This is a genomic window from Bifidobacterium sp. ESL1118, assembly GCF_058505595.1.
On the sequence record NZ_CP196371.1, the window covers coordinates 978,903 to 1,209,588 of the forward strand.

Genomic DNA, 230,686 nt, shown 5'->3' on the forward strand with positions numbered 1-230,686 from the left:
ATCAAGCGGTTGCACGGTATCGAATCCAAGCTGGACGATGCGCAGACACTGTTTGAACTCGGCCAGGAGGAAAGCGACAAAGGTTCGATGGATGAGGCCCAACACAGCGTTGATGCTCTGCAAAAGGACCTTGACGAGCTCGAAATCCAGACATTGCTCGACGGCGAATACGATGAGCGTAGCGCCGTGGTGACCATTCGAAGTGGTGCCGGTGGCGTCGATGCCGCTGATTTTGCCCAGATGCTGCTCAGGATGTATTTGCGTTGGGCGGAACGCAACGGGTACAAGACAAAGGTGATGGACACGTCCTATGCAGAGGAGGCGGGAATCAAATCGGCCACATTCCAGGTCGATGCACCATATGCATACGGTAGGCTTTCGGTTGAGGGCGGCACTCACCGATTGGTTCGCATCTCTCCGTTTGACAACCAAGGTAGGCGCCAGACCAGCTTTGCTGCGGTTGAAGTCGTGCCTCTTGTGGAGCCCACTGATCATATCGACATTCCGGATTCCGATATTCGGGTCGATACCTACTGCTCTTCGGGCCCCGGTGGGCAAGGGGTCAACACCACTTACTCGGCGGTGCGCATCACCCATCTGCCCACGAACATCGTGGTGACGATGCAGGACGAGCGCAGTCAAATCCAGAATCGCGCCGCCGCCATGGCCGTGTTGCAGTCACGCCTTTTGGTGCTTCGCCATGAGGAGGAGGCCAAAAAGAAAAAAGAGTTGGCAGGCGATATCAAGGCCAGTTGGGGCGATCAGATGCGCTCTTACGTTCTTCACCCGTACCAGATGGTCAAGGATCTGCGCACCGGTTATGAAACCAGTCAGACCCAGGGTGTGTTCGATGGCGACATAGACGGATTCATCGATGCAGGCATCCGCTGGCGTCATGAACAGCGTCGCAAGGCAGCTCAGGAGGAAAACTGATGGCTCTGATTACACTCAATCACGTCTCGAAGATGTACCCAAAAGGTGCCAAACCGGCACTTGACGACGTCACCCTGCACATCGACAGGGGGGATTTTGTCTTCCTGGTTGGTGCATCGGGCTCAGGGAAAACCACATTGCTGAGTCTGCTTCTTCGCGAGGAGGAGGCCACGGATGGTGAAATTCGCGTGGCCGGCAACGATCTGAGGCGTATGAGCGCCGGACAGGTTCCGCAGTACCGAAGGAATATCGGTTTTATTTTTCAAGACTACAAATTGCTGAACAACAAAACCGTATGGCAAAATGTGGCGTTCGCACTCGAAGTCATTGGTACAAGCCGATCCACGATTCGCGCTTTGGTGCCCAAGGTTCTTACGACGGTGGGTCTTTCCGGGAAGGAAAAGAATTATCCGCATGAACTCTCCGGCGGTGAGGCGCAGCGAGTGGCGATAGCCCGGGCGTATGTCAATCATCCGCAAATTCTTCTTGCCGATGAGCCTACCGGTAACCTTGACCCCACAACGTCGCTGGGCATCATGGAGGTACTCGATGCCATCAATCGTACGGGAACCACGATTGTGATGGCCACTCATAACGAGGAAATCGTCAATTCCATGCGCAAACGGGTGGTTGAGCTCCATACTGGCAAGATTGTGCGCGATCAGTCTCATGGCTCGTATGATTCTGCATTGTTCTTCCCCGATGCGGAAGTGGAGTCGAAGGCGAAGCAGGTCATTGACCCGGGTCGTGGCAACCCTCAGGCAGGTGCAGTGCGGTCCAATCAGCAACAGGAATCGACATCTGGGGTTGAGAGGCTGGATTCCAAGAGTGGAACCGTCTCTAATCCAGCTGAGATGGACGATAGCTCTGTTATTGCACGCCAGGCAGTAGACGCGGTTTTGGATGCAGTCAACTCGGGTAATACCGAAAATCTTGGTATCGCCAGACTGGCCAGTTCGGTTCATTCAGGTCGCAAAGGACGCTATGGAGAGGCCTTTCAAGAAGTCGAGACTACCATGACCTGGGGCAAGGGCATCGATGGTCTTGACGTCGCCCAGGAGCCGGTTCAGCAACGAGGCGAACAGCAGCGTGGTTCACAGGTCGGGGGTAACCCTCCGTTACCTCCGGCTCCGCCGCAGTCTCAGCCAGAACGGCAGGAAAAAAAGCAACGGAACCGTGCGGACGGCAGCGAATCGGTGGGCAAGAAGGGAGGTGCACAATGAGAATACGGTTTATTCTTTCCGAGACGTGGACAAGTTTGCGTCAAAATGTTTCCATGATTCTTTCGGTTATGTTGGTAACGTTCATCTCCTTCGTTTTTATCGGTGCTTCGGTTCTGATGCAGGCACAGGTGACCAAAGCCAAGGGTGACTGGTACAAGGAGGTTGAAGTGGTGGTGTGGTTGTGTCCTGACGGGACGAGCCAGGTGGCCAATTGCTCCTCGGGGAAGGCTCCGACCCAAACGGAGATCGTCAGGCTCGAACAGGACATCCACACCGACCTCAAGGATGTGGTGTCCAAGATCTCGTATACCAGTCGTGAGGATTTTTACAAGAATACTTTCCTCAAGCAATACCCTGGAGGTGTCTATCAGGGGCGCACATTGACGGCCGCGGATATGCAGGATTCGCTCAGGCTCAAGCTTAAGGATCCTACAAAATATCAGGAGGTCAGCGAGACGCTGACCAACAAGCAGGGTGTTGAGGAAGTCCAAGACCAGCGTCAGATTTTCGACCCTGTCTTCAATGTGCTCAACAAAGCCACGATTGTGACTGTGGTGCTGGCGGCGGTGATGGTGGTGGTGGCGGTGTTGCTCACCGGCACCACCATACGAATGAGTGCTGCGAGCAGAAAGAACGAGACGGAGATCATGCGTTTGGTGGGAGCTTCAAACTGGACAATACGGCTACCGTTCATTTTGGAGGGTGTGGTGGCCTCGTTTTTGGGTTCTGTACTGGCTTCGTGCACGTTGAGCCTGATTGTCAAGGTCTTCATAACCGATGGTTTGGCGAAGACTGTTCAGTGGATGCCATACATCAATCAGACCACTGTGTGGTTGACCGCTCCCGCCCTCATAGTTGGCGCCATGGTGCTCTCAGCCATCTCGTCGGCCGTGGCATTGAGAAGGTATCTTAAGGCGTAGCAGGATTGCCTGTTGCAAAACAGGTCGTGATGTGGTTCTATATATTGGTGTAGTTGTAAATCTAGGAAAGGTTGTTACCTATGGCAGGCGCAAGACATGTCAGCAAGGGTATGGGGTTGCTGCTGGCTGCCGTCACTACGCTCAGTGCCGGTGTTTTCGTTACTGGTTCTCAAGTCCAATTGGCACAGGCGGACGTGTACAGCGATTACAGTCAACGAGTCAACGATCAGTCGGAACTCAAGCGGCAGCTTTCAGGTGTCAGCACCGATCTTGCCAATCAGATCCTTCAACTTGATGATTTGAATTCAAACAAGATTCCGGCTGCCGAACAGGCAGCAGGTAATGCGAAGCAGGCGGCGGACCAGGCAAAAAGTCTGGCCCAGGCTACGGCCGATCGTCTTCAGGCGGCGCAGAAGGATAAGAGCAACCTGGAAGACCAGATCAAGAAGACCGGTGCAGATTATGATGATGCCAAGGCGGGCGTGGCTGAGCAAGCCAGGAACGGGTTCCATGGCTCAGATGCCTCCCAAGTGATGGACGTGGTTACCAAGTCGAGTACGACCCAGGACTTCGTTGACAAGATGCAGTCTTCGGCTGCGGTGGCTCGCAGTGAATCGAACGCTGCTTCTGCGGATGCCGTTGCATTGGGTAAGTCGTCGAATCGTAAGGATCGGCTTTCTGCCATCGAGGACCAGATAGGGAAGCTCAAGGAGCAGGCTGACACACAGGCTGAATCAGCTCAGAAGGCATCGGAGGATGCTCAGACGCAGCAGTCAAATCTACAGACGCTGAGGGATAAGGGTACGCAGGCCCGGCAGGCATTGGAGGCGCGCCAAGGCGAGCTAACTTCTGCATCGGCTCGTGAGGCTGCGCAGATAGCTGTGTTGGGCTCTCGAATCGATGCCCTTAATGAGAATGCAGCTGTGGCCAATGCCACGCCGAGTGCTAGCAGTGGCGGTTCTCAAGGTACGATGCGTCCGCCGTCCGGTTCAGGCAATGGTGGTGGCTCCATATCAAGCCCTGGATATAATGGCCATCCGACGGGGGATTCTGGAAATGCGTATCCAGCAGGTCAATGCACGTGGTGGGCGTATATTCGCCGTCATGAATTAGGTCTTCCGGTCGGGTCGTATTTCGGCAATGGCGCACAGTGGGCAGGTTCGGCGCGTAGCTATGGCTACAATGTCGATAGCACGCCTCGCAGTGTTGGTGACATCGTCGTTTTCCAGCCTGGTCAGGCAGGGGCGATTCCCTACTATGGGCATGTTGCGATTGTTGAGGGCATCTTCGGCAACAGTATCTATATTTCGGAGTGCAACGGCACCACTACTGTTGAGCATCGCATGGTGAGCAACGCCGGAGCCTATCAGTACATTCACAGCTGAAGTCCGGGGCTGGTTTGCTGCCGTCGAATCTTTGAGATTATGTTTGGCATCGGCAGAGAATGGAGATTGTATGGCTAAGGAGCGGGGTACTACGCTCATTGCTCAGAACCGAAGAGCACGGCATGACTATGCCCTTGAGGATAGATATGAGGCAGGACTCGTGCTTACAGGCACGGAAGTCAAATCGCTGCGTGAGGGACGGGCCTCGCTTGCCGAGTCGTTTGTCTCCATCGACAGAAACGGTGAAGTATGGCTTGAGAATGCGAACATTCCCGAGTACCTCAACGGCACATGGACCAATCACGCACCTAAGCGCAAGCGAAAGCTGCTCCTGCATTCAAGTCAGATTGCAAAGCTCAGCCGTCAGACCGAGGCAAAGGGATACACTGTGGTGCCGCTCAGCCTGTACTTCAAAGATGGCCGCGTCAAGGCTGAAATCGCCTTGGCCAAAGGCAAGAAGGAGTTTGACAAGCGTCAGTCGCTGCGTGAGGCCCAGGATAAACGAGAGGCTTTGCGCGCCATGCGCTATAAAAACCGTCAGGTAATCTAGTCGTTTTTGCCATTAATGCCCCGCACCGTCAAGGTCGCGGGGTTTTGCATTTGGGGGCAAGCCTGGGATAGTCGACACGCCACTGCATAAATATACTGCATGACGGATATTATGAATTGTAATACAGCTTAGAGTTAGGGGAGTGTATGGCGTTCAGATATATCAGAAGCCTTGTTGGGTCTGGGGCTGTGTTGGCGTTGATTGTTTCGCTGGGTGCTTGCGGGACATCGGATATGGCCGCGGATGCCACGATACCGGGCTACAATGTCGCTGCAGTCAGCAAGGACCCTGAAGTCGCCGCAATGGTGCCACGGGATGTTGCAGAGGATGGCGTGCTCACCGTAGGCAGTGAGACTACATATGCGCCTGTGGAATTCGTGGCACAGGACGGCAAGACCGCAGTGGGCTTTGAGATCGATCTTGCCAAAGCCATCGCCCAGACGATGGGTCTCAAGGAGCAGACCATATACACCCCATTTGATTCGGCCATACCGAGCACCGGCTATAAATTTGATGTCAGCATCTCGGGATTCACGTTGGATGAAGACCGTTTGGGAGTGGCCGAATGGGTCTCCGACTTCTCCAGTGGTTTGCAGTTCGCGGTTAAGAAGGGCAATCCCAAGAACATCGACACCACGAACCTTTGCGGGCACACCGTGGCGGTACAGACCGGAACATTGCAGGAGGGCGATTTGCTTGATATGAGCAAAGCCTGCAAGGCGAAGGGTGCCAAGCCCATCACTGTGCAGTCCATGAGCCTGCAGACGGATGTCACGACAGCTGTGACAACTGGGAAGGCAGATGCTTTCTTTGCCGATGGCACGGTCGGCGGTTACGCCGTCAAACAGACAAACAATATGCTGCAGACGCTGGGGAACCCTGTTGATGAAGTGCCACAAGCCATTGCCGTCAAAAAGGGTGACATGGCCACGGCAAAGGCCGTTGCGGCCGCGATGAACAGACTGATCGACGATGGCACATACATGAAGATCCTCAAGTATTGGGGCGTGCAGTCGGGAGCCATACGGCGATCGGTCATCAACCCGAAGCTGCCGAACAACTAAGCAGATAAAACGGAATTCAGAACATCGAGATCAGGGAGAGAAAGAAAAGACAATGATGAAGAGCAAGAAAAACGATTCGGATACTTTGGAAACAATCGACGCGCTGCCTGTCAAGCGCCCAGGCTCGCTCGTCGCGGGCGTTATTGTCGCGTTTCTGGTGGTGTGGTTTGCGCGCGGACTGGTGACCAACGAAAAGCTCGACTGGCCGACGGTCTGGCACTATCTGTTTGATGGGAACGTGTTGGATGGCATTGGCTGGACGTTGATTCTGACAGTCGGCTCGATGCTGATCGCCGTGTTGCTTGCCGTCGTTTTGGCCATGATGCGCAAGTCCGTCAATCCTGTGCTTCGTGGAGTCAGTTGGTTCTACATCTGGTTCTTCCGTGGCACCCCTGTGTACACACAGCTGATCTTCTGGGGCCTGTTCGTAGTGCTTGTCCCCAAGATCTCGCTCGGTGTTCCGTTCACGTCAATTGCCTTCTGGTCCATTGATTCGCAGGATATCAACAATTTCATCGAACCGGGCTTCATTGCGGCATTACTTGGGCTGGCCTTGAATGAAGCTGCCTATCTGGCGGAAATCGTGCGTACAGGCTTGGATGCGGTGGATGAGGGGCAGACCGAAGCCGCTCAGGCGCTTGGAATGAGCCGCGGGCAGATCATGAGGCGTATCATTCTTCCGCAGGCCATGCGCATCATCATTCCGCCTACCGGCAATGAGACCATCAGCATGCTCAAGACCACCTCGCTGGTGATGGCCGTCCCATTCACGTTGGAGCTGCAGTTTGCCACCACCACCATCGCCAATAGAATCTACAAGCCGATTCCGCTGTTGTTGGTCGCTGGTATCTGGTATCTGCTGATCACCTCAATTCTCATGGTGGCCCAGGCACAGCTTGAAAAGCACTTTGGCAAGGGCTTTACCAAGGAAATAGCCGGGCAGGACGGAGTTGAGGAATCTACAGCAAAGGTATCTGTGGACGCTGCGCAGACCGATACCAATATCAAATTTATAGGGCTCAACGCCTGATTGAGCAATACAGTAGAAACTTCGTAGGCAAAGGAAAAAAGATGACGGACACAGTTGATATGAACAATGAAGAAATATTTGAAGCATCGGCCGGGGAAACCGCACAGCCGCAGGATGGGGGGATCGTTCCTGCCGTCAAGGCCACCAATGTTCATAAGACGTTCGGTAGCCTCCATGTGCTCAAAGGCATCAATCTTACCGTTGCGCCTGGCACAGTGACCGTGATCCTAGGGCCGTCCGGCTCCGGCAAGTCCACGATGCTCAGGCTCATCAACCAGCTTGAGACGCCCAGTGCCGGCAGTATCGAAGTCAACGGCGAACTCATGGGTGTCAAGCATGTCATGCACAACGGTGAAGACAGGCTTCAGATGTTGAACGAAAAGGAAGTCGCCAAGCAACGCGAGCAGTTGGGTATGGTGTTCCAGCGCTTCAACCTGTTCCCCCACATGACGGCGCTGGAGAACGTGATGGAGGCGCCGGTGCATGTGGCCCGGGTGCCCAAGGCCGAGGCTCGCAAGCAGGCCATGGATCAGCTGAACCGTGTGGGGCTTGCCGATAGGGCTGATTACTACCCGATGCAACTTTCGGGTGGGCAGCAGCAGCGTGTGGCCATAGCCCGTGCATTGGCGATGAACCCCAAGATCATGCTCTTCGATGAGCCGACCAGCGCCCTTGATCCGGAGCTCGTGGGTGAGGTGCTCAAGGTGATGCAGCAGCTTGCCGAGGACGGGATGACCATGATTGTGGTGACCCATGAGATAGGTTTCGCACGTGAGGTCGCCGACCAGATCGTGTTCATGGATGGTGGCATGGTGGTGGAGCACGGCACCGCCGACATCATCGACCACCCGTCCAGTCCGAGATTCTCGGAGTTCCTGAGCCATGTGCTGTAGACCCTGTCCTCGTCCGACAGGGGATGCCAAAGGGAGATTGATTTAAGCTCTAGCAAAGCCATATGCTATCGCAGTGGCAATGCCTTATCTGCTCTGAGCTTGTAATGTGTCCAGATACGTTTACAGTGGTAGGTTATGTGTGGAATCGTAGGATACGTAGGAAATAAAACGGCATGCGGCAAACCGCTTGAGGTCTGTCTGGAAGGCCTGGGGCGTCTGGAATACCGCGGGTATGATTCGGCAGGAGTGGCGGTGGTCGCCCCTGGAATGCAGTCCGCTGCCGTGCGCAAGAAAGCCGGACGGCTTGCCAATCTCAAAGCAGAGCTTCAACGCAGCCCATTGCCTGACGCCACGGCTGCCATAGGCCATACTCGTTGGGCCACCAATGGTGAGCCAAGTGATGTCAATGCCCACCCTCACATCAGTGCAGATGGGCATATCGCCATCATTCACAACGGCATCATCGAGAATGCCGGTCGCTTGCGTGACGAGCTCAAGGGTGAAGGGTACAATTTCGCCTCGGCCACGGATACCGAGGTGGCTGCGAAGCTACTCGGCAAAATAGCGGAAACGGTGATAGCACAGACCGGTGCCCCCGATCTGTTTGAAGCCGTGCGCCGCATGGCCCGAATGCTTACCGGAGCCTTCACCATCCTTGCCGTGGACTCACGTCAGCCGGGTATCGTGGTTGGCGCCCGTCACGATTCGCCGCTTGTGGTTGGTCTTGGCGAAGGTGAGAACTTCCTCGGCTCCGATGTGGCAGCCTTTGTGGCCTATACGAAGAATGCCATGGAACTGGGGCAGGACGAGGCTGTGTGCATCAGCTCGGATGCGGTCACGGTCACCGACTTCGAAGGCAATCCGGCTCCGGACGTCAAGCGGTTCAGTGTGGACTGGGATGCCAGCGCGGCCGAAAAGGGCGGTTGGGGCTCGTTCATGGACAAGGAGATCCACGAGGACCCTGCCGCGGTGCGTGACACGTTGCTTGGCCGGTTCAACAATGAAGGCGACATCGTGCTTGACGAGGTACGCATAGAACCGGAGGTCTTCCGCACGGTGGACAAGATCATCGTCGTGGCATGTGGCACTGCCAGCTACGCCGGCATGGTTGCAAAATACGCCATCGAGCACTGGGTGCGCATTCCCGTTGAAGTTGAACTGGCTCATGAGTTTCGTTACCGTGACCCCATCCTTACCCCGCGTACGCTCGTGGTGGCCATTTCACAGTCGGGTGAGACCATGGACACGCTTATGGCTTTGCGGCATGCACGCGAGCAAGGCTCTCGTGTGCTGGCCATCTGCAACACGCAGGGGTCATCCATTCCCCGCGAGTCCGATGCTGTGCTCTACACTCATGCGGGCCCAGAGGTGGCTGTGGCCTCCACAAAGGCATTTGTCTCCCAGATCGTGGCCGCTTACCTGCTTGGTCTCTTCTTGGCGCAGATCAAAGGCACGCTCTATGCCGACGAAATTCATGAGATAGTCAATCAGCTTAAGGCCATGCCGGGCAAGATCCAGTGGGTGCTTGACACTCAAGCAGACGCGGTTGAAGCTGCTGCTGAAAAACTCTTGAATGCCCGTTCGTTTCTCTTCCTCGGGCGCCACGTGGGCTACCCGGTGGCTATGGAGGGCGCCCTCAAACTCAAGGAGGTGGCATACACATTTACCGAAGGGTTCGCCGCCGGTGAGCTTAAGCATGGTCCTATCGCTTTGGTGGAGGCGGGAGAGCCGGTGGTGGTCATCGTGCCTTCCTCGCGTGGGCGTAATGTTTTGCACGCCAAAGTGGTCTCTGGCATCGAGGAAGTCAAGGCAAGAGGGGCGTTTACGCTGGCCGTGGCCGAAGTCGGCGATCCTGATGCCGAGCTCTATGCCGATATGGTGTTCTGGAGGCCCGAATGCCCCACGCTCTTGAGCCCCTTGGTCGACGTGGTCTCGCTCCAGCTTTTCGCGCTCGATATGGCGACGCTCAAGGGCTACGATGTGGACAAACCACGCAATCTTGCCAAATCGGTGACGGTTGAGTGACCATGGCGAACCAGCGGCATCGTTGGGTGAAGAATGAACCCGAGATCCCTTTTGAGCTTTCGGTGCTCTATGCCGATGAGTCGATTATCGTAGTCGACAAACCGCATTTTCTTGCCACCACACCCAGGGGCATGTGGTATAGTCAGACGGCGTTGATTCGACTGCGAACGATGTTCGGTGACGAACGCATCGTTCCGGCCCATCGTCTTGACCGCATGACTGCGGGTGTGCTGCTGTTCGTAAGGGATCCTGCAAAACGTGGCGCCTATCAGATGATGTTTCAGAATCACGGTGTCCTTAAGACCTACGAATGTCTTGCACCCATGCGTCCACTTGTCAGACCGCCTACCGGTACCATTGAATTTTTGGTCCGTCCAGCGGTTTTCCCGCTTATACGTCGCTCGCGCATCGTCAAGGAGCGCCATAGACTTCAGGCATATGAAGTCAGGGGAATTCCCAATGCGGTGACACGAATAGATTTGGCGGAGTCTTCCGCTTTTGAACAAGGGATGAGGAAATACGTGCTCAATCCCCAGACGGGCAAAACACACCAATTGCGTGTGCATATGAACTCTCTGGGGCTGCCGATTCAAGGTGACGATTTCTATCCACACATTGAGCAACGGGCATATGATGATTTCTCCAATCCGCTTGAACTTGTCGCCCGCAGTATGGAATTCTGCGATCCAATCAGCGGTGAGACGCGCAGATTCGTTTCACAGGTGCCTCTGCATATGGTCTAGATGGCACGGGCCGTACGCTCTTGGCGATTGAATAGGCGCAACTCCGGGCTGCTGGCCGGGCTATTGGGTGCAACAAATGGTTCGCTTTGTGCTGTGCCTTACCTTGCAGCGTTACTATGTACGCGGTATGATGGCTGGCGTTGTCAACGGTTGAGAGAATGTCTAATTAGCAATGCAGAATCGCCTGAGCCGATTGTAAGGATTAAAAGAAGAATGAGGACAATTTATGATTACAATGCCGTCCTTTTTGATTTGGACGGAGTTCTGACCCCCACCAGTGTGCTGCATCGCAAGGCTTGGAAGCTACTTTGTGACGACATTCTTCCCAGCGGTGTACCTCCTTACAGCGCACAGGACTACTTGAAATACGTAGATGGCAAACCGCGGTATGAAGGCGTCGATTCGCTTTTGAAAAGCCGTGGCATCGAGGTTCCTTGGGGACAATCGACCGATGGGGATGACATCCGCAGTGTCTGTGGATACGGCAACAGAAAAAACACTGTATTCGAGGGGCTTCTGCACAGATAAGGGATATCTCCATACCCTGATTGTGTCGATGTGCTACGTCACCTTCGCGCGGCGCATATCAAACTAGCCGTTGTCTCGAGTTCTCGCAACGCGTGGGAAGTATTGAAATCCGCAAAGATCTTCGGGTTCTTCGACCAGATCGTAGACGGCCGTGTTGCCCAGAAAGCGCACCTCAAAGGCAAGCCTCAGCCTGACACCTATCTTTACGCTGCAACCATGGTCGGCGAGGAACCTAAGGATTGCGTTGTCGTGGAAGACGCTCTTTCGGGTGTGGCGGCCTGCCGCGCCGGAAAGTTCAGATTGGTTCTTGGTGTAGATCGTGGGGCAGGCAAAACAGGTCTTCTTGATTCCGGTGCCGATGAGGTCATCGAACAGTTGGGCGACATGATCGATTCTTCGGCATTTGATCTACGCAGGCGGCAGGAGACGGGGGAGGGTGCTGACCCACTTGATGTCCGGCATTATCCGATTGAGCCATGGGCGTTTATACAAGAGGAACGCCTGACTCGAAAAGCGCCACACTGTTTTCCGTATCCAACGGAAGTGTGGGAGTTCGAGGGACGGGGGTGCTACCCGCTCCCTTGGATCGGGTACATTCCTGAGCGGCTTCCATGAAACATTCCAAATCAAGCACGCGGAAGATGCCTACGGCTACGCACGTATCGGCCAGGTAATTCAAGGGGTTCCGGATTGCTGTGATTTCCATTTCATCGTGGAGGGAGAGGAGCTGACCCAAAGAATCTCCTGTAGGCAGGGCCTTGGGCATATCTTGGATTGAAGAGCGCTTCACTGTGCGCCACGGTTGCACATTGGATGTGCGCATCGAACGCATCGCATGCCTGTTTAGAAAGGATCTCGTGCTCAGTCGTGTCATGTTGAGGGGGCATGGCGGCAATTTTCTTGTTCGGGTTGAGACTGTGGCCAATGGCGACAAGGACCAGGTCGAAGGCATCGACATCCTTGTGGAAACGGCACGAATGTGGCATTCGATCGGTTGCTATGACACTGATGGACGTTTACACATCAATTGCGTCACCGGGCCGGACGAATACAGTGCGTTGGTCAGCGAAGATTATTACACCAACAGTATGGCGAGGTTTAACCTCAGAGCCGCCGCGGCTTTTCTCAAGATGTTGCAGGAGCGCTATCCCGAAGGCTATGCCGCTGCATGCGATCGGCTTGAGATGGACGATGACGAAGTGCGAGCATGGCTCGCGGATGCCCAGGCCGTGGTTCTTCTTTACGACGATGGTGCCGGCATCGATCTGCAGTATGCTGGCTTTGAAAATCATAAGGATTGGGATTTCGAGCATCATGCCAAGCGCTCGTTGCTGTTGCACTACCATCCGTTGGATATCTATCGCCACAACGTGTTGAAACAGTCCGATTTGGTACTGGCATTGTATTTGCTTTCCGACGAGTTCGACGATAGCAGCAAGAAGGTTGATTTTGACTATTATGATCCACTGACCACAGGAGATTCCACCTTGTCTTCCTCGGTACAGTCGATTATGGCATCCGAGGAGGGGCATCCTGGTCTTGCGATGCGCTATTTCCGTGAAGCTTTGTTCACGGATGTGGCGAATCTGCATGGCAATACATCCGATGGTTTGCACCTGGCTGCGCGGGGGTGTCTGGCAGGTTCTTGTGGCGGGCTTTGGTGGCTTGCGTGACTCAGGTGGAACACACCTTTCCATCAATCCACGATTGTCAGAGGGTTGGAAATCCCTTACATACCGGCTGCGAGTGAAAGATACATGGATCAAAGTCCATGTGACTCACGGACATATCGATGTCACACGTGTTGAAGGTGAGGAATTGAAGCTTGAGATCCAGGGCAAGACGCTGCTCATCTGAACGATTGGCTTGCTTTCGATTGCTTAATTGCGCAGGTTGACGTGTTTGTGTGGTTTGATGAAACGCCTCGAACGTCATCCATGATGTTCTCAAGGTGCATTGGTGGTGTAGCCTTGGAACGATGGGATATGGTGTGATGATACGACATAGGCTGCAGCATTTTGTGGCTATTGCAAGCGTGTTTGTGGTGGTGCTTGCGGTGGGCTCGTGCGGGACGGGCACCGACACCCGTACTGTGGTCAACGTATGGTCGTGGGAACCGAGCATGGCCGCCGAAGCGAGTGCCTTCGAACGGGCAAACCCCGACATCCGTGTCGATGTGACTGAGCAAAGCGGTTACGATAACCTGAACAGTGCGATTCAGGACGGCTATGGGCAACCTGACGTGGTGCAGCTTGAGTACTATGCCTTGCCCCAGTACGCAGTCAGCGGCCAGGTGAGGGACATCACGGCTGATGCCTCTTCCTATGGCTCATCGTATTCGCCTGGCACCTGGTCCTCAGTGCAGCTGAACAACCGCATTTACGGATTGCCGCTCGATTCAGGCCCAATGGCGTTCTTCTACAACAAAGATGTGTTCGATCAGGCGGGGATCGATGCCACAAAGATCCATACTTGGGACGACTACTATATGGCGGCGAAGAAGCTCAAGGCCATTGGCGCCTACATCACTGCGGACTCGGGCGATGCCAGTTTCTACAACGCCATGATATGGCTTGCTGGAGGTCGTCCTTTCAGGTCTTCGGCTGATGGCAAGTCGGTGACCATCGATTTGGCGGATGACCCTGGAACCAAACGCTTCAGCACGTTCTGGCAGAAGATGATCGATGAGGGCCTGGTCAACACCCGGCTCACCACATGGTCTGACGATTGGAAGGACAAGGTCAGCAGCGGCAATGTGGCCTCGCTGTTTGCCGGTGCCTGGCTTCCCTCGTTGCTCTTGGCGGACATGCCCGGCACCTCGGGACTGTGGAGGGTGGCTCCTATGCCTACTCCCGACGGGAATCCCGAAAATGCCGAAAATGGCGGTTCCGCTCTGGCGATTCTTCAATCGAGCCGTAAGCCGAAAGCGGCCTTCCGTTTCATACGATTCGTCAGCCAAACTCGGTCCGGAATCGATCTGCGCGTTGCGGGAGGAGCGTTTCCTGCCGACCAGACATCGCTCAATGATTCGAAGTTCCTTGCTAAAACGACGGTGAAGGACAGTCGAGGTGTGGAAATTCCATATTTCGGAGGTCAGGAGTTCAATCGTACGCTTTCCAGGGCTGCCAAAGATGTGTCGGTGGGTTATTCATACCTTCCGTTTGAGGTCTATGCCCGCAGCGATTTTCGTAATACGGTCGGTAACGCCTATCAATGGTCGAACAAGAAACTGGTGTTCGAACAGACCGAACAGCGCATCGAGGAAGGGCAGACCAATCCTGACGGGTCTGCCATCCAACTTCCGGACAACCCTGGAGCCAAGGTGAGTCTTGCCGATGGTTTGGCTGCTTGGCAGAAGGATCTCAAGGAGTACGGCGTCAATCAGGGCTTCAGAATTCATTGATGGCGACATGCATCATGGAATTCGCAGTATTCCCATTTTGATGCTGTCTATCAGTGCATGTTGGTCGAATCAATGGTTTTTTCATAGATAAATAGCATTCCTTCGAAGATGAGGTCCTGATCATAGATGTCGATCATGTCGGTTTCGCCTTTGAAGATCGAAGAGAGTCCACCCGTGGCCACCACGGTGAACTCCTCTTGCAGCTCTTTGTGGAACTGATTGATGATGCGTTCGGTGCCGCCCAGAAAATTATAGAAAAGCCCCGCCTGCATGGCGGTTTTCGTTTCCGTCGCCAGTACGGTGGACGGCCGTGTGATTTCGACTTCCGGCAACTGCGCCGTGCCGTTCCATAGTGAGCTGGCTGCCGTACGTAACCCAGGAGTAATGAGGCCCGCCGTGATGGCATGGTTTGCGTCAAGATAATTGAAGGTGGTTGCTGTTCCGAAGTCAATGACCAATGCAGGCACTCCGTACAGATAGTAGGCGCCCACACAGTCTGCCAGACAGTCGGCTCCTAGGGATTTAGGATCATCCATGCGTATCGAGAGTCCTGATCTGGTGCCTTGTCCGACGATTATCGGCTCCAGACCGAGGAATTTGACGATGCTGGCCTTAAAGGAATGCATTACCTGCGGAACGACGGATGCGATGATGACATCGTTGATTTCTGTGGGTTTTATGCCATCCAAGGCAAGGAGCTCAATGAGCGCCAAGCCATATTCGTCGGAGGTTCTTCCGTTTTCCGTGGCTATTCTGTATGTTCCGATGATTTTTCTGTTGTCAATGAAACCGATGACGATGTTGGTGTTTCCGATGTCGGCTGCTATAAGCATGGTACTTCTCCTTACCGTGGCGTTTGTATGACTTTCAGTCTGGTAGGTTCGTGAAATTACGCTGCATCCAAGCTGCGAACAGTTGAGGCCAGACCTGGATGCAAGGTTCGATGCCGTCGCTTCTGCTTCCAGCCGTCTCCGCTGTGCCTAGGCTCAATCCATGACCACCGGTTGGAAAGATGTGCATTTCCACCGGTACCTGATGTGCAATGAGCGCCTGTGCAAAGAGCAATGAATTCTGTACCGGCACAGTGTTGTCCGTGGTGGTGTGCCAGATGAAGCAGGGAGGTGTGTGCGCAGTCACATGCCTTTGCAGACTAAGCTTCTCCAGCATCTCCGGATCGTTCTTGCGATTTGCGAGCAGGGCATCGAAGCTTCCACGATGTGCGTATTGACCGCCGTCGATGACGGAGTATGCGAGCATGCAACCATTCGGCCTGATTTGGTCGGGGATGAAACCACGTGATGCAAGTTCGCCGCCGTCGAAATCCGTGGCAAGATTGGCTGCCAGATGGCCACCCGCTGAGAATCCGGCCACAACGATAGCGTCTGGGTCGACGTGCCATTCCTTGGCGTTTGCCCGTATGGTACGCATGGCTTCGGCCAGCTCAACGAGTGCCGTGGGGTAGCGGGAAGGCGCCACGGAGTACCGTAATATGAAGGCATGATATCCGTAACCGAGCATCGTGCGGGCAATTGGCTCGGCCTCGCGGTCGGAGGTCATCTCGTAACCTCCTCCAGGAATGACGAGCACCGCCGGACGTATGCGTTCCATATCGATTTCGACGGAGTTCTCGATGATGTATCCAGTGAAACTGGCGGTGGTTCCGTCTATCCCTGTGATGGTTTTTTCAATGTACATAGTGTAACGGATCTCTCAAATCTGCAGCGACTCCTGGTGAGGGGCCTCGCACCTCCTGCCACGCCGCTGCCTGGAAAAGACAACAATACCAATGATATTCTAGAACATCCGTATCTAAAATCCAACCGCTGCGAACATTGCGTATTGGGATCGAAGGCCGACCGGAATGATTCATAAGCTGTCGTGGCAAAACGACATGGTGAGTTCGGTCAGCGATGACCATATGGCATCTGTAACGGCAGATCTGCTAATTGGCGGATCCATATAATTTAATGAATTGATAAAATGAAGTCATGCAGTCTATGATGATACCGAACACAATAAATACCTACTGCCAATGTGGGTGAGCATGCAAAGGAGCGACCTTATTATGCGCCTTTGGGATATTGACAAGATCGAATATGTTGGTAGGGAGGCTGGGCCGAAAGAAGGACTCGGATTCCGTTATTACGATAAGAACCGTATTGTGGCGGGCAAGCCGATGAAGGATTGGCTGCGGTTCGCCGTGGCTTGGTGGCACACGTTTAATCAAGGGCTCGTTGACCCGTTTGGCGACCCCACAGCCCAGCGTCCCTATTACAAATACACCGATCCGATGGATCAGTCATTGGCCAAGGTAGATTATGCCTTCGAGCTCTTCGACAAGCTCGGAGTCGAGTTTTTCTGCTTCCACGACCGCGACCTCGCCCCTGAAGGAGACACATTGCGTCAGACCAACGCCAATCTCGACAAGGTTGTGGACCGTATCGAGGATCACATGAAGACCAGCAACGTGAAACTGTTGTGGAACACCTCATCGCTGTTCACCAACCCGCGTTTCGCTGACGGCGGCGGCACTACTCCGTTTGCCGACATCTATGCCTACGCTGCAGGCCAACTCAAACACAGTCTTGAGATTGGAAAACGTCTCGGTAGCGAGAACTATGTCTTCTGGGGTGGACGCGAGGGATACGAAAGCCTGTAGAACACGCAGATGAAGCGTGAGCAGGACCATATGGCTCGGTTCTTCCACATGTGCGTGGACTATGCACATGAGATTGGCATGAACGCCCAGTTCCTCATCGAGCCCAAGCCCAAGGAGCCCACGCTGCACCAGTATGACTACGATGCCACCACCATCAACTTCCTGCGCACCTATGGCCTGGAGAACGACTTCAGGCTGAACCTTGAGGGCAATCATGCCAATTTGGCGATGCACACCTACCAGCACGAGATCCGGGTTGCCCGCGAGGCAGGATTCTTGGGTTCGCTCGATGCCAATCAGGGTGACAAGCTCATCGGCTGAGACATGGACGAATTCCCCCTCCGACCTCTACGAGACCACCGCAGTGATGTGGGAGGTGCTTGCAGCAGGCGGGATCGGTCCTCACGGAGGGCTCAACTTCGATGCCAAACCGCGCCGTAGTTCCTTTGAAGCCAATGGTCTCTTCCGTACTCATGTTGTAGGTATGGATGCCTTTGCCGCCGGCCTTCTGGTTGCGGCCAAAATGCACGAGGACAAATACATCGAGAATCTGCAGGCCGAACGGTACAGCTCCTTCGATTCCGGCATCGGCAAGACCGTCGAGGACGGCGCCGCCACGCTTGCCTCCCTTGAGGACTATGCCATCGACAGGCCGCAATCGGAGCTCATTGGTTCCATGCACTCAGACCATCTTGAAGAGGTGAAGGCCACCATCGGCAACTATATGGTCGATGCACTTTCCGAAGCCTGATTTCCCTTCGAGGCACCGCAGCGATTGAGCTCTTGTTTAAGAGCATGAATTCAGCCTCCTGCGGATCTGAGACATTTTTAGGATCTGTTCCGAGTCGTTGTATGAGTCGTTCAGCATTGGTTGCCGAACGAGTGTCATTCCAGAGCAATGCGTCGCGAATCACCGCCCCATACTCGTCGAGCAGCACCATGCCGTGTTGTTGGCCGCCTGCCGATATTGCGCTGACATCATCCAAGACACCTGCTTGAGAAGAAGCCTCAAGGAATGCATTCCACCATGCCATCGGATCGACGCTTGTTCCCTCTGGGTGTGGTGCCTTTCCGAAACGCACTAGTTTGCCGCTGCGTGCATCCGTCACCCTGACTTTGCAGGATTGTGTCGAAGTGTCGACGCCTGCGACCAATGTATTCATATTCATCTCCATCGTATGAGGTTGGCGGTATCGTGTCACCATTGCTTAAGTACAACGAATTTATTATATCATGCCTGTTGTAAAGTAATATCAAACCTTGGCCTCAGCATGGTAACAATGCCAAGGTACGTGGCAAGGTTTCGTCATATGCCTATCGGATTGTGGGGCTAAGCCTTGAGAATGGAAAACATAGCATGGAAGCACGTCACAGCATTAATCAGGATGATTTGCGAAATCATAATCTGTCAGTCATTCTCGATACCATCCTGCGGTCTGATACCCCATTGAGTCGAGCCGAATTGGCGAAACGTACAGGGTTGACCAAGGCCACTCTTTCGTTGCTTGCGGCATTGTTGATTGACAATTGCGTGGTCAAGGAATTGGACCGTGAGAAGTCGGCCACTAAATATGGAAGGCCAAGCACGCCCTTGACGATCAGAGGAGGCTTGCGCGCGGGGATTGGCATGCAGATCAATACAGATGGCTATGGCTGCTTGGCTCTTGATCTGGACGGTTCCCTTATAGATTCAGATTGGGTCAGTGAAGATATGAGCGATGCCGACCCTGATAGGGTATTCGGTGCGTTGGAATCCATGGTTTCCAGGATGACGAGGAAACTTGAATCAAGCCGTTATACGATTGTCGGTTCAGGTCTTGCGCTTCCAGGGCTGGTCGACGATAATCTGCATTTGCTCATGGCAAGGAACCTCGGATGGGACCGCTTGGACCTCAACCAATTCCGAGTGGTGAGCCAGTTACACACTCAAGTCGGCAACGAAGCGAAGATGGCCGCTCTTTGCCAAATACCTGGGTATGCTACCAAACGCGCGGAGCATCAGACGGTGAGTGCAATTTCGCCGTCTGATTCATTTATCTACATATCGACAGACATCGGTATCGGTGGAGCCGTGGTAAAGAACGGAACGATATGGTATGGGGATCACGGTTTCGCGGGAGAACTTGGGCATGTATGTGTGGACATCAATGGTCCAATTTGCCGATGCGGAAGAAGGGGATGCCTGGAAGTGTACGCAGGCCGTCGTGCGTTGGTGGAAGCGGCGGGCATCGCGTCAGGTCACGAAGCCACGAGTGTGCAGGCCGACAAAAAACTGTATGAGTTATGGAGACAGGGAGATGCAAAAGCAGTGGCTGCCATAGACCGTGCGCTGACCGCATTGATCTCGGTGATCACTTCGACCATGAACATATTGGATATCGGCACTGTGGTGTTGGGAGGGTTCTGGAACAATTTTGCCGACGGTCTCAGCGAGCGCTTGCAAACGAACATCAGCTCGTCGGTTCTTGCCGGGAGTGCCATACCCGTAAGGGTGTTCAATTCAAATTTGACCCCCTATCCGGCATTGTATGGCGCAGCGGAGGTCGGTCTGCGCCAGTTTGTCGACAACCCACTTCATTTTCTGTCTGTTTCGTAAAATGTTGTTCAGACCCTTCTGGCGAAAACAGGCGTTCTTGTTCCATAGGTGGCATATCATAAGTGAGGCAGACGACCCTCAGGGCGGCTAGCTGAACATTGATACATCGGCGCTGCACCACGGCTTCAGCATTGAACCATGCTGAACTTTGATGCGAGTTTGCCATGTATGCATCGACGAGCACAATAAGAAGGATCATGACATCAGGAACCGGTGCACACGAGAACGACGGCGCAACCTCAGGGCAGAACAACACAGACAACAGCGCAGCCAACAACACAGTCAAGAATACGGATACTTCACACTCCGATGGCGATGCGGGCCTGACGCAGCACTCCAGTGTGGCCAGTACAGACCCCTCGTTGCGGGCACGGGCAAAGGAGTCCGGCTCTGGGCAAGGCAGGCACCGCTGGCACAAGTGGCTGTACATTGGTGTGGTAGTGCTCATCGTTGCCGTATTGGCTCTGGCCTTCGCCATCAATGGCAAGCCAAAATCACCCGAGCAGTCGGCGCAACAGCGTGAATCGAGCATAAGCATAGGCCTCAAACTGGCCCCGGCGAATCTCGATATCCGCAATCAATCAGGTTCGGCTCTGGACCAAGCCCTTGTCGGCAATGTCTATGAGGGTCTTGTGGCTCGAAACGAAGAGAACCAGGTCGTGCCCGGCCTGGCCAAACGTTGGCAGGAAAGTGACGACGGCCTGACGTATACGTTTACCTTGAACCATGGAATCACCTTTTCCAACGGCGACAGGCTCACCGCGCAAGATGTGGCATGGTCCATCAACGAGTTGAAGCAGAAGGACTATCATGATGCCGAGTCGCTTCAGCATTTCAAAGCCGCTGAGGCGCCGGACGCGCAGACGGTGAAAATCACCTTGAGTGCGCCATATTCGGAAACATTATGGGCGTTGACCGGCAGACCGGGCTTGGTTTTCGACCGCAGGGCGAACGTGGATATGAAGACGCAGGCCTTGGGTTCCGGCCCCTATACGGTGGCTCAGTTCGTGCCCAATAGCTCACTGACGCTCAAGGCGAACCCCAAGTATTGGGGCAGTCACAAGGCCAAAACGCCAACAGTGGTGCTGCGATACTACACCGACGATAACGCGGCTGTGAATGCCCTGAAATCCGGGGATGTGCAAGCGTTGGCTCCGATTACGCAGAACCTGGCCAGTCCCTTTGCCAATGATACGGAACATTACAGTGTCAAGGTCGGCGAAGGCACCGACAAATATGTACTTGCCATGAATTCAAAAGGTTCGAAGACATCCGACATTCGTGTTCGCAAGGCCATCCGACTCGCCATCGACCACAAGGCGCTTGTGGCATCGCGGGGAGGTGCAGACAGGCTGATGGGAGGGCCGATTCCGTCGTTGGACCCGGGGTATGAGGATTTGAGTGGAAGAGTTTCGAAGCCCGATCCCAATCAGGCCAGGAAGCTGCTCGCCGAAGCTGGTTACAGTAAGGACCATCCACTCGAACTTCGCTTGGAGTATGCCAACACATACGGCACGGAACTCGGCGATCAGCTCCGCAGCCAGCTCAAAGCCGTGGGAATCAATGTGACGCTGAACGTCGTCGAATTCTCCACTTGGATGCAGGACGTCTATATGAACAAGAATTATGACCTTTCCTTGGTCGATCACAGCGAAAGCCATGACTTCGCGCAATGGGTGAACCTCAAGTACTACTACAACTACGACAACGCGGAGGTCCGCTCACGTTATGATGAGGCCATGGCCGCTCACGACGATGGCCGGCGTGACAGGTTGCTTGCCCAGGCCGCAAGACTGGTCAGCGACGACGCTCCTGCCGATTGGCTATTCAACTATCGGATCACCACGGCCATGGTTAAAGGTCTTTCGGGATTCCCTCTCAATTTGAATCAGACACTGTTGCCGATGTGGAACGTCACCTACACCAAGGCGTCATAAGGTAGTATGTCGATTAGTCTGTGTCGCGGTTGTTCGTCTGGCCGCAGAACGTTGATTTCGGCTAAAGGAGGGTTCATGCGTTTCGTCCTGCAGCGTTTGCTACTGTTCGTCATCACGTTGCTTGGGCTTTCGGTCATTATCTTTGCCACGCTGAGAGTGCTTCCCGGCGATGTCGCGCAGATCATGGCCGGACTGAACTCGCCTCCTGAACGGGTGGAACACATCAGGCAAAGCATGGGTCTGAACAAGCCGATCGTCCAGCAATATGTTGATTGGATGGCAGGCCTTGCCCATGGAGATTTCGGCTTTTCCATGCTCACTGGCAGAGGGGTGGCGTCTACAGTGGCATCTCGTGCCAGTGTGACGTTCCCACTCATCATCATGGGGCTCTTGGTTGCCATCGTTGTGGGAATACCGTGTGGCTATGCGGCGGTCATGGCGAGGAATGCGGCGGTGCGTTCGCTGTTCCACGTCTTTGGCATTGTCGGTGGCGCCGTTCCTGCATTGTGGGGCGGCTCGTTGCTCATACTGCTGTTTTCCAAAGGGCTAGGTGTGTTCGGCATATTCCCCTCGCAGGGTTTTCCCAATGCCGGTTGGGGTCAGCCGTTCTCAGCACTCACATCTCTCATATTGCCGGCGTTGACCGTCGGTGTCATCGACGGCGCAACGCTCATGCGCTACACCCGTTCCTCGCTCACCGATCTGCTGAGTTCGGGAACGATCGATATGGCCATGGCGTGTGGGTATACGCGTCGTCAGGCGATGCGGAACGTGGGGCTGAGACTGGCGCTGCCACAACTTGTCTCTGTGACCGGTCTGATGTTCGCCAGCATGATTACCGGGGTGATGGTCATCGAGAACCTGTTTGCATTGCCTGGAATAGGATCAGGCTTGGTCACCGACCTGGGCAACCGCGACCTCATCGCAGTGCAAAGCGAGTTGTTCATGTTGGCTGCGTTCTTCCTGGCCATGGGATTTTTGGTCGACATTGCCCATAGATTGCTTGATCCGCGTCTGAACCGTTCGATGGAGGGACGCTGATGCAGAAGTTTCACGTTGTTCTACGCTCATTGTGGCGTCAGGGAGAAGGAAAATTCTCCATCATCGTGCTGGTGATTTGGGTGCTCGTTTCGCTATTGTCGATGGTGTGGACCCCGCAGTCGTTGTGGCAGACGGACGGATACACTGTCTGGCAGAGGCCTTCGGCACAGCATTGGCTGGGTACGGATGGCACCGGGGCCGATGTGCTCAGCTGGCTGATGGCCGGTTCGGGCACGAATCTCCTGATCGCCCTGCTTTCCGTGCTATTCTCTGCGGCGTTGGGTTTGCTGCTCATCGCCATGATGGTTTCGCGTTCATCGGCTCTCTCCAGCGTTTCGGTGGTGGTGGTCGATGCGCTGATATCCATTCCCACCATGCTGATCGCGTTGGTGCTTGCCGTGCCTATGGGTCCTTCGATAGCGGTGATTGTGACGGCATGCGGCATCGGTCACGGACTCAATCTGGCTCGTGTGTGCCGTCCACAGGCCCTGCTGGCGGCGCAATCGGATTTTGTGGAGTCGGCGCTGGGCGCAGGTGCCAGTGAGCTATCGGTGTTCATCCACCACATTGTTCCGAACACGTTGCCCGCGTTTACGGTTCAGCTCTCACTTTCCGCCGGCACGGCGGTGCTAGCCGAGAGCGGATTGACGTATCTGGGCGTGGGAGTCCCCTCCGGTGTGCCCAGTTGGGGGCATTCATTGGCCACATCGGTCAAGTTCATCAACGTATATCCAGCCACGGTGCTCTGGCCGGGGCTACTGGTCACCGTAGTGGTCGTGGCGCTCAATGTATTCGGTGATTGCATTCGTAATGCCATGGACCCACTTGCCAACGCGGCGCTGCGCAAGATGGGAACGGATCCGCAACCTCAAACCAGGCAGGCTCGTCATGAGCATTGATATCAGGCATCTCAATATTGATATCGATGGAAAGCCGATCGTTACCGACATCAGCCTCAATGTGGCCGACGGGGAGCGCGTGGGGCTGATTGGTTCATCGGGTTCCGGCAAATCGATGATTTCCAAGGCCATACTGGGACTACTGCCGCTTAATGCCGGAGTTTGCGCAACAGGCTCCATTCGGTTGGCGGGTACAGAACTTCTCGGTGCCGACGATACTCAGCTCGCCGGCATCCGAGGAAGCGCAATCGGGACGATTTTCCAGAATCCCGATGCGAGCCTCAATCCGGTCTTGCGCGTACGCGATCAAATCGAACTTCCGCTCAAGCTGCACTACGATTTGAGCAAACAGGAGCGCCGGGAACGTATGGAAGCCATGCTACGTAAGGTCGGGCTCGACGAACAGTTGGCGAGCGCCTTCCCCTCTGAACTTTCCGGTGGCCAGCAGCAACGTGTCTGTATAGCGACCGCACTGATCACCTCACCGCGGTTCATCATCGCCGACGAGCCAACCACCGCCCTCGATTCCGTCATTCAGCGCCAGATCATCGATCTCTTGGTTTCGTTGGTCAACGACGCCCATGCGTCCATGCTGTTCATCACCCATGATTTTGCCGTGTTGCGTCGTGCCACCACGCGGTGCTATGTCATAGAAAGCGGAACGCTCGTCGAATCGGGGAGCACCAAAGATCTACTGGAACACCCAACTTCTTTGCCAGCCAAGCAGCTGGTCAAGGCTGCCAATGAGCTTACGCTGTCAGTTGCCGATTGCGGCGGTGAGGAGGAACGATGAGATCCGATGGAATCAATGCTCAGGAGTTCGTGATACGCCGGAACGCCGGAGAGGCCGCTCATTCCCCAGAACCCCTCATGCGAGCCATCGACATCTCACGGATTTTCAGCAGAGGTAAACGCAATGTGGATGCGTTGAACCATGTGAATCTGGACCTTTATGCAGGTGAATGCGTCGCGCTCATCGGCGGGTCGGGTTCAGGCAAGACCACGCTGAGCCGTATTCTACTTGGGCTTGATGTGCCAAGTGCAGGCACAGTGACGTACCGCGGCCTTCATGTTTACGGACGGCGCAGCGAGGGGTATAAAGCTTTGCGGCGGGAATCCGGACTGGTGTTTCAGAATCCATTTGACTCTCTTGATCCACGTTGGACTGTCGGTCGCAGCGTTGCCGAACCCCTTTGGCTGACGCAACGGCATTTGCCGCGGCAAAGTGTCCATGAACGTGTAGTTTCAGCCTTAACGACTGTGAGCCTTGAACCGAATGAATTCCTGAATCGATATCCCATGGATCTTTCGGGAGGGCAGGCGCAAAGGGTGGCCATCGCGCGGGCGATCGTAACCAAGCCTTCCCTCATTGTGGCAGATGAACCCATGAGCGCCATTGACGTGGTGGCCCGGTTGAGAATTCTCGAAGCGTTCTCGGCGGTTCGCAGGAATAATCCGAACAGCGTGCTTCTCATCGTTTCCCACGATCTCGGTGTGGTGCAGCGCATCGCGGACCGTATTGTTGTATTGCATAACGGAATAATCGAAGAGGCCGGAAGCCTGCATGAGATTCTTAGCCATCCGAAATCGTCTTACACCAAATTGCTGATCAGCGCGGCCTCGTAACATGCATAGTGATGACGTATGGTTATGGCATTGGCGTTTCCGGCATAGAATGCCAGCTTATCTTCTTTTGCCGAAGCTCCGTACTATAAATAACTGATCACTTGACATGGTTCAGGTATGATTGAGCTATGGCTGATTTTGATGAAATTTTATCCACGCAATCCGATTTCGATGCAGGTGATCGTGAATGGCTGCATCTCTTGGTTGCGGATTGGCAAGTCGTGTCGGATCTGTGTTTTGCCGATCTCCTGCTGGTGCTCAGGCGTGACGACGGCAGCTACATCGTCGCCGAACAGTGCAGACCCTCCACAGTGATGACGTTGAGGACCGATGATGCCATCGGTCAGAGGATTCTGCACGATGGAGCCGCAAAAGCCGAGAAGGCGTTCCAATCAGAGGGAGTGACGATCGCCAAGGAGAAGGAGATCATCGGCGACAGTGCCGTGTGCAATGTCTTTGCACCAGTACGTTGCGGATCGAAAACCTTGGGTCTTGTGGTTAGGGAGACCAACATGGCCACGCGTGAATCCAACGGCAGGTATGAATCGGAGAGCATCAATGCCGGCAAAAAACTGTTTGCCATGATCGCCCGCGGTCAGTTCCCCTATCATGATGTGGTCATGACTCAGCGTCACAACGCCAGGGTTTCCGACGGCTTCATCATCCTCACCGCCGATGGTATTGTCAGCTATGCCTCTCCCAATGCCATCAGCTGTTTCCGCAGGCTCGGCGCAATGACTGACATGGAAGGACACTATCTGAGCGAGGTGGGCACAAAACTGATTCATCGCGGAGACCCGGTTCCCGACGATTTGCCTGATGTGCTCAGTGGCAAAATGGCTGCCGATTGTGAGCTGGATGCCAACAATTCCATGGTGTCTATGCGATCTTTGCCACTGTACGATGAGAAAAAGCATATAGGGGCCATTGTGCTCTGCCGTGATGTCACCGAACTGACACGGCGCGAACAGGAACTGGAAACGAAGGATGCCACTATTTCGGAAATTCATCATCGCGTCAAAAACAACCTGCAGACTGTTTCCGCTTTGCTCCGTCTGCAGGCTAGGAAAACGAAACTGCCTGAGGTCAAGGCAGAGCTCAAAGAGGCTGAGCGACGTGTGCAGACCATAGCCCGCGTTCACGAGGGCCTGAGCAAGACCGTGGATGAAGTCGTTGATTTCGATGAGGTGATTTCCGGATTGCTGAAGATGAGTGTTGACCTGGCGACGATGCAGGATCAGCATATCGGTATTCACTATATAGGAAAATTCGGGATGATGCCGGCCCAGGATGCCACACCGCTCTCTTTGGTGTTGACTGAACTGATTACCAACGCGGTGGAACATGGGTTCGAAGACCGCAAGGAAGGCAACATCACCATCTACGTCGGTCGTAGCGGTAAACACCTCAACGTCGTTGTGGAAGATGACGGATCTGGCATGGATAAGGAAGAGAGCGAGGGCCTGGCCCGCTCTTCTGGCTCGGGTTTGGGCACCCAGATCATCAATACCTTCGTGACCAATGATTTTGGAGGCACCGTACGTTGGGAGCCACGCCCTGAAGGGGGCACCCGAGTCATTCTCGACATGCAGTTGAGGGCAGCCGAAGAATAACCAAACAATTCGGCATGTGAACGGTGCTTGTGGTTCACGGGCTCTGTACGCTGTAATCGATTCAAACCAAGGCATCATGGGAGGCAGGTCTTGCAGATAACATACGACTGGTGGGTTTCCGTAATGTTATACTTCCCAAGCTTGGTATTTGCAATGCTGTTCATTGTCTCCGTACACAAAGAGCCTCGTCGGTTTCGTAATGCCATATGGCTTGCGTGCTTTCTACTCTTCTTGGCCAGCGCACTGTTGCTGCGATTCGGAACCGATAAGGTTTTGCTGCCGATGGCATTGGTGATTGCGTTCACCCCATTGGCAGTCCTAGCGTTTTTGCTTATCAACTCTTTTGTTGTTTGGCGTCACGAAGGGGTTAATGCTACAACGTTGCTTCCGCTCATGGTCGCCGTATTGATGGTTGCGGCGGCGCTGATGTTTCCCATGGCATTATATTATCGGGCATCGTTCTGGTTCAAGGTTTTTGCGCTGCTCCTGTTGTTGGAGAATCTTTGGTTCTTTTTCACGTTTGCAGCGTTGCTGGTATATGTCACTGTGTATAGGTTCATGCCACGACGTAGGAAATATGATTATATCGTCATTCATGGTGCCGGCCTGCAGGGTACCAGACCCACGCCTCTGCTCAAAGGACGTATCGACAAGGCCTATGATCTTTGGAATCGACAGGGGAGGAAGGCATTGTTCGTCGTCTCCGGCGGCAAGGGGAACGACGAGGAAATCAGTGAAGCCGAGGCAATGCGTCGATATCTGCAACACGACCTGGCAGTGGATCCTCGCTATATTCTTATGGAGGACCATTCAACAACGACAATGGAGAATTTGAAGTTTTCCAAGGCATTGATGGACAGGCGAAGTGGGGCAAGGCCATACCGAGCGGCTTTGGTAACCAGCGACTACCATGTGTTTCGTGCATCCGAGTATGCCCGTTCCATTGGCCTGGTGGCTGATGGGATAGGTTGCCACACCAAAGGCTATTACTGGCCAAGCGCCTTTATCAGAGAATTCGTAGCCATTACGGCACACCATTTCTGGCCTTACCTGGCCATTGCCGTTGCGTGGTTATGTTGGACATTGTGGTTGCTGTTGAGGTAGAAGCACCCTGACATAATGATATTGCTTGTGAACGGCTTTCGTTGGGTCCGTGTAAGTGTTAAGGAGAGTAAATGATTGACGAAGTGGTGCTGCTGAGGCATGGAAGAACGCAATATAATCTGGTGCACAGACTGCAAGGGCAGGTGGATGTGCCACTCGACATCGTGGGCCAATGGCAGGCGGACCAGGCAGGTCTGGAGCTTGCGAAGCGTTTTTACTGGGCCAAGCCCTCTTACATAGCACATCATCCACAGGCACTGTTCCAGCCCGGTCCCAAGGCCGCCGAACGCAGCGACATCAGCGAATACCAAAAGGCGCCGGCGGCAAGGCGAGCTATGAAAGTAGTTTCCAGCGATTTGTGCCGTGCAGCCCAGACGGCTCACGCCTTTGCCGATTTGCTTGGATTGCCGGTCACTCTCGATGCACGTTTGCGGGAGCGAGATTTCGGCCAGTGGGAAGGCAAGACCCGCCCGGAGATCAAAGCCATGGATCCCGAGGCGTACGAATCCTGGCGTGCCGGCAAGGGCGGTGAGCGGGCCTATGGCGTGGAGACCCGCACCTCTGTCGGCAAGCGTGGTGTCAAGGCCATAGGCGAGCTTATCAGCGAGGATGCAGGAAACCATACACCGACCACACTGCTGGTGGCCAGCCATGGTTCGTTCATCGCCGCCACCACGCAGATGCTGCTCGGCCTTGATCCTGAGGACGATGTTCTTGGTGCCGTCGGCAATGCCTATTGGACCACCTTCGGTGTCAGGACAAGCGAAGATGGAGTGCTCAAATGGAAGCTTGAGGAATTTAACCAACGGCCGGATATCGCCAAGACTTCGAATTGGATCGATGGTCCGGATAATCTTCGAAACCCCGACATGCCCAAGATGGTGCCATACGCCCAGCTTTCGGCATCGGCCTGACGCGTTGAAGGGCAAATGTGCGCTGTATTTGCCACCATATGCGAAATCGCGGCACACATGTTGCGACTCTGGTTTATGGTGATACGTTGGGTTTGGTCGAAAACCTTCTAAACAAAGCCGAAGGCAGGTGAGCAGGCATGCTGAGAATTTACAACACTGTAGATGGACAGGTGGAACAGCTGAAGAATCCGGAGAACGGTTCTTGGTTATGTCTGAGCGATCCGACCGATGTGGAACTGACCACCGTAAGCCAGGAAACCGGAATCGATCTTTCTGATTTGCGCGCGCCTCTTGATGATGAAGAGCGGTCCAGGGTCGATGTAGAGGACGACTATACCATGGTCATTGTCGACATTCCCACAGTCGAGGAGCGTGACGGGCATGATCACTATGAAACGATTCCTCTTTCGATCATCGTCTGCTCTGGACTCATCGTTACCGTCTGTATGCAGGACACGCCGGTATTGCATCCGTTCATGGAAGGGACGATTCGTGGGTTCAACACATATATGCGTTATCGGTTCATTCTTCAGATCCTCTACCGCAATGCCACCATGTATCTCAGATATCTGCGCATCATCAACAGGAAATCCGACAATTTGGAATTGAAGCTCCGCCACTCCATGCAGAACAAGGAGATCCTTCAATTGCTTGAGTTGAGCAAGACGTTGGTGTATTTCACGACGAGCCTGAAGTCCAATGAAATCGTCATGGAAAAACTCAATTCCCTCAACCGTGCCAATGCCTTGCACCACATCAAGCGCTACGACGAGGATGACGACCTGCTTCAGGATGTTATCATCGAAAACAAGCAGGCCATCGAAATGTCAAATATCTATAGCGGTGTTTTGGCCAACATGACCGATGCATCCGCATCGATTGTCTCCAACAACCTCAACAACGTGATGAGAATCTTCACCATCATATCCATCATCATCTCCGTGCCAACGCTGATTTTCTCGATGTATGGCATGAATTTCCAGAACGGCATGATAGGTATGCCGTTCTCAAATTCCCCACATGGCTTCATCATCGTTGTGGTTATCTCGGCTTTGTTGTGTGGTCTGGTCACTTGGTGGCTGTTGCGTTCCAAATTGTTTAAGTAGGCTCGACCACAAGAGGTGGTTCAAGCCAAGTCAGGGGTTTTAACGATGGTATCGCGTGGATTCAATAAGGCGGCAGGTGTGCTTTTGACTCTTGCCATGGTTCTTTCGGTGGGGGCCTGTTCCTTTGATTCCACGCAGATCGACATATCTGGGGGCCCCACAATCGCCATCGGAGTCGCCTCGGATATCCCTGGTGTAGGATTCGAGCATGACGGTGCATATTCCGGTTTTGATGTTGAGATCGCAAGGTACGTGGCGCATAAGCTTGGCTATTCGGACAAGCAGATTACCATCAAGCATGTTGTTCCGGCGGCTCGTGTAGATGCATTGGAACGCAATGTCGTGGATATCCTCGTTTCACCGCTGCATGAAAACGATGTCAACACGCAACGTGCAGGGTCGACGAATCAAAATGAGAATTTTGAATTTGCAGGCCCCGCATTAATAACATGGCAGGACTTCCTGGCACCAGCCACGCAACGAAGGGAACTCGCAGGTAGCCACGGTCTTGACGGCAAGCGAATCTGCACAGTCAAAGGGTTGGGTGATGAGGACGGCGTTACCCAGGCCGCCTCTGGAGCTCAGTTGCGCCAATATGCCGATTATGGACAGTGTCTGACTGCGCTCATGGCTCACGAGGTGGACGCAATCAGCGCCGATGACGCTTCGCTTAGGGGTTTCTCCTCTAAGGCTTCTTCGGTGAAGTTGTCGCTGCTTGGCAAGAAGGTATCAAAAATAGAGCATGGTGTCTGGACCAAACGGGGCACCACAAGACTCAAGGAAAAAATATCGGATATCCTCACTTCTATGATCAATGATGGCGCTTGGACCCGCGCTGTACATATGATGAGGGACACCACAGGTTATGTGCCAGATATGAAACTGAACCCGCCCCGTGTCAACAAGTGAAAAAATACCGCTTGTGCCGCATTCGTGTCCAGTTGAATGGTGATAATTCTTGTTTATGGACAACAACGAGAAGAAAATCAACACAGGCGAAGGAATGGCGCAGACTCCATCATATCGGTATGATGCCCGAATGGCGCAGGACATCGAGCTGAAATGGCAGAAAGCCTGGGACGAGAGAGGCACGTTTTGGGCAGCCAACGTCAAAGGTGATTTGAAAGACGGCAAAGGGCGAAACGCCGATGGGCGAACACCGTATTTTGCCATGAGTATGTTTCCCTACCCTTCCGGGAAGGGACTGCATGTAGGGCACCCGCTGGGTTACCTGGCCACGGATGTGGTCAGTCGCTATCACCGCATGAAGGGCGAGAACGTGCTGGAGGCCATGGGATATGATGCCTTTGGCTTGCCTGCAGAGCAGTTTGCGGTGCAAACCGGTCAGCATCCGCGCATCACCACCGAGGCCAACATCAAAAACATGCGTCGCCAGTTGCATCGCATGGGCCTCGGCCTTGACAACAGACGTACGTTCGCCACCATCGACCCTGATTATATGCGTTGGACCCAATGGATCTTTTCTCGCATCTATGACTCTTGGTACGACGAGGATTTTGTACGTAGGGACGGCGGCAAGGGTTCGGCTCGGCCCATCGGCACACTGATTGACCAGTTTGAGTCGGGCAGCCGTGAGATTCCAGGTTTTGCCGGTCGTCAGTGGGGCAGCCTGAGCCGGGCAGAACAGGCTGACGTGCTCAACGATTTCCGTCTGGCCTATATTTCAAAGTCTCCTGTCAATTGGTGCCCGGGCCTTGGCACAGTGCTTGCCAACGAGGAGGTCACCGCCGAAGGGAAATCGGAACGTGGTAATTTCCCTGTTTTCCAGCGTGAACTGCGTCAATGGTCCATGCGTATCACAGATTACGGCCATCGCCTCATCGAAGACCTCGACCTCATCGATTGGCCGGAAAAGGTCAAGCTTATGCAGCGCAACTGGATCGGGGAATCCCACGGGGCTTCGATCCATTTCAAAGTGGATACGCCTGCCGGCCAGCGCGACATGGAGGTCTATACCACCCGGCCGGACACGTTGTTTGGGACCACGTTCGCGGTTGTTTCGCCGGAACATGAACTCCTCAAGGATGCTCCCGACTCCTGGCCCGAGAATGTGCCTGAGAATTGGAAGGGTGGGTATGCTTCACCTTGTGAGGCCATCAAGGCATATCGTTTGCTCGCTGAATCGAAGACCGCCCAGGACCGTGTGGATGAGGCCGGTGAAAAAACCGGTCTCTTCACCGGCCTGTACGCCGACAATCCGATTACAGGGGCAAAACTACCCATCTTCACCGCAGACTATGTGCTGATGGATTACGGCACGGGTGCCATCATGGCCGTTCCCGGTGGCGATCAGCGAGACTATGACTTCGCCGCGAAGTTCGGATTGCCCGTCATTTACACGGTCGCTCCTGTTGAGGGTAGCAATGACAGCCTGAAGAACTATGAGGGCAAGTGCGCATACGTTTCGAAGGATGGTGTGGTGGTCAACTCCGACACCGGAGCCACTGCCACCTTTGGCGATAGGCTTTCTCTCAATGGCCTCAGTGTTCAAGACGCCATCAAGAAGGTGACGGCTTGGCTCGAATCCGCCGGAGTGGGCAAGGGAACCGTCAGCTACAGGCTACGTGATTGGCTCTTTTCCCGTCAGCGCTATTGGGGTGAGCCATTCCCCATCGTCTACGACGAGGATGGGGTGCCCTACCTCCTTCCGGATTCGGCGCTGCCGATCAATCTTCCTGATGTGCCCGACTACAGCCCCAAGACCTTTGCACCCGACGATGCCGAGTCGAACCCTGAGGCACCGTTGAGCCGCAACGAAGATTGGGTCAAGGTCACCCTCGATTTGGGCGATGGACCCAAAATCTATTACAGGGACACCAACACCATGCCCAACTGGGCCGGTTCATGTTGGTATTATATGCGTTATCTTGACCCCTATGACACCGAGCACATGGTTGATGGCGACGAATATGCCTATTGGCTGGGTCCGGACCATAACCCAACTGCAGGCAAGTCCGGTGGGGTGGATCTCTATGTGGGTGGTGTCGAGCACGCCGTGCTGCACCTGCTTTACTCGCGCTTCTGGCACAAGGTGCTTTATGACCTTGGCTACGTCTCCGGACCTGAGCCTTTCCACAAGCTTTTCAACCAAGGCATGATCCAAGCGTATGCCTACACCGACGATCGAGGCCAGTATGTGCCTGCCGCTGATGTGAAGGAGGGGCCGGTGGATGCTTCAGGTGAGCCAACCTTCACCTACAACGGCGAGCACGCCAACCGCGAGTTCGGCAAAATGGGCAAGAGCCTGAAGAACATCATCACCCCCGACGACATGTACGAGCAGTACGGTGCCGATACGTTCCGTCTCTACGAGATGAGCATGGGTCCGTTGGACGAGTCGCGGCCCTGGAATGACAGCAATGTGGTGGGTAGCCTACGCTTCCTGCAGAGGCTTTGGCGCAACGTCATCGATGAGAACACCGGGGATGTCACCGTCGACGATTCGGAGCCTGATGTCAAGACCCTCAAACTGCTTAACAACACCATTGCCGACGTCACCGTGGAGATGGAGGAGATGCGCCCCAACACAGCCATCGCCAGGCTCATTGTTCTGAACAACCATCTAACTGGACTCAAATCGGTGCCGAGGAAGGCCGTGGAGCCTTTGATACTGATGCTCTCGCCGATAGCCCCACATATATGTGAGGAGCTCTGGAACAGGCTTGGGCATGATGATTCACTGGCCGGCGTGGATTGGCCCAAGCCGGATAGTCGTTACGTGGGCGCCGACAGCGTCACGGCTGTGGTGCAGGTTAAGGGCAAGGTCCGGGCAAAGTTGGAGGTGAGCCCCGACATCGATCCAGACCAGCTTCGTTCCATGGCGCTTGATGCCGTGGCATCCCGTCTTAATGGCAAAGAGCCGAGAAAGGTCATTGTCAAGGCGCCAAGAATTGTTTCCATTGTTCCGTCGGAATGATGGTGCGATTGGGTTTGCACTCAATAATGCGGTCTTCCTAGGCGGTGTCGTCCATGTTTGAGTATGAAAAGGTCTTTTTTGTGGTATTCAGCCGCATAAAAGACCTTTCCGTTATGTGGATGACATATATCGGTGCTCCGTTTTTGCGACACTCCGAATGCACATAGGACGGATGCGTTCGGCCACATTGTTGCCGTCGATTGTCAATCCGCTTGGACTCGACGCACCATGGAACCATGAAGAACCTTGGACGTGATTTAACAGCCGCAGAAAACAGGCTGGCCGCATATCGGTGTTCCGGTCTGCGCAGGGTGAAGCGTCAGCAGACTTCGCGCGACCGGTCATTCAACGGTTCCCGGGTTTTCATCGAATCACATGTTGAATTGCTGCATCCTCCTTTGCCTCCGATTCATGGTGCAGGCATGTCGCCCATATCGGATGTAAACGGTGTCTCTGCGTCTCACCAGCCTTCAAAGGGGGAGACGAGGATGCAACGTCGTGCCAACATCGATGTTGGTTCGCTCTCCGGTGTTCGTCCTACAGATGGCAAAGGTGATGAAGCAAGGAATCGCAATGGTGCAATCAAACGGGATGCACCTAGGATCTCCCTGAAACCTATGCATGCCTTCACCATCATTCTTCTGTTGCTTACGGTGCTGTTTGCCAGTCTCACCATGCTAATTCAACAAGCGGTGAACTATGCACAACTTACTTCGCAATCATCGAGTGCAACGGATGCTCGACGGTCCACAACTAGTCTTGAGACTTCGGGGAAGTCAGTCAAGGAAGAAAGTCCCGATACGCCTCGGAGCAAACGCCAACAGTCCACTCAGAAGGATGACAATGCTAAGTCTCGCTCACAGACGGATGGCCGTGGCTTTGATGCTGAATATGATGTAGGTGGATCCGAAACGTCATCCAGTAAACTTGTTAATCTCAACACGGCAGATGCGCAGCAGTTGCAAGACATCAAAGGTGTCGGTCCTGTGATGGCCGAACGAATCATCGCATATCGCAAGTCCATCGGGGAATTCTCTAGTGTCGATCAATTGCTTTCGGTCAGCGGCATTGGTCCCAAAACACTGGAGACAATAAGGCCGCAGGTGGAGATATGACCGGCTTGGGTATGCAGTCCTTCCCTTCGTTTACTCAGCGCGAGAGGGGAAGTCAAGACGTTCGGATGTTGACCATAGCCATCGTCACATGGATCTGCGCACTGGTTTCACATTGGTTGTTCGGATTGGTCTTTTCCGATTCCAGTTGTGATAACCATGGTTTGCCGGATGGGATGGCGAACCTCGGCCGTAACGTTTTGGCGCCCGGTACAGTGGCAATCATCGTCTTCGGCGGTATGGCAGTCGCCATGTTGGCAGCATTGAGACATTCGATGCGTAAACATGGTCATCCTCATAAGAAGCGAGTCTCGGCTAGGCTCTCGCCGCGTAGAGGGATGAGTTGGTGGCTGGCCATGCTGGCATGTTCGGGCGTTTTGGCAGCAGTCTCATCGTGCTCGTCTGATCTGGCACTGCAACGTGACCCAGCCATGCAATATGCCCGCTCAGGTTCGTCCCGAGTTTCCGCACGATTGAGACTATTGGTTCCAATGGTCCAAGCAAAGTCTTGGAGTGCGGACTGTCAGGCCTCCGCAAAGTTGATATCCATCAGTCGCGATGGCATCACGGTCAAAAGCGGTGCCAATGTCGCCTTGATGCTCAACGGCACCAGTTGTGAAACTGTTTCCAGGGGGCAGACGGTGGCGGTTTCCGGAACCTTGGAGCCGGCAAAATTCGGTTCCGAACCGTTGTGGCTTACGGTTCCCAAGCATGCTCACACCGTTATCTGCAGCAAGGAATCCATGCCGAATCGTGCTATAACGGCCATGCAACGATCATTTGTTCGAGTCACTGGTCAGCTTTCGGAGCAAGGCAGAGTGCTGGTGCCTGGGTTGACTATTGGCGTCCTTGGTCAGGATTTCGTCACCGATACAAAGGATGCGGGTGTGCAGAGTGTGGATTCGACCTTTGCTGCAAGCCTTAAGGAAAACTTCAAACGGTCTGGAATCATGCATCTTATGGCTGTTTCCGGAGGGCATTTCGCCTTGATTGCAGGTTTGACCCAAATGTTGTGTGCGGCGTGGTTGCTGCCGCGTTCTGTTGTTGTCGCTATCGAGGTAATGGTGTACGTGTCATTGGCAAGCGTGATGTATCCTTCCCAATCAGTGCTGCGAGCATTGGTCATGGGCTTGTTTTCATTGCTTGCGTTTCTGTTTGGAAGACGTCCACAGGCGCTCAATACGTTGGGGTGGACGGTTGTGGTTGTGCTATTGGTTGATCCCTCGTTTTCAAGAAGTTTCGGATTTGCTCTCTCCTGTGCCGCGGTGATGGGAATAGTCTTGTGTTCGCAAGGTATGGCAGCCGTCCTGGTGAAGGTTCTTCCGAAATCGGTTGCCGATGCCGCCTCACTGACGTGCTCGGCTCAGCTCTTCACTCTTCCCATTCAAGTGTTGATGGCACCGCAATTGCCTGTACTGTCCATACCAGCCAATCTCATTGTGGCACCGTTCGTTGATTTCTCCACCTTGACGGGTTTGGCTTCATTGTGCCTTGCATGGTGCTGCCCACCTGTGGCGTTTGTGTTCGCATGGCTGTCCAGTTGTGGAACGGCTATCATGCAGTGGTGCGCGGATCTGATTGGATCGCAGCAGTGTGCTTTGTTTCCTTGGCTAGGAGGCTTTGCGGGAGCTGTGGGTGTTGCAGTGCTGGAAATCGGCATCGCCGTTGTTTATATGGCAATCAGTCGAATTGTCTTGCGGGTGAAAATGGTACGGAATCGAGACCTTGGTGGCAGTCAAGTTGAATCGGGTAGCGAGTTCAGACTCACCATACGAGAGAGAGTTGCTATGTGGCTTCATGAAACGTTGGTGTTGCTTTCAACCAGTCAGTGGGGTGATTGATGCTGTGCAAAAGGGACATGTCCAGCGTTGCCACGACATTAATGAATATGAAGCAACATGAACTTACGAATGTTGTCGTGGTCTATGGCGGCGACGACTATCTTGCCGAGCAGGCCGTCCATGATTTGAAGGGCGATGCGCAGAAGGCCAATCCCGGTTCGGAAATCATCGAACTCGATGCGGCTTCGGCGAATTGGTACGATTTTGAGGAAGCCGTGAGCCCTTCCTTGCTCAGCGCCACGAATATCGTTGTGCTATCGAATCTGCAGGATGCCGACGAACGTTGTATCGATTCGATGGTGTCTTTTTGCAGTCAGGCAGTGGGCGGCGATGACCACAGTGTTGTTATAGCCAGGCACGACGGGGGCACCAAAGGGCGAAAATTCGTGACACGGCTCATCAATGCCGGTGCCCGTGAAAAGAAAATCAGCAATCTGAAATATCCCGATGACAAACTTGGTTTCGTCATGGATCAGTTCAAACTTGGGCATCGGCGTGTGGAACCGGAGGCTGCCCAACAACTTGTATCGGTTCTGGGTGAGCGCACTAGTGAATTGGCCGCGATGTGCAGGCAATTATGCTTCGATTTCGATGACGATCCCATAGGGGTCGACCGTGTAAATCAATATCTTGATTCCAACCCGCAAGTGACTGGCTTCGCCGTTGTCGACAAGGCTCTGGCCGGTCGAAGAGCCGAATCAATTATTGCTTTGCGTTCCGCCGTGCAACAGGGGGTGGCGCCTATCGCCGTCATCGGCGCCTTGGCGATGAAACTCAGATCGTTGGCCAAAGTCTCTGCCGTGCAGATGGGTGTGATGTCGCAGGCTGAGGCCAAGATGTCGCCTTGGATGTTCAACAATGTTAAGCGGCAACTGAGCGGATGGACATCAGACGGGCTTTCCATCTGTATTCAGGCCCTTGCCGATGCCGATGAGACGAATAAGACCAGCGGCGCAGATCCGATATTCGCCGTGGAACGTTGTCTTGATCTTGTAGCACGGAAGGGGAGGTTGGCCTGATGCGAGGTGAAGCCAAGGATCCATCATCAGAGCGTCGATTGACGGTGAATGTACCTACCGCAGATCAGATGAGACAATTGGGCTCCACCGCGGCGAGGCTGGTCAGAGGTGGTGATGTTTTGCTGCTTTCAGGGCCTCTGGGAGCTGGGAAAACCACGTTTGCGCAAGGCTTTGGTGCCGGTCTTGGCATCGAAGGTGCCGTGGTGTCACCCACATTCACCATCGCACGGGAGCTGGAAGGCCATTTTGCCGATGGATCTGCTGCCCACCTTGTGCATGTCGATGCATATAGGCTTGGCGGAACCGCGTTTGCTCCAGGGCAGGATGTCGTCAACAGGCTGCTTGATGAGCTGGAATCCTTGGGACTTGACGAAGAGCTTGAGAATCCCGGTGAGAACACGGTGGTGCTCATGGAGTGGGGGGAGCAGATGGTCTCGGCTTTGGCTGAAGAGCGTCTGGAGATTCATATTGATAGAGGTATTTCCACTTATGATGTGCAAGATGTTGGTGGTAATGCCCATGCTGGCAACGCGGAGAATGCCCTAAAAGATGTGGAATTGACCAGTGGGGGATTGCGTACGGTTTCGTTCGTGCCGGTGGGTTTCCGCTGGTTTTCGTTCCCAGATGAGCTGTCGGTTCTCCTTCAAGGGTGATTGAATGTGCTCGAATGCCGTTCCCACCGATTTTCGAAGACGGTTGCAGCGATGTTGTACAGTTTAGTGAGAACAACGGCGGAAGGGGATTATGGCAAATACTCTTATCATTGACACTTCATACGGCTCCACCGTTGGCGTTTTAGGTCATGAACCTGTTGTCGAGACGGATTCCCGCACCCACGTAGAGCGCCTGCAGGGCAACATCGACACGGTCGTAGGGCAAGCAGGGCTGACCGCAAAAGACATCGACCGCATCATTGTGGGTGTTGGCCCTGCCCCATACACGGGATTGCGCGTTGGAGTGGTGACGGCTAAAGCATTGGCCTATGCTACTGGCGCTCGGCTTATAGGTCAGGATATTCTGGCGCCGCAGGCGTGGATGGCACAGCGTGCAAGATCAAACGGCTTTTCCCAACGCTACGAAGGGTTGTTGGGCGAACTTTGCCAAGAAGGTGTGGATGACGGGTATCAGCGTGAGAATGATGATGGGCCATGCCATTCGGGAAGGCGTCACCTGACGTTGTGCGTCAATGACGCACGAAGGCGTCAGCTGTATTTCGAATTGGTTGAAGGAACGACCGAGGTATGCATTGATATGGATATCGATTATCCAGCGAGCATTGTCGATCGTGTCAATGAAGAGGTGTCGAAGCTTGAGGCACGCGATCCGGGTGTTTCCGTGCAAATCGATATTGTGGGGCATGGTGCCGCTAAATATGCCGACGAGTGGAGTTTGCTTAAGGCATTGGGGGCTGTTGTGGATGCGTCGGTGTTGGACTTGGGCGCGGAAGGCTTGAGTGTTTTCGCGCAATGCGTTCTTGCAGAAGGTACGAATACGGATCGATCCGGGTGCCACGCTGATCACGCTGATCACGCTGTGGAACCTCTGTATCTGCGACGCCCGGATGTGAGCCTGCCTAACCCGCTTAAGCATGTTCTCAATACTGATGCCGCAACGGGAGCAACGCAATGATTGTGGACGCATACACGTGTAATCGAAGCTGGGTTGTCGTAGGGCTCACTCGCCTGGAGCGTGAAATCTTTGGCGTTGGGGCGTGGAGTCACAGAGCTGTGGAGCAGGAGCTCAATGCGCCGGCGCGCACATACTTCCTTGACGTTCCGCACACAGATCGTGCAACGTGTGCAGATGGCTTCAATGGGGGGTCAATCCGTGGGTATGCCGGTTTTTGGTATGACGGGGACGATGCGGAGCTCATGACCATAGGCGTGGATAAACAATTTCGAGGGCGGGGCATAGCCACGAGTCTATTGAGACGGCTTATCGAATCGGCCCAAGCTCAGGGGGCCCGCCGAATGTTGCTTGAAGTGCGAGTCGACAACGCTTCCGCTCTCTCGTTGTATCATCGATTCGGATTCCAGCAAATTGGTCTACGCAAACATTATTATCAGCCGGAAAACGTCGATGCGTATACCATGAGTCTAAGGTTGGCCAATCATGGTGCTTATGTTCCCATAGGCTTCAGAGCGGACACAGACGGGAACGTCTCAACAGCCTTGGCACGCGACAACGAGAACAATGAAGGACAGGGGAGACTATGAATGAACCGGTGGTGCTCGGCATCGAATCGACATGCGATGAAACGGCTGCTGCTGTGGTGCGCGGAACCTCGTTGCTCTCGAATGTAGTGGCTTCCTCTATGGACGAACATGCACGATATGGGGGTGTGATTCCTGAAATAGCCTCGCGCGCCCATGCCGAAGCCTTCGTACCTGTCGTCTCGAAGGCTCTGAGCGATGCCAATATGGAGCTTCGCGATCTCGACGCCATAGCGGTGAGCGCGGGCCCCGGTCTTGCAGGTTGCCTGGCCGTAGGCGTCTCTGGTGCCAAGGCACTGGCTTGGGCATCGGGAAAGCCCATTTACGGCATCAACCATGTCATCGGGCATATTGCGGTCACACAGGTGCAGTTCGGGCCGTTCCCTCCCGACACATTGGCGTTGATTGTCTCAGGCGGCCATACCTCGCTGCTTCATGTGCAGGATGTGGCAAAGCACGTGGACGTGGTCGGGACCACGCTTGATGATGCAGCCGGAGAGTGTTTCGACAAGGTGGCCCGTCTACTAGGCTTCCCTTATCCAGGAGGGCCTCATATCGACAGGCATGCCAAGTTGGGTGATCCGACGGCTTTGAAGGTGCCGATGGGTCTCACTCAAGGGAGAGCCGGCAAGCGGCACCCCTATGATTTCAGTTTCTCCGGTGTCAAGACGGCAGTGGCACGTTGGGTGGAGAATCGAACTGCACAAGGCCTGGATGTGCCCATTGACGACGTCTGTGCCTCACTGGCTGATTCTGTGGCCACCGTTTTGGCGAAGAAAGCAATGATGGGCTGTGAGCAGTACCATTCCAAGACCCTGATCGTGGGGGGTGGTTTTTCAGCAAATTCACAGTTGCGGGCCAAACTCCTAGAGGAGGGCCGCAAATGCGGTATCGAGGTACGGATACCCAAGATTGCTCTTTGCACTGATAACGGAGCGATGGTCGCCGTTCTGGGGGCAAACCTGGTTGAGGCGGGAGTGGCGCCTTCGCCGATTGATTTTTCCATCGATTCGGCGATGCCGATGGATGTCATCAGCGTTTGACGAATATACAAACGACACGCCAAACTTGCATCATCTCGAAAACCTAATAGAATTTATTTCTTGTGCGGTGCATTAAGCATTACACTGAAGGAGATATTCCCGCATAGCTCAGTTGGCAGAGCGTCTGACTGTTAATCAGAATGTCGCTGGTTCAAGCCCAGCTGCGGGAGCCATGAATGGCGGAACTTCGAACGTTTGCGGAACGTTCGAAGTTCCGTTTTTTCGTTATGGGCGACGAATCGGGGGTATTGCTTCCTGTGCCTGGAGATTGCGTTCGATCCAATTCAAGGTCGAAGCGACGATTGCGCATCGGACGGCCCACATTCGCGAACAGCCGTTCGATGCGTTGTACCATGGCGCCAATAAGTTCACGTAGCTAGGGTTTCGACCGATACCTTCAGGGCAACATACCTCATGAATTTCTCTCCAACCTACTTGTTATTCTTTCCTTGGATTCCGTTTGGAGTCATCTTCTGTTCTTCATGTAAGTGGGGTTGAGTTGTTGTCTATTCGTGCGGTTTGTGGGAAAGTACGTACGAAATTGACGTTAAAAAAGGAATCTCCTCGACCGGGCCGTATCGCCTCGTTGGATGGGCTAAGGGCATTGGCTATCATAGGTGTGTTGGCCTATCATACCCGACCATCCCTTATGCGTGGTGGGTTCCTTGGTGTCACCATCTTCTTTGTCGTTTCAGGTTTTCTGATCACAAGCAGCGTGGAACGGCGTTTTCAGTCGGATGCCGGTTTCCATTATTGGAAATATTTGTGGGCGAAAGTGAAGAGACTCCTGTTTCCCGTATTATCGCTCATCGCGGTATTGGCGCCTTTGCTGTTCATATTCGCCCCTGCGCTGCTTCGCAAATATGAAGCCGACGCATTGCCAAGCGCCCTGTTTGTGAGCAACATAACCTATACGGTGCGGAAGGTCTCGTATTTTGAGGCTTCTGGGTTGCCTTCCGTGCTGACACACCTTTGGTTTGCTTCTCTCCTCATGCAGTTCTACATTGTTTGGCCTTTCCTGCTTTATGCCATGCATCGCTTGCGATGGAGCAGCAATTGGAAAATTACCGCCACGTTGATGCTCACAGTGGCTTCAGCGGCTCTTATGCGGTGGGTTTCTCTTTTACCTGGTGGTACAGCTCGCTCATACTACGGGTTGGACACGAGACTTGCAGAACTGCTCATAGGAGCTTTGGTGGCGTTGTTTGAGGGCGGCCAACGACGGCGCTATGAAGGTTATGAAATCGGTGGGGCACCTGCAAGCAAGAGCTTCAACGTATTGTGGAGCATGGCCGGTATATGTCTCATCGCTTCTGTTCTGCTGTTGTATTTTTCTGCAGAAGGAACCGATACACTGTTGTATCGTGGAGGTTATCAGGCGATGGCCGTCATCGGGGCTCTGTTGTTGCTGGTTTTGCTGGAACCGACCAACATGTGCTCACGGGTTCTTGGGTCTCCATTGTTCGCCCACTTGGGCAGAATTTCATTTTCCTTGTATCTTCTGCACTATCCACTGTTCGCCATCATGAATCCAGCCACAAGGACTTCACCATTGAATTGGTGGGGTTGGATAGTGCAATTTTCCATCATCTTGGTTTTCTCCGAGCTATGGTACCGGTTTGTCGAACAACCTAAGACGGTTTTGTCGCCAGAGGCTGGCTATCGCCGCCATACTCAGTCATTGACAAGGGTGTTGGCCATTCTTGGTGTCGTTATCGTTTTGGCATGCACCGTGGCTCCGCGGCAAATCGAGCAACGCTCTTCCGAGCGAGTGAGTCGATTCCATAGCGAACATATCCAAGGCCTCGCCATGGTGCTCGGTGATTCCTCAAGCACAGGAAAGACCGCCACTGCAACGATTAGTAGGAGGAAAGTTCCAGCCCCCGCGTTGAATATTCCCCAGCCCTTAATCCCTCATGCGTTCAAAGTGCCGAAAAACATCAATACCAATGCGTGGCAGTATGACGATCTAACGGGTGCGTGTTCGGCAAATCCGTTGATTATCAGCGATTCGGTCGAGATGGGGGCACAAAGCTATGTACAGGACCATATTCCTGCGGCCATTCAAGATAACAAGGTGGGTCGGCCGCTAAGTGCTGGTCCAAGTCTGTACCAACAACATGCTGCAACCGGTCAAGGAGGGGATGTCGTGATTTTTGCACTTGGCACGAATGGGCCGATCGGGGGAGAGAGTGAAATCGAGCAGCTGATCAATGCTGTCCATGGCGAACCAATGTATTTGACGACTGTCCGCGTACCCCAGGAATGGCAGGACAGCAATAATACGTTGCTCAAAGACGTAGCTTCGAAGCATAGGAACGTCGGCCTTTTGGATTGGTATGGGGTCAGCGAAGGGCACCCTGAATATTTCTATGACGATGGGACGCATCTGACGCCCGGCCAAGGTGGGGGCCGTGAGGCATATGGGCAGATGATACAAGAAGGATTGTGCGGGCGCTGAGGACCCGTCCGAGAGGCAAGTGCACTATTTGATTAGGGGAGCCTTGGCTCCTGTATGTTGCTCGAAGAGGGCACCAAGTCACTTTTATACCTCAATTCTTGGGCGGTTTCTTGCGTAGGACGTTTTTCCACAGGCATCGTATTTGTTTGAGCTTCTAGAGTTGCTCCTTCATAATGAGTGAGAACACGTCAAGTAAACAACGCTGCCGCGAGACTCCAGAAGTTTCGTTTGGCGCTGTGGGATCGGAGGTAGATGATGTGTCCTTACGATGCAAAACAGAGATGTCCATACAGGAAGGTGTTTTATTCCCGCAATAGGGTGTACATACGAGTTTTAGAATTATATGCCGCCGTATTGCTCATCACGTTGTTGCTTGCAATAACCTCCGCTGCGGGGTATCATCATGTGTTCGAACATCATGTTTCGGCGATCCACCCCAAATCTATGGTGCAGGACGATTCTCAAGGACATGTTGTTTTTGGTGATTGCATTGACAGCAGCAACGATGGAAAAATACAACATATCGTGGTGGACGATCATTCGAGTGTTGGGGTTTCAGCCCACCAGTCGATGCAACGAAGTGGATGTACAGCGCCGTTGGGCTGGCCTGTGACACCACATGTGATCGTCCGTGAATTCAAGGCACCCTCGGGTCGCTTTGCCTCAGGCCACCGTGGAGTGGATATTGCCACGACACCTGGAGTCGTATTGCTTTCACCAGCTGTTGGTGTCATCAGTTTTTCCGGTTTGGTGGCTGGCAAAAGTGTGGTGAGCATTCACATGAAAGAATTCACATTGACATTTGAACCTGCTATCAGTGAGCTTCCCGTCGGCACGCCAGTGGTCAGGGGTGCTCCATTCGCTGCTGTGTCAGGAGTCTCAGACCACTGTCTGGCATCTTGTGTTCATTGGGGTGTCAGGCGTGGGGTGTCAAATTACACCAACCCACGTGTTTTAGCGACATCTCAGAAAATAGTGTTGAAACCCACTGAACAGCAATGATGTCATACGTGTTCTTGCCATTATAATCCACGTTGTTTGAACAAAGTGAAACCTGCCGAACGGTAGGTGATTCTTTGATTGGACGGGTGTAATCCGTAAGGGAAGGCTGCACCGTTTTGTCAGTCAAGTAAGATGTCTTTTGCCGGCAGGTCTACAGTCCGGCATCCGCCATGGTGACATAACCAGGATCGATCATGTCTTTCTTGAGATTGCTGGCGCTGACCGATATGAGGTTCGCCGTTATTACAGGCACGTTCGCACCATTGACTTTGCGATTTTTTGAATATGGTGGAGTCGCCTTTCCGGGGTTGAGAACCAGTGAGGAATTTGCCTTGGCAATATGATTGGCGACAGTGTTGAGATCCTCCATACCTGTCATCCACTGTTTTCCGTTCACGATATTGGGAAGCATATCGATATAGGCTCCGAAGCCTGTCACGATGGGCCAAGACATGTCCTCGTCGCTTGAACCTGCATCAGAGTTTGACTGTTGTGACCCGAGAGTTGTCTTCCGGTCCGGGGATACGGATGAGGAATTCTTCTCACCGCCATCCGAAGCGTTGTTGCCTGATGGGAGCCCCACATCGCTCTTTGGTTTTGGAACCGACTGTCGTTTCAGACTCTTGCGGCCTGTGATGGTGCCGATGATTCCGGAAACTGAAATATCGGGATTGATATCTGCGCTTGTTCCCTCGTATTTCAGACTCGAGAGTCCACTGATGACACCGTTGCTGGCGAAATCATTCATGGCGATGATGCCGTCGATATGGGCTGTCTTGGCTGTTTTCCCATCAGAGCTTTGCTTCTGGAGCCGTTTTGATAGCTCGTCCGAAATTCCCTGCGATTTATCTGCAGCACATGTCACCTGTTGCCAATCGGCCTCGGTCGTTTGAGCGTTGAGGCGATTGGAAGGACTGATGATTTTTCCTTCTTTAAAATAGGGCCCCAGCACCGACCAGACACCTTTGAAGGCTTCTTTTGCAAATATGTCTTCAGATGAGCCTGTAGTTGTGGAGCCATTAGACGAAGACGAGTTTGTTGAATCATCTGTGTTGTTTTTACCAGTAATCGTATCAAGCAGTGATTCGGAAGCTGTATGACTGGGAAGCATGATCTCCACTGATTTTGGATGATTAGTTGTTGCCTTGTCGACTGCGAGTTTATCAACAAGCTGCTGTGCCTCTAGTGATCCGATCCGTTGGGGAGTAGACATTTCAACGAACAGATCCGGTGTGAAGCCTTTGACCGACTGTGAAATTATGATGATATGGGCTCCGGATTTATGTGCCAGCTCCAAAGACGAGGCCAGACGACTGGAGGTTTTTTTGCTGACGCGTGGAGTTGTGTTGTCTTCACTGCCTTCGTTGCCTTGAGTGGATTGCGATTGAGGATGTGTCACATAGTCGCCGTATTGATTGTCGTCGCTGTTGAGGGACGGAGCGAGGATGATGGTCGTGTTCCTTGTTTGAGCAGTCGAGTCCGTCGAAAGTGTGTTGACGACATAATCCTGTACGTCGCTGCTCTGTTTGTCTGCATCGCTTGAAGTCTTGACGGAAATTGACTTGGCCGGGATCCCTGTTTTTTGGAGCTCATTTGTTAGGATCGGAGTGAATTTTGCCCATTTGTTGAGTGGAGTGTGCTGTGAAATCGTAATGCCGTCTGAAGGGACGAACAGGGCGATTTGGGCGGAATGCAGTTTTTTCTCAATGGCGGAGCTGTCTGAACCTTGGGCGGGCTGTTCTGTGTTCTTGGACATGTCTGCGCCACAGCCACCTAAAGCAAACAGGAGCGAGGCACAAGACAAATACGCTGCTGACCGTCTCAGCACTTTTCTTACCACTACTGCACTACGCAAACTCAATTCCTTGGTCCAAATAAACTACGTTCGAATCGATTCTAGCCCATAGCCATCCTGAAGACAGATGTCCGGTCCAATCAGTCAGCACCGATCTCCGATCGCAGACCTTCCTCCAATGCATCCATGAAACTTTCCGTATCAAGCCACGGTTGTTCGGGCCCTATGAGCAAGGCCAAATCCTTGGTCATCAATCCGGATTCCACTGTTCTGCGGATGACGCGTTCCAACGTCCTGGCGAAATTCGCCACATCAGGAGTGCCGTCGATTCTTGCACGCTGCTTCAGTGCTCCGGTCCACGCGAATATCGAGGCTATCGGGTTTGTCGACGTCTTTTCTCCTTTCTGCCAGCGCCGGTAATGCCTTGTCACTGTTCCATGCGCCGCTTCCGCCTCGACTGTCTGCCCGTCAGGTGTCATCAATATGGAGGTCATCAAGCCCAAGGAGCCAAACCCTTGAGCCACGCAATCGGATTGCACGTCACCGTCATAGTTTTTGCAGGCCCAGACATAGCCGCCATGCCATTTCATGGAGCTTGCCACCATGTCATCGATGAGGCGATGCTCGTACGTCAGGCCCGCTGCCTCAAAGCGTGTCTTGTATTCGGTTTCGTAAATCTGCGCGAAAACGTCTTTGAATCTTCCATCATACGACTTGAGAATCGTGTTCTTGGTCGAGAGATACACCGGATAGCCTCGTTGCAAGCCATAATTAAAACATGCCCGTGCAAAATCGGCAATCGAACTGTCCAAGTTATATTGTACTTGGGCCACGCCGGCTCCGGGATAGTCATAGACGACATGCTCTGCCGGTGCACTGCCGTCAGCTGGGGTGAACGTCACGGACAAACGGCCTGGACGGTCCACTGTAAAATCAGTGGCTTTGTATTGATCGCCGAACGCATGCCTGGCTATGATGATAGGCTCATCCCAGCTGCGTACCAAACGAGGAATGTTCTTCATCACGATGGGCTCGCGGAAAATGGTACCCCCTAGGATGTTGCGAATGGTGCCGTTGGGGGATTTCCACATTTTCTTGAGGCCGAATTCTTTGACCCTGGCCTCATCGGGAGTGATTGTTGCACATTTCACGCCCACATGTTCGCGTTTGATTGCCTGTGCCGCGTCAATGGTGACTTGGTCATCGGTGGCATCTCGGTTTTGGATGCTCAGATCGTAATAGTCCAGATTGACATCAAGGAATGGAAGAATGAGACGTTTTTTGATATCGGCCCAAATGACGCGTGTCATCTCATCGCCATCAAGTTCTGCAATAGTGCCTTTTACTGTTATCTTATCCATTATTCCTCCAACAATTGGCGCCCAATCGAGGTGTCGGCATAACACATCTGCCCCTGCGATATTGCTCAGGCCATCGTACAGGACAAAACACGAATCATGTCAATTCTCATTCCGGCTCAAGGATATGACACAAGCGTTTCTTCAACACGCACGTTTATGTAATGTGGACATCTCAACACCTGTCTTTCTACGGCGTGACTTGCAGCTGCAGGCGAGATGTCGAGGGGGCCAAAGCGCTGCCTCTGATGTTGGAAACCCAAGCAATGGTCAAACCTGAGCACTAGGTTTAGAGGTATGACTCAGGAAATAGAAATTGGTCTCGGCAAAAACGGTCGCAGGACATACTCTCTCGACGATATTGCAATAGTTCCTTCGCGCCGTACAAGAGATCCACAAGATGTTTCCACGGCATGGCAGATTGATGCTTATGAATTCGATGTGCCTGTCATTGCAGCTCCAATGGATTCCGTGACGAGTCCGGCCACTGCCATAGCGATGGGAAAGCTGGGTGCGCTAGGTGTGCTAAACCTCGAAGGTTTGTGGACCCGTTATGAGAATCCTGAACCACTGCTTCAGGAGATTTCGAATCTCGAAGACACCGATGTGACTGCAAGAATGCAGCAGATCTACGCGGAACCGATAAAACCCGAGTTGATAACCGCCAGGCTCCAGGAAATTCGGGAGGCCCATGTGCCGGTGGCGGCCTCGCTTTCGCCCCAGCACACGCAGGAGTTCGCCGATACCGTAGTCAACGCTGGGGTGGACTTGTTCGTTATCCGTGGAACAGCGGTTTCAGCCGAACATGTTTCCAAAGATCATGAGCCGTTGAATTTACAGAAATTCATTTATGAGCTTGATGTCCCAGTCATTGTGGGTGGGGCGGCCAGCTATGCTGCAGCCTTGCATCTTATGCGCACCGGTGCCGCAGGAGTGCTGGTCGGATTCGGAGGAGGAGCTGTTTCGGCCACCCGCTCGACTCTGGGTGTCGAAGCACCTTTGGCTACGGCGATTGCCGATGTTTCCGAGGCGCGTAGAGATTATATGGATGAGTCGGGTGGCCGCTATGTGCAACTCATCGCCGACGGGGGAATGGGGAATTCAGGGAGCTTCGTCAAGGCTCTTGCCATGGGGGCTGATTCCGTCATGCTCGGAGCTCCGCTTGCCCGTGCAACTGAGGCGCCGGGTCTGGGTATGCATTGGGGTGCGGAAGCCTACCATCCTTCTTTGCCGCGTGGCTTTCGGACCCATGTCGGTACTGTTGCTCCTCTGCAGCAGGTTCTTTATGGGCCCAGTCACACAGCCGAGGCAACAGTGAACTTCGTGGGAGCATTAAAGCGTACCATGGCTTCGTGTGGCTATGTTGACCTTAAAAGCTTCCAGCGTTGTGAGGTTGCAGTCATCGGTGACTGATGGCATTGATGTGTCAGATGCAGTCTATGTTCTCAATGATGAAAAAATAGACTGTATCGTTTATTGTGTATAGCGATTTGAATAAGTTCTCTTTTGAAATAGATAAATTTAACTCATTTGAGATATAATAATTAGAAGTTACTCACTTATCCACAAATATATCGATGTGATTTGCATAATATTTAATGTTCTGCTGTTCTTATTAAGACGATTGCAATGGGCGTAGAGGGCCGATTGCAGCTTTCCCTGACAGTTCGCGGCACAAGGATTAAACATGGTAGACGATTCAGATGCAATCAAGAACAGAGTTGATTTTTCTGGCAGACATGCCAATGATGCTTATGAGGGGCAATCGATTCTTCCTCGATATGACGGCAAGATTCACATGGAGCTGTCAAATGATCCTGTCACGTTCCACTTTACGGGTTGTTTTCCCTGTGAAATCAACGAATCGGAATGTACTAAAATGGCGCTGCACCTATGCCGTCTGGCATGTATGAGCTTAGACGTGGTTCGCGGTAAGATGCCTGCAAAGAATCTTGAACGTCGTATGACGAAGCCGTGCATCAACAAGCTTGTGACCATGGCAAAACTCGTTGACATCCAAATGCGCACCGATCCAGAACTCAGACGTGCGATATATCCGTTCCCCGCCATTCCCAAGATGATGGACGGCATGTTGAAGAGTGAATGTGACTTTGAAGCTTCGGTCTGCGTGCAAACCGGTCAACTGGTATATTGGATTTCAATCGTGCTGCGGCATGCCAGCAGTCGTTGGATCTGTGATTTTGCCGACATAGGATAGGTTTTGATGCCTAATGCATATGTACTATCCGTTTGGTTACGTAGCCGAAAGTTACGGTTGCGTAATTTTGGGGTCACTGACCGATATAGTACTGTATATGCTTAGAGAATTTCAATTGGACCCGGTGACTTCAACAACCGACAAAGACACCATCTACTCCCTGTTGCAGCATCGTGAGGAACGAGATCCTGATGATTTGGTTGCACAATGGAAGGACGAGCAGAGCCACACCTGGCATGATGTCACGGCTACTCAGATGCTTTCCGAAGTCCGCGATGTTGCCAAAGGTTTGATGGGTCTGGGAATCAAAAGCGGGAACATGGTTCTTATATACGCGGCTACATCATATGAGTGGGGTGTCACAGATTTCGCTTGCGCCGCCATAGGCGCGATTAGTGTGCCCGTATACGAGACCGATTCACCTGAACAGACGCGCAATATTGTCAAATCGATAAAACCCAGTGTCGCATTTGCAGGAGATAATGCTCACGCACAGATTCTTGAACAGGTGAGTCATGAAAGCGACGATCTCGAATACGTGTTCAATTTCAAAGACAACGGTCTAGATGCCGTGCGTCAATACGGGGCATCGATAGACGACTCAGAGCTGGATCGAGCCATTTGCCGGGTCAGCGCCGACGACGTGGCCACGATAGTCTACACTTCCGGTTCCACCGGTGCTCCCAAGGGGGCCATGCTTTCGCATCGAAATTTCGTGTCTACATGCTTTATAGGTTGGGCGGTTCTTGAGGATATGCTCCAAAAGCCCAGTCGTCTGCTGCTTTTCCTTCCTTTGGCGCACTGCTTTGCACGGTATATTCAATATGTGGCCATTGGCGCCCAGGGTGTGGTTGGGTACACGTCGACGACCAAACATCTTCTTTCCGATTTACGCAGTTTTAAGCCGACGTATCTTCTGGGAGTTCCCCGAGTATTCGAAAAGGTCTATAACGCGGCATCGCAGAAGGCCGGATCGGGTTTGCAAGGGTATGTCTTCTCCAAAGCGGTGCAACATTTCATCAAATGGTCAAAAGACGGACAGGAAGGTACCGGTCATACGCCTGGTGAGCGAGCCATGCATTGGTTCTACATGAAGACCGTCGGGTCTTCGGTAAAGTCCGCTATGGGTCCGAATCTCAAGTTTGTGGCATGTGGTGGGGCGCCCCTCAATCCTGATCTGGCTCATTTCTTTAACGGCATTGACGGTATTACCCTTATCCAAGGCTATGGCATGACGGAAACGGCTGCTCCTTGCGTTGTCAACTTTCAGGACTTCAACAAAGTGGGAGCCGTCGGCAGGCCGGGTCCTGGCATCGGTGTCAAATTGGCTGAGGATGATGAACTGCTCATCAACGGCGAAGACGTGTTCCTGGGATACTATGGGCAGCCCGAATTGACTGCTCAAGTCCTTGATTCCGATGGATGGCTCAAAACCGGAGATATCGCAACGATCGACGACGACGGCTTTGTATACATCACTGGACGCAAGAAGGACATCATCATCACGGCGGGTGGCAAGAACATCAGTCCTGCACCCATGGAGGAGGTCATCGAAACTTGCCCTGTGATCTCTCATGCCGTGGTTCTTGGCGACGGCAAGCCGTTCATTTCCGCACTCATTGAACTCGACGAGTCGATGACCCGTAGTTGGCTTTCCCAACATGGTATGGACACGCAGATGCCCATGAATGAGATTGCCACCAATGACGCCATTCGCTCCTTTGTCCAGCAATATATCGACAAGGCCAACAGTAAGGTCTCTCGCGCTGAATCGGTGCGAAAATTCGTCATTGTTCCCGATGAATTCACACAAGAGGCGGGCACGCTGACACCGAGCATGAAAGTCGTCAGGCCCGAAGTGCTGAAAAAGTATACCGATGTCATTGATAAGCAGATTTACACTCCAAAATCTTCCGCAAAGTCCGCTCCTTCGGCTGCAGTCGAATTCATTGACAAGACCACTGAGGGTGTGCGCCAGGCGGGCAATACAGTCACTCCGCTCATGCGCAAGGCGGTTGACCAGGCGAAGCATAGCGTCAATGTGTACCGCAAAGACAAGGAAGAAACAGAAGAAGGGGGGCAGCGACAGCCCTGACGATCATGAACTTCGTCTCTGATGCTTGTAATCTGTGATTTCGCAAGGCTCATGCCGTTTCATGTCTGTGTAGGATAGACGTGATTCAAATTTTACTTCGGAAATGTACAGGTGACAGATAGCTTGTGGCAAAGCTAAATTGGCTTGAGTGCTAATTCCACAGTGTTCATTAGAATAGTTGCCAACTGTGCTTACGGATGTGAGCGATTGCGTTTGAGAAATCAGGAATGAGGAATAGAGAGTTGGCATTACGTGAAATCCGTGTCGTACCAGACCCCGTGCTGCGGACACCATGCGATTCAATCAGCGAAATCACACCGGCGGTTCATCGTTTAATCACCGATTTGCTTGATACTGTGGACGATCCCGGCCGCGCTGGTCTTTCTGCGAATCAGATTGGCGTAAGCTTACGGGCATTTTCGTACAATATCGAAGGCACCCTTGGTTATGTCATTAATCCGGAACTCATAGAGACCAGTGGCGAGCAATACGGCGACGAGGGATGTCTTTCAGTACCGGATTTGTGGTATAAAACACGTCGGGCCGACTATGCCAAGGTACGTGGAATCGATTTGTCGGGTAAGACCATAATCGTTGAGGGCAAAGGGATTATGGGCCGTATGCTTCAGCATGAAACCGACCATCTTGACGGTCACGTGTACCTCGATCACCTCGAAAAAGAGCAACGCCGTGAGGCAATGAGATATTTGAGGAACCATCAATAACCTTTGATCATGCATTACGTTCCAGGCGAAGAATAATACCGAGTTCGTGCTAGCATATATTTTGTATGTGTCAAATGGCTGGGACGTATTTCACGAGTTCGCACTGGCCACAATTTTTTATTACCGATAAGGCACATAAAATCGCGTCATGCTCGTGAAGGACTGTGTCGGTCGGCGCTTGTTGAGGCGTTGCACGCAGATTCGCATGACCAGGCAAGAACCGACAGAAAGGTTATATTATGGCACAAATCACCATGAGCGAGATGCTCAAGGCAGGTCTTCATTTCGGGCATCAGACTCGTCGTTGGAATCCGAAGATGAAGCAGTACATTCTCACTGAGCGTAACGGCATCCACATCATCAACCTCTTCAAGACACTTGATCTGATCAACGTGGCCTATGACTTTGTGAAGACCACTGTGGCCCACAATGGAACCGTGCTTTTCGTGGGAACGAAGAAGCAGGCTCAGGAGGCAATCGCTACACAGGCCACCCGTGTCAGCATGCCGTACGTATCAGAGCGCTGGCTTGGTGGCATGCTCACCAACTTCCAGACCGTCACCAAGCGTGTCTCGCGCTTGAAGGAACTCGAAGAGATGGACTTCACCGATGTTCACGGTTCGGGGTTGACGAAGAAGGAGCTCCTGTTGCTTGAGCGTGAAAAGGATAAGCTTGAGAAGCAGCTCGGCGGTATTCGCAACATGAACCGTACCCCCTCGGCATTGTTTGTTGTCGACATCAGCAAGGAGACCCTGGCTGTCGATGAGGCGCACAAGCTTGGCATTCCTGTCGTAGCCATCGTCGATACCAACACGGATCCTGATCTCGTCGATTATCCTATTCCCGCAAATGATGATGCCATCCGTGGTATCGAACTGCTCGTAGGCCTGATGGCCGACGCCGTGGCCGAAGGTCTGGTTGAGCGCAGCGGCAAGGCTGAAAAGACCGAAGACAAGTCCGAGCAGCCAATGGCGGCATGGGAGAAGGATCTTCTCACCGATTCGTCCGTCTCGGCAAGTGCAGAGACCGTGGCGAAGCAAGAGGAGACTCCTGCGAAGCCGGCTGAGACCGAGAACAAGCCTGCAGAGGTCTGATTCACGCATTGTTGTTTTGTGCTTGCAATTGCGTAATCAGTCGTTGCAAGCACAAAATGATATCTAGGTAACGTATTCATAAGTTGTATTGAGGAGAAAAACAATATGGCAGCAGTAACTGCAGCATTGATTAAGCAGGTGCGTGACGACACCGGTGCCGGTATGATGGACGTCAAAAAAGCGCTCACCGAAGCCGAAGGCGATGTGGCTCGCGCGAAGGAAATCATTCGTGCAAAAGGCATTCAGGCCGCTGGCAAGCGCGAGGGACGTAGCGCTCAGGAAGGCACCATTGCCTCCCGCGTGGTAGATAGCGCCAATGGCCAGATTGGTTATGCCGTTGAGCTCAACTCCGAAACCGATTTCGTGGCAAAGACCCCGAAGTTCGTCGCGTTCACCGACCAGGTTCTTGACGATGCCATTGCAGCCGGCGCTTCCAACGCAGATGAAGTGCTTGCGGCCAAGTCGGCTGATGGAACCGTCAAGGAGAGCGTGGAGGAGGCCGCCGCACTCTTCGGCGAGCATGTCAAGGTCGGCCAGGTCGCCAAGGTCGAAGGCGAACGGGTCGAGATCTACGCCCACAAGAAATCCGCGGAGATGCCACCGAGCATCGTGGCCATCATCGCCACGGATGAGGCTGGTTCGAAGGTGGCCCATGAGGCCGCCCTTCAGGTTTCAGCCATGGGAGCCAAGTGGCTTTCCCGCGAAGACGTGCCGGCTGATGTCGTCGAGTCCGAACGTCGTGTGGCAACTGAGAAGTCTCAGGCTGAAGGCAAGCCGGAAAAGATTATCCCGAAGATCGTCGAAGGCCGTATGAACGCCTTCTATAAGGAGAACGTGTTGCTTGAGCAGGAATACGTCAAGGACACGTCCAAGACCGTCGGCGACCTGTTCAAGGAAGTCGGTGGCAAACTCACAGCCTTCGCTCGCATCGAGGTTGGCAAGGGCGAAGAGAAATAGTATTTTCTAGTCCGGCTTGGTCATTGTAGAGATAGGCACAAACCATATATGCACTGCCAGAGGTGCATATATGGTTTTCTTTTTGCAACATCCATATTGCTTCATATCGACGTGTCGCCGTGAAACGGTATCCTTAACATGATTATGCCGGATTCTGATGAAAGGCGCCTGATGGCTGAGGACAAATCGGACAGTAAACATAGACGTATCCTGCTCAAACTTTCCGGGGAGGCATTCGGTGGAGGTAGAGTCGGCATTGACACTTCCGTTGTTCGTAGAATAGCCAAGGAAATACATGCTGCCGTACTTGCCGGAGTGCAGGTCGCCATTGTTGTGGGTGGAGGAAACTTCTTCCGTGGGGCTGAGTTGCAGCAAGCTGGCATCGAACGCTCCCGAGGCGATTATATGGGCATGCTCGGTACGGTGATGAATTGCCTTGCACTGCAGGATTTCCTGGAGCAGGAGGGCCAGGCAACGCGCGTCCAGACAGCCATTGCCATGGGTCAGGTTGCTGAGCCCTACATCCCCCTGAAGGCCATACGTCACTTGGAAAAGGGTCGTGTGGTCATTTTCGGAGCAGGAGCGGGCATGCCATACTTTTCCACAGATACCGTCTCCATTCAGCGATCATTGGAGATTCACTGCGACGCGGTGCTCATGGGCAAAAACGGTGTGGATGGCATCTATACCGCCGATCCTCGCAAAGATCCCATGGCCAAGATGTTCAAGGCATTGAGCTATAAACGTGCTCTGGTCGACAACCTGGCGGTCATGGACGCCGCTGCCCTGTCAATGGCGCGCGACAACGACGAACGCATACGCGTATTCGGTTTGGAAACCGAAGGCAACGTCACGAAGGCGTTGGTTGGTGAGTCAATCGGAACTTTGGTCTCCAATGCAGAAAGCGCTTTGGTGCAGGAGTGAGTGACTCGAGGGACAACTCAATCGGGTAGAATCAAGATAACGAATTAATCATCAATGACAACACGTTCATGGCGCGTTGGGGACTGGAGTATTCATGGCAAGCATCATCGACCAGGTAAAGGGACAAATGGAGAAATCCGTGGAGGCCACCAAGGAGAATTTCTCTGGGATTCGCACCGGGCGGGCCAACCCCGCACTCCTTAATGGATTGACAGTAGACTATTATGGCGTGCCGACTCCCATCAAATCTTTGGCCACCATCGGTGTGCCCGAACCACGTACTTTGGCCATCACACCCTTCGATGCCTCTCAGGCAGGGGCGGTGGAGAAGGCCATAAGGGACTCAGACCTCGGTGTCAGTCCTCGACGTGATGGCAATGTCATTCACGTCACCATGCCGGAACTCACCGAAGACCGACGCAAAGAGTATGTCAAACTGGCAAAGACCAAGGCAGAAGACGGTAAGGTGGCTGTACGTAACATTCGTCGCAAGACCAAGGAAACCATCGACAAGTCCGTCAAGGATGGTGATTACGGCGAAGACGAGGGCGAGAGACTCCAAAAGGAGCTTGACTCGGTTACCAAGTCTGTCAGCGAGGACATCGAAAAGCTGCTTGAAACCAAACAGAAGGAGATTATGGAGGTCTGAGTCGTTCTCAGATATCTGTACGGCGAAGGTGAGTAAACAACACATGCAAACAGGCACTGCTGACCCGGAATCGAAGAATTCGCAAACGAAGCTCAGCCAGATCAATCAGAAGACCGGTCGAAACATGCCTCAGGCTGTGGGAACCGCAGTTGTGCTGATTGCCTTACTGGTCGCGGCGATGCTCATCCGCATTGATCTGCTGATGTGGGTGATTGTGGTCTTCATGTTGCTGGCTCTTTGGGAATTACGGGTGGATTTCGCCGTCATCGACCTTCATATTTCTGTAGTGGCCTTGTGGATTTGCTGCACACTGACACTGGCTGCGACGTTCTATGTGCCACAACACGGTCTGGCTGCCACGATGGGCATTGCCCTTTCAACTGTGATTGTTGCCATTGCTGCCTCTTTCAAGCACGGTGGCACCAACAAAACGTTGTCGAAAGCGGTTGCGGGGAAGGCCAGGAGCGAGAGCGGAACGTCTGATTCACATCATGATGAAACACAACTGGTTTCGGCAGATGATTCCAATCAGGCGTCATCAATAGTTGGCTCTTCTGTGGCGCGCAATATGTCGGTTTCCGTGTTTCTTGTACTCTACATTGCCGCACTCGCCTCATGCATCATTCTTCCCCTTACATTCGGCGGTCACCCCGTGGCCCATGCCATCATGGTGATCTTTCTTCCGGCGTTAAGCGATACTGGTGGCTTGCTCATCGGTGCATGGCTTGGTAAGCACAAGCTTTCGCCACGTATCTCTCCCAAGAAATCCTACGAGGGACTTGCCGGATCAATCGTATTCGCCATGATGGGGGCATTCACGGTTTTTGCCATAACATACCCAGACCGTTGGAGCGCGCTCTGGTGGGTTTCAGTCGTGATCGGCATCGTCGTTGGAGTGCTCGGAACATTCGGTGATCTGTGTGCTTCGATGCTGAAACGTGACATGGGCATCAAGGACATGGGTCATTTGCTCAAAGGGCACGGCGGAGTGATGGACCGTGTTGACTCCATTCTGCTTTGCGCCCCGTTCTTCACACTGATTCTTTTGGTCATGGGCCTATAAAAAGCTTCGTTTCTTCATATTGCTTCATCAACGCAACCTTGGGATGATTCCTAGGTTGACCTTCATTCATGATTGGATTGAAATGTCTGATTCCGTTACAACGATCACAGGCCAAAGTGGTTCCGATATACAGGTGCAACAGCCAGACAACGAGTTGGAAAGCGGCATCACCCAAGGCGGTGTCAGCGGTGCTTTCCGTGATGTGCTTTCCAAGGACCATGCCCGTCGAGGCAAACCCCCATTGCACTTCGCCGATATGACAGACCAGGAGCGCATCGCCATTGCGCAACGGATGCATCTGCCAAAATTCCGAGTCAAGCAGTTGGCCAACCATTATTATCAGCATTTCGATGCAGATGTTTCTGCGTTTACGGACTTTCCAGCTGCCAAACGTCAAGAGGCGCAACACGGCTTCTTTCCAGCGCTCATCCATGAAGTCACACATCAGGTGGCTGATGAAGGCACCACGGTGAAGACGCTATGGGAACTCTTCGACAGATCACGCATTGAATCCGTGCTCATGCGTTATCCAAACCGCGCCACGCTCTGCATCTCCAGTCAGGTCGGCTGTGGCATGGGTTGTCCGTTCTGCGCCACAGGTCATCTCGGGCTTACACGCAACATGTCCGCAGGAGAGATAGTTGAACAGGTGCGCATTGCCGCCGGCATCATGGAACGAGGCGAAATCGCCGGAGGGCCGGGAAGACTGAGCAACGTGGTGTTCATGGGCATGGGAGAGCCGATGGGTAATTACAGATCCGTCATGAAGGCAGTGCGCCAGATCTGTGCAACACCGCCTGATGGCTTCGGAATTTCGGCACGCAACATCACAGTATCGACTGTGGGAGTGGTTCCCGGCATCAAAAAACTTGCAAACGAGGGAATCCCAGTACGGCTCGCAGTCTCGCTTCATGCCCCAAGCGACGAACTGCGGGATGAGCTCGTGCCGATGAACCGACGTTTCAACACCACCCAGGTGCTCGATGCCGCGCATGATTACTTCTTGGCCTCTCACCGGCGAGTAAGCATCGAATACGCCCTTATGCGTGGCATCAACGATCAGGCGGAACATGCCACGCTTCTGGCCAAACGGCTGAACCATTACGGAGACAACTGGGCTCATGTGAACCCGATTCCGCTCAACCCCATCGAAGGGTCACGTTGGACCGCATCGAAGCCCGAGGATGAGCGCCGTTTCTTGGACATCCTGCATAGCCACGGGATCACGGCCACGTTACGTGACACTCGCGGGTCGGACATCGATGGGGCATGTGGGCAGTTGGCGGCGCGCAATCTCCCATCACAATGAGGAATTCTCTTCAAGGACTGCCCGATTATCCACAAGTGGGTGTTGCGTTGGATGCTCAAGGCCACTCGGCCAAGCTTACGCCAGCGCAACACCCACTTGTGGATAATCCGCTCTGTGCGGGGATGGGGATCGTTTAGAGCGAAACAGCAAGATTCCATTGGAGATTGATGCCATGAAATGTCTCAAGAGGCTATTGGGCTGATGATTTGTCTCCGCCTATATCTCATGGGTTTGGGAGCCTATAGTATGAGACGGAGCAGAGTACCTGATCTTTGATGAGTTAGACTCGATGGTTGTACATGATTGACAGGGGGCATAGATGGCGGTGACCGTGCGGGTGATTCCATGCTTGGACGTCGACGATGGACGCGTGGTCAAAGGCGTGCATTTCGAGCATCTGAAAGATGCAGGCGATCCTGTGGAACTTGCAGCCCGCTACTACGATGAAGGCGCGGATGAACTGACGTTCCTGGACGTCACCGCCTCGAGTTCGCATCGTCAGACCATGTTCAATGTGGTGACGCGTACCGCGGAACAGATTTTCATACCCCTCACCGCAGGTGGTGGGGTACGCACAGCGAACGACGTGGACGCTTTGTTGCGTTGCGGTGCAGACAAAGTGAGTGTGAACACCGCTGCCATCAAGAATCCCTATCTTATCAGCGAAGTGGCTCAACGTTTCGGCAATCAGGTGTTGGTGCTTTCCGTCGATGCACGGCGCGAACAGGGTGAGCGTCACACCCGATCCGGCTTCGAAGTCACTACCATGGGTGGCCGGCACTCGACTGGCATTGATGCACTGTGGTGGGCCGAACGTGCACAAGAACTCGGTGTCGGCGAGATCCTTCTGAATTCGATGGATGCCGATGGCACGCAGAACGGTTTTGATCTGCCGATGATCAGTGCCATGCGCAAGGTGGTCAAGCTGCCGCTGATTGCCAGCGGGGGAGCCGGTAAGTTGGAGGACTTCCCACCGGCCGTGGCTGCCGGCGCCGATGCAGTACTTGCAGCTTCGGTGTTCCATTACGGCGTCTTGACGATTGGCCAAGTCAAGCAAACGCTCAAGGAGCACCACTATGAAGTCAGGCAAATGCAGAATATGATTCTTTAGTCCGCAGAAGCACATCTCAATTTGTGAATCGAAACCATCAATGACTTTGCCGCAAAGGCAATACGCGAAGAGGGAATCTCATGACCACACCGACAACGAAGACTTACAGCAATGCTGCCAGGCAATCTGCGACCGCTACAGAAACCAGTGTCCAATCTCTTGACTCTGCCATTGCTTCCCGTCTCAAACGGGATGCCAAAGGTCTTGTGGCCGCGGTGGTGCAGGAATACGACACCCACGAAGTGCTGATGGTGGGCTATATGGACGACGAGGCGTTACGACGCACACTGACAACAGGACGGGTCACGTTTTGGTCACGCTCACGACAGGAGTATTGGCGTAAGGGCGATACCTCCGGCCATGTGCAATATGTGAAGTCTGTGAACATCGACTGCGACGGAGATGCTCTGCTTGTTGAAGTCGATCAGGTAGGGGCAGCCTGCCACACCGGTGCGAGGTCGTGCTTCGACGCCGGCGGTCCACTTCCGGTCGTCGTTGGACACCGTACGGATCAAGAGACTGGTCAATGAGTACGTGCAGCGTTGTCAATCTGCCTTGGGGAGGCACTTGGCCTTCAAGAGAGCAGTTTCATGACCTTGCCATGCAAGGATATCGTTTCATACCTGTAGTACGCCGCCTGCTCGCAGACTCACTGACACCGGTGGGGTTGTACAGTCGCCTGTCTCACGGGAAAAGTGGCACTTTTATTTTGGAGTCAGCGGAATACGGCGGTGTCTGGAGTCGATACAGCTTCATTGGAGTCAGCTCCCTCGCCCAGTTGGGTTCGAAAAACGGCCAGGCGAATTGGCTTGGAACAGTGCCTGCTGGCGTTCCTCGACATGGTGACACCATCGATGTGGTCCGGCAGACCTTGGATGTGCTTAAATCACCGACCATTGAAGGACTTCCGAATTTGACCGGAGGGTTGGTCGGTTCTGTTGGCTGGGATTCCATGCGTCATTGGGAGCCTGCCACCGTAGGCAGCGCGGCTGATGAGACCCATCAACCTGAACTGGCATTGGCCTTGGCTACAGACCTGGCTGTTGTGGACCACTCGAATGGCACGGTCTGGCTTATTTCAAATGCAGTCAACTTCGATGATCGACCAACCAGAGAAGGTGAAGCCTATGAGGAGGCCGTCGCCCGACTCGATGACATGGAACGTAAGGCGGCGCAACCGGTTGAGGGAGAATCCAAGGTCAATGTGCTTGACACCTCGTCGCCTCAGCAAGAACTTGAGTTCAGAACAACGAAACAGGACTTTATGGATGCCGCGGAAGCGGCCAAACGGTATGTGGTCGACGGCGATGTGTTCCAAGTGGTCATCTCCCAGCGTTTGGAGGTGGATTCACCTGCGGACCCATTCGACGTATACCGCGTCCTGCGCACCATCAATCCAAGCCCCTATATGTATTTCTTTGCACTCACCGACCAGGACGGACATGAATTCAACATCGTAGGTTCCAGCCCAGAGACCCTCATCGAAGTCAAGGACGGACAGGCCATGACCTATCCGATAGCCGGATCCAGGCCACGCGGGAAAACCGAGGAGGAAGACACGCGCTTGGCTGACGAACTGTTGGCCGACCCCAAGGAGCGCAGTGAGCATACGATGCTCGTCGATCTTTCCCGTAACGATTTAAGCAAAGTATGTGTCCCCAACAGCGTGGATGTGGCATCACTCATGGATATCCGACGATTCAGTCACATCATGCACATCTGTTCTACAGTGACAGGCACTGTACTGCCGACCCTCGGTGCGCTGGACGTGTTCATGTCTGCGTTCCCGGCAGGCACACTTTCTGGGGCCCCTAAGACACGAGCAGTACAGATCATCGATGCTTTAGAACCAGCTGACCGGGGCGTCTACGGAGGGGCTGTCGGCTACTTCGATTTTGCTGGCAACATGGACATGGCCATTGCTATTCGCACGGCATTCCTCAGGGAACATAGGGCCTATGTGCAGTCCGGCGCCGGCATTGTTCTTGACTCTGTTCCAGAAAACGAGTGGCAGGAGAGTCGAAACAAGGCCGCAGCCAGCGTGGAGGCCGTTCAGATCGCCGCACAGTTGAGAACAGTGTGACGCTTGGGCTTACAAGTCATCTGGGTCTGTAATGTGCTGCTCGTCAATATGGTGTTACTGGCATGTGCAGTAGTAAAAAGCAATGACAACTGTCTTAATATATGGACATTCTGTTCATATTTCAAGATTCAACCTATTAATGGCATTCGCCACCGGTTATGCTGAGACATGAACAGGAGGCAGCAATGTCAGTACTTGACGAATTGTCGGCAGGCGCGCTCGAAGATGCGCAACTCCGTGAGCAATCCATATCGCTCGAACAACTTCAGGAGATGGCCGCCAACGCCACTGCACCGGTGGATGCTACGCGATGGCTTCGTCAAGATGTTGGCATTCCCGTTATCGCTGAAATCAAACGGGCATCGCCTTCCAAAGGGCATCTCAATGATATTCCAGACCCTGCAGCCTTGGCCAGGGAATACGAGGCCGGGGGAGCATCGGCTGTTTCCGTTCTGACGGAAGGCCGTACATTCCTGGGTTCTCTTGATGATTTCGACCAGGTTCGCCAAGCCGTTCATGTTCCGGTTTTGCGTAAGGACTTCATCACCACTGATTACCAGATTTGGGAGGCGCGAGCCCACGGCGCCGATATGGTGCTGCTCATCGTGGCTGCGCTGGACGACGCAAATCTCAAGCAGCTGCTGGAATTGTCCGAGCACCTGGGCATGACCGTACTGGTGGAGGCACATACGCGCGAGGAAATTGATCGCGCAGTCAAGGCCGGGGCCACAGTCATCGGCATCAATGCCCGAAACCTCAAGGATCTGAAGGTCGATGTCGGCAAATACAAGGAGCTGGCCAGCGACTTGCCTGCGCATGTCGTCAAAGTGGCGGAGTCGGACATTTTCGGGACAGTGGAGCTGGAAGACTATGCCAAGGCAGGTGCTGATGCCGTTCTTGTGGGTGAAGGAGTAGCCACTGCCGAGGACCATACACTTGCGGTGCAGCATCTTGTCATTGCAGGAGCCAAGGTGAAAGCTTCGACTACGATGCCGCTGAGCCAGCATCAAGGTCCTTATTTCGGCCAGTTCGGCGGCAGGTATGTTCCAGAGGCACTCATTGGTGCGCTGGACGAACTTGAAGACGTGTATAGCAAGGCCGAAGTGGACCCTCAATTTCAGCACGAGCTGGCTACGCTGAGCCGCGAGTATGTCGGTCGTCCCTCACCGCTGACAGAGGCACCGCGCTTTGCCGAACGACTCAACAAACGGACAGGGCTGAACGCTCGGGTGTTCTTGAAGCGCGAGGATCTCAATCACACCGGCGCACACAAGATTAATAACGCCTTGGGTCAGGCGCTCATCGTCAAGCGGATGGGCAAGCACAGGGTCATCGCCGAGACCGGTGCCGGACAGCACGGCGTTGCCTGTGCCAAGTTCGGTCTCAAGTGCCGTATCTACATGGGGCAGATTGATGCCCGACGCCAGGCTTTGAATGTGGCGCGTATGCGCATGCTCGGCGCCGAGGTGGTCGAAATAACACAGGGCACGAAAATCCTCAAAGATGCCATCAACGAGGCGCTTCGCGACTGGGTTACCAATGTGGAGGACACGCACTACATGCTCGGCACCGTGGCTGGTCCACATCCGTTTCCTTCCATGGTACGGGACTTTCAAAAAGTAATTGGCGAGGAAGCCCAGCGCCAGTTGCAAGAGGACTATGGCATCGACCACCCCGATGCAATCTGTGCCTGTGTGGGCGGCGGTTCGAACGCCATCGGCGTGATGAATGCGTTTCTTGATGATGAACGTGTGAATCTCTACGCCTTCGAAGCTGGCGGCCATGGACCGCAGTCCGGCGAACACGCCATCCGACTCGCTCCCGGAACAGGGAAACTCGGGGTCTTCCAAGGTGCCAAGTCGTATCTGTTGGAGAACAACGAAGGTCAGACGCTTGACACTTATTCGATTTCCGCAGGGTTGGACTATGCTTCGGTGGGCCCCGAGCACGCTTGGCTCAAGGAGATCGGGCGTGTGAACTACAGCTACGCCACAGATGAGGAAGCCATGAGCGCGTTCAAGGACCTCTGTGAGACGGAGGGTATCATTCCAGCCTTGGAGTCCGCCCACGCCGTCGCAGGAGCGTACAAGGCAGCAGCCGACCTGAAAGATAAAGGCTACACAAGCCCAAACATCATCGTCAACATCTCCGGAAGAGGAGACAAGGACGTGGCCACGGCAGGCCGTTGGTTCGGTTATTTGACACCGGAGCAGAGCGCCGCGCTCGGTGCGAATTCGGCCACAGGCACATCGCTTGATGGAGCCGCCCAGCAGGGTGCAGCACGTGCAGAAGGGAACAAGTGAATCATGAAATCAGTTGAATATCGCAACTTGTTCGATTCGCATATATGTACAGTGGCTCCAGATGGGTCTACAGATGGGCCATCTAACGCAACTCCTTCCGGCCAGCCGCTTGGGTTTTCGAAGCGTCCGAGCCTGACTGCCACACGCATTGACGAGTGCTTGTCTTCCGGTCGCCCGGCGTTCATCGGTTACCTTCCCTATGGTTTTCCCGACCCACAGACTTCGCTGACAGCGTTCGAGGCATTGGTGAAGCATGGCGTCGACATCGTGGAGATTGGTCTGCCCTACACCGATCCCGTGATGGACGGTCCCGTTATCCAAGCTGCCTCACGCATTGCGTTACAGGCGGGAGAGCATATCGGCGAAGTGTTCAAAGCCGTTGAGGCGGTGGCCAACGCCGGAGGCGTGCCGCTGATCATGGGCTATTGGAACCTTGTCTTCCATTACGGTGTCGAACGGTTTGCCACCGATCTAGCCAATGCCGGAGGAGCGGGCATGGTCACCCCTGACCTCATTCCCGACGAGGCCGGTGCATGGTTCGAGGCCTCCGAGCGCCACGGGCTCGACCGCATCTTCCTGGTCTCACCCGATTCAGCGGATGAACGGCTGAGCCTGGCGGCCCGCAACTACCGCGGCTTCGTCTACGCCACAAGCCGTATGGGGGTCACTGGCGAGTGCAAGACGCTGAACGCCACGCCTGAACGCTTGGTGGCGCGTATGCGCAAAACCGGAGCCGAACATGTCTGCGTGGGTATCGGCATTTCGAACGCTGAGCAGGCTGCGACGGTGGGCAAGTACGCAGACGGAGTCATCGTCGGCTCGGCATTGGTGCGTACCTTCCTCAACAAGACCTGCACCAAACCGGTAGACCCACAAACCGGTCTGAACGCACTGGCCGCCAAGACTGAAGAACTGGCCCAAGGTGTCGCTGCGGCACATCAATAAAACACTGTTACAGTAATTGCCACCAAGCCTTATATGGGCTGCATTCGGGTGGCGGGATGCCTGTTCACCCCGCCATCCGAATGCTTCCTACACAAATCAGCAGCGCTGACGGTATGGAGATAAATGGCAACGAAATATACAATGGGGGGGTCTTGTATACTTACTTTTGTAATATACACCACATTTGAGGATTCCATGGATTACGAAACAAGTGCTCCGACGAGGTTGCCCGAAGCGGTCCGCATCAATGCTTTGTGCAAGAATTTCGATGGCAAGCAGGCCGTCGACAATCTCAACCTGACCATTCCAGTTGGTTCGTTCTACGGACTTGTGGGGCCCAACGGCGCCGGCAAGACCACCACGCTGCGCATGATGACAGGTCTGCTCAAGCCTGATGGCGGAACCATCGACGTATTGGGCCACGACGTATGGAGCAACGTCAATGCCGCCAAACGCCTGCTCGGCGTCATGCCGACGAGTGAGCAGATTTTCAACAGGCTCACCGGCCTGCAATTGCTCATCTACTCGGGCATGTTGCGCGGCATGAAACGCGCAGAGGCCATCGACCGCGCCCAGGATCTGCTGGTTGCCTTCGACTTGAAGGCGAGCGCCGGCACCATGGTCAAGGACTATTCCACCGGTATGACCAAGAAGATCTGTCTGGCCAGCGCCATGATCGCGAACCCGCGCATCCTCATACTCGACGAGCCATTTGAATCCGTTGACCCCGTTTCTTCCGCCAATCTCAAGGACATTCTGCTGGAGTACGCCTCGACGGGCGGCACAGTCATCATCTCCTCGCACGTCATGGCACTGGTGGAGCACATGTGCACGCACGTGGCGGTCATCGACCACGGTCAGGTGAAGGCAGCCGGCACGCTGGCGGAGGTTTCGGCGGGAGAGGACTTGGAAGACAGATTCCTTGATTTGGTCGGCGGTAGGCACGGCGCGGCCCATCTGAGTTGGCTCGACGGTGGACATGGTGACGGCGAACAGAGCGCGCAGCAGCCTGATTTCCCGACCAAATTTCCGGAGCACATCAGCGAAGGGATGACGCGATGAAGACGGCTCTGACCACCGTGCGGATGCGTTGGTCCATCACCTGGGCAACGATCCGTTCGTCGAAATGGCAGATGGTGAATTACGGCATCACCTGGCTGTTCGCCTTGTTCCTGGTGTTCACAGTAGGTAAGTCAGCGTTCGATGCCAAAGATGCGCTCAATGGTGTATCCGGCATTCCTGTCACTGCATCGATGTTGGCAACCATGATGGTGCTCATCGCATTCATGCTCTCCATCTTCGTCATCGTCTTGCAGGTGCTGTACATCGGGCAAGGTTCAAGCCTTGATCCGAAGCGTTTCGAACTTTACGGCATTCCAGATGCCGAGCTTCAAGGCGGCATGCTACTTTCGGGGCTCAGTGGCACGCCTGCGGTCACCTGCGTTCTGGCGCTGCTGCTTTGGTCCGTGGCTTACCTGCCACTGGGCCCTGCGGCATTCATCACCGGTCTTTGTTCGGCGTTGCTGTACGTAGTGACGTTGATGTGTCTGTCGAAACTGTGCGTTTCGCTGTTCAATCTTGCAGCGCACTCAACAGTTGTGGAGACCTTGCTTTCAGCGGCACTCGTCGTGCTGATCAGCGCCGTCTCAGGCATGTTCTCGGGCTGGAGCGCCACCACCACACCGACCGATCGCGTGGCTGCGCTGGATGATGCGCTGGCGCAAACAAAAGGGATCGCCTCTTTCGGTGCGTGGACCCCGTTCGCAGCGGCCATCCAATTACCATTTGACGCTGCAGGCGGCCATTGGGCCGCACTGGTCGTAAGGCTGCTGATACTCGTTGCCACTGGCGTGCTGTGCTTCCTTGGATCGGTATGGTGTCTACGTTTCCGGCGCGTGCATACACCAAAGGTGCATGAAAAGAAGTCAGTACAAGGCATCGGCGCATTCTCATGGATGCCTGACAGCGCGTCCGGTGCCATGAGCGCGCGCCTGGCCACCATGATGAGGCACGACCCGCGTCAGATCATATCCTTTGCGTTTCCCGTGCTGCTTACGGCGCTGTTTGGCTTCACCTTCATCAAGGAAGGGTCACGTTCATCTGTTTGGATCGCCCTGCTTGTCGGCGGAGTCTTCATGGTCATGTGTGAAAGCAACGGCCTGGCGTACGACGGCGAAGGGTTGACCATGCAGATATTGGCAGGGACAAGCGGCAAGGACGACAGACACGCGCACGTCCGTCTCATCGGCTCCTTGGCCACCGTGTATGTTCTTGCGATGGCTGCGGTCCTGCTGTTCGTCAGCGGCGACTGGAGCAGTCCTCAAGGATGGTCCCGAGCGTTCTGCGCAATTGCGGCAAGCCTCGCCATTCCGTACGCCATGCTTGGACTCGCCGAGGTCACCTCGTGCACGATGCTCTACCCCGTGCCTTCCATCGAACGGCCGATGAACACACCGCAAGGCAGGGCAACCGCCCAACTGGTGTTTCCACTTGTATATTTTCTGCTTTCGGCGGTCGTCATGATTCCCGCTATCGCAACGGCGATCGTCGGTCTCTTCCTTCTCGATTTCGGCAATGCCTACTTCGTGACCCTTGGACTAGTCGCCTTGGCCAATGGACTGATCGTGCTGGCGGCCGGCACGGCAATCGGCGGCAGAATCTTAGATAAGCGCCAGCTACGTATCCTCGAGACCTTGCAGGCATACGCCACGCTCCAACAGTAGGGCTAGGATGAGGTTCATGACATTGGCTTACATCCCCTCGCCGTCAATCTCGCAATTCTCTATCGGCCCGGTGACCATCCGCTTCTACGCGTTGTGCATCCTCGCAGGCATCGTATTAGCCGTCTGGATTACCAACCGGCGTTGGAAGCGCTATAGTGGTGATTTTGACCAAATTCTCGACATCACCCTATGTGCCGTGCCGGCCGGCATCATCGGCGCACGTCTGTACCACGTGGTCACCACGCCGGAACGCTTCTTCGGACCCAACGGCAATTGGGTCGACATCTTCAAAATCTGGAACGGCGGACTTGGCATCTGGGGAGCGGTGCTCTTGGGTGGCCTTGCCGCCTGGGCATGGTGCCGGCACAAGCATTACCCCATGGCGCTGCTCGCCGACGCCTTGGCACCGGCGCTGCTCGTCGCCCAGGCTGTGGGCAGGCTTGGCAACTGGTTCAACCAGGAACTCTATGGCGCTCCAACAACCTTGCCTTGGGGTTTGAAACTCAACTACTCGGGAGGGGCAATCGGTGGTAGCGAGCAGTGCTATGACGGCCTTTCCTGCCCGACTGGAACACTCTTCCAGCCCACATTCCTATATGAGCTCATCTGGAATCTCATCGGTGCCGCGCTCATCGTGTGGATTGGCAAGAAGGCCGCCCGAATGCTCAAGGCTGGTTCGCTCTTCACCATCTACATCATGTGGTACACCGCAGGTCGAACTTGGATCGAGGCGCTTCGCATTGACTTCGCCCATGAGTTCCTCGGCGTGCGTATCAACGTGTGGGTCTCCATGTGCGTTTTTTCGGCCGGTGTGATTGCATTCGTAGCCGTGCAACGTCTAGGCAGCCCTACGAATGAGCTAGCAGAACGGCTCCGTACGCTCACTGAGGCCGAGCATATGGCCGAAAACGCTGGGAATGATGGCAAGAGCAACTCAGTGGCCGCCAGCACCGGTAATCACGCCGCATCGAAAGCGCAAGATACTGATTGAGCTAGTAACAACTTGCAATAACACGTTGGTCTGCCATTTCGGATGTGTTCAGCATCTGTGCCAAAACAGCGGTCCAAAGCTTGAGCTGCGTACGTTAAAGACCTTTAGACTAGGTGAGTCCATAATCAGAAGGCTCGTCTGCAATATTGAATAGGATAGATAAACATGACAATCGAAATAGCTCCTAGTATTTTATCCGCTGATTTTTGCAACTTGGAGCGTGATCTCAAGGCGATAGATCACGCAGATATGGTTCACGTTGATGTTATGGATCACCATTTCGTACCAAACCTCACCATCGGCGAACCGGTCGTGAAGAGGATCTGCGAAGTTACCGACCTGCCTGTGGATGTCCATCTGATGATTGAGGATCCGGACCGATGGGCTCCTGAATATGCCAAGCTTGGCGCATCATCCATCAGTTTTCATATGGGCGCCACGCATGCGCCTGTGCGTTTGGCACGTCAGTTGCATGATATGGGTTGCAAGGCATGCTTCGCAGTACGCCCTGCAGAGCCTGTGGAACCGATTTTTGATATTGTCTCTGAATTCGACATGATTCTTATCATGACGGTGGAACCCGGCTTCGGTGGTCAGAAGTTCCTCGACAACCAGATGAAGAAGGTCCGTAGGCTTCGTGACGAAATCACCCGTCAGGGCCTCGATACGAAGATTCAGGTCGACGGGGGAGTCGGTCCCTCAACAGCCCATATTGTCGCTGAGGCCGGAGCCAATGTTTTGGTTGCTGGTTCCGCGGTATATGGAGCGGACGACCGAGCCGCAGCAATCGATGACATTCGTTCCCTGGCGCAGGCCGCATATCAAGGTTGACACCTGCAGCGAGTTCACCACGAGGGTGCTCGGCGGATTCATCCATGTGCTCTACTGTATTAACAAATCGTAAACCATGGAATATGAAATACTGTGAAAGAGAATTACCATGAAGACATTTGAATCATTGTTCGAAGAGCTCAGCGAAAAAGCCGAGAGACACGACCCCACTTCACGTACCGTGGCTGAGCTGGATCAGGGTACGCATTATATCGGGAAGAAAATCAACGAAGAGGCTGGCGAGACTTGGTTGGCTGCGGAATATGAGGGAGCCGACCGGACGGCTGAAGAGATGAGCCAACTTATTTACCATGTGCAGGTTATGATGATAAAACGGGGAATAACGCTGGAAGACATCTACAAGAATCTGTGATTGCCTGGGTTTCTTGCCATGGTAGAGAAGTGAGGGATGATGCTCAGAATAGCTGTACCGAATAAGGGCATGCTTTCGCAGCCGTCATGGAGTCTGCTTCGGGAATCAGGTTATCAGTTGCGCTCCAACGACCGACAACTTGTAGTGCATGATGAAGAAGACGATGTTGAGTTGTTCTATCTGAGACCACTTGACATCGCCATCTATGTTGGTCGAGGTGCCGTGGATGTGGGAATCACAGGGCGCGACATGCTGCTTAATTCGAACACTAAAGCCCGAGAATTCATGCAGTTGGGTTTCGGAGGCTCCACGCTGCGCTTCGCTGCACCGAACGACTCAGACATCACAACACTCGAAGACATCGATGGGAAACGTGTGGCAAGTTCGTTTGACAAACTGGTCAACGATTATCTTGAGGCACATCACATCACCGCTGACATCATTCATTTGGATGGCGCTGTGGAGTCTTCGGTCCAACTGGGCATTGCCGATCTGATAGCGGATGTGGTCTCAACGGGAACAACGATGCGTAACGCGGGCCTTCGGATTTTTTCGGAGCCCATTGTGCATTCAGAGGCGGTTTTGATTTGCTCACCTGATCTTGACGACCATGATCGTCGGCTCATCAAATTTGCCCGTCGTCTCCAAGGTGTGTTGACCGCACGTCGATATGTGCTGATGGATTTCGATATCCCCGTAGACAAGGTCAGTGCAGCGGCACAGATCACACCGGGTCTTGAAAGTCCAACAATTTCACCGCTTCATGACAAACAATGGGATGCCATGCGTGTCATGGTTCCACGCGATCAGGTGAATCAACTTATGGACAGGTTGTATGCCATTGGTGCCCGTGGCATTATTGTCACAGCGTTGCAAGCTTCAAGAATCTAACGGAAATATATACTACAATGAAATTACCTACCAAAGCGAATCAATATAGTCCGGCTGCTCGCGATGTTTACCTCACAGTGCCGAATTTCATCAGTTTGCTTCGGATAATATCAATACCATTTATTGCATACCTGACCTACCAGCATAAGATGGTCCAGGCCCTTCTTGTCCTTGCCGTTTCATCGGCATCCGACGGGCTGGATGGCATTATTGCCAGAAAATTCAATCAGGTCAGTAAAATAGGTCAGATCCTTGATCCGATTGCCGATCGACTGCTCATCCTCTGCAGTATTCTGGCGCTCGGAATGGCCGATATCATTCCTTGGTGGATGCTCATCATTGTAGGGTTACGAGACTTTGTATTGCTTATTCTCATCGTCATTCTTGCTCAGCATGATTATGGCCCATTACCTGTGAATTTCGTTGGCAAGGTGGGTACAGCGTTGTTGATGATTGCGATAGCGGCATTGATATTTGCAGATTTATGGCATACTACCTTCACCAGTATATTGCATATGGTTGCATTGTCTGCAGGAATCTGGGGCGTGGTGTTGTATTGGATAGCTGGTTATATTTACATACGCCAAGGATTTCGGCTTATTCATGAGGATACGGCAAAATGATCAGCGAGGGCCTGCGTCCACCGACTTTTCCGCCTTTACCTGATGACAGGCCACTACGTCGAAGGTTCGTATATTCCAAAGCTATAGCTGATTTGGCTTCGCAACACACATCCAGCTTCGATGACCGCCGTAATGTGTCCCGCCGAAGTCGCAGGAGCAAGGACGAAAGCCTACGCCTTATCGATGATCTGACGAATCGATCCGTCGATCCTTTGTTTTTGGACTCACAGTTGGTCATTCGACCCCGTTCGGCGATGGATGTTTGGTTGACGCGTGCGGTTGTGTTCATCATTTGTGTCGCCGTTGGCTTTTTCGGCACACTCATGGTCAAGCAACTCAACACGGATCCGCGTAAGGCTGTTCGCAACAGTCTCATCAGTGAATTGCAACAACAAAACGCTGCTATCGAAAAGACCTCCGCAGAGGTCAATGCACTGCATTCCAAAGTGTCAAAACAGTATGCCCAGGTTTCGACCCATGAGGGCAACCCGACGTACACAAAAGACGACATGATCAATGGGACGGTTCCTGTCACAGGTCCAGGCATCACCCTGACGCTCGATAACCCTCTTTCTGTGGGTTCACAACAAGGTTTCAGCCGGGCAAACGCACAATCAAAGGTAAGATTGGTTACAGACGCTGATTTACAGACCTTCATTCGTTTGTTATGGCGTTCGGGTGCCGAAGCCATCGCAATCAACGGTCATCGCATAGGGGTGGGTACATCGGTTCGCACTGCCGGATCAGTAATCCTTATTGGCACCGATGAGATCTCGAGCCCTTACACGATTCTTGCAATCGGAGACAAGCAACAATTGTCCCAAGACGTAGGTGCAAAAGCCCAACCAGAGGTATACAGTGCGTTACAGGCTTCTGGTATCTTCCCACACATCAAACAGAACAGGTCGCTCAATTTGGTTGCGGCAACTACAAGCGAATTGTCGTATGCACAAAGGAGGGAATAATGGCTGCTGTACTTGGACTCATCCTCGGACTTATTGTCGGAATGTTCGTCAAGCCGGATATTCCGATTGTTTTACAGCCTTATCTTCCGATTATGGTGGTGGCTGCGCTGGACGCGTTGTTGGGCGCGGCGAGAGCATACTTCGAACGCTCGTTCTCTGACCGGGTCTTCGTCATCTCTTTCATTTCAAACGTGTTGACCGCAACACTGTTGGTTCTCCTCGGCAATCAGCTTGGTGTCGGCTCCCAGCTCCAGACTGCCGTCATCGTGGTGTTGGGTATCCGAATCTTCTCTAACGTCTCGGCAATTCGCCGTTTCCTGTTTAAGGGATGATGTTCATGGACAAGAAAAAAGTCGAGGCTGAAGAGTTCTCCAAAATACGAATCCAGAACACTCACGACAGGGAAAACGACCGAACGGACACCGGTGCATTCCCAGTCATACGGCGTAGGGTTCGTAAAATCGGAGGTTCCCAAGCAGGGCACGCCCTCACACGGGCGCTCATAGTGGTTCTATGTGCATTGTTGAGTTTTGGATACGTGATTCAGCTCAATAACAAAACATCGACATATGAAACGATGAGTGAGGAGGAGCTGACGCGCCTCATCAGTGAGACCAGCACCCAGGCCCAGAACCTCGAACGTCGCAAGAGCGAGCTGACAAGCCAACTCAACTCCTTGCAGCTGGCAGCGGACAAGCAGAAGGAAGTAGAGAGAATAGCATCGCAGAACGCCGAAACCAGCGGAATTCTTTCGGGTCGGCTCCCGGCAAAGGGCAAAGGTGTCGTCATAACCGTGGGTAAAGGTTTCAAGACGCCTGTGGATGCTGCCACAATGTTTCAGCTGATTGAAGAATTGAGAAACGCCGGTGTTGAGGTGATGTCGCTCAATCAGGTACGAATCGTGACTTCGACATATGTGGCCGACACCAAAAACGGGTTGGAAAGTGATGGGGCGGCACTCAAACCCCCATATATAGTCAAAGCGATAGGAGACCAGCAAAATCTTCAAAATGCCGTGAACATCGCCGGAGGGGTGGGGTCAAGGCTCAAGGTCAAATTCGGTGCGTCTGTGGTAGTGAAGCCTTCTGATGCCGTGGAAATAACCGTCACTAGTAGCTCTCGGCAATTTAAGTACGCACGGAATGTAGAATAAAACTATGACTACACCTATACCAAGCGCAGGCGAGACCACCATCATTGGGATGCCTGCAATAAACATATCGATAACGAGCACCGGTGAACGTCCGTTAACACAGGACGACCTCGATACCTTGGCACAGCTCACTCCAGGTTCGGCCTTGCTTATTTCCACTAGGGGAGAGGTGTCAGGATCACGATATCTGCTTGACGAAGACGAGGTCAGCGTGGGCCGTGATCCGCATGCGGATATCATGTTGGACGATGCCACCGTTTCCCGCCATCACGCTACATTCAAACGTGTGGGGCAGGACTATGAGGTTATCGATGCCGGAAGCCTTAACGGTACATACGTTAACCGGAAACGGGTCGATACAGTGCTCTTGAAGAGCGGGGATGAACTGATGATCGGCAAGTTCCGTCTTGTGTATTTCTCTCGTTCTTCTCAAAACCAATAGAACATATTGAAGGTAAACCATTATGACGTCGTCATTCGAACCGACTGATACCCAAGCTGTTCAAGGCGAGCTTTTTGAGGATATCGAAGGCGATGACGCAACATTGGGGTACCGGGGTACGGTGGCGTCAACAGTGGCCGGGATCACATATCGGCAACTCGACTACTGGGCCCGTAAACAGATTCTCGCCCCATCGATCAAGCCATCGAATGGATCGGGGTCACGACGTCTGTATTCATTCAAGGATGTGGTCGTTCTCTCGGTTTCCAAGCGACTGCTTGATATGGGCGTCAATCTACAGAACGTGACGAAAGCCATGGATTATCTCTTGCGTCGTTCAGTTTCGCAACTGGAGGATATGACCATCATCTGTGATGGCGAAAGCGTAAGGGAATGTACAGATGGAACTGAGCTATTGGATATTATAGAAGACGGGACACCATTATTCGGTATCTCGGTCGGAGCCCAATGGCACAGAGTCGAAGAAGAATTGGCCAACCAACATGCAGAAGACGTATCCGCTGAGGGATCAGGCTCTAACCACGGCGGCCCGATCGAAGATCTGACTGAGGCTCGGCTCCGTAAAAAACTCACGCTGCAACACGAGCAACGCCATCAAGGAGTGTACAACTAATATGGACTTTCTTCCAGCTGGATTGTGGTTGATTGCAGTGATGATCGGCATTGCCGTTTGCATACGCTGTATGATTGATGGGGAGCTTGTGCATGGCAATAAGTCGCGTAAACACAACGTGCAGCCATTATCGTGGGGCATTATGGCGATGCAACCTGTGACCTTGGTGTTAGGTATGGTACCATATGCCGTCTATAAGTACGCCAAATCAAGGTTTTCTTCTGGCTCTTCGGCATTGTATGCGAGCGTTCTGATTCCGTCTGCCATTGTAATGGTCGTGATCGTTATCCTTGAATTGGTTTTCATGTATCTGCAGGCACAACGTTCATACACGGATGTCATGGACAACCGTATTGCCGACGATAAGAGGGGCAAGTAATGTTTAGCAATGCTGCATCTAGGACAATGCGCCTAAGAGACAGTGGGTGTCTGATATAGCTTAGTCGCTTATAGTAAGACCTAGCAGTAATATAAATCTGACATAACGTACATTATCGGCTTAATGTGCCAGAACGCAAATCATAGACCTTCGAAATATGCTTCGACTTGATCAGCTAACTTGCTGACTTGATCAACAATGCCACATGCCCCATGTTGCTCGAGCTCCTGCGGCTGCGCATAGCCCCAATCACAGCCAAGACAATCAATGCCACATGAAGACGCTCCATCCACATCATCCATACGGTCACCGACCATAAGTGCCAAATCGGTATTGTTGTCGAAATCGAGCGAATCGATTCCATGCTCAATGACCCGAGCTTTCGACGTACGTGAGTTGTCCACACTGGCTCCAAACACGTAATCCATGTACTGCTCAAGCCCAAAATGGTGGCATACGGACCTCGCCTGAGGCTCAGGCTTGCAACTGGCGATAGCAAGAACAAAGCCATCGTTACCCAAGCGTTCCAACTGTTCTTGCACCCCAGGATATACACTATTGCAAAACAGGCCGGGACCTTATGTCCCGGCTCCAAGGGATCGTCAAACACATGTTGATTTGTATAATAGCTTCGATAGACCTTGACGAAGTCATCGATGTATCGCTCAGGCATATGATTGCGTCGCAGCGATACTGGAATCGGAGGGCCTATGAACAGCATCAACTCTTCATGACTCGGTGCGTGAAAACCAAAATCCTTGTATGTCTTCATGAGGCTTCCGACGATGCCGGGATCCGAACGTGTCAACGTGCCGTCAAGATCGAAGAAGATCACATTCCGGTTTTGCCTACCCAACGTTGTGGCCTCTCTGCGATTGCAACGGTTTATTCATAATCCGGGAACCAGCCGTCGCGGTGCATCTGCAGGCGCTTCTTAAGTAGATCTTTGAGCTCGTCCTCAGTGCGACGCTCCTTGACCATATCCCAATGGGTACGGACAGGCTTGTGAATTTCGTCCGGCTCCTGAGAGACATCTTCACGTTTTGCGGTTTCCCCACAACGGCATTCCCATTCTTCGGGCGCCTCCACCCCTTCCGCAAATGGCAGAATGGTACGATGCCCCTTCGGGCAAATGTACGTCACATCGCTACGATCGGCAAAATCGACATTCTCATCCGATTCGAGCGACTTTGCACCGATGCTCATACCACGTAGACTGCGTTCAGCCATGAAACCCCCAACATCCTTACCTCAAAATTATGTACATACAATCAAACAGCCTAAACGTACGATTTATTCCATTTCAGTCTAGGCCCGAATATGCAACAATATCACGATTGACCAACCTTCCAGCATCTCGGGCAGCCGAATATAAGCCGGGATGGTTCGAGTGATAATAGGGTTTTGCGGAAGCTATCTGTTGCAGCAAATCCGAAAGACGTTTGGCATTGCGCACAAAGTCCCCTCCGGTCAAGTCTGTGGAACGCAACACTTGTGTCAGGGTTCCGCCATTAGCCCAGTCATACATGACATCGACCAAGGCGAAGTCCAACATGTCAAGTGAGTCGAGATCGGCGTCCTCACGCCTGTCCTGCACGTCATCGAACGTTTCCCTCAAATCACTGCAACACTCAAACACGATGCCGTCGGTGCCTCCTGGATAGCGCCGCGGCTCTCCCCCATCGCCTCTGCGCGCCTCATATACCAAAGCGGACAGGACTGCTGCAAGTTCGGTTGGGTGCAAACCGTCAAGGATTCCGGATTCTATGGACTGCGCCAAAACAAGATCATAATCACTGTAGAGATGTCGCAATAACTGACCACGTTCCGTAAGTTGATAACGCACACCCGAATTCAAGTCATCATGCCTGGGATATTCGTTCAGATATCCCAAATCATGAAGAATCTCACAGATACTATCGAATTGACGCGCCACGGAACCGGTCCGTGACAGATACCGCTTCCTTAATGTGCTCAGCTCCTTGGTCTCTCGCATCCACCGATTGCCCCATTTCAGATGTTCGGTAAGATCAGGGCATTGCCGACAGGAATCGTTGGAGTTTTGTTCCTTCAATGCACGGATACGGTGTTCAAGGTCGTGCAGCGCCGTACTTTTTTCTGATTCATTTGCATACATTGTTCGTTTGATCCGGCGACGACCGTTTTTCTGCAGATCGCTGAGTTCACGCCTTGTTTCCATAAACCGCTTAAAATCACCGTGCGAGCATGCAAATGCCTGCTCATACCCGGCCACAGCCTTCTCAAGTGCAGCTATGCGTGACTGCAGCTCGCCGGCGGAATTATTTGCCTCCCATTGTGCGAATGAATGGTTCAGCGTCTTTCGCGCCGTTGAGTAATCACTGGAGTTCAGAAGATTGACAGCCATGTTGAACGTCGGCTTGAATCTTGAATGCAATGGATACACACGCTTGCTGGACAGGGATGCCAACGTTGCGGGTACGAAGCCACGGTGATCCACCACCACGGCGTGGCCAATGGTGTCTATGCCCCGTCGTCCCGCCCTTCCGGTCAGTTGAGTGTACTCCCCTGGCGTCAGTGTGGCGTGTTCAGTGCCGTTGAACTTCTCAAGCTTTTCAACCACCACGCATCGGGCCGGCATGTTGATGCCCAAAGCCAAGGTCTCCGTGGCAAACACCACCTTGACCAGACCTTCTTCAAAGAGCCGCTCGACAATCTGTCGGAACAACGCCACCATCCCTGCATGATGCGGGGCAAAGCCTTCTTCCAATGCATACCTAAATCGGGCAAACCCAAGGGCCTTCAGATCCTCTTGGCCAAGCTGACCGGCAACCATCTCGTCCACAATGGTTCGAATACGCAGGGCCTCGTCTTCTGTAGTGAGTTCAAGACCGGCTTCGAGACACTGCTGAACAGCTTCATCACAACCATTGCGTGAAAATATAAAGTAGATTCCTGGAAGCTCATCAAGAAAGTTCAGTTCGTCGACCACAGCCCAACGACGAGGCGTATACCGCACAATCGCTTGCTGTTTCCTGTGCACGTGCTGTTTCCCATAGGCTTTAGGAACCGCACGCTCAGCCTTGCGATCGAGCTGATCGAGACGATCAATCAGTCGCGCATTAAGCCGATTGGTCTGATGACCATTCTTGAACTGATATAAGTCAATAAGCTCCGGTTCATGGTTTCTGTCGGCCTGAACCATCACATGCTGTTCCAACGGCACAGGTCGTCGCTCACTGACCACCAGCGTTGTGCGTCCACGCACCGATTCAATCCAGTTGCAAAAGTCCTCGACATTGGAGACGGTGGCAGAAAGTCCAATGATCCTTGCTGCTTTTGGAAGGTGGATGATGACCTCTTCCCAGACCGGTCCGCGGAACTGATCGCCTAGGTAATGGACCTCGTCAAGAATCACATACCTGAGACCATGTAACGTCTGCGAATGCTCATAGAGCATGTTTCGCAAGACCTCCGTGGTCATCACAACGATATCAGCCTCAGAATTGATGGAATTGTCGCCGGTGAGCAAGCCTACTTTATCCGGTCCATACAAGCCGACCAAATCATGGTATTTCTGGTTACTCAGCGCCTTAACTGGGGTGGTATAGAACGCCTTGACATTGTTTCGCTGCGCAAGGTATATGGCAAAATCCGCCACTACGGTTTTTCCGGCACCTGTCGGCGCTGCCACCAGCACATTGTTACCGTTCTCGAGTGATTTGTTTGCCTCTATCTGGAACGAATCCAATGCAAACGGTAACGTGCGGGCAAAACGCGCCGCCTCGCTCTTCTCATACACTGTTCGCTGTTTGTACGCGCTATAGCGCTGCGCCGGTGTAAGGTCAGTCATTCCACCTCCGCCACTGCTGTGCATGCCGCATTCTTCGGTTTATTGTACGTTCCACCACTGCCGTATGCGCCTTGCTGTAGCGATTGGCAGCATTGCCGAGTGGTCTGGTGAACACTGGTTCATCGTCATTTTCTCCAGACATCGGATATTTGTTCTGGATATCCGTTAGGGGCTGCATGATCGTCGATGCTGTATCGGAAACGGTATGGGCTGACCGCATAGCATGAACAACGGCATATGCCACACCAAGAAGAAAGACAAGCAGTGCCGCAACAGCCAACACCAGCCAACACCACCATCTCATGGTCTCTCCTATTTCTTTTCCACGCTCAGCTCGCGGTTGGCACGGGCTATCACCATGGATCGTAATGATTGCGGAGCCACCGCCTTGATATGACGGGCATTGGCAATACAGAAAGCGACAAACCAGGAATCTGAGGAAACAACGAGATGAACCTTTTCACCTTGTTGGAATGGCTCCACCTTTGCACCTGAGAGAGACTTCACAAAAGGAAGGTTCGACTTATCTGTAATGAACACCGCAGAAGTACCATTGTCGAAACTCCATCGACGTAGCTCCTCTGCCGGAGTATCGGGAATGTCTGGCTTCCTAGTCGGCTTGACGATACTCGCATCTTCGATACGTGAAAGTCTGATTACCTGCCAAATCCTGGGCCTGCCTGTGGCTTTGTTGATGGTTGTGTCTTTATGGACGAATTCCTTTTCGTCAGCAGGTGCAACCGATTCGACATCAGTCCACATTGCACCGTAGTAAACTCCCTCATCGACAAAAATCCTCGCGGGTGCCACAAGCTTACGAAGCGTGCGTCCAGCACCATCCGTGTACTCCATATCAAGCAAGCATGAAGTATCGATGGCACGCCTTACTATAGTAAAACTCTTTGGCTCCACCTCATACCCAGTGAGACTCAGCCAGGGGGTCTCTCCAGGTTTGACATGCTCCTTGAGCTTAAGATACAGCCGCTCTGCCTGATCTCGCTGCTTGTCAGGCAACAGTGAGGAATGTGCAAGATAGCTTACAGAAGCGGTGAGCATACTCAGGTACTGCTGAGAGATGCCTGCCAAACGCTCAAGTCCGAGCGAATTAGTGGCAGAGACAATACCTTCCTCATCCAACAATGACCAGTCGATATCAAAGAACTGACTTCCGGCTATTTCGCCATCATCCGAAACAGTCGTCAGCGTATTGATGTCTTTGCGGATGACTGCCACCGATTTACGCAATTCATCCTCATTCGCCGGTTTCCCGATGAAACGGGTGGCAAGTTCCTCCAATGAGAATTCCTCGCCGAGATGAGCCGAGAGAAACAGCATGAGACGAAGTCTACGATCCACCTCGCTGCCTGTCTGGAACGCAGTGCTGTTACGGGAATGCTGACTTTCAGCGGTTCGTTTCGCCGATCCCTCATTGCTGTTGGCTATGGAGGCTTCCGATACTGGTTTATCAGAGGGTAGCACATACTTTGCATCTGCAAGTTCAATGTCCGTAGCGGCTTTGAATCGCCGATTCAAAGCGTCTACAGCCTCTTGCGGCGAAACCACCGTGGCACCGGGATGTTCCAACACATACATGGCCAGGTCACCGGAATTCGCATAAGCCACATTCAAGTGTTCCCCGGCCACATCCACTGTGGCTGCAAAACGACGCGAATCGATTACTTTGGCCAATGACTCAGGTATGGGCTGCGTACCAAGACCCGGAGCAATGGAGTCCAAGCCGAGACCGGGTGTTGGCGGTTGCGGAACACGTGGTTCCGTACGGGATACGTGATTCTCCTCAGGCTTGACCGATTCCGAAGAAATCGACATGGAACGAGCCAGATAATTGGCTGCGGCGAGTACGGGAAGGTCTTCTTGCTTAAACCGTAGACGCACCCTAGGCTCATCGCCTAGCTGCAATCTATATGAAGCAAAATCCTGTCCTTCGGACTTTGAAGAATATTCTGGCTGGCGAGATTCAATCGCGATGCCCATGGCTGCCAACTTGGCGCGATCGCGCTGGAACTGTTTGGCAAAAGCCGCCTTGGCCGCCTGATCGACCAATTCCCCATAGGAATCGGCGTAGGCTTTGACTCGTTGGGCTATCTGACGTGAAGTCAACCATTGAGGGAATGCTGAGGAAAGCACCGCCAACACATCAAGCTCATGCTTACCCCACTTGTCGGAAAACCTGCGCCTTCCGTTGCTTCCTTCTGTCATTAGTCCTCGCGTATCGTTACTATCAGATGAAACGTGTGTCTTATAACACACACTTACCCTATATTAGATGTTTTTTGATGAAAAATGCAAAGTTTTGCAAATTTGACGGCAAATTTCTTTTTTGGCGGACTCGTTTGCAGGTCAGGTTCACCACTGGCCACATCTCCACTCTCATTGAAATGCAGCTCTTACGCGCCTGAAACTGGCCGTCGAAAGAATCACCAAGAATCCGGTTCGATGCCTTGCGGCCCCACGAACGAGCCGTTTGGTACGTAACTTGGCTTGCCCGGATCTTCAAGCAGGGCATCCCCGTAGAACTGAACATTCTCTCCAAATGTCCAGTCTCCTTTGATACTGACAGAGTTCGCTGCCGCCAAAGAAGGAACAGAGTATGGGAACCGCTCATTGAAGTCAGCAATGTATGAGTAATACCTGGAATCCAAGTCCACAGTCGGGAAAACATAGTTGCCGTCCTCCATCTCGTATGAGTCAGTGAGATGGAAACGATCCGAACGCATGATGAACAGATCATTCGTTGTCTTGACCGGCAGGAAACGCATACGGTCCACCTTAACGCAGATGGCATTGTCAAAGAACTTCACAGCTGCCCCCATCGCCGTTTCCAGCTGCACGACGGGCACCGTCGTGGAATCCGTAGGATCCACCGTCTTATAGTTTCGGATCACCGGTAAAGGCAACACGCCATCGTACTGTTGAAGTTTGTCCCTGAGCGCCTCTATACGAATCCATATGCTGTTGGTGTTGAAATAAGGGTGGCGAGATATATCTTCGGCAGCCTGCTTGTCTTCACGCGAGACCTGGGTCATTTCACGCAGCATGAGGCACCCTGTTTTGCGGTCTCGTACAAAGTGCCCTCCCTTGCGATCCGACTCGGTGCGTTGAGCGACCTCAACCATGAATGACTTATCGGAATTCTCAAAATATTGAGCCAATGTTCGTGAAGGACGAGCACCCAGATTATCGGAATTCGAAATAAACAGATACTCGAATCCATGCTCCAGCAAGCTATCAAGAAGGCCTGATTCCCACAGCGTGGAATAAATGTCGCCATGGCCTGGAGGGCACCATTCCAAATCCGGGTTCTTCGGATATTCCACCGGCATACCAGTGCCCAAATCAATCTTAGGTTCCTGATGCTGCACAATCTGGGTTAGGATGTTCGTTTGCATGAAGGCCCGGTTTTTGGCGAGTACATTCATGGTGTCTTTTGATGTGCGGAATGAATTCATAAATGTCAGAGGAAGCGGAACGCCGAGTCGTTTGCGGGCCGTGAGCACCTGACCGAGGATGATGTCGATGAAACGCATCTGACGGGCTTTGTGCCGACGTACTGGTATCAAGGATTTTGCTGCCTCAAGTCCCATGGAAGTTCCCAAACCGCCATTCAGCTTCAGAAATGCCGTTTTGGCGAATGCATGTACAGCCTGGTCATGGTCAATCGTCTTGTAAATCTCGTGGAAACTCGGCACATCCGTCAGGGGTTCAACATCGTCCTCTCTAATATATGCACCTTGCACATCGGTCTGTGACCCTGATTCGTTGAACGAGTCACTGTAAGAACGCTTGAACTGGGCAACAGCGACATCGCTCATCCCCTGTTCGTGCATCTTCTGCGCAGCTGATTTGAAAAGGTTATCCAAAACCACTCCTTATTTCTGAACGGACTGGTACCAGTGTAGCCTTTTTTTGTCAGCATCCCAACTTGCACCAAAAAAGGATGCCTAACCGGATGAAAATCGAATGTACGAGGTGTTGATTCAAGATAGACATCGCCAATGCAGTGATGCATCAAAGCCAACAAATACGAAATAATTATCACCCTCGGTAGATTCGTTCTGAGGCTATCGTTCAAAAATATATGGTCCCTAATGTATGTTCCTCATACGAAACTGCCGAAAATATTCGTCTCATTGTGGTATAGCTTGTGTCATCTGGTTACACAGGCTTGCATAGTGTCATACGCCACGCCGGACACTGAGAATCGTTCATGTATGATAGAATGTCTTCTTGGTGCTTGGCACTGTTCGGGTCGTAGCGCAGTTTGGTAGCGCACTTGACTGGGGGTCAAGGGGTCGCGGGTTCAAATCCCGCCGACCCGACGAAAAGGGCGGAAATCCAAGGCTTTAGGCCTGTAGGATTTCCGCCCTTTCTGTTTTTTGGACACAACAACATGTCGTTCCAACAGCATGTAATGCACATATTTGGATTACAGTCATAACAAGTGACGTTGTATAATCCATGTCATGGCATAGCGCAATAACGTGCCATGTGGTGACGGGGAACGGCATGGTCATCGATGGAACTCATATCATCGATGTACCATGCCACGGATGGGGACTACAAGTAGCCCCTACTTCCTGCCCTTCTTCTTGCGCTCGCGTATGTTGACCGAAATCTGGATGGGTGTGCCTTCGAACCCGAATTCCTCTCGAATCTGACGTTCAAGGTAACGTCTATAGCCCTGCTCCAGGAAACCCGTTGCAAAAACAACGAAGCGTGGCGGCCGTGTGGACGCCTGAGTGGCAAACAGAATGCGTGGCTGTTTGCCACCACGCAACGGGTGTGGGTGAGCTGCCTGCACCTTGCCGAGGAAGGCGTTGAGCTTGCCTGTGGGAATACGCTTATCCCAAGAAGCAAGCGCCTCGCGCATGGCTCTAGGGAGTCTATTGGTGTGCCAGCCGCTTTTGGCGGAAAGATTGACTCGCCCGGCCCAGGTAACCTGATCGAATTCGGTCTTCCACAGTCGTTCCATGCGTTGCCTGTCGAAATCGTCCATCAGGTCCCACTTGTTGAACACCAACACGATGGCGCGGCCGGCATCGACGGCCTGGCTCATCACTTTGAGATCCTGCTCGGAAACAGGCTGTGAGGCATCGAACAGCACAAGCGCGAGTTCAGAGCGTTCAATGGCCGCCTGCGTGCGAAGCGACGAGTAGTACTCGGCACCGGAAAGCTTATGTGGCCGTCGCTTGATGCCTGCGGTATCGATGAACAACCAATCCTCGCCATCAAGCTCGACCACCTCATCCACAGGATCGCGGGTGGTTCCTGCCAAATCGTTCACCACGGAACGCTCCTGATGCGCCAGCTGGTTCAGCAACGAGGACTTGCCGACGTTCGGCCTGCCAACGAGCGCGACCCGTCGCAAGTTGGACGGCGTAAGGTAGCCTGAGGTCTTCTTGGCTTTCTTCAATGCGTTCAATGACGCATCAAGCAACTCCCCTATTCCTCTTCCATGCATGGCGGAAATGCTGTACGGCTGTCCAAGACCGAGTTTCCAGAACTCGGCGCTCATGTATTCCTCGGAAGCTCCGTCGATCTTGTTTACAGCCACAATGACGGGCTTACCTGATTCACGGAGCATGGCAACGATGCGCGAATCGGTGTTGGTGATGCCCACTTGGGCATCGACGACCAGCACCACCGCATCCGAAAGGCCAACTGCAATCTGCGCCTGCGAGGCTATGGCCGAGTCAATGCCCTCGACATCGGTCTCCCAACCTCCAGTGTCGACGAGTTTGAAGTCTGTGCCTGACCACTCGGCATCATAGCTCACGCGGTCGCGGGTAACGCCAGGCGTGTCTTCCACAACGGCCACTCGGTGACCGAGGATTCGATTGACCAAGGTGGATTTGCCGACATTCGGCCTACCAACCACAGCCAGAACGCCGACGGCATGTTTGGCGTCGTTTCCATTCTCTGCAACGGCAGCCCCCGAGATTAGCTCGCGGTCGGACTCGTCGAGATCATAGTCTTCCAGGTTTGCCGCATAACGGTCATATTCCTGCTGCTCAACAGCATTTTCAACGAGGTCAACAAGCTTGTCGAGCGTCTGCTCAAACGTCATGTCCGAGTTATCCACGGTGGTGACACCAGGAGCCGCGTCAAGGAAATTCGTGGTCCCCGAGTCGGCTTTGTCGCGGGCGAATACGTCTTCGGCACCTACAGCACCTTCGCCCTGCTTGCTTTGGCCTGTACGACGCGCCTGACGAACCTCCGGACGAGCAGTAAGTAACACTCGCACTTCGGCCTTCGGAGCCACCACGGTGGTGATGTCGCGCCCCTCGGCGACGATGCCCGCACCGTGAGAGTAGGAATCCTCGGCTGCCTCACCATTGATGTAGGCGCGCTGGGCAGCAATAAGCAAATGTCTCACAGGAATGATGTTGGACACCTTGGAAACATGCGATGAAACGGAGGAATCGCGAATAGCCTCGGTGATGTCGCTCCCATCCACAGCCACGCACGGCTTGTCAGGGTCGAGGCTGATGTCGAAACGACCTTCATCGAACAGATCCGCCACACATTGTGTCACAGCCTGCTCGTCGACCTGTTTCGCATCCAAATCGATATTCTGTTCCATACAACGCCAGGCAACGGCTCGGTACATGGCACCAGTGTCGAGGTAGGCGTAGCCGAAGTACTTGGCCAGCGCCTTGGAAGTCGATGATTTGCCGACACCGGCCGGCCCATCTATGGCTACGCGAATCACAGACCCACCTCCTTGGAAAGAGCCGTCAGCTCAGCATGAGAGAGCATGCGGTAGGAGCCCGGCTTAAGCTCCCCCAGTTTGATGGGTCCTATCTGAGTCCGCACAAGTCGGCGCACTGGAAACCCGATGGCTCCGAAAATGCGGCGAACGATGCGATTCTTGCCCGAATGCAGCACCACTTTGACCATGGTCGAGTCTCGCTTTGCATCGATGATGGCACAGCGATCAAGGCGTATGAGGCCATCGTCAAGATTGACGCCTTGTGTGACGAGTCTACGGCAAACATTGCCGCCGATCCGACCGTCAAGGGTCGCGATGTAGGTTTTCTCAACCTCATATTTGGGGTGCATGACGTGCTGACTGAGCTCGCCGTCATCCGTCATGAGGATAAGGCCCTCAGAGTCATAGTCCAGACGCCCCATATGGAATATATGCTCATATCGGTCACCGATGATGTCGCGAAGCGTATAACGTCCTTTGGCATCATCCATAGCGGAAAGCACTTTCTTTGGTTTGTTGAGAGCCAATGTAACATGCTTTCCATTGATATGGATACGTGACCCGTCGACTCGTATCTGCTGGATGTCGGGATTGGCCCGGGCCCCGAGTGTGGTGATCAGTTCGCCATCGACTTCAACGCGTCCTGACGTGATAAGCTCTTCGCACTTTCGACGTGAGCCGAATCCCGCCTGTGCCAAGACCTTCTGCAGGCGGATGCCGCCGCTACTGTCATTTTCTGTATGATGCGCTTTTTCCGCGCGCGAATATACGTTTGGCATCGTTCTCCCAACGTGGCCGTGGTTCCCATAGGAACAGCAATATCGTAAGTGTCATTGAAATTCTCAGATTCCGCCTAAAGCCTCACTGTAAAGACCATTGTTCAGACGTAATTCAAGAGTAATCTACGCATACTTATAAGCATCATACACTATTACATGACCGGTGCTAAGATATTTCAGTCTGCAGTGTAATTTCAAATGTCAACAAATGCAGATTCATATTGAATTGCGTCAATCTGGAAGGCAACGAAGGAAATACGATGGGTATCAAGGTCAAAGATAAACGAAAAATATATCATCTTCTTGCCGTATTCGGTGCCGAATTGGTCGGAACGTTCCTGGTTTGCCTGGTCAGCTACATCGCTTCCAGTTTGGGTTCCGCATTGTTCGGATCAAACATGATACTCGTGCTGTTTGCTACGGCGGCTGCATATGCTTCGGTGACGTTGCTTTTTGGCCACATATCCGGGGGTCAGTTCAATCCAGCAATTACTTTAGCGGCAATGCTGACCGATAAGACGAATGCCATTGAAGGTATTTGCGAGATCGTCGCCCAGGTCATCGGTGCCATCTGTTCGGGAGCGTTGGTCACGTCAATGATTCCTCGTTCGGATAAGGCCACTGCCGCAATTTGGTTTACCGGCGCGATGAACGGTTTCGATAAAGGATCTGTTTCATACACGCAAGTTTCCACAGTGGGGGTGTCGTTCAATATCTGGATTGCATTCGTTGTTGAGGCCCTGGCGGCTTTGTTGATTGTGGCCGTAGCCATGCGCACCATGAATGACCCCAAAATTTCGTCGGTCGAACACGCCACTGGAATGGGCTTTGCCTATGCCGCCGGCGTTGCCTTGACCTATCCCATCACAGGGTCAGCACTCAATCCGGCCCGCGCCACTGGCATCGCCATTTTCCTGCATAGGGAAAAAATGGCGACGGACCCGCTTCAGCAACTCTGGTTGTTCTGGATAGCTCCAATTCTTGCCGCAGCGGTTGTTGCAACAGTAATGATCATAGCCAGCATGATTGCTCAGTCTAACGCAGACAACACCATCGATGTGATTGATGGGATCACAGCAGAACATGATGATTCCTCGCAAACTCCGTATGGCATGAATGTCGACAGTACGCCTGAACAAGACACCATGGAAGCCACTGAGGCCAACGTTGCGGAGGCATTGACTTCGCAGGATCCATATCCATATATGGATAATCCTACTGCATAGCATCCAGCAGAACCGTACCGTCTCAACGGGTCCCAAAGAGCTATCGCAGTTTTTCGCCCATCATGGTTCATAGAGCTTTCGGGCCTGTTTTCAACGTCCACACAGCACGCAGCCAAGCGTTGGCATACAGCCGCAACGCACACTGCCTCCATTAAGCCTACCGCCTGTGCTCCTCACGACTTAACGTTGTTTCCAGGCTTAAACCTATTGTTGGTGTCTCCGATCCTCTCTGGGCTTCAGTGACGACGAATTTCGTTTAAGCGCAACGGGAACCTTCCAATCAAATCGCACGGAGGCAACTCTAAGCATCACGACAAGGACGACAATCGATAGGTCAAGCGCAATTTCCCAAGTGAAGTCAATACGATTGCTGGCATACGCTCGCGTCACGACCACAGTAAGCATGCTTCCAACTGCAGAGGGAACGGCGTACCAATGGCGATCGCCGACAATCGTGGGCACAACATTGAGCAACATGTCTCTGATAAGTCCTCCGCCAAGTGCTGTGGCGAGCCCCATGAAACAGGCGGTCATGCCGGAGGTTCCATACATGAGTGCCTTTTGGGTGCCATTGACGGTATAGAGGCCAAGTGCCAGGGCATCGAGGGTCAGCATTGTCCATTTCATTCGGTCAGCCTCTGGATAGATGAACGCCACGACCAAGCTTGCCAGAATACAAGTGACAACCAGCCACTTGTTTGAAACACCAACTGGAGGAATGGCACCAAGCAAGACATCTCGAATGATGCCTCCACCCAATCCGGTGAGCCAGACAGTGAGCATGATCGCCACAAAGTCATAACCGCGTTTGACTGCGGAAAGTCCTCCAAGAAGACCGCAACAAAACGTTGCAACATATTCAATGCCCCAGAAGAAGGCATTGCTCTCAAGCGCCAATTGCATGTTCAGCTCCGTCAGAATTCCAATAAGGCCAACTTATTTTCCTATAAACCAATGACAGAAACGGAAACACCCATACCTAAAATATTGCATTTGGACGCCGCTCGGTTATGTCCCACAAGTTTTCCTCAACCTCAGACGATAGCGAAACAGTTTCAAACGGCTGATGGGGGCGAACCCCATTGTTCGTCACCATCGACTGCATAACCATTGAATCCGGTCGATTGGCTTTTGGTCAGCAGACCTTCCACATCCAATTATGAGGATCCTTGACTTCACCAAGTTGTATGCCAAGGAGCTCGTCACGTAAATCAACCGTCAGCTTGCCTGATTCGCCACTGCCAACGGTTACGTCGAATTTTTCAGACTTGAATCTGCCGATTGGAGTGATGATGGCGGCAGTGCCGCAGGCGAACACTTCAGTGACTTCTCCGGATTTGATGTCTGCTAGCAGATCATCGAGTTTGATCATGGTCTCCACCACATCACGGCCATGATCATGTGCAAGCTGGATAATGGATCGACGCGTGACTCCAGGCAGAATCGTCCCTGTCAGCGATGGTGTCTCCAGATGGCCGTCCCGGTGGACGGTGAACATGTTCATTCCTCCGAGTTCCTCAAGATAGGTCTTTGTTGCGGCATCCACGAAGCAGACCTGATCACAGCCCTGCTCCTTGCCACGATATTCACCAAGCAAGGACGCTGCATAGTTGCCGCCACACTTGGCAAAGCCCGTCCCACCGGGACCGGTGCGGAACCATTTGTCTTCAACCCAGATGCTGACCGGTTTGACTCCACCTGGGAAGTAAGGGCCAGAAGGAGAGGCTATGACACAGTAATCTACGGTTGCTGGTGCACGAACTCCCAAAAATGCCTCTGAAGCAAACATGAATGGACGCATATAGAGCGTATACTCCCGCCTTTCAGGAACCCACGCCGCATCTTGCTTGATCAGAGCAGCGACGGATCCAATGAAATCATCAGTCGAAAGTTCAGGAAGGGACATGCGCTTGGCCGAATTCTGGAAGCGCTCTGCATTGGCATCAGGACGAAACATCCATGTGCTTCCATCAGTATGACGGTACGCCTTCAAACCCTCAAAACATTCTTGTGCATAATGTAGAACCGAAGCACCAGGATTCATCGGAATGGCGCCGAATGGCTCGATACGACGGTCAGACCAGCCTTCACCCTTATGCCATACGATTCGAGCCATCGAATCGGAGAAAACTTGACCAAACGCAGGCTTATCTATCATCTTCTTGCGTTTTTCGTCTGGTACCGGATTTGCATTCGGTTCGGTTCGAAATGGTTTAGTCAATTCGTCCAATGCAGTTGGATCATGATGAGATTGTTCTGTCATTTGTTCTTCCTCTTACTGTTAGTCGTCGTTCAACGACTGTAACGGAACCGTAAAGCGTGTTTGGCGCTTGTAAAAAACTACTGTGTCATGATATTTCGTTACCCGCTGAAATACGTTCAGCATGTGGAAATGATGCCGATTCATATAATCGTTCAGACATCAACTGTGTGACGCGCCCATGTCGATGACCGTAATGCAACAATATCGAATGACCCACCGGCCCGCACCTCGATTCACCAGTATGAATCTCTAGGCAGACCGGTGGGTCATAACCACTGACATAAAAACAGTGTTGATATCTGGTGTAGATTAGGACCGGAACATCACAGAACCTTATTTTTCATCCGAATCAGCAGACTCAGTTCCATCAGCGGCTTCAGCATCCGTCGCCTGATCTTCGGCAGTGGCATCCTCGGTATCGGTGGCAGTGGAAGCGGTGGCGTCTTCAGGAACTTCAACAGTGACTACAGACTCGTCCTCATTGATGCCAACAAGCTCAGCACCTTCCGGAAGGCTGACATCCTTTGCAAACACCTTGGTGCCGTCCTCCATGTCATCAACATCAACGTCAATGCGCTCAGGAAGGTTCGAAACGTCGGCGCGCACGGTGAGACGCTGAACATCAACGAACGCAACAGCCGAACCCTTGGGAGTTCCGACCGCGAACACAGGCACCTCCACCTCGATCTTCTCGCCGGCCTTGACCTCGTAGAAGTCGATGTGCTCCACAATGCGCTTGACAGGGTTGCGCTGCACATCCTTGACGACGGCCATCTTGGAATTTTTGCCGTATTTGATGGTGAACAGAGCGTTCGTACGGCGCAGGGCCAATGTGGTCTCTTTCATGGGCAGCTTAACGAACACAGGCTCTACCCCACCTGCATAGATTGTTGCCGGTATTTCGTGTGCCACGCGCATGCGCCGTGCAGCGCCCTTTCCGAATTGATCTCGAACCTCACCGTTGATTTCAATGGTGTTTACCATAGTGTCTCCTATTCATTAGCATAACGGGGTGAACAGCTGCACGTGTATGCAACGCACACACAAACCCGCAAGCTGAATAACCCTCATTTTGTTTCCTGTTGTTTCGGCACACCGATGTGCCGAAACCGATTCTCAGAACACTGCGTAAACAGTCGGAATCACTCTCAGCTCAGTCGATAACGGGAACTTATCCCCTCGCCAAAGCCAGCAAGAGGTCATCAACTCAACAACACAAGCAAGTCAAAGACCTATGCCAAAACAACAAGAGAATATTACCATAGTTGTGTCGACAAAACGAAGCGTTTGAATACACAGCCAGGTAACCGAGTGTCTTGTCCTTGTCTTGACCTCCTGAAGCCAGAGGTATCGAATCTTCAACTCTTGTGTGATCCAGCAGATTTTTTGAGTCCAGCCACATCGTATGCCGTATGATCATCTGTATTTGAATTTGAAACAGCCGTTTGAGATTCACCATCCTGTCTAGTCGACGGTTGTACGACTTGACTTTACTCAGGTTTAATTTCCGTCTGAGCTGCGAAAGTATTAGCGGGGATTCGTGATTCCATCTCGTTGTATTTGGGAACCCGCCATGCGAATATGAACTCGCAATATTGCTCGCAGACTGGGATACATTTAATAGTAATAATATAATTATATTGATACTGTTTTAATCATTAAAAAATAATTGCATATCTATCCAACACTTCAATACGTGTTTTAAACCCTCACCCATTGATTGTGTTAGGGGAATCAATATGTTGATCCCCCTAACATCTTCTATTCAGATGGAACTAACACTCATTGCGACATTTGAACTCTACTTCACCGTATAGCCTTGCTGTTTGGCATAGTTCTTGAGATTGGTTTCCCACTTGTCGATTCCCTGGCCAAGCTTGAGCGACTTACCGGTGAATGCAGCCCCTGCGTCATCGGCAAATACACCACGGGCATAGACTTCAAAGGGAAGGAACTTGTATCCGGAAACCACGTTGGAGGCAGCCTTGGCAAGGACCTCGTTGAACTTTTGGCCGCCGAAGTATTCGTTCTTCTTGCCTTTGGCATCAGTGAGCGAAGTCATGTTGAGGAAATCACTTGACTTCAACGTGTCGTTATCAGCTGGGAACGCACCACCGTCGACGCGGGTCTTGATGCCTTCCTTATTGTGTGTGGCATACTCCATGAACTTGTAAGCGGCCTTTGCCTTGCTATCGTCCTTGGATTTCATCAAGGCCAGAGAAGAACCGCCATTTTCAGAGTTCTCAGTTCCGCCCTTTTCCCAAGTCGGCATCGGCGCCACACGCCACTTCCCGGAAGCGTCAGGCGCACCGGAAAGCAGGTTATACGGCATCCACGCACCTGTAAGCAAGGAAGCGATGGACCCGTCGTTGAGGCCTTTGTTCCAATCGTCGGACCAACCAGCCGTCTTGGTGTCAATCAGGTCTTCGTCAATAAGCTTCTGCTCAAAGTCGGTCCACTTCTTGACTTTATCGTTCTTGCTGAGATTGATTGTGACGGTCTTTCCATCCGAGCTTGTCTGGAAGGGACGCGCTCCTGCCTGCCAAGTCATGGAATCGAAGAAACCTGCATCACCGGAATCAGATGTGATATAATTACCGGTTGCCTTCACCTTCTTGGCAGCGTCATAGAATTCATCCCAAGTAGTAGGAGGTTGTGTTACACCGGCCTTGTCGAAAACCTCTTTGTTGTAGAAGAGTGCCATTGGGCCTGAATCCATCGGCAACGCATAGACTCCGCCATTGAGGTTGACCGAACTCCAAGTGCCCGGAGTATAGAAGCTCTTGAAGCTCTTGGCACCCATATCGGCAATATTCTGCACATTGTCCCTAACCACATATTCCGGCAGGGCATAGTATTCAATCTGAGCTATGTCAGGCGCGCCTTTGCCTGCTGACATGGCATTGTTCAGTGCGGTGTACTCGTCTTTGTTCGTTCCCGCATTGGTCACTTTGACATGAATGTCAGGATTCTTCTTCTCAAAGCCAGCTACAGTACGAGGCAGGGTGGAATCCCAAGACCAAACAAGGATGTCCGTTTTACCGGATGACGACTTACTGCCATCGGTTTTGTTTCCACAGGCAGCAAGCGGTATCATCATCGCCACGGCACCAATAGCAGCTACGATTCGTTTATCGAACTTCATCGTCCCTCTTTTCTTTAGGATGTATCTTCGCGTTGAGCGACAATATCGTCGTATCTCATCGTCGATCTAAGTTTAACATCAACTTTATGTTTGCGCAAACAAAACATAGGAAAATCATTCGCTAATATTTCTCATTCCTCGCCATCACACCGAAACAACGAGGCATTGATTGCTCATCCACGACCGTTGCCGAAACCTCCGGTTCACAGGCTCGGTTTGTTTCAAGTACAAGCCTTGGGCATCGTTCTATACAAAGCAGAAACTTTAGGGGTTCCCTACTGATCGCCGCCAAGACAAGGGTATGAAAATCAAGTTGCCATCATCTCGGATGCGCCGATCACGAACGGCTTGTTGGTGCATTGCATCCATGCAACGCACCAACACAGATCCTTGTATCTCGTGCACAACCATAATCAAGTGTGCAATCTGTGCATCACTGACTACAAGTGCTCAACAAGCACAGCATTCTCTGACATTCTTGCCTTCTTGGTGGAGTCATCGATTGTCACCAAAGAAGAGACAATCGGATCACCCCTCAACTCGGTGAAAACCGGATGATCGGCACGATTAAACGTAAACAGGAAACGGTTTCCTCCGTTCCCATCGCTGCGCTCAATACGCATTAAGGCTCCATCGCCACCACAACCGTGCACGTCTGAGTCCAGCGATGCGAGGATGTCCGACAATATCGAGGCCAGTTCGTTATGTGTAAGGCTGCAGCCTATGTAAGCTGCCGATCCTGTACCAAAAGGATGAACAGTCACTGCCGCGGTTCCGTTCAAGCCAGTGCGTTCAGGCGCCTGGTATCGGGCCAGAATCTCAGTTTCGGCATCCATAAACGAAACCGGCTGAATCATCCTGCGGGCAACTGTGCCATTGTCGATATTCACATGATCGCGGCAACCTGGAAAATCATCCCCAAGCGGAACAAACTCCTCTCCGCTGACACCAAGGACATCCTTGATCGAACCGGGATAACCGCCCAACCATATATGGTCGCGTTCATCAACGATCCCCGTGCCATACGTAGCTATGATGCGACCGCCTCGCCTTACGAATTGCCTGATACGAGAGACCTGTGAGGCATCCATCGAGTACAGGCATGGCAGCACCACAATCCTGTGCGTTTCCCATTGCCCGTTGAGTGGCACGACATCTGCATGAATTCCTATATCCGCAAACGCACGAAACCATTCGAGAGGTTCTGGCCAATGACGCAGTAACCGGGAAGGGGTGGCAGTGTGTTCGGTCGCCCATTCACTCGGGTAATCGAACAATACCGCAACTGGGGAAGATGTGGGAACGGTGCCGACGAGCCCAAGGTTTCCAAGAAGCTGCAAATCATCACCCAATTCACATACATCTTTGAAAATGCGACTATCCTTACCTGCGTGAGGAAGCATCGCCGAGTGGAACTTCTCAGCTCCGGCTTGGGATTGTCTCCACTGGAAATAGCAAATGGCATCGGCTCCAGACGCCAAATGGCCAAGTGAATCGCGCACAAGTTGACCGGGTTCTTTGGAATAGTTGATATTCCTCCAGTTGACAGCTCCGGTTGACTGCTCCATGAGAAACCATGGTTTCCGTCCTGCGATATTGTCGACCAGTGAAGCCGAATATGCCAGCTCATCAAAATGCTGGTCACCGGGAGTGAAGTAATGATCGTTGGACACGAAATCAACTTCCCCGCCCCAGTCTGCATAATCAAGGTTCACTCCTGAGGCACTGACCATAAAATTGGTGGTCAGGGGCTTATCTGGTGTTATCGCAGCCAATGTGTCGCGCTCCGCAACGAAGAAATCCTTGAGCGCGTCCGAACAGAAGCGTTTGAAATCAAGCATTCTTCCGGGATTATTGAAATTGCCCTCTCCTATAAAGCGGGGTGGGTCAATCTGATCAAAACTTGTGAGCCGTTGGGCCCAGAAGTCATTGCCCCATGCCTCGTTCAAGGTCTCAATGTCACCATACCGTTTGCGACACCAAGATTGGAACGCTTTTTTTGCATCGTCGGAATAGTCGAAACGATTATGGCAACCGTATTCATTGTTCACATGCCAGGAAACAACATAGGGGTTTGTCTTATAGTGTTCAGCCATCCTTTTGCACAGCTCCAAAGCGTAGCCTCGAAAAACGGGACTCGTTGCCCTCCAATGTTGCCTTCCACCTGGCTGGCAAACATGCCCGTACTCATCCTCCCAAAGCACTTCTGGATGCGCGTCAGTAAGCCATTTTGGAGGAGATGCGGTTGCAGTCGCCAAATCAACGGCTATTCCCGCTTGACCAAGTTTATCGATGATGCGATCGAGCCAATCGAAATCATAGACACCATCTTCTGGCTCAATACGTGCCCAAGAGAATACAGCAAGGGTCACAATGTTGACCTTTGCCTTTTCCATAAGCTCTATATCTTCATCCCAAACACGTTCAGGCCACTGATCGGGGTTGTAGTCTCCCCCGAACCAGACCGCTTGGTCATGGCCAGGCAACGGATTTGGCCAACGATGTTCACGGTGCTTACTCATGGATTTCCTCCTGGAATCGAATGTTTTGTCAAGAGACTGTTGTTGGTTGGGTTATTCTTTGACGGCGCCTGCGGCGAGTCCGGACTGCCAGTATCTCTGGAGTGTGAGGAAGGCGGCGACGAGGGGGATGATGGTGACGAGGCTGCCGGTGATGACGAGGTTCTGGATGGCCTGGCCGCCGGCGGTGCTGGCCTGGTCCTTCCAGTGGTTCAGGCCGATGGTGAGGGGGTACCAGTCGGAGTCCTTGAGCATGATCAGGGGCAGGAAGTAGTTGTTCCAGGTGGCCACGATGGTGAACAGGGCGGTGGTGACGATGCCGGGGGCCAGGAGGGGCAGGCTGATGGTGCGGAAGGTCCGCCATTCGCTGGCGCCGTCCACGCGGGCGGCCTCGAGGAGCTCGGTGGGCACGGCCTGCTCGCTGAAGATCCACATGAGGTACAGGCCGAACGGGGATATGAGGCTGGGGATGATCATCGCCCAGGGCGTGTCGGTGAGGTCGAGCTTGGCGAACAGGAGGAACTGGGGCACGGCCAGGGCGATGCCGGGCACGCTGATGGCGCCCAGGACGACCGCGAACACGGCCCTGCGGCCGGGGAAGCGGAACTTGGCGAGCCCGTACCCGCCCAGGATCGCCAGGAGCGTGGCCCCGCCCGCGCCCAGCGCCACGTACAGGAGCGTGTTGAGCAGCCACCGCCCGAAGATGCCGTCCTGGTAGGCGAACACCTCCCTGAGGTTGTCCCACAGGGCGAACGTGCGGCCGGGGCCCAGGCCGAACGTCGAGGTGAAGTCGCCCTGCGTCTTCGTGGCGTTGACGAGCAGGTAGGCGAACGGGAACAGGCAGTACACGGCGAACACCCCGGCGGCCACGGTCAGCGGCCAGGACCGGCGGGGGTTCTCCGGGTTGGAGAACCCGCTCCCGGCGCTCCGCCGCCGCTCCGCGGCCTCGTCCCTCCTGACGCGTCTGAGCCTGTCCCTCTCGGCCCGCCTGGCCCTGCGGCCGAGTCCCCTGGTGTCGTTGGTCCCGCTCATCTCATCTGCTCCTTCATGCTGGAAAGCTGCACCGCGTAGGCGATGGCCATGGTGATCACGGCCATCACGATGGCCAGCGCGGCCGCGTAGTTGGACTGGTTGCCGCTGAAGCTCAGGTTGTACGCGTACATGTTGGGCGTGTAGTACGTGGTGATCGCGTTGCCGGGCACCATGTTCTGCATGACGCTGGGCTCGTTGAACAGCTGGAAGCTCCCGATGATGCTGAAGATCACCGTGATCGCCAGCGAGCCCCTGAGCTCGGGCAGCTTGATGGACCTGACGACCTGCCACTCGCTGGCCCCGTCGATCGCGGCGGCCTCGTACAGGCTGTGCGGCACGGTCGAGAGCGACGAGTAGAAGATCAGCATGTTGTAGCCCGTGAACTCCCACGTCACGATGTTGCCGATCGAGGCGAGCAGCACGCCCGGCTGCAGGAAGTCCAGGTGCGTGCCCAGCCACCCGTTCAGCGAGCCCACCAGCCCGTACTTCGCCCCGTACATGAACCCCCAGATCAGGGCCGACACGACCGCGGGCACCGCGTACGGCAGGAACGAGGCGATGCGGAAGAACCTCGTGCCGTGCAGGCGCATCGAGTCGATCGCCAGGGCCAGCAGCGCGCTCAGCAGCAGCATGACCGGCACCTGCACCAGCGTGAACCCCGCCACACGGCCCACGCTGCCCCAGAAGTTCGCGTCCCGGAACAGGCGCGCGTAGTTGGCGAGGCCCACGAACACCGTGCCCCCCACCATCCGCCTCTGGAACAGGCTGATCCACACCGCATACACGATCGGGACCAAAAACACGAACACGAACACCAACGCGAACGGGCCCACGAACCCCCACCCACGCCAATCACGACGATCACGCCGCAAATTTGACTTCGTATCGGAGGTGACACCTTCAGAGCTAGCCATACATCTTCTCCTTTGAAGTACGTCGATTCTGAAAACCTCGTTGTGAATCGAATCTTCAGTAATGTTTACGTAATCATTTTAACATCGAGACTAAAACGACACACCCTTCACAAGAACAGACAACCACGTCAAAATTCCATAACTATTCGTAATCTTCATATCATTCTATAATGAACAGACTTAGAACAACGGAAAGTTGGAATATGGAACAGTCAATCCCTTCGATGCAAGATGTTGCACGTCTTGCCGGGGTTTCGCCTCAGACGGTTTCGCGTGTATCCAACGGAAGTCATGCTGTACGGCCAAAGACTCAGGCGAGGGTCGAAGCAGCAATGGAACAATTGGGATACCGGCCAAATTATGCAGGGCGGGCACTGAAAAAAGGCCGCTTCATGGATATTGGTGTCGTGATTTTTAACATGGTCACGTATGGCAATGCACGAATATTAAATGGTATAGCCGGCGCCGCTGCTGATGCCGGTTACGCAATAACCATCAGAACGATGGGAAAAGGCAGTAGGCGTACATTAAAAAATGCGGTTGAACGTATGAAACAGCTCCCCGTTGATGCCGTTATCGTAATCATGGAGGAAGATACCCCCGACGTCCTGACATACAAACCTCCGATAAAGCTCCCTGTTGTTCTTGTACGCGAAGAGCCAACCGATTATTGCCCTACCATCGACGCCGACCAATATGGATGTTCAACGACACTGGTCAATTACCTATTGGAACGAGGACATCGCAATATTTTCCATGTCTCTGGTCCTCATAATTCGGTTGCAGCCCGCAGCCGAGAGCGGGGATGGAAAGATACGCTCGCGCAATTCGGCTTTCCTGTGATTGCACCATTCAAAGGTAATTGGCTCTCAGATTCCGGTTATCAGGCAGGTCTCAGTCTCGCCAATCAAGAAAACATCACCGCAGTATATGCCGCCAACGACCAAATGGCATACGGAGTCATCGAAGGTCTTAAAATCGCAGGTAAACGTGTGCCTGAAGACGTCAGTGTTGTCGGTGTCGACGATTCATTGGTCGGTACGATACCAAAACTCTCCCTGACCACGATGCGCATGAAATTCGACACGATTGGCCGACGTGCTTTCGACATGGCCAAGGCTCAGTGCGAAGGGCATACGGTAACGCCGGGAATCAAAACCGTCATTCCTGCTGAATTGGTGATTCGCAACTCCGTAAGAAGCGTGGGCTGAGTTTTCGATAGGAAAAACATGTGTTCCTACGCTAGCGTAAGGTGACGAAAACCGTATCTTCGTCTATCATTGCAAGAGAAATTATCGAGCCATCCAATGAGGAGAAGACGTGTCCGGCAATGCAACACTGAAGGAGTCAATCAACAACATCGGGCGAAAGGCATTCCATCTCACAAGCGGGTTCAGCAATCCCGTCCACGGCAATGATCCTGAATATGATGGCGAGGTCGAAATCGGTAAAAACGTGGAGCCCATCGATACGACGAAGTTACCAAGTTCGCACGAATGGGGCCCCGGATTCCCCACCACGACATACATAGACGATACGACAGGCCTTCTTACCGTCAACACCCCAGGGCTTGATCCGGTGGATGAGGGCATGAGCATTTATGATCTATACGTGGATCGGGCAAACCGTATGGGCGATGATCCATTGTACACATACCAAGAAGACGGGCAATGGATCACCAAAACAGCGAAAGAGTTCCTTGCCGATGTCAGGGCTGTGGCCAAGGGCCTCATGCATTACGGTTTGGGCAAGGGAGATGCTGTGGCTTTCATGAGCCATACCTCCTACGACTGGAACGTCGTGGATGCGGCAGTGGTGGCTATCGGCGGAATTCTGGCAACGATATATGAGACTGACTCTCCCGAGCAGATTCGCAACATCGTCAATAACTCTGACGCACGTTTGCTCATTGTTGAGACCCGGGACATGAGGGAGGACTCAGACGGAGCTGTAGAGGATTGCCCGTCATTGGAGAAAATCTATTGCCTGGAGGCAGGGGCTTTACAAGAGCTTCGTGATTATGGCACCTCCATTGAGGATACGACCCTGGACGAACGCATCGACTCCATCAGGAAAACCGACATATGCTCGATTGTCTACACTTCAGGCTCGACTGCGGCACCTAAGGGTGTGGAGATGACACACGAGCATTATTGCACTACAGCGCTCAACCTACGGGGTTACATGCCGGACCTTCTGACTCAAAAGGACAAATCCGTGCTGCTGTTCCTGCCGCAGGCACATACATTCGCCAGGGCCGTCAACTATATCGTCGTGGCCAGCGATTTACGCATATACATCTCTTCCGGAACAAAGACATTGCTCACCGACCTACAGAAGGCAAAGCCCAGTGTGACCATCCTTGTGCCACGCGTACTTGAGAAGGTATACAACGCGGCATCGCAAAAGGCAGGCCATGGCATCAAGGGATTCATATTCGCCTCTGCAGTCGTTGCCGCCCAACGGTACATCAATGAGCAGGAAGCCGGAACGCTGACGATGTCCACAAAGGTACGGCGGGCCATGTTTGACCCACTAGTCTATAAATCGTTGCGTGAAGTACTGGGAGGGCAAGCGGAGTGGTTTGTCACTGGTGGTGCACCTCTGGACCCGCAGTTGCTGGCTTTCTTCCGTGGTGCAGGTGTACCGGCATATGAAGGTTATGGCCTGACCGAGACTACAGCACCGTGCGCCTTCAACCCCAAAGGCACTCCTTTTCATGCAGGATCGGTAGGTGTGCCTTACCCAGGGTTTACAATCCGCCTCGCCAAGGATGGGGAGATTCAGATCAAGGGTACCTGTGTATTCCACCGTTACCATAAGAACGATGAGGCTACCGAACTTGCCTTCACAGACGATGGATGGTATGCCACTGGGGATTTGGGGCGCATCACCGAAGAAGGTTTCCTCTACATCACCGGACGTAAAAAAGACCTCATCATAACAGCCGGCGGAAAAAACATGGCTCCTGGCCCCGTAGAAGAGGTCATCCAACGGTGCAGCATCGTTTCCCAGGCGCTTGTGCTCGGAGACAAACGACCATTCATCTCTGCGCTGATCACCCTTGATGAGGATGCCGTCCGTTCTTGGCTGGACTCACAGCGCCTTGATTCCAGCATGCCGATGGAAGAGATCGCCAAGAATGCCGTTGTACGTGCCGAAATACAAAAATATGTGGATGAGGCCAATGAGGGCGTGTCACGAGCGGAATCCGTTCGCAAATTCATCGTACTACCTGAGGAATTCACCCAGGAAAATGGTATGTTGACCGCTTCAATGAAGGTGAAGCGTCCAGCGGTCATCAAACACTACGCTGATCTGCTTAATACCCAGATGTACACCAAGCGCAAATAACCGATAATGGACATGATTCCCTGCATACGACAAGGAATCATGTCCAGACGGAATGTAGCATGATGGCTAGAAACCAAGGCGATCGAGTTGCTTGGGATCGGATTGCCAACGTTTGGCCACTTTCACGTGCAAATCGAGTTTGGCCTTCTGCCCGACAATGCGATTGACCGCGGTACGAAGCCTTTTCTTGACCTGCACCAGATGCTCTGCGTGATGGCCTATGATGATTGGCTTCTGAGAGTCACGCTCAACATAAACCGACACCAGTACGTGGGCCTTGCCGTCGAGTGTATCAGGATCATCGCTGTTGCCAGGGCGCTCGATTGAATCCACCACAACGGCCAACGAATGGGGAAGCTCATCGTCCAATTCCTCCAAAAAAGCGCCACGAACGAGTTCGGCTATCGTATCCTCAGGCCTTTCCTCGGAAATCTGATCGTCGGGGTACATTTTCGGCCCTTCGGGCATGTTGTCGATGAGTACATTACGTACCTCACCCAGATTGTCGTCCTCCAACGCGCTGACGGGCACAAGATCAGTAAAATCTGCAAATCGAGTGATTTCCATCATCTTGTTCATGAGCTGCTTGTGGCTGAGTGTATCGATCTTGGTCACAATGGCCACGAGCGGAACGTTCCAGGTGAACGATCCATCACTACGTTTCTTGGCAAACTCGCCTCGCAAACGACTCAAAATACGTCGATCCCCCGGACCGATTGCCTGGTCTCCAGGCAGCAGAAACGCTATCTCGTCCACGTCACTCAGCGACTCGTCTACAATCTCATTGAGCCTCTGCCCAAGCAATGTACGTGGCCGATGAATGCCGGGAGTGTCAACCAACACCAGCTGTGCATGGTCAGTGGTGAGGATGCCGCGTATCGCCTTACGCGTTGTCTCTGGCCGTGAGGATGTGATGGCGACCCTCGTTCCCACGAGTGCATTGATCAATGTCGATTTACCGACATTCGGCCTGCCCACCACGGCCACGAAACCTGAATGATAGGGTTGCAGAGCCTCTGAAGGCTTATTGCTATAAGTCATTGCATCATATGCCTTTTTGTTTGTCATTGCGTATCCTTACAACTTTTTCATACTGAAACAGCTCGATAACCATTGCCGGCAAGACGAATTCGATGAGACGTTCTGCGCATCACTCGTCGTGGCCGTCAGCAGAATGCCCACTTTGCAAATCAGTTTCATTTGCTGTTTCCTGTGTGTCGGCCATGCCTTGCTCACTTCTTCGAGCTTCTTCCTCATCGGCGACTGGCTGCACAAGTATGGTCGAGACTTTCTTGCGCCTACCTGCCGAATCCACGGCCGTAAGCCTCAATCCGTGGGTTGTGGCACTCCTGCCGACAATGGGCACACGGCCAAGTAGCTTGGTGAGCAAACCGTACACAGTGTCCACGTCGTCCTCATTGAGATCGACCTCAAAAATCTCCTCTAGGTCGGCGATGGGAGTCCTGGCCGGCATCCGCCATTCATGCTCACCGACCTGCTTCGGCTCTTCATGCTGCACCCGGTCATGCTCGTCTTCCAATTCACCGACGATTTGCTCTATGGTGTCTTCGATGGTAACCATGCCTGCCACGCCGCCGTATTCGTCGATGACCACAGCCACATGTTGACGTGTACGTTGCATCTCGTGAAACAGATCATCCACCGGCTTGGATTCCGGAACCAGCATTGGATGGCGCAGTATGGAAGTGACGGACCGTGATTGTGCTTCAGGGTTGAAGGCCGTGGCCCGCACCGCATCCTTCAGATAGGCCATGCCTTTCAGGTCATCCAGATCCTCACCGATGACAGGTATGCGGGAATAGCCTGAGCGCGTGCACAGCTGCAGTAAGTCGAGCAACGAATCGTCCTGCGAAGTATAGATCATGTCGGTGCGGGGAACCATGATCTCGCGAGTCAGTGTGTCTGAAAGAGTGAGCACATTGCGTAGCATCTCACCCACTTCCGGGTCGAAATCGGAAGTCTCCACCAGCTGTTCCACCAGCGATCGGCTCTGACTGTTCTGGATGCGTTCAAGTTCTTCATCGTCCGAAAGCTCTGTACCTGCATGGTCGTCACGCCTGTTTTTGTGCTCCTTCTGATGCACAAATGGCGTAAGAATAGTCACCAGAGTCAGCAATTTTGCAGAACCGAGCATCGTGCTTTCCGGGTGTAGCAAACCCGGCGAATGAGCCCTATACAGAACAGAGAGCAAAGACACTGCAAGGGTGAAAACAACACCTATGATAAGAACGGCCCAATATGGGGCATGCAACACCATGGAAATGACCGAAACAAAGACGCCGGAAAAGACGTTGCACAGTATTCTGAAAAAGGCACAGGAACTTGCAGTACCCGATCGGTCTGAAATCATTCTCTGCACATGGTGGATCCTATCGATTCGCTTGCGTTGGGCAAAGGCTCCAAGATCGTCATCAGTCTGCACATCCAGTATCATGTTGTTGAGACTTGAACGCGTGACCCTGGAAACGGCGAATTCGTTTGAAGACAGAACCAGGGAAAGCCAGATGAGCAGCAATGTGGCAAGAACAAGTGCGGTGAGCACCACTATAGTCAACGTGTCAATCATCACTTACGCAGTCAACTCCCTTGCGTCGTATCGGAACTGTTTGCATGTTCCCTATCCCAGCTGGCGAGCAAATCAATGCTCCCGTCAGGAAGCTCCGCAGGGTCGATGGAGCCCTGCCGTATGGCGAAATAGGTAAGCAACAGCTGGCGCTGAAGCCCAAACATCTGTCGCTCTTCCTCAGGAGTGGTATGGTCGTATCCGAGCAGGTGAAGAATGCCGTGAATGGTCAGAAGCATCATCTCCTGTACCACCGAATGTCCTGCGGCCAATGCCTGTTGAGCCGCGACCCAAGGGCAAATGACGACATCTCCCAGCACACCCTCCATCTCATCGGAATCATCGCCGGGGCGCAACTCGTCCATTGGGAAGCTCATCACATCCGTGGGACCTTCCAACTGCATCCAGCGCATATGAAGTTGGGCTATCGGATCTGGATCGACGAACAAGATCGTAAGATCGGATTCCGTACTGACCCGCATTTGGCTCATCACCCAAATTCCAAGCTCGGAAAAGACCTTGAGATCGATATGCCAGACCGTTTCGTTGGTCACGTCAACACTCATTGGTCGAACTCCTCAATGTCGTCATTGCCCGAACGATACACATCTATGCCAGCCAAAGGCTCATCGTTTTGATCACTGTTCGTTGACATGGAACCCTGACCTTCATTGAAGCTTCCTGCACCATAGGCCTCACTGAGCACACTGGAACCATCTGGGAAGACTGTTTGTGCCGGCGAATCTTGTTCGGCGTTGGAACGAGAAGACTTGAAAGCACCAGCGTTGCCGGTGCCGTCTTCGGATATTCTTCTCTTCTTCTTGTCTTTCTTATGTTTTTTCTTATCGGACTTACCTATTTTGCCGTTGTCCTGTTTCTCCACATCGACAGCACTCACCATACGATGTCGATTCTCCCGATGACAAGCAACCTGTTCATCATGGTCGTTATACGCCGCCACAATACGGCCGACCAACGCATGACGCACCACGTCACGCTCAGTAAGATGAATGAATGCGATATCATCGATGCCTGTAAGAATGCACTCGATGGTACCGAGCCCGGAATGCCGCACACCAAGATCGACCTGGGTGACATCCCCAGTGATCACCATCGTGGTGTTGAACCCAAGCCTCGTCAAAAACATCTTCATCTGCTGCTCAGTGGTGTTCTGAGCTTCGTCAAGGATGACAAACGCGTCATTCAAAGTTCGTCCACGCATATACGCAAGCGGAGCCACCTCTATGCTTCCATCGTTCATATACCGATGCAATTGAGCGGCACCTAGCATGTCGGAAAGCGCATCATAGAGTGGACGAAGGTATGGGTCTACCTTGTCGTTGAGTGTACCGGGAAGAAAACCAAGACTCTCCCCCGCCTCAACCGCAGGACGCGTCAGAATGATACGGCTCACACGGCCGTCCTCAAAGGCACGAACAGCCTTAGCCACGGCCAGATAGGTCTTGCCCGTACCGGCAGGGCCTATGCCGAATGTGATGGTGTGCTCTTCGATGGCACCCACATACGCCACCTGCCCCGCCGTCTTAGCGCGAACGGGCTCTCCTGCTGCCATGGTGATGATGCCGGGGATGCGTGTCCTGTGGGTGCTGGTGGTGACCGTTGGCACCGGCTGCACGCTCTTGGCAGTATAACCAAAATCGGATGTCGTATTGGGCGCATCGGCCGGCTGGGCCGCATGCCGTCCATGATGGACGCGTTGCAGCAGAGTAGCAGAAGGGGCACTGGCACTATTTGCCGGGTATGCCCGATCCACAGGGTCTTGTGAAGCACCTTCTATGCTCATATTGGAGCTGTCAGCGAAATCGTTCTCGGCGTTGCTGTCTTTTTCCTTTGCATGCCCGTAATCGCCTGAAACAACGGCATAGTGGCTCCCGTGTGACGCCAACGATCTACGATTGGCACCGAAACCTGCATCGTCGTGCTGCAGACGATGGCCGTGCCCACGTCCGACTGAATCTCGTTCGAGCATGCGTCGCACCACCGATGCCTCAACAGGCGCCTTATAGGCCTCTTCGATGATGTCTTCAAGCACACCCGCCGCCCGGTCGGCTTCGGCGTCGTCACGAGCGGAATATGCGGCAAGCTCGATGCGATTGCCGCGCACAAAGATATCGACCTTGGGAAAAGCATGTTCGACTTCCGCAAGTACAGAGTCTCCCGGCCCCAGTGCGGTGACCGGGTCGAGGTCGTCGGGGATGGTGATGACACGTTTAGCTACAGCCACTATGTTCCTGGTTCCTATTCCTCAGACTGTGTGCCGCTGGTATCGTATGCATGCGTCACATGATTTTCTGACTCGTTCATTGGTGTGTCCTCGAGGTCCTCTCCGGTAAGCACATGCATATGGGCATGGAACACCGACTGCCCCGCTTCCTTGCCCGTATTGAAGATCAAACGGAACGAGCCGTTGTATTCCTTGTCGGCAATGCTCTGCGCGACCTTTACCATGTGGGCCAACTGGGCAGAATCGGCCTTGGCAAGTTCAGCCACATTGGCGTAGTGCTTCTTGGGTACGACAAGCACATGTACCTTGGCCTTTGGATTGACATCCCTAAACGCGAATGTGGTGTCGTCTTCATACACCTTCGTGCTGGGAATATCCCCGGCTATGATCTTACAGAACAGGCAATCATCGTTCATATCTCTCCTTGAAACTGAACCTTCAGCGTAGCTTACGCCTCCATCTCAATGGTATTGCTTCGCTAGGATAATTCGCTATCCGAAAGCAGCCCTTTGTAACGCTCGACGATCATTCGCACACTGATCGAATATACGTGGCGAAAGCCACGGCAGGCATTCCCCACAACCGTCATAAGACGATTGAGCTGAACGTTCTAGTTAAATCTTCCCAGAGACCTGGAAAGCAACGAAAGCGCCACAGGGCCCGCAGTGGACGCTCGCATGATATTGGTCCCGAGCACGCACACCTGCGCCCCCGCAGCGCTGAAATCGGCCACTTCCTGCTCGCTGATACCGCCTTCAGGGCCCACAACCACGTTGATGGTACGAGACCTCCCGTCTTGCAAGCACCGTCGTTCGAGCTGTGCCACCGATTGTTCGATGCCATCCCAGGTGGCGGTTGCATCTTGATGAAGCACCACTACGATGTCACCATGGACACACGCCCTACGGCAGATCGCCACAACTCCCTTGCTAGACGCACACTCAGAGAGCAAGGGCATCCATGCACGACGGGACTGCTCCGTGGCTGACTGCAACACCTTGTCCCATTTTCCGTCGGTACGACCGACCTTCCATTTGGCAATGGACCGGCCCGCCTGCCAAGGAACCACCTGATCCACACCAATCTGAGTCGCCGTGTCGATGGCCTGTTCGTCGCGACCGTTCTTAGCCAACGCCTGAATGAGGCAAAGACGAGTGACAGGCTCAGGCTCTGAGATGAACCCTGTGACGCGAGCCTCGGCATGGTCAGCGTCGACAATTTGCGCATCAATACGCAAACCCTTGCCATCGCTGAGTTGCAGTGTTTCACCATCGCCAAGTCTCATGACGTCTATGGCATGGTGCCTGACGCTTTGTGGCAGTGTGAGCACCCAGCCTTCCCGCATTTCACTGCGGTTAATGGGGGCATCGTCATGGTCCGTGTGAAGTAGAAACAAAGGAGCGGTCATGCTTACAGGGTATCGGTTGCTCTGCACCAAACCCAACACCCCTCACAACATCCAACGTTACAGCCCTCTCGCGCTACCAAAAGCATCATGCAATGTCGCAAAAGGTAGGAATCCCAATAACATCCCCACATTGTGCTACCAAAAGCGTCATTTCGTATCGTAAAAGGTAGGGATGGACGGAATACCCCGGCAACGACCATTCCCCGTCTTCGACACACCGTAGATATCTCGTCGGTCAAATCGGTGTATAATTTTCTCTGTTGTGTGAACGACACCTGCCCAGGTGGCGGAATGGTAGACGCGCAAGCTTGAGGTGCTTGTGCCTAATTTTATCGGGCGTACGGGTTCAACTCCCGTCCTGGGCACGAATAGGCTCCTGGAACTGAACAAGTTTCGGGAGTTTTTCGTATCGTCACGAAAGGCACGCCATGCAGGTCATTCACATCGATTCCATTGACGACGAGCGTGTGGGTCTCTATACCAATCTCACTGAGGTCCAACTACGCAACCGCCTGGAACCCGAGAAGGGAATCTTTATTGCCGAGTCCCCCAAAGTGATTGACCGTGCGCTGGCGGCAGACCGAGAACCCATCTCATTGCTCGTCGAAGAACCTTGGCTGGATGGAATGAGCGACATGTTCAAACGTATCGACAACCGTTGGGGAGATGGTGTTCCCGTGTATGTGGCATCACCCGAGCAACTCAAGAGGCTAACCGGTTATCGGCTCCACCGCGGGGCTTTGGCCGCCATGCGCCGCTGGAAATTACCCAGCGTCGAAAAGGTGTGCCAAGGCGCTCGACGGATTGCGGTGATGGAAAACATCGTTGACCCCACGAACGTAGGCGCGCTGATGCGCTCAGCCGCGGCCTTGGACGTGGATGCGGTGCTCGTCTCCCCATCGTGCGGAGACCCGCTCTATCGTCGTGCTGCCCGCGTTTCCATGGGAACGGTCTTTCAAGTACCTTGGACCCGTATCGTCACTCCAGAGAGCGAACTCGCAATGATCCGGCCAAAGACAAAGACCGACAACCTTGATTCAGCCACAACGACAACGGAACATCGTGATAGTCCAATGACCCACGAAGAAGAGAACCGCTGGTGGCCAAAACACGGACTCAAACAACTCCATGACCTCGGCTTCACCACAGCAGCCATGGCTCTACGAGATGACTCCATCAATCTGGACACACTGGTGCAACGCCTGAACAACCCAGACGAGGAGCCAAATCACATCGACAAGCTGGCGCTGATTTTTGGCACAGAGGGCGACGGACTCAGCAACCATACCATCGCGGGCGCAGACATCACGGTTCGCATCCCGATGAGCCATGGCGTAGACAGCCTCAACGTTGCGGCATCCAGCGCAGTCGCCTTCTGGGCCACACGAGTCAGGCCGTGAACGCGATTGCAGATCAATACGCTGTAAGGCGACTATCCGATTCATGGGCAATACACTTCATTGCCATTATTCGCCTTGCGGACGTGGCGTTAATTGTCTTTGACGAGCAGTTTTGGCACCACCTGGTGGAAGACAAGTGCGGATACCAACGCCGAAGTGATGTCCGAAATGGGTTCGGCCACAAACACCCCAAGCACTCCGATGAAATTCGGTAGGACGATGGCAAGTGGAATCAGAAGGATGATTTTTCGCAAAACAGCCAGGAACAGCGAAGGCTTGGCCTGCCCCAGGCCCATCAACGTGCACTGGGTGCCGTTTTGCAGACCAAAGACGCCCATGCCTGCGATGAATATGGGCATCATTCTGGACACAATGTCTTTAATGGATTCAGTAGAGGTGAACAATGAGGCAAAACCACGGGCTTTGAGCGAGACCAAGAGCACTACGATGCTCACGATGATGATGTATGAGGTGAAGCAAAGCCGGTAGGCGGACCGTACGCGCCCGGGCTTCCGCGCCCCATAGTTGTAGCTGATGATGGGTTGGATGCCCTGCGTGATTCCAGTAGAGAAAATATTGAGCAGCTGAATGCAGCTGGTGATGATGGTCATGGCTGTGATGTAGCTGTCGCCACCATAGCGCTTGAGCTGTGTGTTGAACGCCACGTTGATGAGGCATTCGGTGAATTGCATGACGAACGGCGAACAGCCAAGCGCCAGAATACGGCCGACATATTCGACTGCAACCAGGTTTGCCTGCCGTATACGCATCATGCTGCGTCTCGAAGTGAGGAACACGACGATCCACACCGCGGAACAGGTTTGTGCGATGACGTTGGCAAAAGCCGAACCAGCGATGCCCCAATGAAAGACGAAGATAAATAGTGGGTCAAGCACGATGCTGACGAACACACCAATGAGCGTGGTGAGCATGGAATACTTGGCCTTGCCCTGTGCGGAAATGAAATTGTTGAGCCCGAGCGAAACCTGGGTGGGCAGCGTCCCAAGCAGATACACAGAAAGGAACGTGTTGGCGAAAGGATACGTTTCATCGGTCGCTCCGCACAGATAAAGAATCGGCCTGCGAAACACGAAAATCAACACAGCGAGAACCACTGAGATGCACACCGTCATGCTCACGCACACTCCGAGAATCCTTCCCGCGTTGTCACGCCGATGCCTGCCGAGCTCAATGGATGCCAGCGGCGCTCCTCCAGAACCAACGAACATGGCGAATGCGGCTATGATGATGGTGATTGGCGTGCAGATGCCGATACCTGCGACGGCTGCATCCCCGCCTTCGGGAATATGGGAAATCAGCAATCGATCGAAAATCGTATAGAAGGCGTTAGCGCTCTGGGCCACCATGGCCGGAATCGAAAGCGATAACGCCAAACGAGGTATGGGCGTGGTCTCCAGATTCGATTCCTGGCCCGACTGGTCATTCTTATCTCCGTTTCCCAACACAAGGACCAGTAAAGTCTGTTTTCAACAGGTGCGCAAGCTCTCGCCGTTTCCCAAGCACGCCTTCTGCAGGTTCAGTACTTCGGCATGTTGTCGAAATTGAAGCCAATGGCCTCCAGCTGCTCACGTCCTTCCGGCAGGATCTTATCGAGCGTCCACTGCGGAGTCCAGGTCCAGTCGATGCGAAACTCCTCCACCAATCCGGCCAACACGCTGGCGCACTGGTCCTCCAACAAGTCAGTCAGAGGGCAGGCAGGAGTGGTCAACGTCATGGTGATGATGGCACGGTGCTGGTCGTCGATTTCAATGCCGTAGACCAAGCCCAGATCAACCACGTCGATGCCAAGTTCAGGGTCGATGACCTGATGCAACGCCTCACGCACGTCAGCAGCGGTGGCCCGACCGATGTCATCCACGGCCTTGAGCGGAATGCCAGTCTGCTCGTCGTTTACCGTCTGGCCCGCCACAGCGGTGTCTGTTGCTTCAGGAGTCTTCACAGCAGAACCGGAATCGGCGGCCCCAGCCTCTTGGGTCAGATTGTTATCGTCCATCATATTGCCCTTCTTTGCTCAGGAGCGTTTGGCCCTTAGTCTGCTGTAAGTGCCTTGGCGATGGAATCCTTAAGACCGGCCCATCCAAGCAACGCACATTTGATGCGCATCGGGTATTTGGAGACACCCTGGAACGCCACTGCATCCTCGAGCTTCTCAGCCTCGGCATCGTCAACAAGGCCCGCCCCTCTTGATTTCATCAGCTTTTGGAACGTCTCCTCTATCTTCATGGCCTCATCCACGGTCTTGCCACTCACCAGATCGACCATCATCGATAGACTGGCCTGAGAGATGGAACAGCCACTGCCATCCCACACCAGGCGCTCGATGCGACGGGGTTCGTCTTCGCTCACTTCCACATGCACCGTCACTTGGTCGCCGCACGTGGGATTGAACTGGTGAGACTCCCCCGGAGTGCAATATTCATGTGAGGCACGCACCGTGGTCTCACCGGAAGTGCCACTCCCGACCGACTCACTGACCGTATCCGAAGCAAACGTCTCCTTGCCATGCGGATGTTTGGAGGCATCAAGGATGACCTCCTGATACATCTGCTCCAAATCATTGCCGCTTAAACCGAAATTCTCCATACCTCATACCTTAAAGAATGGACGGACTTTCTTGACCGTCTCCACCAGCTGTTGCGCCTCTTCGACCGTATTATAAATACCTGTTGAGGCACGGTTGGAGGCATAGAGCCCAAAGTGCCGGTGCACCGGTTGGGCACAATGATGACCGACACGAATCTCTATGCCCTGGGCATCAATGAACTGCCCCACATCATGCGGATGGACGCCTTCGACATCAAACGAAACGGTGCCGACACGATCCGTGCAGTTCACAGGGCCCAGCACACGCACACCATCTATATCATTTATCTTCAACAACTCAGACGTGATGGCCTTTTCATGAGCCTCAAAGTTCTCCATGCCGATGCCGCGCATCCAATCAGCCGCGACCCCGGCGGCCACCACTTGGGCCACCGGTTGAGTGCCAGCCTCAAAGCGCATCGGCGGATCCATGTATTCGGCTGGCTTTTCCATCCAAGCAAGATTGACCATCGAACCACCGAAGCTTGCCGGCGGCAATGCCTCCAACAGTTCACGCCTGCCATAAAGGAACCCGACTCCAGTTGGCCCGTACATCTTATGTGCACTCCAAGCGGCAAAATCGACATCAAGCTTGTGGAAGTCAATCTTCAGGTGGGGCACCGACTGACAGGCATCGAGCACGACGATGGCTCCGACCTCATGGGCCCGCTTCACAATTGGAGCCAAATCGGTAATGGCACCAGTGACATTGGAAATGTGCGTGACGGCGACAATCTTGGTGCGTTCAGTGATGACCTCTCCGGCAGTGTCTGATAGGATACGGCCATCCGGGCTCAAGTCGAGCCACTTGAGCGTGGCGCCGGTTCGTAAAGCGAGTTCCTGGAAGGGCAGCAGCACGGAATGGTGCTCGGCCTTGGAGACCACGATCTCGTCTCCAGGCTTCAATGCAAAGCGCTCAGCCGCTTTGCCACCTCGCCCAAGCGAGGCATTGCCGAACGCGGTGGCAAGCAGATTAAGGCCTGCTGTGGCACCGGCCGTGACCACGATCTCTTCCTGCCCCTCTTCGGCATTGGCACCGACCAGACGTGCAACCTTGGCCCGAGCATCTTCAAATGCAACGGTGCTTCGAGAGGCGAGTTCATGCGCTCCCCGATGTACACCGGCGTTGATGGTCCGGTAAAAGTCGGTTTCGGCATCAATGACACATTCAGGTTTCTGAGCCGTGGCACTTGAATCAAGATACACAAGAGGATGGCCGTGGATTTCCTGATTCAGAATCGGAAACTGCTCGCGAATCGCTGCAAAATCAACCATATTGATTCCTTTCAATGACTGAGTAAACAGTCTTGTACCCATTCCCGCCCATGTACCGACTAAAGCCCGAACATCAAGTTATAATCACAATTCTTCGCTGCAAACTTGTAACGCTTATAGCCATTGCTGCAGATACGTTTCCTTTTTCGTAACGTTCGCCGTATCTGCAACACATGACTCAGCATGACTTCTTATGCCAGAGCGGACTCAGAGTCCGAGCCTTCCGGCATGTACTGATCGTAGCCGGTCTCCTCCAACTCATCCGCAAGCTCAGGGCCACCGGTCTTTACGAAGCGACCGTCGGCAAAGACGTGCACGATGTCGGGCTTGATGTACTTCAAGATTCGTGTGTAATGCGTGATGAGCATGATGCCCAGGCCGGTGTTCTCCTTGGCACGGTTCACGCCCTCGGAGACGATGCGCAAGGCATCCACATCGAGCCCTGAATCGGTCTCGTCCATGATGGCGAACTTCGGTTTCAAAAGTTCAAGCTGCAAGACCTCAGCCCGCTTCTTCTCCCCGCCAGAGAAGCCCTCGTTGACGGAGCGCGAGGCGAACTTCGGGTCCATGCGAAGCTTCCTCATGGCATCGGTGAGCTCCTTGGTCCACGTACGGATCGACGGCGCCTGACCATCGACCTCGGTCTTGGCTGTGCGCAGGAAGTTCGTCATGGAGACGCCCGGCACCTCCTCCGGGTACTGCATAGCTAGGAACAGGCCCTTCTTGGCCCGCTCGTCCACAGTCATCTTAAGTAGGTCCTCACCGTCCAGCAGCACTTGTCCGGAATCGACCAGATACTTTGGATGGCCGGCGATGGTGTAGGCCAAAGTGGATTTGCCGGAGCCATTGGGCCCCATGATGGCGTGGGTCTCATTCGAGTTGATGGTGACGGAGGCACCCTTCAGGATCTGCTTGCGGCCTTCCTTGGTCTCCACCGATGCGTAAAGATCTTTGACTTCCAATGTTGACATGTTTACTTATCCTCCAATACGGCCTTCATGGCTTCATTCTCCCCGCGGGAAAGGCGCTGGTCGATGACGCTCATCAAATGTTCTGAAATCTGCGGTATGCCGATCTGCTCGACAAGGTCTCCGAAGAAGCCACGGACCACGAGTTTACGTGCCTCCATTTCACTGATGCCGCGGGACTCCAGGTAGAAAAGCTGCTCGTCGTCGAAACGACCAACCGAACTGGCGTGACCTGCTCCGATGATGTCGCCGTTCTCAATCTCCAAATTCGGCTCCGAATCAGCCACAGCGCCATGAGTGAGCACGAGGTTGCGGTTGAGCTCATAGGAATCGGTGCCGGGGGCAGTCGGCTGGATGAGGGCGTTGCCGACCCATGTGGAATGGGCTTTCTTGCCATCAAGCGCTCCCTTGTAGATCACGCGGGACGTGCACTCAGGATGGTTATGGACCACCATGGTGCGATGCTCGATGTGCTGGCCTGGCTGCACGAAATAGATGCCGAGCATGTTGAGCTTGCCCTGCGGGCCGCCGAAGTCCTGGTCGACGCGGATGCGCACAACATCGCCACCAAGGGTGACCACGGAATGGCGCAATGTAGCGTTTTCGCCCAGATGAATGCGTTGGTTGCCCACATGCTTGGACCCGCTCTCCCATTCCTGCACGAATGTGGTGGAGATGTGGGAGTCCTTGCCGGTCTCGATCTCCACACCTTCGGCGAGCTTGGCCTCACCATGGTGCTCCACCACAACATCCGCTGTCACACCGTTTTCAGCGACGATGACCAGGTGCAACGAGTCGAGGCCGAACCCACCTCCCTTCACATTCACCAATACAGGCTGATCGGTGTCAGCCTTCAAACGGACGACGGTGGACGTTCCGCCGACATTCCATTCGACTGCGGAGACACGGTCGTTCGGCATCATGACCGAACCCGACGGGAATTCGCCTCGCGCCACCTCACCGACCTCGACCGTTGCCGCATCGACAGGGGTGCCGTCGATGTTCGTGACGGCGACCTCAGTCTTGCCACTGGGTTCGAAGACGTCGAAGAACTCGGAAAGCCTGTCGATGGGCGTGAATCGCCAATCGTCCTGCTTGCGCGTCGGCTCAGGGAACGCAGTCAGGTCAAAGGAGCGAGGCTCCTTATCTGCGCTCGACGGCATCGCCGCCGGCAGCGCGTACGGATCGGAGGGATCCGCCACTGGAATATTGATTTCTTTAGGTTCGCTCATCGGTATCAGCCCACCGATCCTTCCATCTGCAACTCGACCAATCTATTGAGCTCTAGTGCGTACTCCATCGGCAACTCACGGCTGATGGGCTCCACAAAGCCACGGACGATCATGCCCATGGCCTCCTTCTCCTGCAGGCCTCGGCTCATCAGATAGAAGAGCTGATCCTCAGAGACCTTGGAGACCGTGGCCTCGTGCGCCATGGAGACGTCATCCTCTCGGACATCGACATGGGGGTATGTGTCCGAACGCGAGTATTCGTCCACCAACAGTGCGTCGCAGACCACCGATGAGCTTGAATCGTAAGCGCCGTCGATGATCTTGACCTGGCCTCGGTAGGCGGAGCGCCCACCTGAGCGTGAGATGGACTTGGAGACGATGGTGGAGCTGGTGTGCGGGGCCAGATGGATCATCTTGGCACCGGTATCCTGATATTGACCTTGGCCGGCGAAGCCGAGCGTCAGCGTCTCGCCCTTGGCATACGGCTCGGCGAGGATGCAGGCCGGATACTTCATGGTGGCCTTGGAGCCGATGTTGCCATCGACCCACTCCATGGTGCCGCCTTCCTTCACATAAGCACGCTGGGTGACCAGGTTGTAGACGTTGTTCGACCAATTCTGCACCGTGGTGTAGCGCACGCGGGCATGCTTCTCGACCACGATCTCCACATTCGCGGCATGCAGCGAATCCGTGGCATAGATCGGGGCCGTGCAACCCTCGACGTAGTGCACGTAGGAGCCTTCGTCCGCGATAATGAGCGTGCGCTCGAACTGCCCCATATTCGGGGTGTTGATGCGGAAGTAAGCCTGCAGAGGGATGTCGACATGAACGCCCTTGGGTACATAGACGAATGAGCCGCCCGACCATGCCGCGGTGTTGAGCGCGGCAAACTTGTTATCGTCGGGCGGAATCACCGTGGCGAAGTACTTCTTGACCAAGTCAGGGTACTCACGCACGGCGGTGTCGGTATCGACGAAGATGACGCCTTGCTTCTTCAAGTCATCCTGGATGGAATTGTAGATTACCTCGGACTCGTACTGTGCGGCCACGCCGGAGACGAGCCTGTTCTTCTCGGCCTCGGGGATGCCCAGCTTGTCATAGGTGTTGCGGATGTCATCGGGCAGGTCCTCCCATTTGGCGGCCTGCTTGTCAATCGGCTTGACATAGTACTTGAAATCGTCGGCATTGAAGTCCGAGAGATCGACACCCCAATCGGGCATCGGCTTCTTCAGGAACTGCCGGTAGCCTTCGAGCCGGTAATTGAGCATCCACTCAGGCTCACCTTTGTCCGCCGAAATGGCGCGGACGACGTTCTCGTCGATACCCTTCTTCGCGGCCTCACCGGCGGCATCGGAATCATGCCAGCCATAATTGTATTCGCCAAACTCGTCGATGATCTCGTCATCACGTTTGACCTTGTCCTCGTTGACGCGTTCACGGTCAGCCACCAGCTGACTCATCTCCACGTCAGACGCGGCGTTAGGGGCTTTGTTTTTTGCCACAGTACGCTGCCTCCCCTCCGTAAGTACATTCGCGTAATTACATTGACTTATATAACAAAACCTAGCAGAAACAACAATGAATCGCCAGACTCTCAAAGCTTAATTCATCACTTTTTGCGTGTCGTTACCCAAATGAGAGTCGGTCACGAATGCGAGCCAACGATTGACCGGCTATCTTCAACTCTTGTTGCCATGCTTCACCTAGTTGTCGCGTGTAGCCGCACCTCGGAACACGCCGTCACAGCGTAGAATCATCACAATATCAAAATGGCGCCCGCTGCTATACAACGGACGCCGCATGACCACAACGCCACCGATCAGTCCTCAGTGGTCTTTCCGGCTGAACGCGCTTCCTGATGGTCAAGCGCAGCCTTGACAAGGCCCAGGAACAGCGGGCGCGGCTTGGTGGGGCGCGACTTGAACTCGGGATGCGCCTGAGTGCCTACATAGAACGGATGAACGTCCTTGGGCAGCTCCACAAACTCCGTCAGCTCACCGTCGGGGCTCTCACCGCTGATCTCAAGACCTGCTTCGGAAAGACGCTGCTTATAGGCAACGTTGACCTCATAGCGATGGCGGTGACGTTCGGTGATGTCGGTGGTGCCGTACAGACCGGCCACCACAGAACCTTCCTTCAGCTTGGCCGGATAGGAACCAAGGCGCATGGTATGGCCCATGTCGCCGGAAGCCAGAATATCCTTCTGCTCTTCCATGGTCGCAATGACCGGATCCTTGCAATCGGCCTTGAACTCTGAGGAGTTCGCATCTGGCAGGTTGAGCACGTCCCGTGCGTACTCAATGACCATGGATTGCAGACCCAGACAGATGCCCAAGGCAGGAAGCTTATGCTCACGGGCATAGCGCAGGGCGCCGATCATGCCCTCGATGCCACGCACACCGAAACCACCGGGGATGATGATGCCATCGACATCACGCAACTCGGCGTCGGCACCGCCTTCGGTCTCGCAGAGGTCCGCAGCCACGAGCTTGACGTTCACCTTGGCATGGTTGCCGAAACCACCGGCCTTCACAGCCTCGGTGACGGAGAGGTAGGAATCGGGCAGGTCGATGTATTTGCCGACGATGGCGATGTTGACCTCATACTTGGGGTGATGCACGCGTTCAAGAAGATCGTCCCATTCAGCCCAATCCACATCGTGCGCAGTGAGTTGAAGACGATCGACAAGATAGGAGTCAAGGCCCTCGTTGTACAGAATCTTCGGCACGTCGTAGATCGACGGAGCATCGACGCAGTTGACCACGCCGTCCACATCCACGTCGCACATCAGAGAGATCTTGTCTTTGATGGCCTGCCCGAGCGGGCGGTCGCTGCGGAGCACCACGGCATCAGGGGTGATACCAAGCTGGCGGAGGGTCATGATGGAATGCTGCGTAGGCTTTGTCTTGAGCTCATGGGCCGCCGAAAGATAAGGAACAAGAGAGACATGCACGAATGCGCAGTTGTTCGGGCCGAGTTCATGGCGCACCTCGCGAGCCGCCTCAAGGAACGGCTGGGACTCGATGTCACCCACGGTGCCGCCGATCTCGGTGATGATGACGTCCACATCGTCCGCGGCCTGGGCGCGCATGCGGCTCTTGATCTCGTTGGTGATGTGGGGGATGACCTGAACACACTGACCAAGGTATTTGCCCGCACGCTCCTTATCGAGCACAGACTGATAGATCTGACCTGTGGTGACGTTTGCCTTCTGGGAAAGGAACACGTCGAGGAAGCGCTCGTAATGCCCGATGTCCAAATCGGTCTCCGCTCCGTCTTCGGTGACGTAGACCTCACCGTGCTGGAATGGGTTCATCGTGCCCGGGTCGACGTTGATGTAGGGGTCAAGCTTCTGCTGCAACACGCGCAGGCCGCGACTCCTCAACAAACGTCCCAAGGAAGAGGCTGTAAGACCTTTTCCAAGGGATGAAACGACGCCACCTGTGACGAAAATATGCTTGGTTATATGTTCCTGTGGATCCTCATGATTTCTTCGTACCATGGAACTTCAGCCTATCAGAAACTTACGACGAAATCTTCAAGCGTTGTCGTCGAGCAGATGCGCCACTGCCTCAAGTGCGAGTTTGTAGCCATAGAAACCCATGCCTGTGATGGTTCCGGTGGCCACTGGGCTGATGACACTATGCTTACGGAAACTGTCTCTGGCGGAAGGATTGGAGATGTGGACCTCCATCAACGGCAGACCGGCATCAGTAACCATATGAGCAGCGTCCGCAAGGCCATAGCTGTAATGCGTGAACGCCGCGGGATTCATCACCACAGGCGTTCTTTCATCCACTGCCTGGTGCATCCAGCCGATCACTTGAGCCTCATCGTCGCTCTGGCGCACCTCGACTTGCAGGCCAAGGGCCTGACCCCACTGCGTGCAGTCAGCACGAAGTGTCTGTAGATCCTGATGCCCGTAGACATCAGGCTCACGTACGCCCAACCTGCCTAGATTCGGGCCATTGACGACAACAACCTTGGTCATGATTCGCTCCTTCATACTTGGTTTCGTATCTCTCGGTTCACCGGTCTGCATCAATAGCCTGCATCACCGGTCTACATCGATCATCAAGCATTTGCCACTTGGCGTATACTCCGCGACCTGCCTATGCTAATCTCAACGCTACGAACGGATACGCTGGAACGCCTCGTTGATGGCCTCGCGTGGTGGATCGGCCACGATAGTCGGCTCATCCAACGCCTTGAGCACAACGAAGCGCAGCGTGTTGCCGCGTGCCTTCTTATCACGATGCATCAGCTCCAGCACTTCGTCGAAGCTTCCGCCGTCCCAAGAAATGGGCAAACCGAGCGAAGAGAAGAGACGACGATGCCGGTCGACCAAATCCTGGTCGATGTTTCCGAGCAAGTGCGAAAGTTCTGCGGCAAAGACACATCCCACGGCCACCGCGTTGCCATGACGCCACTTGAAATGCTCGATTTTTTCAATGGCGTGCGCCAACGTGTGCCCATAATTGAGATATTCGCGCAACCCGGATTCCTTGAGATCTGCGTTGACGTGGTAGGCCTTGACCCGCACGGTGCGTTCCACCAGTTCGTCAACGACATCCTCAAGCGGGGTGCCGATGAAGCTTGTTCCGTCGAAGCTACGCAGCTGCCCGGCGTGTTCTTCGAGGATGTCGAGAATCCGCGAATCCTTGATGAACCCGGATTTGGCGACTTCCCCCAAGCCTTCCACAAAGATATCGTTCGGCAACGTCTTAAGCGTCTTGGTGTCGGCCAGCACACCGGCCGGTGTGTAAAACGAACCGACAAGATTCTTGCCTTCATCGGTGTTGACTCCCGTTTTGCCTCCGGTGGATGCGTCGACCATGGCGAGCAATGAGGTTGGGCAATTGACATAACGGATGCCACGCATCCATGTGGCGGCAATGAAACCGGCCACATCAGTGGCGGCTCCCCCTCCCACACCGACGATGGCATCGGAACGGGTGAACCCTTCAGTGCCGAGACGTTTCCAGACTTTGCTTGCAACGTCGATGGTCTTACCCGCCTCTGCATCGGGGATGAGGATGTCGAAAACGTCGTAGCCCGCACGCCGAAGCAGGGCCCGCACCTGGTCACTGTGTCGTTGCACCGGTTGAGTGTGGATCAACGCCACACGCACCACCTGTGGCCCCAGCGCGTCCTGCACGCCGCCAAGAGCACCCTCACCAATGCAGACATCGTAAGGTTCAATGCCTTTTGAATCGATATGCACTATTCTCTGCTGCACCATATTCATCAACTTTCTCGCCGCCATACGCGGTGTAGATCCATGTGTGTGCACACTGACATTCGAAATTCGCCGAAACACCGGATCACGCTTGTCATACAGACGTCTCCACTTGGCATCAGGGTCACCTGCAAGCATGGGCCTGCCACCCGCCCTATTGGCACGATCCATGGCTTCCCGGGGATCCGCCTGCAAATACACCAGCTTGCCGCCGTGCCGCGCATAACGGTTCAGCAGCTTCTGGGTTCTGGGGGTCATAGGCGCTCCACCGCCGAGCGAAATCAGCCCCACGCATTCGCCCATCAGTCTTGCGATAATATCCGCTTCGAGAACGCGGAAGTCTTCTTCCCCAAAACGCTTGAAATATTGGGGTATCGGCATGCCTGCCTCACGCTCGATCTCGTCGTCGGCATCGACGAAATCAACGCCAAGCATCTGCGCGCACTCGCGCCCAACGCGCGTTTTCCCGGCACCTGGCATGCCAATGATGACAGCCAATGGCTGTGTGGATTGCATATCTTCAATCATCTTCGTATCAAATCTCAGTTCCGTCAGCGCATATGCTCCGGCCATGAACCCAAGTAGCCTTGGGCATTGCGACGCACTTCGGCAACACTGTCACCGCCGAATTTCTCAATGACAAAACGCGCCAAGGTAAGACGCACCATGGCCTCTGCCACTATCGAAGCCGCGGGTACAGCCGTGCTGTCGGAACGTTGATTGATGGCCTTTGCAGCCTCACCTGTACAGACATCTACCGTTCGCAGTGCGCGTGGAATGGAGGGAATGGGTTTCATGGCAGCCCGAACCCTGATCGGCTGCCCGTTGGACATTCCGCCCTCGATGCCGCCAGCTCTGTTCGTCAGCCGCTCTATGCGTCCATCGGAACCAGGAACCATTTCGTCGTGCGCCTGAGACCCGGGACGGCCGGCTTCAAGGAAACCGTCACCGATCTCCACGCCTTTGATGGCTTGGATTCCCATGAGAGCCCCGGCCAAAGCCCCGTCGAGCCGTCTGTCGGACTCGACGTATGTGCCGAGCCCAGCAGGCACGCCGTAGGCAATGACCTCAACAACACCACCCAACGTATCGGCGTTTTTCTTCGCCTCATCGATGCGTTCTATGATGAGCTTTTCGACATGCTTATCGAGGGTGCGCACCGGAGAGGCATCGAGAGCCTCAAGGTCGTCTGGCGTTGGCAGCGGATTATCAGCAGCCACGCTCACCCCACCTAGCGCCACGACATGTGCGATGGTGCGAATGCCGAGCGTCTGCTCAAGAAACTTGGCGGCGAGTTCACCCAATGCCACTCGGGAAGCCGTTTCTCTGGCGCTGGAACGTTCAAGAACGCCCCTGGCATCGTCAAACCCGTATTTTCGCATGCCGGTCAAGTCGGCGTGGCCTGGGCGGGGCCGACTCAGTGGGGCATTACGGCCAGTGCGTTCAAGCTCATGGTCAAGCGGATCTGCACTCATCACTTCTGTCCACTTCGGCCACTCAGTGTTTGCGATCTCGATGGTTACAGGGGAACCCAACGTCTTGCCAAGGCGCACACCGGTGAGCAGACGCACCTTATCCTGCTCGAAGTTCATACGAGCTCCGCGCCCATAGCCAAGTCTGCGACGCGCAAGTGCCTCGGAAATGTCATCTGACGTAACCTCCACACCTTGAGGCAGGCCCTCCATCATAGCCACAAGCGCTTCTCCATGCGACTCCCCCGCCGTCTGCCAACGCAACATATATATACCTCACTTGCCTTTCGATTCACCATCCGTCATCTGCACCAGTACTCATTCATAATAGCGAAATGGGCGTATTCGTTCCGTCGGTAACGTCAGCCGCAATTATTATAAGGGCATGAATTATTGTTTGGCCGTTCCAAGTCTGCTCTGCGGACTGATATTGAGCTGCGAGGACATTCGTTCACGCTCAGTACCTCGACTATGGGTGATCATCGGTTCTTGTGCGCAATTATTTGCTTTGACGATTGCAGCGTGCGCCGAACACAATGTCTACATTGCCTTGATGCCACCGATATATGGTCTGACAGCCGGAATCCTTCAGTTACTGCTTTCCCGCATCATTCGCGGCTCGCTCGGCTTTGGCGATGTGACGGCCTCGGCCCTTATTGGTCAGGCAGTTGGCGTCTTCGGGTTGGAGGCGTTTCTGGTTTGGTGGTTGGCGATGGGCAGCCTTGGCTTGGTATGGCTTGTGCTATGGCAATCGTTGCAGCGAGTTAGGCATCCGTGCAAAAAAGAGGACTCTGCCATCGATGGGAATGTAACAACCGCCAAAGCACCGTTTGTACCGGTGATAACAAGTTCCGCCATCATCGCTGTCATAGTGGAACAGCTGATCGGAGCATGGACCTAATCACAACGCATGTGCCTAATTAGCATCACTGTTGGAATCCTTGTATTCCTGACGCAATTTCATGAACTCCTGATCGGAGTCCGTGAATTTCGTCTCCCCCGTCTTCAGGTTCGTCGTCACAAAATACAGCCAATCGCCCTGCTCCGGTGCCAATGCCGCCTGAAGCGCGTCGTCACTTGGGCTGCTGATCGGTGTCGGTGGAAGGCCTGGATTGATCCTTGTGTTATAGGCATTCGAACCGTCGGAAAGCATGGCATCGGTAAGATCGTTCGGCTCGACATTGAATCCATACGCCACAGTTGAATCCATGCCTAGAGGCATATTCGCAGCTATTCGATTGAGGATGACACGAGCGACCTTGCCATAGTATTCCGACGAATTCACCTCAGACTCCGCAATGGAGGCGATGATGAGCAGATTCTCTCGCTGAGCCCCGGATGGAGCACCGAGAGAATCAAGTTTTTTGATACGGGCATCGACCGCTGGCTTGAGCACATCCGCTGCGTTGCTCTTGCCACCCACCAGATACGAACCAGGCTCCAACCAGCCTTCAAAACTTCCGTTTGCCTCGGCCGGAAGGATCCCCTCACCACGGGGCTGCTGAAGCTGTTGAAATTGAGCAATATCGATGCCGGAAGCCTTGGCAGCCTCTGAGAGTACCTGAGAAATACGTTCTCCAGACTTTATCTGCAGAACACCACCCGCATTTTTCTGGTTGGAGAGGATTGCAATGACCTGAGTGCTTGACATCTTCTTCTTGAGCATGAACGTACCCGGATATAGCGTGCTGTTATTGGCACCGACAGCGCTGGCAAAGGCACTTGCCGATTTTACCACCCCCGCTTTTTGGAGTTTGTCTGCAATAGAGGAGATGCTCTCACCGCTCGCGATCTCGAACTGGACGCTCCCGGTTCCAGGACCTGGATAGTCCAACGAAGCCTGATCACTAGAATCATGTGTAGAAAGGTTATGGGCCAGTCCCTTTGCCGCTCGATACCCCCACAAACCAGCTGCAATCAAGGCAATGACCGCAACACAGGCAATGACCGCCATCATCATGTGTCTACGTTTTTTGCGACGCCGAATCTCACGGATTTTTCGTCTACTGCCTCTGCCCGATATCTCTTCCGATATAGTCTGACGTGGCTGCACGGAACCGTGAACAGGGGGTATAGGAGGTTCGTCTCCTTCAAAATAACGCACCTCAGGCCCGTTCGTTGCATCATTGCCTTCATCCACCCCGCCAAAACCGTTCATCGCGAAGAAATGTTCAAAATCGTCCGACATTATTCCTCGCTCTGTCTAGTTCGTCGATCAAGGGCCGACTGAAGAATAAGCACAGCCGACTGCCTGTCAACATCAGGGCGATGCTCACGACTGGAGACACCGGCTTGACTCAGCTGATGATGGGCATTTACCGTAGTCAAACGTTCATCTTCCATAAGAATGTCAGGAACAGCCCGTTGCCCAAGCAATCCGTTTTCTGCTGCAAATTCCAGTTGCTTGCGAAGGTTTGATGCCCAACGTCTTGCCTTTTTAGCCGATTTTCCTTCGTTGCCGCTAAGTTGTAGGGGCAAACCAACTACGACGCAGCTGACATCATGATGCTCCACAATGTCAACCACGTCCTGAAGAACATGGAAGGAGTCTCCCCCCGCCTGGAGGTTATCTTCAGGATGGGCGAAGGTGAGCTCAGGGTCAGACATCGCTATGCCGACCCTGGCATCCCCTAGATCAACTCCCAACCACACCATAATCGCCTCAGTCCTTGTTCACGCTTTGCACGGACTGACGTACCACCGCCAAAGCGTCATCAAGCTTCGTGGCATCTGTGCCGCCGCCTTGCGCAAAGTCCGGCTTACCGCCGCCACCGCCGCCAAGCGTCTTGGCGGCAATCTTGACCAGATTTCCAGCCTTCACACCGGCATTGCGAGCCATCTCGTTTGTGGCGGCGGCCACCATGGGCTTGCCTTCCGAGCTTATGCCAGCAAGCACCACCACGACCGGCATTCCTTCTCCGATTTTTCCTCGCACGTCAAGCACGGTCTTACGCAAGGCATCGAACGAACCAAAATCGCCAACATTTGCAGCAACCAATGCCACCGCCCCGCTACCGGACTTTGCAGCTTCACGAGCTTGCTCAACCATTGCAGGCTCGGCATCTGAAAGCCGGGACTCGTAGAGGGTATTGAGCTTCTGTTCGGCCTCGCGGTTCTTGGTCTGCAAGTTTTCGATGCGGTTGTAAAGCTCGTCGGCCGGAACCTTGAGTTCATCTGCCAAACCTGAGAGCAGCTTATGCTCATTGTGGTTGAACTCGTAAGCCTTCTTGCCCATGAAAGCCTCGATACGACGCACACCGGAGCCAACTGATGATTCGGAGGTAATGACGAACTCACCTATTTTTCCGGTGGCATCCAAATGAGTGCCGCCGCACAGCTCACGGCTCCATCCATCTTCACCTATTGTGACCAGACGGACACGATCGCCGTATTTCTCGCCGAAAAGATGCATGGCTCCCAGGTCAATGGCCTTGTGATAGTCCATTTCCTCCATGGTGACCGGCAGATCGTCGCACACTCGCTCAACCACACGGGCCTCAATCTCATCGAGCTGAGCCTTGGTGGGAGCCGTGGACGTCTGGAAATCGAAGTGCAGATAATCAGGAGCTACCAAGGACCCCCGCTGCGTGGCCTGCTCGCCGAGCACCTCACGAATGGCCTTGTGGAGCACATGGGTGGCGGTGTGGGAACGACCTAGCGCCTTGCGGCGTTCCACGTCGATGCTGGCGTTTACGGCATCCCCCACATTCAAGGTACCTTCAGTCAATCGGCAGGTATGCACGGTGAAATCCTTGATGGGCTTCTGCACATCATCGACCTCAAGCACGGCACCGTCGTCGGAAATCATCTCGCCTTCATCGGCAAGCTGGCCACCCTGCTCGGCGTAGAACGGCGTACGGTCGAGAATGACCTCCACCTGGGCCGGCCCTTCGACACGCTGGACGGAGCCTTTGCCTGCCTCGATGATGCCGATTACAGTGGAACGGCTTGAATGCTCCTTGTAACCGAGAAACTCGATTGGCTTTGCCAGAGTCTTCTTGAAATCGTCATAGACGCTCAAGTCCACATTGTGCCGCTTCTTCAATGCATCGGCACGGGCGCGGGACTTCTGCTCAGCCATCTTCTCATCGAAACCCTCACGGTCCACACCCACACCCTGTTCGGCTGCAATCTCGACTGTCAGTTCAATCGGGAAACCGTAGGTGTCGTGCAGGGCGAACGCGTCCTCTCCCGAAACGGTGTTGCCTTCATCCTTCTTGGCCTTGGAAACAGCCACATCGAGGATGGCGGTGCCGTTCTCAAGCGTGCGGCGGAAGGCATCCTCTTCGCCGTAGGCAGCCTCGGAAACATCGTGGAAGGTGTCGTTGAGCTCCGGGTAGCTGGGTGCCATGGCATCCTTGGATACCGGCAGCAGCGTGGGCATGACCGCCTCGGATACCCCCAGCATCTTCATGCTTCGCACTGTGCGGCGCAGCAGGCGGCGGAGCACATAGCCGCGGCCCACATTGCTCGGACGAACGCCATCGCTCATGATCATCAAGGCGCTGCGCACGTGGTCCGCCACGACGCGGAAACGTACATCGTCCGCCTCATTCTCGCCATACTTGCGGCCAGAAAGCTTCTCGGCCGCATCGATCACCGGATAGACCTCATCAGTCTCGTAGATGTTCTGCTTGCCTTGCATGAGGTAGGCCAAACGTTCCAGGCCGGCACCAGTGTCGATATTCTTGTGTTCAAGCTCGCCCACGATGTGTAGGTCGGTCTTTGACTTCACGTTGTCAACCGCATAATTCTCGAAGACGAGGTCCCAAATCTCGATATATCGGTTTTCGTCAGCGCTCGGACCGCCTTCCTTGCCGTACTTGGGACCACGATCCACATAGATTTCGGAGCACGGGCCACCAGGGCCAGGGCCGCCGGTGGTCCAGAAGTTGTCCTCCATGCCGAGGACCTCCATGTGCTCGGGGTCGAAGCCTTCGTTTTTCCAAAGGCTACGGGCCTCCTCATCGTCCGTGTAGGTGGTGACCCACAAGGTCTCCGGGTCGAAACCCAGACCGCCCCGGTCTTGCGGTGATGTGAGCAGCGTCCACGCGTAGTGGATGGCCTCTGCCTTGAAATAGTCACCGAAGGAGAAGTTGCCGAGCATCTGGAAGAAGGTGCCGTGGCGGGTGGTCTTGCCCACCTCATCGATGTCGAGCGTACGCACGCACTTCTGGTTGGAGGTCATGCGCGTCGAGGGCGGTGTCTGCTCACCAAGCAGATAGGGGATGAACGGCACCATGCCGGCGATGGTGAACAGTGTGGTGGGGTTCGGACTGATCAGCGATGCCGAAGGTGCCACAAGGTGCCCCTGCTGCTCGAAGTAATGCTGAAAGCGATTGGCGATTTCCGCGGTGCGCATGGACGTGCTACTCCTTTTATCTGCGCCTGAAGACGCAATGCAATATCTCTAACATGTAATATAAATGATTCGCTTAGTGCCTGGCATGTTCCACCGAAAAATCATATACGCTACCACGCCGCAGATGCGACCAAACGAAACAATCTGCCAATTCAGCGGACCGAAGCACTCGACTTATCGGTGTATTTACGGCCAAGCTCGTCTTCACGCGCCTTGCGTGTGGCATTGAACTCACCGACCAAGCCCGAAAGTGTACGAGCTGCCACGTTGTCTTGGTCCGGACCTAGCACGAACTGGCGGGCCTTGTCCGGTGTGTTGGCACGAACATAAGCCTCAGCCTTAGCAATCGCAATGACACCCAGGCAGAAACCTGTTGAAAGCCATAAAAGTCGCTTGAACATCAGTGCTCCTTGCCCTTGGATGTTGGTTGGGCTGCAGCGGAAGATGGCTTCGAATTAGAATCTTTTGCCTTTCCCCGAGCCGAACCTTTCAGGAACGATTGTGCAGTGGTCTTGAGTGCATAGGCACCAGCAGCGATCTTGATGATCGGTCGGCCAAGGAACGAACCATACAAATCGGTCAACGCTCCAAGATTACCCGCGGTGGTGGAGGCGGCTGCGGAGATCTTATTGACATCGTCAAGCGACTTATTGACCTGACGAACCGTCGTGGCACCCTCATCAAGCACAGGTATGGCATGGTCGCCGGAATCCTTGACGGTCTGCGCCAACTGGTCGAACAGCTTGCCCAACCGAATGAGCGGATAGATGAGGAACCCGGCAAGTACGGCGAACGCTATTGCAGCGATAAGCCCGGCGATGTCTCCGATACTCATTTCTGCCTCTTTCCTTTCAGGCATGGCAATCCATGCACATCATGCTGTTGCAAGCTTAACGAACGCCCGAGACGCTTGGCAGATCAAGTCATCTCTATCCGCTCGCCGCCAAGCCACTGCAACCAACCGCAAAACCGATTGCGAGACCAACGATTCACAGGTCACAGATTATAGGCCTTGACCGTCAGCGAAGAAGCGAACGGAGCATCCGTATCGAGGTCGAATTCGGTGACGCTGCCGTTCGCAGGGCGCTCGGAAAGGTCGTATCCGTCGTCAGATCTGGCAAACCGGCGCACTAGGCTCAGCAATGTGTTGCCATGAGATATCTGCAGCACATGGTCGCCATCGCGTAAATTCCTGTTGGCTGCGATCAGTGCATAGCCGCCAGCGATGCGTACCCAATATTCGTCATCGGACTCAGCATCGTGGAAGGGGTCGGCCTCCTTGAGGAAGTCACGCGTGGCCTTAAGTCCGTAGCGCTCAACGATGGCATTGTAGGTATTGACTCCGTGGGGCGCACCGGCGGCCCACCAGGCCTCCCCCATATCACGGCCTTCGTAATAGCCGTAGAACTGCTCGCGAAAGTGCATGTCGCTGATGAGCTGCGGACGGCTGTGCCCGGCCTGCTCGTTGACATCGAGGACGCGCTCGGCGGTCTGCTGCGCACGGGTGGTGTCGGAGCAATAGGCTGCGGCGAAATCGATATTCTTGAGTTTTTGGGCAGCCTTGTCGGCATCCTTGAGACCGTCTTCAGTCAGCGGAGAGTTCGACCAGCCCTGAAGTCGGTTGTAACGGTTGAAATAAGTCTGCCCGTGGCGGACCAAGTGCAAATGCAAAATCATGCCTCCATTATGACACCGATTGCGCGATGAGCACAGCTACTTGGTCTTCTCAATCAAAACTCCTACAGATAGTGCCGGTATATGGCACTACTTGTCGGAATTTGGTCTCAACGTCGGCAAGTCCGACAAAAAGTGTCGGATTACGGCATAATTTGTCGTCTTCCATCTCTACCGCGGTACATAGTGCCGTAAAAAGTCACTAATTGTAGGTGTTTTGATGGCATGCAGTAAATAGTGACATTTCTTGGCACATCTTGTCGGTGTTTACGCGAAACCCGACGGATAATGCCATCATTCGGCACTTTATGTAGCAGTTATAGGCGGATGTCATAATGTAAGTATGAAACGTTTTCTCACACGCTGGTTCGTCCTCACCATAGCGGCCGGAGTCATGGTGGCACTCATGCCAGGTATGCACGCAGTAGGCAGACCGCCGATTCTTGGCATCGCTGCGTTCGCCTTGTTCATGGCACTCATCAATGCTTCAATCAAGCCATTCCTTCACATCGTTTCATTGCCCCTCTCCATTCTGACGTTCGGCTTCTTCGCCCTCATCGTCAACTGGCTGTGCATGGCGGTGGCTTCGTGGCTCGCCGTCGCCATCTTCGGCGTAGGCGTGGTGATCAGCGGCTTCTGGGTCTCCGTTCTTGGCTCGTTCATCATGATGGTCGTCAGCTGGATTGTCGAGGCTGTCCTCGGCTTGTAAGGTTCATGTGGCACCACAATTGTGCCGCAATGTCTGAGAAAGTCACAACCCAATAACAGTCGTGTACCTCATTGACGAATATAACTTTTAAAACTTCAGTAATGGTCCCGTGCGGAAAGAATGCACAACCCAGCATCAGATACTGTATAGATCAATCTATTGAAGGCATTTATACGTCGCGACCAAGCTCCTTTGAATTCCCGTTTCAAGGGCTCCGGTTTTCCAAGACCCTCATATGGGTGACGTGCCGCATCCTTGATAAGATTGTTGATGCGTTTCAACGTCTTCCTATCCTGCCTCTGCCAGTAGAGATAGTCATTCCAAGCATCTTCATTCCATTCAAAAGCCATGTTATTCCCCTGCATCAACCAAGGGGTGCGGAACGGCATTCCCACCGGCGGCCTGATGCAGACCTCGAGAAATCTTGCCGCGTAAATACGGATTCTGGTAAATACGCAACGTTTCCATCAGTGAGTCATAATCGTTGACGCTCATCACGACAACGTTGTCATCAGGGTTCTTGTTAGTCACAAGCACGGTATCCGCATCATCGTTGACCTTACGCATATAAGATTTAAGGTCTTTGCGAAAATTGCTGTATGCCACTGCGGTCACCATAACTGTCTCCATTCATTCTGTACATAATATTGTACTACTATTCTTCGGTGAATAGCAAAGACCCTCGCGGCGCTTGACGCGTCTGGCGAGGGTCTTGCTGTATGTCCCTAAGAATTTAGGTGGATTCAGAAATCAGCGAGCATAGAACTCGACGACGTACTGAATGTTGACCTCGACCGGAATCTCGGAGGTCTCCGGCTTACGGGTCAAAGTGGCCTTGAGCGACGGCAGATTCACATCCAAATAGCCAGGAACGGCGGGCAACACATCGCGGTGCACGCCTTCAGCGGCGATCTGGAAGGGAACCATGGTCTGGCTCTTGGGCTTGACCTGGATGGTCTGGCCGGGCTTGACGCGGAAGGACGGGCGATCGACGATGTTGCCGTCGACCATGATGTGACGATGGACCACGAACTGACGGGCCTGAGCGGTGGTGCGGGCGAAGCCGGCACGCAGTACGAGGTTGTCGAGACGAGACTCCAAATCGGCAAGCATGGCGTCGCCGGTCTGGCCCTTGGTGTGGGTGCCCTTCTCATAAGCGGCACGAAGCTGCTTCTCGGAGAGACCATACTGGGCGCGAAGACGCTGCTTCTCGCGAAGACGAACCGCGTAATCTGACTCGGTGCGGCGACGGGTACGGCCGTGCTCACCTGGAGCATAAGGACGCTTCTCGAAGATGCGCTGAGCCTTGGGTGTCAGTGCGATGCCGAGGGCGCGAGAAAGACGCACCTGACGGCGGGAACGCTGAACGTTAGTCATATTGTATTCCTTTGTATTCTGTCGTTATCTGAACGGAACGCGGCAGCACTACCACTACCACGCTGAGCCGGGCCTCTCCAGTGCTTCACTCACGCCAAGCGCGAACGCCTCAGTTGCCTATATTGCGCTTAAGCACATACCCAACCGAGTCGCCGACCCACTGATGGGCTAAGACTCCAGATAATGCCTGCCATTATGACAGGCACAATTGGTTATTTTACACTCTGCCCACGGACGTATAGCGCATCCTTCAACTAGGTCATGATTGAGAATCTGTCGAGCTTTGCCCACGGACGTATGGAGCACCCTTGCCGACGTTCAAAATCGGCAACGGTGTCAGGCTCTAGAATCGATCAGTAAACACAGACCAAGCCCGGCCGCAATCAATCTTCGACCCGTAGACCCCGGCCACATGTGGTAGACAGGCCGACCAAACCGTGCATCATCAATCGTCAAAGTGCATACTCCGGCCGCACGTGGCGGACAGGGCGACCACTCCAACGACAAGCAGCACCGCCAATACAGCAACCGTGACTGAAAACGGCACCATGCCCTTCACGTTATGTACATCGTAGAAACGCAGTGCGAAGCCGGTGCGTGCCTGAGCCTTCTGCATCAGCAGATTCACCACAAAGAGCCCCAGACCAAGTCCCAGACCCAAAAACCTGCCTAGCAACGCCATGGCGATGAGCATCAGCGCAATGCCGATGAGTGCGTCCAAACAAATCACTCCCACCTGCGAGCGCAATCCCTGCTTCGCAACCATTTTGCCGAGCCACGCAAAACCGCCGACCGGCAATGCCATGGCCAGTCCAACCGCCACGCCGATATAGAGCGAAAGCCTGCGGCTGGCGAACCGTTCCCAGTCGGGCAAGGCGGGCATAAGCAGAACGACAGCAACGGCAACGGCAATCACCAGTGTGACCTCGGCAAGCGGCACCACAAGACCCAGTTCACGCGTTCCCGGCTTGCACCCCACGAATGTGACACCTGCTGGAAGTTTGGGCAAGGGTTTGCCACGACTTGCAGGGTCGGGAATGCAGACCTGATCGCCGTAGATGAGCCAGCGCTGTGGGTCTCCCTTGCCGAGTGCCACCGCTAGTAACGCTAATGCCAGTCCGACAAGACAGACCGTGAGCGCCCACACACCGTGCCGGCCTTGCAGCCACACTTGGCAGTCCGCAAGCCAATTCGGAAGCCCCGATACCTTGCTATGCCTATGCTTCGCCATACTCACACCGCTAATACTTGGCGATGGGGTCGGCAAGTACATCCCGAGGAGTCAACGTGCATGACTGAATCTGCGAGGCGTGACGTTTGTAGAATTCGCGCAGCTCCTGATCGCTGGCATTGTCAAGCACCTCAAACACCTTGCCCTTGCTTGCGTAAGTCCCCACGGTTGTTGGGTTATATTTACCCGAATCCTCATATTCCGCCAATTCCACCATGACTATCGGCAACTTGTCTGCCAGATACGCGTTGATCCGTTCAGGCGTGTTCAACGGTTCGAGGCTATCGGAATCCTCGGTGTCAGCCGAATCCGTGGAAGAGCCTAACGCCGATGAAGTGGCTCCCACCATGGCAGATGCATACATCTTGGCGAATTCGGAAAGCGGCATGTACTGCGAACCATTCATCGAGTCGACCTGCACCACCTGACCGCCGAACCTGCTGACCTTGGCATACCCACTGTTGCTCAGGTTCCAACGTGTGGAGCTGTTCAACGGGGTGAACGCATCCCCAATCAGCAGCACGTAGCCTGCCTTCGCGTTACCGACTGCCCTGGCGTTGGCTCCGGCTTTCACAGTAGGAAGCATACTTGGATTGCGCTTATTGCCGGCAACGCTGGAGAACCCATCCGCAGGGAGCCACTTGGCGAATGACCGCGCATAGTTCCTATACCGATCGGCATGCACTGCATCGGTGGGATGCGAACAAACAGTAATTCCAGATTTGCCAACGCTGCTGCAGGTGGGCACGAACGGATCGGCGCGATGCCACACGTTCGGACCAACACCAGCCACCACCGAACCGAGCAATACCGGCACTAGAACCAACACCGACAACGAGGTTACTTTCGCTTTGATGATATCCCTGTCCGCCCGCCACAGCATGACGTACAGTACACACACGGCAAGACAGGCAACAATCACCACAAGCCGGAACGTCACCTGCCATGCCAATGCTGCGCCCTGCATCCTGAGCCCTGGCTCATCGCCGGAGACACTCGGCAATACCGGAAACAGCAAAGCCAAAGGACTACCAAACTCAGCAGGTTCGACACCGCCGTCCCAAGGCTTCTGCTGCAATGCGAAGATGCCGACCCAATCAATGGCCACTGCCGCGAGTCCTGCAAGCGGGATGGACCAACGCGTGCCGAGCACAACTCCAAGCGCATAACCGAACGCAGCCATGCTGGCGATGAACAGCGAGCCGGACGCATAGACGGCCCAGGGGATGTCGCCAACCTTGCCGATGCCACGAGTCAGCAACAGCTCAGGCAACAGACTCAACAGATACGTCAGAACACAGACCATGATCAGTTTTGCCATCGCCACACCATGCCTGCGCCATGGACTTCCAGCGCCCCAGGGCGGGTTGACCAGCGAAGAGGCACCGGCGACCCGGGAGCTCAGCCACGCACCGAACACACACGCCGCAATGTCAGGCACAATATGTGCGAACGAAGCGTCCACCATGAGACTGGCGGGGCCTGGAACATTGCTGAAACTTGAAAGCCCCAGCGAAAGAGGCCATGCCGCCACAGCCACCACCACGACCAAAACGCTGAGCGGAGTGAGCGGCCATAACCCTCTACGAACCAAACCGACATATGGAGGGCCACCTGTCTCGCCGTGTCCGCAACTCGTACTGGCAGAACGTGCCTTGAGGCGTACTCCTTTTACCCTCTGATTGCCGTTGTGCCTGCCATGTCTGGCTGTGAAGACGAACGGGAGTGAATCGTTCTGCACCATGGGTGCAGCGTCAGCAACACCACCGCATAGGCTGACCGACAATGAGCCCTTCAACGACAAGCCCGTCATCATAGCCGAACCTGCATTGCTTTCCGAGCCAAGCAATGTCATCATCGTCCCTCCTCTGCGTCATCAGCCGTTCCGCCGACCTTGGCGGATTGCAGGGATTCGGCGGGCATCTTCCCAGCGTCTCCATCGCTGCCGCTTCCCCGTCCGTCAAGCAAACGCCTGTATCCCGATTCCCAAACCGTGGTCATCTTGTCGTCGCCGTCGCCCAACGCAGCCAATTCGTCCATGTTTCCCTCCATGAGCACACGCCCATGGTCGATCACCAACACCTGGTCGGCCATGGCGGCAAGATCCTCCACAAGATGGGTGCTGACAATCACCGTGCGCCCTTTGGCATATCCGTCGAGGAACCGGCGTATCTCGATGCGCTGGATGGGGTCGAGACCAACCGTGGGCTCATCGAGAATGAGGATGTCGGGTCTGGTCGCCACGGCGCAGGCGATGCCGGCCCGCTGCCGCATGCCTCCCGAAAGACTTTTGACCCGCTGATCCACGACGTCCGCGAGCCCCACCGAGTCGATGGCCCAGCGGGCGGCGGCATCGGCCTGACGTAAGCTCAGCCCCCGCGTCCAGGCGGCGTAACGCACGTTGTGCAACAGGGAGGAACTATTCATCAGCTGGAAATGCTGCGGCAGGTAGCCGATATGGGTGCGGGCCTCACGCCGGGAACGCCAGTCCTTGGTGCGTGCACCGGATATGCGGACCGATCCGCGCTGAGGCAGGGCCAGCGTGGCAATCAGGTTCATCAATGTGGTCTTGCCTGCGCCGTTGGGCCCAAGCAGGCCGTAGAGACCCGTTGCGAAATTCAGACTCAGATTGCTGTATATGCTGTGGCTTCCATAGCCATAACCAACATGCTTGAGTTCGATGATATCACCATAATCCGCGTCAACATCCATGTCGTCCCCAATCCGCGTGCCTGTGAAAGAAAGATCACGCAAATGTGATTTGTTATACATTCTGTCTATCTAGACTAATCCCCCCCCCTCGAATTACCGCGTAAAACTCAAGCGATAATAACGAAAAACAAAAATGAGAACCGACTTACGAAACAGACAGAAACGCTTACAATGTCGCTCAGCGCGAAATACGCGCCTGTTATGAAGAGAACAAGAAAGAAGTATTCACCTAATGGTTGCGAAGAAACAGCATCTGCTGCTGATCGTAGGAACCGCATGGATGCTCGACGCCCTGGACGTTGCCCTGGTGTCGTTCATCATGCCGATGATCAAGACGGAATGGAGCCTGACCAGCACACAGCAGGGATTGGCCAGCGCCATCACCTCCGTGGGCATGGTGTTCGGCGGCTCCCTGTGCGGACGGCTCGCCGACAAATACGGCCGTAAAAACATGATGATGACCACGCTCCTCATCTTTTCGCTGGGCAATCTCGCCCTGGTCTTCGTGCCGAACCTCGCGTGGTTCATGATCGTCCGGTTCATCACCGGCGTGGGGCTGGGAGGCGAGCTTCCCATCGCCGCCACAATGCTGGCCGACAACTACACCGGCACCAAGCGCTCGCAGATGCTGGTGCTCGGCGACAGCTTCTGGGCCTATGGCTGGATTGTGGCCTCGCTCATCGCCTACTTGGTGCTTCCCGCCTTCGGATGGCGGCCGGCAGCAGCGATTGCCGGCGTCTTCGCACTGTACGTTTTGGTGCTCCGCCGCAAGTTGCCAAAAGAGCAGATCAAGCCGACCGAGCACAGGGCGACGTTCCACGAGGTCTTTTCAAGCAAATACCGCAACCGGTTCATCGCTCTGACGGCGATGTGGTTCTTCATCATGCTCACCTACTACGGCATCTTCATGTGGCTGCCGAGCGTGCTGACCATGCGCGGCTTCTCTTTCGTGAACTCACTGGGGTACACCCTCGGCATGGCCGTGGCGCAGCTACCCGGCTACTATCTGGCCGCATACCTTATGAAGCATGTGAGCCGCAAGAAGATGCTGTTCTGCTACATCCTCGGCACCATCGCCGCCGCGTTCGTCTTTGCCGTGGCCACGAGCCCGGTGGTGATCATCATCGCCGGAGCCTTCCTCTCGTTCTTCGACCTGGGCAGCTGGGGCATCCTCATCGCCCTGACGCCGATTCAGTTCCCCAAGTCCATCCGCGCCACGGCCATGGGTTCCGCGCAGGCCGTGGGCAGGGTCGGCAGCACCGTCGGGCCGTTCCTGGTGGGCTGGTTCCTTGACTTGAAGCTTGGCATTCCCGTCATCTTCGGCATTTTCATCGCCCTGCTCATTGTGGCGGAGGTCGTGCTGGCGGCAGGAGTCAAGGACGAGGAAGTCGTGGACGAGCCTGAGGCTGGTGTCGCAGCTGCTGACGCGACCGGGGCTACTGCCTGAGACACCAATTCGCTGCAACCCCTTCTGCTACTTTTTGCGACATTCTATGTCGCAAAAAGTAGCAGAAGCCTGATTATCGTTGCCCGACACACGTAATACACCAGTGTCGGGCAACTGTATGTTGCAATTACCACCGTTATTCCTATGCTTAACTTTCATGGCATCCTTATTGATCAACAGATGAAAGGCAAACCTCATGAAACTTCAATTCCAGACTATCTCCGCTCAATTGCGCGGGTTCCTCGCGGAGGACCTTGGCACCGGCGATCTGACCGCACCGTTAACCGTCGGCCACCGTGTGAGTGGTTCGTTCCTGGTCAAGGCGGACGGTGTGATTTCCGGAATCGACATTCCGCAGTACTGCTACCGGCTGCTGAGCGATGACTACAATTCAGGGCTCGGCACCGCCGACAACCGCCACGATACGGTAAATTCGAACGATTTCAGAAATGCCAGCGATACAGCGGCGGCAGACAGTGTGAACAACAGCACATGCAGTATGATGACAGACGATGCCACCGACAATCGAATCCATTACAGACCGCTTGCACATGACGGCGACCAAGTCACCGCGGGCAGTGTGGTAGCTCAAGTCAGCGGCGATGCAGCAACGATTCTGGCAGCCGAACGCGTGGCGCTGAATCTGATGCAACGCATGAGCGGCATCGCCACAGCGACGAGCCAGGCCGTCGCAGCCCTTGACGACCCGAACATCACCATTCTCGATACGCGCAAGACCGCTCCCGGGCTACGGCTTTTCGACAAATACGCCGTACGTTGCGGCGGAGGCTCGAACCACCGCATGGGCCTTTACGACCTGGCAATGCTCAAAGACAATCATCTGGCCATCGCCGGATCGAACCTCAAGGACGCAGTCTCGCTGCTGCGGCGCACCAATGGGCCTACAAAACTCATAGAAGTTGAAGTTGAGAATGAGAACGAGCTGCGCGCGGCCATCGACGCGGAGGCCGACATCATCATGTTCGACAACCAGAGCGTGGAAACCGCTCGCCGGTGGCGCGCCATGGTTCCCAGCCGCATCAGAACCGAGGTCTCAGGCGGTATGACGCTAGAGAAGCTGCCGGCCTACCACGGCTCGGGCGTCGACTTCATTTCGCTGGGCTACCTGACCAACAGCGTGCGCAATATCGACATCAGCTTCAACCTCGATGCGTGATAGCATGGTGATGTGAGCCACAGCAACGAAGATGAAAACGGGAGCGCCATCGAAGCGCCCGACGAAACAGGCAGCCAAGCCAAAAAGGAAACGATGTAATCGGTAAAGATTAAGTATGCCGGTGACTTGCTTTGGCTCCCGTTCCCGTTTTCCGATGTATGGATAGGCCATATAACGCTCGCTGCCATTGTGGACGTTCTATTGGCTCTGGTGTTCGGCATAGTTGCAATTTTCTGGAAAGAAGCACGGACGAGCGCCGCTAGTGTCAGTATCGCCACTGTGAGCGTCATCCTACTGACCGCACAGTGGACGCGCTCATCTTCCGCAAATTCTCACTTAGGCAGAAAACCGATAACCCGGTTAGCCCGCTAATGACCGCGTTCGTTATTGTGGCTGATTTGCTCAGCATCTTCTTGTCCACATGGCCGATCAAATCCATTATCGCATGCTTGACCTATATGACAGTACTGGCTGTAGGCAATATCATTGTAGAACTATGCAGCACAAAGCCTCCTGCAGATTATCCTTCCCGCGCCGAAGTCAAACGTCGCATGGAGGAATCTGAAAGGGAAAGCAACTGACTGTCTCACAGCTCCAGTTCAAGCTTGGTCATCACGCTGTCATAGCTTCTCAATGGGTGCCACGCGCAGCATGAGGCGCTTGACGCCGTCCGAGCCGAAGTCGACCGTGATGATGGAGTTGCGGCCCTTGTCCTGCGTGTCAAGCACCGTGCCCAGACCGTACTGGTCATGGGTGATCTTGTCGCCGACAGCGAAGTCCGCAATCGAAAGGTTGTTGTCTTTCTTAAGGCTCGATGCCGGCACGGAGCGAGACTTGGACTTGGGAGCCACGTGACGGGTCGACACCCTGCCGCCACGGGTACCGGAACCCGAACCATAGGACGAACCGCTACGGGAACCATACGATGAGCCGGAACCATGGCCTGAGTGCGAGCCATACGAGGAATGCGAACGGGAGCCGTAGGAACCGCCCGAACCCGACCTCGAGCCATAACCCGAGCCGCTGCCATACAAGGAATGGGAATGCGAACCGGAGTCTGACGCCGAAGAGCCGGAACCATACCCGCCGCCGAATGTGGAACCGTGACCGTAGCCATGGCCGGAGCCGGAACGGGAGCCATAGGACGAACCATAGGAGGATGAACCGCTCCCGCCGTAGGCCGACCCTGAACCACCGAATGTGGAGCCGGCGCCAAAGTCATCATCGTCATCCCAGCCGCCGAACTCGTCGTCTTCGTCGGAACCCGAACCACCGGTCCAACCCGAACGCATCCGCTCCACACCGGCCTCACGCCGCTTCCACTCGATGAGCTCGTCTGGAATCTCATCAAGGAACTGGCTCGGCAGCATCTCGGCCGCCTGCCCCCATTGGGCACGAACGGCGGCACGGGTGACATAGAGGCGCTGCTTGGCGCGAGTAATGCCCACGTAGGCCAAGCGCCGCTCCTCGGAGAGCTCCTGCTCGTCCTCCAGCGAACGCGAGTGCGGGAACGTGCCCTGCTCCATGCCGGTGAGAAACACGATTGGGTATTCCAAGCCCTTGGCGGTGTGCAGCGTCATGAGCGTGACTTTGCCCGAATCCTCGCCTTCGCTGGGCAGCTGGTCGGAGTCGGCCACGAGCGCCGTAGTCTCCAAAAAGGCGGCGAGCGTGGCATCAGGTGTCTTCTGCTCGAACTCGGCGGCCACGGACTGTAGCTGCGAGAGGTTCTCCACACGCGACTGGTCCTGCGGGTCGTTCGAACGCTGCAGCTCCTCCAGAAGGCCCGACTTTCCGAGCACCTCAGCCACGATCTCAGAGGGTTTGGAATCGTTTTCGACTGCGAATTTCTGCAGCCCCTGCATCAGTTCGCGGAACCTGGAGAGCATGGTGCGCGTGCGGGTCGGCAGGTCTGGAATGTCCTCAAGATGCTCGACACCGTCCCAGAACGGCACGTTGTGTTCCTCGGCATACTGGGCGACGATGGCCTCGGCTCGCGCCCCGAGCCCTCGCTTGGGCACATTCATGATGCGACGCATGTTCACGCTGTCGGCGGGGTTCACGATGGCCTGCAGATAGGCGATGCCGTCCTTGACCTCGCGCCGTTCGTAGAACTTCGTGCCGCCAACCAGCTGGTAGGGCAGCCCGGCGTTGATGAGACCCTCCTCAAGCGCACGGCTCTGCGCGTTGGCACGGTACATGATGGCCATATCGGAGTAGTTGAATCCCTCCTCGCTCTTGAGGTTCGCTATCTCGTTGGCGATCCAGCCGGCCTCCTGCTGGGCGTTGTCGGCGGCATAGCCGACGATCGGCTCGCCCTTGCCTAGGGCCGTCCAGAGCTTCTTGGGCTTACGGCCGGAGTTCTTGGCGATGACGGCGTTGGCGGCATCGAGGATGGTCTGCGTGGAGCGGTAGTTCTGCTCGAGCATGATGGTCTTGGCACCCGGGAAGTCCTTTTCGAAATCCTGGATGTTGCTGATGTCCGCGCCACGGAAGGCATAGATGGACTGGTCGGAGTCTCCCACGACGGTGACCCATGCCGGGCCCTGACGACCTGCGAAACGAGCTGTTGGTTCACGCTGCACGCCGGCGTCGACCCCTGCGAGCTCGCGGATGAGCACGTATTGCGCGTGGTTGGTGTCCTGGTACTCGTCCACAAGAATGTAGCGGAACTTCTTGTGGTAGTAGTCGGCCACCTGCGGGCAAGTGCGCAGGAGCTCCACGGTGCGCACGATCAGGTCGTCGAAGTCCACGGCATTCGCGGCAGCAAGGCGGTACTCGTACTCGGCGAAGACCACTGCATAGAGCTCCTCCGTGTTGTCATACCTGCCGAGCTGATAGCCACGCTGGCCCGGCTTGTAGTCGGGCGCATACTGTTTCAGGAGGCTCTGCCAGCTCGTCAGGCTGTTCTTGTAGTCGGAGATCTTGGACAGTATCGACTTGGGCGTGTAGCGTTTGAGGTCGATGTTCAGGTCGGTGCCGATGAGCTTGATGAGGCGCTGGGAATCGGCGGTGTCATAGATGGAGAAGCCGGACTTCAGACCGATCTCCTTGCCGTCGCGACGCAAAATGCGCACGCAGGCTGAGTGGAACGTGGAGATCCACATACGCCCTGCCACCGGTCCGATGAGGCTGCCAAGGCGCTCGCGCATCTCGGCGGCGGCCTTGTTGGTGAAGGTGATGGCAAGCACCTGGCTCGGCCACGCGCCGAACTGGCTCAGGATCCAAGCCACACGTCGGGTGAGCACACGTGTCTTGCCACTGCCTGCGCCGGCGCCGATGAGGAGGGCCGGCACCTGGGACTGCACGGCCTCGGCCTGCTGCGGGTTGAGACCGTGCAGCAGTTCGTCGGCGCTGCGGGCGATCATCTCCGGTTCCTGGTGAGGCTGGGATTGGAAAGACGGTTGACGAGACGATGCAGGCGAAGACTCAGGCTGCTGCCGGCGCGTGAATTGCCTTGTTGAGCTCTGCAGCCTTTGTGCCGATTGCCCGTCTACATCTTGCGACATGGACGAAAGCTGACGTTCATACTCCTGCTGTTCGGCAAGCGTTGGCCCTCCATCATACTCGGGCGCCGGTTCCTGACCGTACTCCTCTGGTTCCGGTTCCATCTGCCAACCCGTCGCCTGCTCCACGCCTATCCCCTTATCTGTTTTGGCTTCCATTCAGAAAGACCATCTGCGAGCGCTTAGAGTTATCAAACCTACTTAAAGCCAACCCGCCACGAATTTGCTGCGTAAGTCAGTCTACCCTCATCATTGCCGAGCCGCTATATGCCTGAGCTTCTATTAATATTATGTGGTACAATATTGTAAAGAATATACTTGTGTCAGCTTTGAAACACGGCATAGCACCTGAAGATACCTTATACGTCGTCAACCACGCACTACGCATATTGCCGATGGAAGACGATCCGCCCAAGACTCTCTATTTGGGTCTCACAAACAATGGCACACCTTTGGAAGTCATCGTTGTTCAGACGAGTCGAGGGCCCACCGTCATCCACTCAATGAAAATGCGAACAAAATACATTACATACCTGGAAGGCAGATCATGACAAACGATTACAAGATTCTCAACTATGAGGATTTCGACACACGCGAGGCAAGGAAACTCAAGGCCGATGTCGCCGAAGCAGAGCGCGGATACACAGACAAACAGTTGGATGCGGCAAGCAAACGTGCCGCAGGCAGACCGCTTTCCGTAGGGTCAACGCCAGCAACGACCATCATCAAAGTGCGACTTGATGACTCACGCGAGGCAAAACTCGACGATTACGCGAAACGAAATCACTTAAGCCGTAGCGCCGCAGTGCGTCACCTACTCGACAAAGCACTCATTGATGCGTGAACATGTAATCTGCGCTATGCACCTCGGTTCATTAGACGCTCCTCGACGAAAGCCATCGCGCTTTTGGCCTGAGGACTCTTCGGAGCGAGGACGTCGAACCAGTGGAACGCACCATCGATAACCTTGAGGCTAACCGGTACACCCGCCGCACGCAGACGATTCACGTAGTCTACGGTCTCATCGTGGAACGGATCGATGCTGCCGACGAACGTGGCGGTGGGCGGAAGACAGGACAAGTCCGCGGCACGCGCGGGAGCGGCGTATGCCGACACGCCTCCGGTGCCATAGAGCGGACCAAGATAGTGCCGCCAGGCAATCCGGTTTGACCGCTCGTTCCACACCGGTGCGTCATTGCCTCGCATGGAGGCACTCGTCATGCGGTCGTCGAGCATCGGGTAGAGCGGCATCTGGAAGGCAATGGGAATCTCCCCCACGTCCCGTGCCAACAATGTCAGCGCCGCTGTAAGTCCGCCACCGGCGCTGTCACCGACAACCATAATCCGGTTGGTGTCGACACCATACGATTCCGCACGCTCGGCCAGACACTGCAGCGCCAGATAGCAGTCCGCGAGCGCCGCTGGATATGGGGTCTCGACAGACAAGCAGTAGTCCGGCGCGAACACCACGGCACCGGTGGCGCCGACGATGGTGCGGATGAGACCTATCTCCAGTTCCGGGCAGCCCAGCTCGAACCCGCCGCCATGCAGGAAGAGGATGCCAGGCACACTGGGATTATCTGCATTCGAAAATCTGTTCGAATGCCGCTTTGCCATCTCGTTGAATACCTTCGGTGCATATACGGCGATGCGCAGCAGACTCCCATCAGGCCTGCGCAACCAGTGCTGCTCATAGTGCAGATTCTTGGGAGCGTGCCCTTTGAGCAGCGTCATCAGAGCATTCGCCGCCTTGACCGCCCCATCGCCTACGTACGGCATCACCGTACGAATCACCTTGCCGACCGTCCGTAGTTCGGGGGCGATCATTTCGTCGGTCACACGCATGGACAATTCCACTTTCCACTTTTCCTGTTTGACAACGAAAACTGCCACACGATTGGATTCCATCAATTATATGGCGGTTCCTCATATCACGACAATATAAAACAATCCAATTCTCCTTGCAAAATTGTAATGTAGAGATTACAATTAGCTTATGGTACTACACATCAAACGGACAAACATATACATTGACTGGATTCATCACTTACGGGACCAACGAGCTGTTCATCGCCTTGATCTTCAATGGCAACGCGTAGCATTTACCGGACAACTCGTTGGCGATATCAAGCCCGTAGGAGAAGGCGTGTATGAAATGAGATTTCATTTCGGACCTGGATATCGTACATACTTTGCTAAATCAGGTTCAAGCATCGTCCTACTCCTCATTGGAGGGACAAGAAATCCCAGCAGCGCGACATCGCAAACGCTAAGGCTATAAAGAAAGGGCTACATCTATGATTACCATCGAAGACTTTCGGCCAGAAGACGACCTGCGCACAGAAGCTGACATCGTCGACTACCTCAATCTCGCCCTCGAGGAAGCGGCGACTTTTGATGATCCACGCGAGGGATCAGCATTCTTCGCACAGACCGTCGGAACTGCAGCAAAGGCGCGCAAGAAAATCTCAAGCATCGCCGCCGACACCAACCGCACTCGTGAGGGTATGTACAAATCCTTAAGCAAGAAGGGCGACCCGGCGTTCAGCACCATTCTCAGCGCCATTCACGCGCTGGGCGGGGAGCTCTCAGTAACACTCCCCACAGCAGCAACTAAGTAACATTTGTCGTCACTCAGCCACTGCCATGACGGTGGTGGTGTGCTTACGTCTGTAATCGAACATCATCGCAGATACAAACACGCCATTGCCAGGATCGCAACCAACTAAGTCACTCTTTTCAAAAATCTCTATATCACCACAGACTCATATCGCTCAGTACGTGCGCTGTGGGTCCGGGCCGGAGCGATAGCCAGTGTCCAGAGCGTCGATGGCGGCGATCTCGGAGTCGGAGAGCTCGAAGTCGAAGATGTCGAAGTTCTCGGCGATGCGCGCGGGATGGATGGACTTCGGGATGGCGGAGCGGCTCTCCTGCATGTGCCAGCGCAGCATGACCTGCGCGGCGGTCTTGCCGTGTGCTTTGCCGATCTCGATGAGTGTCAGATCCTTCAGCGTGCTGTGGCCGCGCTCGTCCCAGCCCGGGTAGAAGGTGATGCCGCCGATGGGCGACCACGCTTGCGTCAGGATTCCGGCTGCCTTGTTCGCCGCCACCACATCCGGCTCCTGGAAGTAGGGATGCAGCTCGATCTGGTTGATGGCAGGCGCCACGTCGGTGGCATCCATGAGGTTCTTCAGCTGGTCGGGCTGGAAGTTGCTCACACCGATGGCGCGCACCTTGCCGTCCTTGAGCAGTTTCTCCAGGTCCTTGTAGGCCTCGATGGTCTTGTCGAACTTGCCGGGGTTGGGCTGGTGCAGGATGAGCAGGTCGATGACGTCCACGCCGAGCTTCCTGAGGGCGGTTTCGCCAGCGCGGTATGTGGTGCCGGTGCCGTAGCTGCTCACCCAGATCTTCGTCTCGACGAACACGTCGGATCGGTCGACCGGGGATTCCTGGATGGCCTGCCCCACCTGCTCCTCGTTATGGTAGGCCGCTGCCGTGTCGATGTGGCGATAGCCGGTTTCGAGCGCGGCCTTCACGGCGGCGGTCGTGTCCTTGGGCGCGGACTGGAAGACACCGAAGCCGAGCGCCGGCATGGTGACACCGTTGTTCAGCGTGCGAATTGGTACTTGAGGCATAAGACTCCTTTTGGTTACGCGATGCCGCAAGGCAACCGACCGCTGTCGAAAAGCAACATACCGGCCAACCTTGCATCACCTATAATCGGATATTCAATATCCGTTTATGACAAGTATACGCTTCCGGATATTCATATTCCGTTTACGCTAGAATTGCGCTTATGGAATACGTGGACCCAAGCATGAGCACGAACAGTACTGCAATCGGCACAACACCATTGAACAGCTACAAGGAAGCCAAGCCCGACAATCCATCGACACATCGCTCCGGCAGCCGACGCACCAAACCGAACATAGGGAAACCGACCCACCTCCGGCGCGATGCGGCAGCGAACCGCGAGCGCCTGCTCAAGGCTGGGCGCGAGGTGTTCGCCTCCGAGGGCTACGATGCCACGCTCAACGATGTCGCCAAATACGCCGGGCTCGGTGTGGGCACCGCCTACCGAAACTTCAGGAACAAGGCCGAGCTCATCGACGCCATCATCGTCGAGCAGGTCAAGGAGATCGAAGCCGTGCTCGACACGGCACTCGACATGCCCGACGCCTGGCAGGGATTGGTCTATTACATGGAGCAGGGATTGGAATTGCAGGTGCACGATCGGGGCATGGCCCAGCTCTTCACCAGTCGTCACGCCAACGCCACACGCTATGACTGGTCCCGCGACCGCCTCGCGCCGCTGGTCAACCGCATCGCCGAACGGGCCAGGAAGCAGCATGCGATTCGCGGCGAGATCACCGGCACCGATCTCATCCTCATCCAGTTCGGCATTCTCGGCATCACCGAGGCGCTACATGAGGGAGGGAAACCGGCACTCCCCCGAGACAACGACCACGATGCATCCGAATCATCTGAATCATCAGAACCATTTTCAAAAGCCAGTGCCGACGACCAACGGTATCGACGTTATCTCTGGATTGCATTGGATGGCATTCGCGCTTCGTCCGTCATGTCAAAGGATGGCTCGCAACATCCCGTCTCCGCATTGCCCGTTCCCGCTCTGCGCACCGAGGAACTGCATCGCATTTTGGCACAGTGAACACCCTGATTCCGCATCGGGATTCTGCGAAAACTGTTGCGTTACCCTCAATCATCGTCAGATTCAGCCCTTGACGGCCTTCTGCCCGATGCCCTCGGCCTCGGCGCTCGGCAGGAAGAACGAGGCGAACAGACCGACCAGCGCGAAGACCAGCATGAGGATGAACGCCCAGTGGTAACTGGTCTCCTGGGCCGCGGCCCGGACCGCCTTGGACGCGCCCGAGGCGCTCGCACCAGCCAGCGCCACCACGAGCATGGCGATGGCCGTGCCAAACGATCCGCCGATCTGGCGCACCGTGGACGAGGCGGCGTTGGCATGAGCCGTGAGCCGTGGCTCGCTCGCGTTGATGCCCGCGGTGAACGTGGTCATCATGGTGAACGAGATACCGACCATGCGTAGCGCGTAGCACAGGCCAATCACGACCAGGCTGGTGGACGGGCTGAACCAGAGCATCGGCACGGTGCCGATGAGCAGCATGACGAAGCCGAACACCGAAAGCTTTCTGATGCCGAGCTTGTCGTACATGCCGCCGGAGATCGGGTTGCAGATCATCATGACGATGGCGCCGGGCATCATCACAAGGCCCGCGGCCAACGCGCTTTCGCCTCGCGTGGTCTGCAGGTAGAGCGGCAGGACGAGCTCGATGCCCACCATGGCGATGTTGCTCAGGGTGCTCAGCACGGTGCACAGGTTGAAACGCGCGTTGGTGAAGACCCTCACGTCCATGAGCGGTTCGGCAAGGTGCAGCTGACGCATGCAGAACAAGACGATGATGACCACCCCGGCTACAAGCAGCGCTGCCAGGAGTGACGTCACCTTGCCGGTGTTGCCGATGTCGGAGAGGGCGTAGAGCAGCAGGCCGAAGCCGAGGATCGTCTCGGCGAAGGAGATGACGTCGGTCTTGCCCATGTGCGGCGTGGTGATGTTGCGCACGGCGAACAATGCAGCAACGAAGGTCAATCCGCTGCCTACGGCAAGCACGATGAAGAGCATCCTCCAATCGGAGAGCTGAAGGATGAGCCCGGAGACGGTGGGACCGACCGCAGGGCCGAAGCCGATGACCAGGCCGGTGACACCCATGGCCATGCCGCGCTTCTGCGGCGGAAACATCATGAGGATGACGTTCTGGGTGAACGGCATGAGTCCGCCTGCCGCCACAGCCTCGATGATGCGACCTGCGAGCAACACCCAGAAATTCGGCGCGAAGACGCACACGAGCGACCCGACGAAGAAGATGCCCATCATGGTCAGGTAATTGGCCTTGAGGTTGAACGAATTGAACAGCCACGCGGACATCGGGATCATGAGGCCGACCACCAGCAGGTACGAGGTGGTGAGCCACTGCGCAGTGGACTGCGAGACACCGAACGAGTTCATAATGGTGTTGAGGGCATTATTGAGGAACGTCTCGGCCAGGAGCGCCACGAACGAGCCGAAGAGCAGCACCGCCATCATCGCCGTACGCTGTCTGTCACCGATGCGCGAGGCCGGCGACTGACCGTCAGCCTTCTGGCCCATCGGAGCGGAGCCCGGTCGAGGCTCCGGTCTCTTCTCCGCGCCCCCTGTCTTCTGAGCTTTCGCCGTCTGCATGTCGTTTTCCATCATGAGGCCACGCTTATCCCTTTTATATAGCTTGCTACACTTTGAACTACAGTCTAATTCATACAGCGACAAATCATGTATCTCTCATGCTCGGTTATCAGTTCATCATTACGTCAGATAGCTTGCTATGCAACAGCCGTTGGCACCTTGCCGTCGCCAATCTTGGCTACCCCAATTGCAAGGCGCTGCAACAAGCCTTACCGCGCGCTAGAACGCCCGAATGATGCGCTCCAGCGTACGGGCAAACCACTCCTGCTCCCGCGCATCCATGCCACCCACGATACGCCGGTTCACGTCCTCCATCACCGCGCGGATGGCGTCGATGTGTCGGTCCACCACTTCGAACCCGTGCTTCGAAAGCGAAAGCACCACCTGGCGCCTGTCATTGCTCAGCTGCGAGAGGTCGACGAGCTTCGCACTCTCGAGCCTGCGCACGATGCTGCGAATGGTCGGATGGCTCAGCACGAACTTGTCGGCCACCTCCTTCTGAGTCACCGTACGCCCCTTGGAATCGTAGAGGTAGACCAGCAGCGTGACCTGCGGACCGGTGAGCTCAAGACCGTCGATGAGCTCGGAGACGCGGTTGTTGAGCTCACGCTCGATGAGCGTGTTGGCCACTTTGATGAGCGCACCGATGCTGTCCGAACCGTTCGAGGCGTCGCCTTCATCCACTGAGTAGCCGTCGGCGATTGTGTAGCCGGCCTCGGCTTCGGGCGCCGACTCGCCGCCCAGCATGGACTCCTGCCTCCACTGCATTACTCACCTACCTTTTCGCTGTTACACCACTGTACCCGAAATCGTGCGCAACATAGCGGTACATCCTTAAGATTCATCCGGCGCAACCGCGTCCTTCGATGAGCCATTTTCATTATGTAGGGAGATTTTCGAAACGCTGACGCGGTTGCGGATTGCAAAATGCCTTCATTCCGCCATTCTTGATTTGCGCCATTTGCGCTATATCAGAAAAATCTCCCTAGATAATGACCACAGATCAGAATCAAAGCAACTCCGGGGTCAGAGTCAGCACATTGTGCAGGCCCCGAGTCTCCACACTCACCTTGCCCAGACCCCGTGCCACCTCGGCCACATCCGGCTCATGCGTTGTGTCATGGGCCATTTCATCGAGCAGAGCGCGGGTGAGCAAACCACGGTACCGCTTGGCCATGTGCGAGACCACTTTCCCGTTCGCATTCGTCACGCGCAACATCCACCACGGAACGTCAGGATGCGAGGTGACGGCATAGGCCTGCGAGCGCATGTCAACTACGGCTTCACCGTCAACAGCCATCGCATTGGTCTGAGTGTCACTGCCTGTATCTCTGCCTGCCAAGGCGGCAATCACGTCGGCCCGCTGAGCCGCAGCGCCGCTACCCGGCAATCCGCCAATCTCGCCGTTCCGTTGATCGGAAACACCGCTGTCAGACGAAGGCCTCCAACCGGCAAACTCCCGTTTCCAGAACGTCTTGAGCCCTCCGATGTCAGGCAGTGAGACGTTCATCGAAAGTCGGTAGGCCGGAATCAGATCCTCACCGCTCGTCACTCCGAACATCCCAGAAAAGATGAGCACTCTGTCGCCTGGTCTCAATCTCGCCGCTTCATATAGCACGCCGGTGTAGATCTCACGGGCCGGCGCGCACGGCAGCGAATACAGATCACGCTGAGCGACGACCTCGGACATGGTCCTAGCACCGACTCCAAGTATCGCGGCCGCATTGTCACTCCTTGACACCGTTATCAGCGCCTCGGCCACGCGTCTGCGAGCTTGGTTGAGCTCCGGATAGGGCAGACTCCCGATGTCAAGACCGGGTCCGTCTTCCGGCGCGCTCTTGCCTTCTGAAGGCGGCAGCAATATGTACATACGACCATGGTAACGCACGCAGCACTCACTGACGAACCGTAGAGAAGGCCAGGTGCACGCGAAAGCTTCCTCGCCGAACTTGATTCCAAGAATTTACCCACGAACCACAGCTGAAAGCTGGGAATCGTGCAAATAGTCACCGCTCATGGTTAAGCTCTACTTTCATACATATCCATGCACATTGTGGCATGTGGGCTGCTGTGTCAGGACACGCATCAGGGAGAATCGCGAGAGGAACGCTATGAAGGAACTGGAAGACAGGATTGTGAAAGATGGCACGGTCAAGCCCGGGGACGTGCTCAAGGTGGATGCGTTCCTCAACCACCAGTGCGACGTGACACTCTTCGATCACATGGGCGCCGAATGGGCGCGTCTGTTCGCCGGCAAACATGTGGACAAGATTCTCACCATCGAGGCCTCCGGCATCGGCATCGCCTGCTGTGCCGCACGTCATTTCGGCAACGTGCCGGTGGTGTTCGCCAAGAAGACCCGGTCCATCAACCTCGACGGCGATCAATACGTCACCAAGGTCTATTCCTACACCAAGCAGAAGGAATTCCCCGTCATCGTCTCCAAGCGTTTCCTCACCAAAGGCGAGCACGTGCTGCTCATCGACGACTTCCTGGCCAACGGCAAGGCCATGAGCGGTCTCATCGACATCTGCAACGAAGCGGGTGCCGTCATTGAGGGTATCGGCATCGCCATAGAAAAAGGCTTCCAGCGCGGCGGTAGCCAGCTGCGTGATGCCGGATACGACGTGCAGTCACTGGCCATCGTCAAATCCATGGACGGAGAAAAGGGCACCATCGAATTCGCCTGACCAGAGCAGGGCACCCCTGGAAAATAGACATAGAATCGCTGGAAGCGCAACGAGGCGCGGCTCAGCGTACAATAAGCAGCTATCAGCACTATCTCATTTCCATGAAAAGAGACCCTTTTGAGCACTGATCAGCATTCGAATCAACAGGATTCAGCCATTCCCGACAACAAGCAAAATAAGGGCAACGAGGCTCAACCGGCTTCGGCAGTCACTGGAACAGAGACAGCCACGCCGTCTACCGCCGAGGCCCTACGCCAGCTGAACGGAAAAATCTCCTTCTGGCGTGGCATACCCTTCGGTCTGCAGCATGTGCTGGCCATGTTCGTGGCTAACTTGGCACCCATATTCCTCGTCACCGCCGCGGCGCGCCTCACACCCGAACAATCGGCCATGATTATCCAGAACGGCCTTCTGGTGGCCGGCCTGGGCACCTGCCTGCAGCTCTACCCCATCTGGCACATCGGCAGCAGGCTCCCCATGGTCACCGGCATCTCCTTCACGTATGTGGCCGCGGCCACCGCCATCGTAGGCAAGCAGGGCTTTGCCGGACTCATGGGCGCGGTCATCGCCGGCGGGTTCGTCGAACTCATCCTGGGTCTGACCGCCCAGTTCTGGAAGAAATACGTACCGCCGATCGTCTCGGCCATCGTGGTGACCACCATCGGCTTCTCGCTGCTCTCCACAGCTGCTTCCTCCTTTGGCGGCGGCTCCGGCGCCAAGGACTTCGGCAGCTGGCAGAACCTCACCCTCGGCCTCATCTCACTGGCGGCCTGCCTGACCTTCCAGCTGCTGGCCCGCGGCACCGCCAAGCAGCTCTCCGTGCTCTTCGGCCTGGTCTTCGGTTATGTTGTGGCCATATTCATGGGCAAGGTGGATTTCTCAGGCTTCGCCAATCTCCAGGCGCTGAGCCTGCCACGCTTCATGCCATTCAAACCGACGTTCGATGCCGGATCGATTATCTCGTTCGCCCTGCTATACGTGGTCTCGTCCGTGGAGGTTCTCGGCGACAGTGCTGCGCTGACCAAGGTGGGCCTGAACCGCCTGCCCACCGACCGCGAGACCAGCGGGGCCATCGCCGGCGACGGTGCCATCTCCATCGTCTCAGGGCTCTTCGGATGCCTGCCGCTCACCTCATTCGCCCAGAACATCGGCCTGGTCTCCGTCACCAAGGTGGTGAACCGAAAGGTCATCCTCTCGGGTGGCCTGCTGCTCGTCGTCGCCAGCTTCGTGCCGGGCGTGGCGCAGGTGTTCAACTCGATGCCACAGGCCGTGCTCGGCGGCTGCACCATCATGATGTTCGGCAACATCATCCTCTCGGGCTTCCAGATGATCGCCGAGGCGGGCTTCACCCAGCGCAACATCACCATCGCGGCGCTCTCCCTGACCATCGGCCTGGGCTTCACACAGGTGAGCTCAATCTTCAGGAACTTCCCCACGCTCTTCCAGTCTATCTTCGCCACCAATCCCATCGCTATCAGCTTCGTCGTGGCCGTGGTGCTGTGTCTGGTGCTGCCTGGCGAGGAGCGTTTCCTGTCCACATCTCATGCAACAGATGCAAAAGCAGATGACTGATTCGCCGAAACGGATATAATCAGATCTCCTCATGGGCCGAGCTAAACATGAATGGTATAACCGCACTATTGCGGCGGTCCAAATGCCACTGTCCAAATGTCACTATATATGGATGATGTATTAATTCACAGGGTCCGACGACCCAGGCAAGTCGTATTGTCTATATCTGTCGGACCCGTAATCCCGTAATATATACACAGTCACCGCCCCGTCGAATGGGATTTACGCCAATGTGGGGATATATTATCATTCCGCATTCACATAACGCCTGCAAATCTTCTCATACATGTCAATCCATTCAAAGTACATGCGCTTGGGCAGGCTCTCATTGACGCAGTGCATGGTGTTGTTGCCCGGACCGAACATGACGCACGGCTGGCCCATGGGCTTGTCGATGAGCAGACGGCTGGCATCGGTGCCGCCCGATACGCCGACGAGCGGGATTCGGGCTTCCCCGCCTTCCTTGCCCTGGTCCTTGAGGCTCTGCTCGCCGACCTGTCGGATGATGTCGTTGACCTTCGATTCCTTGGCCCCGATGATCGGCACGATATCCATGCCCACGGTGTAGGAGACCTGCGCCTTATGGCCGGCGTTGAAATCGGAGACCGTCTTGTCCACCACCTTGCGGATGGCGATGTTGTCGAATTCGGGGATGATGCGCATGTTGATCTCGGCGTTGGCCTGCTCCGGAATGGTGTTCACTTGGCTGCCACCCTTGATGACATCGATGTTGAACACGGTGCCGCCCAAATCGGCATTGGTAATGCCGTTAGCAGCCGCCTTCACACGTTCGGTTAGCGACGAGAGGAACTCCACCATGGCCTCCACCGCGTTGACACCGAGTTCGGGCATGGAGCTGTGGGCGGATTTGCCCTGCATGGTGAACTCCATGTTGAGCTCGCCCTTCGTGGCATAGACCATGCTGTAGCCGGAAGGCTCACCGATGATGGTGGCGTCCACATCCTTCATGTAGCCGGCCTCGTACAGACGCTCGGCACCCGGCATGCCAACCTCCTCGCCTGCCGTAGCCAGCAGGCGCACCGTACCATGCAACCTGTTCTCAATTTTCTTGAGGCGCAGCATGGTGATGACCATGGCAGCCAGACCGGCCTTCATGTCGGTCACGCCGCGGCCATAGATCAAATCACCCTTTTCGGTGACCTCGAACGGGTCGGTCCGCCAACCTTCCTGTTGGGCCGAAACAGTGTCCATGTGACCGGTGAGCACAAGTACCGGCTTACCGCTGCCAACCTCTGCCACCAGGTTCGCACGCTTCGGATCGTCGTCGAAGGGCAGCACCTTGCTCGCAACGCCCGCCTCGTCGAAAATATTCTGGATGGCGTCCGCCACCACCTTCTCATTGCCGTTCTCAGTGTGGAATGCCACGAACTTGCGCAGCAGCTCCATCTGGGATTTCTCGTCATCAAACCGTTCAGCCATTTCAGCTCCTTCAAAATTTATCTGGTCAGTATTATTCATCCAGTCAGCGCAGCCGGCGATACCGGCAACGCCATCGCTAACCGTTTCAGTCTAACAGGCCAATCTGAATGCAACCTATCCTCATAGCCAAAATGCCCGGGCATATATAGGATGTCACAGGGAATATGTCATTATGCGGCCAATTGCCACATTGAAAGGAACGAGAAGAGGCCTTATGGAAATCGGATCTATAGCGGAATGGGCGACGGCGATCGCGGAGACTGCGGCAGTACTGGTGGCACTCTTCCTGCCGTATGTAGATCACAGAAACAGCGAGCGCAAAGCTGCCCGCAGCTTCAAGCTCACGCTCTATGCCGCAGTGATGCGCTCACGCGAATCCGGAAACATGGATGCCCTGCGCACCTTGGTGAGCATCTCGGCGTTCACCGATGCCGGCACACGCAACAAAGCCGACCTGGACAATGCCCAGCAAATCCTCGACATCTACGACAACTCCGAACTCGCGGACGAGACAAAGAAGAAGGAGATTCGTCAGGTCGCCGAACAAATCAAGCCCGAGCCTCGGAGCTGAACCCATGATTGCAATGATGAGACTGCTTTGAGGGGGCGCGATGGCGGCCAACCGCGTGCGGAACTGAAACGAACAGTTATTGTCAACATGAACAACGTTGACGATGAGCACCAGCACCGCGACCACCGGCACCCACGAACCCGTCGGCCCCTGCAAAATGCCGAAGGCAACAGGAGCGACCGCCGCCGCTACATAACCGCCGGATTGCGCCATGCCCGAAAGCCAGGCCGTTTCGGATGCCGATGAAGAAGGCTGAGATGACACCTCTAATATATCCTGGATAACAGAACTTATCATGGACATCCGTTCACATTCCCGCAATTAGCATCACATTTCGGTATAACCTGACGGAGTTTTACCATTTCCTCCTAAATTCCAGCACACAGTGTCATAATATGGCATTATCTGACGAAGTTTTACCGGTATCGTTCGGGCTCCGGCGCACTGTGACAGAACGGCACATTTGCGGGTCAGCATTATAAATCCCGCGATTCATACCATTTATTGGCACAAATCACGGGATTAAGTCACGCCTGATCTAGACGTAATCAAGTAGGAATGGCGCCCACTGTTCCAATCAATCACTCCCACTCGATGGTGGCCGGCGGCTTCGAGGTGCAGTCGAGCACCACGCGGTTGATACCGGGGCATTCGTTGGTGATGCGCGTGGAAATGGTGGCGAGCACATCATACGGAAGTCGATACCAGTCCGCCGTCATGGCATCCTCCGAAGTGATTGGTCGCAGCACGATGGGCGAACCGTAGGTCCGTTCATCGCCTTGAACACCCACGGAGTGCACATCGGCGAGGAGCACCACCGGGCACTGCCAGATCTCACGGTCGAGCCCTACCTTCGTCATTTCTTCACGGGCGATGGCATCGGCCTCACGCAGTAGGTCAAGCCGTTCGCGCGTAATCTCACCGATGATGCGGATTCCCAAGCCAGGACCAGGGAAGGGCTGGCGCCAAACCATAGCCTCAGGCAGGCCAAGCTCGGTACCGATGGCACGCACCTCGTCCTTGAATAGCGTGCGCAGCGGCTCGATGAGCTTGAACTTGATGTCGGCAGGCAAGCCACCCACATTGTGATGCGACTTGATGTTGGCAGCCCCGTCTCCGCCACCGGACTCTACCACGTCCGGGTAGAGCGTGCCCTGCACGAGGAACTTGACCTCCTTGCCTTGGGCACCCGCCTCTTCAATAACCTGGCGCTGCGCCTTTTCGAAGGTGCGGATAAACTTCTCGCCGATGATCTTACGCTTGCGCTCCGGCTCGGTGACGCCCTTGAGTGCGTTGAGGAAGTCGTCTGACGCATCTACTTCGATCAGTTTGATGCCGGTGGCCGCCACAAAATCGTGACGCACCTGCTCGGCCTCACCTTTGCGCAACATACCATGGTCAATGAATACGCAAGTGAGCTGGTCGCCCACGGCCTTGTGCACCAAAGCCGCAGCCACCGCTGAATCCACACCACCCGAAAGTCCGCAAATAACCTGTGCGTCTCCAACTTCGTCACGAATCTTGGAAACCTGATCCTCGATGATGTCGGAAGCGTTCCAGTCGGAAGGCAATCCAGCACATTTGTGCAGAAACGTGTCGAAGAGGTCCTGACCGAGAGGGGTGTTCTTCACCTCTGGATGCCACTGCACCCCATACAATTTACGCGACTCATCCTGCATAGCTGCCACGGGGGCACCTTCCGTATGGGCAAGCACCTCGAACCCCTCAGGAGCCTTCTTTACGGCCACACCGTGGCTCATCCACGTGCTCTGATCCGCTGGCGAACCGGACAACACACCTTTGGCATCGTCGATGACGGCCTCGGTCTTGCCATACTCCCCCAAGGCCGCCTTGTCGACTGTGCCACCAAGCTCGTTGGCCATAACCTGAAAGCCGTAGCAGATGCCCAACACCGGCACGCCCGCATCGAAAACCTTGGAATCGATGTCAGGGGCACCCTCCTCGTAGACGGATGCTGGCCCTCCTGACAGGATAATGGCCTTCGGGTCCTTCGCCAACATCTCGTCCACGGGCATGGAATGAGGGACCAATTCTGAATAGACATGTGCCTCGCGTACACGGCGTGCAATCAGTTGAGCATATTGGGCTCCAAAATCAACGACAAGCACTGGACCTGTGGCCATGCGTTACCTCTCATTCTCTCGTATTACCATATTGGAACTGAAACAGACGGAGATGCCAGAGCATCAACAATCTTCTTAGGACATATTATATTGTCAATGTTCAAGCCGACAAGGCAATCTATACGCCGTCAACAAACTGAACAAATCAGAACGTGCTGTACATCAACACGCCGTGAAACCTTACGTCGAATTGAACATACCAAAACAGTGCTATTTATTCATTATCGCAACTTTCCAACGTTCTTTAATTGAACAACAAAGCTAGGAAAAGTCACATAATTTCGATTATTTGTTACGAAATCAATCAAATACATTACAATTCCGCACACAGCCGCAAAAAAGATTCCATAAGTCTTCTTCTCCTCGTAAAATAATAGACGAGTGGGGATGAAGGCTTCAGGGTCTTAGGCCCGAAGAATTTACTCCCCAGAAGGTAAACAAACAAACGCACATTTTGTGCAGAAGTACAGGAGTACACATGACAAGTCCTGTTATTGGAACACCGTGGAAGAAGCTTGATTCTCCGGTTTCCGACGAGACCCTCGCGGCCGTCGACAAATACTGGCGCACTGCCAATTACCTGGCCATCGGTCAGATCTATCTTCGTAGTAATCCTTTGATGAAGGAACCCTTCACCCGCAAGGATGTGAAATATCGTCTTGTCGGTCACTGGGGCACCACCCCTGGCCTGAATTTCCTGTTCGGCCACATCAACCGCCTCATCGCCGAGCACCAGCAGAACACGGTGTTCATCATGGGTCCAGGCCATGGCGGCCCCGCAGGCGTGGCGCAGTCCTACATCGACGGCACCTATACCGAGTACTATCCCAAGATCACCAAGGACGAGGCCGGACTGCAGAAGTTCTTCCGTCAGTTCTCCTATCCCGGCGGCATCCCCTCTCACTTCGCGCCTGAGACTCCTGGTTCCATGCACGAAGGCGGCGAGCTGGGTTATGCGCTTTCACACGCCTACGGCGCTGTAATGAACAATCCAAGCCTGTTTGTGCCCGCAGTCGTGGGTGACGGCGAGGCAGAGACCGGTCCATTGGCCACCAGCTGGCAGTCCAACAAGCTCGTCAACCCACGCACCGACGGCATCGTGCTGCCGATCCTGCACCTCAACGGCTACAAAATCGCCAATCCGTCGATCCTCTCCCGCATCCCCGACGAAGAGCTCCACGAGTTCTTCAAGGGCATGGGCTACGAACCTTATGAGTTCGTCGCCGGCTTCGACGACGAGGACCATATGTCCATTCACCGCCGCTTCGCCGACATGCTCGAAGAGATCTTCAACAAGATTTGCGACATCAAGGCCAAGGCCCAGACGAACGACATCGATCGTCCAACCTACCCGATGCTAATCTTCCGCACCCCGAAGGGCTGGACCTGCCCCAAGTACATCGATGGTCAGAAGACCGAAGGCTCTTGGCGTGCGCACCAGGTGCCGCTGGCCTCCGCCCGCGATACCGAGGCTCACTTCCAGGTGCTCAAGAAGTGGATGGAGTCCTATCATCCGGAGGAACTCTTCGACGAGAAGGGCGCCATCAAGCCGGAAGTCACCAGCTTCATGCCCAAGGGCGAGCTGCGCATCGGCCAGAACCCGAACGCCAACGGCGGCCGCATTCGCGAAGACCTGAAGCTGCCGAAGCTTGACGACTATCGCATTGCCGAAGTCGAGAAGTTCGGCCACGGCTGGGGCCAGACCGAGTCCACCCGTACGCTGGGCAACTACACCCGCGACATCATCAAGAACAACCCGGATTCGTTCCGTATCTTCGGACCGGACGAGACCGCATCCAACCGCCTGCAGGCTGCCTATGAAGTGACCAACAAGCAGTGGGACAACGGCTATCTCTCCGAGCAGACCGATGAGCATATGGCTCCTACCGGCCAGGTCGTAGAGCAGCTCTCCGAGCATCAGATGGAAGGCTTCCTCGAGGGCTACGTCCTCACCGGCCGCCACGGCATCTGGAGCACCTACGAGTCCTTCGCCCATGTGATTGACTCCATGCTCAACCAGCACGCCAAGTGGCTTGAGGCTACAGTCCGCGAGATTCCGTGGCGCAAGCCGATCAGCTCCATCAACATGCTGATCTCCTCGCATGTCTGGCGTCAGGACCACAACGGCTTCTCGCACCAGGATCCGGGCGTGAGCTCCGTCCTGCTGAACAAGGCGTTCAACAACGACCATGTCGTTGCCGAGTACTTCCCCGCCGACTCCAACATGCTGCTGGCCGTCGCCGAGAAGGCATTCAAGGACACCAACAAGATCAACGCCATCTTCGCCGGCAAGCAGCCCGGCCCGACCTGGCAGACCCTCGACGAGGCTCGTGAAGAGCTCGGCAAGGGCGCTGCTGAGTGGAAGTGGGCCTCCACCGCCAAGAACAACGACGAGGCTCAGGTCGTGCTGGCCTGCGTCGGCGATGTTCCGACCCTGGAGATCATGGCCGCTTCCGACAAGCTCAAGGAGTTCGGCATCAAGTTCAAGGTCGTCAACGTGGTTGACACCCTGAAGCTGCAGTCCCCCAAGGAGAACGACGAAGCGCTTTCCGACAAGGAGTTCACGGACCTCTTCACCGCTGACAAGCCAGTGCTGTTTGCCTATCACTCCTATGCCCACGACATTCACGCGCTCATCTTCGACCGTCCGAACCACGACAACTTCAACGTTCACGGTTATAAGGAGCAGGGTTCCACCACCACGCCGTTCGACATGGTCCGCGTCAATGACATGGATCGCTACGAACTCGTGTGCGAGGTGCTACGCATGGTCGATGCCAAGAAGTATGCCGGCGAGATCGACAAGCTGGAGCAGTTCCGTAAGGATGCCTTCCAGTTCGCGGTCGACGAGGGCTACGATCACCCGGATTACACTGACTTCGTGTACTCCGACGTGGACGAGTCCGGCAAGAAGGCCTCGGTCAACGCCGCCACGAACACCGGCAGCGACAACGAGTAGTTCAGCTTGTATCAATCGGTCTTAAGTAGATCTGAATTTTGATATAAAAACAGTGGGCATCGGATTGAATTCCGATGCCCACTGTTTTTATATTGATGGGTATTGCTGATAGTCAATCTGCTATTTTACCGAGAATAGTGTGGTATCCAGCACTCATCTTTTGTTCCGCACATAAACTCCGTCATGGCTCCTCTTAGAATAGAACCATTGCTAGGTAATACTGCCGAAGCATGATATGGACTTTCTCAAAGGAGTCACGTTGACAAACAAAGTTGTTTACATCGCCAGCCCAGAAGGCGGAAACGGCCGCAATGTAGTGGCATGGGGCATCACCAAAGCGTTGGCTGCACAAGGCAAAACCGCGGTGTTCCGCCCAGTCGTATGCAAGAAACATGATGCGTTCACCCCGGTATTGCTGGAAGCTGCCAATTGCGGCCAAACTGTTGAAAGCGTCAGAGCGGTGTGCCCTAGAGAAGCCAGAGAAGACAAGTCCGCCGCACGCGGTGATATTGTGGCCGCTTTCCAAGACGCTGTGGACAATCTCAATCCCGATTACACAGTCGCTGTGGGTACCGATGGTTCCAAGGTCTTCGATCCGGAAAATTTCGCACTCAATGCAAGCATTGCCGCAGACCTTGCCGCTCAAGTATTCCTCGCTGTATGCACCATTCCTCGCAACGGCAGGCAAGTCAAGGCAACAGTTGATGCATGCACCTGCAGTGTCGAAGCCGCTGGAAGCAAAGTGGCAGGCGTGTTCGTCACTGGTTGCACCGATGAGAAGGCCTCCGATGCCAAAGAGGCACTGAAGGACTCGCCAGTTCCGGTATGGACCATTCCGGCTTTGGACTTCCCCGATGAAAACAATACCAATGCAGTGGCTGATGCACAGGCTGCATTCAGCAACAACGCTGCGGACAAGGATGTTGTGGCTGCGCTGAATGTTCCCTTTGGGGCACCCACCACTCCGTACGCATTCCAGAACAGTCTGCTCGCCAAGGCCAAGGCCAACAAGAAGACCATCGTACTGCCCGAAGGCAGCGAAGACCGCATCATCAAGGCCGCCGACTACCTGCTTGAACGGAGCATCGTGAATCTGGTCATCGTCGGAGACAGAGACGCCATCCTCGCCCGCGGCAAGGAGCTGGGACTGAATTCTCTTTCGACGGCCAGCTTCCAGGCAATGGACGACGAGGCCGTGCTCGGCGAGATGATTCCGAAGCTGTGCGAACTGCGTGCGAAGAAGGGCATGACGCCTGAGCAGGCCCGCAAACAACTGACCGATCCCAGTTACTTCGGCACCATGCTTGTGGTGCTTGGCAAGGCCGACGGCCTGGTCTCCGGATCCATCAACTCCACCGCCAACACCGTGCGTCCCGCCCTGCAGGTCATCAAGACCAAGCCAGGCGCCTCGCTCGTTTCCGGTGCGTTCCTGATGTGCTTCAAGGACCATGTGGCGGTCTTCGCCGACTGCGCCATCAACCTCAACCCGAACGCTGAGCAGCTTGCAGACATCGCCATTCAGTCGGCGGACACCGCCCGCTCGTTCGGCATCGATCCCAAGGTGGGCATGCTCTGCTACTCCACACTCGGCAGCGGCAAAGGCCCGGACGTGGATCTCGTGGAGGAAGCTACCACCATCGTCAAAGAGAAGGCGCCGGACCTGCCAGTGGTCGGCTCTGTGCAGTTCGACGCGGCTTGGAGTCCGACCGTGGCGGCAACGAAGGCCAGAGGCAACGATGTGGCGGGTCATGTGAACGTATTCGTGTTCCCGAGCCTGGCTGCCGGCAACATCGCCTACAAGGCAGTGCAACGCACCTCGGGCGCCTTGGCCATCGGCCCAGTGCTGCAGGGGCTTAACAAGCCCGTCAACGATCTCTCGCGAGGCGCCTTGGTCGACGACATTATCAACACTGTCGCATTGACGGCAGTTGAGGCCCTTTAATAACCATTAGCAGGAAAGTGCTTTCCCAGCACAATAGCAGAGCTTCCTTTTGGTCTAGAAGAATATGGATTGCACCACGGAACCATTGTTGAGAGCGAGATATCGATGGTTCCGTGGCGCAATCCGGTCTTTGTGCCACGATTCTTTCACTGAGTTTGAATCAGCAATGGTTTTGTTGCGTACGCATACTCCACAAGACGGATTGCTGAAAGAATTATCCGCCGGCACGCCTTGTCTGAGAATGAAACCTATCCTACCGACGTTGTAACAGCTCCTGAGTAAACTGGAACGTTGGTAGCCGCATGTAATCCTGCGGATCGTTTAACCTTTATGGAGGAAGTACAACAATGGCGAAAACCGTACTTGTCATCAATTCCGGTTCCAGCTCGATCAAGTATCAGCTGGTTGACCTTGAATCCGGAGAAGCTCTCGCCTCGGGTCTGGTCGAGAAGATCGGCGAGCCCATCGATGGGCATTACAAGCATGAATACAACGGTGAGAAGCACGAGCTTGAAGAGCCGATCCATGACCACGAGCAAGGTCTGAAGCGCGTATTGGGCTTCTTCAAGGAGTACGGCCCGGATCTTAATGAGTCCGGCATCGTGGCGGTTGGCCATCGTGTGGTGCAGGGTGGTTCCGTGTTCCCCAAGCCTGCCTTGGTCAACAAGAAGACCATCAATCAGGTCAAGGACCTCGCCGTGCTTGCTCCGTTGCACAACGGCCCCGAGGCCGCTGGTGCGGAAGTCATGACACAACTGCTGCCCGATGTGCCGCAGATCTTCGTCTTCGACTCCTCCTTCTTCTTCCAGCTGCCCAAGGAAGCCAGCACCTATGCGTTGAACAAGGAAGTTGCGGATCAGTACAAGATTCGTCGTTATGGAGCTCATGGCACCAGCCACGAATACATTGGCGGCGTAGTACCTGGCGTCATCGGCAAGCCGGCTGAAGGTTTGAAGCAGATCGTGCTGCACATCGGCAACGGCGCTTCCGCCTCTGCCCAGATTTCCGGTAAGCCTGTAGACACTTCGATGGGCCTGACGCCGTTGGAAGGTCTAATGATGGGCAGCCGCACAGGCGACATTGACCCGGCTGTGGTGTTCCACCTCATCCGTAACGCCCATATGAGCGTGGACGAACTCGACACTCTCTTCAACAAGAAGTCCGGCATGTTTGGCATGACTGGCTTCGCCGACATGCGTGAAGTGGACCGTCTCATCAAGGAAGGCAACGAAGATGCCAAGCTTGCGATGGATGTTTACATCCACCGCATCGTGGGCTACATCGGCAACTACACCGCTCAAATGGGCGGCGTGGATGTCATCACCTTCACCGCAGGAGTGGGCGAAAACGATTCTGAAGTTCGTCGCCGCGTGTGCGAGAAGCTCGCGCCCTTCGGCGTGAAGCTCGACAAGGAGAAGAACGAGACTCGTTCCAAGAATCCGCGCATCATCTCCACCCCCGACAGTTCAGTTGTCATCGCCGTCATCCCGACGAATGAAGAGCTGGCAATCGCCCGCAAGTCCGCAGCCATCGCCAAGGAGGGCAAGGACTCCTACGGCAACGAGTTCACTAAGTGAACCGCTGATGCCATTGGGCATTGACTAAATGGCCGGTACAGGCTCTTCAGTCTGTATCGGCCATTTCATAATCTCATTGGAATTGATTTTCGTTCGGTAGGGAGATTCTCAGATTATTGTGACCGATTGATAATCAAGAATCTTGGAATTCCACCATTTATTATTCCTGATTGCGAAGCTATCTGATGGAATCTCCCTACCGAAGGAAAATCAAGCCAACATGGCTGTCCACATGCCGGGGAAATCGGGAATGGTCTTGCGCGTGGTGGCAATGTCCACCACTTGCGTGTCGAGAACCGCGAGGCCGATCATGGCGGCGAACGTGGCCATGCGGTGGTCGGCATAGGTCTCCATCACCGCGCCACGAAGCGCATTGCGAGGCACGGGCGCAATCTTGATACCGTCCTCAAGCTCGTTAGCCCCAGCTCCGATGCGCTTGATTTCCGTCACCATCGCCGCTAGCCGATTGGTCTCATGACCGCGCAAATGACCGATGCCGACCAAGGATGTCGGAGAGTCAGCCAATGCAGCCAGCGCCGCGATACTCGGGGCTATCTCCCCCGCTGCCGACATGTCAAAACGGCCTAACCCATGAATCGTGCCGTTGCCACGAACTTCCAATATGCCGTTTGCTTGCTCAGAAACAACTCTGGCGCTGTATGGTTCGCCATTCCATGTCACTGCACTGCCCAAGGATGAAAGAATATCGGGCAAAAGGCCTCCAGGCTGCGTCGTGCTTCGTGGCCAGCGTGGCACCCGAACACTTCCTCCAGCGATGAGCGCAGCCCCAAGGAAGGGGGCGGCATTGGAAAGATCAGGTTCCACCATCACGCCATCAGGCAACTGCAAGTTATGATGCCGAACAATCCATTCACCCCTCGCCGGCGATGAAACATCGCCACCCGCAAGCCGCACATCCGCAATCGTCATGTTGATATGCGGCATGCTTGGCAGACCTTTTCCTGTATGAACCAGATGCAGGCCACCAGGCAGCCGCGAACCAATGAGCAACAGACTGGAGATGAACTGCGACGAAGCCGAGGAGTCAATGGATACCTGCTGCAAGCCACGCCCGGCATCATTGTGCTCATGTGCGTATTCCGCGTTTCGACTGTGGTTTTTGGTGTCAGTCAGCCTCCTCGGCGGCGTCAATGTGAACGGCAGGAAGCCGACTTCCCCCTCATAATCAATACGCGCGCCCAGCTGTTCCAATCCGTCAAGCACGGATTTCATCGGCCTGTGATACGCCTGCTCATCGCCGTCAAAGCGCACCGGACCGTCAGCGAACAATGCAAGAGATGGTACAAACCGCATCACCGTGCCCGCCAGCCCGCAATTGATAGTCACATCGCCGCGGAATCGGCTATAGGCAGGCGGCGTCACCGTCACTTGTGTTTTATTTTGCGCATCCACATCGATGCCCACGCCAAGTTCGCTCAGAGCTTGCATCATCAATTCAGTGTCCCGCGAACGCAACAATCCTACAATCCGAATTGGCCAGCGCCCCAACGCGGCCAGAATCAGGTACCTATTGGAAAGTGACTTGCTTCCAGGTATCTCCACTGTGGAGTCAAGATGATGACGCGCCACCGGCGCCGGCCATAAATCAGGGCAAGAAATCACAGTCATGGGGCCGATTTTACCGGAACTCCCCTACAGTTCACTAATCGTCGGGACGGCGGGATTTGAACCCACGACATCCTGCACCCAAAGCAGGCGCGCTACCAAGCTGCGCTACGTCCCGAATACCTTGCTTTCCCACCGTCTAAACGGCGCAAAGCCAAGCACGAATAACTAGTATAACCACAAGAGGTTACAACGACTCGCTACAATGGTGAGAAAATAACGAAGGGATAGGCATGGGGCTGCATCAACGCACGGAGACAGGCGGACTGGTCTCGCTGCTCATCTGCGCATTGGTGGCATGGATCGCCATGACCGTATGCACTTCCCTGCTGCCCGCCGCTTGGCTCATCAGCCGCCGTCGATTCCTCATCACCTCCATCATCATCGCCTCCTGCGGCACTGTTTCCTTCGTCATCGGCTATTCGCGCCGTTCGAACTCACTTTCCACCAAGCATTCGTGGTACGTAATCTTGCGCCGTTTGGCCGAGATATTGGCATTGGCCACAGTCTATGCTTCCACGCTGTTTCTCGTCTCATTCGCCGTTCTAAGCGGCGTTTCGCTGCTCATGGGCGCGCTGTTCCTGGACTACCTTAACGCAGTGTGCGCCGCTTTCGCTGGTCTTGCCAGCTACGTGACCTACATTCAGGCGGAACTCATGGACGCAAAGACGCTGGCTTCCTTGCTCCCGGTGTTCGTGATTTCCGGTGTCAGCGTTGCCGGACTCACCACCGACGACCCTTACTGGTTTCAGAACAATTTCTCACAGCTGGGCGATCGCACCACGTTCGCCGCAAGCATGTTCAATTCCACGCTGGTGCTTGCCGGCATCTGCGTCATCATCGTCAGCTACTTCGCCATATCCGAGCTGGTGACCACCTACCGTCTGCGGCGCGATTGGAATGAGGACCAAGGCGAAAATCACGCCAGCAAAATTCGGCATTACAAACTACGCCTTATTCTTCTTTCCGCCATGCTCACCATTTCCGGGGTCGCATTTATCGGTGTGGGCCTGTTCCGCTACACTCCTCACCCCATATTGCACAATATATCCGCGCGAGGGCTCACCGTCGTCATTTCCGTGCTTCTGCTCACTCTTCCCTGGCTTGCCCCACAGCTTTCCAGAGCCGCATACGTGACATCCTATATTGCATTCTTCGTATGCTGCGTGGTGCTTGTGCAATGGGTGCTTGGCAAAAATACAATGACGAACGTTGAGGCTGTCGCCGGACTGCTGTTCCTCGGATGGTTCATTATTTTCTCCAGACAGATCGCCGCCATCGAAGCCGACAGAGTGCTGCTGCGAATCGCACACGAGACCGGTCAGGAATCCACAGAAGGACTCGAACCCACAGGCGAGCCCAGCCACAGCGCCTCTCGTCTTGCCGCTACGCGCTAGCCTTACTCATCATGACTAACTGAATTCGGCAGTAACAATTATTCCTCTGAGACATCTCCATTACAGGCGACAGCCGCATGCCTAGGTCTCCTTTGTATAACCCGTAGCTTCCCTACTGACTGGTCTGACCAATGGAGTTTATTTCCTACTCCTCCATCAGCCCAGGCAAGACCATCTGCCAAGGGTCAGTAAGACGATGAATCACGGCTGTTTTTGGACGATACCCTGTTCTGACCTGCACTGCTGCCGGCACATCCACGGCCGCATAGCGGAACCAAAGCGACTCGATGGCGGAATGCGGTGTGTTGATCAAGGCAGGTCGGATGGTTTCAGGCGACGCGCCCTCTGACGTACTTGCCAAATCGTCATCCCCCGTGGTTTCGACACCGGCTCGCTGCAATTGCGTCGATCGGAGCGCCGCCTCGTATCTGGCCTGTTCAAGCGCATCGGTGGCCGGGTGATGGCGCAAGTCACTGGTGACGTACACATCGGCGCCGCTGGCTCTGGCATCCTCAAAGTTCGAATCGCCCGACCCGGGAAGCACCGCAACGCTCTTCACGAGGCCGTCAAGATTTCCGGCCACTTGAATCCCGTACGGTGTGTTTGGCAACGCATTCGCCACCACCCGCGCAAAATTACGCAGCTTCACCGGCTCCGGCAGCCATCCCACGCGTCCCAATCCGACTTCATGGCCGTTACACTCACCTTGCGAAACCAACGGTTTCTGATCGAGCAATCCGAACGCATCGGCCGCTGCCTGGCCAACTCCACGGTATGCCACGTCGGCGTTGGTATGGCCCACCCAAAGCGCGCAATGAGCCCGATACAGCTTGCCCACTATGGCACCATGAACGCCCAAACCTGAAACCTCATGAACGGAGCGGAACAGCAAGGGATGATGGCAGATGAGCAAATCAGTTCCGGCTCGCAGAGCCTCGTCCACCACAGCCATGGTCGGATCGACGGCAAAGGCGATGGTGCGCACCCTATCCGTTGGGTCGCCGACAATAAGTCCTGGGTGATCCCATTCCTCTGCGAACTGCAATGGATATAGCTGCTCCAATGCACGTACCACATCCAGCAATCTGGGAGCGTCCTCAATCCCATCCGATTTTCCCGGTCTCTCTGATTGCTCAGTAACTGGCGTCGTCATCGTATTTTCTCCTTTCCACCATGGCAGCCATTGCCCTTCCTCAGGTAAGGCAGCCATGAACCATGGCGAGTCCACACTGATTCGCCTTGGTTCATCATGAACATCTCGGCTTCCCTTTGAACATCTGAGCGACTCAGTGCGCCGCAGCCTGCCAATCGGGACCGATGCCGATGGATACGTCCAACGGAACCGCAAGGTCGACGGCATGCTCCATGGCGTCGCGCACCAACGCGCTCACCTTGTCCTGCTCGCCGGGAGCCACTTCAAGCACGAGTTCGTCGTGGATCTGGAGGATAACCCGGCTCTTCACCCCGGCCTTACGAAGCGCCCGATCCGCGCGTATCATGGCAATCTTCATGATGTCCGCTGCGGAACCCTGAATCGGTGCGTTCAGCGCCGCACGTTCCGCCGCATCCCTAACTTGCCTACGCGTCGATTTGAGCCCCGGGAAGTAACGGCGCCGGCCGAACATCGTCTCGGTGTACCCCTTGATTCTCGCTTCGGATACCAGCGATTCCAAGTACGTATGCACTTTGCCGAATGTTGCGAAATATTTAGCTTTCAGCACGTCGGCCTCCGCCGGGCTGATTTTCAGTTGTTTGGCCAAGCCGTAGGTGCTCAACCCATAGGCCAGCCCGTAGCTCATCGCCTTGACGTGGCTGCGTTGGTCGGAACTGATCTGGTCCATCGGCAGATCGTAGACCAGGCTGGCCACGTACTTGTGGAAGTCGGCACCTGATTTGAAGGCCTCAATCAACGCCTCGTCACCTGAGAGGTCGGCCATGATGCGGAGCTCCACCTGCGAGTAATCACAGCTGAGCAGTGATTCGAAGCCTTCCCCGGGCACAAACCCCGAGCGAATCTCACGGCCTTGAGCATTGCGATTGGGAATGTTCTGCAGGTTGGGATCCACCGAACTCAAACGGCCCGTTGCCGCCACGGTCTGCTCAAACGTGGTGTGGATGCGAGTGTCATGCATGTTCACCGAATCGAGCAGCGTCTGCACTATCTGCTTGAGCTTGTTGGTCTCGCGATGCTGCAACAACGCACCAAGGAACGTACTTGCCTTGTCATCGTTGGCATACTTGACGTACAGGTCCTGCAAGGTTGCGGCATTCGTAGTGTATGAACCAGACTTCGTCTTACGCGAAGGCTTGAGATTCATCTCATCAAACAGCACTGCCCGCAGCTGCTTGGGGCTCTGCAGATTGAGTTCATGGCCTGCGGCTTCCCAAGCGATGCCTTGTGCCTGATCCGCCTGCGCCGAAAAATCATCCAGCATATGGTGCAGCCGCTCAAGGTCCACTTTTGCACCGGCGCTTTCGAGACGGTACAATGCCTGGGAAACCGGGAGTTCGATGCACTTGAGCAAACCGAATTGATGACGCGCATCGATGGTGGATTTCAATGTCTGGACCAAGGAACGCACCGCCATGGCTGCGGCGATCAGTCCGGATTCATCTTCCTCGCCACTGCCCGTACCGTCCAAATCGAGCTCACCCTGCTGCTGTTGCTCGCTGGATGCGTACCCACCCAAGAAATGCTCTGCCGCAGCCTCGAGATTGTCAGCATGGAAATCAGGCTCCACCAGATACCCGGCAAGTTTGGTATCAAAGAGCGGCATAGGCAAATCGATATCGACCGAACCCAGAAGATGCAGGCTTTCCTTATAGCCGTGCACCACCACCGCGTCGTGATATCTGTCAACAAGTTTCTGAAGCTGCTCGCGGCATGGGCCAACCACGTTGGCTGGTATCAGAGCCAGATCTTCACCTACAAGAAGCAGAAGATTGTCAAGCCGCTCGTCGCCCGGTTTTGCCTTGCCCTGAGGCACAAGAACCCAGGAATGGTCCAAAACCTGTGAGCAGGTGAGAGAGCGGTCAACGAATTGCGTTGCATCGCTGACGACCTCCTCCCGAACATCGGCATCCACTGGAGCCATGGCACCGGTATTTGACCGGGCGCCATCAGATCTGTCTTGTACTTTGGTAGGCGCCTTCTGAAACTGCGAACCATCATCAGACGTTGTTGCTTCGTCTACCTGTTCTGAACTTTCGTCTTCGCGCTGCGAACCGAAATCGGCAAAAGCCTTCTTTGCCCAACTTCTGAGCGAACCAGGGTCAGTGATATGCGTGACCTGAGGCATTTCAGGTTCCGACGCCGGTTGCCGCAAACTACCTGCGTTTGATGCGTCATCATCGTTGACAATGGTGGGTGCACTGCCGTCTGTCTGAATATCCTGGCCATCTGCAGCATGATTAGCACCGGATTTGCCAGAGTACCCGCTGAACACGTCAATGATACGTTTGCGCGAACCCTTCCCGAACTGGAGCTTGTTGAACACTTTCTCGGTTTCCTGCGTGTCGACGCCGCCAAGGGTCAGGTCCTCGACCTTGACACCAAGATCCAAATCACGCACCACGGCATTGACCTTACGGTTGAGCTTGACCTGGTCGATGTTGTCTCGCAGGGATTGCCCCTTCTTGCCGCCGATCTCGTCGGCATGGTCGAAAATACCTTGCAACGAACCATATTCGTTGATCCATTTGGCGGCGTATCCGTCCCCCACTCCGGGCACGCCGGGAATGTTGTCGGCGCCTTCACCCCTCATTGCTGCCAGATCAGGGTATTGCTGAGGGGTCACCTTATATTTTTTGACAATCACATCGGAGGTCATGTGGCCGAGATCCTTGAAATGATGGCCTGGGTACAGCATGGTGATGTTGTCGTCAATCAGCTGAAACGCATCTCGATCCCCCGAAAGCACCAGCGTTTTGCAACCCGCATCCTCGCCCATGCTCGCCAAGGTGCCGATGATGTCATCACCCTCGTAGCCTGGCTTTTCGATATAGATGACGCCTAATGCCTTGAGCAGATCCTGAATGAGAGGCAGTTGGGAGAGAAGGTCCTCGGGAGCCGCATCCCTTGTCCCCTTGTACTGGGGCAACATTTTGTTTCGGAACGTGCCGCCCGCCACGTCGAACGCCACCGCAATGTGGTCGGGTTTTTCAGTCTTGATCACTTCTGAGAGCATACTGAAAAAGCCCCACACGGCGTTGGTGGGCTGGCCGTTCGAATTAGTGAAGTTCTCTACCGGAAGTGCAAAGAAGGCGCGAAATGCAAGTGAATGACCATCCACGACCAAAAACGTTCCGTGGTTTTCATTGTTGCTTTCCGCGCCTACCATTGTTACCGCCTTACTTGTCTTATGTCAAAGATATCCATGCCTGATGTCAACATAATCAAGTGTACAGCGGTGTTACACCTTTTCAGTGCTCGCCTGCGGGCCGGGCCGGCTTGGGGTCGCCGTACTTCTCGATAATCGCCATGGCGAGACGCTTCTTTGGAATGCGTTGATCCATCGATGTCTTCTGAATCCAGCGGAAAGCCCCCTGCTCCGAGAAGTCCGCCTTATCCATGAGCAAGCCTTTTGCACGGTCAACAAGCTTTCGCTCTTCAAGCGATTCCTCTGCCTTCTCGAGCTTTTCCTGAGCCTCTTTGAGCTCATCCTGTGCCTTCTGCAATTTGTTCTCACCACGCTCAACGGTGTCAAGCAGATCGTTAATCTCAGCAAAACGACCCATAGCCACCTCCAAAGCAGGGATAAGCTTTGATTCCTCATACGGTTTGGTGACATATGCCATAGCACCTGCACCCGTGGCCTGCTTGACCAAATCCGTCTGGGAATACGCCGTAAGCATCACCACTGGAGCGATGTTTTCATCGCAAATCGTACCCGCAGCCGTGATGCCGTCCATCCGGGGCATCTTTACGTCCATGCACACCACATCCGGATGGAACTTTCTTGTCAGCTCAACCGCCTCTTCACCATTAGCCGCCTCACCAACAACTTCGTATCCGTTGTCTTCCAGCATGGCCACCAAATCCATACGATTTACCGACTCATCCTCGGCCACCACAACCGTGTGCTTACGCGGCTCTTTCGACTCTACATCCTCGGTGACATTCTCCTTGGACTGCTCCGAAGTTTCATCAGCAGCCTTCTTCAGCTCGTCTTCAGTAAGAACCTGATCCATATCTACCTGTTTCCGCATTTACTTATGTATTCGAACTCATTATAGAGCAAATTTGATAACACCTGTGAATTCAGCTATACTCAATTCACTTAGCGTGCCCTTGGTGGGACTCGAACCCACACTGCACAGATTTTGAGGCTGTTTCCTCTACCAATTGGGATACAAGGGCTTGACGCCACTGCGTAGCCTAGTACGCAACAACGCTTATATAATCTAGCATATTTCGGCGACTGTCAACAGCACGCGTGTCTTCACATCGATACTATGATCTTGACATATGAATTGGAGGGTTGTCTGAGGCAACCCTCCAATGATATTCATCGTCGATTCCACTCAGTCACAGGCACCGACGGTGTGCACGTAGATGGAGTCGGTGCGCCCAGGCGCATTCTCACCTTGTGCAGAGCTAAGCACCACGATCTTGTCTCCGTTGGAGACCTTACCTGCATCACGCAGCATCTTGTCCGTGAAGATCATGAGGTCCTTACGGCTCTTGTCGTGATAGTTCTCCTCGGTGAGGAACGCCTCGGTGCCCCAGCTCAGAGCCAGCCAATGGAAGGTGTGCTCGTTATTGGTGATGCCATAGATCGGTGCGGACGGGCGTTCACGGGAGACACGGTGTACGGTGCCACCGGTCTGGGTATAGACCACAATGGCCTTGGCATTGACCTTATCGGCCAAATCGACGGCCGCGGAGGAAACTGCGCCGGTGCTGGACATGTCAAGATGCTGCACAGCCGGAATGCGATCGTACCCATGCTCGGTGGCATAGCCGGAGATGCGAGCCATGGTGTTGACTGTGTCAAATGGATACTTGCCCACGGCCGTCTCGTTGGACGTCATCGTGGCATCGGCACCGTCAAGCACGGCGTTGGCGCAATCAGACGCCTCGGCACGTGTCGGAATCGGCGAGTTGACCATAGAGCCAAGCACCTCAGTGGCCACGATGACCGGCTTGGCGTACTGGCGCGAAAGCTCGATGCACTTCTTGGTGACCAAGGGCACCTCTTCGAACGGCATTTCAACGGCCATGTCGCCGCGGGCAACCATGATGCCATCGAATGCCTTGACGATGTCTTCAAGGTTTTCAACCGCCTGTGGCTTCTCAATCTTGGCGACGATGGGAAGACGACGACCTTCCTCATCCATGATCTCATGGGCACGGTCGATGTCGGAGGCGAACCGCACAAACGACATGGCGATCAAATCCGCACCCGTCTGGATGGCCCAGCGCAGGTCGGCCTCGTCCTTTTCCGTCAAGGCCGGCAGACTTACCGCAACGCCAGGAAGATTGATGCCCTTATGGCTGGAAACCGGCCCGGCCACCACCACCTTGGTGTAGACCTTGTTACCCTCCACCTTGGTGACTTCCAAACGCACCTTGCCGTCATCGATCAGAATCGGATCACCCTTGTGGCAATCACCGGGAAGGCCCTTGAAGGTGGTGGAGGTCATGTGCTCATCACCCTCGACATCTTCAGTGGTGATGATGAACTCCTGGCCCGCCTTGAGCTGGACCTTGTCCTCGCCATCGGCGTTCTTCTTGATCCATCCGCAACGAATCTTCGGGCCCTGCAGGTCGACCATGACGGCGACGTTGCGACCGGTGGTCTTCGAGGCGGTGCGTACGTTGTTATATACCTTGAGGTGATCCTCGGTGGTGCCGTGAGAACGGTTGAGACGGGCCACGTCCATCCCGTTCTCCACAAGTTTGGTGAGATTCTCCAACGATTCGGTCGCTGGCCCAATGGTGTCTACAATCTTCGCTTTTCGCATGAATTCCTGCCTGTTCTTTAGGTGTACTATATTCAGGCCAGAGATGTAACTCCAGCCAACTCATCCAAGTCTACTAGCTTTCCCTTACTTTGCATCTGTGAAACACGAAAATATGTTAGCGCTCTCATGAGCAATCATTGCGCAGATTCGCCGATTGTCTATTTCCGCTTCTTAGTCAGTTCCATTTTGATTACGCTGGCCGCAGCCGCCGTACCGATGGCGACAATGATGACCACAAGCGAAACCAAGGTAGGAATCTCAGGCACCCAGAGCAGTGGCTTGCCGTGATTGATAAATGGCAGCGAGTTGCCGTGAAGCGCCTCCATGACGAGCTTGACGCCGATGAACCCGAGTACCACGGCCAGCCCATACGGCAGGTACTCCAGTTTGTCGAGCAGGGCACCAAGCAGGAAGTACAGCTGTTGCAAGCCAAGCAGGGCAAACACGTTCGACGTGAAGACGATGAACGGGTCTTGAGTCAAACCGAAAATGGCGGGAATCGAATCAAAGGCAAACATGACGTCTGTGGTGCCGATGGTAAAAAACACGATCAATAGCGGGGTCCACACCTTCCCGCCATCCTTCACGACACGCAATTTGGTTCCATCGTAATCATCAGTGATCTTCACAACCTTGCGCAGCATGCGAATCAACGCATTCTCGTGATATTCCTCATCGTCGTCTCCGAGAACGAGTTTTACGGCCGTGTACAGCAAAAACACACCGAAGATGAAGAAAACCCAAGTAAAACGCTGAACGACGGCCGCACCGACAAGAATGAATGCTCCGCGCAGAACCAACGCCACAGCGATGCCGACACTGAGGACATAGCGTTGCAGACGCCTTGGAACGGCAAAATTCGTCATGATGATGACGAAAACGAACAAATTATCGATGCTGAGCGAATACTCTGTGAGCCACCCCGAATAGAATTGGATGGCGGGCTGACTACCGGACAGCCGCCAAAGAAGAGCACCGAAGACAAGAGCAGCAACCACGAAGAAGACGATATGCTTCAAACATTCCTTCATGGAGGGAATATGCGGCTTGAGTCCGATGACGAAAATATCAACGATGAAAAATACGAGCAAGACCGCGAAGGTTACAACCTTGAACAACAGTGGGATTTGCGACATATCATGTAATCGTACGGACCAGTGCTGACGCAGAACCGTCAGACGTTCAGCACCAGCATTCTGACCTCAACGACTGATACTGTTCGTTTGACCGCCTTCGGATCGGCGCCTATCGGTTCCGGCGCCACCCAGCGTGGAAGCTGTGCACAACGCGCCGCCGATGTGGCAACGTTTGGAATAAGGCTTATTTCTGAGCTTCGGTGATCTGCCTTAATTCCTTCTTCAAGTCACGAATCTCATCGCGCAGGCGCGCTGCCAGTTCGAACTGAAGCTGTTCAGCGGCGGTATGCATCTGCTCGCTCATCTGACGGATCAAATCAGCAAGGTCCTGGGCGGGCAGGCCGGCCTTGACGATGTCATCATGCCGCTTTTCCAAATCTGCATCGATCTGAAGGTTGGCCCGTCGCTTGTCACTGCCGGCCCGCTTCTCATCCCTATACCCACCGGCGAGAAGGGTCTGCGTATCCACGTCCTCTTTGGCGAGCATGTCGTTGACATCGCTGATCTTCTTGATGAGCGGCTTGGGGTCGACCCCATGCTCCTTGTTGTAGGCGATCTGTTTGGCACGGCGGCGTTCCGTTTCATCGATGGCCTTGTGCATGGCATCGGTGACTTCATCGGCATACATGAGCACCGTGCCCTGCACATTTCTTGCGGCACGGCCAATGGTTTGGATAAGCGAACGATAAGAACGCAGGAAGCCTTCCTTGTCTGCGTCCAAAATGGCCACCAGCGAGACCTCCGGCAAATCCAAGCCTTCACGAAGCAAGTTGATGCCGACGATGACGTCGATCTTGCCCTCTCGCAGCTCGCGCAGCAGTTCCACACGACGTAGTGTATCGACATCGGAATGCAGATATTCCACCTTGATGTCTCGTTCCAGCAGATAATCCGTCAAATCCTCGGCCATCTTCTTGGTGAGTGTGGTAACCAGCACCCGTTCGTTCTTGGCCACACGATCCTTGATCTCCGCCAAAAGGTCATCAATCTGTCCTTTGACTGGCCGCACTTCGACTTTTGGATCCAAGAGACCCGTGGGACGAATCACCTGATCGACAACCCCGTCGGAAAGTCCGAGTTCATAGTCACCGGGGGTTGCGGAAAGGTAGACTGTCTGGCCGACACGTTCCTCGAATTCGGGCCATTTGAGCGGTCTATTGTCCATAGCCGAGGGCAGACGGAAGCCATGCTCCACCAGCGTTCTCTTACGACTGGCATCTCCCTCATACATGGCGCCGATCTGGGGGACTGTGACATGGGACTCGTCGATGACGAGCAGAAAATCATCCGGGAAGAAGTCAAGCAAGGTGTGCGGCGGGGTTCCAGGGTCACGTCCGTCAAAGTGGCGTGAATAGTTCTCGATGCCCGAGCATGAACCCACCTGCTCAATCATCTCCAAGTCATAATCAGTGCGCATCTGGAGTCTCTGTGCCTCAAGCTCCTTGCCCTGTTTGCGCAGCTCGGCCACACGGGCAATCTCCTCCTCCTTGATGGATTTGATGGCACGCTCGGTGCGCTCCGGACCGGCGATGTAATGCGATGCAGGGAAGATGTGGACACTGGGCTCATGGGCGATCACGTCGCCGGTGAGCGGATGCAATGTGGAGATATGATCGATCTCATCGCCGAAGAACTCGATGCGAATGGCCAGCTCCTCGTAGACGGGTATGATCTCGACGGTGTCGCCACGCACTCTGAACGTGCCCCGGGTGAAGGCTATGTCATTGCGTTTGTATTGCATGGAAACGAACTTGCGCAACAGGTCGTCACGGTTGATTTCATCACCCTCATGGAGCATCAACATACGTCCGGCGTATTCCTCCGGGGTACCCAAGCCGTAGATACACGAGACCGTGGCCACCACCACGCAATCGGTGCGGGTGAGCAGGTTCGCCGTGGCGGCATGCCGAAGCCTCTCCACATCGTCATTGATATTCGAGTCCTTCTCAATATACGTATCGGTCTGTGGAATGTAGGCCTCCGGCTGGTAGTAGTCGTAGTACGAAACGAAGTAGGAAACCGCATTGTCTGGCATAAGCTCCCGGAATTCGGCGCACAACTGGGCTGCAAGAGTCTTGTTGGGCTCCAAAATGAGTGTGGGGCGCTGCAGCTTCTCGATAAGCCACGCGGTCGTAGCAGTCTTGCCCGTGCCAGTGGCACCCATGAGCACCACATCATTCTCACCGTTATTGATGCGCCGGGTCAGCTCTTCGATGGCCTGGGGCTGGTCTCCGGCGGGTTTGTACGGCGACTTCACTTCAAACGGCTTATATGCTCGCTCGATGTTGAATCCCATATTCCTCCGGTCCTCCTGAGCCCTCAGGCCCAATCACTATGTTACATATGTAAAGTGCAAAGCAAGGCGTAGTCTCGCACCGAACACAACAACCCGAGTCCCATTAGCACTTGGGCCAGGTACCAATGCCAAGCCATCGTAACTCGGCAACCCTCACGCAGCTCTCCATTGCGCAACAAGCGTATCAACATAGTCGAACATTTGTTCGATAGGCGTTGCGGCATCAACCACAGCGTCGGCAATCGCTTCGCGCTGAGCACTGGAGGACTGACTGCGTATCCGATCCACCGCCTGATCACGACTCATTGACCTTGTAGTCATCATTCGTCCGATCCGCACCTCTTCCGGTGCCTCCACGGTGAGAATATGGTCGAATGTAAACGGCATTTCTTCTATGACCTCCGCCAGCAACGGCACGTCGTGCACCACCATCATGTGGCCTCCATTAGCCATCTGCCTCTTAGAGCGTTCACACCTCTGTGCCAACCGGTAAATCTCCGGGTGCTCGATGGCATCCAGGCGTCTGCGTGCATCCGGCTTCGCTCGCCTGCCGAATACCAAATGCGCCAATTGCGCACGGTCCAGAAAGCCGTCGGCATCAAGCACGTCCCGCCCAAACTCCCTGACGATCTTCTGCAATGCGGAGCTGCCCGGTTTCACCACCTCTCGTGCCAGTAAGTCGTAGTCAATGACATACGCGCCCTCGCCACGAAGATGAGCTGCAACCGTACTCTTTCCTGCGGCAATGCCGCCAGTAAGACCTATACGCATGTTGTCTCCTCAAATGGAAACGAAAGGCCGGCGCACTAAGCACCGGCCTTTATCTCAAACGCTGAAGACAGCGCTGAATCACTTCTTCTCGTTCATGAGCTTCTCACGAAGCGCGGCGAGCTGATCGGAATCAGCAAGCGTCCCCTCGTTGTCGGAAGTGGACGAGTAGTTCGAAGCTGCCTCGGAAGCACCGGACGCGGCCTGGCCCTGTCCGTCCTCGGCTGCCGATTCCTCGGCCTCTGCGTTCTGCTTGGCGACGAAAGCCTTGTGCTCTTCCCAAAGCTGGTTGGCAGCGGCATATTGGCTTTCCCACTCTTCGCGCTGCTTCTCGTAGCCGGCCATCCACTCGTTGGTCTGCGGATCGAAGCCTTCGGGATACTTGTAGTTGCCCTCGTCGTCGTAATCGGCAGGCATGCCGTACAACGCCGGGTCGAAGTCTTCCGAAAGCGAATCGTTGGCCTGCTTCAAGGACAGCGAGATGCGGCGACGGTCGAGATCGACATCAATGACCTTGACGAAGATCTCCTCGCCTTGCTTGACGACGGTCTCAGGGTTGTCGACATGTCGGTCTGCAAGCTCTGAGATGTGCACCAATCCTTCGATGCCGTCTTCCACGGAAATGAACACACCGAACTGCACGATCTTGGTGACCTTGCCCTTGACGATCTGTCCGGGAACGTGGGTACGTGCGAACTTCTGCCAAGGATCTTCCTGTGTCGCCTTCAGCGACAGGGAGATACGCTCACGGTCGAGATCGACATCGAGCACCTCAACGGTGACCTTGTCACCAACCTTGACAACCTCGGACGGGTGATCGATGTGCTTCCAAGAGAGCTCGGAAACGTGAATGAGTCCGTCCACGCCGCCCAGATCGACGAATGCACCGAAGTTGACGATGGAGGAAACCACGCCTTCGCGAATCTGGCCCTTCTTGAGCTGGGCCAGGAAGGTCTCGCGCACTTCGGACTGGGTCTCCTCAAGGTACTGGCGACGAGAGAGCACAACGTTGTTGCGGTTCTTGTCGAGCTCCAAGATCTTGGCCTGAATCTTCTGGCCGATGTACGGAGTCAGGTCGCGGACGCGGCGCATCTCCACCAGCGAGGCAGGCAGGAAGCCACGCAGGCCGATATCGACGATGAGGCCACCCTTGACGGCTTCGATGACGGTGCCTTCGACCACGCCATCCTCATTCTTGATCTTCTCGATGTCATCCCAAGCGCGCTCATACTGTGCACGCTTCTTCGACAGGATAAGACGCCCTTCCTTGTCTTCCTTGGTGACCACAAGGGCCTCGATCTCGTCGCCCAGCTGGACGACCTCGTCGGGATTGACGTCTTTCTTGATGGAAAGTTCCTTTGCGGGGATGACGCCTTCGGTCTTGTAACCGATGTCAAGCAGCACTTCGTCGTGATCTACCTTGACGACTGTGCCTTGAACCAAATCACCATCATCGAAGTTCTTGATGGTGGAGTCGACTGCCTTGATGAAGTCCTCTTCAGTGCCGATGTCATTAATCGCAACCTTGGCGACTTCGTTATTGTTTTCTGCCATTAAACGTGGTTTCTTTTGTTTGTGGATGAATATTTACTCTGTATTAAGTTATTATGTGCGTGGCTCACACCACAGCAATACTAAAGTTTAATGTAAAGCATACCCAAGGCAATGTTGGCATTTTTCGGATGTCGCAACATTATTGGGAAATGGAACGTTCAGCCATCTCCACAACATTGGTGAGCAACATAGCCCTTGTCATCGGACCCACTCCTCCCGGATTGGGTGTATATGCTCCGGAAATGGGATAACAGCCCCTGTCGATGTCGCCCATGATGTGGTATTTGCCGTCTTGCTTGTTCAACAGCCTTGAAATGCCCACATCTACCAATATCGCGCCAGGCTTGATGTCATCGGGCTGCACAAAACCAGCTACGCCAGTGGCCGAAACAATCACATCGGCTTCTCGCATAGCCTTATGGACATCCTGAGTGCCGGTATGGCAGAGCGTTACCGTGGCATTGACTTCTTTGGCAGTAAGCATCAAACCTATGGTGCGTCCTACAGTGATTCCACGGCCCAACACGCATACATTCCTGCCGTTCAGATCCACCCCATATCCTTGCAGCAGGGTGATGATGCCACGCGGCGTGCAAGGCAGAGGAAAAGCTGCACGCTTTGTCCCGGTGGCAGCATCCTCCACATTGGATCCGGTTACGTGAAGCACCAACTCGCCTAGATTATAGGGGTGCATGCCGTCTGCATCCTTGGCCGGGTCGATATGCTCGATGATCGCGTTGGCATCAATGCCCTTCGGCAACGGCAGTTGGACAATATACCCAGTGCAGGCGGGATCGTCATTGAGCCGTTGCACGGCGGCGAGAATGGAATCTGCATCGGTGTCTTTCGGTAAGTTCAAGGCGATGGAACGAATACCTACCTCGGCACAGTCACGGTGCTTGCCAGCTACGTATTTGGCTGATGCAACATCGTCTCCAACAAGCAAGGTGCCAAGACCTGGTTCAATACCGTGTTCCCTAAGTCTAACCACCCTCAACCGCAAATCTTCCTTGATCGCACTGGCGACAGCCTTCCCGTCGAGCACTATAGGCATCACATTCCTCCTGATCGAGCAGTTCATTGCATAACTCATTCGCCTAAGCTAGCAGCATCGGAAGCGGAACGTCAACAAACTATCAATTATGAGCCAATCACTCATACCAACCCCAAATGCGGCATTGTGCGCTATTCTAGAGCAAGGGCTACCATTGAATGTGTTCTGGCCCAATCCTGCGGCTGCTGGGACACTTACGGCGGCCGGACACACCACTGCACCGATGGTCATGCCGACGGTGAAACTTTATGCAGAAAGATGGCTGATATGAACAACGCTACATCCAAAGCAACAAGCACAGGATTAAAAACCGCTGCGGCAATCGCCGCCGCATGCCTGACCCTTGCGATGGGTGCCTGCTCAGTGCGCAGCAACGACAACGAACCTCAACCGCAAAGTCAACAGAACGCTTCCGGACCCATCGAAGTGGTCGCCTCCATCAACCAGTGGGGCTCGCTGGCCCAACAGATTGGCGGCGATGACGTCCACGTCACCTCCATCGTCAACACCACCTCGGTGGACGCACATGATTTTGAACCCAAAACAGCCGATATAGCAACAATCCAGAAGGCGCAGGTGGTGGTGACCAATGGCGCAGGATATGATCTCTGGGCCAAAAAAAGCATCGTCAAGGATTCAATGAGTATCTCCGCAGCCGATGCGGTCGGTGCAAGCACCGGCGACAATCCGCATCTATGGTTTTCGAAAGACGCCCGCAACGCCATGGCTTCGGAACTTCGGGAGACTTTTTCGAAGAAGTTGCCGAACCGCTCCAAAGCGTTCACTTCACGCTATAACACGTGGAAAAAACAGGAGAACGCCGTCGAAACGACCATGAAGGACTTCTCAAAGAAGCATGGCGACATCCCATACGCCGCCACTGAATCCGTGGCATATTACCTGTTGGATGACATGGGCATGAAGGACAAGACGCCGAAAGGCTACGCCCAGTCCGCCGCGGCAGAGGGTGAACCAGCTCCAGCGGATTTGCAGACGTTCAAAGAACTCATTTCCTCACGAAACATCAACATGCTCATCAACAACACGCAAGAGGCCTCCGATACCACTAACATTCTCACTGGGACTGCTGGACGAACAGAGGTGCCGGTGGTGGACGTCAGCGAACAAATGCCTGAGAATATGAACAGTCTCACCGACTGGATGAAGCATATCATCAGCGAAGTCGAAAAGGCGATGGATAGTTTCAAGGCATCCGAGGCCACGCACCAAAAGACCAGCTCAGAATCTACGACAAATGGCGGGTCCAGCGGCGGGACGGCGAATAATTCAAACAATGACGGGGGCACCTCGACAAACACAGGTGACTCCAACACCAGTACCGGCACTCCTTCGAACGAAGGACAACAAGACCCCGGCAAGTAAGGCAAAACGAATGTCTGACAACACTATTGCAATTTCCTTTCATGACGCAAGCGTGAAAAGAAGCGGGCGAACCATCTGGAGCCAAGGGAACTTCGCAATTCCTATGGGTTCGGTCAGCGCCATAGTCGGCACCAATGGCGCGGGGAAAACCACCATGATGAAGGTTGAGCTGGGCCTCATCCCCTTGGAGAGCGGGTCCGTTCAGGTGCTTGGGGGCAAAGCCGGTTCCCACAATGATCGCATCGGCTACGTTCCCCAGAACTATGCTGGGGACATCGACTCCAACCTCACTGCAGGACAGTCGGTGCTGCTTGGACTCAACGGCACGAAATTCGGCATCCACCCAGTCACGGCAAAGCAACGCCAGCAGGCTCTTGAGGCTATGGAATTCACAGGGATGGCGGACAAGGCAAATTACCCGTTGTCCGAACTTTCAGGTGGCATGCGTCAGCGTGTAGCCATAGCACAGGCGTTGGTGAGCAAACCTGATCTGCTCATGCTTGACGAACCCTTGGCCAATCTCGACCTCGCATCCCAAAGGGAAACCGTCCACGTATTGGCCAGACTCAACCACGAATTCGGCACAACCATCCAAGTGGTGGCGCATGATCTGAACATGTTGTTGCCGATTCTCTCCGGCGCGGTCTATCTTCTCGACGGCCATCCGCATTACGCACGAATGAATGAGGTGCTGGACTCCAACCTACTGACACATCTGTATGGCACGACAGTGCAAGTCGTCACCACACCCCAAGGAGACATGTTCGTGACCCCCACGGCGGACGAACCTGAAAGCATGACACCAGATACCCACTCCCCACTGGAGGCGGCGCACTTCCACGCCCACGGGCACGCAGGCCAGGCCGGAAGCGAACATCGCAACACGAACAACACCACAGACTCGAATGCAAAGGAAGGGGACGTTCAATGAGCTCCATAGGTTCCACCATCCAAGGCAATTGGTTCGATATCCTTTCGGCGCCATTCATGCGCAACGCCTTCGCAGCAGGTCTATGCATCGCTCTGGCGGCAGGGGTGATGGGCTACTTCACCATAGCGCGAAACTCCACCTTCGCCGCGCACGCCCTGGCCCACATCGGCCTGCCCGGCGCCACTGGAGCGGTGCTGCTCGGACTTCCCGTCCCCCTCGGCCTTGGGGTGTTTGCCTTGGGAGGCGCCTTGGTCATCGGCGCACTAGGCAAAAGAGCCTCGCAGCGCGAGATAGCCACAGGCACCGTATTGGCCTTCGCCACAGGCCTTGGCCTCTTCTTCGCTCGTCTTTCAAGCTCCGCTTCCCAACAGATGCAATCCATCTTGTTTGGCTCGATCCTCACCGTCACACAGGACCAGATCATCGGTTTTGCCGTTTTCGACGTGGTTCTGCTGGCGCTTTTGGCCATCATCTACCGTCCGCTGTTGTTCAGTTCCTTGGATGAGCAAGTGGCCCAGGCCAAGGGTGTGCCGGTCGGCCTCATGAATGTGCTGTTCATGGCCATCATGGCCGGAGTCATAACAGTGGCGGTTCCCGCCGTTGGAACCTTGCTGATTTTCGCACTTGTCGTGACCCCCTCAGCTACCGCAAACATCCTGACCCACTCCCCAATGACTTCGATGGTCTGCGCCACTGTGCTGTGCCTCGTATCGATCTGGGGCGGATTGCTTATTTCAGCGCTGTTCCCCGCCCCACCAAGCTTCATCATTGTGACGATCTCCACAGCGTTGTGGCTCGCAGCGAAAGGCTGGCACAAACTTCGCCAGCGTCGTTAGACGACAATCAGTCGGCTTTGGTGATACGCCGCAGCCGCTCGTGCATGAACACCATGACCACGAGGAAGACCGCAAGATACACCGGATACCAAGCAATGGAGATGTGGTCGGCAATGAGGCCAAACACTGGAGGCATCAGCATCGAGCCTGTGTATGCGCATGCCATCTGCACACCCACAATGGCCTGTGATTTATCAGCACCGAAATAAGCCGGTGTGGAGTGAATCACGCAAGGGTATATCGGAGCACACCCCAACCCGACGAGCAGCAGACCAATGACCACCGTTACCTTTCCTGGTATCGGAAGCAGCAAGGTCAGCACTCCCATAGCCACCAACACCTGACCAATCCGTATCATAGCAGGATCGTCAAAATGGATGGTCATGAAACCACTGAGTGCACGGCCAGCAGTGATGCCTAGGTAAAACAGGCTTGCGAATGTGGCTGCAGTCGTCTTGTCGATGTGGGTGTGGAGCACCATGTAACTGCTTGCCCACAGACCTGCTGTAGATTCCATGGCACAATAGCAGAAGAACATCACCATGATTTCAGGGGCTCCACGCAATGCAAACACCTGACGCAGGCTCATGGGCTTGGGCTTGGCGGCAGAAGCGGCTTCGGTGTTCGTTTGATCAGGATTCGTGCTGTCGGAAGGCCCATTGCCGTTGGCGACATCCTCTCCTCGATTTTTCCACAACGGCAAAGAGAAGACCAGAATCACTGTCAGCACTATCTGTATGACGGCGATGATGCGGTAGCCAAGCTCCCAGCTGTGGTGCTGGGAGAGAGCGTAACCCATGATGTAGGGGCCAAGGGATGCGCCAATGCCCCACATGCAATGCAGCCAACTCATATGTCTGCTGGCATAGTGAAGGGCTACGTAGTTGTTGAGAGCGGCATCCACGCCACCGGCCCCAAGGCCATACGGAATCGCGATGAGGATAAGCACCCAATAGTTGGGAGCCACCGAGAAACCAAAAAGACCCAGCGCGGTCATGCCCACGGAAATGGCGGTGAGCTTTCCGGTCCCCATACGTAACGTAAGACGATCGGAAAGCAACGAGGAGACGATGGTGCCCGCGGAGATGGTCATGGAGACGCCGCCCGCCCAAGATAGCGGCACATTCAACTGCGGGCTCATCGACGGCCACGCGGCACCGAGCAATGAATCAGGAAGTCCAAGTGAAATAAACGCCAGATAGATAGCGGCCAGCAACAGATTTACCACAGTGCAACCCTCCGATTCAAGCCCTATGCTGCTTTGCGAACGACAACATGATATCAATGCAAACACATATAAACGCTTACGCATATTACACTGCCGATGTAAACCAAGCACATGAGCTCGTCAGAGAGCCCATTCCTGCAGGTCACGCTTCCATTAATGAGGCCCGAACCCATCGGGTGGGCGTGTGCGCCACAGAACCATCATTGGGTTTGGGCCTAGTTGATGGAAGCGTGGCGTACAGATCGGATTGCGCCGCAAAACCATCGATATTCCACCGCCAGACGATGGTTCTGCGGCGCACTCCTATCCAAGACCCGGCCATTGCGCTCAAAAAAGGCACCTTCCGTGCAGAAAGCGGTTATCCACATGTAGATGTTGCACTGGCGTAAGCTTGGCCGAGCGGCCTTGAGCGTCCAACGCAACATCTACATGTGGATAACCGCAGCAGTGCCTTGAAAGGAAATCTCTTTCTCAGGTGTCGATTTTCGTCCTATCGAAGTCATCCGCATTCTCCACAATGAATTGTTTGCGCGGCGGCACATCATCACCCATGAGCAAAGTGAAAATGTCGCTGGCATCTTCGGCCTCCTTCATGGTGATGCGTCGCAACATACGGCTTCGAGGGTCCATGGTGGTGTCGGCCAACTGATCGGCATCCATCTCGCCCAACCCCTTATACCGCTGAACCTCGGGATTGTAGGCGACGCCCCTGGCATCCAGGTCCTTCAGCTTGCCTTCCAACTCATCATCGGAATAGGTATAGATGAATTCACCCTTGCGTTTGCCTGCCAACGCAATGCGGTGCAGCGGCGGCACGGCCGCATAGATATGGCCAAACTCGATCATGGGTCGCAGGAACCTATAGAAGAGCGTCAGCAACAGAATGCGTATATGCGCACCGTCAACATCGGCATCGGTCATCATGATGACCTTGTCATAGCGGATTTGGCTGAGATCGAAGCTGGACCCACTACCAGCCCCTATGACTTGGATGATGGCGGAACACTCCTTGTTGGCCAGAATCTGGTTCATACTGGCCTTTTGCACGTTGAGAATCTTACCGCGAATAGGCAGCAATGCCTGGAAACCTGAATTGCGGGCAGCCTTGGCCGTGCCAAGAGCAGAATCGCCCTCTACGATAAACAACTCGGCTATATCGTCGTTACCAGGCTGGCAATCGGAAAGTTTAGCAGGCATGGATGCTGATTCAAGCGCGTTCTTGCGGCGAGTGACCTCCTTGGTCTTGCGAGCCTGCACGCGTGCGTGCATCTCCCCCACGATCTTCTCGAGTACACGGCTCGACTGTTCTTTGAAGCCACGCCGCGAACCTGAAATCATTTCACCGAATTGCTTATCCGTCATACGAGAGACGATGGAGCGTACTGGAGCAGTGCCAAGCACATCCTTGGTCTGACCTTGGAACTGAGGCTCGGCAATACGGACCGTGACCACCGCCACCATACCGGTCAGAATATCTTCACGCTCCACCTTCGTCTTGGAATCCTTGAGGTTCACCTTGAGCTTGCGAGCATTGTCTTCTACGGCCTTGCGCACCTGTTTAGTGACACCTTGCAGGAAACCGTCCACATGCATGCCCCCGCCCGGCGTCTCCACCACGTTGACGAAGCTACGAATGGTGGTGGTGTAGTCGTTCACCCAACGCATCGCAATATTGACACCGCAATCACGACTCACCTTGGTGGCGTGCAGATCACCGTTTTCATCGACCTGCTGAGTTTCCTCAGTGTATTTCTCATTCCCGCTGATACACCAGATATCACTGACAGGCTCTCCGGAAGAGAGGAAGTCGACAAAGTCCTTCACGCCTCCGGTATGCAAGAACTCCTCCACGCGACGATGCGGCCTCTCCGTCTGTTGAAGTTCGATGTCGGTCTTGCTGACCTTCTGATTTTCAACATCGGTGTCTTCGCCCTCAATATCAGAATCAGTGTCTGAGCCACCAACATCCGCGATATTGCCGAAAAGGTCATCTGACACTGCTCCCCGGGTTTGAGACGGAGCAACATCGCTTTCCACAAGATCATCGACGCTGGCATCACCCGTGCGAGCGATGCTCTCATCGATGACGACAATTTTCAGGCCTGGCACCAAAAAGCTCGTCTGCCGCACTCTATCGATAAGCTGTTCGTAACTGAACTTAGCAGTGTCATTGAAAATCTCAGGATCAGCCCAGTATCGCACTCTTGTGCCAGTGGTCTTTGGCGACACGGTACCAATGACTTCCAATTCAGTCGGCTTACCCTTACGTGTTTTCTTGAACGGGTTGTCCGGCGATCTATGCTTCGCATCCTGATCCTCATAGACCCCTGGATGCCCCTGACGAAAAGCCATGTGATAGGTTTTGCCGTTACGGTCAACCTCCACGTCAAGTCTGGAACTCAGCGCATTGACCACTGAGGAGCCCACACCATGCAGGCCGCCGGCAGCGGTATAGGATGAATTCCCGAATTTCGCTCCTGCGTGGAGCTTGGTCAGCACCACTTCGACACCGGTGAGCTTGGTCTTCCGCTCCACATCAACGGGAATGCCGCGACCATTGTCGGCCACTTCAACTGAGCCATCGGCATGCAACGTGACCACAATCCTGGTGCAGGCGCCAGCCAGCGCCTCATCCACCGCATTGTCGATGATCTCCCATAGGCAATGCATCAGCCCTTGGCTATCGGTGGTTCCGATATACATGCCAGGCCGTTTTCGGACAGCGTCCAGCCCTTCCAGCACAGATAAATCACTGGCGTTGTATTCCTCAGTCATAATCTTCTACCCTACATCTCGAATTACTGTTGGCCATTGCAAGAGACACTGAACTCCCTCGCGCGTCGCCGGCATTATCTGATCTGGGCACCGAGCGCCTGTGCAGACTCAGAAGAAAATCTTCGAAGCACCGCTGACGGCAAAACGACCACGCCAGACTTCCAGCGCCAAAACAACAGTATCCATACAGGCAGGACACCGAAACTCACTGATCGAGGAAATCCCGTAATGTTTGGGACCGCGAAGGATGGCGCAACTTTGACATGGTCTTGGACTCGATCTGACGGATACGTTCACGGGTCACACCGTATACGCGGCCGATATCATCCAAGGTTTTCGGTTGTCCATCTTCCAATCCATAGCGCATCTTTATGACTCCGGCCTCACGTGGCGAAAGCGTCTCAAGCACCTGTTTAAACTGCTCCTGCAACAGTGAGAAGGCCACGGCATCGGACGGCGCAATGGCATCCGTATCCTCAATGAGGTCACCGAACTCGGAATCCCCGTCTTCACCGAGTGGAGTATGCAACGAAATCGGCTCGCGTCCGTATTTCTGCACTTCCTGCACTTTCTCAACTGGCATATCAAGTTCGCGGGCAAGCTCGTCAGGAGTGGGCTCACGCCCCAAATCCTGAAGCATCTGGCGCTGGACGCGCGAAAGTTTGTTGATGACCTCAACCATATGGACCGGTACACGAATGGTGCGAGCCTGATCCGCCATCGCCCGTGTGATAGCCTGACGTATCCACCATGTAGCATACGTGGAGAATTTGAAGCCTTTCTTCCAGTCAAATTTCTCAACCGCACGAATAAGACCCAGATTGCCTTCCTGAATAAGATCCAAAAACAGCATGCCGCGGCCAGTGTATCGTTTTGCCAGTGAGACGACGAGCCTCAAGTTGGCCTCGAGCAAATGATCTTTCGCCTTCTTACCGTCGTTTGCCGCCCACTTGAGCTCTCGCCTGCGTTTGAAGTCCATGCCTTCGGATTCCGTATCAAGCAAATGCTGCGCATACAACCCTGCCTCTATACGCTCGGAAAGGTCGACTTCCTGCTCGGCGTTCAGCAGACTAACCCTGCCAATCTGCTTCAGATAGTCCTTCACCGGGTCTGCTGTGGCGCCTGCCGCCACCACACGACGTTTGGGGTTCCCCGATGGTGTCAGATTGTCGTCATCGTCCTTATCGCTAACAACGAAGGCACCTTTGGCTTTGAGAAGCGGTGAATCGTCAGGCTCGCTCTCTGACTCGCCATCGTCTTCGTCTTCATCGGTGTCATCCTCATGATCGTCATCGGTGTCATCGGTGTCATCCACATCCAAATCGTCATCGTCTTCATCGGTGTCATCCACATCCAAATCGACATCATCATCACTCATATCATCCAAATCTGGGGTTTCATCCTTGTCCTGATCTTCAAAATCATTGTCTACTGAATCCTCAGTGTGCAGGTTCTTCTTGGCGGATGCCTTACTCACAGAGGAGTCGGTCTTTCGCGATTTTCTGCGACGAGCTGACACCTTCTTGGAACCGCTCTCACGCGAAGCCGAGGTCGAGGAATCATTTCGCTTTGATGTAGACTTAGTCTTGGATTTGGTACGATTCGCCTTTACAGCAGACTCCACACCAACAGTTTCAGCACCTTTTACATCTTTGCCCGCGCCTTTTGTTTTTCCAGACATCCTTGAGGCATATTGTTTTGCTGATTTTACTTCGGTTTCTTCTTGATCGCTCTTTACGGATGCAGCCACCACGGTCTCTTTCTTCTTAGCCAAGCTTCTCTCCCTGAACGAAATGATCATACTCTTACCAGGCATCAACACGGACGTTCACATGATACAGAACCTACATTAACGTATTGCCTTAGAGTATAACAACGATGATGTAGACATTATTCCAGCAATCATGCAAAATGCAGAACAATCTTGACTTTACATTACTGACAAACACCATAACCTTATACAAAAACGACATCTATAAACGCCGGAAATCAGGTACACCAAGCCGGATGAAGCTCCTTATCGATTGCAATCACGACTATTCGTGCAAGTGTACAATCATTGTCTATGGCAAGAGCGCAATTCGCATATGGTTTCGACTCGGTGTCGTTCATCCACCACAATACGTATGAAAGCACAGCCAACGGCTGAACAGCGTAATCCGGTGTGAGCATCGGCAGCATGGCCTTGATCATCTTCACTCCGGCGGAGCACAACGACACCCGCGGAGAAACCTGAGGGTCATTGAACGCATCGTTCAGCAAACGGTACAGGTACCTCACATTTTCGGGGTCATGAGGATGCAGCGTGTATTCCAACATGGATGCGCCGGCCACAACGTTCCTACAATCAAGCAATGAAAGAATAAGCGCGTCACGCGCGGAAAGCGTCTTGACCATGCCCACGCCTAACGCGCAGACGGCATCAGCGTCAAGCCCGTCACCATGCATTTCCAAACTATCATGCCATCGGTTGAATGGCTGTCTGAGCAATGTAGTGCGGGCCTCAATCACACCCTTTAACCTTGCACAATCATTGTACGAGCGCGAAAGCGCCTCGAGTTTGTCCGATAGAGGTTTGATTCCTCCATTCATGGATCGAACGAGTGAATGTATTCCCGTATTCGCTTTGGTCTGATCAATTCCGCCCATGGTCATTGCTCCTTACATCCTCATTGCACAACGTCGCACAAATCGAATAGCTATTGTTCCTTACCTCGATATCGGTGAATTCCATCATGACAAATATTCGAACAGAAATGAAACTCGATAGCATAATGTGCATAACCGCTCTGCGAACAAGAAACAATTAGCCCAATGCAAGGCTCCACTTCGTGCTTTCGCCCTCATACCATGTAGGGGATAATCTTGGGCATATGGAAACAGTTCAATCGGTTATGCAGATAGAGGCCCGTCTGGCACAACTGCTTTCAAATTTCATGGATTTCGGCTCAGGGAATATTGCGTACAAGCTCAAGACAACCATGACCGCACTGGGCGATCAAGCCAAAGCCTCTGATAGCGGTGGCAAAAGACTGAGGGCACGGTTGCTCATGGATACGTATCGTGCCGGGTTACAGGAGGATTCTCACACAAACGAAAAAACCGCGCTTGATCTGGCGTGTGCGATCGAGATGTACCAGACCAGTGCACTGATCCACGACGACATCATGGACGAATCCCCATTGCGCAGGGGTGTTCCGAGCGCCCACGCCGCCCTCAGCCAATCTACCGGAAATCAGACCCGTGGCAACAACCTGGCGCTGATGCTTGGCGACATGTTCGCCACGGCCAGTGTCGAAACTGCCGCCTCGGCGCTCCAACTCGCTGGGCTTGACGATGACCTCCAGGTCTTCATCGACATGCAACACGCCGTGCAAATCGGCCAGTGCCTCGATCAGGCGGCGGAGACCCTTAGTTTGGAACAACCCGAACAGCTCGCCGAAGCGTCCCTCAACGTCTACGCGTGGAAAACGGCGAGCTACACCACCATTGCACCCTTGGAGCTGGGAATGCTATGCGCGGGGATATCAAACGATGTCGCGCACAGGGCCGCCCGAGCAATCGGCCTGCCGCTAGGCATCGCCTTCCAGCTGTATGATGACCTTCTCGATCTGATCGGCGACTCCAACAAGACAGGCAAACCGGTAGGCGGCGACATCGTTGAGGGCAAACGTACCGTAATCCTAGCGGACACACTGCAACTATCCGATGCCGGACAAGGCCAGGAAATCATATCGCTCTATCAATCCTCTCATCGAGACCCGCTCAACGTATCGCAGGTGCTTTCGATCATGAACGAGACAGGAGCCCTTGCTCAGAGCAGACGACGCATCGATGAGTTGATGGGAAAAAGCGAAGAAGCCATAGACGCCAGCAGGTTGCCTACGCACCTTACGGAGAGGCTAAATGCCATCTGCAGGACATTGATCCCAAACTGCTGATTGTACGATTGAGCAGTGCCACCAGCCATCCGAGGCAATAAGCCGACATTGTTCGTGCATTGACATGGGTTGAAACGCTAAATACCAACTCGCATGTAAACTATTGTATGCACACGAACCAAGGACCACACTGCTCATATGACCGAAACAACCATCGTACCAGGCCAGTTGATAGACGGCCGATACCGCATATCTAAACGTCTTGCCGATGGTGGCATGGCAACGGTCTACAAGGCCATGGACGAACGTCTGGAACGCGTTGTGGCAGTAAAGGTGATGCATACACAACTGGCGCTTGGTCCGCAACGCGATCAATTCATTGAACGCTTCCACCGTGAGGCCCGTTCGGCCGCTGCGATAGCGAACCCGCATATCGTCCAGGTCTACGACACTGGCATCTGGCAGGGGCTGAGCTTCCTGGTGATGGAGTATGTCCACGGCGTGAATCTACGCCAAGAGATGAATGCCCAGGGAACCTTTGATATGCGCGAAGGCCTACGCATCATTTCACAGATTCTGAACGGGCTCGCCTCAGCCCATGGAGCAGGGGTCATACACCGCGACATCAAGCCCGAGAACATCCTGCTTGACGACCGAGGGCATGTGAAGATCACAGATTTCGGTTTGGCTCGTGCAATTTCGCAGGCCACCGTCTCCACCACCGGCATGTTGCTCGGAACCGCTGCATACCTGCCTCCGGAAACCATAGAAAACAATGAGGCCACACCGCAGGGAGACCTTTATGCCGTGGGCATCATGGCATGGGAGATGTTTTCAGGGAAACCACCTTTTCTTTCGGACAACCCTGTGACCATGATCTTCAAGCACGTCCATGACGACGTACCCCCTCTCACAAGCGTCTGCCCCGGTATCAACCCGAGTGTTTCCTCGTTTGTGACGCATTTGACGATGCGAGACCTCAATGCGAGGCCGACTGACGCATCCAAGGCACTTAATGAACTTCAGTCACTTGAGTCCGAGCTTCCTCAAGCTGATTGGAACTATATCAAGCCACCGGCGCAAGCAGAGACATCAGTCCTCAAGGATGTGACATCCCAATCACACACGGCTCCCCCTTCACCTCCGAAGGCACAGGAGCCTGCCACTGACATCCCACTAGCCATTTACTCTTCTGGCATTGCACAACCGAACGGGCAGTTGCCAGAACTTCCATTTGATAACAACCTGTATACATCAGACGGCACCATGCGCAAACCACGCACTGCGAAAGCAGACGAAGCCCCACAACGACAACGCCCGACCGAGATCATGGACGATCAGAACGAAAATTCCGATCCCACGACGACGCTACCAAGGCAGCAAAGCAGAGCGACGCGACCTGTGGGCTCAACTGAAAACGTCCATACCCTCCAACGACATAAACGGCTGTATTCGGTCATAGTTGCAATACTTGTTGCGGCACTGGCCGCAGGAGGGGTCGCGTGGTGGTATTTCCTCGGACCAGGCAGTTATTGGTCCTTGCCCAAGCCCGGTAGTCTAGAATGTGTCGAGAAACAGCCTTGCACCATTACAGACATTGAATGGCGGTCTTACCGTCACACTCTCGAAACGGCAGGCATCCCCTATCACATGGTGAAGAAATACAGCGATACCGTCTCCAATGGGAAAATCATATCCACCAATCCGGATTCAGTCGGTGCAAAGTTGAGCAAGCGCAGCAATACGAAACTCGAAGTAACGGTTTCCAAAGGCGTTCGTCGGTCCACCATCCCCACTGACATCAATGATCCAGCCACTGAGCATGGCAGCAATCCTCTCAAAGCGCTCCGTCAGGCAGGATTCACCAATATTGTGCATGCCGAATCCAAAGACACCTATTCCGAGCATGTGCCCGAGGGCGCTCTGCAAAGCATAACCCCGAAGCCGGGTACAACGCTTAGGCACAGCGCGAAAGTGACTGTCACGCTTTCGAAAGGCCCTATGCCGGTGAGTATGCCGGACGTGGTTGGCAAACCAAAAGACGAAGCGGATTCCGCATTTTCCGATGCCAAGCTCAAAGCGAACTATACAGAGGAGTTCAGCGATTCAGTGCCCAGCGGCTCCATCATTTCCGCATCGAAAGGCAAGGGAGCCCAATTGCATTGGGGCGACTCCGTCGATATCGTCGTCTCGAAGGGACCTGAGACGGTAACCGTCCCTGATGTCCGTGGGAAGACGACCGATGCAGCCAAGAAGATATTGCAGGATCTTGGATTCGATGTCAAGGTGACGGCTCCACTGGGTGATCTAGCACACACTGTTCGTATTCAATCAATCGGAGCCGGACAACAGGTTTCAGTGCGAGACAAAAACGGAAACAAAACGGTTATCACATTGACGGTGATATGAAAACGGCATAAGTCTTGGTAGTGCCCCAAACTGGGGTTTTACTCGTCGTGCGCTGCGATTACTTGCTCAACTTGTTCGCATTCAGGCGAGCCTTGACGCTCTGCGCATATTCATCCACGTAATCCTGGCCACTTAATACCGCAATATGCTGAGAAATTTCCGCGGTAAGATCCCTCAATCGTTTATGAGTGATTTCTTGTTCATCGACCCGATCCACCACAATCGGCGTGCCATACCGCACAATGCTATGACCCTTGTTGGGGATGATCTTCCCGGCCGGCTGTATGGCACGACTACCTATGACAGCTGTTGGGATAATCGGGCAACCCGTCTCCAACGCAAGCCTGGCGGCCCCCACATGCCCACGGTAAAGACGTCCATCCGGGCTGCGGGTGCCCTCAATATGGATGCCGAACAAATGGCCCTGTTCGATAATGTTGCGTGCATGAATCAGAGCACCTTGTGCCTTTGCTCCACCACCTCTGTCCACAGGGAACACACCGACCGAAGTGAAAAACCACTTCTTGAATCTCCCCTTGATCCCCTTGCCGTCGAAATATTCAGCCTTGCCCATGAAGTGGACCATACGGGGACAGGTAAGGGGAATAAGCGCATCATCGATAACCGCCAAATGATTAGAAGCTATGATCGCACCGCCATGTTGAGGGATGTTCTGCATACCCTCGCCCTTGGGGTCCATGCGCCAACGAGCCAATGGACCGAGTCCCTTGACAAAAAACCAATACAACATGACGCCTCTCCTCAACCACAATTGACCGAACGATATATTACAGTGTTCGGTATGACAAGCCTTAAGGATACCAGTGACAGCGAAAATGAGAAACCGGTCAATGGCACGCACCAAGACCAAGCGCCATCTGCAGATGGCGTGAATGACAAGGAAAACGCCCACATGGATCCGGATGAGGCGTGGAAAGCATTCGAAAGCGAACATATCGAGGACCTTGACGAAATAAGCCGCTCTAAAAGCGCCAGACAATTCGAACGCCAGATCAAACGCAAGCACGCCAAACCGCTACTGTCAGTTGACGACCTTTCCAATGATTCCTTTGCGCAGGAGTCTTCGCGGCAGCGAGGACCCCGTGATTTTGAAGGTCGTAGCTGGCTTGACACCGATAACGTGATGGATTCCTACGATGTCTTCACTCCTCCGGACCCTCATATAGGACATGTACCGGCAGTCAAGATGGTGTTTTGGATTCTTCTCATACTCGGTGTGTTCGGACTCCTCCTTTCCGTGATGTTTCCCAAATACGTTGCCCCACTGGCTACAATATTCGGCATTTGTGCAGTTATTGGAGCAGTGGGTCTCTTCACGCAGCACAAGGGGTTCACACAGACCCGAGGAGACTATTTTGACGACGGGGCACGGGTGTGAGAATTCCCCTTCAAGTCACAGCCGTGGTTGTCCACATAGGGGTGTTGCGCTGGACGCTCAAGGCCGCTCGGCCAAGCCTACGCCAGCGCAACACCCCTATGTGGACAACCACTATGTGCAAGGAAGGTGCTCGGATCGAGCGAAATTACCGAATCCATTTTGGTTTCCACAAACCAAACACAAGTCATTCGTTGGCCATTGTCTGAGCAGTGCTGACCCAGCGGGTGAGCAAAGACTTGGCCTTGCCGCTGTCAACCGTTTCCCTGGCGATGGCATAGGCCTGGGAGAAACGTTCGGTCAACGAAGCCGAGTGATCGATCAGATGCCCATCTGCCACTATGGCAGAGGCGGCATTGAGCAACGCCGTCTGTCGTGGTGGAATGTCCTCACCATCCATGAACTCATGGAAAATCTCAGCGTTCTTTTGTGGCCTACCGCCACGCAAATCAGAAACGTCTATCTTCTTAAGACCAAGCTCCGTAACGGGATCGAACTCCACACACGCCACAGAACCATCGGCGATCTCCCATACCGAGACAGGGCCAGTGGGTGCCATCTCATCCAATCCTTCTGCTGAAGTGTACACCATTCCCGTCTGCCCACGGCCAGCATACACTGCAGCCATCAAAGGACTCAGCGTTCTATCGGCACAGCCAATGGCAACATGCTCAGGATGCGCAGGATTCGTCAGTGGCCCCAATACATTGAAGACGCAAGGAATGCCTAAAGCCGATCGTACAGGCCCTACAAATCGCATGGCTGGGTGAAATGTCTTGGCAAAAGCAAATGTGATACCTGCCTGTTCCCCAATTTCAGCCACCTGATCTGGTGCAAGGTCCAGCGGAATGCCCAATTGCTCAATGACATCTGCCGCACCACACTGTGAGGAAGCCGCTCGGTTGCCGTGCTTGACAATTTTCACTCCGGCAGCCGCTGCCACCACGGAACCCATGGTGGAAAGATTCACGGTAGCTGCACCGTCACCGCCTGTTCCGACTATATCGGTGGTATCCCCCGAAACATGTAATGGAACAGCATGCGAAACCATCGCATCGGCTGCACCTTCAATCTCCTCCTGTGTCAATCCCAACTGTTGCTGCATGGACAGCACAGCGCCAACGGCAGCTGGATTGGCATCACCATTCATAAGATCATCAACGTACCATCGTGATTCCTCTGCGTCCAGGTGGTCTCCTCCAACCAGCTTGGTGAGAATCGACTTCCATGTGATCTCTGCCATTTCGCCCTCCAGACGTACCCGACAGCACCATGCCAACTCGGGAATACGGGCACGACAATTCATCAATGCCTATATGTTGAGGCTATCTTAGCTCAGTCATGCCTAGCACCCGTCCATGATTCCAAATATTGGCGATACATCTCACAATGTGATACGTCTAAAAAAGGATGAGCTACGACCCACTTCCTACCGTGAGTCGCAGCCCATCCACCAACTGCAATTCCAGTTGACCGCTACTGTGACACCTTCTCATTCTGTCCGTGGCACATCTTGTACTTGCGCCCTGAACCACATGGGCACATCGCATTGCGAGGTGTACCAGGATATGTCTTGCCATCCGCCCAAGGCGTCTCGGCTTCTTCGGCCTTCGGCCTCTTATTACGGGCAACCTTGGCATCAGCATGGGTCAACGGCTCTGGACCAACGATGCCAGGTGTCTGGCCATCCGAATCCTTCTGGGAATTCGCGGCACCACTCTCCTCGTATGCCTCAACCTCATCTTCATCCTGTTCATCAGGATCTCCCGGAGCTGAGGTGACCTGACCATTAGAATCATCGTTACGATCTTCCTCGGACACACCTAGCCGATCCACTGTTTCGTCAACACTCGCATCTTCGGATTCACTTTGAGGTACCTTTTGAACATCAACATGGAAGAGAAGCTGCACACTCTCCTCCTTGATGGCTTCCATCATGGCATTGAACATCGTGAAGCCCTCTCGCTGATATTCCACCAGAGGGTCACGTTGACCCATACCTCGCAGCCCTATGCCATCCTTCAAGTAGTCCATTTCATAGAGATGTTCACGCCACTTCTTATCGAGCACCGCAAGCACCACACGACGTTCCAATTCCCGCAAAGCCTCATCGCCAAGGTGCTCCTCAAGCGTCTTGTAATGGTCTTTTGCATCCTTTACAAGAATGTCGGTGAGCGCGGAGATGGCTTTCTCGCCCTTTAGATCGGCAACCTTCTTTTCAATCACATCTCGGTCAAGATCATTCTTATACAGGGTTCCAAGCGCCTTGAACAAACCGTCCCAATCCCAATCTGCCGGCTTGTCGGAACCATTACGGGCACCAGTCACGTAGCTGGAGATTGTCTCTGAGATGAAGCGTTCGACATCCTCATGGATGTCCATGCCTTGCAACACCGACTGACGCTCAGCATAAACGACCTGACGCTGTTTGTTCATCACATCGTCATACTTCAGGACGTTCTTACGCATCTCATAGTTGCGTGATTCCACAGATTTCTGCGCATTGCGCACACCTTTGGAAACGCTCTTGGCCTGAATGGGCTCGCCCTCAGGGAAGCCTTTGGACATGACCCTTGCCACCAACTGCGTGTTGAACAGCCTCATGAGGTCATCCTCAAGACTCAGATAGAACCGGGACTCACCCGGATCCCCCTGACGACCGGAGCGGCCGCGCAACTGATTGTCGATACGCCGGGACTCATGCCGCTCCGTACCGAGCACATACAAGCCACCGAGCTCGACAACTTCCTCATGCTCGTCCTTGGCCTGTTCCTTCATTTCAGCAAGTGTTCCGGCCCAACGCTTCTCATATTCCTCCGGAGTGTCGTCAGGGGAATACCCCTCGCCCTTGAGCTTCTGGTCCGCCAAGAACTCGACGTTCCCGCCAAGCATGATATCGGTGCCACGGCCCGCCATATTCGTTGCCACCGTGATGGCACCCTTGCGACCTGCCACAGCCACGATGGCAGCCTCGGTCTCATGATGCTTCGCATTCAAAACCTGGTGCGGTATCTTGGCGACATCAAGCAGAGAGGAAACGACCTCGGACGACTCCACCGATGCCGTGCCAAGCAGTACCGGCTGGCCCTTCTTGTAGCGACGCGCCACATCCTTGACGATGGCGGTGAGCTTCTCCTTCTTCGTACGGTAGATAAGGTCGTCTTTGTCCTTGCGGATCATAGGCTTGTTCGTCGGTATGGGCAGCACACCGAGCTTATAGGTGTTCATGAACTCAGCTGCCTCGGTCTCGGCCGTACCCGTCATGCCGGCGAGCTTGTCATACATACGGAAATAGTTCTGCAGCGTAATCGTGGCGAAGGTCTGGTTTTCGGCCTTGACCTCCACATGTTCCTTGGCCTCGATGGCCTGGTGGAGGCCCTCGTTGTAACGACGTCCTGGCAAGACACGGCCCGTGTGCTCGTCGACGATGAGCACCTCGCCGTGGGTCACCACATAGTCCTTATCACGCAGGAATAGCTCCTTGGCCTTGATGGCGTTGTTGAGATAGCCGATCAAAGCGGTGTTGCTGGGCTCATACAGATTATCGATGCCCAGGAAGTCCTCCACCTTGGTGATGCCTGGGTCGAGAATGCCGACGACCTTCTTCTTCTCGTCGACATCATAGTCCTCGTCGCGAATGAGCTTAGTGGCGAGCTTGGCAAACTGGTTGTACCAACGGGTCACATCTCCCTCGGCTGGGCCGGAAATGATCAGAGGCGTACGAGCCTCATCGATAAGAATGGAGTCGACCTCATCGACAATGGCATAATGATGCCCGCGCTGCACCAGCTCGCTCTTTTCCCAAGCCATGTTGTCGCGCAGATAGTCGAAGCCGAACTCGTTGTTGGTGCCATACGTGATGTCGGCATTGTACTGTTTTCTGCGTTCCTCCGGCTTCTGGTCGGTGATGATGCAGCCAACATCCATCTTGAGGAAGCGGAAGATACGGCCCATCAGCTCACTTTGGTAGCTTGCCAAATAGTCATTGACGGTGACGATATGCACGCCTTTGCCCTCCAAGGCGTTAAGGTATGCAGGGAGGGTCGCCACCAAGGTCTTGCCCTCACCTGTCTTCATTTCGGCGATGTTGCCCCAATGCAACGCCGCTCCGCCCATGAGCTGCACATCAAAATGACGTTGACCCAACGTACGTTTGGAAACCTCCCTGACCGTGGCAAACGCCTCTGGCATCAGTTTGTCGAGACTCTCCCCGTTATCGAGCCGTTCCTTGAACTTGGCCGTCTGACCTGCCAATTCCTCATCACTCAACGAAGCCATGTCATCTTCGAGGGCATTCGTCGCCTTCGCCACGTTTTCGAGCTTCTTGATCTGACGACCTTCACCCATGCGAAGGACCTTATCGACGAGATCTACCACTTTCACTCCCTAGAGTCGTTTCCATCAATGGACAAACCCGGCACTGCTGGATTTGGCACAAACTAGCTTAATAGTACGCGACGGCGCAGATTTTCATGGACATCGACCTGAACATCTGTCAAATTGCTCACAACCGCTTTGAATCCCACCAAACGGAACGGGGGCCGCCTTTACGCAGCTCCCGTTCCGTTGCCTTAAACACGTGGCTATGCCCTCAGCGAGGCCAAAAGAGTTTCATTCACTTTCCGTTGGCCTTTTTCACATTCTCGGGGGTGTCGATTTCGAACACCCCATAGCTCCAACCATGACGACGATAAACAACCGACGGACGGTTTGTGGCCTTGTTGACGAAGAGGAAGAAGTCGTGACCAATCAGCTCCATCTCGTACAGGGCCTCGTCGATGCTCATCGGCTCCGCAATGTGCAGCTTGCGACGGATGACGATGGGCGTATCCCCAACCTGTACCTCAACGGACTCACCAGGTGCCAAATCCGAAGAGACTGCGGCTTCTGGACTGTCACTCTGATGGGCATTCTCCTCAAGCTTCTCGTCCATCGACTCCACCGGCTGGTCAAGCGGCACCACGCCCATATCCACAGGCTGCTTCGAATTGTACAGACGACGGCGGTGATCCTTACGCTTGTCGCGTGAACGACGCAGACGCAGCGTCAACTTGTCGAGCGCAATGTCGAGCGCACTGAACTCATCAGAGCTTGATGCCTCGGCACGAATGACAGTGCTGCCTGCATACACGGTAATCTCCACGCGTTTTGCGATGTCGGCCTGACGAGGATTGCCCTCCTTGGTCACCACAATCTGGACGCGCTGTGCATCCGGTGCGATGGCAGTCACACGATCCATCTTGCCGTCTACCACATCACGAAACCTCTGCATGACCTCCATATGACGCCCTGTAACAACAATGTCCATGATGACCTCCTTGCGAAGAGTCGACTCGCGCCGACACGGTGAGAACGGGTTTCCGTCCATGACCACAATTATAAGCTTCAACCTTAGGGAAAACTGGATAACAGCTTAATACGCCTCCCGCAAGGATGGCTGAATCGCACCAATCGCATGCTACACTGAGCGTCTGCATCATTCACCAACACTGCCACTCGAAGCTGTCCACACGGCTGGTAGAATGAACTGCTGAGACCTCTCGATGGCCGCGGCCGAACCCGTCATAGGGGACGGCTGAGGAACTTCCGGGCTCCGTAAAGCACAATGACGGATAACGTCCGCCCAGGGTGACCTGAGAGAAAGCGCCACAGAGAACAGACCGCCTGGCCTAGGCCAGGTAAGGGTGAAACGGCGGTGTAAGAGACCACCGGGTCGTTGGTAACAGCGATTGCATGGCAAGCCTCATTGGGAGCAAGGCCAAGCAGAAGGAATGCAGCATTTGCACTGGGCTGCTCGCCCAGTCCTTCGGGTAGGCTGCTTGAGCCCTACGGCAACGTAGGGTCGAGATGGATGGCCATCCGTGTGGCAACACACGACAAAACCCGGAGTATGAGAGGTCTCACCTCAACTTTTGGCATTTCGATGCAATTCGAAGCACTATCATCACCCAGTTGCAAACCGTTTGTGAGGTTCGGAAAACCATCGAACCTCACAACGAAAAAGCTGAAACAGCCTCTAAACCAAATCACCACTCATGCATGGTGCCGTCAAGAAGCCTGTCGACCGGTAACGGAGCCGGCTGGTAGGGGTACTGGGCGGCGAGCTTCTCATCGAAATAACGCCCAAGCCCGGTTTGTTGCCCGGATGCAGATAACAGTACTTGTTGCGTACCTCTTCGCAGACCCCTGGAATGGTGTTGAGATAGGTTCGGGGCGTCCCCAGACCTCCTCCACCGGCACCGAGGTGCGGCGCGCAGGCTCGTAGTCGTAGCGCATGCCCTTCTCCCCCTTGCCGGTCTGGGCGTTGGTGGAGGCCACCACACCGTAGGTGGAAGGGATGCCAGGCAGCGCACATTGGATGAGCGTGGCCTTGAAACCCACGTCACGATACATATCGATGCCGTCGAACAGGCTGGGCAGGCCGGTGTCGGAGGCATGTACATATGCCAGGATGCCCTTGCGTGAGGCACCACGCGAGCTGATAGCCCTTCCCGCCTACGAACTGGCTGAAAAAGAACGGGACGGCAATACATGGCATATGGCCTGCGACCTCGACGTGACGGTGCAGGTGCTCCACGACTATCAACTGTTCCTCGACAACTGCAGATACGCACACACCTTTGTGCCGGTTATCGGTTAAGCTTGATTGCGACGGCGTGGCCATTTCACGTCCACCCGCACCGTAGAGGGATTTGACATCAAGAAGAAGAGAGACCATGTCGGAACAAAACGACCTGCAGGACAACACAGCCTGGAACCCGAAACCGGAAATGCAGCCGGCACCCCCGATGCCGCCAAGCAACGCCAACCAGTCGACATGAATGGATTCACAGGAGAACGCGCCCGAAACAACCGATGCAAATGTCCGGGAGCCGTTGCCCGACCAACATGCCAGTACATACACAGGGCAGGGAACGCTACCGAATGCATCAGGGGCGAAAACCGCAGATGCACAGAATCTCAGGCCGTCAAATGCGAGCCAGTCCGGAAAACCAGCAAAGAGAAACCCTTTCTTCAGGGATGGTAGATTCTGGATTGGCCTCATAGCGGGAATCATCATAGGTGCAATAGCGGGAATCGGCGGGCTCTCGATTGTCGCGGCACATGAGGTAGCCAAAGAGAATGCAGCCCAGCAGTCCGCAGCCGCAAAGAAAAAAGCCTACGCGGACAAGATTCTTGAACGGGCCTACAATGCCTGCCAACCTTCCGACACTGATTCCGATGGATTCCCCAACAATGACACGTTGGACATCGAGGAAGGGAACAGGACCCTGCATCTCACCTTACCGGATTCCAAACTCAACACCTACGAAACCTATCATTGCGTGGCGGAGAAAGTGAATATGCCAGAATCCGTCCAGGACAAGATAGGCCAGACCACCAGCCTGGCGGGCATGCAATCCGATTCATGGGACAACCTCAAGGCGACCTGGACATACAGAGGCAGCGACGGCTTGGACCTCACCATCGAGCGCAAATAACCTCATCTAAATCTTGGTGAGAAAAGCGCAATCACGAAGGCCACGCTTCGGCGGGGTCTTACCATGTCCGCAGGCGCCGTGGAAGACTTTCATCGGCAGTGTCGAAAAGTCTTCCATAAAGGGGTTCCGTGGTTTCGACCTTTTGCCACTGGCATGGATTGACCATGGAAGATTCTTGCGTTCAAGGCTGAAAATGATGCATGAATGCCTTATGCCAAATATCCCTAGACAGTGAGCCCAACATGTAGTAAAACCATAGCGCTTTCATTAGGTTGCAACCATGGAAAGCGCATTACGGGCCATAACGCGTGGAGCGCGATAAGCAGGAAACCGGCGATGCCAGCGACGATTAGTATCATATCGAGTGTCACGCAAATCCAGAAGAACAGTTTGTGGGCACCCATGAATTTCCATACGAAGTTGCTCTGGTTAGGTATCTTCTCTTCGACGGCTCTGGCGATACGGCAAAAGAAGCGCATGAATGGATGCCATCCCATGAGCGTCGATAGGATCGAGGTCTGCGAGGGGCTGTCCATTGTCTCGTCACGTCCGGAGAACTCCTCGCGTTTCCTTGGCGGAAATGCATGCTTGGGTTCCTGTTCCAGCTCAGGCGCCTTCGCGGTCTGCGGCTTGGGCTGCTTCTTCTCCTGCGCGTCGGCCACCACCTCGTTCGCGGTCTCCCCGTCCTCGGAACTGGCCGCCATCAGCCCTGCACCCCAGAAATTCCCAAGGCCTCCAACCTTATTTTGAGGGATTCCTCCGAAACGTCGAATATGTCCGCAAGCTTCTTGACGGTGTACTCGTTCCTGTTCCAGAACGTCTTCACCGCACTGGCTGGCATGAGCAGCGTCGCGGCGAAGGAGTTGGCCCATATCTCGGTCGCATCGGTTCCAAGCTGTGAAAGCTCGTTGCGATTCACAAGCTCCCCCATCGCATCGGTCCACTGGTAGGTCTGGTAGTCCTTGACGAAATGGCCCAGCTCGTGGGCAATCGTGAATCTCTGACGGTGCGGGTGCTGATACATGCTGTACGAGATCATAAACGGCTCATCCGAGTTCTTCGTCAGGGCGCCATCAACGTTCTCGTCGAGAGGCAGCCCCTTTACCCGTATGCCCAGACTAAGAGCCACCCGATTGACATCCACAGGAATCTGATAGGTCCCGTCCGAAACAAGCAACCGACGGATGACATCGATTGCCGCGGCGGCAGGGCTGGCGCTGCTGATGGTTATCTTTTTGGAAAAGTTCGCCTGCAACGTCTCATCAGTCACCTCACCCACATCCTCCACACTCATATGCCCGCCTTTCCCATACTCAAACAGTCTACACTCGGCATACAAAGCCGACGGCGGAGATTTCCAAAAAGCTTCACAAAACTCTTTCACTTTGGTGTGCACCGTCTAGTTTCGGACACTTGCTACAGATACGAAGAAACCCCGCAGGCTTTGAGCCTGTAGGGGTTTCGTATGGGGTGGATGACGCGGTTCGAACGCGCGACCTTCTGAACCACAATCAGATGCTCTACCTGCTGAGCTACATCCACCATGCGGTGTCGAATCAACTCAAGCACAAGCTCCAGCCGTTTCGCACAACAGAGGAAACTATACACGCCCTATGGGACTTGTACCAGATGGCGCGTCGCTACCGATTGACATCCATGAATCCTGCACGCCTCAGATATCCGTTGCCAGCAGTGACATCATACTGGATAAGCTTGTAATCATGCATCAGCTGCCTGGTCTTGGCATCGAAATCTCCTGCATTCATAGGCCGTCCATGGACATCCAGATAAATCGACTGACCTGCAGGTATCCGGTCCCAACCCTGAATCTTATTGACCACAGGAGGTTCCATCGCAGCCACCTTTCCATGGAGTTGGGTAAGGAACGCAAGGAACGGCGAAACCTTGGCATCAAGCTGCTGCGCCGCCTGAGCCATGAAAAAGTTCGGCGAGGAATAGGCGCTGTCTCCAACCTTCACACCTTGACGCCCGGAGGCCTTATTGGACCAGATGAAATAATCCGTCTCATGCAACGCCAGAGAATTGGCACTGTCGGCGCTGGCTGTCTTGTAGATTCCCGGAAGGTGGTCGCCATAGAAGACCACCGTGACCGGCTTCTTCAGTTTGTCGAGCTTGGCCAGGAAGTCCGCCGTCGCCTTGTCTGTATGGTTTACCCCGGAGGCATACGTCTCGATTGATTCGGTTTCGTCCTTGCCCAGCGCGACTGCCGATCCTGTGCCCGTAGCCTTGAAATCGTTATCCGGATACCAATTCTTATAGGGCATATGGTTCTGCATGGTGGCAAGCTGGAAGAACTTGGCACCGCCGGCTTTCGCAATCTGCTCATAGGTGCTGGCATATGCGGACTCATCAGAAACATACGGGGACGAACCAAGTTTCTTCTGATGATCAATGATTTCAGGAGGCTGAAGCGTGTAGAAATGGGAGAAACCGAACTTCTTGTAATTTTGAGCCCGGGAATACATCGAAGGCTCGTATGGGTGCAGGGCTATGGAATTCGCGCTGCCTCCCCACTGCTGGTTGATGGCTGGAGTCCACTTCTCACCGGGGACCAACTGCTGGTATGGACTGGTGAGCGAGGGGTCGAAATTGGCCATCGACATGCCCGTCAGACTCATGTATTCCAGATTCGCGGTGCCTCCGCCATAACCAGAGGAAAGCATAAGACCGCTGGTTGTGTTCCCCTTAATCGCGCGAATCTTCGGCATTGGGTCGGCATTGAGCTTAAGTCCTGGCACTCGGGTCGGATCGGAATACGATTCCGAAAGAACAAACAACACCGAGCTGTCATTCAGATCGGCATCTCGTTCTTTGTTAATTGATGTTGCAGCTGCCTCATAGCGCTTGGCCACCTGTTTCATCGTCTCTTGGCTGTAATCGCCTGGTTCATCCATGATCTTTGGCTTGACCTGCCCCAGAAAGGAAACCAGTGGACCGTTGCGTTGGGCGTCATACACAGAATCCCACATTGAAGGCACGTCACCCAAACCATGGGCCAAGGAATTGGACCAGGAACCCACTGAACTCACACTCAGCGTATAGGAGACCACCAGCAGCAAAGAAACCGCCATGGCCAGAACACGAACAACCGCGCCAATGACCTTATTCATCCTCAACACAACCCGACCGCCTCGGGCATCGGACTTGCCCAGGAACCAGAACAGCAACACAATGGCTGCGATGCCCGCCACTGCCAGTGTTACCAATGTGCCGGAGCCCGAAGGGAGGAAGCTGGCGATGCTGCCGGCATCGGATTTGAGGAAGCTCAGGTCCGAAGGCAGAATCGTCTCATAGCGTGCGCTCACCTTGAAGTGCTCCACCACGGCGATGATGACGGAAAGAATCAGCATCAGGCCAGAGGAGAACCAGAATCTGTTGACGAGCATGATGACCACACCATAGACAAGCCCCAGCAAAACCATGTTGAGCAGAAGAACGAAGTTGCCTCTCTGCCAGATCCCGCTGATCATCGTCCAAATGTTGTCGATCGGGCTGGAGAGATCGGTTCGCGTGGTCTTTTGCGTCACACCCTGCTGCAGGATGACGACGGCCAGAAAATCAAACAGCACAAACAGCAACGCATAGCCATACCATTTGATGTTCAGCGCCCAACGAAATGTGCGGGAGGTCTTATGGCCGGGTTCGTCCCCCTGGCCCAGCGCCGGCCGGCCGTCGTTTCCCGTCGCCTGCTCCGGATCGATTGATTCGTCGGGCAAGTCTGCCCGACCGCTTTCACGAAGCTGATCAGTAGCATCCATATTCATACCATCCACACTCGCATCCTGATTTTATGTTCATGGGTTGTCTTGCGCAACCCTTCCGACCCACGCCTTTCACAGGCCATACACAATAGAGTCCACATATGTCTCGGACTTTCACAACCAGCTGCATGAAGCCATGACGGCCCCTGAGACGCAGGCCTTAGAACGTTCAACACAAATCCCGTCCCCAGCGCTCGGCCATCAACAAATCCAAATAACGACCAAACTATTGTTGCATTGTAACAAAACAAGTCCATATTGATATCATTCCCATGAACGATGACGCATTCGAGATTGTGGTCTAGAATCAAATACATTACAACAAAGGCATGCGAAGGGCATAATGAACTGGTTTTTCAAAATCAAACTTATCAATGGGTGGCTCCCCACTACGATGCTTCTCATCACCATCGTAGGTTTGGCCGTTGTGGTCATACTGAGATCACGAAAAGGTTGGTTAAAGCCCTTGATCTCGCAACTTGGCATTGGAGTGTTGGGATTCTTTGGAGGTTGGCTTGTAGTTTGGATGCTCTCAGACGTGTTCCGCGTGTTTGGCGTGAGCCTTGGATGGGTCGTCATGCTGACGATTGCCACCGGCATCGGGATCATCGTGGCACTTATAGCGGCAGTCTGCCAGTCGAGCGGCGTTCGTCGCGTATTAGCGGCAGTCATGATTGTTGTGTCCTTGCTCACTTGCGCATTGAGGGTTGACAAGACCTACGGCGAATACACGACGTTGGGGTCTTTGTTCGGCGTCTCCCAATTCCCGAAATTCGATGGCCAGGCAGTGAAAAGCAAGCCTGCAATGAGCATCGCACAATGGCGGAAAAGGGCGGAAGCAGGAAAGACACCGACCATGCCCGAAAAAGGACAGGTCTTTTCAGTATCGTTGCCAAACAGTTATTCAGGCTTTAAGGCCCGTAGGGCGAATGTCTATTTGCCGCCTGCTGCGATGAGCGATACTCCCCCAGCCTTGCCTGTCATGGTTGTGCTTGCCGGCCAGCCAGGTAACACAGACAGGTTTTTCACTGCCGGCCAGCTTGGCAAGATGCTCAACACCTATGCCTCCAAGCACGACGGTCTGGCGCCCATCGCCGTCTCACCGGACCAGAACGGCACCTTGTTGCATAATTCGCTTTGCTCCGACACCGCCAATGGCGGCAACGCCGAAACGTACCTCACCAAAGACGTCACCGGATGGATAAAAACAAACCTGCCCGTTGCAACCAAGCCAAGCGAATGGCTAATCGGTGGTTTTTCACAAGGCGCCACATGCAGTACCCAGCTCGGTCCGGCCCACCCGAACATCTATGGTCACATCTTTTCCGCTGGAGGAGAAATCGAGCCTGTCAATGGGTCTCACAAATCCACATTGAAACGCTACTTCAATTCGAATGAACATGCGTATAACGATCATGTGCCAATCACCATCATCAGGCGCAGCAGTTCAGCCAGCCAATCATGGTTCAGCATCGCCGGGCAATGGGACAAACGCTCACAGAAGAACCAGATGGCAATCGTTAAGGCAGCCATGGATGCCGGGATGAGCACCACCACCGTGGTCTCGAAAGACACCGGCCACGATTGGCATACGGTTCAGGCAGGCATGCTGCCTATGATTGACTTTTTCGGAGACGAAACAGGCATCGGGAAAACAGGCAAGACCATCTCACAATATCCGAACCTTACCGTCATCGATTCACGTACAACTGCAAAAGAGGACTAGTATGAAGGCCAAAGCCAAACATTCATCAAGCTGGCATATTCTCGGCACGGACTTAAAGCGCTGGTCCCACGAGCATATGTTCGCCATCGTCTGCTCTCTTCTGTTTTTCCTTGTCAATATTTTCCACGATATATGGCAGACGGTTCGTCATGTTCATACAGCACCTAATGTCCGCAGCCTCAGTCTTTCGCGAGCCCTTGCAGAGGGTCGGCTGAGGCCAGGTCCAAGGCCTTGGAGAGGCCAAGAGATGGACGTGTTGACTTGGCTCACTCACGTTCTTGGGTCGATGGTGTTTGTTCACGGCATATTCATGCTCATCATATATTCCCTATTGATGCTGGTGGTGCTCAGCACAGCCCAATCACACCTTGGAGCGCTGAAAACCATCGCGACCTCGGTCGTCAGCGCACTGCTTGGCACAATCGTCGGTCTGGGAATCTGCTACTTGGTCAGCCATACCGTACAGGGCTGGACCCGTCTGGAACGCATTCCAGTCCTGCTCTCGCCGTTGACACTGCTCATCGGCCCACTTATGGCCACGAGCTCTTTTGAATCCGTACTTTGGAAACGCCGTATCGTATTGCTGGGGTATACGTTTGTCGGAACGCTCCTATTGTTCAGCGGAAACCCAGGAGACTATTGCAATCTGGCTGCCGCGGTGGCAGGACATGTCATAGGCCTGTGGATGCACGGAAGAGGAGGGGAACGAACCCATTGGCAGCGAGGCACGGATTACGAAATCCGACGTCTCTTCGCGTTCGCCCAAGTTGTGCTCGCCGTTGGCCCCATCCTCTCGCTCACGTCAACCTCACGGTTCGGGATTCTGACAGGTTTGGGCCTCTTCACAACGTCACTGTTGGGAGACTCCCCCTTCATCACTTCGTGCGGCACGAACGCCACCATCAAAAGCTGCATCATCATCACGGGTCAGCATAGCGTTGCCTTGCTCGGCCTCTGGCTGCACATTTTACTTCCGGTCGCAGCATTGGCAGTCGTCGCCTGGGGTCTTTACCACGGACGAAAAGTAGCGGCATGGACCAGCATGATCGTCAATGGATTGGTCGTTTTCTTCACGATTCTCTACTATGTTGTTTTTCCATTGACACTCTCGCCAGCCAACGATGAAATTAACAGACAGTATGCCACAATGCCTGCCTTCGTCATCACCGCTCTGCCATCACTGCTGCTCATCATTTTTATGGCACGAGAACTTTCACACTTTGAAGTTCCCACTGGAAAAATAAGGGTTCTCAATGGTCTTCTCGCCATGGTGATCTCACTGATCGCCACAAGCAGCCTCTATGTGCTGTTCACGCTTTCATTCCCCTCATCCTTTGCGCCTAGGCCCACGCTGAAGCTACTCATTCTCGATACACTGCGGCGTCTTCTGCCTCTTGGCTTCGGTGGCCGCAAGACAGTGCTCATTCACCCGAGGACCATGCTGGCCACGCTGACGGGAACCGCGATTACCACGATTTTCTGGCTTACGGTGCTTATCGTGTTCATCTTCTGGTTCAAGGACAATGTCACGCTTGATGAACGCAACCGCGAACGGGCGAATTCTTTGGTTGAACTTGGCGGCGACTCGATGAGTTTCATGACCACTTGGGACGACAACCACTATTGGTTCTCCCATACAGGTCGTTCCGCCATTGCATACCGTGTGATGCATGGCATCGCACTGACCGTCACAGGGCCTTTTGGCGATCGCAATGAATACATGCAAGACCTTGAGGCATTCTCCAATTTCAGTGACTCCAACGGGTGGTCCCCTGCCTTCTATGCCGTACACGACGAGCAAAGAAAAGAACTCGAAGCTGAAGGGTTCTCATCGATTCAGGTCGGCACGGAAATGGTCATCGATCCCAATGCCTGGCAGACTCGCGGGCACAAGTGGCAGGATATTCGCACAGCCATCAACAAGGCCAAACGAGACGGCATTACGGACGTACTGGGAACCTATGACAGCGTCGGATTCGACGTACAGCAGCAAATCGTCGAAATCTCGGAGCAGTGGGCACAGCTCAAGGCGCTGCCCGAGATGAAGTTCACGCTGGGAGGCATAGAGGAACTGCGCGACCCACGTGTGGCTGTGCTATATGCCGTCGACAAAGACGGTCGTGTGCTTGGCGTCACCAGCTGGCTGCCCACCTATCGAGGTGGCAAGGTGATAGGTTGGACGCTTGATTTCATGCGCCATCGTACCGACAGCCCAAATGGCGTTATGGAATTCCTCATCGCCCGCATGGCGGAACGGCTGCGCGACCAAGGCGCGGCCAACCCTATGAATGCAGTGGAGTTCATGAGTCTTTCCGCCGCACCATTGGCCGGCATGGGCGAGGGCCGTGAACAACCCAAAGCTCAAGGCAAGGGCGAAGATGCGGAAAAAATCACACAAAGCGGGGAAGAAATCATCGAACATGCCTTGCAGATTGTAGCTGACATTCTTGAACCCGCATATGGCTTCAAGTCCCTCTTCTTCTTCAAACGTAAGTTCCAGCCCACTCCGGCACCGATCTACATCTGCTATCCTGATTCTTCAAAGCTAGCGCAAATCGGCATTTCCGTAGTCAGTGCCTATGTACCCGAACTCAAGGCAAACCAGGTGATCGACATTCTGAAAACCATGACCGCGAAGAAGAACGACGGCGACAATTCAGCCAAGAACAACGCCAAAGTTCCAGCGGCCAAAGTGGCCGACTCTAAAAACAGCACGCCAAAATCAACGGTCAAGCCAAAAGACGTCTCTGCAGATACCGGAAAAAACGACTCAGGAAACAAGGCCCGTGGAAACGGCTCAGCGAACTAATTCGATGGCCTTTACGCCGGGCTTTTTGGTGGGGCGAAACAGCACGAATCGGTGGCCGATGACCTGCACCACTTGGGCGCCGACCTGCCCCGCCAAAGTCTGGCTGACTTCCTTTTCGTCAATGGGGCAGCCATCCTGCAAGGCGCATTTGAGCAGCTCATGGCTCTCCAACGTTTCACTGGCCTGTTTCACTGCGGCATCGGTGAGCCCGTTCGAACCAATCCATAGCATGGGCTCAAGCTTGTTGGCCATACCACGAAGCTGCTTGATCTGCCGTTTGTTGAGTTTCTTCTGCACCATAGCGTTCCGCCATTCCACTTATGCTCATACCGTCTACATTTCTCGCTGTCCAAGGTAAAGCCACCAATCACAGATGGCATCTGGTGACCCCGGCGAGATTCGAACTCGCGACCTACAGATTAGAAGTCAGTTGCTCTATCCAGCTGAGCTACGGGGCCATTCAGAAAGATTATATGGTGGCGTCAAGACCCAGCTGCGGCATCCTGCACAACAAGTCGCATTCAGCCGAATGAATTCAAGTTACCTATATTCCGTTTTCCTCATTGTTCTACCGTAGCCTCAGTGTCATTCACCGATAGCACCGCTGATGACCTTCCAGCCCAATGAGGCAATGGTCCGCCAACAAATCGGTGGGCTCAAGTGTCTGTTTGGAGCCATCCTCAACCAGAGTCCCAGAAAATTGCGTCTCATACTCCGGCACTGAAAGCCGGTGACGGCGTTCCAGCATGGCCCGGTGGCCCATTGCGTCAAGCCGATTGCGGAACTGCGGCTGCAAGACACCGAAATACAGCTCGGCTTCGGATCCGGAACCATAGCTGAACAGGCCGATACGGTCTGTCTCATCCAGACTCCGGTCGTTGTCCAACAATGAGATGAGGCCCAGATACAGCGACCCGGTATAGATATTACCTATCTGCCTGCCATAGACGGTGCTACTCTCGAACCGGTCGCTCAACCGTGCGTACACCTGTGAGCCGACCTTATCTTTCAGCGTGCGCAGCCCCTTACGCCCCATCTTCGAGAACGGAATGTGAAAGAGCTGAGCAGCGAGATTGTCAGAGTCAGTCAGCCCCATGCCCTCAGCCCTATCCCAGGCATCCTCAAACATCGAAACGTAGACCTCTTCGGAGTACTTTCCCTGTGCAAACGCCACCGAAGAGTAGTTCGGCCGCCAAAAATCAGACGTGCTACGACTCATCGCCACAGTGCGAGGCTCAATGGCGAGCAGGCCGGGATTGGCAGAAACCACCATGGCAACCGCACCGGCACCCTGAGTCACCTCACCCGGCGTATCCAACCCGTAGCGAGCCACATCTGAAGCAATGACCAAGGCCTTACAATCCGGATGCGAGCGCACGAAGTCCAACGCCACCATAAGTGCCGCCGTGCCTCCATAGCAAGCCTCTTTGATCTCCATGACGCGCATGGTCTGCGGCAGTCCCAGCAAATCGTGGATGAACAGCGCCGATGCCTTGGACTGGTCGATGCCCGACTCAGTGCCGACCGCCAGCAGACCGATGCAGGAACGAACGGCATCGTCGAGCAAAGGCTCGGCGGCGTTGGCTCCCATAGACACTATGTCCTGGTCGAGTGAAGGAACCGACATGCGCTCCTGACCGATGCCGATGAGGTATTTGTTGGGGTCCACTCCCCTGGCCTCGGCCAAATCGATCAAATCCAGATATTGGTTCGGCGTGTAAAAATCGAGACTGTCAATGCCGTAATCACTCATGGTGCGCTCCCTTCTGAACAGAGGGTCTTTGGATACCGGGCCACTCCCAACCAGCTGTTTGGTTTGCACCATTCGCCGTGCCGATGTCCTTCGACAATTTCAATTGCGTCACAATCCGCTCTGCCATGGCCAAATCCGCATGATCTGCGTTTCGACGCAATTCTTGCACAGCTTGTGAAATCTCATCTTCGCCGCTTGCACCGGCCATCACTGCAAGACTGCGCAGCTGCAGGTTCATATGGCCCTTTTGGATGCCGTATGTTACCAAAGCCCGCAATGCCGCCATATTGGAGGCCAAACCGACACTGACGGCAATTCCCATGAGTCTACTTGCATCGGGATTCCCCAGCAGATCCATGGCCAGTTTTGCGACCGGCAACGTGGAAACAGCCCCTCCCACGGCACCAATGGGCATAGGCATATCGATATTGCCAGCCAGGCAATCATCTTCGATCGACCAATGGGTCCAGGTCGGGTGTTCCTGCGTGCAGTCAGCGTACGCAGCGGCTTCCACATTGCGGGTGTCATTTCCCGTGACCAACACAAAAGCGCTGACACCGTTCATAATCCCCTTGTTTTGCGTGCAGGCACGTTCCTGGCAGATCTCGGCAAATCGTCCGGCCTGAACGATCCGATTCGCCACCTCCTGCCCTGACATTTCCAGGGTTTCCAGCTGCGTGAACCGGAATCTGGCTTTCGCACGGGCTCGTTGCAATGTGGCTTTGTTCGACACGATGCCCATCAGCAAGTCGAGCTCAGGCTCCCGCTCACCGATGTAGCGCCCCACTGCCTCGCAGATCGTGTTGACCACATTGGCGCCCATGGCCTCGCCCGGGTCAATCGTCAGGCGGAATTCCACAAAATCGCCGTCTTGGTGGTGCGTCACCACCTCGATGCTCTGAAGGCCGCCGCCGTGCCGCCACAAACTCGGATGTGCATCGTGCGCCACCCGGCAGATGCTCTCCCGATGTTCATCCAGGAATCGTTCCGGCTGATCCATTTGCCCAAGGAACACCACCTGACCGGCCAAGCCACCGCGGCTGACAGATGTTGCAAAACCGCCGGTATCCTGACAACGTTTCGCGGCGTTGCCGGCAGCAGCTATTACGGAGGGCTCCTCCACAGCAAGAGGCACCACCACCGGCGCGCCATCGACGATGAAGTGCTCAGCCAAACCCAACGGCACAGGAAAGGCGCCGATTTGGTTTTCAATCATGTTGGCGGCAATAGATGTCGGCAGAGCGGTCGAAGGGGTTAGCAGGTCCGCTTCCGCCTGGCTAAGCACACCGGAACCAATCAGCGACCTCACGCGGTCCTGTGTCGTCATTTCGTGGAATTTCATTGGTTGGTCCTCTTCTCAAGACTGTTCATCATGTGGTCTTCGTTGCAATGCATTAATATTCCAGCAGTTCTAGAAGGTCTCCACCTCCATGGCGATCCCTTGGCCTCCGCCGACGCACAGAGAAGCCACGCCACGGTGCAGCCCAAGCCTTAACAGGTTGTGGATCAACGTGGTGAGGATACGGGCCCCTGATGCCCCCAACGGATGGCCGAGCGCAATCGCCCCACCCGAAACGTTGTATCTGTCGGGGTCAATGCCCAATTCCTGGCGCGTTATAAGCGCTTGGCTAGCAAAAGCCTCATTGACTTCAACCAGATCTATGTCTTCAACGCCTTGCCCTAGGCGTTCCAAAAGCTTGCTGACTGCTAGGACCGGTGCGTACCCCATGCGTTCGGGCTCGCAACCGGCTTCGGCATAACCTGTGATTCGTACCAAAGGATTAAAACCCAGCTCACCAGCCAATCCAGCCGTGGTCAGAATCACCAGGCTGGCCCCGTCGCTGATGGGCGAGGCATTCCCGGCTGTCACCACACCATCAGGCGAATATACGGGCTGCAACCTCGCCAAAGCATCGAACGACGTGTCGGAACGAATGGATTCATCCTCGTGGATCCCGGCAATGGGAACAATCTCCTTGTCAAACCAACCCGATGCCTTGGCTTGGGCCGCACGTCGCTGCGAGCGCAGCGCATACCCGTCGATTTTCCCGCGCGTCAGATGAAACTCTTTGGCAAGATTTTCCGCAGTCTGGCCGACCGGATACCCATGAAACGCATCATTGAGCCCATCAACAAACAAACTGTCGCTCAGCGAATCGACGTCAAACCCGTTCTTTCCTGTCCTTTTGGCAATCCCCGGAGCATTCGACATGCTTTCGACACCTCCGGCGATCACCACATCCGCGTCAGCCATTGCCAGGGCACACTGCCCCAGACGAATGGCCTTGAGGCCCGAGCCGCACACCTGATTGACACTCATCGCGGTTCCCGATTGCCTGAGACCAGAACCGATCTGTACCTGCCGAGCAACGTTCTGCCCCGCTCCCGCGCTCAGCACATTGCCCAATATAATCTGATCGACAGCATCAGGACCAAGCCCGCAGGATGCACACATGCTCCGGCATAACCGCGTGGCCAGCTCGACCGGACCCATCGCGCTCAAACCGCCACGGAACTTTCCGATCGGCGTCCGTTTTGCGTCCACAACTACAATAGTCGACGAATCCATCGCTCTGCGCAATACCCTCACCCATTTCTGCTTCAGCCAACATTCATGGAAGCCGCCGATAGAACACCGCAGAATATGAACATTCAGCGGCCCCAGCTTCCAAGAATTCACAGTAGTGTTTCTGGAGCAGATCCCCATGCATATCCACCAAGCCTTTACCTGGCTTCACAAAGTCCACACACAACCACAAAACCTTTACAAACACGCTTCACGGGCTGTCTCCAACCCGCCAAGCCGATCGGGCGATATCGGTGTCCCAACAGTTCGTTAGCATCAAGACATGGCAATGGATACAACCCCTCAACAGGAAGGCCAAGCCAACGCAGGTGTTGAGAACGGCCCCGCCTTGTCTGCATGTCTTGGCACACCCTCCGATTCGGACCGCAACGACCGACCACGGGAACATTCGCACGAATCCTATCAACACGCAGTCCGGGCGCAGCATGAGGATTTGCCGGCAGTGTCATATCCGTCATATCCGCAAAACACGAATTTACCGTTCGACCATAGGACTTGCACCGAGCAAAATCTCACATTCGAATATGCACAGCAGGTCTTTGCTGCCGCCAGCATCAATTGGTCGGATTTTGAAGGCCCGAATCATCACCTCTTTGACGAACACATGCGCTGCACCAACACCGGCCTGCTGATTTCCGACCAGTGCCCCTACACTGTAAAACTGGTGGTTTTCCAGGGGGACCTCAAGACACAGATCGTTGAACGCCGCACGCTGACCGGCTCGGTGCTCAAACAGCTGGACGATGCCATGCGACTGCTCAATGAGCATAATTCGCAACAGCGTTGGCCGAGTGTTGCATTGCGAGAATCATTGGTCAATGCCATCCTGCACCGTGACTACACCATGAGTGGCGCCACCATCATCAGCATTTTCACATCTCGCATCGAAATCGTCTCCCTTGGCGGTCTCATAGAAGGGTTGGAAGTCAACGACCTGCTCAATGGCATCAATCAGACCCGCAACACCTGGCTTGCAGAGTTGTTTGCAGCCCTGAGCCTCAGCGAGAATTGCGGAACAGGCATCCAACGCATCCTCGAGTCATATTCGAGTTCATTTTCGAGCCCACAACTGCGTGTGGGGCCGCGTTCGGTGGCGATGGTGCTTCCTGTACTTGTTGATGAAAAAGACATGGATGAAGACAAAGGAACCGGCTCAGACGAGAAAGACCGGAACGGCAATCAAATCGACGGTGAGGGAGGTCCATACGATTTTGACAACCCTAAAAACCTCCGGCACGCCAAACGATACAAATTCCCCACAGCCCATCCCTACATTACGGACGACCCAGCGGCGGCGCTGGCAGGTTCACGCGTCATCGGTGCCGCACCTCTGAAAACATTGGTGCTTTGCGGCAGTCTTTACACGCCAATAGCAGCCGATCAGACCTCAAAACCAAATTCGCCTAGTACGATGACCGATGCGCCAAGTGTGGACGGAGTACATGAAGAGGCACTCAAGCAGTACTCCATGGAAAGCCTGGAGGAAGTGGCGCTCCACTTGTTTGCGGACAGAGGTGTTCGGCTTACACGCAGGCAGGTTCAGGACTCGTTGAACATCAATCGCACCGAAGCCGGTAAACTACTTCATGATCTTACAGGAACCGGAAAACTTGAACGATTCGGCAACGCCGATGATGCGGAGTACGCCATTGCCAAGGCCTGAACACGTGAGGTTGGCGTCTGTTCGTTTCCGCAAACCGTATGCCGGCAGAGCGCAAGGCATGGGCATCCACAACAAACCTGGTCATTCGATGAGTAGCGCAAGACCGAGCAGCACAGCCAAGAACACGATGTTCACCACCGTATACACACCGAGATAGCGGCCCTTGCACTGCGGATATTTGCGCACGAACTGCTGGTAGGAAATAAGCGATGCCATGGAAGCTATGAGTGTGCCCAGTCCCCCCAGATTCGTCCCGACAATCAGCGGATGCCACTGGTGGCAGAACCCTGCAAGCAGTATGGATGTGGGGACATTGCTGATGAGCTGGCTGGAGCCTATGGCGACTTCCATGGGGTGCTGCCCCACCAGTGACGCCGCGATGGACGCAAACTGCGGCACTCTGCGCATGTTGCCAATGAAAATGAAGAACATGACGAAGGTGAGCGGAAGCGACCAATCCACTTTCAGGAACGCACGTCTGTCACACACAAGGAACGCTCCAAACACCAACACGCACATGAGCCACAATGGCACCACGTTCCCGACCGTCAGAATGCACACGAGGAACAACACCACATACACCGCCACTCGCCAACTCGTGCGTTTGCCGCCATATCCAAGCAACCTGACCTCATCAGGCGAGACGGCACCACTTTGGGGAGCCAGGACGTTCTTTTGAAAACTATCGGTATCTATTCCCGAAAAATCGGTGGTAATCGGCCTACTCCTGAATGACACGAGAACGGCAAGAGTCAACATTATGGCCGAAGCAAGAGAAAAGGGGGCCATGATACGGAGAAAATCCATGGTTGACGTGTTCGAAACGGCACGCAGATAGAGATTGTGGGCGTTCCCGATCGGGGTAAGCATACTGCCCGTGTTTGCGCCAATCGTCATCAATGTGATGACGAAAACAGTCCGATCCTCCATACCTGCCATAACCAGCACAGACAAGGCGAAGGGAATGAATGTCACCAAAGACACATCATTGGTGATGAACATGGCAGAAAAAAAGGTAAGGGCAACCAATGTCAGCACCAATCCAGACGCGGTCTTCACCCTTCGCAGCAATTTGGAACCTATGACATGGAAAATGCCCATGCGCTGCAATCCGCAGACCACCAACATGAGGCAGACCAGCTGGGCGATGGTGTTGACATGGATGTACGAACGGTATTGTGTGTCCGGATGGATGAAAAAGCAGGAAATAAATGCAAGTATAGTCGACACGACGAGAATGGTGTCGTTTTTCAAAACCCTTACAATCGTTGTTCTCATCTATTCCCCCACACGCAAACGGCATTCCGCACACGTCTCAAACACCGCCATGGCAGCATTCACACCCGTAACCATTGTATGGGATATTTTCAGCTCCTGAGAACAAAGATCTCCTCAATCAGCGACCAAAAGAGAGCCTTACACGGACCAGAGCTTGGGAAACCAAATATGGCAACGTCTCGTAGATGAAGAGCAAGCGACCAAAAATAATAAAAAAAATTTTGAATGCATCACGGCGTGGTATTGCCATAGACCTTGGCTTGCATGTCTTTGCGCTCGGCTTCCATTTTGGTGACGTCACCGAGCAACTCTAATTTCTTAGTGGCATCGGTGGTCTGGGACATGCGGCGTTTAGCCGTACCAATCTGACGCATATAACCCAAATCGAGAAGACGAACCAAGAGTTCCGACGCATATCGCCGCTCTTCCTGGCTGGCCTGCCGCAAGGGCTGAGCCGCAGGCGAGACGTCTGCGGATCCGTCTGATGCCTGACTGTCATCCACCGCATCGCCGGCTGCGCGTTCCTGCGTGTCAGTGGAGGAGATGGCCCCGGTTGCCGTGCGCTCCAATTCCGGCAGCGGCAACGGCATGACCGCAAGTTCGCTCACGACTCCCGAAAGCACGGGGCCTGCGGCCTTATTGAGATTGTGCATCCACAATCCCTGCGAAGTCCCAGGAGAAGGCAACCCCCCGGCAGCCTCGACGGCTTGGAACAACGAACGGAACACATCAGTCATAAAGTGGTTTTCATTCAGCTTTGCAAACGGATCCACCGGAACGGCCCGTGGCACTTGAATAAGCACGGCCATGAACTGTTGCTCAGCGATGAACACGGCGTCATCCACTCGGTAATACGACTGATCCGCTGCGTCCCTACGCTCCAAAGCCTTACGAACCAAGGGGTTTTCGTAGGAATCCGCCGCCTGCCGGCGACGGTTCTGCTGATATTGGCTGCGTCTTGGTGCATAGGCGTCATCATCGCGTACATGAAGACGGCGCCTGGCAACATTGACCTCACGCCGCATGATGTCAAGGTCGACGCCGATACGACGAGTGGCCTTTCGAGTATAGATATCGAGCAGGGAACGGTCACGAATCTGGGCTATGAGCGGTGCGGCGGCTTTCACCGCACCCATCTGGCCTGTGGTATAGGTGGTGTCGAAACGGTTGATCACCGTGTCGATAACAAAATCATAGAGGGGCTTGGCGTTCGCAATGAGCGAGCGCACAGCCTGGTCACCATGTTGAAGACGCAGGTCGCACGGGTCGAGGTCACCTGGGGCCACAGCCACAAAGGTCTGCGAAAGAAAAGCGGAATCAAGCCCAAAGGCATGAATGGCAGCCTTCTGACCGGCGGCATCGCCATCGAATGTGAAGACTATGCGGCTGGAAAGTGACTGGCCCTCCACATTGAGTGGTCCCACCAACTGCACTGCGCCGAGAGAATCGTCCGCGATGAGCCGGCGCACAATCTTGGCATGTTCCTCACCAAAGGCGGTTCCACAGGTGGCCACAGCAGTGTCGACTCCTGCCAAATGGCAGGCCATCACGTCGGTGTAACCCTCCACAATGACCACCTGACGCTTCTTGACGATGGACGACTTGGCAATGTCGATGCCGTAGAGCGCCTGGGTCTTCTTATAAAGCGCCGTGTCTGGAGTGTTGATGTATTTGGCGTTGATGCTGTCGTCGTCAAAGAGTTTTCGGGCGCCGAATCCAAGAGTCCGACCAGTTGAATCGCGGATGGGCCACGTCACACGACCGCGAAAATAGTCGTATGGACCGCGCTGACCCGGCCGTGCCAGCCCCGCATCAAGCATCTCCTGCTGAGTGAACCCCTTGGATGACAGGTGACGCACAAGATTGTCCCAACCTTGCGGCGCATAGCCACAGCCAAAGCGCTCGCAGTCGGCCTGGCTGAAGTTGCGCCCTGCCAGCAGTTTATGGGCGGCGATGGCACCACGACCCTTAAGCTGGTCTACAAAGAAACGCTGAGCCTCTTCGTTGGCCTCCAACAGACGGGCACGCTTGGACCCCTGATGTTCCGGAGCCCCACTGCCCTTTTCATAATGAAGTTCGATGTGGTACCTATCCGCCAGCAACTCCACGGCCTCTCGGAAGTCAATGTTTTCCTGGTGCTCCACATATCCGAACACATCACCGCCAAGACCACAACCGAAACAGTGCCAAACGCCTAGAGCCGGGCGCACAGAGAAGCTTGGAGTCTTCTCGTCGTGGAACGGGCAAAGACCCATAAACGTACCAGTTCCAGCTGGTTTCAATGTCACCGTGGATGAGACGATGTCGTAGAGATCCGCCGCTGCACGCACTTTTTCGACATCTTCCTTCACTATCATTCCAGCCATAACTACTAACTCTACACTGGCGCGTCAATCAGCTCCGCGGAAAGTACATCTTCCATGTTTGCAAATCCTGGCAACACCCAATTCAACGCCGAAATCCACGACTTTTTATTCAGGTAGGGAGATTTCCGAGGGACCACAGACACATGGTATAAAGAAACGTTGGAATTCCGCCATTCTTATTTTGCTGTATTGATTGATAGATTGAAAATCTCCCCACCCAACATAAAAGAAGCCCGTACCATCTGTTTGAGCCCACAATTTCATTGCGAGATTTCAGTATAGGCTTTCAGCACACAATCGAGTGCAAAGCCAACGCCGAACCGTCCGTGAGACTTGCCACTTGATCGACTGCGACGCGTAGACGTTCATCATCATTGGTGCACTGGTCCCAGTCCTCCAGAAACGTGGAATCCAGCACATCCGACGGTCGCGGCGAATCTGCCATAAGTACGTCCACCAAATCCTCCACGACTTTTTGCTCCTCATCATGTTGAGGCTCATGGTCTCGAGGCTCCATGACGAAGTAGACGGCGATGCCCTTGAGAGCCACTATCTCGTAGTTCGTTTCCTCGGGAATCACCACGTTGGCGCTGTATCGGGTAAGCCGCCCCTGTCCGTAGCGCTCACGCGTGGCCCGCTCCACCGAAAGCGCGAAGCGACCGATGAGCGTGCTCGTGATGTTTTTAAGCTGCGCCAGTGCCTCACGCGAACCGTTGAAATGCGAGGGGAACATGTGCGCCGTTTTGAGCCGGTTGAACGCTGCAAGGAGCTTATCAGGATCCCATTTCGTTCCGTACCATTTGCGGGTCAGTTCTATGACGCCGTCGATGATGCGCGGGTCGGCGAGCGCCAAAGGATTGAACGTGTTTGTGGCTATGGCATCCTCGAAGTCGTGCACGCTGTAGGCAATGTCGTCGGAAAGGTCCATCACCTGGCATTCCATGGGCTTGGCCTCCTTAAGATCTTCCGGCAGACCAAGCTTCAGCCATTGGAACACCGGCTCATCGTCGGGGTATACGCAGAATTTGAGGCTGCGCTCCCCCTTCGGATGCTTGGGTGCCTCCTCAAGCGTCCATGGGTATTTCACTGCAGCGTCAAGGGAGGCACGCGTCAGGTTCACTCCGGCCGAGCGGCCATCGGCATGAAACACTTTGGGTTCGAGACGTGTCAGCAAGCGCAATGTTTGGGCATTACCTTCAAAACCACCGATATTTGCCGCTATACCAGCGAGCGCCTTCTCGCCGTTATGTCCGAATGGAGGATGGCCTAGGTCATGGGCAAGGCATGCGCAATCGACCACATCGGGGTCGCAACCCAGTGACGCCCCAATCTGCCGCCCAATCTGAGCCACTTCAAGCGTATGGGTAAGCCTTGTACGCGCAAAATCGTCAGTGCCCGCCACCAGAATCTGACTTTTAGCACCCAGACGGCGCAGTGCAGAGGAGTGGATGAGCCTGGCACGGTCCCGCTCAAAAGCGGTGCGCTCCTGCGACTTAGGCGGCTCGGGAGCCCAGCGCTCTTCGTCGGAGGCGGAGTACCCCTCATCACTGAGCACCCGCTCGCCGTCAGCTGTCTGCATCCGCACCCTTTCGCTGTTGAGTTCGCCTGCTAGTGACCTGCACCGGGACTCAACACATTTAAGACCCGGAGCAACTAGAATCACCGGGCCTCACAAATAATAGGACGATACTCGCCCGCCCTATCAGAAACAACAACTCCATTCAGCGCTCGATACTGCTGTCCTAATACTTATTAATCTTAGCATCTCCCGAGCTTGAACACATCGGCTATTTAAGACACAACGATAATGGGCAGACAGAACCACCTAAAACCATCTTGAAATCGATACCTATTCAGCTACCTTCTCAAGTGTCATTTCCTGATCATGTACATCTATTGTTGTGCAAAAATCCGCAAGTGCACGTGGAAGAAGCGCTCCATTAAACCCGTTTGCTTTCACAGTATCAAGCAGCATGCCAACGCTCGCGTTACCATTTTCCCAACGTGCAGCGTCAGAAAGATCAAGAACTTGTCCATGAACGGCAGTTTGACCATCGCCCATACTCAAATACGTCACCGTACCATTTGTATTTTTGACGAATACATTTGCACGGCCACCGATAGCATCAACCCTTTGTATCAACAAGGCTATGCTTTCCTCCGCAAGAATGGGCACAACAGGGAAATTCCCCTGACTATCGACTACAACCAATTTATCCGTCAGTGAGCTAACAGCCATGTTATAGTTCACCTCAGCGGTGAACATCATTAATTTCATGCGCAAATCCTCTGGCGAGCCGTACTGTTGATTCACTGATTTGGCGTTCATCGAACACACCTCCTTGCTGCAATACATCCAACACCATCATATCCATCAATACGCTTGAGCGAACAAACGATTCACGAACATCGGCCAAACTATCCAGCTTCATCAAATCAATTTTGGGGACCTGCTTTCCGCTAATGGGATGATGACCGTTAGGGTGTGCATGAAAAATGCCGTGTGCACAGTCCATTTCAGGGGCAGACAGCTTTTCCGGCTCGGTAACTTTTAGCTGAATAAAGAAATCCTGTAACGACCCTGCCGATTTTTGTGTTTTAATCAATAGCGTCAAACCACTCACAGCCACACGGTTTTCGTCGAATACATTCGTGTACCATTGTTTCGACCCACATCGATCAGACGGAGCAAGACGAAATGAGCCATCCTCCAAAATCAGCTGTCCCATATTTCCTCACCTTATAAAATAAATTCCATTGCGCTGATTCAATCAGCAATGCTGGATATCAAAATAATATTTTACCGTCACAGCAACTGGCGAGGGCGAATTTTGCTCACGTCTTGCGGAGGAAGCACCTCGGCGGCGTTGAGGTAGAGACGAGGGATGCGCGGACTCAGGCAGGTAAAGACCTCATAGCTGATGGTGCCCGCGGCTCGGGCCCAATCGTCGGCGGTCGGCTCGCCGAATTCCTCGCCCCGCCCAGGGCCAAACAGTTCGACCGTGTCGCCTTCGGAAATTCCCATATCCTTCGCGCTGCCGTGCAAATCCAAAATGAACTGGTCCATGCACACCCTGCCTGAAACATGCATGACCTTGGGACCTTCGCTCGTCATGACCCTCACCGGCCCGCCTAGCTTCGTCTCATGCTGGGAACCAACCTCGTCGAAGCCGGAGGCGGAACGATGAATGCCGTCGCCATAGCCAAGAGGCACGATGGCGGTGCTGGTCTCCTCAGTGGTCAGGTAGGTGCGCCCATACGAAATGCCGCGCCCTGCCTCAACGTCTTTTACGGTGGAAAGCTGGGCCTGAAGCGTCATGGCGGGCGTCAAACCGTATTTCGAGGGAGTGCCCATGGCTGGATCGGCCTCATATCCGTACAACCCGATGCCGGGACGGGTAAGCTCGAAATGAATCTCCGGACGGCTCAACGTGGCGGCGGTGTTGGCAATATGCCGAATCTGTGGAGCGATGCCAGCCTGTTCCATACGTTTGGTGAAGGCATTGAACGTCTCGACCTGCTTGTTGGTCACATCCACGAATTCCGGCACATCAGGGGCGTCGGCAACGGCGAGGTGACTCCACTGACCGACGATTTGCATCACACCGTCCTTGGCAAGCGGAACCAGCTTGTCAAGCGCGGCCTGGAAGCCTTGCTCGGTGAAGCCGTTGCGGCCAAAACCGGTGTCCACCTTGATGTGCACACGGGCAGGCCTGCCGACCTTGCGAACGGCTTCGGCGACACCGTCGATGCCAGTCAAGGAACCTACCGAGATGTCGATGTCGCTGGCGACGAGCTCGGGAAGCAAAGCCTCGCGTGAGTTGTACATCCAAGTGAGGATATGGCAACGATCCGAGCCGATGCCGGCCATGCGCAGTTGAAGCGCCTCACGAGGCTGGGCGGTACCAAGCCAGGTCGCCCCACCTGCGAGCGCCGCCAACGCAGAAGGCACCAACCCATGGCCATAGCCGTCTGCCTTTACAACGCCCATGACGGCAGTGCCACCGTCGGGACCGCCCACAGCATCAACCAACGTACGCATGTTGTCACGCATGGCCTTGAGATCGACGACGGCCTGACCCGGGTAGAGTCGCCGGGTCTTGGCATAGTTCGTCTTGCCCAGTTGGGATGAGAATTTCCACGGTTCCAAAGCGCTTAAAGTCATGGCATTATTCTCGCGCTAATGCATGACTAATTATGCTACGGTCAACGCTCATCTACCGCATGGAACTGACGGTTCGGGCCGCATTCCACCCACATTCTCATCACCTGTCGTGGCGCTGATAGGCAATGCGCATATCATGGCCTGCAAGACGATCCACGTTGATGATGCCACAACGCTTGAAACCTGCGGTCTGAAAGACATGGTTCATGGCTACGTTATCCGGGTGGGTGTCGGCCCGCACATTGCCGTAGCGCTTCACAGACCATTCCAAGCAGGTGCGGGCACTGTGCGGCACGAGTCCGGTGGAAGCCAGCCGGTGCATGGTCACGTAATCGTCATCGTCCAGCCACTCGCCGTCTACGATGCGTGCGTAAGAAGGCTCGGCTCCGACGCAGATTGCGAACTGGGCCAGGATGCGCTCAGCGCCGTTCTTACCTTCATGATCCACCAATAGCATGGCGCGGCCAAGGCGCACATCCTCCACAATCCACTCGTCCAACGGATAGACGTTGCCCCACTGGTTGGGATTGCCGTTTGCAATCATCAGTTTGCGGGCCGCGGCGAAGTTGTGCCTGATCTGAGGCAGGTCGCCCTCGACCGCTGTGCGAATCTGCACCGTTGGCTGTTGCAATGCCATGCTGACCTTGCCTTTCCATATCCTCACTGTTGCCGGAACACGAAACTCCGATATGTTGTGCCATATAACGACACAAGCTACCGCAGTAGAAAGTAACACCAACACATTATGCCACCAAATGGCACAAATTACCGCAGTAAGAGACCGTAACTACAAATTGTGCCACTTTCCGGCACTTATTGTCGGACTTTCATCGTTTGATATGCAAACTCCGACAAATCATGCTGATTTTCGGCACTATCTGTCGGAGTTTGCCACATTACACACGAAAGATCCGCTCAGACCACCTTGCGCACGTACGGGTCGGAGCTGATGCCCTCCGCCAGGATGTCCTTGCACCACTCCTTGGCGGTGAAGAGGCTGTGGTCGCGATAGTTGCCGCAGCTCTTGATGTCCGTGGCGGGAACGTCATCCCAAGTGGCCTTGTTGGCTATGAAGTCAAGCGACTCCTTGAGCGCGCGCGCCACGTCCTCGGTGCTGTGCTCGCCCCAGGTGAGCAGATGGAAGCCGGTGCGGCAGCCGAACGGCGAGCAGTCGATGTAGCCGGGGATGCGCTCGCGCAACAACACGGCCAGCGTGTGCTCGATGGTATGCAGGCCGCCGGTCGGGATGGCGTTCTTATTGGGCTGCACCAGGCGCAGGTCATAGTTGGAGATCACGTCTCCGTTGGGACCCTTCTCCGTGCTGATGAAGCGCACATACGGCGCCTTCACCTTAGTATGGTCGAGCTGGAAGCTTTCGGGCTGCGGCTTTGCGCCGTTGGTTTCTTCTGTCATAATTCCTCCTCAAGAATCATTGGAACACTAGCTCTATGCTATCGCATCTTGGCAAGCAACAAGCAACAGTTTCAATTTGTCTAAAACTGACGCACCACGGACATGAAACGCTCGCCGTAGAGGGCGAGCTTGTTTTGCCCCACGCCGTTGACGGCGAGGAACTGGGTGTCGGTGAGCGGACGGATGCGGGCCATGTCCCGCAACGTCTTGTCGGAGAAGACGATGTAGGGCGGCTTGCCGATTTCTCGGGCGATGTCGAGGCGCAGTTCCCGAAGCTTCTGGAACAATGCCTCATCATCTTCGCTGGGTGTGTAGTCGCCCATTGCCGAAGCTTGCGTGCCGGACAGCGGAGAATCCGAATTATGGGCGTTGGAATCGCTTTCATCGTATGAACCGAAAGCCTTGCCGGAGGAAGAACTCTGGGCGCTACGCTTTCGTTCGATACGCTTGATCTCGTAATGGAAATCAGGATCGACTGTCTCCGCAGCCCGTGAGCCAAAACCTACAATCGGCAGTCTTCCCTCCGAAATGGAGAGGAATCCATCCGTCGCCATCTGATTGAGCACATCACGAATGCGCGCGTCGGGCACATCGCTAAGGGCTCCGTAACTCGGCACCTGGTCAAGATGCCGATTCACCAGATCCTGCGCCTTTGAGCCTCGCAGCACCGCGACTATTTTGCCGGAGCCAAAGCGCTGCCCCACGTCATGCACGCACCTGCTCACCGCCCGGGCAACGTCGCTGACATCGATGGTTTCAAATGTGCTTTCGCAATTAGCGCAGTTGCCGCATTTGGCAGCACCTGCAGTTTCGGTTTCAGTTTCAGCCCCGAGGCTAGTAGAGGAAACCACATCGTCTGCTTGACCCTGCGCCGCGGCTTCCTCCACACCACTTGGATCGGCGAAATACCGAGCAATGTAACGGTGCAGACATTCGGTGGTGCGGCAATACCCGACCATGGCATTGAGCAACTGACGGTGGCTCTGGCTCACCGCCTCCTGCTCCTCGACGCTCAGCCGGTCGTTCTGGCTGTCCATCGCCAGCAAACGCCGCCGTGTGACGATGTCGGATTCGTTCCACAGCAACGTGCAACGACTTGGCTCCCCGTCTCTCCCGGCACGGCCGGCTTCCTGATAGTACGCTTCGATGCTTTCAGGCATGTTGTGGTGAATTACATAGCGCACATTGGATTTATCGATGCCCATGCCAAAAGCGTTAGTGGCCACCACCACAGGCACCTGGTCGGTGACGAAGTCGCGCTGCGCACGATTTCGAGTATCAGCATCCATGCCACCGTGGTAGGCGACGGCCTTGATGCCCGCGTCCTGCAAATCGGCGGCGAGCGCCTCGGTCTCCTTACGGGTGGCGCAATAGATGATGCCGGATTCGTCCGCATGAGTTCGCGCATAGTCCGCAATCCAACGATTCTTCTGGCGTGTGGGCATGGCAATGATGTCCAGATAGAGATTGGGTCTGTCGAATCCAGTCACTGTAACTTTCGGATTACACAGCCCCAGCAGCTTGACGATATCACGCCGCACACGCTGCGTGGCAGTGGCCGTGAACGCCGCCACAACCGGACGGGAAGGCAGAGAGGCAATGAAATCGCCGATGCCAAGGTACGAGGAACGAAAATCCTGACCCCACTGGGAGACGCAGTGTGCCTCGTCCACAGTGATCAAAGAAATCGGCACACGCATGGCAAAATTATGGAATCGCTTCGTTTCCAAACGTTCCGGTGCCACATACAACATTTTCAGGTCGCCCCTGGATGCCTGCGCGAGCACCGTGCCCTGCTCATCTGGCGCCTGCGTGGTGTTGATGAAACCGGCGGCGATACCCGCATCGTTCAAAGCGTCGACCTGATCGCGCATGAGCGATATCAACGGAGAGACAATGACGGTGAGCCCAGGCAACATGGTGGCCGGCACCTGATAGCAAATCGACTTGCCTGCACCGGTCGGCATGACACCGAGCACGTCGGAACCGCTCAGAATGGCTTTGACCAGTCCCTCCTGACCTGTTCGGAACGAGTCATAGCCAAAGTACCGTTTGAGCGAGATGAGCGCGTTCCCTGAATTTTCAGTCATGCCACCAAGCCTATTCACAATCCCGCCGTCTGGCGGAGCCAAACGTCCACATCACCTGCGAACTCCGCCAACCAGCCCCACACCTGCTGCCTTCAACACCTTGCGGGCAGCGATACCCTGATCCTCACTCACAGGAGCCGTTAAATCCTCAAGTACAGAAACACTATAGCCAAGTTTGTGAGCATCAAGTGCCGTGTCTTTGACGCAATGAGACTCCGCCAGACCTACCACATCCACATGTTGCACTCCTGTTTCCCTAAGCGCGTTGGCAAGGGTCTTGCCGCCCTGCTGCATGGCTGCGAACTCATCGCGTGTCTGCACGCGGTCGGTGTTGTCTTCAATGCCTTCGAATCCTGAGTACGCCGGTGCGTACTGGCCTTTCTTGAAGTGGTGTTCAATGCCAAGCGCCGCAATCTGCGGCATGAGCTCGGCGTTTGGCGTACCGGCCACACCATGCCTGGGCCAAGAGTCCACGAAATCAGGGTGATTAGAAAAATGCGGACCCGGCTCGATGTGCCAATCCTGTGTGGTTGCCATGTAGACATACTCACCGCGGTGAGCACTGACATAATCCGCGATGCGGCCGGCCACTGCGGTTCCACCTTCCACGCCGAGCTCGCCGCCTTCACAGAATGTGGGCTGCACATCCACCACGATCAGTGCCTTTGCCCCGACTCCGCCACGATTCTCTGTATCAGTCATCTTCACTCCTTGTTTATCCTCACACTCCAAGATATTCCCGGCGGTCCTCGGCGTATTTTCAATCAATCAGACCATGAGCCTGATGCTGATGTACGTAATCAACAGACCTATGGCAAAAGCAAAGGAAATGAACACGTCCAACCCCACGGAACGAATTTTCCAGGGGCTGCGTGACCGCAAGACAAGACGAACAATCCCGGTGCACAACGAGACGGCAACGAGAACCACAGTAGCAGCACTGATATGCCCCAAAAATGCCACGACAGCAGCCAGAACAACGCAGAGCGCCACCATCCATTCAAAGGCAGGACGCCCCTCATGTTCCTCTGAAACGTAAGGATGCCTTTTCGCATCCATAGCGCCTCCTTTTGCCTCGGCTACCATAGCAGCCATTGTTTTACGTTTATCTTAATCCTGCGCATGCCCCGGAATGGCCGATGACGAACATCAACCCATATTGACGGCAAACTGCTGCGACAGGGAAAAGCGGAGATCGATGCAGGCCATCAACAGCCTGCAATCAGTGGAAGAAATGTCGAGTTCCTGTAAGGTACATGGTGATTCCGGCCTTCTGAGCCGCCTCAATGACATCTCCGTCTCTGATGGACCCTCCAGGCTGCACGATAGCCTTCACCCCCGCGTCAATCAGCACCTGAGCGCCATCCGCGAAGGGGAAGAATGCGTCCGAGGCGGCGACTGCGCCAGTGGCCCTGTTGGCCCCGTCAGCAAGCGTGTTGGCCCGATCCACAGCCAGATGGCACGAGTCCACACGGTTCACCTGACCCATACCGATGCCCACCGTGGACCGATCATGGGCCAACAGGATGGCGTTCGACTTTACACACCGGATGGCACGCCAGGCGAAGACAAGGTCTCGCATGGTGTTCTCATCCGCGGCCTGCCCGGAAACCAGCTTCCAAGCCTGCGGATCGTCTCCTGGTGCATCGATCTTGTCCATACTCTGCACAAGCAGCCCACCGTCTATGGCCCGTATCTGCCTTGTGGCCTTCGGCGGCTGCGCCACTTTGAGAATGCGAAGATTCTTCTTCTTGGTTTTGAGCAGTTCCAAAGCTTCAGGCTCGTAGCTGGGGGCCACAATCACCTCAGTGAAGACGGGCCGTACATTCTGTGCCATCTCAAGCGTGATTTCGGTGTTGGCGGCAATCACCCCGCCATAGGCACTCATGGGGTCGCACGCATGCGCCTTCAGGTGGGCTTCGGCCACACTCTTGCCTATGGCCAAGCCACAGGGATTGTTGTGCTTGCATACGGCCACGGCAATCTGCGGGGCAAAATCCCACACGGCACGCCAGGCGGCGTCGGCATCGACATAGTTGTTGTAGCTCATCGGCTTGCCGCCCAGTTGCTCGGCATGAGCAAAACCGGTCTCGTCCAGTGGATTGACATACAGTGCAGCCTTCTGGTGTGGATTCTCTCCGTACCTCAGCTCATGTGCGCGTTGCCATGTCCGCGTGAAGTCCGGCTCAGCTCCGCCCTCACCCCACTGCCCCGCCATCCATGTGGCCACGTTGGCATCGTAGGCTGCGGTTTTGGCAAACGCCTTTCGGGCCAGCTGACGCCTTTGCCCCAAGTCGAATCCCTGACCGCTTTCCACTGCCCTCGCCGCGAGTGCATAATCCTCCGGGTCGGTGATGACGGCCACACTGACATGGTTCTTGGCGGCTCCACGCACCATGGAAGGCCCACCAATATCGATTTTCTCGATGGTTTGCGCCTCATCCGCCCCGGAACGTACGGTGTCCGCGAACGGGTAGAAATCGACCACCACGAGGTCGAAAGACTTGATGTTGAGTTTCCTAAGCTGCTCGACGTGTTCAGGATTGGTCATATCCGCCAGAATGCCCGCATGAATGTGCGGGTCTAGCGTCTTCACCCTGCCGTCAAGGCTCTCCGGAAACCTGGTCACCTGTTCAACAGGAGTGACATCTACCCCCAAACGTTCCAATGCCGAGGCTGTGGAACCAGTGGAGACCACTTCCACTTTTGCCTTTATACAGGCTCTGGCAAGGATTTCAATACCATCCTTATGAAACACTGAAATCAAAGCTCTGCGTATGGGCCGATGCGTATCCGTCATATTGCTCCTTACCTGTTGCCTGGCGTCATTAACTCTGCCAGCCGGACTTCATTACTGTTGGGAACCTCACGGGTTCGTGGGGCCATGGGCATCAGAACCATCGAGCTGTTGCTGCCCGTCATGCCATGGCTGGGTTGTAGATTCAGGAGCATCCATATTGTCATCCGGGTCACTCGCGTCAGTTTTGTACGATACAGCATCACCGCCTGGCACTTTTGATGCGCCATCCACAAAATGAATCTCACCCGTTGGTGGTTGAGAACCAATGTTCTGGGGTTGCTTCGCACGTAAGGATCGCAGACGTTTGGCTGCTATGCGCAGCACAAGAATGAAACATACCAACACGACCGCTATGAGCCAGGAAAGAAAGAAGCCCAAAGCAGTCGGCTTAGATACAACTTGTGTGGATTCCAACACATTCACACCAAGGGTTTTGAGTCGCTCACGGCCAAGGGATCCATTACCAATATAGAAGAGCACATCAAACACAAACACAAGCACAACGCTGGAAATAATGAACGAACCCAAAGGATACAGGAATTGCCTGATCAACGGCCATGTTTTGAATGACATGCCTGGTTTGCCAGCTCCAACACCAAACCAACGTTTTGAAAACATCAGCACCAGTCCTGAAACCAGCCCCAATATCATTGGCATCATGCTCAATGCAAAACGCAATGTTTCGCTGCTGACGGCGTTGGGGAACAGGCCGAACAGCGGAACAGCGGGAAGACCTGAGGCATGACCGTTCCAGAGTGTGAATTGGGCAAGGTCGCCGATGGAGAAGCCTCCGCCACACATCCACGAAAGACCCCACAGGCATAGATTCGGCAGCCAAGCGAACGATGCGATGGTGGTCACTATTCTCGATCCTGTCGGCATGGAGGAAAGCTCGAATACCCTCACCATGGCAGGGTAATCTCGTATCACCCACACGACAACAGTGACAAGACCTGCGAACAGATAAAAAACCACCATGCATAGCGCATAGACCACGCCGATTGTGAACATGTGCCGCAGTTGGGTGGGTAACGGTTCGAAGATGTGGGTCTTGACCCACTCCATCGGACCGGAACCTGGAATCGCAGAGAGCGCAAACCCTATGGTATA

General features: G+C 54.5%; 187 protein-coding genes, 7 tRNA genes, 1 other RNA gene and 6 pseudogenes (2 of these 201 only partly in view). 99 read left to right on the top strand and 102 right to left on the bottom strand.

The window, feature by feature from the left end; all coding sequences use genetic code 11:
• From prfB to ACSYSS_RS03865, 15 genes are all read left to right on the top strand, one after another.
• On the top strand, positions 1–933 hold the 3' portion of the coding sequence (gene prfB, locus ACSYSS_RS03795) for a peptide chain release factor 2 (protein ID WP_491704139.1). The gene continues 195 nt to the left of window position 1, outside the view; 933 of the gene's 1,128 nt are visible here — the last part of the coding sequence; its start codon lies beyond the left edge, outside the window; the stop codon is at positions 931–933.
• Positions 933–2,156 carry a cell division ATP-binding protein FtsE gene (ftsE, locus tag ACSYSS_RS03800; RefSeq protein WP_491704140.1) on the top strand — a complete coding sequence of 408 codons (1,224 nt, stop codon included), beginning with the start codon at positions 933–935 and terminating at the stop codon, positions 2,154–2,156. The genes prfB and ftsE overlap by 1 nt, the downstream gene beginning before the upstream one ends.
• Positions 2,153–3,076: a permease-like cell division protein FtsX gene (gene ftsX / locus ACSYSS_RS03805; RefSeq protein WP_491704141.1), complete on the top strand. Its 924-nt coding sequence runs from the start codon at positions 2,153–2,155 to the stop codon at positions 3,074–3,076. Before ftsE ends, ftsX begins: the two co-directional genes overlap by 4 nt.
• Before the next feature lie 80 nt (positions 3,077–3,156).
• Positions 3,157–4,461: a CHAP domain-containing protein gene (locus tag ACSYSS_RS03810; RefSeq protein ID WP_491704142.1), complete on the top strand. Its 1,305-nt coding sequence runs from the start codon at positions 3,157–3,159 to the stop codon at positions 4,459–4,461.
• Positions 4,462–4,531: 70 nt separating this feature from the next.
• Positions 4,532–5,011 carry an SsrA-binding protein SmpB gene (gene smpB, locus ACSYSS_RS03815; RefSeq protein WP_491704143.1) on the top strand — a complete coding sequence of 160 codons (480 nt, stop codon included), beginning with the start codon at positions 4,532–4,534 and terminating at the stop codon, positions 5,009–5,011.
• Positions 5,012–5,157: 146 nt separating this feature from the next.
• Positions 5,158–6,075 carry an ABC transporter substrate-binding protein gene (locus tag ACSYSS_RS03820; protein WP_491704144.1) on the top strand — a complete coding sequence of 306 codons (918 nt, stop codon included), beginning with the start codon at positions 5,158–5,160 and terminating at the stop codon, positions 6,073–6,075.
• A 55-nt stretch (positions 6,076–6,130) separates the two neighbouring features.
• Complete coding sequence (locus ACSYSS_RS03825; RefSeq protein WP_491704211.1) at positions 6,131–7,105, top strand: amino acid ABC transporter permease; 975 nt, start codon at positions 6,131–6,133, stop codon at positions 7,103–7,105.
• Between the two features lie 59 nt (positions 7,106–7,164).
• Positions 7,165–7,998: an amino acid ABC transporter ATP-binding protein gene (locus tag ACSYSS_RS03830; RefSeq protein WP_491704212.1), complete on the top strand. Its 834-nt coding sequence runs from the start codon at positions 7,165–7,167 to the stop codon at positions 7,996–7,998.
• Between the two features lie 135 nt (positions 7,999–8,133).
• Complete coding sequence (gene glmS, locus ACSYSS_RS03835; protein ID WP_491704145.1) at positions 8,134–10,023, top strand: glutamine--fructose-6-phosphate transaminase (isomerizing); 1,890 nt, start codon at positions 8,134–8,136, stop codon at positions 10,021–10,023.
• 26 nt (positions 10,024–10,049) lie between these two features.
• On the top strand, positions 10,050–10,766 hold the full coding sequence (locus ACSYSS_RS03840) for a pseudouridine synthase (protein WP_491704146.1): 717 nt from the start codon (positions 10,050–10,052) through the stop codon (positions 10,764–10,766).
• 213 nt (positions 10,767–10,979) lie between these two features.
• On the top strand, positions 10,980–11,294 hold the full coding sequence (locus ACSYSS_RS03845; RefSeq protein ID WP_491704147.1) for a hypothetical protein: 315 nt from the start codon (positions 10,980–10,982) through the stop codon (positions 11,292–11,294).
• Between the two features lie 30 nt (positions 11,295–11,324).
• Positions 11,325–11,909, top strand: a complete 585-nt coding sequence (locus ACSYSS_RS03850; RefSeq protein ID WP_491704148.1) for an HAD family hydrolase — start codon at positions 11,325–11,327, stop codon at positions 11,907–11,909.
• 143 nt (positions 11,910–12,052) lie between these two features.
• Complete coding sequence (locus ACSYSS_RS03855; protein ID WP_491704149.1) at positions 12,053–12,967, top strand: hypothetical protein; 915 nt, start codon at positions 12,053–12,055, stop codon at positions 12,965–12,967.
• Positions 12,900–13,151 (top strand): glycosyl hydrolase family 65 domain-containing protein, encoded by a 252-nt coding sequence (locus ACSYSS_RS03860; RefSeq protein WP_491704150.1) that lies wholly within the window; start codon positions 12,900–12,902, stop codon positions 13,149–13,151. The genes ACSYSS_RS03855 and ACSYSS_RS03860 overlap by 68 nt, the downstream gene beginning before the upstream one ends.
• A gap of 121 nt (positions 13,152–13,272) precedes the next feature.
• Entirely contained in the window at positions 13,273–14,697 is a 1,425-nt protein-coding gene (locus ACSYSS_RS03865; protein WP_491704151.1) for an extracellular solute-binding protein, read from the top strand.
• Between the two features lie 50 nt (positions 14,698–14,747).
• Here ACSYSS_RS03865 and ACSYSS_RS03870 read toward each other — a convergent pair whose 3' ends face one another.
• Both ACSYSS_RS03870 and ACSYSS_RS03875 read right to left on the bottom strand, forming a co-directional pair.
• Entirely contained in the window at positions 14,748–15,530 is a 783-nt protein-coding gene (locus tag ACSYSS_RS03870; protein ID WP_491704152.1) for a type III pantothenate kinase, read from the bottom strand.
• Positions 15,531–15,564: 34 nt separating this feature from the next.
• Positions 15,565–16,392, bottom strand: coding sequence for an alpha/beta hydrolase (locus ACSYSS_RS03875; protein WP_491704153.1), 828 nt, complete (start codon positions 16,390–16,392; stop codon positions 15,565–15,567).
• A gap of 370 nt (positions 16,393–16,762) precedes the next feature.
• On the opposite strand from ACSYSS_RS03875, the pseudogene xylA reads away from it, so the two are divergent.
• Positions 16,763–18,107: pseudogene (xylA, locus tag ACSYSS_RS03880) on the top strand (xylose isomerase).
• A 78-nt stretch (positions 18,108–18,185) separates the two neighbouring features.
• Here xylA and ACSYSS_RS03885 read toward each other — a convergent pair.
• Positions 18,186–18,519: pseudogene (locus tag ACSYSS_RS03885) on the bottom strand (FGGY family carbohydrate kinase); the annotation flags it as partial.
• Positions 18,520–18,713: 194 nt separating this feature from the next.
• Here ACSYSS_RS03885 and ACSYSS_RS03890 point away from each other — a divergent pair.
• From ACSYSS_RS03890 to ACSYSS_RS03995, 22 genes are all read left to right on the top strand, one after another.
• Entirely contained in the window at positions 18,714–19,952 is a 1,239-nt protein-coding gene (locus ACSYSS_RS03890) for an ROK family protein (protein WP_491704154.1), read from the top strand.
• A gap of 197 nt (positions 19,953–20,149) precedes the next feature.
• Positions 20,150–21,889: an ABC transporter substrate-binding protein gene (locus ACSYSS_RS03895; RefSeq protein ID WP_491704155.1), complete on the top strand. Its 1,740-nt coding sequence runs from the start codon at positions 20,150–20,152 to the stop codon at positions 21,887–21,889.
• Between the two features lie 75 nt (positions 21,890–21,964).
• A complete protein-coding gene (locus ACSYSS_RS03900) occupies positions 21,965–22,930 on the top strand; it encodes an ABC transporter permease (protein ID WP_491704156.1) in 966 nt (321 codons plus the stop codon).
• Positions 22,930–23,829 (top strand): ABC transporter permease, encoded by a 900-nt coding sequence (locus ACSYSS_RS03905; RefSeq protein ID WP_491704157.1) that lies wholly within the window; start codon positions 22,930–22,932, stop codon positions 23,827–23,829. Before ACSYSS_RS03900 ends, ACSYSS_RS03905 begins: the two co-directional genes overlap by 1 nt.
• The gene (locus ACSYSS_RS03910; RefSeq protein ID WP_491704158.1) at positions 23,819–24,622 is read left to right on the top strand and encodes an ABC transporter ATP-binding protein; all 804 of its coding nucleotides are present in this window, start codon (positions 23,819–23,821) and stop codon (positions 24,620–24,622) included. Before ACSYSS_RS03905 ends, ACSYSS_RS03910 begins: the two co-directional genes overlap by 11 nt.
• A gap of 77 nt (positions 24,623–24,699) precedes the next feature.
• Positions 24,700–25,455 (top strand): ABC transporter ATP-binding protein, encoded by a 756-nt coding sequence (locus tag ACSYSS_RS03915; RefSeq protein WP_491704213.1) that lies wholly within the window; start codon positions 24,700–24,702, stop codon positions 25,453–25,455.
• Between the two features lie 128 nt (positions 25,456–25,583).
• Positions 25,584–27,068 (top strand): sensor histidine kinase, encoded by a 1,485-nt coding sequence (locus tag ACSYSS_RS03920; protein WP_491704159.1) that lies wholly within the window; start codon positions 25,584–25,586, stop codon positions 27,066–27,068.
• A gap of 282 nt (positions 27,069–27,350) precedes the next feature.
• Complete coding sequence (locus tag ACSYSS_RS03925; RefSeq protein WP_491704160.1) at positions 27,351–28,172, top strand: YdcF family protein; 822 nt, start codon at positions 27,351–27,353, stop codon at positions 28,170–28,172.
• Positions 28,173–28,243: 71 nt separating this feature from the next.
• Positions 28,244–29,086 (top strand): histidine phosphatase family protein, encoded by an 843-nt coding sequence (locus ACSYSS_RS03930; RefSeq protein WP_491704161.1) that lies wholly within the window; start codon positions 28,244–28,246, stop codon positions 29,084–29,086.
• A gap of 137 nt (positions 29,087–29,223) precedes the next feature.
• Positions 29,224–30,192 (top strand): magnesium transporter CorA family protein, encoded by a 969-nt coding sequence (locus tag ACSYSS_RS03935; RefSeq protein ID WP_491704162.1) that lies wholly within the window; start codon positions 29,224–29,226, stop codon positions 30,190–30,192.
• Between the two features lie 45 nt (positions 30,193–30,237).
• Entirely contained in the window at positions 30,238–31,101 is an 864-nt protein-coding gene (locus tag ACSYSS_RS03940; protein ID WP_491704163.1) for a transporter substrate-binding domain-containing protein, read from the top strand.
• 55 nt (positions 31,102–31,156) lie between these two features.
• Positions 31,157–34,129, top strand: coding sequence for a leucine--tRNA ligase (gene leuS, locus ACSYSS_RS03945; RefSeq protein ID WP_491704164.1), 2,973 nt, complete (start codon positions 31,157–31,159; stop codon positions 34,127–34,129).
• Between the two features lie 236 nt (positions 34,130–34,365).
• On the top strand, positions 34,366–35,244 hold the full coding sequence (locus ACSYSS_RS03950; protein ID WP_491704165.1) for a ComEA family DNA-binding protein: 879 nt from the start codon (positions 34,366–34,368) through the stop codon (positions 35,242–35,244).
• Between the two features lie 65 nt (positions 35,245–35,309).
• Positions 35,310–37,082: a ComEC/Rec2 family competence protein gene (locus tag ACSYSS_RS03955; protein ID WP_491704166.1), complete on the top strand. Its 1,773-nt coding sequence runs from the start codon at positions 35,310–35,312 to the stop codon at positions 37,080–37,082.
• A gap of 47 nt (positions 37,083–37,129) precedes the next feature.
• Positions 37,130–38,101 carry a DNA polymerase III subunit delta gene (holA, locus tag ACSYSS_RS03960; RefSeq protein WP_491702797.1) on the top strand — a complete coding sequence of 324 codons (972 nt, stop codon included), beginning with the start codon at positions 37,130–37,132 and terminating at the stop codon, positions 38,099–38,101.
• A 68-nt stretch (positions 38,102–38,169) separates the two neighbouring features.
• Positions 38,170–38,754 carry a tRNA (adenosine(37)-N6)-threonylcarbamoyltransferase complex ATPase subunit type 1 TsaE gene (gene tsaE, locus ACSYSS_RS03965; protein ID WP_491704214.1) on the top strand — a complete coding sequence of 195 codons (585 nt, stop codon included), beginning with the start codon at positions 38,170–38,172 and terminating at the stop codon, positions 38,752–38,754.
• A gap of 91 nt (positions 38,755–38,845) precedes the next feature.
• Positions 38,846–39,730, top strand: coding sequence for a tRNA (adenosine(37)-N6)-threonylcarbamoyltransferase complex dimerization subunit type 1 TsaB (gene tsaB / locus ACSYSS_RS03970; protein WP_491702798.1), 885 nt, complete (start codon positions 38,846–38,848; stop codon positions 39,728–39,730).
• Positions 39,727–40,317: a ribosomal protein S18-alanine N-acetyltransferase gene (rimI, locus tag ACSYSS_RS03975; protein ID WP_491702799.1), complete on the top strand. Its 591-nt coding sequence runs from the start codon at positions 39,727–39,729 to the stop codon at positions 40,315–40,317. Before tsaB ends, rimI begins: the two co-directional genes overlap by 4 nt.
• Positions 40,314–41,357, top strand: a complete 1,044-nt coding sequence (tsaD, locus tag ACSYSS_RS03980) for a tRNA (adenosine(37)-N6)-threonylcarbamoyltransferase complex transferase subunit TsaD (protein WP_491702800.1) — start codon at positions 40,314–40,316, stop codon at positions 41,355–41,357. Before rimI ends, tsaD begins: the two co-directional genes overlap by 4 nt.
• Positions 41,358–41,454: 97 nt before the next feature.
• Positions 41,455–41,530 (top strand) — tRNA-Asn (locus ACSYSS_RS03985).
• A 431-nt stretch (positions 41,531–41,961) separates the two neighbouring features.
• Positions 41,962–43,818, top strand: a complete 1,857-nt coding sequence (locus ACSYSS_RS03990) for an acyltransferase family protein (RefSeq protein ID WP_491702801.1) — start codon at positions 41,962–41,964, stop codon at positions 43,816–43,818.
• A gap of 354 nt (positions 43,819–44,172) precedes the next feature.
• The gene (locus ACSYSS_RS03995; protein WP_491702802.1) at positions 44,173–44,820 is read left to right on the top strand and encodes a M23 family metallopeptidase; all 648 of its coding nucleotides are present in this window, start codon (positions 44,173–44,175) and stop codon (positions 44,818–44,820) included.
• Between the two features lie 151 nt (positions 44,821–44,971).
• Here ACSYSS_RS03995 and ACSYSS_RS04000 read toward each other — a convergent pair whose 3' ends face one another.
• Both ACSYSS_RS04000 and ACSYSS_RS04005 read right to left on the bottom strand, forming a co-directional pair.
• Positions 44,972–46,576, bottom strand: a complete 1,605-nt coding sequence (locus ACSYSS_RS04000) for a substrate-binding domain-containing protein (protein WP_491702803.1) — start codon at positions 46,574–46,576, stop codon at positions 44,972–44,974.
• A gap of 179 nt (positions 46,577–46,755) precedes the next feature.
• Positions 46,756–47,976, bottom strand: coding sequence for an NADP-dependent isocitrate dehydrogenase (locus ACSYSS_RS04005; RefSeq protein ID WP_491702804.1), 1,221 nt, complete (start codon positions 47,974–47,976; stop codon positions 46,756–46,758).
• Positions 47,977–48,270: 294 nt separating this feature from the next.
• Between ACSYSS_RS04005 and ACSYSS_RS04010 the strand changes: the two genes are divergently transcribed.
• The 28 genes from ACSYSS_RS04010 (at position 48,271) to ACSYSS_RS04145 (ending at position 75,454) form a co-directional block, all read left to right on the top strand.
• Positions 48,271–49,386, top strand: a complete 1,116-nt coding sequence (locus tag ACSYSS_RS04010; RefSeq protein WP_491702805.1) for a GuaB3 family IMP dehydrogenase-related protein — start codon at positions 48,271–48,273, stop codon at positions 49,384–49,386.
• A gap of 274 nt (positions 49,387–49,660) precedes the next feature.
• Positions 49,661–50,191 carry a hypothetical protein gene (locus ACSYSS_RS04015; protein WP_491702806.1) on the top strand — a complete coding sequence of 177 codons (531 nt, stop codon included), beginning with the start codon at positions 49,661–49,663 and terminating at the stop codon, positions 50,189–50,191.
• 97 nt (positions 50,192–50,288) lie between these two features.
• Positions 50,289–52,286 carry an AMP-dependent synthetase/ligase gene (locus ACSYSS_RS04020; RefSeq protein ID WP_491702807.1) on the top strand — a complete coding sequence of 666 codons (1,998 nt, stop codon included), beginning with the start codon at positions 50,289–50,291 and terminating at the stop codon, positions 52,284–52,286.
• Between the two features lie 242 nt (positions 52,287–52,528).
• The gene (gene def / locus ACSYSS_RS04025; RefSeq protein WP_491702808.1) at positions 52,529–53,011 is read left to right on the top strand and encodes a peptide deformylase; all 483 of its coding nucleotides are present in this window, start codon (positions 52,529–52,531) and stop codon (positions 53,009–53,011) included.
• Positions 53,012–53,250: 239 nt separating this feature from the next.
• Positions 53,251–54,105, top strand: coding sequence for a 30S ribosomal protein S2 (gene rpsB, locus ACSYSS_RS04030; protein ID WP_491702809.1), 855 nt, complete (start codon positions 53,251–53,253; stop codon positions 54,103–54,105).
• Positions 54,106–54,210: 105 nt separating this feature from the next.
• Entirely contained in the window at positions 54,211–55,062 is an 852-nt protein-coding gene (gene tsf, locus ACSYSS_RS04035; protein ID WP_491702810.1) for a translation elongation factor Ts, read from the top strand.
• 171 nt (positions 55,063–55,233) lie between these two features.
• The gene (pyrH, locus tag ACSYSS_RS04040) at positions 55,234–55,986 is read left to right on the top strand and encodes a UMP kinase (RefSeq protein WP_491702811.1); all 753 of its coding nucleotides are present in this window, start codon (positions 55,234–55,236) and stop codon (positions 55,984–55,986) included.
• A gap of 94 nt (positions 55,987–56,080) precedes the next feature.
• Positions 56,081–56,635, top strand: a complete 555-nt coding sequence (frr, locus tag ACSYSS_RS04045; RefSeq protein WP_491702812.1) for a ribosome recycling factor — start codon at positions 56,081–56,083, stop codon at positions 56,633–56,635.
• A 43-nt stretch (positions 56,636–56,678) separates the two neighbouring features.
• Positions 56,679–57,698 (top strand): phosphatidate cytidylyltransferase, encoded by a 1,020-nt coding sequence (locus ACSYSS_RS04050; RefSeq protein ID WP_491702813.1) that lies wholly within the window; start codon positions 56,679–56,681, stop codon positions 57,696–57,698.
• A 127-nt stretch (positions 57,699–57,825) separates the two neighbouring features.
• Positions 57,826–59,007 carry a dual-specificity RNA methyltransferase RlmN gene (gene rlmN / locus ACSYSS_RS04055; protein WP_491704215.1) on the top strand — a complete coding sequence of 394 codons (1,182 nt, stop codon included), beginning with the start codon at positions 57,826–57,828 and terminating at the stop codon, positions 59,005–59,007.
• A 319-nt stretch (positions 59,008–59,326) separates the two neighbouring features.
• Entirely contained in the window at positions 59,327–60,118 is a 792-nt protein-coding gene (hisF, locus tag ACSYSS_RS04060) for an imidazole glycerol phosphate synthase subunit HisF (protein ID WP_491702814.1), read from the top strand.
• An 80-nt stretch (positions 60,119–60,198) separates the two neighbouring features.
• Positions 60,199–60,648 carry a phosphoribosyl-AMP cyclohydrolase gene (hisI, locus tag ACSYSS_RS04065; protein ID WP_491702815.1) on the top strand — a complete coding sequence of 150 codons (450 nt, stop codon included), beginning with the start codon at positions 60,199–60,201 and terminating at the stop codon, positions 60,646–60,648.
• Entirely contained in the window at positions 60,645–62,201 is a 1,557-nt protein-coding gene (gene trpE / locus ACSYSS_RS04070; RefSeq protein ID WP_491702816.1) for an anthranilate synthase component I, read from the top strand. The genes hisI and trpE overlap by 4 nt, the downstream gene beginning before the upstream one ends.
• Positions 62,202–62,386: 185 nt before the next feature.
• Positions 62,387–64,504 (top strand): tryptophan synthase subunit beta, encoded by a 2,118-nt coding sequence (gene trpB / locus ACSYSS_RS04075; RefSeq protein ID WP_491702817.1) that lies wholly within the window; start codon positions 62,387–62,389, stop codon positions 64,502–64,504.
• Between the two features lie 3 nt (positions 64,505–64,507).
• Positions 64,508–65,449 carry a tryptophan synthase subunit alpha gene (gene trpA, locus ACSYSS_RS04080; protein ID WP_491702818.1) on the top strand — a complete coding sequence of 314 codons (942 nt, stop codon included), beginning with the start codon at positions 64,508–64,510 and terminating at the stop codon, positions 65,447–65,449.
• 195 nt (positions 65,450–65,644) lie between these two features.
• On the top strand, positions 65,645–66,511 hold the full coding sequence (locus ACSYSS_RS04085; RefSeq protein ID WP_491702819.1) for an ABC transporter ATP-binding protein: 867 nt from the start codon (positions 65,645–65,647) through the stop codon (positions 66,509–66,511).
• Positions 66,508–68,172, top strand: coding sequence for a hypothetical protein (locus ACSYSS_RS04090; RefSeq protein ID WP_491702820.1), 1,665 nt, complete (start codon positions 66,508–66,510; stop codon positions 68,170–68,172). Before ACSYSS_RS04085 ends, ACSYSS_RS04090 begins: the two co-directional genes overlap by 4 nt.
• Positions 68,173–68,188: 16 nt before the next feature.
• Positions 68,189–69,163, top strand: coding sequence for a prolipoprotein diacylglyceryl transferase (gene lgt / locus ACSYSS_RS04095; protein WP_491702821.1), 975 nt, complete (start codon positions 68,189–68,191; stop codon positions 69,161–69,163).
• Positions 69,164–69,328: 165 nt separating this feature from the next.
• Positions 69,329–69,994, top strand: a complete 666-nt coding sequence (gene rpe, locus ACSYSS_RS04100; protein ID WP_491702822.1) for a ribulose-phosphate 3-epimerase — start codon at positions 69,329–69,331, stop codon at positions 69,992–69,994.
• 109 nt (positions 69,995–70,103) lie between these two features.
• Complete coding sequence (locus tag ACSYSS_RS04105) at positions 70,104–70,367, top strand: phosphoribosyl-ATP diphosphatase (protein ID WP_491702823.1); 264 nt, start codon at positions 70,104–70,106, stop codon at positions 70,365–70,367.
• 39 nt (positions 70,368–70,406) lie between these two features.
• Positions 70,407–71,258 carry an ATP phosphoribosyltransferase gene (gene hisG, locus ACSYSS_RS04110; protein WP_491704216.1) on the top strand — a complete coding sequence of 284 codons (852 nt, stop codon included), beginning with the start codon at positions 70,407–70,409 and terminating at the stop codon, positions 71,256–71,258.
• A 17-nt stretch (positions 71,259–71,275) separates the two neighbouring features.
• On the top strand, positions 71,276–71,881 hold the full coding sequence (locus tag ACSYSS_RS04115; RefSeq protein ID WP_491702824.1) for a CDP-alcohol phosphatidyltransferase family protein: 606 nt from the start codon (positions 71,276–71,278) through the stop codon (positions 71,879–71,881).
• A 92-nt stretch (positions 71,882–71,973) separates the two neighbouring features.
• The gene (locus ACSYSS_RS04120) at positions 71,974–72,846 is read left to right on the top strand and encodes a DUF881 domain-containing protein (RefSeq protein ID WP_491702825.1); all 873 of its coding nucleotides are present in this window, start codon (positions 71,974–71,976) and stop codon (positions 72,844–72,846) included.
• A complete protein-coding gene (locus ACSYSS_RS04125) occupies positions 72,846–73,178 on the top strand; it encodes a DUF1290 domain-containing protein (RefSeq protein WP_491702826.1) in 333 nt (110 codons plus the stop codon). The genes ACSYSS_RS04120 and ACSYSS_RS04125 overlap by 1 nt, the downstream gene beginning before the upstream one ends.
• Positions 73,179–73,183: 5 nt before the next feature.
• Positions 73,184–73,999, top strand: a complete 816-nt coding sequence (locus tag ACSYSS_RS04130; RefSeq protein ID WP_491702827.1) for a DUF881 domain-containing protein — start codon at positions 73,184–73,186, stop codon at positions 73,997–73,999.
• Positions 74,000–74,003: 4 nt separating this feature from the next.
• Positions 74,004–74,441 (top strand): FHA domain-containing protein, encoded by a 438-nt coding sequence (locus tag ACSYSS_RS04135; RefSeq protein ID WP_491702828.1) that lies wholly within the window; start codon positions 74,004–74,006, stop codon positions 74,439–74,441.
• A 22-nt stretch (positions 74,442–74,463) separates the two neighbouring features.
• Positions 74,464–75,075 (top strand): MerR family transcriptional regulator, encoded by a 612-nt coding sequence (locus tag ACSYSS_RS04140; RefSeq protein WP_491702829.1) that lies wholly within the window; start codon positions 74,464–74,466, stop codon positions 75,073–75,075.
• Position 75,076: 1 nt separating this feature from the next.
• Entirely contained in the window at positions 75,077–75,454 is a 378-nt protein-coding gene (locus tag ACSYSS_RS04145; RefSeq protein WP_491702830.1) for a hypothetical protein, read from the top strand.
• A 140-nt stretch (positions 75,455–75,594) separates the two neighbouring features.
• Here the strand turns inward: ACSYSS_RS04145 and ACSYSS_RS04150 are convergent, their stop codons facing one another.
• The 7 genes and pseudogenes from ACSYSS_RS04150 to ACSYSS_RS04180 all read right to left on the bottom strand — a co-directional run bounded on the left by ACSYSS_RS04150 (position 75,595) and on the right by ACSYSS_RS04180 (position 83,134).
• Positions 75,595–75,975 carry an HAD hydrolase-like protein gene (locus tag ACSYSS_RS04150; protein ID WP_491702831.1) on the bottom strand — a complete coding sequence of 127 codons (381 nt, stop codon included), beginning with the start codon at positions 75,973–75,975 and terminating at the stop codon, positions 75,595–75,597.
• 149 nt (positions 75,976–76,124) lie between these two features.
• A pseudogene (locus ACSYSS_RS04155) lies at positions 76,125–76,226 on the bottom strand (HAD family hydrolase); the annotation flags it as partial.
• A gap of 113 nt (positions 76,227–76,339) precedes the next feature.
• The gene (locus tag ACSYSS_RS04160) at positions 76,340–76,684 is read right to left on the bottom strand and encodes an RNA polymerase-binding protein RbpA (RefSeq protein WP_491702832.1); all 345 of its coding nucleotides are present in this window, start codon (positions 76,682–76,684) and stop codon (positions 76,340–76,342) included.
• Between the two features lie 73 nt (positions 76,685–76,757).
• On the bottom strand, positions 76,758–79,310 hold the full coding sequence (locus tag ACSYSS_RS04165) for a DEAD/DEAH box helicase (RefSeq protein WP_491702833.1): 2,553 nt from the start codon (positions 79,308–79,310) through the stop codon (positions 76,758–76,760).
• Positions 79,311–79,598: 288 nt separating this feature from the next.
• Positions 79,599–80,672: pseudogene (locus tag ACSYSS_RS04170) on the bottom strand (helix-turn-helix transcriptional regulator); the annotation flags it as partial.
• A gap of 98 nt (positions 80,673–80,770) precedes the next feature.
• A pseudogene (locus ACSYSS_RS04175) lies at positions 80,771–81,506 on the bottom strand (helix-turn-helix transcriptional regulator); the annotation flags it as partial.
• A 218-nt stretch (positions 81,507–81,724) separates the two neighbouring features.
• Positions 81,725–83,134, bottom strand: coding sequence for a UTP--glucose-1-phosphate uridylyltransferase (locus ACSYSS_RS04180; RefSeq protein WP_491704217.1), 1,410 nt, complete (start codon positions 83,132–83,134; stop codon positions 81,725–81,727).
• A 418-nt stretch (positions 83,135–83,552) separates the two neighbouring features.
• Between ACSYSS_RS04180 and ACSYSS_RS04185 the strand changes: the two genes are divergently transcribed.
• Positions 83,553–83,626: transfer RNA gene (locus ACSYSS_RS04185), tRNA-Pro, on the top strand.
• 251 nt (positions 83,627–83,877) lie between these two features.
• Here the strand turns inward: ACSYSS_RS04185 and der are convergent.
• Together der and ACSYSS_RS04195 are read right to left on the bottom strand one after the other, a co-directional pair.
• Entirely contained in the window at positions 83,878–86,019 is a 2,142-nt protein-coding gene (gene der, locus ACSYSS_RS04190; protein ID WP_491702834.1) for a bifunctional cytidylate kinase/GTPase Der, read from the bottom strand.
• Positions 86,016–86,798 (bottom strand): pseudouridine synthase, encoded by a 783-nt coding sequence (locus ACSYSS_RS04195; RefSeq protein ID WP_491702835.1) that lies wholly within the window; start codon positions 86,796–86,798, stop codon positions 86,016–86,018. The genes der and ACSYSS_RS04195 overlap by 4 nt, the downstream gene beginning before the upstream one ends.
• Before the next feature lie 260 nt (positions 86,799–87,058).
• Here ACSYSS_RS04195 and ACSYSS_RS04200 point away from each other — a divergent pair, with 260 nt between their 5' ends.
• Positions 87,059–88,024, top strand: a complete 966-nt coding sequence (locus ACSYSS_RS04200; RefSeq protein ID WP_491702836.1) for an MIP/aquaporin family protein — start codon at positions 87,059–87,061, stop codon at positions 88,022–88,024.
• Between the two features lie 204 nt (positions 88,025–88,228).
• Here ACSYSS_RS04200 and ACSYSS_RS04205 read toward each other — a convergent pair whose 3' ends face one another.
• From ACSYSS_RS04205 to ACSYSS_RS04235, 7 genes are all read right to left on the bottom strand, one after another.
• Positions 88,229–88,927 (bottom strand): trimeric intracellular cation channel family protein, encoded by a 699-nt coding sequence (locus ACSYSS_RS04205; protein WP_491702837.1) that lies wholly within the window; start codon positions 88,925–88,927, stop codon positions 88,229–88,231.
• A gap of 232 nt (positions 88,928–89,159) precedes the next feature.
• The gene (locus tag ACSYSS_RS04210; RefSeq protein ID WP_491702838.1) at positions 89,160–90,287 is read right to left on the bottom strand and encodes a branched-chain amino acid aminotransferase; all 1,128 of its coding nucleotides are present in this window, start codon (positions 90,285–90,287) and stop codon (positions 89,160–89,162) included.
• Between the two features lie 333 nt (positions 90,288–90,620).
• Entirely contained in the window at positions 90,621–91,271 is a 651-nt protein-coding gene (locus tag ACSYSS_RS04215) for a 50S ribosomal protein L25/general stress protein Ctc (protein WP_491702839.1), read from the bottom strand.
• 817 nt (positions 91,272–92,088) lie between these two features.
• Positions 92,089–93,432: an ABC transporter substrate-binding protein gene (locus ACSYSS_RS04220; RefSeq protein ID WP_491702840.1), complete on the bottom strand. Its 1,344-nt coding sequence runs from the start codon at positions 93,430–93,432 to the stop codon at positions 92,089–92,091.
• 440 nt (positions 93,433–93,872) lie between these two features.
• Positions 93,873–95,954, bottom strand: a complete 2,082-nt coding sequence (locus ACSYSS_RS04225) for a beta-galactosidase (RefSeq protein WP_491702841.1) — start codon at positions 95,952–95,954, stop codon at positions 93,873–93,875.
• Positions 95,955–96,005: 51 nt separating this feature from the next.
• Positions 96,006–96,983, bottom strand: coding sequence for a carbohydrate ABC transporter permease (locus ACSYSS_RS04230; RefSeq protein WP_491702842.1), 978 nt, complete (start codon positions 96,981–96,983; stop codon positions 96,006–96,008).
• Positions 96,980–97,897 (bottom strand): carbohydrate ABC transporter permease, encoded by a 918-nt coding sequence (locus ACSYSS_RS04235; RefSeq protein WP_491702843.1) that lies wholly within the window; start codon positions 97,895–97,897, stop codon positions 96,980–96,982. The genes ACSYSS_RS04230 and ACSYSS_RS04235 overlap by 4 nt, the downstream gene beginning before the upstream one ends.
• A 224-nt stretch (positions 97,898–98,121) precedes the next feature.
• On the opposite strand from ACSYSS_RS04235, the gene ACSYSS_RS04240 reads away from it, so the two are divergent.
• Both ACSYSS_RS04240 and ACSYSS_RS04245 read left to right on the top strand, forming a co-directional pair.
• Complete coding sequence (locus ACSYSS_RS04240) at positions 98,122–99,108, top strand: LacI family DNA-binding transcriptional regulator (protein WP_491704218.1); 987 nt, start codon at positions 98,122–98,124, stop codon at positions 99,106–99,108.
• 109 nt (positions 99,109–99,217) lie between these two features.
• Positions 99,218–101,251, top strand: a complete 2,034-nt coding sequence (locus ACSYSS_RS04245) for an AMP-dependent synthetase/ligase (RefSeq protein ID WP_491702844.1) — start codon at positions 99,218–99,220, stop codon at positions 101,249–101,251.
• A gap of 66 nt (positions 101,252–101,317) precedes the next feature.
• On the opposite strand, the gene era is transcribed toward ACSYSS_RS04245, so the two are convergent.
• The 6 genes and pseudogenes from era to ACSYSS_RS04275 all read right to left on the bottom strand — a co-directional run bounded on the left by era (position 101,318) and on the right by ACSYSS_RS04275 (position 107,488).
• Entirely contained in the window at positions 101,318–102,292 is a 975-nt protein-coding gene (era, locus tag ACSYSS_RS04250; RefSeq protein WP_491702845.1) for a GTPase Era, read from the bottom strand.
• Between the two features lie 109 nt (positions 102,293–102,401).
• Positions 102,402–103,838: a hemolysin family protein gene (locus ACSYSS_RS04255; RefSeq protein ID WP_491702846.1), complete on the bottom strand. Its 1,437-nt coding sequence runs from the start codon at positions 103,836–103,838 to the stop codon at positions 102,402–102,404.
• 11 nt (positions 103,839–103,849) lie between these two features.
• Positions 103,850–104,401 (bottom strand): rRNA maturation RNase YbeY, encoded by a 552-nt coding sequence (ybeY, locus tag ACSYSS_RS04260; RefSeq protein ID WP_491702847.1) that lies wholly within the window; start codon positions 104,399–104,401, stop codon positions 103,850–103,852.
• The gene (locus tag ACSYSS_RS04265; protein WP_491702848.1) at positions 104,398–106,080 is read right to left on the bottom strand and encodes a PhoH family protein; all 1,683 of its coding nucleotides are present in this window, start codon (positions 106,078–106,080) and stop codon (positions 104,398–104,400) included. Before ACSYSS_RS04265 ends, ybeY begins: the two co-directional genes overlap by 4 nt.
• Positions 106,081–106,166: 86 nt before the next feature.
• A pseudogene (locus ACSYSS_RS04270) lies at positions 106,167–106,496 on the bottom strand (histidine triad nucleotide-binding protein); the annotation flags it as partial.
• 194 nt (positions 106,497–106,690) lie between these two features.
• Positions 106,691–107,488: a 16S rRNA (uracil(1498)-N(3))-methyltransferase gene (locus ACSYSS_RS04275; RefSeq protein ID WP_491702849.1), complete on the bottom strand. Its 798-nt coding sequence runs from the start codon at positions 107,486–107,488 to the stop codon at positions 106,691–106,693.
• 277 nt (positions 107,489–107,765) lie between these two features.
• Here ACSYSS_RS04275 and ACSYSS_RS04280 point away from each other — a divergent pair.
• Both ACSYSS_RS04280 and ACSYSS_RS04285 read left to right on the top strand, forming a co-directional pair.
• Positions 107,766–107,853: transfer RNA gene (locus ACSYSS_RS04280), tRNA-Leu, on the top strand.
• A gap of 63 nt (positions 107,854–107,916) precedes the next feature.
• Complete coding sequence (locus ACSYSS_RS04285) at positions 107,917–108,888, top strand: TrmH family RNA methyltransferase (protein ID WP_491702850.1); 972 nt, start codon at positions 107,917–107,919, stop codon at positions 108,886–108,888.
• An 89-nt stretch (positions 108,889–108,977) separates the two neighbouring features.
• On the opposite strand, the gene ACSYSS_RS04290 is transcribed toward ACSYSS_RS04285, so the two are convergent.
• The 11 genes from ACSYSS_RS04290 to aroC all read right to left on the bottom strand — a co-directional run bounded on the left by ACSYSS_RS04290 (position 108,978) and on the right by aroC (position 121,945).
• Positions 108,978–110,351 (bottom strand): MATE family efflux transporter, encoded by a 1,374-nt coding sequence (locus ACSYSS_RS04290; RefSeq protein WP_491702851.1) that lies wholly within the window; start codon positions 110,349–110,351, stop codon positions 108,978–108,980.
• A 74-nt stretch (positions 110,352–110,425) separates the two neighbouring features.
• Positions 110,426–110,905 (bottom strand): metal-sulfur cluster assembly factor, encoded by a 480-nt coding sequence (locus tag ACSYSS_RS04295; RefSeq protein WP_491702852.1) that lies wholly within the window; start codon positions 110,903–110,905, stop codon positions 110,426–110,428.
• Positions 110,906–110,937: 32 nt separating this feature from the next.
• Positions 110,938–111,492, bottom strand: a complete 555-nt coding sequence (gene sufU, locus ACSYSS_RS04300) for a Fe-S cluster assembly sulfur transfer protein SufU (protein WP_491702853.1) — start codon at positions 111,490–111,492, stop codon at positions 110,938–110,940.
• 3 nt (positions 111,493–111,495) lie between these two features.
• The gene (locus ACSYSS_RS04305) at positions 111,496–112,767 is read right to left on the bottom strand and encodes a SufS family cysteine desulfurase (protein ID WP_491702854.1); all 1,272 of its coding nucleotides are present in this window, start codon (positions 112,765–112,767) and stop codon (positions 111,496–111,498) included.
• 191 nt (positions 112,768–112,958) lie between these two features.
• The gene (sufC, locus tag ACSYSS_RS04310; RefSeq protein ID WP_491702855.1) at positions 112,959–113,738 is read right to left on the bottom strand and encodes a Fe-S cluster assembly ATPase SufC; all 780 of its coding nucleotides are present in this window, start codon (positions 113,736–113,738) and stop codon (positions 112,959–112,961) included.
• 2 nt (positions 113,739–113,740) lie between these two features.
• Positions 113,741–114,967, bottom strand: a complete 1,227-nt coding sequence (gene sufD, locus ACSYSS_RS04315; RefSeq protein WP_491702856.1) for a Fe-S cluster assembly protein SufD — start codon at positions 114,965–114,967, stop codon at positions 113,741–113,743.
• Between the two features lie 5 nt (positions 114,968–114,972).
• Entirely contained in the window at positions 114,973–116,427 is a 1,455-nt protein-coding gene (sufB, locus tag ACSYSS_RS04320; RefSeq protein ID WP_491704219.1) for a Fe-S cluster assembly protein SufB, read from the bottom strand.
• 359 nt (positions 116,428–116,786) lie between these two features.
• On the bottom strand, positions 116,787–118,469 hold the full coding sequence (gene pyrG, locus ACSYSS_RS04325; protein ID WP_491702857.1) for a CTP synthase: 1,683 nt from the start codon (positions 118,467–118,469) through the stop codon (positions 116,787–116,789).
• 36 nt (positions 118,470–118,505) lie between these two features.
• A complete protein-coding gene (locus tag ACSYSS_RS04330) occupies positions 118,506–118,958 on the bottom strand; it encodes a type II 3-dehydroquinate dehydratase (protein ID WP_491702858.1) in 453 nt (150 codons plus the stop codon).
• A gap of 138 nt (positions 118,959–119,096) precedes the next feature.
• Positions 119,097–120,722, bottom strand: a complete 1,626-nt coding sequence (locus ACSYSS_RS04335; RefSeq protein WP_491702859.1) for a bifunctional shikimate kinase/3-dehydroquinate synthase — start codon at positions 120,720–120,722, stop codon at positions 119,097–119,099.
• Between the two features lie 35 nt (positions 120,723–120,757).
• On the bottom strand, positions 120,758–121,945 hold the full coding sequence (gene aroC, locus ACSYSS_RS04340; protein ID WP_491702860.1) for a chorismate synthase: 1,188 nt from the start codon (positions 121,943–121,945) through the stop codon (positions 120,758–120,760).
• Between the two features lie 208 nt (positions 121,946–122,153).
• Here aroC and ACSYSS_RS04345 point away from each other — a divergent pair, with 208 nt between their 5' ends.
• Positions 122,154–122,579, top strand: coding sequence for a hypothetical protein (locus ACSYSS_RS04345; RefSeq protein ID WP_491702861.1), 426 nt, complete (start codon positions 122,154–122,156; stop codon positions 122,577–122,579).
• Between the two features lie 15 nt (positions 122,580–122,594).
• On the opposite strand, the gene mltG is transcribed toward ACSYSS_RS04345, so the two are convergent.
• The 6 genes from mltG to ACSYSS_RS04375 form a co-directional block, all read right to left on the bottom strand.
• Positions 122,595–123,866 carry an endolytic transglycosylase MltG gene (mltG, locus tag ACSYSS_RS04350; RefSeq protein ID WP_491702862.1) on the bottom strand — a complete coding sequence of 424 codons (1,272 nt, stop codon included), beginning with the start codon at positions 123,864–123,866 and terminating at the stop codon, positions 122,595–122,597.
• Positions 123,866–124,333, bottom strand: coding sequence for a Holliday junction resolvase RuvX (ruvX, locus tag ACSYSS_RS04355; protein ID WP_491702863.1), 468 nt, complete (start codon positions 124,331–124,333; stop codon positions 123,866–123,868). Before ruvX ends, mltG begins: the two co-directional genes overlap by 1 nt.
• Before the next feature lie 7 nt (positions 124,334–124,340).
• Positions 124,341–127,040 carry an alanine--tRNA ligase gene (gene alaS, locus ACSYSS_RS04360; protein ID WP_491702864.1) on the bottom strand — a complete coding sequence of 900 codons (2,700 nt, stop codon included), beginning with the start codon at positions 127,038–127,040 and terminating at the stop codon, positions 124,341–124,343.
• 152 nt (positions 127,041–127,192) lie between these two features.
• The gene (locus tag ACSYSS_RS04365; RefSeq protein ID WP_491702865.1) at positions 127,193–127,441 is read right to left on the bottom strand and encodes a hypothetical protein; all 249 of its coding nucleotides are present in this window, start codon (positions 127,439–127,441) and stop codon (positions 127,193–127,195) included.
• Entirely contained in the window at positions 127,441–127,875 is a 435-nt protein-coding gene (locus ACSYSS_RS04370; RefSeq protein WP_491702866.1) for a DUF948 domain-containing protein, read from the bottom strand. Before ACSYSS_RS04370 ends, ACSYSS_RS04365 begins: the two co-directional genes overlap by 1 nt.
• Before the next feature lie 161 nt (positions 127,876–128,036).
• Positions 128,037–128,717, bottom strand: a complete 681-nt coding sequence (locus tag ACSYSS_RS04375; protein ID WP_491702867.1) for a histidine phosphatase family protein — start codon at positions 128,715–128,717, stop codon at positions 128,037–128,039.
• 340 nt (positions 128,718–129,057) lie between these two features.
• On the opposite strand from ACSYSS_RS04375, the gene ACSYSS_RS04380 reads away from it, so the two are divergent.
• Positions 129,058–129,423 (top strand): phage holin family protein, encoded by a 366-nt coding sequence (locus ACSYSS_RS04380; RefSeq protein ID WP_491702868.1) that lies wholly within the window; start codon positions 129,058–129,060, stop codon positions 129,421–129,423.
• Between the two features lie 95 nt (positions 129,424–129,518).
• Here the strand turns inward: ACSYSS_RS04380 and ACSYSS_RS04385 are convergent, their stop codons facing one another.
• The 6 genes from ACSYSS_RS04385 to ACSYSS_RS04410 form a co-directional block, all read right to left on the bottom strand.
• A complete protein-coding gene (locus ACSYSS_RS04385) occupies positions 129,519–129,812 on the bottom strand; it encodes a Txe/YoeB family addiction module toxin (RefSeq protein WP_491704220.1) in 294 nt (97 codons plus the stop codon).
• The gene (locus tag ACSYSS_RS04390) at positions 129,775–130,041 is read right to left on the bottom strand and encodes a type II toxin-antitoxin system Phd/YefM family antitoxin (RefSeq protein ID WP_491702869.1); all 267 of its coding nucleotides are present in this window, start codon (positions 130,039–130,041) and stop codon (positions 129,775–129,777) included. Before ACSYSS_RS04390 ends, ACSYSS_RS04385 begins: the two co-directional genes overlap by 38 nt.
• Before the next feature lie 132 nt (positions 130,042–130,173).
• Positions 130,174–130,800 (bottom strand): 30S ribosomal protein S4, encoded by a 627-nt coding sequence (gene rpsD / locus ACSYSS_RS04395; protein ID WP_491702870.1) that lies wholly within the window; start codon positions 130,798–130,800, stop codon positions 130,174–130,176.
• Positions 130,801–131,245: 445 nt separating this feature from the next.
• Complete coding sequence (locus tag ACSYSS_RS04400) at positions 131,246–132,031, bottom strand: hypothetical protein (protein WP_491702871.1); 786 nt, start codon at positions 132,029–132,031, stop codon at positions 131,246–131,248.
• A 10-nt stretch (positions 132,032–132,041) separates the two neighbouring features.
• Positions 132,042–133,889, bottom strand: a complete 1,848-nt coding sequence (locus ACSYSS_RS04405; RefSeq protein WP_491702872.1) for a hypothetical protein — start codon at positions 133,887–133,889, stop codon at positions 132,042–132,044.
• Positions 133,886–134,743 (bottom strand): ABC transporter ATP-binding protein, encoded by an 858-nt coding sequence (locus ACSYSS_RS04410; RefSeq protein WP_491704221.1) that lies wholly within the window; start codon positions 134,741–134,743, stop codon positions 133,886–133,888. Before ACSYSS_RS04410 ends, ACSYSS_RS04405 begins: the two co-directional genes overlap by 4 nt.
• A gap of 232 nt (positions 134,744–134,975) precedes the next feature.
• Here ACSYSS_RS04410 and ACSYSS_RS04415 point away from each other — a divergent pair, with 232 nt between their 5' ends.
• Entirely contained in the window at positions 134,976–136,190 is a 1,215-nt protein-coding gene (locus ACSYSS_RS04415; protein ID WP_491702873.1) for an MFS transporter, read from the top strand.
• Between the two features lie 196 nt (positions 136,191–136,386).
• Positions 136,387–137,367, top strand: coding sequence for a carboxylating nicotinate-nucleotide diphosphorylase (gene nadC / locus ACSYSS_RS04420; RefSeq protein WP_491702874.1), 981 nt, complete (start codon positions 136,387–136,389; stop codon positions 137,365–137,367).
• Between the two features lie 620 nt (positions 137,368–137,987).
• Here the strand turns inward: nadC and ACSYSS_RS04425 are convergent.
• Positions 137,988–140,732: an ATP-dependent helicase gene (locus ACSYSS_RS04425; protein WP_491704222.1), complete on the bottom strand. Its 2,745-nt coding sequence runs from the start codon at positions 140,730–140,732 to the stop codon at positions 137,988–137,990.
• Positions 140,733–141,417: 685 nt separating this feature from the next.
• Between ACSYSS_RS04425 and ACSYSS_RS04430 the strand changes: the two genes are divergently transcribed.
• Positions 141,418–141,714 carry a hypothetical protein gene (locus ACSYSS_RS04430; RefSeq protein ID WP_491702875.1) on the top strand — a complete coding sequence of 99 codons (297 nt, stop codon included), beginning with the start codon at positions 141,418–141,420 and terminating at the stop codon, positions 141,712–141,714.
• Between the two features lie 14 nt (positions 141,715–141,728).
• On the opposite strand, the gene ACSYSS_RS04435 is transcribed toward ACSYSS_RS04430, so the two are convergent.
• The gene (locus ACSYSS_RS04435) at positions 141,729–142,763 is read right to left on the bottom strand and encodes an alpha/beta hydrolase (RefSeq protein ID WP_491702876.1); all 1,035 of its coding nucleotides are present in this window, start codon (positions 142,761–142,763) and stop codon (positions 141,729–141,731) included.
• 103 nt (positions 142,764–142,866) lie between these two features.
• Between ACSYSS_RS04435 and ACSYSS_RS04440 the strand changes: the two genes are divergently transcribed.
• Both ACSYSS_RS04440 and ACSYSS_RS04445 read left to right on the top strand, forming a co-directional pair.
• Positions 142,867–143,151 (top strand): type II toxin-antitoxin system RelE/ParE family toxin, encoded by a 285-nt coding sequence (locus ACSYSS_RS04440; RefSeq protein WP_491702877.1) that lies wholly within the window; start codon positions 142,867–142,869, stop codon positions 143,149–143,151.
• 16 nt (positions 143,152–143,167) lie between these two features.
• Positions 143,168–143,491 (top strand): addiction module antidote protein, encoded by a 324-nt coding sequence (locus ACSYSS_RS04445; RefSeq protein WP_491702878.1) that lies wholly within the window; start codon positions 143,168–143,170, stop codon positions 143,489–143,491.
• 153 nt (positions 143,492–143,644) lie between these two features.
• Here ACSYSS_RS04445 and ACSYSS_RS04450 read toward each other — a convergent pair whose 3' ends face one another.
• On the bottom strand, positions 143,645–144,505 hold the full coding sequence (locus ACSYSS_RS04450) for an aldo/keto reductase (protein WP_491702879.1): 861 nt from the start codon (positions 144,503–144,505) through the stop codon (positions 143,645–143,647).
• Between the two features lie 161 nt (positions 144,506–144,666).
• On the opposite strand from ACSYSS_RS04450, the gene ACSYSS_RS04455 reads away from it, so the two are divergent.
• On the top strand, positions 144,667–145,542 hold the full coding sequence (locus ACSYSS_RS04455) for a TetR/AcrR family transcriptional regulator (RefSeq protein WP_491702880.1): 876 nt from the start codon (positions 144,667–144,669) through the stop codon (positions 145,540–145,542).
• 63 nt (positions 145,543–145,605) lie between these two features.
• On the opposite strand, the gene ACSYSS_RS04460 is transcribed toward ACSYSS_RS04455, so the two are convergent.
• From ACSYSS_RS04460 to ACSYSS_RS04470, 3 genes are all read right to left on the bottom strand, one after another.
• On the bottom strand, positions 145,606–147,147 hold the full coding sequence (locus ACSYSS_RS04460) for an MDR family MFS transporter (RefSeq protein WP_491702881.1): 1,542 nt from the start codon (positions 147,145–147,147) through the stop codon (positions 145,606–145,608).
• 204 nt (positions 147,148–147,351) lie between these two features.
• Positions 147,352–147,900: a MarR family winged helix-turn-helix transcriptional regulator gene (locus tag ACSYSS_RS04465; RefSeq protein WP_491702882.1), complete on the bottom strand. Its 549-nt coding sequence runs from the start codon at positions 147,898–147,900 to the stop codon at positions 147,352–147,354.
• A gap of 241 nt (positions 147,901–148,141) precedes the next feature.
• Complete coding sequence (locus ACSYSS_RS04470; RefSeq protein WP_491702883.1) at positions 148,142–149,002, bottom strand: YaaA family protein; 861 nt, start codon at positions 149,000–149,002, stop codon at positions 148,142–148,144.
• A 241-nt stretch (positions 149,003–149,243) separates the two neighbouring features.
• Between ACSYSS_RS04470 and ACSYSS_RS04475 the strand changes: the two genes are divergently transcribed.
• Positions 149,244–149,822 (top strand): xanthine phosphoribosyltransferase, encoded by a 579-nt coding sequence (locus ACSYSS_RS04475; RefSeq protein ID WP_491702884.1) that lies wholly within the window; start codon positions 149,244–149,246, stop codon positions 149,820–149,822.
• A gap of 258 nt (positions 149,823–150,080) precedes the next feature.
• Positions 150,081–151,394, top strand: coding sequence for a nucleobase:cation symporter-2 family protein (locus tag ACSYSS_RS04480; protein WP_491704223.1), 1,314 nt, complete (start codon positions 150,081–150,083; stop codon positions 151,392–151,394).
• A gap of 246 nt (positions 151,395–151,640) precedes the next feature.
• Here the strand turns inward: ACSYSS_RS04480 and ACSYSS_RS04485 are convergent, their stop codons facing one another.
• Positions 151,641–152,834: an ArgE/DapE family deacylase gene (locus tag ACSYSS_RS04485; protein ID WP_491702885.1), complete on the bottom strand. Its 1,194-nt coding sequence runs from the start codon at positions 152,832–152,834 to the stop codon at positions 151,641–151,643.
• A gap of 214 nt (positions 152,835–153,048) precedes the next feature.
• Between ACSYSS_RS04485 and ACSYSS_RS04490 the strand changes: the two genes are divergently transcribed.
• Positions 153,049–153,405 (top strand): hypothetical protein, encoded by a 357-nt coding sequence (locus tag ACSYSS_RS04490; RefSeq protein WP_491702886.1) that lies wholly within the window; start codon positions 153,049–153,051, stop codon positions 153,403–153,405.
• A gap of 581 nt (positions 153,406–153,986) precedes the next feature.
• On the opposite strand, the gene guaA is transcribed toward ACSYSS_RS04490, so the two are convergent.
• Positions 153,987–155,549, bottom strand: coding sequence for a glutamine-hydrolyzing GMP synthase (guaA, locus tag ACSYSS_RS04495; protein WP_491702887.1), 1,563 nt, complete (start codon positions 155,547–155,549; stop codon positions 153,987–153,989).
• A gap of 478 nt (positions 155,550–156,027) precedes the next feature.
• Between guaA and ACSYSS_RS04500 the strand changes: the two genes are divergently transcribed.
• The 3 genes from ACSYSS_RS04500 (at position 156,028) to ACSYSS_RS04510 (ending at position 162,027) form a co-directional block, all read left to right on the top strand.
• Positions 156,028–158,508, top strand: a complete 2,481-nt coding sequence (locus ACSYSS_RS04500) for a phosphoketolase (protein ID WP_491702888.1) — start codon at positions 156,028–156,030, stop codon at positions 158,506–158,508.
• Between the two features lie 235 nt (positions 158,509–158,743).
• A complete protein-coding gene (pta, locus tag ACSYSS_RS04505) occupies positions 158,744–160,450 on the top strand; it encodes a phosphate acetyltransferase (RefSeq protein WP_491702889.1) in 1,707 nt (568 codons plus the stop codon).
• Between the two features lie 347 nt (positions 160,451–160,797).
• A complete protein-coding gene (locus ACSYSS_RS04510; protein ID WP_491702890.1) occupies positions 160,798–162,027 on the top strand; it encodes an acetate/propionate family kinase in 1,230 nt (409 codons plus the stop codon).
• A gap of 210 nt (positions 162,028–162,237) precedes the next feature.
• Here ACSYSS_RS04510 and ACSYSS_RS04515 read toward each other — a convergent pair whose 3' ends face one another.
• Positions 162,238–163,656 carry a 3-phosphoshikimate 1-carboxyvinyltransferase gene (locus tag ACSYSS_RS04515; RefSeq protein ID WP_491702891.1) on the bottom strand — a complete coding sequence of 473 codons (1,419 nt, stop codon included), beginning with the start codon at positions 163,654–163,656 and terminating at the stop codon, positions 162,238–162,240.
• Positions 163,657–163,697: 41 nt separating this feature from the next.
• Positions 163,698–163,771: transfer RNA gene (locus ACSYSS_RS04520), tRNA-Pro, on the bottom strand.
• A 115-nt stretch (positions 163,772–163,886) separates the two neighbouring features.
• On the opposite strand from ACSYSS_RS04520, the gene ACSYSS_RS04525 reads away from it, so the two are divergent.
• Positions 163,887–165,050 (top strand): ABC transporter permease, encoded by a 1,164-nt coding sequence (locus tag ACSYSS_RS04525; RefSeq protein ID WP_491702892.1) that lies wholly within the window; start codon positions 163,887–163,889, stop codon positions 165,048–165,050.
• A gap of 145 nt (positions 165,051–165,195) precedes the next feature.
• Here ACSYSS_RS04525 and ACSYSS_RS04530 read toward each other — a convergent pair whose 3' ends face one another.
• The 10 genes from ACSYSS_RS04530 to ACSYSS_RS04575 form a co-directional block, all read right to left on the bottom strand.
• Entirely contained in the window at positions 165,196–166,203 is a 1,008-nt protein-coding gene (locus tag ACSYSS_RS04530; RefSeq protein WP_491702893.1) for a Nif3-like dinuclear metal center hexameric protein, read from the bottom strand.
• 133 nt (positions 166,204–166,336) lie between these two features.
• On the bottom strand, positions 166,337–169,390 hold the full coding sequence (gene polA, locus ACSYSS_RS04535) for a DNA polymerase I (RefSeq protein WP_491702894.1): 3,054 nt from the start codon (positions 169,388–169,390) through the stop codon (positions 166,337–166,339).
• Between the two features lie 82 nt (positions 169,391–169,472).
• A complete protein-coding gene (locus tag ACSYSS_RS04540; RefSeq protein ID WP_491702895.1) occupies positions 169,473–170,258 on the bottom strand; it encodes an ANTAR domain-containing response regulator in 786 nt (261 codons plus the stop codon).
• Positions 170,259–170,335: 77 nt separating this feature from the next.
• Positions 170,336–170,409 (bottom strand) — tRNA-Leu (locus ACSYSS_RS04545).
• A gap of 164 nt (positions 170,410–170,573) precedes the next feature.
• The gene (gene pyk / locus ACSYSS_RS04550) at positions 170,574–172,016 is read right to left on the bottom strand and encodes a pyruvate kinase (protein WP_491702896.1); all 1,443 of its coding nucleotides are present in this window, start codon (positions 172,014–172,016) and stop codon (positions 170,574–170,576) included.
• Positions 172,017–172,174: 158 nt separating this feature from the next.
• Positions 172,175–173,152, bottom strand: a complete 978-nt coding sequence (locus ACSYSS_RS04555) for a TerC family protein (RefSeq protein WP_491702897.1) — start codon at positions 173,150–173,152, stop codon at positions 172,175–172,177.
• Positions 173,153–173,336: 184 nt separating this feature from the next.
• Positions 173,337–175,448 carry an excinuclease ABC subunit UvrB gene (uvrB, locus tag ACSYSS_RS04560; RefSeq protein WP_491702898.1) on the bottom strand — a complete coding sequence of 704 codons (2,112 nt, stop codon included), beginning with the start codon at positions 175,446–175,448 and terminating at the stop codon, positions 173,337–173,339.
• A 153-nt stretch (positions 175,449–175,601) separates the two neighbouring features.
• Positions 175,602–176,219 (bottom strand): dephospho-CoA kinase, encoded by a 618-nt coding sequence (gene coaE, locus ACSYSS_RS04565; protein ID WP_491702899.1) that lies wholly within the window; start codon positions 176,217–176,219, stop codon positions 175,602–175,604.
• Between the two features lie 78 nt (positions 176,220–176,297).
• Positions 176,298–177,770 (bottom strand): 30S ribosomal protein S1, encoded by a 1,473-nt coding sequence (rpsA, locus tag ACSYSS_RS04570; RefSeq protein ID WP_491702900.1) that lies wholly within the window; start codon positions 177,768–177,770, stop codon positions 176,298–176,300.
• Between the two features lie 139 nt (positions 177,771–177,909).
• Positions 177,910–178,824, bottom strand: coding sequence for a bifunctional methylenetetrahydrofolate dehydrogenase/methenyltetrahydrofolate cyclohydrolase (locus tag ACSYSS_RS04575; RefSeq protein ID WP_491704224.1), 915 nt, complete (start codon positions 178,822–178,824; stop codon positions 177,910–177,912).
• 267 nt (positions 178,825–179,091) lie between these two features.
• On the opposite strand from ACSYSS_RS04575, the gene ACSYSS_RS04580 reads away from it, so the two are divergent.
• From ACSYSS_RS04580 to ACSYSS_RS04590, 3 genes are read left to right on the top strand one after another with little or no spacing between them, the layout of a single operon-like run.
• A complete protein-coding gene (locus tag ACSYSS_RS04580) occupies positions 179,092–180,207 on the top strand; it encodes a metal ABC transporter solute-binding protein, Zn/Mn family (protein WP_491702901.1) in 1,116 nt (371 codons plus the stop codon).
• Positions 180,208–180,217: 10 nt separating this feature from the next.
• Positions 180,218–181,138: an ABC transporter ATP-binding protein gene (locus tag ACSYSS_RS04585; protein WP_491702902.1), complete on the top strand. Its 921-nt coding sequence runs from the start codon at positions 180,218–180,220 to the stop codon at positions 181,136–181,138.
• Positions 181,135–181,974: a metal ABC transporter permease gene (locus ACSYSS_RS04590; protein ID WP_491702903.1), complete on the top strand. Its 840-nt coding sequence runs from the start codon at positions 181,135–181,137 to the stop codon at positions 181,972–181,974. Before ACSYSS_RS04585 ends, ACSYSS_RS04590 begins: the two co-directional genes overlap by 4 nt.
• 7 nt (positions 181,975–181,981) lie before the next feature.
• Here the strand turns inward: ACSYSS_RS04590 and ACSYSS_RS04595 are convergent, their stop codons facing one another.
• From ACSYSS_RS04595 to ACSYSS_RS04615, 5 genes are all read right to left on the bottom strand, one after another.
• Complete coding sequence (locus tag ACSYSS_RS04595; protein WP_491702904.1) at positions 181,982–183,202, bottom strand: MFS transporter; 1,221 nt, start codon at positions 183,200–183,202, stop codon at positions 181,982–181,984.
• Positions 183,203–183,344: 142 nt separating this feature from the next.
• Positions 183,345–183,533: a hypothetical protein gene (locus ACSYSS_RS04600; protein ID WP_491702905.1), complete on the bottom strand. Its 189-nt coding sequence runs from the start codon at positions 183,531–183,533 to the stop codon at positions 183,345–183,347.
• Positions 183,534–183,673: 140 nt separating this feature from the next.
• Positions 183,674–185,977, bottom strand: coding sequence for a DNA gyrase/topoisomerase IV subunit B (locus tag ACSYSS_RS04605; RefSeq protein ID WP_491702906.1), 2,304 nt, complete (start codon positions 185,975–185,977; stop codon positions 183,674–183,676).
• A 205-nt stretch (positions 185,978–186,182) separates the two neighbouring features.
• On the bottom strand, positions 186,183–187,793 hold the full coding sequence (locus ACSYSS_RS04610) for an RNA polymerase sigma factor (protein ID WP_491702907.1): 1,611 nt from the start codon (positions 187,791–187,793) through the stop codon (positions 186,183–186,185).
• Between the two features lie 173 nt (positions 187,794–187,966).
• Complete coding sequence (locus tag ACSYSS_RS04615; protein WP_491702908.1) at positions 187,967–188,431, bottom strand: hypothetical protein; 465 nt, start codon at positions 188,429–188,431, stop codon at positions 187,967–187,969.
• A 419-nt stretch (positions 188,432–188,850) separates the two neighbouring features.
• Between ACSYSS_RS04615 and ACSYSS_RS04620 the strand changes: the two genes are divergently transcribed.
• Positions 188,851–189,918, top strand: coding sequence for a polyprenyl synthetase family protein (locus ACSYSS_RS04620; protein WP_491702909.1), 1,068 nt, complete (start codon positions 188,851–188,853; stop codon positions 189,916–189,918).
• Between the two features lie 138 nt (positions 189,919–190,056).
• A complete protein-coding gene (locus tag ACSYSS_RS04625; protein WP_491702910.1) occupies positions 190,057–192,267 on the top strand; it encodes a protein kinase domain-containing protein in 2,211 nt (736 codons plus the stop codon).
• Positions 192,268–192,325: 58 nt separating this feature from the next.
• On the opposite strand, the gene ACSYSS_RS04630 is transcribed toward ACSYSS_RS04625, so the two are convergent.
• Positions 192,326–193,018, bottom strand: coding sequence for a lysophospholipid acyltransferase family protein (locus ACSYSS_RS04630; RefSeq protein WP_491702911.1), 693 nt, complete (start codon positions 193,016–193,018; stop codon positions 192,326–192,328).
• A gap of 51 nt (positions 193,019–193,069) precedes the next feature.
• Here ACSYSS_RS04630 and ACSYSS_RS04635 point away from each other — a divergent pair, with 51 nt between their 5' ends.
• A complete protein-coding gene (locus tag ACSYSS_RS04635; RefSeq protein WP_491702912.1) occupies positions 193,070–193,666 on the top strand; it encodes a hypothetical protein in 597 nt (198 codons plus the stop codon).
• 184 nt (positions 193,667–193,850) lie between these two features.
• Here the strand turns inward: ACSYSS_RS04635 and trpD are convergent, their stop codons facing one another.
• The 3 genes from trpD to hpf form a co-directional block, all read right to left on the bottom strand.
• Positions 193,851–194,906, bottom strand: a complete 1,056-nt coding sequence (gene trpD / locus ACSYSS_RS04640; RefSeq protein ID WP_491702913.1) for an anthranilate phosphoribosyltransferase — start codon at positions 194,904–194,906, stop codon at positions 193,851–193,853.
• 233 nt (positions 194,907–195,139) lie between these two features.
• Positions 195,140–198,040 (bottom strand): preprotein translocase subunit SecA, encoded by a 2,901-nt coding sequence (secA, locus tag ACSYSS_RS04645; protein WP_491704225.1) that lies wholly within the window; start codon positions 198,038–198,040, stop codon positions 195,140–195,142.
• A gap of 238 nt (positions 198,041–198,278) precedes the next feature.
• A complete protein-coding gene (hpf, locus tag ACSYSS_RS04650) occupies positions 198,279–198,971 on the bottom strand; it encodes a ribosome hibernation-promoting factor, HPF/YfiA family (protein WP_491702914.1) in 693 nt (230 codons plus the stop codon).
• A 223-nt stretch (positions 198,972–199,194) separates the two neighbouring features.
• Here hpf and rnpB point away from each other — a divergent pair.
• Positions 199,195–199,570, top strand: an RNA gene (gene rnpB / locus ACSYSS_RS04655) — RNase P RNA component class A.
• 201 nt (positions 199,571–199,771) lie between these two features.
• Here the strand turns inward: rnpB and ACSYSS_RS04660 are convergent.
• Positions 199,772–200,056, bottom strand: a complete 285-nt coding sequence (locus ACSYSS_RS04660; RefSeq protein ID WP_491702915.1) for a hypothetical protein — start codon at positions 200,054–200,056, stop codon at positions 199,772–199,774.
• A gap of 4 nt (positions 200,057–200,060) precedes the next feature.
• On the opposite strand from ACSYSS_RS04660, the gene ACSYSS_RS04665 reads away from it, so the two are divergent.
• Both ACSYSS_RS04665 and ACSYSS_RS04670 read left to right on the top strand, forming a co-directional pair.
• Entirely contained in the window at positions 200,061–200,303 is a 243-nt protein-coding gene (locus ACSYSS_RS04665; protein ID WP_491702916.1) for a hypothetical protein, read from the top strand.
• A gap of 181 nt (positions 200,304–200,484) precedes the next feature.
• Positions 200,485–201,144 carry a hypothetical protein gene (locus ACSYSS_RS04670; RefSeq protein ID WP_491702917.1) on the top strand — a complete coding sequence of 220 codons (660 nt, stop codon included), beginning with the start codon at positions 200,485–200,487 and terminating at the stop codon, positions 201,142–201,144.
• Between the two features lie 224 nt (positions 201,145–201,368).
• On the opposite strand, the gene ACSYSS_RS04675 is transcribed toward ACSYSS_RS04670, so the two are convergent.
• From ACSYSS_RS04675 to ACSYSS_RS04690, 4 genes are all read right to left on the bottom strand, one after another.
• Positions 201,369–201,848 carry a hypothetical protein gene (locus ACSYSS_RS04675; protein ID WP_491702918.1) on the bottom strand — a complete coding sequence of 160 codons (480 nt, stop codon included), beginning with the start codon at positions 201,846–201,848 and terminating at the stop codon, positions 201,369–201,371.
• Positions 201,848–202,438, bottom strand: a complete 591-nt coding sequence (locus tag ACSYSS_RS04680) for an ImmA/IrrE family metallo-endopeptidase (protein WP_491702919.1) — start codon at positions 202,436–202,438, stop codon at positions 201,848–201,850. Before ACSYSS_RS04680 ends, ACSYSS_RS04675 begins: the two co-directional genes overlap by 1 nt.
• A gap of 172 nt (positions 202,439–202,610) precedes the next feature.
• Positions 202,611–202,686, bottom strand: a tRNA-His gene (locus tag ACSYSS_RS04685).
• Positions 202,687–202,784: 98 nt separating this feature from the next.
• Complete coding sequence (locus ACSYSS_RS04690; protein WP_491702920.1) at positions 202,785–204,923, bottom strand: LTA synthase family protein; 2,139 nt, start codon at positions 204,921–204,923, stop codon at positions 202,785–202,787.
• Between the two features lie 529 nt (positions 204,924–205,452).
• On the opposite strand from ACSYSS_RS04690, the gene ACSYSS_RS04695 reads away from it, so the two are divergent.
• The gene (locus ACSYSS_RS04695; protein ID WP_491702921.1) at positions 205,453–206,652 is read left to right on the top strand and encodes an alpha/beta hydrolase; all 1,200 of its coding nucleotides are present in this window, start codon (positions 205,453–205,455) and stop codon (positions 206,650–206,652) included.
• Between the two features lies 1 nt (position 206,653).
• The gene (locus tag ACSYSS_RS04700) at positions 206,654–209,461 is read left to right on the top strand and encodes a bifunctional lysylphosphatidylglycerol flippase/synthetase MprF (protein WP_491702922.1); all 2,808 of its coding nucleotides are present in this window, start codon (positions 206,654–206,656) and stop codon (positions 209,459–209,461) included.
• On the opposite strand, the gene ACSYSS_RS04705 is transcribed toward ACSYSS_RS04700, so the two are convergent.
• The 5 genes from ACSYSS_RS04705 to ACSYSS_RS04725 all read right to left on the bottom strand — a co-directional run bounded on the left by ACSYSS_RS04705 (position 209,450) and on the right by ACSYSS_RS04725 (position 213,759).
• Positions 209,450–209,761, bottom strand: a complete 312-nt coding sequence (locus ACSYSS_RS04705) for a YhbY family RNA-binding protein (protein WP_491702923.1) — start codon at positions 209,759–209,761, stop codon at positions 209,450–209,452. The genes ACSYSS_RS04700 and ACSYSS_RS04705 overlap by 12 nt on opposite strands.
• 81 nt (positions 209,762–209,842) lie before the next feature.
• Positions 209,843–209,919 (bottom strand) — tRNA-Arg (locus ACSYSS_RS04710).
• A gap of 131 nt (positions 209,920–210,050) precedes the next feature.
• The gene (locus ACSYSS_RS04715; protein WP_491702924.1) at positions 210,051–211,214 is read right to left on the bottom strand and encodes a hydroxymethylglutaryl-CoA synthase; all 1,164 of its coding nucleotides are present in this window, start codon (positions 211,212–211,214) and stop codon (positions 210,051–210,053) included.
• Positions 211,207–212,541, bottom strand: coding sequence for a hydroxymethylglutaryl-CoA reductase, degradative (locus ACSYSS_RS04720; RefSeq protein WP_491702925.1), 1,335 nt, complete (start codon positions 212,539–212,541; stop codon positions 211,207–211,209). Before ACSYSS_RS04720 ends, ACSYSS_RS04715 begins: the two co-directional genes overlap by 8 nt.
• Before the next feature lie 84 nt (positions 212,542–212,625).
• Complete coding sequence (locus tag ACSYSS_RS04725; protein ID WP_491702926.1) at positions 212,626–213,759, bottom strand: thiolase family protein; 1,134 nt, start codon at positions 213,757–213,759, stop codon at positions 212,626–212,628.
• A 304-nt stretch (positions 213,760–214,063) separates the two neighbouring features.
• Between ACSYSS_RS04725 and ACSYSS_RS04730 the strand changes: the two genes are divergently transcribed.
• A complete protein-coding gene (locus ACSYSS_RS04730; RefSeq protein WP_491702927.1) occupies positions 214,064–215,464 on the top strand; it encodes an ATP-binding protein in 1,401 nt (466 codons plus the stop codon).
• 81 nt (positions 215,465–215,545) lie between these two features.
• Here ACSYSS_RS04730 and ACSYSS_RS04735 read toward each other — a convergent pair whose 3' ends face one another.
• The 13 genes from ACSYSS_RS04735 to ACSYSS_RS04795 form a co-directional block, all read right to left on the bottom strand.
• Positions 215,546–216,742: an SLC13 family permease gene (locus tag ACSYSS_RS04735; protein WP_491702928.1), complete on the bottom strand. Its 1,197-nt coding sequence runs from the start codon at positions 216,740–216,742 to the stop codon at positions 215,546–215,548.
• Positions 216,743–216,972: 230 nt separating this feature from the next.
• Positions 216,973–219,108 carry a DNA primase gene (dnaG, locus tag ACSYSS_RS04740; protein WP_491702929.1) on the bottom strand — a complete coding sequence of 712 codons (2,136 nt, stop codon included), beginning with the start codon at positions 219,106–219,108 and terminating at the stop codon, positions 216,973–216,975.
• 286 nt (positions 219,109–219,394) lie between these two features.
• Positions 219,395–220,687 carry a deoxyguanosinetriphosphate triphosphohydrolase gene (locus ACSYSS_RS04745; RefSeq protein ID WP_491702930.1) on the bottom strand — a complete coding sequence of 431 codons (1,293 nt, stop codon included), beginning with the start codon at positions 220,685–220,687 and terminating at the stop codon, positions 219,395–219,397.
• Positions 220,688–220,957: 270 nt separating this feature from the next.
• On the bottom strand, positions 220,958–221,437 hold the full coding sequence (locus ACSYSS_RS04750; RefSeq protein WP_491702931.1) for a hypothetical protein: 480 nt from the start codon (positions 221,435–221,437) through the stop codon (positions 220,958–220,960).
• Positions 221,361–221,837, bottom strand: a complete 477-nt coding sequence (locus tag ACSYSS_RS04755; RefSeq protein WP_491702932.1) for a hypothetical protein — start codon at positions 221,835–221,837, stop codon at positions 221,361–221,363. The genes ACSYSS_RS04750 and ACSYSS_RS04755 overlap by 77 nt, the downstream gene beginning before the upstream one ends.
• 77 nt (positions 221,838–221,914) lie before the next feature.
• Positions 221,915–223,273 carry an alanine racemase gene (gene alr / locus ACSYSS_RS04760; protein WP_491702933.1) on the bottom strand — a complete coding sequence of 453 codons (1,359 nt, stop codon included), beginning with the start codon at positions 223,271–223,273 and terminating at the stop codon, positions 221,915–221,917.
• 100 nt (positions 223,274–223,373) lie between these two features.
• Positions 223,374–223,910, bottom strand: a complete 537-nt coding sequence (locus ACSYSS_RS04765) for an N-acetyltransferase (protein ID WP_491702934.1) — start codon at positions 223,908–223,910, stop codon at positions 223,374–223,376.
• A 278-nt stretch (positions 223,911–224,188) separates the two neighbouring features.
• Positions 224,189–224,686 (bottom strand): S-ribosylhomocysteine lyase, encoded by a 498-nt coding sequence (locus tag ACSYSS_RS04770; RefSeq protein ID WP_491702935.1) that lies wholly within the window; start codon positions 224,684–224,686, stop codon positions 224,189–224,191.
• Between the two features lie 80 nt (positions 224,687–224,766).
• Positions 224,767–226,776: a RecQ family ATP-dependent DNA helicase gene (locus ACSYSS_RS04775; protein ID WP_491702936.1), complete on the bottom strand. Its 2,010-nt coding sequence runs from the start codon at positions 226,774–226,776 to the stop codon at positions 224,767–224,769.
• A gap of 51 nt (positions 226,777–226,827) precedes the next feature.
• Positions 226,828–227,478, bottom strand: a complete 651-nt coding sequence (locus ACSYSS_RS04780) for an isochorismatase family protein (RefSeq protein ID WP_491702937.1) — start codon at positions 227,476–227,478, stop codon at positions 226,828–226,830.
• Between the two features lie 66 nt (positions 227,479–227,544).
• Entirely contained in the window at positions 227,545–227,835 is a 291-nt protein-coding gene (locus ACSYSS_RS04785; protein ID WP_491702938.1) for a DUF3017 domain-containing protein, read from the bottom strand.
• 163 nt (positions 227,836–227,998) lie between these two features.
• Positions 227,999–229,576 carry a bifunctional phosphoribosylaminoimidazolecarboxamide formyltransferase/IMP cyclohydrolase gene (gene purH / locus ACSYSS_RS04790; protein ID WP_491702939.1) on the bottom strand — a complete coding sequence of 526 codons (1,578 nt, stop codon included), beginning with the start codon at positions 229,574–229,576 and terminating at the stop codon, positions 227,999–228,001.
• A 66-nt stretch (positions 229,577–229,642) separates the two neighbouring features.
• Positions 229,643–230,686: the 3' portion of a cell division protein PerM gene (locus ACSYSS_RS04795; RefSeq protein ID WP_491702940.1), read on the bottom strand. The gene runs 429 nt beyond the window's last position; the window shows 1,044 of its 1,473 coding nt (coding positions 430–1,473); its start codon lies beyond the right edge, outside the window; its stop codon occupies positions 229,643–229,645.

Excerpts from the sequence above, each read along its gene's own strand:
- ftsE (WP_491704140.1), top strand. The coding sequence starts at position 933 with ATGGCTCTGATTACACTCAATCACGTCTCGAAGATGTACCCAAAAGGT.
- ftsX (WP_491704141.1), top strand. The coding sequence starts at position 2,153 with ATGAGAATACGGTTTATTCTTTCCGAGACGTGGACAAGTTTGCGTCAA.
- ACSYSS_RS03810 (WP_491704142.1), top strand. The coding sequence starts at position 3,157 with ATGGCAGGCGCAAGACATGTCAGCAAGGGTATGGGGTTGCTGCTGGCT.
- smpB (WP_491704143.1), top strand. The coding sequence starts at position 4,532 with ATGGCTAAGGAGCGGGGTACTACGCTCATTGCTCAGAACCGAAGAGCA.
- ACSYSS_RS03820 (WP_491704144.1), top strand. The coding sequence starts at position 5,158 with ATGGCGTTCAGATATATCAGAAGCCTTGTTGGGTCTGGGGCTGTGTTG.
- ACSYSS_RS03825 (WP_491704211.1), top strand. The coding sequence starts at position 6,131 with ATGAAGAGCAAGAAAAACGATTCGGATACTTTGGAAACAATCGACGCG.
- ACSYSS_RS03830 (WP_491704212.1), top strand. The coding sequence starts at position 7,165 with ATGAACAATGAAGAAATATTTGAAGCATCGGCCGGGGAAACCGCACAG.
- glmS (WP_491704145.1), top strand. The coding sequence starts at position 8,134 with ATGTGTGGAATCGTAGGATACGTAGGAAATAAAACGGCATGCGGCAAA.
- ACSYSS_RS03845 (WP_491704147.1), top strand. The coding sequence starts at position 10,980 with ATGAGGACAATTTATGATTACAATGCCGTCCTTTTTGATTTGGACGGA.
- ACSYSS_RS03860 (WP_491704150.1), top strand. The coding sequence starts at position 12,900 with ATGGTTTGCACCTGGCTGCGCGGGGGTGTCTGGCAGGTTCTTGTGGCG.
- ACSYSS_RS03865 (WP_491704151.1), top strand. The coding sequence starts at position 13,273 with ATGGGATATGGTGTGATGATACGACATAGGCTGCAGCATTTTGTGGCT.
- ACSYSS_RS03870 (WP_491704152.1), bottom strand. The coding sequence starts at position 15,530 with ATGCTTATAGCAGCCGACATCGGAAACACCAACATCGTCATCGGTTTC.
- ACSYSS_RS03875 (WP_491704153.1), bottom strand. The coding sequence starts at position 16,392 with ATGTACATTGAAAAAACCATCACAGGGATAGACGGAACCACCGCCAGT.
- ACSYSS_RS03890 (WP_491704154.1), top strand. The coding sequence starts at position 18,714 with ATGGAAGCACGTCACAGCATTAATCAGGATGATTTGCGAAATCATAAT.
- ACSYSS_RS03895 (WP_491704155.1), top strand. The coding sequence starts at position 20,150 with ATGACATCAGGAACCGGTGCACACGAGAACGACGGCGCAACCTCAGGG.
- ACSYSS_RS03900 (WP_491704156.1), top strand. The coding sequence starts at position 21,965 with ATGCGTTTCGTCCTGCAGCGTTTGCTACTGTTCGTCATCACGTTGCTT.
- ACSYSS_RS03905 (WP_491704157.1), top strand. The coding sequence starts at position 22,930 with ATGCAGAAGTTTCACGTTGTTCTACGCTCATTGTGGCGTCAGGGAGAA.
- ACSYSS_RS03910 (WP_491704158.1), top strand. The coding sequence starts at position 23,819 with ATGAGCATTGATATCAGGCATCTCAATATTGATATCGATGGAAAGCCG.
- ACSYSS_RS03915 (WP_491704213.1), top strand. The coding sequence starts at position 24,700 with ATGCGAGCCATCGACATCTCACGGATTTTCAGCAGAGGTAAACGCAAT.
- ACSYSS_RS03920 (WP_491704159.1), top strand. The coding sequence starts at position 25,584 with ATGGCTGATTTTGATGAAATTTTATCCACGCAATCCGATTTCGATGCA.
- ACSYSS_RS03925 (WP_491704160.1), top strand. The coding sequence starts at position 27,351 with ATGGCATTGGTGATTGCGTTCACCCCATTGGCAGTCCTAGCGTTTTTG.
- ACSYSS_RS03930 (WP_491704161.1), top strand. The coding sequence starts at position 28,244 with ATGATTGACGAAGTGGTGCTGCTGAGGCATGGAAGAACGCAATATAAT.
- ACSYSS_RS03935 (WP_491704162.1), top strand. The coding sequence starts at position 29,224 with ATGCTGAGAATTTACAACACTGTAGATGGACAGGTGGAACAGCTGAAG.
- ACSYSS_RS03940 (WP_491704163.1), top strand. The coding sequence starts at position 30,238 with ATGGTATCGCGTGGATTCAATAAGGCGGCAGGTGTGCTTTTGACTCTT.
- leuS (WP_491704164.1), top strand. The coding sequence starts at position 31,157 with ATGGACAACAACGAGAAGAAAATCAACACAGGCGAAGGAATGGCGCAG.
- ACSYSS_RS03950 (WP_491704165.1), top strand. The coding sequence starts at position 34,366 with ATGAAGAACCTTGGACGTGATTTAACAGCCGCAGAAAACAGGCTGGCC.
- ACSYSS_RS03955 (WP_491704166.1), top strand. The coding sequence starts at position 35,310 with ATGTTGACCATAGCCATCGTCACATGGATCTGCGCACTGGTTTCACAT.
- holA (WP_491702797.1), top strand. The coding sequence starts at position 37,130 with ATGAAGCAACATGAACTTACGAATGTTGTCGTGGTCTATGGCGGCGAC.
- tsaE (WP_491704214.1), top strand. The coding sequence starts at position 38,170 with ATGAGACAATTGGGCTCCACCGCGGCGAGGCTGGTCAGAGGTGGTGAT.
- tsaB (WP_491702798.1), top strand. The coding sequence starts at position 38,846 with ATGGCAAATACTCTTATCATTGACACTTCATACGGCTCCACCGTTGGC.
- rimI (WP_491702799.1), top strand. The coding sequence starts at position 39,727 with ATGATTGTGGACGCATACACGTGTAATCGAAGCTGGGTTGTCGTAGGG.
- tsaD (WP_491702800.1), top strand. The coding sequence starts at position 40,314 with ATGAATGAACCGGTGGTGCTCGGCATCGAATCGACATGCGATGAAACG.
- ACSYSS_RS04000 (WP_491702803.1), bottom strand. The coding sequence starts at position 46,576 with ATGTCCAAGAACACAGAACAGCCCGCCCAAGGTTCAGACAGCTCCGCC.
- ACSYSS_RS04005 (WP_491702804.1), bottom strand. The coding sequence starts at position 47,976 with ATGGATAAGATAACAGTAAAAGGCACTATTGCAGAACTTGATGGCGAT.
- ACSYSS_RS04010 (WP_491702805.1), top strand. The coding sequence starts at position 48,271 with ATGACTCAGGAAATAGAAATTGGTCTCGGCAAAAACGGTCGCAGGACA.
- ACSYSS_RS04015 (WP_491702806.1), top strand. The coding sequence starts at position 49,661 with ATGGTAGACGATTCAGATGCAATCAAGAACAGAGTTGATTTTTCTGGC.
- ACSYSS_RS04020 (WP_491702807.1), top strand. The coding sequence starts at position 50,289 with ATGCTTAGAGAATTTCAATTGGACCCGGTGACTTCAACAACCGACAAA.
- rpsB (WP_491702809.1), top strand. The coding sequence starts at position 53,251 with ATGGCACAAATCACCATGAGCGAGATGCTCAAGGCAGGTCTTCATTTC.
- tsf (WP_491702810.1), top strand. The coding sequence starts at position 54,211 with ATGGCAGCAGTAACTGCAGCATTGATTAAGCAGGTGCGTGACGACACC.
- pyrH (WP_491702811.1), top strand. The coding sequence starts at position 55,234 with ATGGCTGAGGACAAATCGGACAGTAAACATAGACGTATCCTGCTCAAA.
- frr (WP_491702812.1), top strand. The coding sequence starts at position 56,081 with ATGGCAAGCATCATCGACCAGGTAAAGGGACAAATGGAGAAATCCGTG.
- ACSYSS_RS04050 (WP_491702813.1), top strand. The coding sequence starts at position 56,679 with ATGCAAACAGGCACTGCTGACCCGGAATCGAAGAATTCGCAAACGAAG.
- hisF (WP_491702814.1), top strand. The coding sequence starts at position 59,327 with ATGGCGGTGACCGTGCGGGTGATTCCATGCTTGGACGTCGACGATGGA.
- hisI (WP_491702815.1), top strand. The coding sequence starts at position 60,199 with ATGACCACACCGACAACGAAGACTTACAGCAATGCTGCCAGGCAATCT.
- trpE (WP_491702816.1), top strand. The coding sequence starts at position 60,645 with ATGAGTACGTGCAGCGTTGTCAATCTGCCTTGGGGAGGCACTTGGCCT.
- trpB (WP_491702817.1), top strand. The coding sequence starts at position 62,387 with ATGTCAGTACTTGACGAATTGTCGGCAGGCGCGCTCGAAGATGCGCAA.
- trpA (WP_491702818.1), top strand. The coding sequence starts at position 64,508 with ATGAAATCAGTTGAATATCGCAACTTGTTCGATTCGCATATATGTACA.
- ACSYSS_RS04085 (WP_491702819.1), top strand. The coding sequence starts at position 65,645 with ATGGATTACGAAACAAGTGCTCCGACGAGGTTGCCCGAAGCGGTCCGC.
- ACSYSS_RS04090 (WP_491702820.1), top strand. The coding sequence starts at position 66,508 with ATGAAGACGGCTCTGACCACCGTGCGGATGCGTTGGTCCATCACCTGG.
- lgt (WP_491702821.1), top strand. The coding sequence starts at position 68,189 with ATGACATTGGCTTACATCCCCTCGCCGTCAATCTCGCAATTCTCTATC.
- rpe (WP_491702822.1), top strand. The coding sequence starts at position 69,329 with ATGACAATCGAAATAGCTCCTAGTATTTTATCCGCTGATTTTTGCAAC.
- ACSYSS_RS04105 (WP_491702823.1), top strand. The coding sequence starts at position 70,104 with ATGAAGACATTTGAATCATTGTTCGAAGAGCTCAGCGAAAAAGCCGAG.
- hisG (WP_491704216.1), top strand. The coding sequence starts at position 70,407 with ATGCTCAGAATAGCTGTACCGAATAAGGGCATGCTTTCGCAGCCGTCA.
- ACSYSS_RS04115 (WP_491702824.1), top strand. The coding sequence starts at position 71,276 with ATGAAATTACCTACCAAAGCGAATCAATATAGTCCGGCTGCTCGCGAT.
- ACSYSS_RS04125 (WP_491702826.1), top strand. The coding sequence starts at position 72,846 with ATGGCTGCTGTACTTGGACTCATCCTCGGACTTATTGTCGGAATGTTC.
- ACSYSS_RS04130 (WP_491702827.1), top strand. The coding sequence starts at position 73,184 with ATGGACAAGAAAAAAGTCGAGGCTGAAGAGTTCTCCAAAATACGAATC.
- ACSYSS_RS04135 (WP_491702828.1), top strand. The coding sequence starts at position 74,004 with ATGACTACACCTATACCAAGCGCAGGCGAGACCACCATCATTGGGATG.
- ACSYSS_RS04140 (WP_491702829.1), top strand. The coding sequence starts at position 74,464 with ATGACGTCGTCATTCGAACCGACTGATACCCAAGCTGTTCAAGGCGAG.
- ACSYSS_RS04145 (WP_491702830.1), top strand. The coding sequence starts at position 75,077 with ATGGACTTTCTTCCAGCTGGATTGTGGTTGATTGCAGTGATGATCGGC.
- ACSYSS_RS04160 (WP_491702832.1), bottom strand. The coding sequence starts at position 76,684 with ATGGCTGAACGCAGTCTACGTGGTATGAGCATCGGTGCAAAGTCGCTC.
- ACSYSS_RS04165 (WP_491702833.1), bottom strand. The coding sequence starts at position 79,310 with ATGCACAGCAGTGGCGGAGGTGGAATGACTGACCTTACACCGGCGCAG.
- ACSYSS_RS04180 (WP_491704217.1), bottom strand. The coding sequence starts at position 83,134 with ATGCACGAACAGGGGATGAGCGATGTCGCTGTTGCCCAGTTCAAGCGT.
- ACSYSS_RS04195 (WP_491702835.1), bottom strand. The coding sequence starts at position 86,798 with ATGCCAAACGTATATTCGCGCGCGGAAAAAGCGCATCATACAGAAAAT.
- ACSYSS_RS04200 (WP_491702836.1), top strand. The coding sequence starts at position 87,059 with ATGGGTATCAAGGTCAAAGATAAACGAAAAATATATCATCTTCTTGCC.
- ACSYSS_RS04205 (WP_491702837.1), bottom strand. The coding sequence starts at position 88,927 with ATGCAATTGGCGCTTGAGAGCAATGCCTTCTTCTGGGGCATTGAATAT.
- ACSYSS_RS04210 (WP_491702838.1), bottom strand. The coding sequence starts at position 90,287 with ATGACAGAACAATCTCATCATGATCCAACTGCATTGGACGAATTGACT.
- ACSYSS_RS04215 (WP_491702839.1), bottom strand. The coding sequence starts at position 91,271 with ATGGTAAACACCATTGAAATCAACGGTGAGGTTCGAGATCAATTCGGA.
- ACSYSS_RS04220 (WP_491702840.1), bottom strand. The coding sequence starts at position 93,432 with ATGAAGTTCGATAAACGAATCGTAGCTGCTATTGGTGCCGTGGCGATG.
- ACSYSS_RS04225 (WP_491702841.1), bottom strand. The coding sequence starts at position 95,954 with ATGAGTAAGCACCGTGAACATCGTTGGCCAAATCCGTTGCCTGGCCAT.
- ACSYSS_RS04230 (WP_491702842.1), bottom strand. The coding sequence starts at position 96,983 with ATGAGCGGGACCAACGACACCAGGGGACTCGGCCGCAGGGCCAGGCGG.
- ACSYSS_RS04235 (WP_491702843.1), bottom strand. The coding sequence starts at position 97,897 with ATGGCTAGCTCTGAAGGTGTCACCTCCGATACGAAGTCAAATTTGCGG.
- ACSYSS_RS04240 (WP_491704218.1), top strand. The coding sequence starts at position 98,122 with ATGCAAGATGTTGCACGTCTTGCCGGGGTTTCGCCTCAGACGGTTTCG.
- era (WP_491702845.1), bottom strand. The coding sequence starts at position 102,292 with ATGACTTATAGCAATAAGCCTTCAGAGGCTCTGCAACCCTATCATTCA.
- ACSYSS_RS04255 (WP_491702846.1), bottom strand. The coding sequence starts at position 103,838 with ATGATTGACACGTTGACTATAGTGGTGCTCACCGCACTTGTTCTTGCC.
- ybeY (WP_491702847.1), bottom strand. The coding sequence starts at position 104,401 with ATGAGTGTTGACGTGACCAACGAAACGGTCTGGCATATCGATCTCAAG.
- ACSYSS_RS04275 (WP_491702849.1), bottom strand. The coding sequence starts at position 107,488 with ATGACCGCTCCTTTGTTTCTACTTCACACGGACCATGACGATGCCCCC.
- ACSYSS_RS04285 (WP_491702850.1), top strand. The coding sequence starts at position 107,917 with ATGCAGGTCATTCACATCGATTCCATTGACGACGAGCGTGTGGGTCTC.
- ACSYSS_RS04295 (WP_491702852.1), bottom strand. The coding sequence starts at position 110,905 with ATGATGGACGATAACAATCTGACCCAAGAGGCTGGGGCCGCCGATTCC.
- sufU (WP_491702853.1), bottom strand. The coding sequence starts at position 111,492 with ATGGAGAATTTCGGTTTAAGCGGCAATGATTTGGAGCAGATGTATCAG.
- ACSYSS_RS04305 (WP_491702854.1), bottom strand. The coding sequence starts at position 112,767 with ATGGTTGATTTTGCAGCGATTCGCGAGCAGTTTCCGATTCTGAATCAG.
- sufC (WP_491702855.1), bottom strand. The coding sequence starts at position 113,738 with ATGTCAACATTGGAAGTCAAAGATCTTTACGCATCGGTGGAGACCAAG.
- sufD (WP_491702856.1), bottom strand. The coding sequence starts at position 114,967 with ATGAGCGAACCTAAAGAAATCAATATTCCAGTGGCGGATCCCTCCGAT.
- sufB (WP_491704219.1), bottom strand. The coding sequence starts at position 116,427 with ATGAGTCAGCTGGTGGCTGACCGTGAACGCGTCAACGAGGACAAGGTC.
- pyrG (WP_491702857.1), bottom strand. The coding sequence starts at position 118,469 with ATGGTACGAAGAAATCATGAGGATCCACAGGAACATATAACCAAGCAT.
- ACSYSS_RS04330 (WP_491702858.1), bottom strand. The coding sequence starts at position 118,958 with ATGACCAAGGTTGTTGTCGTCAATGGCCCGAATCTAGGCAGGTTGGGC.
- ACSYSS_RS04335 (WP_491702859.1), bottom strand. The coding sequence starts at position 120,722 with ATGCAATCCACACAGCCATTGGCTGTCATCATTGGCATGCCAGGTGCC.
- aroC (WP_491702860.1), bottom strand. The coding sequence starts at position 121,945 with ATGTTGCGTTGGCAGACGGCGGGGGAGTCGCATGGAGAAGCGCTTGTG.
- mltG (WP_491702862.1), bottom strand. The coding sequence starts at position 123,866 with ATGTCGGACGATTTTGAACATTTCTTCGCGATGAACGGTTTTGGCGGG.
- ruvX (WP_491702863.1), bottom strand. The coding sequence starts at position 124,333 with ATGGTGTGGTTGGGAGTTGATCTAGGGGATGCCAGGGTCGGCATAGCG.
- alaS (WP_491702864.1), bottom strand. The coding sequence starts at position 127,040 with ATGCGCACCGCGGAAATCGCCAATCGCTTTCAGCATTACTTCGAGCAG.
- ACSYSS_RS04365 (WP_491702865.1), bottom strand. The coding sequence starts at position 127,441 with ATGTTCAAGCGACTTTTATGGCTTTCAACAGGTTTCTGCCTGGGTGTC.
- ACSYSS_RS04370 (WP_491702866.1), bottom strand. The coding sequence starts at position 127,875 with ATGAGTATCGGAGACATCGCCGGGCTTATCGCTGCAATAGCGTTCGCC.
- ACSYSS_RS04375 (WP_491702867.1), bottom strand. The coding sequence starts at position 128,717 with ATGATTTTGCATTTGCACTTGGTCCGCCACGGGCAGACTTATTTCAAC.
- ACSYSS_RS04380 (WP_491702868.1), top strand. The coding sequence starts at position 129,058 with ATGAAACGTTTTCTCACACGCTGGTTCGTCCTCACCATAGCGGCCGGA.
- ACSYSS_RS04385 (WP_491704220.1), bottom strand. The coding sequence starts at position 129,812 with ATGCCGTTCCGCACCCCTTGGTTGATGCAGGGGAATAACATGGCTTTT.
- ACSYSS_RS04390 (WP_491702869.1), bottom strand. The coding sequence starts at position 130,041 with ATGGTGACCGCAGTGGCATACAGCAATTTTCGCAAAGACCTTAAATCT.
- rpsD (WP_491702870.1), bottom strand. The coding sequence starts at position 130,800 with ATGACTAACGTTCAGCGTTCCCGCCGTCAGGTGCGTCTTTCTCGCGCC.
- ACSYSS_RS04400 (WP_491702871.1), bottom strand. The coding sequence starts at position 132,031 with ATGGCGAAGCATAGGCATAGCAAGGTATCGGGGCTTCCGAATTGGCTT.
- ACSYSS_RS04405 (WP_491702872.1), bottom strand. The coding sequence starts at position 133,889 with ATGATGACATTGCTTGGCTCGGAAAGCAATGCAGGTTCGGCTATGATG.
- ACSYSS_RS04410 (WP_491704221.1), bottom strand. The coding sequence starts at position 134,743 with ATGGATGTTGACGCGGATTATGGTGATATCATCGAACTCAAGCATGTT.
- ACSYSS_RS04415 (WP_491702873.1), top strand. The coding sequence starts at position 134,976 with ATGGTTGCGAAGAAACAGCATCTGCTGCTGATCGTAGGAACCGCATGG.
- nadC (WP_491702874.1), top strand. The coding sequence starts at position 136,387 with ATGAAACTTCAATTCCAGACTATCTCCGCTCAATTGCGCGGGTTCCTC.
- ACSYSS_RS04425 (WP_491704222.1), bottom strand. The coding sequence starts at position 140,732 with ATGATCGCCCGCAGCGCCGACGAACTGCTGCACGGTCTCAACCCGCAG.
- ACSYSS_RS04430 (WP_491702875.1), top strand. The coding sequence starts at position 141,418 with ATGACAAACGATTACAAGATTCTCAACTATGAGGATTTCGACACACGC.
- ACSYSS_RS04440 (WP_491702877.1), top strand. The coding sequence starts at position 142,867 with ATGGTACTACACATCAAACGGACAAACATATACATTGACTGGATTCAT.
- ACSYSS_RS04445 (WP_491702878.1), top strand. The coding sequence starts at position 143,168 with ATGATTACCATCGAAGACTTTCGGCCAGAAGACGACCTGCGCACAGAA.
- ACSYSS_RS04450 (WP_491702879.1), bottom strand. The coding sequence starts at position 144,505 with ATGCCTCAAGTACCAATTCGCACGCTGAACAACGGTGTCACCATGCCG.
- ACSYSS_RS04455 (WP_491702880.1), top strand. The coding sequence starts at position 144,667 with ATGGAATACGTGGACCCAAGCATGAGCACGAACAGTACTGCAATCGGC.
- ACSYSS_RS04460 (WP_491702881.1), bottom strand. The coding sequence starts at position 147,147 with ATGATGGAAAACGACATGCAGACGGCGAAAGCTCAGAAGACAGGGGGC.
- ACSYSS_RS04465 (WP_491702882.1), bottom strand. The coding sequence starts at position 147,900 with ATGCAGTGGAGGCAGGAGTCCATGCTGGGCGGCGAGTCGGCGCCCGAA.
- ACSYSS_RS04470 (WP_491702883.1), bottom strand. The coding sequence starts at position 149,002 with ATGTACATATTGCTGCCGCCTTCAGAAGGCAAGAGCGCGCCGGAAGAC.
- ACSYSS_RS04475 (WP_491702884.1), top strand. The coding sequence starts at position 149,244 with ATGAAGGAACTGGAAGACAGGATTGTGAAAGATGGCACGGTCAAGCCC.
- ACSYSS_RS04485 (WP_491702885.1), bottom strand. The coding sequence starts at position 152,834 with ATGGCTGAACGGTTTGATGACGAGAAATCCCAGATGGAGCTGCTGCGC.
- ACSYSS_RS04490 (WP_491702886.1), top strand. The coding sequence starts at position 153,049 with ATGGAAATCGGATCTATAGCGGAATGGGCGACGGCGATCGCGGAGACT.
- guaA (WP_491702887.1), bottom strand. The coding sequence starts at position 155,549 with ATGGCCACAGGTCCAGTGCTTGTCGTTGATTTTGGAGCCCAATATGCT.
- ACSYSS_RS04500 (WP_491702888.1), top strand. The coding sequence starts at position 156,028 with ATGACAAGTCCTGTTATTGGAACACCGTGGAAGAAGCTTGATTCTCCG.
- pta (WP_491702889.1), top strand. The coding sequence starts at position 158,744 with ATGGACTTTCTCAAAGGAGTCACGTTGACAAACAAAGTTGTTTACATC.
- ACSYSS_RS04510 (WP_491702890.1), top strand. The coding sequence starts at position 160,798 with ATGGCGAAAACCGTACTTGTCATCAATTCCGGTTCCAGCTCGATCAAG.
- ACSYSS_RS04515 (WP_491702891.1), bottom strand. The coding sequence starts at position 163,656 with ATGACTGTGATTTCTTGCCCTGATTTATGGCCGGCGCCGGTGGCGCGT.
- ACSYSS_RS04525 (WP_491702892.1), top strand. The coding sequence starts at position 163,887 with ATGGGGCTGCATCAACGCACGGAGACAGGCGGACTGGTCTCGCTGCTC.
- ACSYSS_RS04530 (WP_491702893.1), bottom strand. The coding sequence starts at position 166,203 with ATGACGACGCCAGTTACTGAGCAATCAGAGAGACCGGGAAAATCGGAT.
- polA (WP_491702894.1), bottom strand. The coding sequence starts at position 169,390 with ATGGTAGGCGCGGAAAGCAACAATGAAAACCACGGAACGTTTTTGGTC.
- ACSYSS_RS04540 (WP_491702895.1), bottom strand. The coding sequence starts at position 170,258 with ATGCGGAAACAGGTAGATATGGATCAGGTTCTTACTGAAGACGAGCTG.
- pyk (WP_491702896.1), bottom strand. The coding sequence starts at position 172,016 with ATGCGAAAAGCGAAGATTGTAGACACCATTGGGCCAGCGACCGAATCG.
- ACSYSS_RS04555 (WP_491702897.1), bottom strand. The coding sequence starts at position 173,152 with ATGTCGCAAATCCCACTGTTGTTCAAGGTTGTAACCTTCGCGGTCTTG.
- uvrB (WP_491702898.1), bottom strand. The coding sequence starts at position 175,448 with ATGGGATTCAACATCGAGCGAGCATATAAGCCGTTTGAAGTGAAGTCG.
- coaE (WP_491702899.1), bottom strand. The coding sequence starts at position 176,219 with ATGCGTATAGGTCTTACTGGCGGCATTGCCGCAGGAAAGAGTACGGTT.
- rpsA (WP_491702900.1), bottom strand. The coding sequence starts at position 177,770 with ATGGCAGAAAACAATAACGAAGTCGCCAAGGTTGCGATTAATGACATC.
- ACSYSS_RS04575 (WP_491704224.1), bottom strand. The coding sequence starts at position 178,824 with ATGCCTATAGTGCTCGACGGGAAGGCTGTCGCCAGTGCGATCAAGGAA.
- ACSYSS_RS04580 (WP_491702901.1), top strand. The coding sequence starts at position 179,092 with ATGAACAACGCTACATCCAAAGCAACAAGCACAGGATTAAAAACCGCT.
- ACSYSS_RS04585 (WP_491702902.1), top strand. The coding sequence starts at position 180,218 with ATGTCTGACAACACTATTGCAATTTCCTTTCATGACGCAAGCGTGAAA.
- ACSYSS_RS04590 (WP_491702903.1), top strand. The coding sequence starts at position 181,135 with ATGAGCTCCATAGGTTCCACCATCCAAGGCAATTGGTTCGATATCCTT.
- ACSYSS_RS04605 (WP_491702906.1), bottom strand. The coding sequence starts at position 185,977 with ATGACTGAGGAATACAACGCCAGTGATTTATCTGTGCTGGAAGGGCTG.
- ACSYSS_RS04610 (WP_491702907.1), bottom strand. The coding sequence starts at position 187,793 with ATGCCTGGTAAGAGTATGATCATTTCGTTCAGGGAGAGAAGCTTGGCT.
- ACSYSS_RS04620 (WP_491702909.1), top strand. The coding sequence starts at position 188,851 with ATGGAAACAGTTCAATCGGTTATGCAGATAGAGGCCCGTCTGGCACAA.
- ACSYSS_RS04625 (WP_491702910.1), top strand. The coding sequence starts at position 190,057 with ATGACCGAAACAACCATCGTACCAGGCCAGTTGATAGACGGCCGATAC.
- ACSYSS_RS04630 (WP_491702911.1), bottom strand. The coding sequence starts at position 193,018 with ATGTTGTATTGGTTTTTTGTCAAGGGACTCGGTCCATTGGCTCGTTGG.
- ACSYSS_RS04635 (WP_491702912.1), top strand. The coding sequence starts at position 193,070 with ATGACAAGCCTTAAGGATACCAGTGACAGCGAAAATGAGAAACCGGTC.
- trpD (WP_491702913.1), bottom strand. The coding sequence starts at position 194,906 with ATGGCAGAGATCACATGGAAGTCGATTCTCACCAAGCTGGTTGGAGGA.
- hpf (WP_491702914.1), bottom strand. The coding sequence starts at position 198,971 with ATGGACATTGTTGTTACAGGGCGTCATATGGAGGTCATGCAGAGGTTT.
- ACSYSS_RS04660 (WP_491702915.1), bottom strand. The coding sequence starts at position 200,056 with ATGTATCGTGACGTGGGTTTCAAGGCCACGCTCATCCAATGTGCGCTG.
- ACSYSS_RS04665 (WP_491702916.1), top strand. The coding sequence starts at position 200,061 with ATGCCGTCGAACAGGCTGGGCAGGCCGGTGTCGGAGGCATGTACATAT.
- ACSYSS_RS04670 (WP_491702917.1), top strand. The coding sequence starts at position 200,485 with ATGGATTCACAGGAGAACGCGCCCGAAACAACCGATGCAAATGTCCGG.
- ACSYSS_RS04675 (WP_491702918.1), bottom strand. The coding sequence starts at position 201,848 with ATGGCGGCCAGTTCCGAGGACGGGGAGACCGCGAACGAGGTGGTGGCC.
- ACSYSS_RS04680 (WP_491702919.1), bottom strand. The coding sequence starts at position 202,438 with ATGAGTGTGGAGGATGTGGGTGAGGTGACTGATGAGACGTTGCAGGCG.
- ACSYSS_RS04690 (WP_491702920.1), bottom strand. The coding sequence starts at position 204,923 with ATGGATGCTACTGATCAGCTTCGTGAAAGCGGTCGGGCAGACTTGCCC.
- ACSYSS_RS04695 (WP_491702921.1), top strand. The coding sequence starts at position 205,453 with ATGCTCTCAGACGTGTTCCGCGTGTTTGGCGTGAGCCTTGGATGGGTC.
- ACSYSS_RS04700 (WP_491702922.1), top strand. The coding sequence starts at position 206,654 with ATGAAGGCCAAAGCCAAACATTCATCAAGCTGGCATATTCTCGGCACG.
- ACSYSS_RS04705 (WP_491702923.1), bottom strand. The coding sequence starts at position 209,761 with ATGGTGCAGAAGAAACTCAACAAACGGCAGATCAAGCAGCTTCGTGGT.
- ACSYSS_RS04715 (WP_491702924.1), bottom strand. The coding sequence starts at position 211,214 with ATGAGTGATTACGGCATTGACAGTCTCGATTTTTACACGCCGAACCAA.
- ACSYSS_RS04720 (WP_491702925.1), bottom strand. The coding sequence starts at position 212,541 with ATGACGACACAGGACCGCGTGAGGTCGCTGATTGGTTCCGGTGTGCTT.
- ACSYSS_RS04730 (WP_491702927.1), top strand. The coding sequence starts at position 214,064 with ATGGCAATGGATACAACCCCTCAACAGGAAGGCCAAGCCAACGCAGGT.
- ACSYSS_RS04735 (WP_491702928.1), bottom strand. The coding sequence starts at position 216,742 with ATGAGAACAACGATTGTAAGGGTTTTGAAAAACGACACCATTCTCGTC.
- dnaG (WP_491702929.1), bottom strand. The coding sequence starts at position 219,108 with ATGGCTGGAATGATAGTGAAGGAAGATGTCGAAAAAGTGCGTGCAGCG.
- ACSYSS_RS04745 (WP_491702930.1), bottom strand. The coding sequence starts at position 220,687 with ATGCAGACAGCTGACGGCGAGCGGGTGCTCAGTGATGAGGGGTACTCC.
- ACSYSS_RS04750 (WP_491702931.1), bottom strand. The coding sequence starts at position 221,437 with ATGAACGCCAAATCAGTGAATCAACAGTACGGCTCGCCAGAGGATTTG.
- ACSYSS_RS04755 (WP_491702932.1), bottom strand. The coding sequence starts at position 221,837 with ATGGGACAGCTGATTTTGGAGGATGGCTCATTTCGTCTTGCTCCGTCT.
- alr (WP_491702933.1), bottom strand. The coding sequence starts at position 223,273 with ATGACTTTAAGCGCTTTGGAACCGTGGAAATTCTCATCCCAACTGGGC.
- ACSYSS_RS04765 (WP_491702934.1), bottom strand. The coding sequence starts at position 223,910 with ATGGCATTGCAACAGCCAACGGTGCAGATTCGCACAGCGGTCGAGGGC.
- ACSYSS_RS04770 (WP_491702935.1), bottom strand. The coding sequence starts at position 224,686 with ATGACAGAAGAAACCAACGGCGCAAAGCCGCAGCCCGAAAGCTTCCAG.
- ACSYSS_RS04775 (WP_491702936.1), bottom strand. The coding sequence starts at position 226,776 with ATGACTGAAAATTCAGGGAACGCGCTCATCTCGCTCAAACGGTACTTT.
- ACSYSS_RS04780 (WP_491702937.1), bottom strand. The coding sequence starts at position 227,478 with ATGACTGATACAGAGAATCGTGGCGGAGTCGGGGCAAAGGCACTGATC.
- ACSYSS_RS04785 (WP_491702938.1), bottom strand. The coding sequence starts at position 227,835 with ATGGATGCGAAAAGGCATCCTTACGTTTCAGAGGAACATGAGGGGCGT.
- purH (WP_491702939.1), bottom strand. The coding sequence starts at position 229,576 with ATGACGGATACGCATCGGCCCATACGCAGAGCTTTGATTTCAGTGTTT.